The 205,354-nt window shown below is 64.5% G+C and carries 179 protein-coding genes, 5 tRNA genes and 2 pseudogenes (1 of these 186 only partly in view); 97 read left to right on the top strand and 89 right to left on the bottom strand.

Features of this window, described 5'->3' with window-relative positions:
• Positions 1-148: 148 nt before the first annotated feature.
• Positions 149-1,144, bottom strand: a complete 996-nt coding sequence (locus tag CVO77_RS01565; RefSeq protein WP_105997583.1) for an aldo/keto reductase — start codon at positions 1,142-1,144, stop codon at positions 149-151.
• Positions 1,141-2,388, bottom strand: a complete 1,248-nt coding sequence (locus CVO77_RS01560) for a dicarboxylate/amino acid:cation symporter (protein ID WP_105997582.1) — start codon at positions 2,386-2,388, stop codon at positions 1,141-1,143. Before CVO77_RS01560 ends, CVO77_RS01565 begins: the two co-directional genes overlap by 4 nt.
• Positions 2,389-2,495: 107 nt before the next feature.
• Between CVO77_RS01560 and glmM the strand changes: the two genes are divergently transcribed.
• From glmM to CVO77_RS01535, 5 genes are all read left to right on the top strand, one after another.
• Positions 2,496-3,836, top strand: a complete 1,341-nt coding sequence (glmM, locus tag CVO77_RS01555; protein ID WP_105997581.1) for a phosphoglucosamine mutase — start codon at positions 2,496-2,498, stop codon at positions 3,834-3,836.
• 36 nt (positions 3,837-3,872) lie between these two features.
• Positions 3,873-4,097, top strand: a complete 225-nt coding sequence (locus CVO77_RS01550; protein WP_106000561.1) for a DUF1272 domain-containing protein — start codon at positions 3,873-3,875, stop codon at positions 4,095-4,097.
• Positions 4,094-5,236, top strand: a complete 1,143-nt coding sequence (gene thiD, locus CVO77_RS01545; protein WP_105997580.1) for a bifunctional hydroxymethylpyrimidine kinase/phosphomethylpyrimidine kinase — start codon at positions 4,094-4,096, stop codon at positions 5,234-5,236. Before CVO77_RS01550 ends, thiD begins: the two co-directional genes overlap by 4 nt.
• A gap of 103 nt (positions 5,237-5,339) precedes the next feature.
• A complete protein-coding gene (locus tag CVO77_RS01540) occupies positions 5,340-5,894 on the top strand; it encodes a ribonuclease HII (RefSeq protein WP_105997579.1) in 555 nt (184 codons plus the stop codon).
• Positions 5,895-5,906: 12 nt separating this feature from the next.
• On the top strand, positions 5,907-6,803 hold the full coding sequence (locus CVO77_RS01535; protein WP_105997578.1) for an oxidoreductase: 897 nt from the start codon (positions 5,907-5,909) through the stop codon (positions 6,801-6,803).
• A 74-nt stretch (positions 6,804-6,877) separates the two neighbouring features.
• Here the strand turns inward: CVO77_RS01535 and CVO77_RS01530 are convergent, their stop codons facing one another.
• Positions 6,878-7,216 (bottom strand): hypothetical protein, encoded by a 339-nt coding sequence (locus CVO77_RS01530; protein WP_146130800.1) that lies wholly within the window; start codon positions 7,214-7,216, stop codon positions 6,878-6,880.
• Between the two features lie 13 nt (positions 7,217-7,229).
• Positions 7,230-7,571, bottom strand: coding sequence for a hypothetical protein (locus CVO77_RS01525; protein WP_105997576.1), 342 nt, complete (start codon positions 7,569-7,571; stop codon positions 7,230-7,232).
• A gap of 366 nt (positions 7,572-7,937) precedes the next feature.
• Here CVO77_RS01525 and CVO77_RS01520 point away from each other — a divergent pair, with 366 nt between their 5' ends.
• Together CVO77_RS01520 and folP are read left to right on the top strand one after the other, a co-directional pair.
• On the top strand, positions 7,938-9,089 hold the full coding sequence (locus CVO77_RS01520; RefSeq protein WP_105997575.1) for a site-specific DNA-methyltransferase: 1,152 nt from the start codon (positions 7,938-7,940) through the stop codon (positions 9,087-9,089).
• 150 nt (positions 9,090-9,239) lie between these two features.
• The gene (folP, locus tag CVO77_RS01515; protein ID WP_105997574.1) at positions 9,240-10,370 is read left to right on the top strand and encodes a dihydropteroate synthase; all 1,131 of its coding nucleotides are present in this window, start codon (positions 9,240-9,242) and stop codon (positions 10,368-10,370) included.
• A gap of 61 nt (positions 10,371-10,431) precedes the next feature.
• On the opposite strand, the gene CVO77_RS01510 is transcribed toward folP, so the two are convergent.
• Positions 10,432-11,865, bottom strand: a complete 1,434-nt coding sequence (locus CVO77_RS01510) for a sigma-54-dependent transcriptional regulator (protein WP_105997573.1) — start codon at positions 11,863-11,865, stop codon at positions 10,432-10,434.
• A gap of 157 nt (positions 11,866-12,022) precedes the next feature.
• Here CVO77_RS01510 and CVO77_RS21550 point away from each other — a divergent pair, with 157 nt between their 5' ends.
• The 5 genes from CVO77_RS21550 (at position 12,023) to CVO77_RS01485 (ending at position 16,148) form a co-directional block, all read left to right on the top strand.
• The gene (locus tag CVO77_RS21550) at positions 12,023-12,232 is read left to right on the top strand and encodes an aa3-type cytochrome c oxidase subunit IV (protein ID WP_242446061.1); all 210 of its coding nucleotides are present in this window, start codon (positions 12,023-12,025) and stop codon (positions 12,230-12,232) included.
• 10 nt (positions 12,233-12,242) lie between these two features.
• Entirely contained in the window at positions 12,243-13,364 is a 1,122-nt protein-coding gene (locus CVO77_RS01500; protein ID WP_105997572.1) for an NAD(P) transhydrogenase subunit alpha, read from the top strand.
• A 172-nt stretch (positions 13,365-13,536) separates the two neighbouring features.
• On the top strand, positions 13,537-13,818 hold the full coding sequence (locus CVO77_RS01495) for a proton-translocating transhydrogenase family protein (protein ID WP_105997571.1): 282 nt from the start codon (positions 13,537-13,539) through the stop codon (positions 13,816-13,818).
• A 58-nt stretch (positions 13,819-13,876) separates the two neighbouring features.
• Positions 13,877-15,328, top strand: coding sequence for an NAD(P)(+) transhydrogenase (Re/Si-specific) subunit beta (locus CVO77_RS01490; RefSeq protein ID WP_105997570.1), 1,452 nt, complete (start codon positions 13,877-13,879; stop codon positions 15,326-15,328).
• Between the two features lie 121 nt (positions 15,329-15,449).
• A complete protein-coding gene (locus CVO77_RS01485) occupies positions 15,450-16,148 on the top strand; it encodes an aspartate/glutamate racemase family protein (protein WP_105997569.1) in 699 nt (232 codons plus the stop codon).
• 30 nt (positions 16,149-16,178) lie between these two features.
• On the opposite strand, the gene CVO77_RS01480 is transcribed toward CVO77_RS01485, so the two are convergent.
• Complete coding sequence (locus CVO77_RS01480; RefSeq protein WP_105997568.1) at positions 16,179-16,592, bottom strand: DUF2147 domain-containing protein; 414 nt, start codon at positions 16,590-16,592, stop codon at positions 16,179-16,181.
• 99 nt (positions 16,593-16,691) lie between these two features.
• Here CVO77_RS01480 and CVO77_RS01475 point away from each other — a divergent pair, with 99 nt between their 5' ends.
• From CVO77_RS01475 to CVO77_RS01440, 8 genes are all read left to right on the top strand, one after another.
• The gene (locus CVO77_RS01475; RefSeq protein ID WP_105997567.1) at positions 16,692-17,909 is read left to right on the top strand and encodes a parallel beta-helix domain-containing protein; all 1,218 of its coding nucleotides are present in this window, start codon (positions 16,692-16,694) and stop codon (positions 17,907-17,909) included.
• Complete coding sequence (locus CVO77_RS01470; protein WP_105997566.1) at positions 17,906-18,931, top strand: SO2930 family diheme c-type cytochrome; 1,026 nt, start codon at positions 17,906-17,908, stop codon at positions 18,929-18,931. Before CVO77_RS01475 ends, CVO77_RS01470 begins: the two co-directional genes overlap by 4 nt.
• Positions 18,932-19,100: 169 nt before the next feature.
• Positions 19,101-19,733 (top strand): maleylacetoacetate isomerase, encoded by a 633-nt coding sequence (maiA, locus tag CVO77_RS01465; RefSeq protein WP_106000559.1) that lies wholly within the window; start codon positions 19,101-19,103, stop codon positions 19,731-19,733.
• Entirely contained in the window at positions 19,730-21,784 is a 2,055-nt protein-coding gene (locus tag CVO77_RS01460) for a TonB-dependent receptor (RefSeq protein ID WP_105997565.1), read from the top strand. The genes maiA and CVO77_RS01460 overlap by 4 nt, the downstream gene beginning before the upstream one ends.
• Before the next feature lie 142 nt (positions 21,785-21,926).
• Entirely contained in the window at positions 21,927-22,373 is a 447-nt protein-coding gene (locus tag CVO77_RS01455; RefSeq protein WP_105997564.1) for a MarR family winged helix-turn-helix transcriptional regulator, read from the top strand.
• Positions 22,366-22,650 carry an HPr-rel-A system PqqD family peptide chaperone gene (locus tag CVO77_RS01450; protein WP_105997563.1) on the top strand — a complete coding sequence of 95 codons (285 nt, stop codon included), beginning with the start codon at positions 22,366-22,368 and terminating at the stop codon, positions 22,648-22,650. The genes CVO77_RS01455 and CVO77_RS01450 overlap by 8 nt, the downstream gene beginning before the upstream one ends.
• Positions 22,647-23,525, top strand: coding sequence for an HprK-related kinase A (locus CVO77_RS01445; RefSeq protein WP_105997562.1), 879 nt, complete (start codon positions 22,647-22,649; stop codon positions 23,523-23,525). The genes CVO77_RS01450 and CVO77_RS01445 overlap by 4 nt, the downstream gene beginning before the upstream one ends.
• Positions 23,522-24,553: a nucleotidyltransferase domain-containing protein gene (locus tag CVO77_RS01440; RefSeq protein ID WP_105997561.1), complete on the top strand. Its 1,032-nt coding sequence runs from the start codon at positions 23,522-23,524 to the stop codon at positions 24,551-24,553. The genes CVO77_RS01445 and CVO77_RS01440 overlap by 4 nt, the downstream gene beginning before the upstream one ends.
• A gap of 60 nt (positions 24,554-24,613) precedes the next feature.
• Here CVO77_RS01440 and CVO77_RS01435 read toward each other — a convergent pair whose 3' ends face one another.
• Positions 24,614-25,276 carry an HAD-IA family hydrolase gene (locus tag CVO77_RS01435; protein WP_105997560.1) on the bottom strand — a complete coding sequence of 221 codons (663 nt, stop codon included), beginning with the start codon at positions 25,274-25,276 and terminating at the stop codon, positions 24,614-24,616.
• Between the two features lie 60 nt (positions 25,277-25,336).
• Here CVO77_RS01435 and glmU point away from each other — a divergent pair, with 60 nt between their 5' ends.
• Genes glmU through CVO77_RS01400 form a run of 7 tightly spaced genes read left to right on the top strand, consistent with a single transcriptional unit; the run spans position 25,337 to position 30,553 of the window.
• On the top strand, positions 25,337-26,704 hold the full coding sequence (glmU, locus tag CVO77_RS01430) for a bifunctional UDP-N-acetylglucosamine diphosphorylase/glucosamine-1-phosphate N-acetyltransferase GlmU (RefSeq protein ID WP_242446060.1): 1,368 nt from the start codon (positions 25,337-25,339) through the stop codon (positions 26,702-26,704).
• Positions 26,701-27,015, top strand: coding sequence for a hypothetical protein (locus CVO77_RS01425; RefSeq protein WP_105997558.1), 315 nt, complete (start codon positions 26,701-26,703; stop codon positions 27,013-27,015). Before glmU ends, CVO77_RS01425 begins: the two co-directional genes overlap by 4 nt.
• 1 nt (position 27,016) lies before the next feature.
• On the top strand, positions 27,017-27,481 hold the full coding sequence (locus CVO77_RS01420) for a GNAT family N-acetyltransferase (RefSeq protein ID WP_105997557.1): 465 nt from the start codon (positions 27,017-27,019) through the stop codon (positions 27,479-27,481).
• Between the two features lie 30 nt (positions 27,482-27,511).
• Positions 27,512-27,736 carry a ribbon-helix-helix protein, CopG family gene (locus CVO77_RS01415; protein ID WP_105997556.1) on the top strand — a complete coding sequence of 75 codons (225 nt, stop codon included), beginning with the start codon at positions 27,512-27,514 and terminating at the stop codon, positions 27,734-27,736.
• On the top strand, positions 27,733-28,101 hold the full coding sequence (locus tag CVO77_RS01410) for a PIN domain-containing protein (RefSeq protein WP_105997555.1): 369 nt from the start codon (positions 27,733-27,735) through the stop codon (positions 28,099-28,101). Before CVO77_RS01415 ends, CVO77_RS01410 begins: the two co-directional genes overlap by 4 nt.
• Before the next feature lie 14 nt (positions 28,102-28,115).
• Complete coding sequence (gene glmS / locus CVO77_RS01405; RefSeq protein WP_105997554.1) at positions 28,116-29,939, top strand: glutamine--fructose-6-phosphate transaminase (isomerizing); 1,824 nt, start codon at positions 28,116-28,118, stop codon at positions 29,937-29,939.
• Positions 29,940-29,950: 11 nt separating this feature from the next.
• Positions 29,951-30,553: a hypothetical protein gene (locus CVO77_RS01400; RefSeq protein WP_146130799.1), complete on the top strand. Its 603-nt coding sequence runs from the start codon at positions 29,951-29,953 to the stop codon at positions 30,551-30,553.
• A gap of 40 nt (positions 30,554-30,593) precedes the next feature.
• On the opposite strand, the gene CVO77_RS01395 is transcribed toward CVO77_RS01400, so the two are convergent.
• The gene (locus CVO77_RS01395) at positions 30,594-30,782 is read right to left on the bottom strand and encodes a hypothetical protein (protein WP_105997552.1); all 189 of its coding nucleotides are present in this window, start codon (positions 30,780-30,782) and stop codon (positions 30,594-30,596) included.
• Positions 30,783-30,839: 57 nt separating this feature from the next.
• On the opposite strand from CVO77_RS01395, the gene CVO77_RS01390 reads away from it, so the two are divergent.
• Positions 30,840-31,499, top strand: a complete 660-nt coding sequence (locus CVO77_RS01390) for an HAD family hydrolase (RefSeq protein WP_105997551.1) — start codon at positions 30,840-30,842, stop codon at positions 31,497-31,499.
• Positions 31,500-31,734: 235 nt separating this feature from the next.
• The gene (locus CVO77_RS01385) at positions 31,735-33,306 is read left to right on the top strand and encodes a winged helix-turn-helix domain-containing protein (protein ID WP_105997550.1); all 1,572 of its coding nucleotides are present in this window, start codon (positions 31,735-31,737) and stop codon (positions 33,304-33,306) included.
• Positions 33,307-33,327: 21 nt separating this feature from the next.
• Here CVO77_RS01385 and CVO77_RS01380 read toward each other — a convergent pair whose 3' ends face one another.
• Both CVO77_RS01380 and CVO77_RS01375 read right to left on the bottom strand, forming a co-directional pair.
• Positions 33,328-33,669, bottom strand: a complete 342-nt coding sequence (locus CVO77_RS01380; RefSeq protein ID WP_105997549.1) for a hypothetical protein — start codon at positions 33,667-33,669, stop codon at positions 33,328-33,330.
• Positions 33,670-33,691: 22 nt separating this feature from the next.
• Positions 33,692-36,469, bottom strand: coding sequence for a YadA family autotransporter adhesin (locus CVO77_RS01375; protein WP_105997548.1), 2,778 nt, complete (start codon positions 36,467-36,469; stop codon positions 33,692-33,694).
• A 323-nt stretch (positions 36,470-36,792) separates the two neighbouring features.
• On the opposite strand from CVO77_RS01375, the gene CVO77_RS01370 reads away from it, so the two are divergent.
• Complete coding sequence (locus CVO77_RS01370) at positions 36,793-37,662, top strand: dienelactone hydrolase family protein (RefSeq protein ID WP_105997547.1); 870 nt, start codon at positions 36,793-36,795, stop codon at positions 37,660-37,662.
• Positions 37,663-37,767: 105 nt separating this feature from the next.
• Here the strand turns inward: CVO77_RS01370 and CVO77_RS01365 are convergent, their stop codons facing one another.
• Both CVO77_RS01365 and CVO77_RS01360 read right to left on the bottom strand, forming a co-directional pair.
• Positions 37,768-38,784, bottom strand: coding sequence for an aldo/keto reductase (locus CVO77_RS01365; protein ID WP_105997546.1), 1,017 nt, complete (start codon positions 38,782-38,784; stop codon positions 37,768-37,770).
• A 74-nt stretch (positions 38,785-38,858) separates the two neighbouring features.
• Positions 38,859-39,449: a LysE family translocator gene (locus tag CVO77_RS01360; RefSeq protein ID WP_105997545.1), complete on the bottom strand. Its 591-nt coding sequence runs from the start codon at positions 39,447-39,449 to the stop codon at positions 38,859-38,861.
• 72 nt (positions 39,450-39,521) lie between these two features.
• On the opposite strand from CVO77_RS01360, the gene CVO77_RS01355 reads away from it, so the two are divergent.
• The 8 genes from CVO77_RS01355 to queE all read left to right on the top strand — a co-directional run bounded on the left by CVO77_RS01355 (position 39,522) and on the right by queE (position 46,364).
• Positions 39,522-39,974, top strand: coding sequence for an Lrp/AsnC family transcriptional regulator (locus CVO77_RS01355; protein WP_192878852.1), 453 nt, complete (start codon positions 39,522-39,524; stop codon positions 39,972-39,974).
• 77 nt (positions 39,975-40,051) lie between these two features.
• A complete protein-coding gene (locus CVO77_RS01350) occupies positions 40,052-41,038 on the top strand; it encodes an LLM class flavin-dependent oxidoreductase (RefSeq protein WP_106000558.1) in 987 nt (328 codons plus the stop codon).
• A 105-nt stretch (positions 41,039-41,143) separates the two neighbouring features.
• The gene (locus tag CVO77_RS01345; RefSeq protein WP_105997543.1) at positions 41,144-42,331 is read left to right on the top strand and encodes an aspartate aminotransferase family protein; all 1,188 of its coding nucleotides are present in this window, start codon (positions 41,144-41,146) and stop codon (positions 42,329-42,331) included.
• A 28-nt stretch (positions 42,332-42,359) separates the two neighbouring features.
• Entirely contained in the window at positions 42,360-43,286 is a 927-nt protein-coding gene (argF, locus tag CVO77_RS01340) for an ornithine carbamoyltransferase (RefSeq protein WP_106000557.1), read from the top strand.
• Positions 43,283-44,203: an Hsp33 family molecular chaperone HslO gene (gene hslO / locus CVO77_RS01335; RefSeq protein ID WP_105997542.1), complete on the top strand. Its 921-nt coding sequence runs from the start codon at positions 43,283-43,285 to the stop codon at positions 44,201-44,203. Before argF ends, hslO begins: the two co-directional genes overlap by 4 nt.
• Positions 44,204-44,341: 138 nt before the next feature.
• Positions 44,342-44,746 carry a DUF3617 domain-containing protein gene (locus tag CVO77_RS01330; RefSeq protein ID WP_242446059.1) on the top strand — a complete coding sequence of 135 codons (405 nt, stop codon included), beginning with the start codon at positions 44,342-44,344 and terminating at the stop codon, positions 44,744-44,746.
• Between the two features lie 297 nt (positions 44,747-45,043).
• Entirely contained in the window at positions 45,044-45,727 is a 684-nt protein-coding gene (gene queC, locus CVO77_RS01325; protein ID WP_105997540.1) for a 7-cyano-7-deazaguanine synthase QueC, read from the top strand.
• A gap of 4 nt (positions 45,728-45,731) precedes the next feature.
• Entirely contained in the window at positions 45,732-46,364 is a 633-nt protein-coding gene (gene queE, locus CVO77_RS01320; protein WP_105997539.1) for a 7-carboxy-7-deazaguanine synthase, read from the top strand.
• A gap of 45 nt (positions 46,365-46,409) precedes the next feature.
• Here the strand turns inward: queE and CVO77_RS01315 are convergent, their stop codons facing one another.
• Positions 46,410-46,742, bottom strand: coding sequence for a hypothetical protein (locus CVO77_RS01315; RefSeq protein WP_105997538.1), 333 nt, complete (start codon positions 46,740-46,742; stop codon positions 46,410-46,412).
• Between the two features lie 10 nt (positions 46,743-46,752).
• A complete protein-coding gene (gene lipB / locus CVO77_RS01310; protein ID WP_105997537.1) occupies positions 46,753-47,406 on the bottom strand; it encodes a lipoyl(octanoyl) transferase LipB in 654 nt (217 codons plus the stop codon).
• A gap of 106 nt (positions 47,407-47,512) precedes the next feature.
• On the opposite strand from lipB, the gene CVO77_RS01305 reads away from it, so the two are divergent.
• Positions 47,513-48,256 carry a hypothetical protein gene (locus CVO77_RS01305; protein WP_105997536.1) on the top strand — a complete coding sequence of 248 codons (744 nt, stop codon included), beginning with the start codon at positions 47,513-47,515 and terminating at the stop codon, positions 48,254-48,256.
• Positions 48,257-48,336: 80 nt separating this feature from the next.
• Positions 48,337-49,233 carry a hypothetical protein gene (locus CVO77_RS01300; protein ID WP_105997535.1) on the top strand — a complete coding sequence of 299 codons (897 nt, stop codon included), beginning with the start codon at positions 48,337-48,339 and terminating at the stop codon, positions 49,231-49,233.
• 54 nt (positions 49,234-49,287) lie between these two features.
• Here CVO77_RS01300 and hemF read toward each other — a convergent pair whose 3' ends face one another.
• Both hemF and CVO77_RS01290 read right to left on the bottom strand, forming a co-directional pair.
• Complete coding sequence (gene hemF, locus CVO77_RS01295) at positions 49,288-50,148, bottom strand: oxygen-dependent coproporphyrinogen oxidase (protein ID WP_105997534.1); 861 nt, start codon at positions 50,146-50,148, stop codon at positions 49,288-49,290.
• Positions 50,145-50,603, bottom strand: a complete 459-nt coding sequence (locus CVO77_RS01290; protein WP_105997533.1) for a tRNA (cytidine(34)-2'-O)-methyltransferase — start codon at positions 50,601-50,603, stop codon at positions 50,145-50,147. The genes hemF and CVO77_RS01290 overlap by 4 nt, the downstream gene beginning before the upstream one ends.
• A gap of 222 nt (positions 50,604-50,825) precedes the next feature.
• Between CVO77_RS01290 and petA the strand changes: the two genes are divergently transcribed.
• The 4 genes from petA to CVO77_RS01270 are packed head-to-tail and all read left to right on the top strand — an operon-like array spanning position 50,826 to position 54,100.
• Positions 50,826-51,383: a ubiquinol-cytochrome c reductase iron-sulfur subunit gene (gene petA, locus CVO77_RS01285; RefSeq protein WP_105997532.1), complete on the top strand. Its 558-nt coding sequence runs from the start codon at positions 50,826-50,828 to the stop codon at positions 51,381-51,383.
• A gap of 13 nt (positions 51,384-51,396) precedes the next feature.
• Positions 51,397-52,677, top strand: a complete 1,281-nt coding sequence (locus CVO77_RS01280; RefSeq protein ID WP_105997531.1) for a cytochrome b — start codon at positions 51,397-51,399, stop codon at positions 52,675-52,677.
• Positions 52,678-52,708: 31 nt separating this feature from the next.
• Positions 52,709-53,521 carry a cytochrome c1 gene (locus tag CVO77_RS01275; RefSeq protein ID WP_105997530.1) on the top strand — a complete coding sequence of 271 codons (813 nt, stop codon included), beginning with the start codon at positions 52,709-52,711 and terminating at the stop codon, positions 53,519-53,521.
• Positions 53,522-53,545: 24 nt separating this feature from the next.
• Entirely contained in the window at positions 53,546-54,100 is a 555-nt protein-coding gene (locus tag CVO77_RS01270) for an adenine phosphoribosyltransferase (RefSeq protein ID WP_105997529.1), read from the top strand.
• A gap of 236 nt (positions 54,101-54,336) precedes the next feature.
• On the opposite strand, the gene CVO77_RS01265 is transcribed toward CVO77_RS01270, so the two are convergent.
• Complete coding sequence (locus tag CVO77_RS01265) at positions 54,337-55,110, bottom strand: DUF1134 domain-containing protein (protein ID WP_105997528.1); 774 nt, start codon at positions 55,108-55,110, stop codon at positions 54,337-54,339.
• A 239-nt stretch (positions 55,111-55,349) separates the two neighbouring features.
• Between CVO77_RS01265 and CVO77_RS01260 the strand changes: the two genes are divergently transcribed.
• Positions 55,350-55,442, top strand: a tRNA-Ser gene (locus CVO77_RS01260).
• A gap of 252 nt (positions 55,443-55,694) precedes the next feature.
• Here CVO77_RS01260 and CVO77_RS21780 read toward each other — a convergent pair.
• A complete protein-coding gene (locus CVO77_RS21780) occupies positions 55,695-55,823 on the bottom strand; it encodes a hypothetical protein (RefSeq protein WP_275541961.1) in 129 nt (42 codons plus the stop codon).
• 596 nt (positions 55,824-56,419) lie between these two features.
• Here CVO77_RS21780 and CVO77_RS01255 point away from each other — a divergent pair.
• The 5 genes from CVO77_RS01255 (at position 56,420) to CVO77_RS01235 (ending at position 64,388) form a co-directional block, all read left to right on the top strand.
• The gene (locus CVO77_RS01255) at positions 56,420-58,678 is read left to right on the top strand and encodes a helix-turn-helix transcriptional regulator (RefSeq protein ID WP_158257968.1); all 2,259 of its coding nucleotides are present in this window, start codon (positions 56,420-56,422) and stop codon (positions 58,676-58,678) included.
• A 119-nt stretch (positions 58,679-58,797) separates the two neighbouring features.
• Positions 58,798-60,351, top strand: a complete 1,554-nt coding sequence (locus CVO77_RS01250) for a hydantoinase/oxoprolinase N-terminal domain-containing protein (protein WP_105997526.1) — start codon at positions 58,798-58,800, stop codon at positions 60,349-60,351.
• 5 nt (positions 60,352-60,356) lie between these two features.
• Positions 60,357-61,460, top strand: a complete 1,104-nt coding sequence (locus CVO77_RS01245) for a DUF917 domain-containing protein (protein WP_106000556.1) — start codon at positions 60,357-60,359, stop codon at positions 61,458-61,460.
• Positions 61,460-62,194, top strand: a complete 735-nt coding sequence (locus CVO77_RS01240) for an aspartate/glutamate racemase family protein (RefSeq protein ID WP_105997525.1) — start codon at positions 61,460-61,462, stop codon at positions 62,192-62,194. The genes CVO77_RS01245 and CVO77_RS01240 overlap by 1 nt, the downstream gene beginning before the upstream one ends.
• A 13-nt stretch (positions 62,195-62,207) precedes the next feature.
• Complete coding sequence (locus CVO77_RS01235) at positions 62,208-64,388, top strand: TonB-dependent receptor (protein ID WP_158257967.1); 2,181 nt, start codon at positions 62,208-62,210, stop codon at positions 64,386-64,388.
• A gap of 578 nt (positions 64,389-64,966) precedes the next feature.
• On the opposite strand, the gene CVO77_RS01225 is transcribed toward CVO77_RS01235, so the two are convergent.
• A tRNA-Ser gene (locus tag CVO77_RS01225) sits at positions 64,967-65,056 on the bottom strand.
• A gap of 150 nt (positions 65,057-65,206) precedes the next feature.
• Here CVO77_RS01225 and CVO77_RS01220 point away from each other — a divergent pair.
• From CVO77_RS01220 to CVO77_RS01200, 5 genes are all read left to right on the top strand, one after another.
• Positions 65,207-66,385: a CaiB/BaiF CoA transferase family protein gene (locus CVO77_RS01220; protein WP_105997523.1), complete on the top strand. Its 1,179-nt coding sequence runs from the start codon at positions 65,207-65,209 to the stop codon at positions 66,383-66,385.
• A gap of 74 nt (positions 66,386-66,459) precedes the next feature.
• Complete coding sequence (gene yghU, locus CVO77_RS01215) at positions 66,460-67,344, top strand: glutathione-dependent disulfide-bond oxidoreductase (RefSeq protein ID WP_105997522.1); 885 nt, start codon at positions 66,460-66,462, stop codon at positions 67,342-67,344.
• 234 nt (positions 67,345-67,578) lie between these two features.
• Positions 67,579-67,947, top strand: a complete 369-nt coding sequence (locus tag CVO77_RS01210; protein WP_242446058.1) for a TadE/TadG family type IV pilus assembly protein — start codon at positions 67,579-67,581, stop codon at positions 67,945-67,947.
• 2 nt (positions 67,948-67,949) lie between these two features.
• Positions 67,950-69,563: a TadG family pilus assembly protein gene (locus CVO77_RS01205; RefSeq protein WP_105997520.1), complete on the top strand. Its 1,614-nt coding sequence runs from the start codon at positions 67,950-67,952 to the stop codon at positions 69,561-69,563.
• A gap of 91 nt (positions 69,564-69,654) precedes the next feature.
• Complete coding sequence (locus CVO77_RS01200; protein ID WP_105997519.1) at positions 69,655-70,545, top strand: PAS domain-containing protein; 891 nt, start codon at positions 69,655-69,657, stop codon at positions 70,543-70,545.
• Here CVO77_RS01200 and CVO77_RS01195 read toward each other — a convergent pair.
• Positions 70,523-71,599 (bottom strand): MBL fold metallo-hydrolase, encoded by a 1,077-nt coding sequence (locus CVO77_RS01195; protein ID WP_105997518.1) that lies wholly within the window; start codon positions 71,597-71,599, stop codon positions 70,523-70,525. The genes CVO77_RS01200 and CVO77_RS01195 overlap by 23 nt on opposite strands.
• Before the next feature lie 276 nt (positions 71,600-71,875).
• Between CVO77_RS01195 and CVO77_RS01190 the strand changes: the two genes are divergently transcribed.
• Positions 71,876-73,081, top strand: coding sequence for an acyl-CoA dehydrogenase family protein (locus CVO77_RS01190; RefSeq protein WP_105997517.1), 1,206 nt, complete (start codon positions 71,876-71,878; stop codon positions 73,079-73,081).
• A gap of 104 nt (positions 73,082-73,185) precedes the next feature.
• Entirely contained in the window at positions 73,186-74,325 is a 1,140-nt protein-coding gene (locus CVO77_RS01185; protein WP_106000555.1) for an acyl-CoA dehydrogenase family protein, read from the top strand.
• Between the two features lie 117 nt (positions 74,326-74,442).
• On the opposite strand, the gene CVO77_RS01180 is transcribed toward CVO77_RS01185, so the two are convergent.
• The 4 genes from CVO77_RS01180 to CVO77_RS01165 all read right to left on the bottom strand — a co-directional run bounded on the left by CVO77_RS01180 (position 74,443) and on the right by CVO77_RS01165 (position 81,731).
• Positions 74,443-76,824: a TonB-dependent receptor gene (locus CVO77_RS01180; protein WP_242446057.1), complete on the bottom strand. Its 2,382-nt coding sequence runs from the start codon at positions 76,822-76,824 to the stop codon at positions 74,443-74,445.
• Between the two features lie 16 nt (positions 76,825-76,840).
• Complete coding sequence (locus tag CVO77_RS01175; RefSeq protein ID WP_105997515.1) at positions 76,841-77,776, bottom strand: FecR family protein; 936 nt, start codon at positions 77,774-77,776, stop codon at positions 76,841-76,843.
• Positions 77,769-78,287 (bottom strand): RNA polymerase sigma factor, encoded by a 519-nt coding sequence (locus CVO77_RS01170; RefSeq protein WP_106000554.1) that lies wholly within the window; start codon positions 78,285-78,287, stop codon positions 77,769-77,771. The genes CVO77_RS01175 and CVO77_RS01170 overlap by 8 nt, the downstream gene beginning before the upstream one ends.
• A 252-nt stretch (positions 78,288-78,539) precedes the next feature.
• The gene (locus CVO77_RS01165) at positions 78,540-81,731 is read right to left on the bottom strand and encodes an autotransporter outer membrane beta-barrel domain-containing protein (RefSeq protein ID WP_105997514.1); all 3,192 of its coding nucleotides are present in this window, start codon (positions 81,729-81,731) and stop codon (positions 78,540-78,542) included.
• 157 nt (positions 81,732-81,888) lie between these two features.
• On the opposite strand from CVO77_RS01165, the gene CVO77_RS01160 reads away from it, so the two are divergent.
• Positions 81,889-82,605 carry a 2OG-Fe(II) oxygenase gene (locus CVO77_RS01160; RefSeq protein WP_105997513.1) on the top strand — a complete coding sequence of 239 codons (717 nt, stop codon included), beginning with the start codon at positions 81,889-81,891 and terminating at the stop codon, positions 82,603-82,605.
• A 357-nt stretch (positions 82,606-82,962) separates the two neighbouring features.
• On the opposite strand, the gene CVO77_RS01155 is transcribed toward CVO77_RS01160, so the two are convergent.
• A tRNA-Ser gene (locus CVO77_RS01155) sits at positions 82,963-83,052 on the bottom strand.
• 220 nt (positions 83,053-83,272) lie between these two features.
• Between CVO77_RS01155 and CVO77_RS01150 the strand changes: the two genes are divergently transcribed.
• The 9 genes from CVO77_RS01150 (at position 83,273) to CVO77_RS01110 (ending at position 91,515) form a co-directional block, all read left to right on the top strand.
• Positions 83,273-84,259, top strand: a complete 987-nt coding sequence (locus tag CVO77_RS01150) for a lytic murein transglycosylase (protein WP_420822552.1) — start codon at positions 83,273-83,275, stop codon at positions 84,257-84,259.
• Positions 84,243-85,217 carry a septal ring lytic transglycosylase RlpA family protein gene (locus tag CVO77_RS01145; RefSeq protein ID WP_105997511.1) on the top strand — a complete coding sequence of 325 codons (975 nt, stop codon included), beginning with the start codon at positions 84,243-84,245 and terminating at the stop codon, positions 85,215-85,217. The genes CVO77_RS01150 and CVO77_RS01145 overlap by 17 nt, the downstream gene beginning before the upstream one ends.
• 140 nt (positions 85,218-85,357) lie before the next feature.
• Positions 85,358-86,449, top strand: a complete 1,092-nt coding sequence (locus CVO77_RS01140) for a D-alanyl-D-alanine carboxypeptidase family protein (protein WP_158257966.1) — start codon at positions 85,358-85,360, stop codon at positions 86,447-86,449.
• Complete coding sequence (gene tmk / locus CVO77_RS01135; RefSeq protein ID WP_106000553.1) at positions 86,443-87,069, top strand: dTMP kinase; 627 nt, start codon at positions 86,443-86,445, stop codon at positions 87,067-87,069. The genes CVO77_RS01140 and tmk overlap by 7 nt, the downstream gene beginning before the upstream one ends.
• A complete protein-coding gene (locus CVO77_RS01130; protein ID WP_242446056.1) occupies positions 87,066-88,070 on the top strand; it encodes a DNA polymerase III subunit delta' in 1,005 nt (334 codons plus the stop codon). Before tmk ends, CVO77_RS01130 begins: the two co-directional genes overlap by 4 nt.
• 38 nt (positions 88,071-88,108) lie before the next feature.
• Positions 88,109-89,677 carry a methionine--tRNA ligase gene (gene metG / locus CVO77_RS01125; RefSeq protein ID WP_105997509.1) on the top strand — a complete coding sequence of 523 codons (1,569 nt, stop codon included), beginning with the start codon at positions 88,109-88,111 and terminating at the stop codon, positions 89,675-89,677.
• Positions 89,677-90,453 (top strand): TatD family hydrolase, encoded by a 777-nt coding sequence (locus CVO77_RS01120; RefSeq protein ID WP_105997508.1) that lies wholly within the window; start codon positions 89,677-89,679, stop codon positions 90,451-90,453. Before metG ends, CVO77_RS01120 begins: the two co-directional genes overlap by 1 nt.
• Positions 90,454-90,571: 118 nt before the next feature.
• Positions 90,572-91,336: an MBL fold metallo-hydrolase gene (locus tag CVO77_RS01115; RefSeq protein WP_105997507.1), complete on the top strand. Its 765-nt coding sequence runs from the start codon at positions 90,572-90,574 to the stop codon at positions 91,334-91,336.
• Positions 91,333-91,515, top strand: a complete 183-nt coding sequence (locus CVO77_RS01110; RefSeq protein ID WP_105997506.1) for a hypothetical protein — start codon at positions 91,333-91,335, stop codon at positions 91,513-91,515. Before CVO77_RS01115 ends, CVO77_RS01110 begins: the two co-directional genes overlap by 4 nt.
• 197 nt (positions 91,516-91,712) lie before the next feature.
• On the opposite strand, the gene CVO77_RS21185 is transcribed toward CVO77_RS01110, so the two are convergent.
• The 5 genes from CVO77_RS21185 to CVO77_RS01090 all read right to left on the bottom strand — a co-directional run bounded on the left by CVO77_RS21185 (position 91,713) and on the right by CVO77_RS01090 (position 96,040).
• Positions 91,713-91,874, bottom strand: coding sequence for a hypothetical protein (locus CVO77_RS21185; protein ID WP_158257965.1), 162 nt, complete (start codon positions 91,872-91,874; stop codon positions 91,713-91,715).
• Positions 91,871-93,313 (bottom strand): hypothetical protein, encoded by a 1,443-nt coding sequence (locus CVO77_RS20950; protein ID WP_146130797.1) that lies wholly within the window; start codon positions 93,311-93,313, stop codon positions 91,871-91,873. Before CVO77_RS20950 ends, CVO77_RS21185 begins: the two co-directional genes overlap by 4 nt.
• 66 nt (positions 93,314-93,379) lie before the next feature.
• Positions 93,380-94,336, bottom strand: a complete 957-nt coding sequence (locus CVO77_RS01100; RefSeq protein WP_105997504.1) for a rolling circle replication-associated protein — start codon at positions 94,334-94,336, stop codon at positions 93,380-93,382.
• 114 nt (positions 94,337-94,450) lie between these two features.
• Entirely contained in the window at positions 94,451-94,861 is a 411-nt protein-coding gene (locus tag CVO77_RS21890) for a tlde1 domain-containing protein (RefSeq protein WP_105997503.1), read from the bottom strand.
• Entirely contained in the window at positions 94,862-96,040 is a 1,179-nt protein-coding gene (locus CVO77_RS01090; protein WP_158257964.1) for a hypothetical protein, read from the bottom strand.
• A gap of 194 nt (positions 96,041-96,234) precedes the next feature.
• Between CVO77_RS01090 and mazG the strand changes: the two genes are divergently transcribed.
• Positions 96,235-97,017 (top strand): nucleoside triphosphate pyrophosphohydrolase, encoded by a 783-nt coding sequence (gene mazG, locus CVO77_RS01085; RefSeq protein WP_105997501.1) that lies wholly within the window; start codon positions 96,235-96,237, stop codon positions 97,015-97,017.
• Positions 97,018-97,132: 115 nt separating this feature from the next.
• On the opposite strand, the gene hflX is transcribed toward mazG, so the two are convergent.
• The 7 genes from hflX to dusB all read right to left on the bottom strand — a co-directional run bounded on the left by hflX (position 97,133) and on the right by dusB (position 106,377).
• Positions 97,133-98,479, bottom strand: a complete 1,347-nt coding sequence (gene hflX, locus CVO77_RS01080; RefSeq protein ID WP_105997500.1) for a GTPase HflX — start codon at positions 98,477-98,479, stop codon at positions 97,133-97,135.
• A gap of 8 nt (positions 98,480-98,487) precedes the next feature.
• Positions 98,488-99,000 carry an RNA chaperone Hfq gene (gene hfq, locus CVO77_RS01075; RefSeq protein WP_275541975.1) on the bottom strand — a complete coding sequence of 171 codons (513 nt, stop codon included), beginning with the start codon at positions 98,998-99,000 and terminating at the stop codon, positions 98,488-98,490.
• Between the two features lie 104 nt (positions 99,001-99,104).
• Positions 99,105-100,484 (bottom strand): nitrogen assimilation response regulator NtrX, encoded by a 1,380-nt coding sequence (gene ntrX, locus CVO77_RS01070; protein WP_105997498.1) that lies wholly within the window; start codon positions 100,482-100,484, stop codon positions 99,105-99,107.
• A complete protein-coding gene (locus CVO77_RS01065) occupies positions 100,474-102,765 on the bottom strand; it encodes a sensor histidine kinase (protein ID WP_242446055.1) in 2,292 nt (763 codons plus the stop codon). The genes ntrX and CVO77_RS01065 overlap by 11 nt, the downstream gene beginning before the upstream one ends.
• Positions 102,766-102,857: 92 nt before the next feature.
• Positions 102,858-104,288, bottom strand: a complete 1,431-nt coding sequence (locus CVO77_RS01060; RefSeq protein ID WP_242446054.1) for a sigma 54-interacting transcriptional regulator — start codon at positions 104,286-104,288, stop codon at positions 102,858-102,860.
• Positions 104,285-105,382, bottom strand: a complete 1,098-nt coding sequence (locus tag CVO77_RS01055) for a two-component system sensor histidine kinase NtrB (protein WP_105997496.1) — start codon at positions 105,380-105,382, stop codon at positions 104,285-104,287. The genes CVO77_RS01060 and CVO77_RS01055 overlap by 4 nt, the downstream gene beginning before the upstream one ends.
• Positions 105,379-106,377, bottom strand: coding sequence for a tRNA dihydrouridine synthase DusB (gene dusB / locus CVO77_RS01050; RefSeq protein WP_105997495.1), 999 nt, complete (start codon positions 106,375-106,377; stop codon positions 105,379-105,381). Before dusB ends, CVO77_RS01055 begins: the two co-directional genes overlap by 4 nt.
• A 97-nt stretch (positions 106,378-106,474) precedes the next feature.
• On the opposite strand from dusB, the gene CVO77_RS01045 reads away from it, so the two are divergent.
• Positions 106,475-107,653 carry a bifunctional 2-C-methyl-D-erythritol 4-phosphate cytidylyltransferase/2-C-methyl-D-erythritol 2,4-cyclodiphosphate synthase gene (locus tag CVO77_RS01045; protein WP_105997494.1) on the top strand — a complete coding sequence of 393 codons (1,179 nt, stop codon included), beginning with the start codon at positions 106,475-106,477 and terminating at the stop codon, positions 107,651-107,653.
• A gap of 12 nt (positions 107,654-107,665) precedes the next feature.
• On the top strand, positions 107,666-108,214 hold the full coding sequence (locus CVO77_RS01040) for a CinA family protein (RefSeq protein WP_106000550.1): 549 nt from the start codon (positions 107,666-107,668) through the stop codon (positions 108,212-108,214).
• Here CVO77_RS01040 and CVO77_RS01035 read toward each other — a convergent pair.
• Both CVO77_RS01035 and lipA read right to left on the bottom strand, forming a co-directional pair.
• Positions 108,157-108,636, bottom strand: a complete 480-nt coding sequence (locus tag CVO77_RS01035) for a type II toxin-antitoxin system RatA family toxin (RefSeq protein WP_105997493.1) — start codon at positions 108,634-108,636, stop codon at positions 108,157-108,159. The genes CVO77_RS01040 and CVO77_RS01035 overlap by 58 nt on opposite strands.
• Positions 108,637-109,578, bottom strand: coding sequence for a lipoyl synthase (gene lipA / locus CVO77_RS01030; protein ID WP_105997492.1), 942 nt, complete (start codon positions 109,576-109,578; stop codon positions 108,637-108,639). It lies immediately after the preceding gene.
• A gap of 62 nt (positions 109,579-109,640) precedes the next feature.
• On the opposite strand from lipA, the gene CVO77_RS01025 reads away from it, so the two are divergent.
• Positions 109,641-110,291 carry a carbonic anhydrase gene (locus tag CVO77_RS01025; protein WP_105997491.1) on the top strand — a complete coding sequence of 217 codons (651 nt, stop codon included), beginning with the start codon at positions 109,641-109,643 and terminating at the stop codon, positions 110,289-110,291.
• 7 nt (positions 110,292-110,298) lie between these two features.
• Here CVO77_RS01025 and CVO77_RS01020 read toward each other — a convergent pair whose 3' ends face one another.
• Complete coding sequence (locus CVO77_RS01020; RefSeq protein WP_242446053.1) at positions 110,299-110,754, bottom strand: PaaI family thioesterase; 456 nt, start codon at positions 110,752-110,754, stop codon at positions 110,299-110,301.
• The gene (ettA, locus tag CVO77_RS01015; RefSeq protein WP_105997490.1) at positions 110,751-112,430 is read right to left on the bottom strand and encodes an energy-dependent translational throttle protein EttA; all 1,680 of its coding nucleotides are present in this window, start codon (positions 112,428-112,430) and stop codon (positions 110,751-110,753) included. Before ettA ends, CVO77_RS01020 begins: the two co-directional genes overlap by 4 nt.
• Positions 112,431-112,571: 141 nt before the next feature.
• On the opposite strand from ettA, the gene CVO77_RS01010 reads away from it, so the two are divergent.
• Together CVO77_RS01010 and CVO77_RS21180 are read left to right on the top strand one after the other, a co-directional pair.
• Complete coding sequence (locus CVO77_RS01010; RefSeq protein WP_105997489.1) at positions 112,572-113,924, top strand: M20/M25/M40 family metallo-hydrolase; 1,353 nt, start codon at positions 112,572-112,574, stop codon at positions 113,922-113,924.
• 205 nt (positions 113,925-114,129) lie between these two features.
• On the top strand, positions 114,130-114,531 hold the full coding sequence (locus CVO77_RS21180) for a hypothetical protein (protein ID WP_158257963.1): 402 nt from the start codon (positions 114,130-114,132) through the stop codon (positions 114,529-114,531).
• A gap of 95 nt (positions 114,532-114,626) precedes the next feature.
• Here CVO77_RS21180 and CVO77_RS01000 read toward each other — a convergent pair.
• From CVO77_RS01000 to CVO77_RS00990, 3 genes are all read right to left on the bottom strand, one after another.
• Positions 114,627-114,703 (bottom strand) — tRNA-Pro (locus tag CVO77_RS01000).
• Positions 114,704-114,740: 37 nt separating this feature from the next.
• A complete protein-coding gene (locus CVO77_RS00995; RefSeq protein WP_105997487.1) occupies positions 114,741-116,216 on the bottom strand; it encodes a M20 family peptidase in 1,476 nt (491 codons plus the stop codon).
• Positions 116,217-116,311: 95 nt separating this feature from the next.
• A complete protein-coding gene (locus CVO77_RS00990; RefSeq protein WP_242446207.1) occupies positions 116,312-117,103 on the bottom strand; it encodes a LytTR family DNA-binding domain-containing protein in 792 nt (263 codons plus the stop codon).
• 343 nt (positions 117,104-117,446) lie between these two features.
• Between CVO77_RS00990 and CVO77_RS00985 the strand changes: the two genes are divergently transcribed.
• From CVO77_RS00985 to CVO77_RS00965, 5 genes are all read left to right on the top strand, one after another.
• A complete protein-coding gene (locus tag CVO77_RS00985) occupies positions 117,447-119,072 on the top strand; it encodes a carboxylesterase/lipase family protein (RefSeq protein ID WP_158257961.1) in 1,626 nt (541 codons plus the stop codon).
• A 53-nt stretch (positions 119,073-119,125) separates the two neighbouring features.
• On the top strand, positions 119,126-120,046 hold the full coding sequence (locus CVO77_RS00980) for a DUF1838 family protein (protein ID WP_105997484.1): 921 nt from the start codon (positions 119,126-119,128) through the stop codon (positions 120,044-120,046).
• A 4-nt stretch (positions 120,047-120,050) separates the two neighbouring features.
• Positions 120,051-121,442, top strand: coding sequence for a flavin monoamine oxidase family protein (locus CVO77_RS00975; RefSeq protein ID WP_158257960.1), 1,392 nt, complete (start codon positions 120,051-120,053; stop codon positions 121,440-121,442).
• A 55-nt stretch (positions 121,443-121,497) separates the two neighbouring features.
• Positions 121,498-123,804: a TonB-dependent receptor gene (locus CVO77_RS00970; RefSeq protein ID WP_105997482.1), complete on the top strand. Its 2,307-nt coding sequence runs from the start codon at positions 121,498-121,500 to the stop codon at positions 123,802-123,804.
• A gap of 92 nt (positions 123,805-123,896) precedes the next feature.
• Positions 123,897-124,871 (top strand): quinone oxidoreductase family protein, encoded by a 975-nt coding sequence (locus CVO77_RS00965; protein ID WP_105997481.1) that lies wholly within the window; start codon positions 123,897-123,899, stop codon positions 124,869-124,871.
• A gap of 37 nt (positions 124,872-124,908) precedes the next feature.
• On the opposite strand, the gene CVO77_RS00960 is transcribed toward CVO77_RS00965, so the two are convergent.
• From CVO77_RS00960 to CVO77_RS00920, 9 genes are read right to left on the bottom strand one after another with little or no spacing between them, the layout of a single operon-like run.
• Positions 124,909-125,811: a VOC family protein gene (locus CVO77_RS00960; protein ID WP_105997480.1), complete on the bottom strand. Its 903-nt coding sequence runs from the start codon at positions 125,809-125,811 to the stop codon at positions 124,909-124,911.
• Positions 125,808-126,572 carry an enoyl-CoA hydratase/isomerase family protein gene (locus tag CVO77_RS00955; protein ID WP_105997479.1) on the bottom strand — a complete coding sequence of 255 codons (765 nt, stop codon included), beginning with the start codon at positions 126,570-126,572 and terminating at the stop codon, positions 125,808-125,810. The genes CVO77_RS00960 and CVO77_RS00955 overlap by 4 nt, the downstream gene beginning before the upstream one ends.
• A complete protein-coding gene (locus CVO77_RS00950) occupies positions 126,569-127,435 on the bottom strand; it encodes a polysaccharide deacetylase family protein (protein WP_105997478.1) in 867 nt (288 codons plus the stop codon). Before CVO77_RS00950 ends, CVO77_RS00955 begins: the two co-directional genes overlap by 4 nt.
• Positions 127,435-128,268: an SDR family NAD(P)-dependent oxidoreductase gene (locus tag CVO77_RS00945; protein WP_105997477.1), complete on the bottom strand. Its 834-nt coding sequence runs from the start codon at positions 128,266-128,268 to the stop codon at positions 127,435-127,437. Before CVO77_RS00945 ends, CVO77_RS00950 begins: the two co-directional genes overlap by 1 nt.
• A complete protein-coding gene (locus CVO77_RS00940) occupies positions 128,268-128,573 on the bottom strand; it encodes an REDY-like protein HapK (protein WP_192878851.1) in 306 nt (101 codons plus the stop codon). The genes CVO77_RS00945 and CVO77_RS00940 overlap by 1 nt, the downstream gene beginning before the upstream one ends.
• A 12-nt stretch (positions 128,574-128,585) precedes the next feature.
• Positions 128,586-129,761 (bottom strand): amidase, encoded by a 1,176-nt coding sequence (locus tag CVO77_RS00935; RefSeq protein ID WP_105997475.1) that lies wholly within the window; start codon positions 129,759-129,761, stop codon positions 128,586-128,588.
• Positions 129,758-131,131: a phenylacetate--CoA ligase family protein gene (locus tag CVO77_RS00930; RefSeq protein ID WP_105997474.1), complete on the bottom strand. Its 1,374-nt coding sequence runs from the start codon at positions 131,129-131,131 to the stop codon at positions 129,758-129,760. The genes CVO77_RS00935 and CVO77_RS00930 overlap by 4 nt, the downstream gene beginning before the upstream one ends.
• Positions 131,128-132,438: an MmgE/PrpD family protein gene (locus CVO77_RS00925; RefSeq protein WP_242446052.1), complete on the bottom strand. Its 1,311-nt coding sequence runs from the start codon at positions 132,436-132,438 to the stop codon at positions 131,128-131,130. The genes CVO77_RS00930 and CVO77_RS00925 overlap by 4 nt, the downstream gene beginning before the upstream one ends.
• Positions 132,435-133,625: an MmgE/PrpD family protein gene (locus CVO77_RS00920; RefSeq protein WP_105997472.1), complete on the bottom strand. Its 1,191-nt coding sequence runs from the start codon at positions 133,623-133,625 to the stop codon at positions 132,435-132,437. Before CVO77_RS00920 ends, CVO77_RS00925 begins: the two co-directional genes overlap by 4 nt.
• Before the next feature lie 101 nt (positions 133,626-133,726).
• Here CVO77_RS00920 and CVO77_RS00915 point away from each other — a divergent pair, with 101 nt between their 5' ends.
• Positions 133,727-134,476: a GntR family transcriptional regulator gene (locus CVO77_RS00915; RefSeq protein ID WP_242446051.1), complete on the top strand. Its 750-nt coding sequence runs from the start codon at positions 133,727-133,729 to the stop codon at positions 134,474-134,476.
• Between the two features lie 4 nt (positions 134,477-134,480).
• Here CVO77_RS00915 and CVO77_RS00910 read toward each other — a convergent pair whose 3' ends face one another.
• The 6 genes from CVO77_RS00910 to CVO77_RS00885 all read right to left on the bottom strand — a co-directional run bounded on the left by CVO77_RS00910 (position 134,481) and on the right by CVO77_RS00885 (position 140,047).
• A complete protein-coding gene (locus tag CVO77_RS00910) occupies positions 134,481-135,569 on the bottom strand; it encodes a CaiB/BaiF CoA transferase family protein (protein WP_105997470.1) in 1,089 nt (362 codons plus the stop codon).
• A 4-nt stretch (positions 135,570-135,573) separates the two neighbouring features.
• Positions 135,574-136,767, bottom strand: coding sequence for a CaiB/BaiF CoA transferase family protein (locus tag CVO77_RS00905; RefSeq protein ID WP_105997469.1), 1,194 nt, complete (start codon positions 136,765-136,767; stop codon positions 135,574-135,576).
• The gene (locus tag CVO77_RS00900) at positions 136,764-137,933 is read right to left on the bottom strand and encodes an acyl-CoA dehydrogenase family protein (RefSeq protein WP_105997468.1); all 1,170 of its coding nucleotides are present in this window, start codon (positions 137,931-137,933) and stop codon (positions 136,764-136,766) included. The genes CVO77_RS00905 and CVO77_RS00900 overlap by 4 nt, the downstream gene beginning before the upstream one ends.
• Before the next feature lie 10 nt (positions 137,934-137,943).
• Positions 137,944-138,441, bottom strand: a complete 498-nt coding sequence (locus CVO77_RS00895; RefSeq protein ID WP_242446050.1) for a MaoC family dehydratase — start codon at positions 138,439-138,441, stop codon at positions 137,944-137,946.
• 4 nt (positions 138,442-138,445) lie between these two features.
• A complete protein-coding gene (locus tag CVO77_RS00890; protein WP_242446049.1) occupies positions 138,446-139,276 on the bottom strand; it encodes an HpcH/HpaI aldolase/citrate lyase family protein in 831 nt (276 codons plus the stop codon).
• Between the two features lie 84 nt (positions 139,277-139,360).
• A complete protein-coding gene (locus CVO77_RS00885; RefSeq protein WP_242446048.1) occupies positions 139,361-140,047 on the bottom strand; it encodes a hypothetical protein in 687 nt (228 codons plus the stop codon).
• A 116-nt stretch (positions 140,048-140,163) separates the two neighbouring features.
• Here CVO77_RS00885 and CVO77_RS00880 point away from each other — a divergent pair, with 116 nt between their 5' ends.
• From CVO77_RS00880 to CVO77_RS00845, 8 genes are read left to right on the top strand one after another with little or no spacing between them, the layout of a single operon-like run.
• Positions 140,164-142,659 (top strand): TonB-dependent receptor, encoded by a 2,496-nt coding sequence (locus CVO77_RS00880; RefSeq protein WP_106000546.1) that lies wholly within the window; start codon positions 140,164-140,166, stop codon positions 142,657-142,659.
• 17 nt (positions 142,660-142,676) lie between these two features.
• Positions 142,677-143,852 carry a serine hydrolase domain-containing protein gene (locus CVO77_RS00875; protein WP_158257959.1) on the top strand — a complete coding sequence of 392 codons (1,176 nt, stop codon included), beginning with the start codon at positions 142,677-142,679 and terminating at the stop codon, positions 143,850-143,852.
• Between the two features lies 1 nt (position 143,853).
• Complete coding sequence (locus CVO77_RS00870) at positions 143,854-145,113, top strand: MFS transporter (protein ID WP_199797926.1); 1,260 nt, start codon at positions 143,854-143,856, stop codon at positions 145,111-145,113.
• The gene (locus CVO77_RS00865; protein ID WP_242446047.1) at positions 145,100-146,674 is read left to right on the top strand and encodes an FAD-binding oxidoreductase; all 1,575 of its coding nucleotides are present in this window, start codon (positions 145,100-145,102) and stop codon (positions 146,672-146,674) included. Before CVO77_RS00870 ends, CVO77_RS00865 begins: the two co-directional genes overlap by 14 nt.
• A 14-nt stretch (positions 146,675-146,688) precedes the next feature.
• The gene (locus CVO77_RS00860) at positions 146,689-147,819 is read left to right on the top strand and encodes a nitrilase-related carbon-nitrogen hydrolase (protein WP_105997464.1); all 1,131 of its coding nucleotides are present in this window, start codon (positions 146,689-146,691) and stop codon (positions 147,817-147,819) included.
• On the top strand, positions 147,816-149,015 hold the full coding sequence (locus tag CVO77_RS00855) for a class I SAM-dependent methyltransferase (RefSeq protein WP_105997463.1): 1,200 nt from the start codon (positions 147,816-147,818) through the stop codon (positions 149,013-149,015). Before CVO77_RS00860 ends, CVO77_RS00855 begins: the two co-directional genes overlap by 4 nt.
• The gene (locus tag CVO77_RS00850; RefSeq protein WP_192878850.1) at positions 149,012-149,380 is read left to right on the top strand and encodes a hypothetical protein; all 369 of its coding nucleotides are present in this window, start codon (positions 149,012-149,014) and stop codon (positions 149,378-149,380) included. The genes CVO77_RS00855 and CVO77_RS00850 overlap by 4 nt, the downstream gene beginning before the upstream one ends.
• Positions 149,377-150,111 (top strand): DUF3108 domain-containing protein, encoded by a 735-nt coding sequence (locus CVO77_RS00845; protein WP_242446046.1) that lies wholly within the window; start codon positions 149,377-149,379, stop codon positions 150,109-150,111. The genes CVO77_RS00850 and CVO77_RS00845 overlap by 4 nt, the downstream gene beginning before the upstream one ends.
• A gap of 32 nt (positions 150,112-150,143) precedes the next feature.
• Here the strand turns inward: CVO77_RS00845 and CVO77_RS00840 are convergent, their stop codons facing one another.
• Together CVO77_RS00840 and CVO77_RS00835 are read right to left on the bottom strand one after the other, a co-directional pair.
• On the bottom strand, positions 150,144-150,569 hold the full coding sequence (locus tag CVO77_RS00840) for a hypothetical protein (protein ID WP_106000543.1): 426 nt from the start codon (positions 150,567-150,569) through the stop codon (positions 150,144-150,146).
• A 13-nt stretch (positions 150,570-150,582) separates the two neighbouring features.
• On the bottom strand, positions 150,583-152,019 hold the full coding sequence (locus tag CVO77_RS00835) for an aldehyde dehydrogenase family protein (protein ID WP_105997461.1): 1,437 nt from the start codon (positions 152,017-152,019) through the stop codon (positions 150,583-150,585).
• 155 nt (positions 152,020-152,174) lie between these two features.
• On the opposite strand from CVO77_RS00835, the gene CVO77_RS00830 reads away from it, so the two are divergent.
• Together CVO77_RS00830 and CVO77_RS00825 are read left to right on the top strand one after the other, a co-directional pair.
• On the top strand, positions 152,175-153,761 hold the full coding sequence (locus tag CVO77_RS00830) for an alpha/beta fold hydrolase (RefSeq protein ID WP_105997460.1): 1,587 nt from the start codon (positions 152,175-152,177) through the stop codon (positions 153,759-153,761).
• Positions 153,745-154,245: a DUF3598 domain-containing protein gene (locus CVO77_RS00825; RefSeq protein ID WP_105997459.1), complete on the top strand. Its 501-nt coding sequence runs from the start codon at positions 153,745-153,747 to the stop codon at positions 154,243-154,245. Before CVO77_RS00830 ends, CVO77_RS00825 begins: the two co-directional genes overlap by 17 nt.
• Before the next feature lie 352 nt (positions 154,246-154,597).
• Here the strand turns inward: CVO77_RS00825 and CVO77_RS00820 are convergent, their stop codons facing one another.
• From CVO77_RS00820 to CVO77_RS00785, 8 genes are all read right to left on the bottom strand, one after another.
• Positions 154,598-155,923, bottom strand: a complete 1,326-nt coding sequence (locus CVO77_RS00820; RefSeq protein WP_242446045.1) for a tyrosine-type recombinase/integrase — start codon at positions 155,921-155,923, stop codon at positions 154,598-154,600.
• A 536-nt stretch (positions 155,924-156,459) separates the two neighbouring features.
• A complete protein-coding gene (locus tag CVO77_RS00815) occupies positions 156,460-157,584 on the bottom strand; it encodes an NAD(P)/FAD-dependent oxidoreductase (protein ID WP_105997458.1) in 1,125 nt (374 codons plus the stop codon).
• A 302-nt stretch (positions 157,585-157,886) separates the two neighbouring features.
• Complete coding sequence (locus CVO77_RS00810) at positions 157,887-159,356, bottom strand: M81 family metallopeptidase (protein WP_105997457.1); 1,470 nt, start codon at positions 159,354-159,356, stop codon at positions 157,887-157,889.
• A 114-nt stretch (positions 159,357-159,470) separates the two neighbouring features.
• Entirely contained in the window at positions 159,471-160,454 is a 984-nt protein-coding gene (locus tag CVO77_RS00805) for an alpha/beta hydrolase (RefSeq protein WP_105997456.1), read from the bottom strand.
• A 7-nt stretch (positions 160,455-160,461) separates the two neighbouring features.
• Positions 160,462-161,616, bottom strand: a complete 1,155-nt coding sequence (locus tag CVO77_RS00800; RefSeq protein WP_105997455.1) for a serine hydrolase domain-containing protein — start codon at positions 161,614-161,616, stop codon at positions 160,462-160,464.
• A gap of 26 nt (positions 161,617-161,642) precedes the next feature.
• Positions 161,643-163,991, bottom strand: a complete 2,349-nt coding sequence (locus CVO77_RS00795) for a S9 family peptidase (protein WP_158257958.1) — start codon at positions 163,989-163,991, stop codon at positions 161,643-161,645.
• Positions 163,992-164,002: 11 nt separating this feature from the next.
• Positions 164,003-165,307: an MFS transporter gene (locus CVO77_RS00790; RefSeq protein WP_146130795.1), complete on the bottom strand. Its 1,305-nt coding sequence runs from the start codon at positions 165,305-165,307 to the stop codon at positions 164,003-164,005.
• Between the two features lie 28 nt (positions 165,308-165,335).
• Complete coding sequence (locus CVO77_RS00785; protein ID WP_105997452.1) at positions 165,336-167,552, bottom strand: TonB-dependent receptor; 2,217 nt, start codon at positions 167,550-167,552, stop codon at positions 165,336-165,338.
• A gap of 160 nt (positions 167,553-167,712) precedes the next feature.
• Here CVO77_RS00785 and CVO77_RS00780 point away from each other — a divergent pair, with 160 nt between their 5' ends.
• Both CVO77_RS00780 and CVO77_RS00775 read left to right on the top strand, forming a co-directional pair.
• The gene (locus tag CVO77_RS00780) at positions 167,713-168,339 is read left to right on the top strand and encodes a TetR/AcrR family transcriptional regulator (RefSeq protein ID WP_158257957.1); all 627 of its coding nucleotides are present in this window, start codon (positions 167,713-167,715) and stop codon (positions 168,337-168,339) included.
• 40 nt (positions 168,340-168,379) lie between these two features.
• Entirely contained in the window at positions 168,380-168,586 is a 207-nt protein-coding gene (locus CVO77_RS00775; protein ID WP_105997450.1) for a hypothetical protein, read from the top strand.
• A gap of 658 nt (positions 168,587-169,244) precedes the next feature.
• Here CVO77_RS00775 and CVO77_RS21545 read toward each other — a convergent pair.
• The 13 genes and pseudogenes from CVO77_RS21545 to CVO77_RS00715 all read right to left on the bottom strand — a co-directional run bounded on the left by CVO77_RS21545 (position 169,245) and on the right by CVO77_RS00715 (position 184,716).
• Positions 169,245-170,032: pseudogene (locus CVO77_RS21545) on the bottom strand (enoyl-CoA hydratase/isomerase family protein).
• Positions 170,025-171,296, bottom strand: coding sequence for an acyl-CoA dehydrogenase family protein (locus CVO77_RS00765; protein ID WP_105997449.1), 1,272 nt, complete (start codon positions 171,294-171,296; stop codon positions 170,025-170,027). Before CVO77_RS00765 ends, CVO77_RS21545 begins: the two are co-directional and overlap by 8 nt.
• A 27-nt stretch (positions 171,297-171,323) precedes the next feature.
• Positions 171,324-172,649, bottom strand: coding sequence for a Rieske 2Fe-2S domain-containing protein (locus CVO77_RS00760; protein ID WP_158257956.1), 1,326 nt, complete (start codon positions 172,647-172,649; stop codon positions 171,324-171,326).
• Positions 172,650-172,706: 57 nt separating this feature from the next.
• On the bottom strand, positions 172,707-173,552 hold the full coding sequence (locus CVO77_RS00755; RefSeq protein WP_105997447.1) for an IclR family transcriptional regulator: 846 nt from the start codon (positions 173,550-173,552) through the stop codon (positions 172,707-172,709).
• A gap of 20 nt (positions 173,553-173,572) precedes the next feature.
• Positions 173,573-174,625 (bottom strand): phosphotransferase family protein, encoded by a 1,053-nt coding sequence (locus tag CVO77_RS00750; protein ID WP_105997446.1) that lies wholly within the window; start codon positions 174,623-174,625, stop codon positions 173,573-173,575.
• Positions 174,622-176,061, bottom strand: a complete 1,440-nt coding sequence (locus CVO77_RS00745; RefSeq protein WP_158257955.1) for an MFS transporter — start codon at positions 176,059-176,061, stop codon at positions 174,622-174,624. Before CVO77_RS00745 ends, CVO77_RS00750 begins: the two co-directional genes overlap by 4 nt.
• The gene (locus CVO77_RS00740) at positions 176,058-177,779 is read right to left on the bottom strand and encodes a class I adenylate-forming enzyme family protein (RefSeq protein WP_197709657.1); all 1,722 of its coding nucleotides are present in this window, start codon (positions 177,777-177,779) and stop codon (positions 176,058-176,060) included. The genes CVO77_RS00745 and CVO77_RS00740 overlap by 4 nt, the downstream gene beginning before the upstream one ends.
• 2 nt (positions 177,780-177,781) lie before the next feature.
• Positions 177,782-178,606, bottom strand: coding sequence for an enoyl-CoA hydratase/isomerase family protein (locus CVO77_RS00735; protein WP_158257954.1), 825 nt, complete (start codon positions 178,604-178,606; stop codon positions 177,782-177,784).
• Between the two features lie 2 nt (positions 178,607-178,608).
• Positions 178,609-180,255 carry a class I adenylate-forming enzyme family protein gene (locus CVO77_RS00730; protein WP_158257953.1) on the bottom strand — a complete coding sequence of 549 codons (1,647 nt, stop codon included), beginning with the start codon at positions 180,253-180,255 and terminating at the stop codon, positions 178,609-178,611.
• A 23-nt stretch (positions 180,256-180,278) separates the two neighbouring features.
• Complete coding sequence (locus tag CVO77_RS00725; RefSeq protein WP_105997442.1) at positions 180,279-181,451, bottom strand: acyl-CoA dehydrogenase family protein; 1,173 nt, start codon at positions 181,449-181,451, stop codon at positions 180,279-180,281.
• Entirely contained in the window at positions 181,448-182,026 is a 579-nt protein-coding gene (locus CVO77_RS21540) for an acyl-CoA dehydrogenase family protein (RefSeq protein WP_242446044.1), read from the bottom strand. Before CVO77_RS21540 ends, CVO77_RS00725 begins: the two co-directional genes overlap by 4 nt.
• A 300-nt stretch (positions 182,027-182,326) precedes the next feature.
• Positions 182,327-182,521 (bottom strand): annotated as a pseudogene (locus CVO77_RS21885) (hypothetical protein); the annotation flags it as partial.
• A 5-nt stretch (positions 182,522-182,526) separates the two neighbouring features.
• Positions 182,527-184,716 carry a TonB-dependent receptor gene (locus CVO77_RS00715; RefSeq protein ID WP_158257952.1) on the bottom strand — a complete coding sequence of 730 codons (2,190 nt, stop codon included), beginning with the start codon at positions 184,714-184,716 and terminating at the stop codon, positions 182,527-182,529.
• 176 nt (positions 184,717-184,892) lie between these two features.
• On the opposite strand from CVO77_RS00715, the gene CVO77_RS00710 reads away from it, so the two are divergent.
• Positions 184,893-185,729, top strand: coding sequence for an enoyl-CoA hydratase/isomerase family protein (locus tag CVO77_RS00710; RefSeq protein ID WP_158257951.1), 837 nt, complete (start codon positions 184,893-184,895; stop codon positions 185,727-185,729).
• Positions 185,730-185,752: 23 nt separating this feature from the next.
• Positions 185,753-186,628 carry a crotonase/enoyl-CoA hydratase family protein gene (locus CVO77_RS00705; protein WP_105997438.1) on the top strand — a complete coding sequence of 292 codons (876 nt, stop codon included), beginning with the start codon at positions 185,753-185,755 and terminating at the stop codon, positions 186,626-186,628.
• A gap of 363 nt (positions 186,629-186,991) precedes the next feature.
• Here the strand turns inward: CVO77_RS00705 and CVO77_RS00700 are convergent, their stop codons facing one another.
• Positions 186,992-194,140, bottom strand: a complete 7,149-nt coding sequence (locus CVO77_RS00700; RefSeq protein WP_158257950.1) for an autotransporter outer membrane beta-barrel domain-containing protein — start codon at positions 194,138-194,140, stop codon at positions 186,992-186,994.
• On the opposite strand from CVO77_RS00700, the gene CVO77_RS00695 reads away from it, so the two are divergent.
• Positions 194,057-195,130 carry a helix-turn-helix transcriptional regulator gene (locus CVO77_RS00695; RefSeq protein WP_158257949.1) on the top strand — a complete coding sequence of 358 codons (1,074 nt, stop codon included), beginning with the start codon at positions 194,057-194,059 and terminating at the stop codon, positions 195,128-195,130. The two genes, CVO77_RS00700 and CVO77_RS00695, sit on opposite strands and share 84 nt — an antisense overlap.
• 202 nt (positions 195,131-195,332) lie before the next feature.
• Entirely contained in the window at positions 195,333-196,706 is a 1,374-nt protein-coding gene (locus CVO77_RS20945) for a tetratricopeptide repeat protein (RefSeq protein WP_158257948.1), read from the top strand.
• A gap of 448 nt (positions 196,707-197,154) precedes the next feature.
• On the opposite strand, the gene CVO77_RS00685 is transcribed toward CVO77_RS20945, so the two are convergent.
• The 3 genes from CVO77_RS00685 to CVO77_RS00675 all read right to left on the bottom strand — a co-directional run bounded on the left by CVO77_RS00685 (position 197,155) and on the right by CVO77_RS00675 (position 199,993).
• Positions 197,155-197,230: transfer RNA gene (locus CVO77_RS00685), tRNA-Ile, on the bottom strand.
• 76 nt (positions 197,231-197,306) lie between these two features.
• On the bottom strand, positions 197,307-198,362 hold the full coding sequence (locus tag CVO77_RS00680) for a polysaccharide deacetylase family protein (protein ID WP_242446042.1): 1,056 nt from the start codon (positions 198,360-198,362) through the stop codon (positions 197,307-197,309).
• Between the two features lie 5 nt (positions 198,363-198,367).
• On the bottom strand, positions 198,368-199,993 hold the full coding sequence (locus CVO77_RS00675; RefSeq protein ID WP_242446041.1) for a histidine kinase dimerization/phospho-acceptor domain-containing protein: 1,626 nt from the start codon (positions 199,991-199,993) through the stop codon (positions 198,368-198,370).
• A gap of 167 nt (positions 199,994-200,160) precedes the next feature.
• Between CVO77_RS00675 and CVO77_RS00670 the strand changes: the two genes are divergently transcribed.
• Positions 200,161-200,634 (top strand): Lrp/AsnC family transcriptional regulator, encoded by a 474-nt coding sequence (locus tag CVO77_RS00670; RefSeq protein WP_105997434.1) that lies wholly within the window; start codon positions 200,161-200,163, stop codon positions 200,632-200,634.
• Positions 200,635-200,709: 75 nt separating this feature from the next.
• Here CVO77_RS00670 and CVO77_RS00665 read toward each other — a convergent pair whose 3' ends face one another.
• On the bottom strand, positions 200,710-201,969 hold the full coding sequence (locus CVO77_RS00665; RefSeq protein WP_242446040.1) for a tetratricopeptide repeat protein: 1,260 nt from the start codon (positions 201,967-201,969) through the stop codon (positions 200,710-200,712).
• A gap of 202 nt (positions 201,970-202,171) precedes the next feature.
• The gene (locus CVO77_RS00660; protein WP_105997432.1) at positions 202,172-202,468 is read right to left on the bottom strand and encodes an Hpt domain-containing protein; all 297 of its coding nucleotides are present in this window, start codon (positions 202,466-202,468) and stop codon (positions 202,172-202,174) included.
• 68 nt (positions 202,469-202,536) lie between these two features.
• Here CVO77_RS00660 and CVO77_RS00655 point away from each other — a divergent pair, with 68 nt between their 5' ends.
• Positions 202,537-204,915 (top strand): coiled-coil domain-containing protein, encoded by a 2,379-nt coding sequence (locus CVO77_RS00655; RefSeq protein WP_105997431.1) that lies wholly within the window; start codon positions 202,537-202,539, stop codon positions 204,913-204,915.
• A gap of 45 nt (positions 204,916-204,960) precedes the next feature.
• On the opposite strand, the gene CVO77_RS20940 is transcribed toward CVO77_RS00655, so the two are convergent.
• A protein-coding gene (locus CVO77_RS20940) for a hypothetical protein (protein ID WP_158257947.1) crosses the window boundary here: on the bottom strand, positions 204,961-205,354 show its 3' portion. The gene runs 131 nt beyond the window's last position; only the last 394 of its 525 coding nucleotides appear in the window; its start codon lies beyond the right edge, outside the window — the gene reads right to left on this strand; the stop codon is at positions 204,961-204,963.

The raw sequence follows: 205,354 nt of genomic DNA, 5'->3' as shown, positions 1-205,354 counted from the left end.
GCTCGTTCGAGCGGAGCGAGAACCGCGCGCCTCCGCTGCCTCGACTTCGCTCGGCAGAGCCCCTCGTCTTCGCTCGGGGATGCGGCTTCTATGACGGCTCGCCACGCTGATTGCGGCAACAACTGGTCGAAAGCGGATATCCGCGACGCTACAGCCGCACCATCCGCATGCCCTGCTCGCCATAGCGCGGGCCGTTCGTGCCGCCGACCGGCGCCGCTGCCTCGATCGCCGCGAGATCGGCGGGGGTCAGGGTGACGGCGGCGGCGGCGACGCTGTCCTCCATCGTCGCGCGGCGCTTGGTGCCGGGGATCGGGACGATGTCGTCGCCCTGCGCGAGCAGCCAGGCGAGCGCGATCTGTGCGTTCGACACGCCATGCCCGGCCGCGACCCGGGCGATCGCATCGACGATTGCGAGGTTGGCGGGCAGATTCTCCTCCGAATAGCGCGGATCGTTGCGGCGCCAGTCATGCTCGGGAAGTTCGTCGCGGCTGCGCACCGTGCCCGCGAGGAAACCGCGACCGAGCGGTGAATAGGGCACGAAGCCGATACCGAACTCGCGGCAGACGGGCAGGATTTCGGCCTCGACCTCGCGCTCCCAGATCGAATATTCGCTTTGCAGCGCGGCGATCGGCGCGGCCTTGGCGGCGCGGCGCAGCGTTTCGGGGCCCGCCTCCGACAGCGCGATGTGGCGAACCTTGCCTTCCTTCACCAGCTCCATCATCCCACCGACGACCTCTTCGATCGCGATCGAGGGATCGACGCGGTGCTGGTAGAAAAGGTCGATCGTGTCGATGCCGAGCCGCCGGAGCGAGCCTTCGCAGGCGGCCCGCGCGTTGGCGGGCGAGCCGTCGACGCCGACGATCTGCTTGCCCTCGAACTTGAAGCCGAATTTGGTGGCGATGACCAGCCCGTCGCGCTTGCCCCGGATCGCTTCGCCGAGCAGCTCCTCGTTGCTGAACGGGCCATAGATTTCGGCGGTGTCGAAGAAGGTGACGCCGAGGTCGATCGCGCGGTGGATCGTGCGCGTCGCCTCGTCCATGTCGGCGGCCTCGCCATAGAGGATGTTGCCGCCCTTGATCATCGGCATGCAGCCGATGCCGATCGCGGACACGTCGAGGCCCTGGCCGAGGGTGCGATATTTCATGGCGTTTCTCCTGTGCTGGCGTCGTCGACTCCGTCGGCGGCGAATTGGGTAGCGGCGACGTCGGCGATAACATTGCCGAGGGTGCGGAAGATGTCGGGAAAGGTCTCGACCGCGACGAGCAGCCCCAGCGGTGCGACGGGCACCCCCATCGCGATCGCGATCGGCGCGATCGAGGTGACGAAGCTGATCGATCCGGGCAGGCTGACCGAAGAGAGCGCCGCCGCCAGCGCGACCGCGAGGCCGACCGCCATCTCCCACGGCGTCAGTTCGATCCCGAACAGCCAGGCGACATAGACGACGACCGCGAGGTTCATCGCCGGGCTGGTAAAGCGGAACAGCGCGACCGCGAGCGGCAGGACGACATCGGCCTTTTTCGGATCGACGCCCAGGTCGGCGGTCGCGCGCAGCATGGCGGGAAGGCTGGCGAGCGAGCTTTGCGTGCTGAGCGCGACCGCGAAGGTCGGCACCATCGCGCGAAGGAAGCGCGGCAGGGGAATGCCGACGACGAGGACCGCGAGCAACAGGCCGAGGATGATCGTCGCGGTACCGATCGCCGAGAGCATCAGCACATAATGGAGCAGCCCGCCGAACGCCGAGACCCCGGCCTTGACCGCCAGCGCATAGCCCAATGCGAAGACGCCGATCGGCGCGAGCGCGAGAACCCAGCCGATGACGACGAGCATCGCTTCGCCGAGCGCGCTGAACAGCCCCGACAATATCGCGCGGTTCGGGGGCGAGATGCGGGTGATCGCGAAAGCGAAGATGGCGGTAAAGACGATCAGCGGCAGGATCGCGGTATCGGCCGCGGCGGCGATCGGGTTCGTCGGGATGAGCGACAGCAGGAAATCGGCGAAGCCCGGTGATGCGGTGGCGTCGGCGGTTCCGCCGAGGCCGTGGCGCAGCCCCTCCGCCGCCGCCGTCGAAAGCGGAAACAGCCGCAGCAGGAACGGCAGGACGAGCAGGGTCATCATCCCGGCGAGCAGATTGGCGCCGATGAAGGTCGCGACCGCGCGCCCCGCGAGCTTGCCCGCGCGCGCGGCGTCGGCGGTCGCGGTGATGCCGGTGATGAGCAGCGCGACGACGAGCGGCACGATCGTCATCTTGAGCGCGTTCAGCCACAAGGTGCCGATCGGCTCGACAAAGGGCAGCGACGCGGTGCCGGTATCGGGCGAGAGCATTTCGATGCCGATCCCGAGCAGCATGCCGGCGACCAGCGCCGAAAGGATGATCCATGCCGATTTCAAGTTCAAACCTTTCGGCCAGCTTGCCAAGCAAAAACGGGTGACCTAGGGCCTCCCTGTGTGCCGGGGCGAGCCTTGTCCTGCACCCCGGATTAGGTAGCAGAGGTGCCATGCGCAAGTTTTTCGGAACCGACGGGATTCGCGGGCTGACCAACCAGGTTCCGATGACCGCCGAAGTCGCGATGCGCGTCGGCATGGCGGCGGGGGCGCATTTCCTGCGCGGCACCCACAAGCATCGCGTCGTCATCGGCAAGGATACGCGATTGTCGGGCTATATGCTCGAAAATGCGCTGGTCGCGGGCTTTACCAGTGTCGGCATGGACGTCGTGCAGGTCGGGCCGATGCCGACCCCGGCGGTCGCGATGCTGACGCGGTCGATGCGCGCCGATCTGGGAGTCATGATCTCGGCGAGCCACAATCCCTATGCCGATAACGGCATCAAATTATTCGGCCCCGACGGCTATAAATTGTCCGACGCGGACGAGGCGCAGATCGAGCAGCGGCTGACGCAGGAGCCGCGGCTGGCCGACCCGACGCTGATCGGGCGTGCGAAGCGCATCGAAGATGCGCGCGGCCGCTATATCCATGCCGTGAAGCTGAGCCTGCCCGAATCGGTCCGGCTCGACGGGCTCAAGATCGTGCTCGATTGCGCCAATGGCGCCGCCTATAACAGCGCGCCGACGGTGTTCTGGGAACTGGGGGCCGACGTCGTCGCGGTCGGGGTCACCCCGAACGGCGTCAACATCAACGACCGCTGCGGCTCGACCGCGCCCGGCCTGCTTCAGGAAACCGTGGTCGCGAGCGGCGCCGACATCGGGATCGCGCTCGACGGCGACGCCGACCGGCTGATCATCGTCGACGAGAAGGGTGCGATCATCGACGGCGATCAGATCATGGGACTGATCGGCGCAAGCTGGGCGCGGCAGGGCCTGCTCAAGGGCGGCGGGGTCGTCGCGACGGTGATGTCGAACCTGGGCCTCGAGCGTTTTCTGGAAAGCGAGGGGCTGCGGCTCGAGCGGACCAAGGTCGGCGACCGCTATGTCCTCGAGCGGATGAAGAGCGGCGGGTTCAACGTCGGCGGCGAGCAGTCGGGGCATATGATCCTGTCGGACCATGCGACGACCGGCGACGGCACGCTCGCCGGATTGCAGGTGCTCGCCGAGTTGGTCCGCTCCGCAAAGCCCGCGAGCGAGCTGCTCCACCAGTTCGATCCGGTGCCGCAGCTTTTGAAGAATGTCCGCTTCGCGGGCGGCAAGCCGCTCGAGAACGGCGATGTCCAGGCGGCGATCGCCGAGGGCGAAGCGGCACTGAACGGCCGCGGCCGCCTCGTCATTCGCGCGTCGGGCACCGAACCCGTGATCCGCGTGATGGCCGAAGGCGACGATGCCGGGCAGGTCGAGCGCGTGGTCGACATGATCTGCGACGCGGTGCGCGTCGCGGCGGCGAATTGAACAACCTCACCACCTATTTTGAAGGAAGTTTTGAAAATGCTTGAAATGCGACCCGATTGCGAAAAGTGCGGCCGCGATTTGCCCGCGAACGTCCACGGCGCCTTCATCTGTTCATTCGAATGCACATTCTGCGCGAACTGCGCCGACAAGCTCGACGAAATTTGCCCCAATTGCGGCGGCGACCTGCTCGACCGGCCGCTGCGCGAAGGCGCGGCGTTGCAGAAATTCCCGGCCTCGACGGAGCGGAAGCATAAGGGGTGACCGCGCGCATTCTCATCATCGCCGGCTCCGACAGCGGGGGCGGCGCGGGGATTCAGGCGGATATCAAGACGGTGACGATGCTCGGCGGTCATGCGATGACCGCGATCACGGCGATCACCGCGCAAAATACGCTGGGCGTGCAGAGCGTCCACGCGATCCCGACCGAGATGGTGCTGGCGCAGATCGACAGCGTCGTCGCCGATATCGGCGTCGATGCGGTGAAGATCGGCATGATCGGCAGCGCCGAGACGGCGGCGGCGGTCGCCGCGCGACTGGTGCGGCCCGACCTTGCGCAGGCGGCGGTGGTGTTCGACCCGGTGATGATCGCGACGAGCGGGTCGGTGCTCGCCGATGCCGCCACGACCGCGGCGTTTCGCGCGCTGCTGGATCGTGCAATGGTCGCGACCCCGAACCTGCCCGAACTCGACGCGCTCGGCGGCGAGGAGGCGGTGCTGGCGCATGGCTGCGCGCTGCTCGTCAAGGGTGGCCATGCCGAGGGCGAGACGGTGATCGACCGCTTGTGCGAAGCCGGCGAAGGCGAAGCCGCGCGCTGGGAGGCACCGCGGATCGACACGGTGCACAGCCACGGCACCGGCTGCACGCTGGCGAGCGCGATCGCGTGCGGTTTGGGGCAGGGCATGCCGCTGGAGCCAGCGATCGCGCGGGCACGCGATTTCGTGCGGCTGTCGCTGCTCGACGCGCCGGGGCTGGGACGCGGTCATGGCCCGATGGGGCAGCAATATGTGCGCAACGACGGGCTGTTCACGGGACCGGCGCTCAATCAGGTCACGCTGCCCGCGAGCGACTATGCGGAATCGGTCGCTTTCTACAAGCAGATGGGTCTGAAGCAGATCGTCGATAGCCCGCAAAACGGCTATGCCCGGTTCGAGGCGGCGAATGGCGTGACCTTGTCGATCCACGTCGGCGATGGAGTAGCGGGCGGGGCGACGACCTATCTGGAGAGCGGCGCGCTCGACGCCTGGGTCGCCTATCTTGCGCGGCGCGGGGTATCGTTCGAGCAGATGCCGAAGGATGAGGAATGGGGCTGGCGCGAGGCGCGGCTGACCGACCCTGCCGGCAATCGCCTGTGCCTCTATCAGGCGGGCGAGTATCGGAGGTATCCGCCGTGGCGACTATAGCTCCCCTCCCGCTTGCGGGAGGGGATGGGGGAGGGCCGGTTTCCTGCATGCCCGACCTCGACAGACCCTCCCCTAACCCCTCCCGCAAGCGGGAGGGGAATCGATGATCGTCGGTGTCGATGAAGCCGGGCGTGGGCCGCTGGCGGGGCCGGTCGTTGCGGCGGCAGTGCTATTGTGCGAGGGCGGCATCGCCGGGCTCGACGACAGCAAGAAACTCTCCGCGAAACGCCGCGGCGAGCTGGAGATTCAGATCAAGGCGCGCTGCCGCTGGGGCGTCGGCGAGGCGAGCGTCGCCGAGATCGACCGTATCAACATATTGCAGGCGACCTTCCTCGCGATGACGCGCGCGGTCGAGGCGCTGGGGTTCGATCCCGGCGAAGTGCTGGTCGACGGCAATCGCCTGCCCAAGTGGCGCTATCGCGCGCGCGCGATCGTCGGCGGCGATGCGATCCACCCGTGTATTTCGGCAGCGAGCATCCTCGCCAAGGAACATCGCGATCGCTTCATGGTCGCCGCGGCGCGCGACTATCCGGGCTTTGGCTGGGAAACCAATATGGGCTATGGCACGGCGCAGCATCTGGCGGCGCTGCGCAGTCATGGGCCGACGCCGCACCACCGGACGAGTTTCGCGCCGGTCGCGCAGCTCATGCTGATCTGACGGGAGAAGGCGATGCGCAGCGGTTTCACGGCCGATGACGTTGCGACCCAGACCGGGCGGCGCTTCCTCGTTACCGGCGCCAATGCGGGCATCGGGTTCGAGGTGGCGAAGCTGCTGGCGGCGCGCGGCGCGCATGTCGTCCTCGCGTGCCGCGACGCGGGCCGCGCCGAAGCGGCGATCGATCGCATCGGCGCCGACGCGCCGGGCGCCGAACTGTCGTTCCAGCCGCTCGACCTTGCCGATCTCGACCAGGTGAAAGAGGCGGCGAAGGCGGTGCTGGCGGGGCCGCGCGTCGATGTGCTGATCAACAACGCCGGGGTGATGATCCCGCCGCGAACGCTGACGAAGCAGGGGTATGAACTGCAATTCGGGGTCAACCACCTCGGCACCTTCGCCTTTACGGGACTGATCCACCCGCATGTCGACGACCGCATCGTCGTCACCGCCAGCCTCGCGCACAAGGGCGGCGCGATCGATTACAGCGATCTGGGGGCAAGCCGCAGCTATCATAATTGGCAGCGCTATCAGACGAGCAAGCTTGCGAATCTGCTGTTCGTGTTGGAACTCGATCGGCGGCTGAGCGCCGCGGGACGCGCGACGCAGGCGATCGGGTGCCATCCGGGGGTCGCGCTGACCGAGTTGACGCGGCATCTGCCGTTCCCGCTGCGCGGCATGACGCCGCTCGCCACCCCCTTTTTCAACAGCGCGGCGCAGGGCGCCTGGCCGACGTTGCAGGCGGCGACGGGCGCCCATGTTCAGGGCGGCGATTATCTGGGGCCGCAGGGGCTGGGCGAGATATCGGGGCGTTCGGGGCCGGCGCGCGCAACGAGCAGGGCGCGCGATCCAAAACTCGCGCGCGAACTGTGGGCGCGCTCGATCGAGCTGACCGGGGTCGATCCGGGGATTTGACGGCGATTTTTCAGGGCAACTCGGGAAGAGTGGCCATGTCGGCGGCCGCCCTTCCTTTCGCCGGGCGATTTGGCCTATTCGGCTGCCTGACAGGCCTTGATGAACTGTTCCATTTCCTCTTCCGAGGCCATGTCGAGGATTTCGGCCATCTGATCGTAGGATTGCTGAAACGTCTCTTCGCTGTCATGTCCGACTGCTGGTGCGAGCGCTTTCGCCCGTTCGAGTTGGACTTCCGCCTTGGCTTCATTCGCTTCGCCGCCCAGCTTGCGAAGAATGATCGCGCAGCTTTGCGCGTCATTATAAGCCTGGGCCTCTTCAGCGCTCGGCGTCGGAAAATCCTCCTCTTCCTGGGCGGCAGCGAAGGCGGGTGCGGCAAGAAGTAGGGCAACGAAAGGCGCAAGAACCCGCGTCATCGATGATGGCATGTCAGTTTGCCTCACCATCGGTTGCCGACGCCTCGCCGGTGCAGGTGATCGTGCCGGGTTTCACGTCGAACTGGCGCGCGCCGACCATGCCTTCGGGGAGTGGTTTTTCGACGATGGCGGCGTCGAGCGCGCAATTGCCGCCCGTCACGCGGTACAGGTCAGGGCTGACATATTCGATCTGTTCGATCAGATGCCCCCGCCCGATGAAGGTTTCGGCGATGTCGGCGCGATCGAGGATCGCTTTCAGTTCTGCGGTCCGCTGATACTGCGGCGGGAGAGCAGAATAGGCGGGGACGGCGAAGCCGATGGATACGGCCACGGCGATCAGACTGATTGATTTCATCCTTAGCTCCTTTTCCTTCCCACCCGGATTGGGCCAGACAAGCCCCTGTATCGAGACAACCCTTTAAATCAAGGGGTTGCGGGGCTATTTTTTCCCCGACTGACGGTGAACGCAGGATCTATGTTCGGGCGCTGCCTGTCCGTCGCAAACCGTCGACGCGAAAAAATATTCGCCGGTGAGTCCTTGTCGCCACACCACCAGTGGTTGAGTCCCCGAGTCGCGGCAGACTCCATATGGTGTGTCAGACTCCTTTCGTTCTCATCGCGTTAACCATATCGACACGCGGAATCCCTAGAATCCCGGGCTTGACGGCGGACTCCGCTGGACTCATCAGGGGCTTCTTTCGAACGGGAATGGGGTGCAGACATGGGTGTGATGGATCGGGTCAAGGCGCCGGCGACGAAGCCGCGGACGCCCAAAGCGACCCCCAGGCCAGCCTCGGCCGACCTGCCGCTCGACCGCATCCTGCAGGGCGATTGCGTCGCGATGATGCGATCACTGCCCGCCGCGTCGGTCGACATGATCTTCGCCGATCCGCCCTATAATCTCCAACTCGGCGGCGACCTTCACCGCCCCGACGGCAGCCAGGTCGATGCCGTCAACGACGAATGGGACAAGTTCGACAGCCTTGCCACCTATGACCGCTTCACCCATGCGTGGCTGAAGGAAGCCAAGCGCATCCTGAAACCCGGCGGCAGCATCTGGGTGATCGGCAGCTATCACAATATCTTCCGCGTCGGCGCCGCGCTGCAGGACCAGGGCTATTGGATCCTCAACGACATCGTCTGGCGCAAGGCGAACCCGATGCCCAATTTCAAGGGCACGCGCTTCACCAACGCGCATGAGACGTTGATCTGGGCGTCGATGGGCGAGAAGGCGCGCTACACCTTCAACTATCGCGCGATGAAGACGCTCAACGACGAGTTGCAGATGCGCAGCGACTGGTTGATCCCGATCTGCGGCGGGCAGGAACGGCTCAAGAAGGGCGGCGCCAAGGTCCACCCGACGCAAAAGCCCGAGGCTTTGCTCTATCGCATCCTGCTCGCCTGCTCGAACCCCGGCGACGTGATCCTCGATCCCTTTTTCGGCACCGGCACGACCGGTGCGGTCGCCAAACGCCTCGGCCGCCATTTCATCGGCATCGAGCGCGAGGATGATTATATCGCCGCCGCGCTCGAACGCATCGAGATGGCGCTGCCGCTCGACGAGAGCGCGGTAAAGACGATGATGGCGCCCACCGCCGCGACGCGCGTCGCGTTCGGGACGCTGGTCGAAGGCGGACTGGTGCCGCCGGGATCGGTGCTGACCGACGCCAAGCGCCGCTGGAAAGCGGTGGTGCGCGTCGATGGTTCGCTCGATTGCGAAGGGCAGGACGCGGGGTCGATCCACAAGGTCGGCGCCGGGGTGCAGGGCGCGCCAAGCTGCAACGGCTGGACCTTCTGGCACGTCGACGACGGCAAGCAATTGCGGGTGATCGACGCGGTGCGGCAGGACTGGCTGCTCGCGAACGAGGCTTAGGGATATTCGGCGAATTTTAGATAAGACCGCGTGCTCCCGCGAAGGCGGGAGCCCATCACCGGGCGGTTCCATTTTGAACCCACCGGAGATGGATCCCCGCCTTCGCGGGGACACGCAGCTTTCTTAGCGCGGACGGGCAAGGGGACGAGGATGTTTGCACCGCTAACCAAGCCCGACCTCGGCACGACGTGGGAAGATGCTCGCGTTTATCTGCGCCCCGCCTGTTTCGTCGATCGCCCGCACGAGCTGGACGACGCCTGTCTGCGCGTCGCTGACACGATGGTCTGGTTCGCGGCGTGGCACATCAGCCTGCGCGACGGTTTGTCGGTCAAGTCGGCTATCGTTCCGGTTCCCGAACTCGACGCTTGGATCGCGGCGATGCCCGACCCGTTGGCGCAGGCGGCGACCGCGCAGCGGGCCGGGGTGGCGCGGCCGCGCGGCCATTTCCAGCTTGGCGAGCGCACCATCCGCCTGAACGAGCCGCAACTCCTGGGCATCCTCAACGCGACGCCCGACAGTTTTTCGGACGGCGGCAAGCCCATCGACACCGCGGCGGCGATCGACGCGGGTTTCGCCATGGCGTCGGCGGGCGCGGCGATCGTCGATGTCGGCGGCGAATCGACGCGGCCCGGCGCGCCGCTGATCTGGGAAGGCGATGAGATCGGCCGCGTCGAGGGCGTCGTCGCGGCGCTCGCGAAGGGCGGGGTCGCGGTGTCGATCGATACGCGCAAGGCCGCGGTGATGGAGGCGGCGCTCGCCGCCGGGGCGACGATCGTCAACGATATCTCGGCGCTCCGCTATGACGAGCGCGCGATGGAGGTGGTCGTCAAGGCGGGCTGTCCGGTCGTGCTGATGCACGCGCCCTCGGCGAAAAGCGACCCGCACGAGGGGGGCGCCTATGCGCACCCGCTGTTCGACGTCTACGACATGCTCGCCGAGCGCGTCGCGGCGTGCAAGGCGGCGGGGATCGACCCCGCGAAGATCATCGTCGATCCGGGCATCGGCTTTGGCAAGGGGGTTGGTGATAATCTGGCGCTGGTGAACGGTCTCGCGCTTTTCCACACCCTTGGCTGTCCGCTGCTGTTCGGCGCCAGCCGCAAGCGGATGATCGGTGCGCTCGATAATGAAGCGGCGGCCGACCAGCGGCTCGGCGGCACGATCGCGCTGCATTATCAGGCGGCGTCGCAGGGCGCGCAGTTGCTGCGGGTGCATGACGTCGCGGAAAACCGGCAGGCGCTGCGTGTGTGGCGCGGGCTGCGGGATGCGGCGCTGACGGGGTGATTTCTCATATCATCCCGGCCTTCGCCGGGATGACGGCAAGAATTAGGACAACAGCGGCCAATCAAGCCGCCGTATCGATCCCCAGATCGCTGAGCTTGCGATAGAGCGTCGAGCGGCCGATCCCCAGCCGCCGCGCGACTTCGCTCATCCGGCCACGGTAATGGCCGATCGCGAGGCGGATGACGTCGGCTTCGATCTCTTCGAGCGGGCGGAGGTTGCCGTCGGGAAGGTAGAGGGTGATCCCGATCGCTTCGCCATTGATCGCGACATCGCCTTCGCCGCCCGGCAGCCCGCCGCCGAGCGCGGCTTCGATCGCCGTGAGGTCGGCGCTGGTGAGGACGTCGGTCTTGCTCGACGTCGCGGCGCGGAACAGCACGTCCTGAAGCTGGCGGACATTGCCTGGCCAGGCATAGGAGGCGAGCAGGCGCAGCGCGTCGTCGGTGACCCCGATCGGCCCCATGCCGGGCAGCCCGCCGATCCGCGCGAGCAGGTGCCGCGCGAGCGGGCCGACGTCGCCGCGGCGTTCGGAGAGCGAGGGCAGGGTGAATTGCGCGGTCGACAGCGCGTAGAACAGATCCTCGCGGAAATGCCCCGCCTCGATCAGCTTGTCGAGCGGGCTGGTGCTGGTCGCGATGATGCGGACATCGACGCTCTGGCGGATCGAACCGCCGATCATCTGAACCTCGCCGCTGTTGAGGAATTCGACGAGCTTGGCCTGGGTTTCCGCCGGGATACACTCGACATGGTCGATGATGATGCTGCCGCCGTCGGCCTGGACGAGCCGCCCGACCTGGCGATCGAAGGCGCCCGGAAAGGCGCCGCGCTCGTGGCCGAACAGCCCCGACCCGATCAGCCCCGGCGACACCGCCGAACAATCGACCATGACGAGCTGGCCGCGGGCGCGCGGGGATGCGCTGTGGATGGCGCGCGCGAAGACTTCCTTGCCGGTGCCGGGCTTGCCGTTGATCATCACCGGGACGCGGGCGCGCGCGGCCTTGGCGGCGATCGCCAGCGCGCTGCGGAAATTGGGGCTCGACCCGATGATCTCCTCGAACGCCAGCGGCGCGCGCAGCTTTTCGGTGAGCGGGCGCAGTTCGCCCTGCGGGCCGTTCGGCGCGACGATGCGATCGAGCGCGCCGAGCAGCCGGTCGGGGGCGATCGGTTTCTGGACGAAATCGCTCGCGCCAGCGCGCATCGACGCGACCGCGATCTCGACCCCGTTGCGCATCGTGATGACGATCAGCGGCAGCGCGGGGCGCCAGCGGCGCAGTTCGGCGACGAATTCGGGAATCGGGATGCCCGGCGTGCCCTGATCGACGAGCACGGCGTCGAGCGCCATGCCCTCCTGGGTGCCGAGCTTGGCGAGTGCGGTGTCGGTATCGCCGGCCACGACGCTGCGCCAGCCGCCGCGCGAGACCAGGGCCGACAGAAAGCGCTGCTGGGCAGGCTCGCTATCGACGATCATCACCATTCGCGTGTCGCGCGCATTCGCCATCGGTTTGATTCTGCCCCCTTTTGGCAGCATTTGCCATGCCGCATACCGCAATGGGGCAAAGATGTAAGCCCAAGGGGTAAAAGGGCCATTAAGGCCGTTCGGCATTTGCCGCGCGATGGGGCTTTGGGCAAAGCGCCCCTTGAGCATCGCGGGCGGCATGGCTAAGACCGGCGCGACAATCGAATTCTGGCCGATTCTGGGCGCGCGGTCGCGCGCTTTTTCGGGCGAAAGGCAAAGGGGACAGGCGATGGCAGAGCAGGAAATGAAAGCGGCGAGCGAAACCTATTCGGGTTTTCTGAGCCTGTTCAAGGTCGGCGCGATCGCGAGTGCGGTCGTGGCGATCATCGTCGTCCTTTTGATCTCCTGACCGGCCCGGCATGCGCATCGCTGTCCTGAAGGAGCTCGCCTCCGGCGAGACCCGTGTCGCCGCGACTCCCGAAACCGTGAAGAAATTCATCGGGCTGGGCGCCGAACTTGCCGTCGAAAAGGGGGCGGGCGAGACCGCGTCGATCGCCGACGCCGACTATGCCGCCGCGGGCGCGTCGGTCGGCAGCCGCGCCGAGGTGCTGAAGGGCGCGAACATCATCCTCGCGATCCAGGGCCCCGACCCGGCGGGGCTGAAAGGCTTTGCCGACGGTGCGTGGCTGGCGGCGGGGCTCAATCCATTTGGCGAGCGCGCACGGGTCGATGCTTATGCCAAGCTGGGGCTCGAGGCGTTGGCGATGGAATTCATGCCGCGCATCACGCGCGCGCAGTCGATGGATATCTTGTCGAGCCAGGCGAATCTCGCGGGTTACAAGGCGGTGCTGATGGCGGCGAACGCCTATGGCCGCGCCTTTCCGATGATGATGACCGCCGCGGGCACCGTCAGCGCCGCCAAGGCGTTCGTGATGGGGGTCGGCGTCGCCGGGCTTCAGGCGATCGCGACCGCGCGCCGCCTGGGCGCACAGGTCAGCGCGACCGACGTCCGCGCCGCGACCAAGGAACAGATCCTATCGCTCGGCGCCAAGCCGATCTTCGTCGAGACCGTCGCGGGGATCGAGGGTGAGGGTGCCGGCGGCTATGCCACCGAAATGTCCGACGAATATAAGGCGGCGCAGGCCGAACTCGTGTCGTCGCACATCGCCAAGCAGGACATCGTCATCACCACCGCGCTGATCCCGGGGCGCCCCGCGCCGCGGCTGATTTCGGACGCGCAGCTTGCCTCGATGCGCAGCGGCAGCGTGATCGTCGACATGGCGGCCGAAAGCGGCGGCAATGTCGAAGGATCGGTGTCGGGCGAAGCGAAGAAGATTCACGGCGTCACCGTGATCGGCGCGAGCAATATCGCCGCGCTGATGCCCGCCGACACCAGCGCGCTGTTCAGCCGCAACCTGTTCAACTTCCTCTCGGCCTTCTGGGACAAGGACGCGGGCAAGCCCGTGCTTGACGAGGAGATCGGCAATGCCGTGCGCCTGACGCAGGGCGGCAAGGTCGTGAACGAGCGGTTGCTGGGCTAAGCGCGACCGCGTCGCGGTTGAACGCACGGCTTCGTAACTTTATTACGTCTCCGACGCCTGTCCTTGGCTGCGGGAAAAACCCGCGGCGGTCTTTTTGACAGCTTTGGAGTCGACACGCTCCCTTGCGCACGGCAATAGGTGCGCCAAGCGGAATCAGCAGGGGAGTTCGCCCGTGGACTTTATCTCGATCTTTTCGATTTTTCTTCTGGCGTGTTTCGTCGGCTATTTCGTCGTCTGGTCGGTAACGCCGGCGCTGCACACGCCGCTGATGAGCGTCACCAACGCGATTTCGTCGGTGATCATCGTCGGCGCGCTGATCGCCAGCGCCGCCGCGGGATCGCCGGTGTCGAAATGGCTCGGCCTCGCCGCCGTGGTGATGGCGAGCATCAACATTTTCGGCGGCTTTGCGGTCACCGGACGCATGCTCGCCATGTACAAGAAGAAAGAGCGCTAAGCGCTGCGATCCATGGTTTTGACGGGTCGCGGACGGGCGGCCCGACGGGGGAATTAGCATGCACGAAGTAGCACCGATCAATCCCTGGGTGGCGCTGGCCTATCTGGTCTCGGGCATCCTCTTCATCATGGCGCTGCGCGGCCTGTCGAGCCCGGCCTCGTCGCGGCGCGGCAACCGTTTCGGCATGATCGGCATGACGATCGCGGTCGTCACGACGCTGATCACGCATGTTCCACGCGGCGCCGATGGTGCGCTCGACACCATCGCGATCGCCGAAGTGCTCGCTGCGATCGGCATCGGCGCCGTCATCGGCCTCGTCACGGCGCGGCGCATCGCGATGACCGCGATGCCGCAGCTTGTCGCGGCGTTCCACAGCCTTGTCGGCCTCGCCGCGGTCGCGGTGGCGGCGGCGGCCTATCTCAACCCCCAAGCTTTCCACATCGCCGACGCGGCGGGACAGATTTTCACGGTCAGCCGTATCGAAATGGGGCTGGGCATCGCGATCGGCGCGATCACCTTTTCGGGTTCGGTCATCGCCTTCCTGAAACTCAACGGCAATATGTCGGGGTCGCCGATCATGCTGCCGGGGCGCCACGTCATCAATCTGGCGACGCTTGCCGCGATCATCGGGCTTGTCGCCTATTTCACGCAGGACCAGTCGCCGTGGGTGTTCTGGACCGTCACCGGCCTGAGCTTTCTGATCGGCTTCCTGCTGATCATCCCGATCGGCGGCGCCGACATGCCGGTCGTCGTGTCGATGCTCAACAGCTATTCGGGCTGGGCCGCGGCGGCGATGGGCTTCACGCTCGGCAACACCGCGATGATCATCACCGGCGCGCTCGTCGGCTCGTCGGGTGCGATCCTGTCCTATATCATGTGCCGCGCGATGAACCGCAGCTTCATCAGCGTGATCGCGGGCGGCTTCGGCGCCGATTCCAGCGCGGCGGCCGGCGGCAGCAAGGAACAGCGCCCGTGGAAGCCGGGGAGCGCCGACGACGCCGCCTTCCTGATGAGCCAGGCCGAAAATGTCATCATCGTCCCCGGATATGGCATGGCGGTGGCGCAGGCGCAGCACGCGCTGCGCGAAATGGGCGACGTTCTGAAAAAGGAAGGCGTCAACGTCAAATATGCGATCCACCCGGTCGCGGGGCGCATGCCCGGCCATATGAACGTACTGCTCGCCGAAGCGAACGTCCCCTATGACGAGGTGTTCGAGCTGGAAGATATCAACGGCGAATTCGCGCAGGCCGACGTCGCTTTCGTCATCGGCGCCAACGACGTGACCAACCCGTCGGCGAAGACCGACAAGACCTCGCCGATCTATGGCATGCCCGTGCTCGACGTCGAAAAGGCGAAGACGGTGCTGTTCGTGAAGCGGTCGATGGGCGGGGTCGGCTATGCCGGGGTCGATAACGACGTCTTTTACATGGACAATACGATGATGCTGCTCGGCGATGCCAAGAAGATGGCCGACGACATCGTCAAGGCGCTGAACGGCGGCGGCCACTGAGCCGACAACCATTGACCCGAATCGTCATCCCGACGAAGGCCGGGATCTCAACCTCGCGTCCGTAATTGACGTGGAGATCCCGGCCTTCGCCGGGATGACGATGAAGGGATGAATAGCAGTTATGCGCAAAATCGGCCTGATCGGAGGCATGAGCTGGGCATCGACCGAGCTTTATTACCGGCATCTCAACAAGGGCGTGCAAAAGCGGATCGGGACGTCCTGTTCGGCGCCGATCCTGCTCGAAAGCCTCAACTATTGCGACTTGTCGCGGCTTTCGACCCCCGAGCAATGGGCGCATGCGAAGGATGTGCTGATCGCGTCGGCAAAGCGGCTTGAGGATGCGGGCGCCACCGCGCTGATGATCGCGGCGAATTCGATGCACAAGGTCGCCGAGGATGTCGCGGCGGCGATTTCGATCCCGCTGCTCCATATCGTCGACGAGACGGGCGAGAAGATGAAGGCCGACGGAATCAAGTCGGCGGCGGTGATCGGCACGCGCCATGTGATGGCCGAACCGTGGTTCCGCCAGCGCCTCGTCCGCCATGGGCTGACCCTTGCGCCCTATGACGCCTCGCGCGCCGAGGTCATCGATTCGATCATCTATGACCAGCTCATGCAGGGCAAGGTCACCGAGGATGCGCGCCGCACGATGCGGACCTTCATCACCGACATCGCCAAGCAGGATGTCCAGGCGCTGGTGCTCGCCTGCACCGAACTGGTGATGCTCGTCGATCCCGACGCCAATGTCCTGCCGATCTACGACACGACGCGCATCCACGTCGCGGCCGGGGTCGAGTGGATTTTGGGCGACGCGCCTTAAGATTTCCCCTCCCGCAGGCGGGAGGGGGAACTAACTCACCCGCGTCCAGGTCACGGTGCGGCAGAACACCGAAACGCAGCCTTTCATCGTCAGCCTGTTTCCGGCGACGCGCAGGTGGGCCTTGTAATAGCGCCCGTCCTCGGGGCTGTAGCCCTGGCCGCGCCAGCCGTCGCTGCTTGGCACGAGGTCCCAATAGATTTGCAGGCCGGTCACCGCGCGGCCGCGTTTCGCCTTGTCGGGGTTGCGCTCGTCGAGCTGGCCGCCCGCGGGCTGCTTGATCAGCAGGCGCTCGACGCGCCCGCACATCTTCGCCCCGCACGGCGCCATCGCGACGATGGCCTTCCCGTCGTCGGTCTTCCAGCGTCCGCCGACCGACGCGGGCGCGGCGGCGATGGACGGGACGGCGATCAAGGCGCCAAGCGCCAGGGCGATTCTATGCAGCAATGCGACCTCTCCTTATTTTTTTAGCTACACGCATGTCAGCAACCCGCTTGGCATCCGTCAAGTCTTGCCGCATGATTGCCCAAAACAAGGGAGAGAGATATGCCATTCCTCGGTCTTCGCCACGCGGCGACGCTTGCCTTCGTCGCGGCCTTCGCGGCCAGCCCGGTAACGGCAAAGACGATCAGCGTTTCGGCTGGAACGCCCGACGCCAATGAAAAGCTGCAAGAGGCGCTGATCCTTGCCGAGCCGGGCGACACCGTCGAGCTGGGCGCGGGGGTGTGGAAACTGACCGACGGGCTGTCGCTCGACGTCGACAATGTCACCGTGCGCGGTGCGGGAACCAAGGATGGCGAGGGGTCGATCCTCGATTTTTCGGGCCAGCAGGGCGCGGGCGAGGGACTGCTCGTCACCTCCGACGATGTGTTCCTGACCAATTTCGCGGTGCTCAACACGCGCGGTGACGGGATCAAGTCGAAGGACGCCGATCGCATCGTCTATCACCAGCTCCGCGTCGAATGGACCGCGGGGCCAAAGGCGACCAACGGCGCTTATGGCGTCTATCCGGTCGAGAGCAGCGACGTGCTGATCGACAGCGTCTATGTCCGCGGCGCGTCCGACGCGGGCATCTATGTCGGCCAGTCGAAGAATATCATCGTCCGCGATTCGATCGCCACCGAGAATGTCGCCGGGATCGAGATCGAGAACAGCTTCGACGCCGACGTCCACGACAATATTGCGACGAAGAACACCGGCGGCATCTTGGTGTTCGACCTGCCGAACCTGCCGCAGCAGGGCGGGCATAATGTCCGGGTGTTCGAGAATATCGTGAACGACAACAGCACGCCGAATTTCGCGCCGAAGGGCAATATCGTCGCGAGCGTGCCGACCGGCACCGGCGTGCTCGTGATGGCGAACCGCAACGTCGAGGTGTTCGGCAACAGCTTCGACCAGAATGGCACCGCCAATGTGATGATCGTCGGCTATCGCTACGATCAGAAAGATCCCAAATATCAGCCGTTGCCGAGGGCGATCGTCGTGCGGGACAATCAGCATGGCAAGGCGGGCTATGCCCCTGCTTTCGCGGGCGGAGCCGAGATCGCGGCGGCGATGGGCGGGGCGATCCCGCCGATCCTGTGGGACGGCGCGGGCGACGCGGTGGTGCTCGACACGGTCCCCGTGCTGTCGCTGAACCTTCCCGACGTGACGACGCCGCAGAGCGAGGCGAAGCCCGCGCCCGCCGACCTGTCGAAAGGAACGCCGCCGGCGCCGCTTCCCGGCATCACGCTGCCGGAAAGCATGGAGGCCAAGGTCCAGTGAAACGCGCCGTCGCGGCGCTCGCGGCGGCGCTGCTGCTCGCCAGCGGGGCGAGCGGCGGAGCGCCGCCGCGCGTCGATCAGGCCTTGATCGACGGCGACGCGATGCCGCCGAAGCTGTCGGCGTTCGGGCTGTTCGCCGCGAACGATCCGGCGCGCCCGGTCGCGAGCTTTGCCTACACGCTGAACACCCCGCTGTTCAGCGACTATGCCGAAAAGCATCGCTTCATCTCGATCCCCGCCGGCACGAAAGCGCATGTTCGGGAGGATGGGACGATCGATTTTCCGGTCGGCACCGTCATCGTCAAAAGCTTTGGCTGGCCCGACCGGGACGGCGGCCGCCCGGTCGAGACGCGCCTCCTGATCCACCGCGCCACGGGCTGGACCGCGCTTCCCTATATCTGGGACGCCGACGGCCAGGATGCGTCGCTCGCCATCGCCGGGCGCCGCGTGCCGGTGACCTTCAAAAGCCCCGACGGTGAAGCGCACAGCATTCGCTATGCGGTCCCGAACAAGAACCAGTGCAAGGAATGCCACAATCTGGCGGGCGTGATCGAGCCGATCGGTCCCAACGCACGCAATCTGGTGCTACCGGCCGCGATGACGGGTGATGCGACGCGGCTTTATTTCGACAATCCCGAGGCGTTGAAGCCGGTGCTGCCGCGCTGGGACGACCCGAAAAGCGGCACGGTGCAGGAGCGCGCGCGCGCCTATCTCGACGTCAATTGCTCGCATTGCCACAACCCCCAGGGGAGCGCGTCGAACAGCGGGCTGTTCCTGCGCTGGACCGACCCGGTCGGAGTCAATTACGGCATCGGCAAGCGCCCGACCGCGGCGGGGCGCGGCAGCGGCGGGATGGATTTCGCGATCAAGCCCGGCGATCCCGATCACAGTTTCCTGATCTATCGCCTCGAAAGCCTCGACCCCGGAATCGCGATGCCCGAACTCGGGCGCGGGGTGGTGCACAAGGAGGGCGTGGCGCTGCTGAGGCAATGGATTGCAGAGATGCCGAAGGAGGGGGGATAAAGGGCGATCGGGCTTGAATGATATGGACCCAGCCCATATTCGTCATCCCGGCGAAGGGTGTCCGGAGGCACGTGACTCCGGTCACGATCTCATCGTCGAGACCTGACGCGCCGTCGAGATCCCGGCCTTCGCCGGGATGACGCAACAACCGGATGGTGCGCCGAACCTTATGACCTCTCTCGTCCTCCACGATTATTTCCGCTCCTCGGCCAGCTACCGCGTGCGCATCGCGCTGAACCTCAAAGAGCTCGCTTATGGCCGTGTCGAGGTCAGCCTGATCGCGGGCGAGCAGAAGAGCGATGAATATCTGGCGCAGAATGCGCAGGGCTTCGTGCCGATGCTGGTCGCGGATGGCGAGACGATCATCCAGAGCCTGGCGATCATCGACTGGCTCGATCGCGCCTTTCCCGAGCCGCGCTTGATCCCCGACGATCCGATGCCGCGCGCGGTCGCGCTGGCGCAGGCCCATGTCGTCGCGTGCGATATTCACCCGCTCAACAATCTGCGCGTGCTCAAATATCTGACCCGCGATCTGGGGCTGAATGAGCAGACCAAGGATCGCTGGTATCGGCACTGGATCGCCGAGGGCTTCGACGCGCTGGAAGCGATGGCGGGCGAGGGGCGTTATCTGGGCGGCGATGCGCCGGGGATCGCCGACTGCTGCCTCGTGCCGCAAATGTATAATGCGCGGCGTTTCGAGATGCCGCTCGATCCTTATCCGCGCCTGACCGCAATCGATGCGGCGTGCATGGAGTTGGAGGCGTTCCAGAAGGCACACCCCGACGCGGTGAAAACGGCGTGATCCGCCTTTTGATCGGAACCGCCGCGCTGGCGCTGCCGGTGATGGCGATGGCGCAGGAAGCGGAGGCTTTTACCCAAGCTAACGATTACGACTGCTGTGTTCTCGCAATCCTGCCCAAGGATGTGATTATTGTGAATGGTAGCGGACAGCTGCCTATGGTCGATGCCGACAAGACGCAGGGCCGGGCCTTGATAACCGACATCAGGCCCGGGCTGGGCAATCGGGTCGAAAACATCCTTCGCGACGAAGCGGGTTTGGCTCAATTCCGCCGCTCCGACGGACGTTCGGCCCATCCGACCAGCCAAGGTATCACGCTGCGCGGACTTGGCGGCAATGCGTCGAGCCGCGCGCTGGTAACGCTCGACGGTGTGCCGCAAGCTGACCCTTTCGGCGGCTGGGTCGCGTGGAGTGCCTATGACGCGATCAATCTGGGCGGCATATTCGTCACCCGTGGAGGCGGGAGCGGCGTCGACGGGCCGGGCGCGCTCGCGGGAACCATCGCTCTTCATTCGAAGATGATCGACGTCGAGCAGGCAAGTCTTGCGTACGGCAGCCGCGGCAGCTGGGATGCGTCCGCCTCCTTTGGCGAGCGGATCGGGGAGGGGCAGGTCGAGGTCGATGGGCGATATAGCCGGGGGCATGGCTTCATTCCGATCGTCAAGGGCCAGCGCGGCACGGTCGATCGCGCCGCGCCCTATGCGCAGGGCGGGCTCGGCATCCGCTTGCGCTTCGACGCGGGCGATGACAGCCGGATCGAGGCGAGCCTGCGCGGTTTTTCCGACCGTCGCGATCGCGGCACCGATTATACGGTGAGCAAGTTCGACGGGATCGACGCCAGCCTGCGTTTCGTCCACGATCCGGGCGGCGCGACGCAATGGCTGGCGCTCGCTTACCTCCAGCTTCGCGATTTCGACAGCGGCTTTGCCAGCGTTGCGGCGGGCCGGAACAGCATCGCGCCCGCGCTCTTCCAGCGCGTTCCCGCGACCGGGATCGGCGCGCGCGTCGAGGTGCGGCCCGCGATCGACGACGCCAATCCGCTTCGCGTCGGCGTCGACTGGCGCCGCACCACCGGCCGCACCGAGGAGGATTATTTCTTCACGGCCGGGGTTCCCAACCGCCACCGCATCGCCGGGGGCAGCAGCGACACGGTCGGTGCGTTCGCCGAATGGAGTTCGGGCGACGCGGACGAAGGCCTGCTCTGGACCCTTGGCGGCCGGATCGACCGTTGGCGGCTCGGCACCGGCTATCGGCTCGAACGCAATATCGGCGGATCGGTGATCACTGACCTTGGCTTTCCGTCGCGAAGCGGCTGGGAAGGGAGCGGCCGCGCGGGGGCGCGCTGGACGTCGGGCGCCTTTGCGCTGCGCGCCGCGGCCTATCGCGGCTGGCGCTTGCCGACCCTCAACGAACTCTATCGCCCGTTCCGGGTGGGCGCCGACACGACCATCGCGAACGAATTGCTCAAGCCCGAACGCTTGTGGGGCGGCGAGGTCGGCGCCGACTGGGATAGCGGCGACACGAAATTGTCGGTGACGCTGTTCGCCAACCATCTGTCGAACGCGATCGCCAATGTGACGCTCGCGCCCAATCTCAGCCAACGGCAGAATCTTGATGCGATCGACAGCAAGGGCGTCGAATTCGCCGCCGACCAGCGGCTCGGCCCGGCGACGCTGCGCGCGACCTGGGCCTTTACCGACGCGAAGGTCGATGCTTCGGGGCTTGCGGCGAGCCTCGACGGCCGCCGTCCGGCACAGATCGCCAAGAACAGCGGCAGCGTGTCGCTACGGTCGAACGCGAACGGCCCGTTCGGGGGTTTTGCGACGCTGCGCTATATCGGCAAGCAGAATGAGGATGACCTGGGGCTTCAGGCGCTGGGCGATGCGCTGACGCTCGACGCCGGGCTGTCGTGGCGCATCACACAAGCGATCAGCTTGGAAGCGCGCGGCGAGAATCTGACCAATGAGCTAGTGCCCGCGGCGATTTCGTCGGCGGGGATCGTCGAGCGCGCGACCCCGCGCACGCTGTGGATCGGCGCGCGAGCGCAATTCTGACGCCCATCGAGTTTGCGTGTCCCCGCGAAGGCGGAGATGGGCACCCGCCTTCGCGGGTGCACACAGCTTATTCACTCCGGGGCGATCCTGTTCTAGACGATAGGATGAGCATGCTGGCGATGGTGATGTTGGGGACAAGGAAATGGCCGCGAAGAAGCTGAATCTCGACAATTTTCTGCCCTATCGCCTGTCGATCGCGTCGAACACGCTGTCGAGCCGGATCGCCGACGAATATCAGCATCGCTTCGGGCTCAAGATTCCCGAATGGCGATTGATGGCGGTGCTCGGCGAGGGGCGGCCCAAGACGCAGCGCGAATTGGTCGCGGCGACGCGCATGGACAAGGTGACGGTGAACCGCGCGGCAAAGGCGCTCGCCGACCGGCACCTGATCGCGCGCCAGGCGCATGAGGCCGACGGGCGCTCGCACCATCTGGAACTGACCGAAACCGGCCGCTCGCTCTATGACGCCATCGTGCCCGCGGCGCTCGCCAGCGAGGCGCAGCTCGAATCGAATATCAGCGCCGCCGAGCGCGCGACGCTGATGGCGATTCTGGCCAAGCTGACCGCGGCAGCCGAAGATTATGGCTGACCGCGCCTATCGCGCGGCGGCGCCCGATGACCTGCGCAGCGAGGCGCTCGGCGCGCTGACCCTCCTCTTCGACCGCCGATCGATGCAGACGCATCTGGTGACCCAGCCGATGCCCGAAATATTGGCGGCGATGGCGGGCGATCGCTGCAATGCGGCGCTGGTCGCCGAACGGCTGGCGGCGGGTTTCGACCTGGGCGGCGGCGGCGATGATCCAAAGCCTCTCATCGCCGAGCGGCTGGCCGAACTCGCCGCGATGGGCCTGGTGACCGAAGCGTGAGGCACAGCACGCGCATCGCGGTCGGGCCGGTCCAGTTTCGCATCGGCAGCGACTGGCGCGCCCCGATCGCGGCGCTGGGTCGCCTCTACGCAGGCTATCCGCAGGACGAGGCGCGGCCCGCCGACGCGACGGTGCGGCTGTTCGCGGCGCGCCCGTGGCGGCGCTGGCTGCGCCCCTCGGTGCAGATCGGCGGCGATTTCGTCGTGCCCGACGCGCTGCCGCTGCCGCTCTCGATGGGATTGCTGGCGGCCGAGATGGGGATGAATTTGCAGGTCGCGCTCGGCTGGCGGCGGCATTTGCTGCTCCACGCGAGCGCGGTCGCGCGGGGCGGCCGCGCCGTCATCATGTCGGGCGAATCGGGGTCGGGAAAATCGACGCTGGCGGCGCTGCTCGGCGAGGGCGGGGATGGGGGCGAGTGGCGCCTGATGGGCGACGAATTCACGCTGATCGACCCGGTAAGCGGCGACGCGCTGGCGTTCCCGCGCGCGGTCAGCCTGAAGAATGCAGCGATCGCCGAGGTCGCCGCGCGGGTCGACGCCGCGCGGCTTGGCCCATTGCTCGCGGGAACGCCGAAGGGCGACATCCGCCACCTGATCCCGCGCGCCGACGCGATCACCGCGATGCACGAACCGGCGCGCCCGGCGCTGCTGCTCTTCCCGCGCTTCGGCGGCGCGGCGGCGATCGAGCCGATGGGCGAGGGCGAAGCCTTTGTGCGCCTGACCGAAGCGTCGACCAACTATGTCGCGCTTGGCGAGGCGGGGTTTGCGGCGCTGACCCGGCTGGTGCGCGAGATGCCGGCGTTCGGCATTTCCTATCCCGACAGCGCGAGCGGCATGGCGCTGGTCGAGCAATTGTTCGCCGAGGCCGTCCGGTGAGCGCGATCCACATCTTCGTCGACCTGCTCGCCGGGCGCCGCGAGGCCGCTTCGCTGGCGCCGCGCGAATGGGATGGCGTGATCACGGTCGCGCGGGCCGAGGCAATGCTGGCGACGCTCGCGCACTGGCTGAAGGATTCGGGGCTGCCACCGTCGGTCGCCGCGCTGTTCGCCGACCAGCGCGCGGCGGTGGCGGTCGCGCGGACGCAATCTTTGTGGGAAGCCGAAATGGCGCGTCGCGCGCTGGCGAGCGAGCGGATCGAATTCGTGCTGCTCAAGGGCACCGCCTATGCCGCCGCGGGGCTTTCCTGCGCCGAGGGGCGGCAGATCGGCGATCTCGATATCCTCGTCCTCGGCATCGATATCGGCCGCGCCGAGAATGAACTGCTCGAGGCGGGGTGGGAGTGGGTCAAGTCCGACCCCTATGACGACGCCTATTACCGCGAACATATGCACGAACTGCCGCCGCTGATCCACAAAGCGCGCGACCGCATGATCGACGTGCATCACACGATCCTGCCCCAAACCCATCGGGTCACTCCCGATCCGCTGGTCCTGATGGCCGAGGCCGTCGAAACGCCGACGGGCTTTCGCGTTTTGAGCCCGCCGGCGATGGCGTGCCACTGCGCCGCGCACCTGCTGGCCGACGGCGATTTGCAAGGGGGCCTGCGCAATCTGTGGGATTTCCACTGTCTGGTGGGCGACTTTCTGAAGGATGATCCGCAATTTCACCGGACCTTGCTGGACGAGGCTCGCCGCCATGGCTTGTCGGCCGTTGTCCGGCGCGCGCTGCGCCTGTCGAACCACCTCTACGGCACACCGCTCATCGCATATGAGGAACCGTTTCCGCTGCGCTACAAAGCCGAACGCGCCGACGATTTGTTCATCCAGCGCCTGCTCGCGCGCGACGATTGGGGGCGCCCGACGCATTTCGCGCTCCATCAGGCCTTTTATATCCGGTCGCACTGGCTGCGGATGCCGCCGCTGCTGCTGACGCGGCACCTGTGGACCAAGTGGCGCAAAGGCTGAGCGAGGGAGAGCATCATTGCTTCCCCCGGCCTTCGCCGGGGTCACAATGCGATCTTGGCGCTAAAGCCCCGCGAGCAGGGGCACCAGTTCGTCATAATGATCGATGACATGATCGCCGCCCAATTGCTCGGCGGGCCGATCGAGGAAGCCGAAGCGGACGATTATGCTGGTTACGCCGGCATTTTTCGCCGCCATGACGTCAAAGATGCTGTCGCCGACGAACGCGGTGCCGCCGCCGCCGCTCTGCGCGATCATCGCCAGGATCGGCTCGGCGGCGGGTTTGCGGACGGCAAGCGTGTCGCCGCCGATAATCGCGGCCATGCGGTCCGCGAGGCCGAGTTCGCCGAGCAGCTTGCGCGCCATGCCCTCGGCCTTGTTGGTCGCCACCGCGGTGCGGACCCCCAGCGCGTCGAGCCGGTCGAGCGCGGCGGTCAGGCCGGGAAAGGGGCGGCTGTGCACCGCGATATGCGCTTCATAATAGCGCAGCAGGTCGGGATAGAGCCGATCGACGACGCCTTCTTCCGCGCCGCCGGTCGCCAGCAGCCCCTGTTCGAGCATATGCCTTGCGCCGAGCCCGATCATCGGCCGCACCACGGCCTCGCTCAACGGTGCGCGGTCGATCAGGGCCAGCGCGTGATTGACCGCAGCGGTGAGGTCGGCGGCGGTGTCGACGAGCGTACCGTCGAGGTCGAAACCAACAATGCGGAAAGGGAAATCGCTCATGGCGCTCGGCATGGCGCGATGCTCTGGAAACCGCAATGATTTGCTGGCATGGCAGCGCGCATGAGCAAAGCCCCTCTTCCGCCGATCGCCGCCATCATCCTTGCCGCGGGCAAGGGCACCCGCATGAAGTCCGACCTCCACAAGGTGCTGCACCCGATCGGCGGGCGTCCGATGCTGCTGCATTTGATGGCGAGCGTCGATGCGCTGGCTCCGGCCGCCACCGTGGTGGTGGTCGGCGACAAGCGCGATCAGGTCGAGGCCGCGATCGCCGGGACCGGAGCGGTGACGGCGGTTCAGGAGCCGCAATTGGGGACGGCGCACGCGGCGCTTCAGGCGCGCGAGGCGCTCGCCGGGTTCGACGGCGTGCTTCTCGTTTGCTTCGGCGATTGTCCGATGCTCACCGCCGATACCGTGCGCCGGCTGTGCGCCGCGCTCGATTCGGGCGCCCGCGTCGCGGTGCTGGGGTTCCGTCCGGGTGATGCGGGCGCCTATGGGCGGATCATCGCCGACATCGACGGAACAGTCAGCAAGATGGTCGAATATAAGGACGCCAGCGCCGAAGAGCGCGCGGTCGATCTGTGCAATTCGGGGGTCATCGTCGCGGGCGCGTCCGACATGTGGCGCCTGCTGGGCGCGGTCGGTAATAACAATATGCAGGGCGAATATTATCTGCCCGACGTTGCGACCGGCGCGATTGCCGAGGGCGCGCGCGTCGCGGCGATCGAGACCGACGCCCACGAGGTCGCGGGCATCAACAGCCGCGCCGAACTCGCGGCCGCCGAGGCGCAATGGCAGGCGTTCAAGCGCGAGGAGGCGATGGCCGGGGGCGCGTCGCTGCGCGCACCCGACACGGTCTGGTTTTCCTGGGATACCGAGCTTGGCCGCGACGTGACGATCGAGCCGAATGTCTTTTTCGGTCCCGGCGTCAAGGTCGCCGATGGGGTGACGATCCGCGCCAACTGCCATATCGAGGGCGCGACGATCGGCGAAGGTTGCGAGGTCGGCCCCTTCGCGCGGCTCCGCCCCGGCACCGTGCTCGGCGAGAAAGCGAAGATCGGCAATTTCGTCGAAACCAAAAAAGCGGTGCTCGGCAAGGGCGCGAAGGCGAACCATCTGACCTATCTGGGCGACGTCAGCGTCGGCGCGGGCGCGAACATCGGCGCGGGGACGATCACCTGCAATTATGACGGCTATTTCAAATATCGGACCGAGATCGGCGAGAACGCCTTCATCGGATCGAACAGCGCGCTTGTCGCGCCGGTCAGGATCGGCCGCGACGCGATCGTCGGCGCGGGCAGCACGGTGACTGCCGATGTGACGGATGGCGAACTTCGCCTCGTCCGCGCCGAACAGTCGATGAAGCCCGGCTGGGCCGACCGCTTCCACGACGCGATGCGCAAGAAGAAGGCGGCGGAGAAAAAGGCATGAGCGACCGTTACGACGACAAGCCCTTCCTGCGCTACGTCGATGCCTGGGTGCTCGATGCGATCGGCCATCTCGACGAGCCGACGCGCGCCTATTGCGTCGCGATGGAGCCGACGCTGCGCCAGAGCCTGGGACTGACCGGAAGCTGGACCGCGATGGTCGCCACGCAGATGAAATTCCCGCCCGAGCTTGCCGCGCAGATCCGCAAGATCTGGGCGGATGGGAAAGGAAAGTTCGAGGCCGCCAATGGTCGCCCCGCCGACCCCGCGCAATTCGCCATGACCTTCATCGACCGCAATTTCGGGCGGAGCTGAGATGGCTGGCGGGATGATCGTCCGGCCCGTCCAGCGCGCCGACCATGACCGCTGGCTGCCGCTTTGGGACGGCTATAACGCCTTTTACGGCCGCGTCGGCGCGGCTGCGCTGGCGCCCGAGATCACGGCGGCGACATGGGAGCGCTTCTTCGATCCTTATGAGCCGATGGCCGCGCTGGTTGCCGAGCAGGGCGGAGCGCTCCTCGGCCTGACGCATTATCTGCTCCATCGCAGCACCACCGCCTTATTGCCCACACTCTATCTGCAGGATCTGTTCACGACGCCCGGCGCGCGCGGCAAGGGCGTCGGCCGGGCATTGATCGAGGCGGTTTATGACACGGCGCGCGCGCAGGGATTGTCGCGCGTCTATTGGCAGACCCACGAGACCAACGAGACCGCGATGAAACTCTATGACCGGATTGCCGAGAAGCCGGGCTTCCTCGTCTATCGAAAGCTGTTCGATTGACATGATATCATGATATGATATCAAAGTTCCATGCGTTTCCTCGCCGATATTCCCGATTCCGACATCGAATGGTTGGACGCACTGGCGCTCGATCAGGGTGTGTCGCGCGCCGAACTCGTGCGCCGCGCGGTTGCCTCCTTTCGCGCCGATGCGTCGGGTGATGCGATCGACAATGCGTTCGGCATCTGGAAGGGCCGCGACGATATCGGTGATGGCCTGAAATATCAGCAGCGCCTCAGGGGCAAGCGCGAATGATCGCCGCGCAGTTCGACAGCGACATATTGATCGACGCGCTCAACGGAGTCGAGGCAGCGCGAAGCGAAATCCGCCGTGCCGGTCGCAAGAGCGTCAGCCGCATAAGCTGGACCGAGGTGATGTCGGCGGCGGACCCCGAATCGGTGAAGGCGGTCGAAGCCTTTCTGGGCTGTTTCCAGGTCGAGGAGATCGGCGACGCCGTCGCGCGCCGCGCGGCGGCGCTGCGCGCCGAACGCAAGGGATTGACGCTCGCCGACGCTTTCGTACTGGCCACCGCACAGATCGGCGGCCGCATCCTCGTCACCCGCAATATCAAGGTGTTTCCGGCGTCGATGCCGGGTATTCGCATTCCTTACACGCTCTAACGAAAGCCAAATCCATGTGCGGAATTATCGGAATCATCGGCAAGGCCCAGGTGGCGGATCGGCTCGTCGAGGGCCTTCGGCGCATGGAGTATCGCGGCTATGATTCGGCGGGCGTCTGCACGATCGACGGCGGCCGACTCATCCGCCGCCGCGCCGAGGGGAAGCTCAATAATCTCGTCAAGGAACTCGCGGGCAATCCCGCGCCGGGCATTGTCGGCATCGCGCACACGCGCTGGGCGACGCATGGCGCGCCGACGACGAGTAACGCGCACCCGCACGCGACCGACGAAATCGCGCTCGTCCACAACGGGATCATCGAGAATTTCAAGCCGCTGCGCGAAGCGCTGACCGCGCGCGGCCGCCGTTTCGAGAGCGATACCGATACCGAGGTCGTCGCCCATCTGGTGAGCGAACAGGTCGAGGCAGGCCAGTCGCCCGAAGATGCGGTGAAGGCCGTGCTGCCGCAACTTCGCGGCGCCTTTGCGCTGGCGATCGCCTTTCGCCAGCACCCCGACCTGCTGATCGGCGCGCGCCTCGGCTCGCCGCTCGTCGTCGGCTATGGCGAGGGCGAAACCTATCTCGGCTCCGACGCGCTCGCGCTCGCGCCGCTGACGCAAAAGATCGCCTATCTTGATGAAGGCGACTGGGTCGTCATCACGCAGGACGGCGCGCAGATTTTCGATAGCGAAAACAATCCAGCGGAGCGTGAGGTTACGACGTCTGGCGTAACCGCCGCGGCGGTCGAGAAGGGCAATTACCGCCATTTCATGCAAAAGGAGATTTTCGAGCAGCCGACGGTGGTCGCGCAGACGCTCTCCTCCTACATCCGCCCGCTCGAACAGACGGTCGCCCTTCCCCAGATGGATTTCGACCTGTCGAAGATCGAGCGCATCACGATCGTTGCCTGCGGCACCAGCTTCTACGCCGGGATGGTCGCCAAATATTGGTTCGAAACCTTCGCGCGCGTTCCGGTCGATATCGATGTCGCGTCGGAGTTCCGCTATCGCGACCCGGTGCTCCAGCCCGGCGGGCTGGCGCTCTTCATCTCGCAGTCGGGCGAGACCGCCGACACGCTGGCGGCGCTGCGCCATTGCAAGGCGAACGGACAGACGATCGCGGTCGTCGTCAACGTGCCGACGAGCAGCATGGCGCGCGAGGCCGATTTGCTGCTCCCGACCCACGCGGGGCCGGAGATCGGCGTCGCCTCGACCAAGGCCTTCACCTGCCAACTCGCGGTGCTCGCCGCGCTCGCCGCGCATCTCGCGCTCAAAAAGGGCAAGCTCAACGCTGGTGAAGAGCGCGAAATCGTCCGGCATCTGATCGAGGCGCCCGCCGCGCTCAACGCCGCGCTCGCACATGACGAGGAAATATCGAAGATGGCGCACCTCGTCGCTCCGGCGCGCGACGTCCTCTACCTTGGCCGCGGCCCCGACTATCCGCTCGCGCTCGAAGGCGCGCTGAAACTAAAGGAAATCAGTTATATCCATGCCGAAGGTTATGCGTCGGGTGAAATGAAGCACGGCCCGATCGCGCTGATCGACGAGGCCGTCCCGGTCATCGTTCTCGCGCCCTCGGGCCCGCTGTTCGAAAAGACCGTCAGCAATATGCAGGAAGTCATGGCGCGCGGCGGCAAGGTCGTGCTGATCAGCGACGCCGAAGGCCTGGCCGAAGCCGGCGACGGCTGCATGGCGACGATCGAAATGCCCAAAGTCCACCCGCTGATCGCGCCGCTCGTCTATGCGGTGCCGGTGCAGTTGCTCGCCTATCATGTCGCGGTCGCGAAGGGCACCGACGTCGACCAGCCGCGCAATCTGGCGAAGTCGGTGACGGTGGAGTGAGCGAAAGCAAGATGCTCGACGCCGATCATTTTGTCGCGCATTTCAGGCAACCCGGCGAGCCCATGGCGAGAGGCAATTTCCTTTCTCGAATATTCGGAATATTTTCAGAAGAGATTGTCCGTATCTGGTGCCGCGATGATCGCAGTCCCTATGAAAATCTGGGAAGGCCAACTCTCCATTATGAGGGCAAGCCGTACACGCTGGACTTTTTGTTCCGATCGCGCGCGACAGATCGGGTTTTCGTCGTGGAGCAAAAATGCGAAATCGCGTTTGAAAACTACCGATATCTGACGCTCTCGGACGTTGCCCAATTGGCCCATCATAAAAAGGCCGCGTTCGCTGGTTTTCTTGCGGCTGCGTATGAGCGAACGCGGCCTCCCATATTCCATCGTCGCGAGCCGATCGAGACCGACGGGGCGATCCTGATCTGGGGCGCGCTCGATCGCCAGAATGTCCGAACCATTCAGGAAGCGACCGGACTGTCCGACATCATCTCTTTGTCGGACGTGATCCAGGATTTGCGGACCTGGCGGTCCGACGAATATCTGCAGTTGGTGGAAGATAGGCGACAATGGAGCGCCGGGCTGTTCGCCTATTTGAGCGAGGAGGCTTGAATCCGGGAACCAAGCATCCGCGCCGCGCCGTCGAAGCTCTTCACCCCGCGGCATTCGCCTGCGCCAGAATCGACGCCGCGATGTCCTCGATCTTGCCCGCGACCAGCAGCGGCGCGCCGCCGACCATGCCGACCTGGGTCTGGTCATTTTCATAGTCGCGGAGCCAGGCGACATTCTCGGCGACGACCAGATAATTGCCGCCGCGCGACCTGAGCTCGATGAATTTCATGGGTGTCTCCTGTTCGTCGAGGCTCTAGGCGGGAAGTATGAAGATTGTAGGATTCGCATGAGATTCGCCGCGATCATCTTCGATTTCGACGGCGTCATCGCCGACAGCGAGGTGCGCGCGAACCAGTCGCTTGCCGAGAGCCTGACTGCGGCGGGCATGCCGACGACCTATGACGAGTGCCTGCGCGATTATTACGGGCATAATTGGCAGGAAACCCAGCGGCGGATCGAGGCGCGCTTCGGCCGATCGCTGCCCGCCGATTTTCGCGAGCGTCACCGCGAGCGGGCGCGGGCACGCTTCATGGATGGGTTCGACGCGGTGCCCGGTGCTGCCGCTTTTCTCGATGCGCTCGGGCCGATGCCGCGCGCGATCGCTTCGTCGAGCCGTGCGGAATATATCGACTGGGCGCTCGGTCTGTTCGGGCTTGGCCATCATTTCGGCGAGCATGTCTACAGCGCCGACGGCTGGGACCGCGGCAAGCCGCATCCCGACATCTATCTCGCCGCCGCAAACGGGCTGGCGATCGATCCGGCACGCTGTCTCGCGATCGAGGATTCGCCGATCGGCGCCCAGGCGGCTCTTGCGGCGGGAATGACCGTCGTCGGCTTTTGCGGCGCGGGCCATATCGTCGATCGCGCCGCGCATGGGGCGATGCTGCGCGGCGTCGGGGTGCATCATGTGGCGCATAGTTATGACGAGGTTCTTCGCCACGCCTGATGTCGGCACCCGTTACCGGCGCGACCTATCGGATATCACGGCCGCCCACGAGCATGGAGGCGGAGGCAGCGCGTGCGGAGGAGCCTCAGAATCCGGATCGGTGAGGGGGCTTCGGCGCGGCCGCGCGCATCGACGTTGCCGCTGAGCGGCGCCCGCCATCTGGTGCCCGCAAGCGAGGCTCGACGTCCGGGCCGAGGTCCGATAGATTTGGGCCAAGCCTGAACCGGGAGGGAGCATGGGTTCCGTGGAGCGGGTCGACCTGGCACGCCAGGCCGACGTCATCATTGGCAGGTTGTCGGTGTCGCCGGCGCGGCGCGAACTGACACGCGATGACGGCGTGCGCGAGGTGCTGGAGCATCGGGTGATGCAGGTATTGATCGCACTCCACCGGGCCGATGGCGGTATCGTGACGCGCGATGAACTGACCCGGTCGTGCTGGGAAGGGCGGATCGTCGGTGACGATGCCATCAACCGCGTCATCTCCCGCCTTCGCAAGGTTGCGGATGGCATCGGCGCGGGCAGCTTTGCGATCGAGACGATCACCAAGATCGGCTATCGGCTTGCTAGCAGCGGGTTCGAGGCCGCTTCGCCGGCGTCGGAGGCGGGGGATGCGGCGCTATCGCCCGCTTTGCGTCCGACGCGGCGCGGATTCGCATTGGGCGGCGCGGCGCTGGGCGTGACCGCGCTGGCCGGGGGCGGCGCGTGGCTTTATCGGCGCGCCGCCCGCCCTGCCGTTCCGCCCGAGGTCGAACGATTGATGGGGCGGGGCTGGACAATGATGCTTCAGGGCAACCGCGATGCGCAGATCGAGGCCGCCGGGCTGTTCCGGCGCGCGGTCGAACTGGCGCCCGATTATGCCGACGGCTGGGGCTCCCTGGGTTTCGTCTATGCCTATTCGTCGCATTATTATCCCGCCGCGGAGCGCGAGGCGCGCCGCGATCGCGCCCGGGCCGCCGCGACGCGCGCGCTCGCCATCGATCGTGGCAATGGCATGGGCCGGGCAGCGCTGGCCTTCGCCCAGCCATGGCGCGGCCATTGGCTGGAGATCGAGCGCACGTTGCGGGCCGCCGGGCGCGATCATCCGGAGGACGACCTGTTCCGCACCACGCTCGGCTATATATTGGGCATGGTCGGCCGATTTGCGGAGGCTGCGCAGATCCTGGACCGCATGGGCGGAAGCAAGGGGGAGCGGACGCTGGAGCCGGGCGAATATTATTATCTGATCGAAAGTCTGTGGGCCGCAGGCCGGCTGGAAGATGCGGACCGGCGCATCGCGGAGGCGACCGCCCTCTACCCGACGGAACCCAATATGTTCTTCCTGCGCTACCAAATCTGGCTGTTCAGCGGCCGCGCCGGTGCCGCCGCCGCGCTGATCGCGAACCGTTCGGGCCGTCCGACCGGGATCGATCAAGGGGATTGGGACCGTCTCGGCCGGATCGCGCACCTGTTCGAGAGCCCCGCGCCGGACGAAGTCGCGCGTTTCGCAGCGGATGAGATGGAGCGGGCGCGGACCGGAAACGGCGTGGCGGGGAGTGTGTTGGAAAATTTCGCCGAGCTCGGGCTGATCGACGAAGCCTTTGCGCTCGCGGACGCCCTTTTCTTTGGACGCGGTTTCACGGTGCCGGATCAGGACGCTCCAGGTGCGCCTTATTATCATGCGCTCGAGGATCGCGAGACGTCGATCCTGTTCGCCCCGTCGACCCGGGCGCTGCGCGCCGATCCGCGCTTCAATCGCCTGGTCGAGCAACTGGGGCTCGAACGCTATTGGCGCGCGGCGGGCGTGCAGCCCGATTACCGGCGCACCTGACGCGATCGCCGGGCGGGTGCATCAGCGGACCTCGATGGCTTCGGCGACCTTGTCGATGCTCATCGCGCCGCGGTCGAAGGTGTGGAAGCTGCCGTCGGCGAGAGTCAGCAGCGCTCGCTTGTGAAAAAGGCTGCGCGTGACCTCGACATCGCGGATGTCGGCCTTGGCGATCTCCAGCCAGCCGCTCGCCGCCGTATTGGTGAGCATGCCGCCAAGGCTCGCGTCGTCGGAGGCGTCGTAGATCAGCCGGCGGTCGGTCACGGTGAGCTTGCCGTTGAATCTGCCGCCATAGGGAGGCAGGTAGAACAGGGTCCAGGCTCCGATCTCGGTTTCGCCGGGGTCCAGATCGATCTTTTTCGTCATCTTCGCTTTCTTTCGTTATGCGTTACCAGCCGAAGGTGATGCCGGCACGGCCGCCGGTGGAGCCATGCACGGTGGACCCGGCAAAGCCGCCGGAGACCCAGACATGATCGGTGATCCGCGCCACGACCGCGCCGGAAAAGCCCTGTTGGCCGCGATAGGTGGCGAGGTTGAAGGAGATCGCGAGGGTGGTATCGGGCGGCATCACCGTGCCGCCCATCGCCATCGCCGCCGCGATCCCGCCATTGGCGCGCCGAAAGCCCCGGTCCAGCGCCGTGTCGAGCGCCGAAACCCGCCCTTCCAGCGCATCGAGCCGGCCGCCGACATTGGTGAGTGCGCCCACGTCGAGGTCGAGCGTCGAGAGATTGCCCGCAAGATCGGTGGTGACAAGGCTGACCGCGCCCTCCTGCGCCGCTCGGCTGGCGTCGGAGGAGATTCCGGCCAGCGTGTAGGTGGAGCGCGCCGCGCCCAGCGCGATCTGGTCGGGCCGCGTCGCTTCGGCGTCGGGACCGATCGCGACCGCCCCGGCCACGCTCGCCGTCGCCCCGTTGCCGAGCGCGATCGCACCGTCGCCGATGGCGCGGTTGGCGTTGCCGAGAGCGACTGCGCCGATGCCGGCGGCGCTATTGTCCTCGCCGATCGCGACCGCGCCGGTTCCGGCGGCGCTATTGGGATCGCCGATCGCCACGGCGCCATTGCCCGAGGCGACATTGCCATAGCCGATCGACACCGCGCGGCCGTCGGACGCGCTGACATCCGTGCCGATCGCGACCGCATCGTCGCTGGCCGCGCTGGCGGCGGCGCCGATCGCGATCGCATCGACGCCGGCAGCGTCGGCGAGCGCGCCGCTGCCGTTCACGGCGACATAGTCGGTCCGCGCGAGCGCCTGATCGGCGGTCGCCTGCGCACCCGCAGCCTCGACCCGCGCGGTATCGGCCGTGCCCTGCGCGGTGGCGGCGTCGGCGAGCGCGCTGTTCGCGGTCGTTTGCGCGGTCCCGGCTTCGACGCGGGCCGTGTCGGCGGTGCCCTGCGCCGTCGCGACCTTCGCCAGCGCCGAGTCGGCGGCCGTCTGCGCGGTCGCCGCATCGACGCGCGCGGCGCCGGCGGTGGCCCCGGCTGCGTCCGCGGTGGACTGGGCCGTGGCCGCATTGGTCAGCGCCGTATCGGCGGCGGACTGCGCTGTCTGGATCGCCGCCGTATTTGCCTGGCCGACGGCGAAGGCCTGATCGGCGGTCGCCTGCGCCCCTGCGGCCTCGACCCGTGCGGTATCGGCCGTGCCTTGAGCGGTAGCGGCGTCAGCGAGCGCGTTGTCGGCCGTGCTCTGCGCGGTGGCGGCGTTGGCCAGCGCCGAGCCAGCCGTGCCCTGGGCGGCATCCGCCGCCGTCTGCGCGGTCGCCGCATTGGCGAGGGCGGTGTTCGCGGTGGTCTGGGCCGTGTCCGCTGTCGTCTGCGCGACCCCGGCCTCGGCGCGGGCGGTGTCGGCCGTGACCTGCGCAGTCATGGCTTGGGTCAGTGCCGAATCAGCGGCGCCCTGCGCCGCGTCCGCCGCCGTTTGCGCGGTCGCGGCATTGGCGAGTGCGGCGTTGGCGGTCGTCTGCGCTGTGTCTGCCGTCGTCTGCGCCGTCGCGGCATTGGCAAGCGCCGCGTTGGCGGTCGTCGCGACGGCGTCGAGTTGATCGAGATTCACCGCGTCGGTAGCTTGGGTGCCTGCGGCGACGTTGACCATCTGCCGTTCGGCGCCGACACGGCCGACCGAGACGGTTCCTGCCCGATCGGCCAGCGACTGGGCGCCGAGCGCGATACTGTCATCGGCCGATGCGATCGCGGCGGCGCCGAGCGCGGTGGCGTGCTGGCCGCCCGCCGAGGCACTGGCGAGGCTGCCGCCAGAAAGCGGAAGGGCGCCGCCAATCACCACGGAACTCGCCCCCTGCGCCTCGCTGAGGCTGCCGAGGCTGACGCTGTAATCGCCGCCGGCCCGCGCGAACGGGCCGATCGCGGCGGTATAGATTCCGCTGGCATGGCTCGCCGGTCCGATCGCGATCGCATAGCTGCCGCTGGCATTGCTGGTCGAACCGAGCGCAGTGCCGGAATCGGACGAGGCCGTGGCGGCGGAGCCGAGCGCGGTGCTCGATTCGCCACTTGCCGCTGCGAAGCTGCCGATGGCGATCGCGCCAGCATTGCCGCTCGCTTCGCTCTGCGTACCCATCGCGATCGTGTTGCCGTTGCTGGCGGTGCTCGACAGGCCGATCGCGAGGCTCTGGAAGCCGTCGGCGACGGCGTTCTCACCCAGCGCCATGGCCGAAAACCCGGTCGCCGAGGCGGGCGTGCCGCCGAAGGAAGAGGCGAAATAGGGGTTTGCGCCGGCCGAAACCATCGCGAGCGCCGCATTGAGCTGACCGAGGTTGACCGCGTCGGTCACCCCGGTGCCGGTGCCGACATTGACGATGCGGCGCTCCGCCCCCACCGCGCCGACCGAGACCGTGTCGTCCTGATCGGCGACCGATCCCGCGCCGAGCGCAACGGCGTTGACTGCCGAAGCATTGGTGCCGCGGCCGAGCGCCGTGCTGCGCTCGCCGGTGGCTTCGCTGGACGCGCCGACGGCGGTGCTTTGCGTGCCGCTGGCCGTAGCGTCGACCCCGCATTCGGTGGAGCCGGGCGTATCGTCCGCATTCCCGGGGATTCCGTCCAAGCCGGTGTTGACGTTGCAGTCCGCGGTCGGATCCGCCCGGGCGGGGGCGGCGAAGGTCAGCGCCGCGGCGAGTGCGAGCGGGGCTGCGGCGGTCATCAGGGTGGCGATACGCATCTGTCGGGTCTCCCTTTACCGGCCGACGGAGCGCCGCCGACCGGCATCGGGGATGGCCGCGCCGCCGTCGGAGCGGGAGGATGAGGAACTGATGCGGTGCCGATTTTTAGCCGATGAATCCCTGATTCCCCTCGTATGATCGCCCCGACAGGCCTTTCCTATTATCGGCGGCCGTGCTTAGCTGTGCGTGTAACCATCGGCTCCGCGCCTGCGATTTCAGTGTGAAGTTGCGCAGTTTTCCGCGCCTTTCGTCGAATCGCTTTTCGCGGCCGCAGCCTTTGGCACTCCGGCGCGTATCGGCGTCGGGGAAGAGGAGAAAGCCTATGTGCGACGATATCACCGAAGCCGACCTCGACCGCGCGGGCGTTCCCGTCCGGCGCCGCGAATTCGGGGCCTTGGTCGGCGCGGGCGCAATAGCCTCGATGCTTCCTGTCGCGGCCTGCGCCGCCGGGACGGTCAAGGGGCGCGATGTGACGATCACCACCGCCGACGGCACCGTCGATGCCTATTTCGTCGCGCCGACCGAGGGTCGGCATCCCGGCGTGCTGATGTGGCCCGACATTCGCGGCCTGCGCCCGGCGTTCCGGCAGATGGCCGACCGGCTGGCGGAGGGCGGCTATGCGGTGCTGTGCGTGAACCCCTTCTATCGCTGGCAGAAATCGCCGGTGGTCGACGCCGCGAACGATTTCAACGATCCCCCGGTGCGCGAAAAGCTGTTCGGCTATCTCAAGCAGCTCGATCGCACGCTGGTGCAGACCGACGCGAAGGCGCATCTCGCCTTTCTCGATGCGCAGGCCGAGGTCGATACCGCGAAGGGCCTTGCTACTGCCGGCTATTGCATGGGCGGGCCGATGGTCATCTATACCGCCGCGCTCGACCCGGCGCGCGTGAAGGCCGCGGCCAGCTTTCACGGCGCATCGGTCGGCACCGACAAGCCCGACAGCCCGCACCTGCTGATTCCGGGGACGCAAGCGGGATATCTGTTCGCGATCGCCGACAATGACGACCAGCAGAATCCCGAGGAAAAGACCCGGCTGAACGCCGTCCTCGACCCGCGTCCGCAATGGCACGAGGTCGAGGTTTACAAGGGCGCGATGCACGGCTGGTGCCCGCCCGACAGCCGCGCCTATAATGAAGCGGCGGCGGAAAAGGCGTGGGGACGGATGCTCGAATTGTTCAAGGCAGCTTTGTAGTCAAAAGGACTTGTGCTCCCGCGAAGGCGGGAACCCTTCTCCCGCCGGTTCCATCTTGCACGGGCCGGAGATGGGCCCCTGCCTGCGCAGGGACACGGAATGCGCTCACCCCATCGGGTAGAGGATGTCCTTGCCGACCTTGTGCAGCGCCTTCATCAGGTCGTCGCCAAGCACCAGCTCCCTTGCCGCGAGGATCGGTTCGACCTGGTCATAGGCGCTGACCCCGACGATCGTCGAGGCGACGAAATCATGCTGTTTCGACCAGGCGGTCGCCATCGTCACCGGGTGCAACCCGGCCTCGGCGGCGAGTTTCAGATAGCGCTCGGTCGCGGCGAGGCTGCGCTCGTTGACGAAGCGGCGCCCCATCGCCGCCTGGCGTCCCTCCATCTTGAGATAGCGTGAGAATCGCGCGCCTTCGGGTGTCTCTCCACCCTGATATTTTCCCGTCAGCACGCCGCCGGCGAGGGGTGAATAGGGGATCAGGCTGACGCCTTCCTGGCGGCACACCTGCGCCAGTTCATCCTCGAACCGGCGGTTGTTGAGGCTGAAATTATTTTGGATCGTGTGGTAGCGCGCGCCGCCCAGCCGGTCCGACGCGGCGAGCGATTTCATCAGCCCCCAACTCGTCTCGTTCGAGCAGCCGAGGATGCGCACCTTGCCCTCGCGGACCAGTTCGTCGAGCGCGTCCATGACCTCGTCATAGGGCGCATCCGGGTCGGGCCAGTGCGTCTGGTAGAGGTCGACATAGTCGGTCTGCAGCCGCGTCAGGCTACCCTCGATCGCGCGGCGGATATGGTGGCGGTCGAGCGCGGTCGTGCCGCCGCGGCACGGCGACTTGAACCACAAATGGCTCGGCCCCGACACCTTGGTCGCGAGGATGATCGCGTCGCGGTTCTTGGTCTTCAGCCAGCGGCCGACAATCTCTTCGGTGCGGCCGACCCACTCGATGTCGGGCGGTACCGGATAGCCCTCGGCGGTGTCGTAGAAATCAATTCCCTCGTCGAAACAGCGGTCGAGGATGCGAAGAGCCTCGGCCTCGGCAACCTGGCTGCCGAAGGTCATCGTCCCCATGCAGATGTCGGAGACGTGGATGGCGCTTTTCCCGAGGCGGCGGCTTGGCATGGCTGATCTTCTCCCGGTCGGATGAGGGTGGTCGCCGCCGTGCATAGGTTGCAGATCGCAACCTTGCAATCGGATCAGATCAGCAACGCGAGCGACCCGACGAGCAGCGCCGCCATCGTCCAGTTGAACGCGCGCAGCCGCGCCGGGCTCGACAGCCAGCCGCGCAGCGACACACCCATCACCGCCCACAGGCTGGTCGAGGGGAGGTTGATGATCCCGAAGATCACCGCGACGAGCAGGACGGCGGCCAGATTGCGATTGGGCGCATAAAGCGCGATCGCGGTCAGCGCCATCGACCAGGCCTTGGGGTTGACCCACTGGAACAGCATCGCCTGGAAAAAGCTCATCGGCTTGCTGCGCGGCCTGTCGCCATCGCTCGGCGCGCCGGCATTGGCGATCTTCCACGCCAGCCAAAGCAGATAGACGACGCTCACGACCTTGAGCAGCATATTGAGGAGGGGAAACAGGTCGAACAATCCCATCAGCCCGACGCCGACGAGGATGATCATCAAGGTGAAGCCGATCCCGACACCGAGCGCGTGCGGGACAGTGCGGCGGAGGCCGAAATTGGCGCCCGACGCCATCAGCATCATATTATTCGGTCCCGGCGTGATCGACGAGACGAGCGCGAAGGCGAAGAGCGCGGCGAAGGTGGTTTGTTCCATCGGCGCAATATAGTGGCCTTATTGCATCGTGGATTGCAAATTTGGGTCTAAATTTGGTATATTGCACAATCTATGAGCAAAATGGATGCTATCGACCGCAATATATTGCAGGAGTTGTCGCGCGACGGGCGAATCTCCAATCTCGAATTGGCCGAGCGTGTCGGCCTGTCGCCGTCGGCGTGCCTGCGCCGGGTGCAGGAGCTTGAACGCAGCAGGGTGATCAGGGGCTATCGCGCGGTGATCGATCCGGCGAAGCGCGGCCTGACCTTCCTTGCCTATGTGACTGTCGGCCTGTCGTCGCATAGCAAGGCGTCGCAAGCGGGTTTCGAGGCCGCGATGGCCGAGGCGCCCGAGGTACGCGAATGTCATAATCTGACCGGCGCGATCGAATATCTGCTGCGGGTCGAGACGCGCGATCTGGCCGCCTACAAGCATTTCCACACCGAAGTGCTGGGCGTGCTGCCGCAGGTGCATTCGATCACCACCTATGTGCTGATGGACTCGCCGAAGGACGAACGGGCTTGATAATCCATCGCCCCCGCGACGGCGGGAGCGACGATGGCTTCTTGAACCGCGGCCCCCGCCACCGCATATCGGCCCGCATGTTGAAACTCTCCTTCCTCGACCTCGTGCCCGTGACCGATACCGGCACGATCGCGCAGTCGCTTGCCAACGCCGCCGACCTTGCGCGTCATGCCGAAGCGCTCGGTTATGAACGCTATTGGGTGGCCGAGCATCACGGCATGGCCGGCATCGCCAGCGCCGCGACCTCGGTCGTGCTCGCGCATGTCGGGCAGGCGACGTCGCGCATTCGCATTGGGGCGGGCGGGATCATGCTGCCGAATCACGCGCCGATGGTGATCGCCGAACAGTTCGGCACGCTGGAGGCGCTGTTTCCCGGCCGCGTCGACCTTGGCCTCGGCCGGGCGCCCGGATCGGACGGCGTCGTCGCGCGGGCGCTGCGCCGCAACCTGGCGAGCGACGAACGGCAGTTTCCGCAGGATGTCGTCGAGTTGCAGGCGTTTCTCGCGGGCGACGACCGCCTCGGCATCCGCGCGGTGCCGGGCGAGGGCAGCAAGGTTCCGCTGTGGATTTTGGGGTCGAGCCTGTTCGGCGCGCAACTCGCCGCGATGCTCGGGCTGCCTTACGCCTTTGCCAGCCACTTTGCGCCCGATGCGCTCGACGAAGCGCTCGCTCTCTATCGCCGCCAGTTCAAGCCATCGGAGCAGCTTGCCGAACCCTATGCCGCCGCCGCGTTCAACGTCTTCGCCGCCGATACGCGCGACGAGGCCGAGTTTCTCGCTTCGTCGCAGCAGCAGGCGTTCGTCGCGCTGCGCACCGGCAATCCGGGCAAGATGAAGCCGCCGCTCACGGGCTACAAGGACAGCCTGCCGCCCAATGCGCGCGCGATTCTCGACCATGTGCTGCAATGCTCGGCGGTCGGCACGGTCGATGACATCGCGGCGGGCCTCAAGGCATTTCAGGCGCGCACCGGCGCCGATGAAATCATCGTCGCCTCGTCGATGTACGATCATGGCGCGCGCAAACATTCGGTCGCACTCGCGATCGAAGCGGCGAAGTCCCTCTAAGCCCCGTGTTGACGCGGCTCCGGCCGCGGCGGTATAGGGGCGGCCCGAGCGGGGCGGCCCATTGGAGGTCGCCTTTTTCATTGCTTTTCCTGAAAGGTGCCTGACATGTCGATCACGCCGCTGATGCCCGTTTACCCCCGGTGCGGTGTGCGTCCGGTGCGAGGCGAGGGCGCCTGGCTGATCGGCGAGCGCGGTGAGCGCTATCTCGACTTCGCGAGCGGCATCGCGGTCAATCTGCTCGGCCACGGCCATCCGCATCTGACCAAGGCGATTGCCGAGCAGGCCGCGACCTTGATCCATGTGTCGAACCTCTATGGCAGTCCGCAGGGTGAGGCTTTCGCGCAGCGGCTCGTCGACAATACGTTCGCCGACACGGTGTTCTTCACCAACTCGGGCGCTGAAGCGGTCGAATGCGCGATCAAGACCGCGCGCGCCTATCATTCGAGCGCGGGCAACGCCCACAAGCATACGCTGATCACGTTCAACAACGCCTTCCACGGCCGCACCCTCGGCACGATTTCGGCGACGAACCAGGAAAAGCTGCGCAAGGGTTTCGACCCGCTGCTTCCCGGCTTCGCCTATGCGCCGTTCGACGACCTCAACGCGGCGCTCGATCTTGTCGATGACAGCACGGCGGGCTTTCTCGTCGAGCCGGTGCAGGGCGAGGGCGGGATTCGTCCCGCGTCGCAGCCGTTCCTTCAGGGCCTGCGCGACATCTGCAACGAGCGGGACCTGATGCTGGTGTTCGACGAGGTTCAGTGCGGCGTCGCGCGCACCGGCTCGCTCTATGCTTATGAGCAATACGGCCTCGCACCCGACATTCTCGCAAGCGCCAAGGGGATCGGCGGCGGCTTTCCGATGGGCGCCTGCCTTGCGACCGAAAAAGCGGCGCGCGGCATGACCATCGGCACCCATGGTTCGACCTATGGCGGCAATCCGCTGGCGATGGCGGCGGGGCAGGCGGTGTTCGACGTCATTCTCGAGGACGGCTTTCTCGAACAGGTCCAGGCGACCGGCGAGCGGCTGCGCGGGGCGCTAGAGCAACTCATTCCCAATCACGATCATCTGTTCGAGAGCGTCCGCGGCCTGGGTCTGATGCTCGGCATCAAGATGAAGTCCGACAGCCGTGCCTTTGTCGCGCATCTGCGCGACAATCACGGGCTGCTGACGGTGGCGGCGGGCGACAATGTCATCCGCATCCTGCCGCCGCTCAACATCGAGCAGGGCCATATCGACGAATGTATCGAAAAATTGTCGGCGGGCGCGGCGAACTATACGCCGCCCCAGGCCTGAGGGTTCGGTCCGTGGTGGACGGAGGGGCCTGATGCCGAATTTCCTGAACCTGTCCGACGCGGGCGGCGATGCGGTCGCGGCGATGATCGCCGATGCGATCGACCGCAAGGCGGCGCGCGTTGGCTGGCCAAAGGCCCGGCCCGACGCCGACAAGCCGCTCGCCGACCATGTGCTGGCGATGGTGTTCGAGAAGAATTCGACGCGCACGCGCTGCTCGTTCGACATCGCAATCCGCCAATTGGGCGGCGTGCCGATGATCCTCGACGCCGGCACCAGCCAGCTCGGCCGCGGCGAGTCGATCGCCGACACCGCGCGCGTCCTCTCGCGCTACGCCGATGCGATCATGATCCGCACCGACGATCATGGGAAGATCGAGGAACTGGCCGAATATGCGAGCATCCCGGTCATCAACGGGCTGACCGACCTGTCGCATCCGTGCCAGATCGTCGCCGACCTGCTGACGATCGTCGAAAGCGGCAAGGCGCTGCCGGGGCTTGAGCTTGCCTGGCTCGGCGACGGCAATAATGTCCTTGCCTCGCTGATCGAGGCCGCGGGGCTGTTCGGTTTCAACGTCCGCGCGGGCGTGCCGCAGGGGTATGAACCCGACGCGCGCTTCGTCGAGGCCGCGCGCGCGAAAGGCGCCCGCATCGACATCGTCCGCGACGCGCGCGAGGCGGTGGCCGGCGCCGACCTGGTGGTCACCGACACCTGGGTGTCGATGGGACAGGATCATGCGCACAACAAGGTCGCGGCGATGGCGCCCTATCAGGTCGACGAGCGGCTGATGGACGGGGCGAAGAGCGATGCGCTGTTCCTCCATTGCCTGCCCGCGCATCGCGGCGAGGAAGTCGTCGACGCGGTGATCGACGGTCCGCGGTCGCGCGTCTGGGACGAGGCCGAGAACCGCGTTCACGCGCAGAAATCGGTGTTGCTCTGGGCGCTCGGCAAATTGTGAGCGCGACGCAGGAAACCTGGTTCGACCAGCCGTTGGTCTTCACGATCGCCGACCGCCATGTGCGCGGGCGGCTGATCCGCCTGGGGCCGGTGCTGGGCACGGTCATGGCGGCGCACAGCTATCCGCCGGTCGCCGAAAAACTGCTCGCCGAGGCGCTGGTGCTGACCGCCTTGCTCGGCTCGACGCTGAAGGGCGAGGACGGCCAGTTGACGTTGCAGGCGCAGACCGGCGGCGGACCGATCGAACTGCTCGTCTGCGATTACAAGGACGGCGAGCTGCGCGGCTATCTGAAGTTCGATGCCGAGCGGCTGGCCGAGGTGGGGGCCGACCCCACGCTGTTCGCGCTGTTCGGCGAGGGTTTTCTCGCCATCACCTTCGACCAGGCGAGCGCCGAGCGCTATCAGGGTATTGTTCCGCTCGAAGGCGCGTCGATCGGCGAGGCCGCCGAACATTATTTCGAGCAGTCGGAACAGATTCCGAGCCTGATCAAGATCGCCGCGCGGCACGATGCCGAGGCGGGATGCGTCGCGGGCGGCCTGCTGCTCCAGCATCTGCCCGAGGGCGAGGTCGGGCGCGACCGCCTGCATGTCCGCCACGACCATCCCGAATGGGCGCATGCGCGCACGATCGCCGAGACGTTACGGGACGCCGAACTGACCGACCCCGCGACGTCGCTCGAGACGCTGGCGTGGCGGCTGTTCCACGAGGATGAGGTGCGGGTTGAACGCGGCCGCTTCGTCTCGCGCGGTTGCCGGTGCAGCATCGATTATTTTGCCGGCGTGCTGTCGAAATTCCCCGAAGGTGAGCGCCGCGAGATGGCCGACGAGGCCGGACTGGTCAATGTCGACTGCGCCTTTTGCTCGCGCATCTTCCCCATCTCGCTCGACGAGATCGCCGCCCATGGCGGATCGGCATAGCGCGACCATCCGCGCCATTCGGACGGTGAAACGAGGCAAATCAGCGCCAAGCGGTTGAAATCCATCGCCCGCCTTGCTACCTCTCCCTCCATGGGGTCGCATTCCCGTCCAAATATGGACGCCCAGATGGAAGGAAAAATGGCGATCTTCTCCCCTCTCTTCAGGACGTCACTCGCGGCGCTCGGCCTTGCCGCGGCGACCGCGGTCCCGGCGCAGGCGCCGTCGCTCGCGATGCTCGACCGGCTCGAAAAGGGTAGCTGGCAATTGCGCGAGCGCGGCAAGGATGTGGTGCTGCAGACCATGTGTCTGGGCGATGCCCGGCGCATGATCCAGATCGAACATCCGCGCTCGAACTGCTCGCGCTATATCATCGAGGACAAGCCGAACTCGGTGACGGTCCACTATACCTGTCCGGGCGCGGGACATGGCCGCACGACGATTCGCAGCGAAACCAACCGGCTCGTTCAGATCGACACGCAGGGGATCGCCGAAGGCCGCCCCTTCTCGCAGGCGATCGAGGCGCGCCGCACCGGCGGCTGCTGAACGGCCGCGCGCCGGTAACGGCCTGTTAACCACGCGCTGCTAATCGGGAGGGGCGACACACCGATGTGTGTCCTTCTCCCTAACGGCTTCATGCCGAACTGGGCCGTGCTGCAACCGCCGCGCGGCCCATTTCTTTTTTGCTCCCCTCCCGCAAGCGGGAGGGGTCGGGGGTGGGCCAGCAGCCTTGGCGCGTGCCCACCCCGCTGCGACATAGCGAGCAAGCTCGCAAGTCTCGCTGCCCCTCCCGCAAGCGGGAGGGGAGTTGCGCGCCCGTCCCGACGCCCCTATCTGGCGCCGATGCAGCAATTATCCGGAAAAACGGTGATCGTCCTCCTGTCGGGCGGACTCGACTCGATGGTCTGTGCGGGGCTGGCCCGCGAGGCCGGCGCGCGCATCGTCGCGCTCACGGTCGATTATAACCAGCGCCACCGCGTCGAACTGGAATCGGCGGCGCGGATCGCCGACCATATAGGCGCGGCCGAACATATCGTCCTGCCGCTCGACCTCCGCCGCTTCGGCGGATCGGCGCTGACCGCCGATATCGACGTGCCCAAGGACGGGGTGGGCAGCGATGTGCCGATCACCTATGTCCCCGCGCGCAACCTGATCTTCCTGTCGCTGACGCTCGGGCTGGCCGAGGCGCGGCAGGCGCAGGACATCATGATCGGCGTCAACGCGCTCGACTATTCGGGCTATCCCGACTGCCGCCCCGATTTTATCGCGGGCTTCGAAGCGCTGGCGACGCTGGCGACGCGCGACGGCGATCGGGGCGTCGCCTTTCGCATCCACGCCCCGCTCCAGCACATGACCAAAGCCGATATCGCGGCCGAAGCGGCGCGACTCGGCATGGACGCGGGGATGAGCTGGTCGTGCTATGACCCGACCCCCGAGGGTCTGCATTGCGGCGCCTGCGACAGTTGTCGGCTGCGCAGCAAGGGTTTCGCCGAAGCGGGACTTGCCGACCCGACGCGCTACGCCTGATGCCATGACCTACGCCGTCAAAGAGATTTTCCTGACCCTGCAAGGCGAAGGGGCGCAGGCGGGCCGCCGCGCGGTTTTCTGCCGCTTTGCGGGCTGCAATTTGTGGACGGGGCGCGAGCAGGATCGCGGCAAGGCGATCTGTCAATTTTGCGATACCGATTTCGTCGGCACCGATGGTACGCTCGGCGGTAAATATGCCGATGCCGCGGCGCTCGCGCGGGTGATCGGCGCATGCTGGGGCGAAGGGCGCGCCGACCGCTATGTCGTGCTGACCGGCGGCGAGCCGATGTTGCAGGTCGATGCCCCGTTGATCGACGCCTTGCATGCGGAAGGCTTCACGATCGCAATCGAAACCAACGGCACCCATAACGTGCCGCGCAGCATCGACTGGATCTGCGTCAGCCCCAAGGCCGGTAGCCAGCTCGTTCAGCAGAGCGGCGACGAATTGAAGCTCGTCTGGCCGCAGCCGGGCAGCGACGTCGCGGCGCTCGCCGACCTTGATTTCGCGCACCGGCTGATCCAGCCGCTCGACGATCCCAACGCGGCGGCGAATGTCCAGGCGTGCATCGACCTGGTGATGGCCGACCCGCGCTGGCGCCTGTCCTTGCAGACGCATAAATCGCTGGGGTTGCGCTAACGTCGTCATTGCTTCGCTTCGCTCGCAAGGACGAGTTGTGAGCGGTTATTCGGTCTTTTTCGCCGCGCTGTCGGCGGTCACGGCCTTTTTCGCCACCGGCGCCTCGACGGCATCGGGATTGCCCGGCGCGACCTCGTCGCCTTGCGCCGCCGTATCGGTCGCGGGCTTGGCGCTGTCCTTCTTGGTGCCGTCGTCGGGGACGCTGTTGTCGATCGCCGTCCCGTCGCCCGCTGCATTGTCGAGGATGATCATCGAATCGCTGATCGAGCCGGGCTGAACCTCGACCGCATCGAGCTTGGCGGTCGATTTGCCCGATGGCTCGTTGCCGCAGGCGGCGAGGGTGAGCAGGAGGAGCGAGCTGAGGATGATCCGCGTCATGGCGCCGTTCCTAATCGCTCGTCCGCAGCTTGTCGAGAAAGGCGGGGAGGGTATCGGCAAGCGCTTGATCGACCGCGGCGAACGAAGCCGGTTTGCCGAGCGCGGCGAGGCTGGTGACCGGAAATTCGGCGATGCCGCACGGAATGATGCCGGAGAAATGCGTCAGGTCGGGGTCGACGTTGAGCGAAAATCCGTGGAGCGTCACCCAGCGTTTGACGCGGACGCCGATCGCCCCGATCTTGGCTTCGCGGCCGTCGGCATCGTCGGTCCAGATGCCGATGCGTCCTTCGGCACGGCGCGCCGTGACGCCGAGGATGGCGAGCGCGTCGATCACCCAGCCTTCGAGCGCCGAGACATAGGCGCGCACGTCGCGCCCGCGCCTGGTCAGGTCGAGCTGGACATAGCCAACGCGCTGACCGGGGCCATGATAGGTATAGCGCCCGCCGCGTCCGGCATCGAAGACCGGAAAGCGCGGGTCGAGCAGTTCGGCGGGGTCGGCGCTGGTCCCGGCGGTATAGAGCGGCGGATGCTCGATCAGCCAGACGCGCTCGCGGCCCGTGCCCGCCTGGATCGCGGCGGCGCGAGCGTCCATGTCGGCGAGCGCGGCGGCATAATCGGTCCGGCCGGGCGAAACGATCCATTCGGGGGCGGGAAGATGGGGCATCGCGGGGGTAAGTGCCGCTTCGCGCGCGCGGATGCAAGAGGCTGGACATTGAGACCGAAGACCGTCAGTTTCGCCCGCAACCGGGAACAGAAATCATGGGGTATCAATGATAAAATTCGACATGGGTGCGGCATGGGATGACGCGACGATGCTGGTTCGCGCCCACCTGCCGCTGACCGGCGTGCTCGCCGGACTGTTCTTTTTTCTGCCCGGCATGGTGATGGCGCTGTTCGGCCCCGCGCCGCTCGCGCCGCCCGCCAACGTCTCGGCCGAGCAACTCAACGCGATGGTCATGGCCGATTTGCGGCAACAATTCCCGTGGCTTCTGGCGGTCACCATGGCGTCGACGCTGGGATCGCTCGCGATCCTGCGGCTGTGGCTGGCCCGATCGGGCACCAGCGTCGGCGAGGCGCTGGTCTTTACCCTGGCGATGATCCCGACGATGATCGTGATGTTCCTGCTACAGTCATTCCTGTTCGGGATTGCGGTGCTGTTGCTGATCGTCCCGGCGATCTATCTCTTCGGTCGGCTCGCCGTCGCTTATCCGTTGCTGGCGGACCGCAATATCAAGAATCCCTTTGCGGCGCTGGCGGAGAGCTGGAAATTGACGAGCGGCAACGGCTGGCGCGTCGCCTTCTTCGTGTTCCTGTTCCTGATCGTGCTGATCGTCATTTCGCTGATCGTGACGCAAGTGACCGGCATTTTCGGCCTTCGCGGCTCGTTCGGCTATCTGATCGGCAGCGTGATCAATTCGGCCGTATCGGCGGGTTTCGGCTTGCTCAACACGGCGGTGCTGGCCTCTGTCTATCGACAGCTTGCGGCAAGGGGCGCGGGGGATGTTTTTCAATAGGCCCGTCCAATCGGGGAGACGCGCGAGGCGGGGCGCCGGACGCGTGAGGAACAGTCGGGGTTAACAACAGGGGAAAAGACATGGCCAAAATGAGCATAGGCGCGGCTTTTTCGGAGACGTTCGCGTTTCTTGGCGCCAATTGGGCGCGAATGCTGCTGTATCTGGGCGGAGCGCTGGTGGCGATCGCGTTGCTGGGCTGGTTGTTGATCGGCAGCACCTTCACGTCGATGATGGCGTCGCCCAACGACCCGTCCGCCGTCCTCGGCGCTTTCGGCAAGATCTTCTTCTTCGCGATCATCGCCGGGGCGGTGATGTTCGCGGCGAGCCTGCTCGTCTGGCGCAGCGGTCTGGTCGGAGGCGATCCGGCCGCGGACATCGGCTGGTCGCTCGGTGCCGGGGCGGCCTATGTCGGGGCGATGTTCGTCCTCTACATCGGGGCGGTCATCGCCATGTATATCGTCATCCTGATCGTCGGGCTGTTCGCGGTCGCGCTGTTCGGGGTGAGCGGACTGTCGCCCGAAATCTTCATGAGCGGCGGCGTGTCGGGCGGGCTGATCGCTTTCGGGATCATCGTCTACATCGCGATCATCGTCTTTTTCCTGTGGCTGTTCGGCCGGCTGGGAGTCGCAGGGCCGTGGATGGCGGCGCAGCGCCGATCGAACCCGTTCGCCGCGCTGGGCGCGTCCTGGAAATTGACCAGCGCGTCGCAGTGGACGATCGTCGGCTTCAACCTGATCATTATGATCCTGTCGTTCGTGTTCCTGATGGTCGCCAATATGATCTTCGGCGGTATCGCGGGGGCGGCCGGAGGGGTCGTCGGCGCAATGGGCAGCCCCGGCGCGGGCGCGGGGACGATCCTGTTCGCCGTCGTCTTCGGCCTGCTGATCTATGTCCCGCTGGTCCTGCTGTCGGTCTCGACACCCGCGGCGATCTATCGCTGCATCAACACCGACAGCAACGCCGAGGTTTTCACCTGATCGGGCGCTGATCCGATACAAGGGCGCTCCGCAAGCGGGGCGCCCTTTTTCGTGTCAGCTCCATTTGGCGAGCGGCGGCAGGCTCATCAGGATCGCGTCGATATTGCCGCCGGTCTTGAGCCCGAACAGGGTGCCACGGTCATAGACGAGGTTGAATTCGGCATAGCGCCCGCGCCAGACAAGCTGTTCCTCGCGCTCGGCATCGGTGAAGGGCTGCGCCATGCGTCGCCGCACGATCTGGGGGAAGATGTCGAGGAAGGCTTCGCCGACGTCCTTGGTCAGCGCCAGGTTACGGTCGAACCCGGCATCGTCGCCGCATTCGAGATGGTCGTAGAAAATGCCGCCGACTCCGCGGTGGACGCCGCGATGCGGGATATAGAAATAATCCTCGGCCCATTTGGCGTAGCGTTCGTAGACATCGGGACCATAGGGTGCGCAGGCGGCGCGAAAGCGCGCGTGAAAGGCGTCGGTGTCTTGCCTGTAGGGAATCGGCGGATTGAGATCGGCGCCGCCGCCGAACCAGCGTTTCGTCGTCGCGAGGAAGCGCGTGTTCATGTGCACCGCGGGAACATGCGGGTTCGCCATATGCGCGACAAGGCTGATTCCGGTGGCGAAGAAGCTGGGGTCTTCGCCCGCGCCGTGGATCGACGCCGCGAAATCGGGCGCGAATTCGCCGCCGACGGTCGAAACGTTGACGCCGACCTTTTCAAAGACCTGGCCCGTCATCACGCCGCGCACCCCGCCGCCGCCGTCACCGGCGGCGAGGCCTTCGGCTTCGCGGTCCCACGGGGTGTAGGCAAAGCGCGCGTCGCTGCCGGCCTCGCGCTCGATCGCCTCGAATTCGGCGCAGATGCGGTCGCGCAGCGACTCGAACCAGCCGCGCGCCGCCTGTTGCTGGGGGTCGAGCGAGATCATGCGGGAAAGCCTTTCGTTTGGCGGAGCGCCTCGGCGAGCGCGATGCCAGCCGCGACCGCGACATTCAAGGATCGAAAGCCGGGCTGCATCGGAATCACGACCCGCGCGGCGACGGCCTCGTGGACATGGTGCGGAACGCCCGCGCTCTCTGACCCGAGGAGCAGGACATCGCCTTGATCGAAATCAAAGTCGGGGAGGGGAGTCGCCCCGGCGGTCGAAAGCAGGACGAGGCGCTGGCCGCCGATCTGCGACCATGTCCGGAACGCATCCCAGCCTGGGTGGCGCCGGACATTGGCGCGCACCGCATAATCCATTCCGGCGCGCTTCAGCGCGGCGTTGCCGAACGGAAAGCCGCACGGCTCGATGATATGCACGGGCGCCGCGAAACAGGCGGCGGTGCGCAGGATCGTGCCGACATTGCCCGCGATATCGGGCTGAAACAGGGCGATTTCCATGTCGCCGCCATAGCCGCGACGGGCGAAGGAATCGAGTGCTTTGGCCCAGCGGGGCCGCTCCGGGCGCCGAAGCGGAAATTGCCTGTTGGCAAGCCCGGACTGTGCGGCTATCAGGCCCGCAATTCCCGGAGGGGCCGCCGGGCTGCGCCGTTTAGCGCGCGCAACGGGGCGGGCCATCCTTCTTCGGGGACTTTGTCAGTTCACCCATGCAAGGGCAGTCGAATGGCCAGTGAAACCGAAATTACCGCCGGCATCGAAGATGGCGTGCGGCGCCGGGACTTCATCAACATCGCAGCGGTCAGCTTCGCCGGTGTTGGTGCGGCCGCGGTCGTTCTTCCGCTGGTCAACCAGATGAATCCCTCCGCCGACGTGCTCGCGCTGTCGTCGACCGAAATCGATATTTCGTCGATTCAGCCGGGGCAGGCGATCAAGACGAGCTGGCGCAAGCAGCCTATTTTCGTGCGCAACCTCGTCGCGAAGGAAATCGCCGAAGCCAAGGCGGTGCCGCTCAGCGACCTGCGCGATCCGCAGACGCTCGACGAGCGCACCAAGCCCGGCAAGGAAAATTGGCTGATCACCCTGGGCGTGTGCACCCATCTCGGCTGCGTGCCGCTGGGCGCCGGCGAAGGCGAAAATCGCGGCCCCTTCGGCGGCTATTTCTGCCCGTGCCACGGGTCGGCCTATGACACGGCGGCGCGAATCCGCCAGGGGCCGGCGCCCAGGAATCTGGAAGTGCCACCCTATGAATTTACCAGCGACACCGTCGTGACGATCGGCTGAGGAGCGAGATAAGATGAGCTTTCCCTGGGCCAAGAACTACGAACCGCAGGTGCCGCTGATGAAGTGGCTGGACGAGAAGCTGCCGCTGCCGCGCCTCGTCTATAACGCCATTGGCGCCGGTTATCCGGTGCCGCGCAACCTCAATTATTTCTGGAACTTCGGCGTCCTCGCGGGCGTCGCGCTGGTCATCCAGATCATCACCGGCATCGTGCTGGCGATGCATTATGCCGCCAATGCGGACATCGCGTTCAACTCGGTCGAGCATATCATGCGCGACGTGAACGCCGGCTGGTTCATTCGCTACGCGCATATGAACGGCGCGAGCATGTTCTTCATCGTCGTCTATCTCCATATTTTCCGCGGGCTTTATTACGGGTCGTACAAGGCGCCGCGCGAAATGGTGTGGCTGCTCGGGGTCGTGATTTTCCTGCTGATGATGGCGACCGGCTTCATGGGTTATGTGCTGCCGTGGGGCCAGATGAGCTTCTGGGGCGCGCAGGTGATCACCGGCTTCTTCTCGGCGATCCCGGTCGTGGGCGATCCGATCCGCATCTGGCTGCTCGGCGGTTTTGCGCCCGATGACGCCACGCTCAACCGCTTCTTCTCGCTGCACTATCTGCTGCCGTTCGTGATTGCGGGGGTCATCATCCTGCATATCTGGGCGCTGCATATTCCGGGTTCGTCGAACCCGACGGGCATCGAGGTGAAGGATGAACAGGATACCGTCCCGTTCCACCCCTATTACACCGCGAAGGATGGCTTCGGGGTCGGCGTCTTCCTGCTGGTCTTCGTCGCGCTGACCTTCTTCAGCCCGAACATGCTGGGCCATGCCGACAATTATATCCCGGCGAATTCGCTCTCGACGCCGGCGCATATCGTTCCCGAATGGTATTTCCTGCCCTTCTACGCGATCTTGAAGGCCTTCACCTTCAACTTCCTGTGGATCGATGCGAAGCTGTGGGGCGTCATCGCGATGTTCTCGTCGATCGCCGTGCTGTTCTTCCTGCCCTGGCTCGACAGTTCGCCGGTGAAGTCGTCGAGCTATCGTCCGCTCAACCGCATCTTCTTCTGGATTCTCGTCCTCGACGTGCTCCTGCTTGGTTGGTGTGGCATGAGCCCGGCGGAACAGCCGTGGGTGATCCTCAGCCAGCTTGGTGCGATCTATTATTTCGCCCATTTCCTGATCATTCTGCCGATCATTTCGCGGATCGAACGGCCGTTGCCGATGCCGAACTCGATCACCGAAGCGGTCCTCGCAAAGCATGCCGACGCACCGTCGGCGGCCACGGCCTGAGCGCCGGACTTTAATAGGAGCTGATACAGCCATGGTTCGTCCGCTCGGATTTCTCGTCGGCCTGGGTTTCATCACGGCGCTGCTGTGTGCGATCATCACGGGGTCGTACCGCAATGAGCCGGTCGCTTCGCACGCGTTCCACAAGGAGCCGCAGCGCCTCGCGCTGTCGAGCGACGGCCTGCTGCCGCATTGGGACAAGGCCAAGCTGCAGCGCGGGATGCAGGTGTATAAGGAGGTCTGTTCGGCCTGCCACAGCCTGAACCTCGTCGCCTTCCGCGACATCGCCGATCTTGGTTACAGCGAAGGGCAGGTCAAGAGCTTTGCCAAAAGCTATGACACGATCCCGTCGCTCAATCCCGACACCGGCGAGCCGTCGACGCGGACCGGGCTGCCGTCGGATCATTTCCCGGCGCCCTATGCGAACGACGTCGCGGCGCGCGCGGCGAACAATAATGCGCTGCCGCCCGACTTGTCGCTGATCACCAAGGCGCGCGAAGGCGGCAAGGATTATGTCTATTCGCTGCTGACCGGCTTCCAGAACCCGCCGGCGAACCTGCCGAAGGAACTGCAACCGCCGACGGGGCTGCACTACAACCCCTATTTCGCGAACCTCAACCTCGCGATGGCGCCGCCGCTGCACGACGGCCAGGTGACCTTCGCCGACGGTTCGCCGAACACTGTCAAGGCGATGGCCAGCGACGTCGCCGCCTTCCTGGTGTGGACCGCCGAACCCAAGCTGGTGTCGCGCGTCCGGGTGGGCTGGGCAGCCTTCATCTTCCTGCTCATCTTCACCGGCCTGACCTATATGTCGTACCGGAACATCTGGGCCGACAAGAAGCATTGAGGATTTAGGGGAGGGCCGTCCCGCGTGATCGCCCTCCCGCCGCGGCCCGAGCTTGACCTCGCGTCGCTGGTCCGCACCATTCCGGACTTTCCGAAGCCGGGCATCCAGTTTCGCGACATCACGACCCTGATCGGCGACGCCGCCGGCTTTTCCGAAAGCGTGCGCCGCCTCAGCGCCCGCGCGGCCATCTATCGCCCCGACTATATCGTCGCGGTCGAGGCGCGCGGCTTTCTGTTCGGTGCGGCGATGGCGACCGCGATGGGGATCGGCCTTGTCCCGGTCCGCAAGGCGGGCAAGCTGCCGGGCGTCACCGTCGGCGTCGATTACGAACTCGAATATGGCGCCGACCGGCTCGAACTGCACGAAGGTGCGGTGACCGCGGGGCACCGCATCGTGCTCGTCGATGACCTGCTCGCGACCGGCGGGACGATCCTCGCGGCCGCGAAGCTGATGCAGAGCGTCGGCGCCGAGGTTGCCGCGGCGCTGTTCGTGATCGACCTGCCCGATCTTGGCGGCTCGCAGCGGCTTGAGGCTGCTGGGCTGGTTTGCGAGACGCTGATCGCCTTCGACGGGGATTAGGAAGCGTCGGTTTTTGGCAAAGGGGAGTCGCCATTCCCTTCGTCATCCCGGGCTTGAGCCGGGACCCCGCTTTTTCGACGTGTCGGCAGCTTTCTTTTCGGTCGCCGGACCCCGGATCAAGTCCGGGGAGACGAGAATTGATGGCCGCCTGTCGCTCGGTAGCGGGCCGCAGGCAAAGAAAAAGCCCGCGCCGGAGCGCGGGCTATGCTCGCCCCCGTGGCAAGCTCTCTGGTCTCTTAGAAGGGCACCCAATTCTGCTTCTTGCGGATCTTCATATAGCCGACATTGACACCCAGCCGCGCGCCGACGCCGACCCGGATCGGGATGAGCACGACGTCGCCGCGGCGCAGATAGCTCGCGTTGAAGCCGCCGACCAGATAGGCGGCGCCTTCGCCAGCCGGAAAGCGCTTGTAGATATCCTCGGTGTCGAAGAGGTTGTAGACGAGAACGAAGGTGCTGCCCGCGTTGGCGCCCGCGTCGAAGCCGATCGACGGGCCGGTCCAGTAAACCGGCCGCTCGCCCTCGATCTTGTGGTGCAGCGTGCCCGAACCATAGCGCACCCCAATGCCGAGCGCGCCGCCGGCTTCGCGGCCGACGATATAGGCGTTGGGCTCGCCCTGCTTCTTGAGGATATCCTCGATCAGCCCGGCAAGACCCTGCGCGCCCTTGCCGAACACGCCCTCGGCGGCGCCGATCAGATCATCTTCCTTGTAGGTCGAACCGTCGGCGGCGGCGGTCGTCACGGTATCGGGAGGCGTCGTGGCCTCGGTGTCGGCCGTGTTCGAATATTGCTGGTCGCTGGTGGCGAGATCGCTGTTGAGGGTCGGATCGGCGGGCACCGGATCGCTCACCGGTGGCGCCGGGGTCACCGGCTGGGGGTTATCGAGATCGGCGTCGATCGCGCTGTTGGGATCGACCGAGGTCATCTGAGCCTGGGCCGCGACCGGTGCGAACAGCAGCCCGATCGATGCCAGAGCGGTGACGGCAAAAGCGGCAAGCGTTTTACGCATATTTCCCCCAAATCGGTCGGCGCCTGATGCGCCGGACGGGTTTACCATGACTCCGACTGTGAATCGCGGGCAATGAATGGGCGATGACTTGAGTCGATTTTGCGTCAGACCGAATCCTTTTCGCCATGAGCCGCGCAAAATAAGGTCGAAAGAGAGCAATGTTAGGCGTTGCGGGGTGCGAAGCGCATGGCTATAGCGACCCGCCTAAGCCAGACTGTCGTTAGCGCGGCAGGCCATGCGGAGACGTGGGTGAGTGGCTGAAACCAACGGTTTGCTAAACCGTCGTGCTGGTAAATCCGGCACCGAGGGTTCGAATCCCTCCGTCTCCGCCACCTTCCCCTCCGCAGGGGTTCGCGTCCATCCGCTAGGATTGCGTTTTCTCCCGTAAAACTGTCATTTCTTACCCTCATCGGGTTCAGCCGCGTTCACATGCCTCCACCTAATGGCACGGCGTCTGATCGTAGCTCCGGTGCGCGAACACATGGCTTCGGAGAAAGCCAATGCTGAACGACGCAAAACTACGCAGCGCAAAACCGCGCGACAAGGCCCACAAGCCGACGGACGTCCTCGCCTCTATCTTCTCGTCAAGCCAAACGGCGGAGCACGATGACGCCATACGGCGCGAGGCGCGCGGCTTCGGCGAGGGTTTGCGCCGCGTCGATCTCTTCGGCGTCGGCGAACTGATACAGGCCGCGCGCGAGACAGCACATCAACTTCGGCGGAGGGATTGCCCCCGCTGTCGGGGATTTCGCGGCGGTGGACGTAGCTGTCCCCACCGGGCGCGCGCCGTCTAGCGCAGCAAAGCCCCGATGCCGCGACCGACAGCCGCGGTAGGCGCCGCGCCCCCGCGCGAGCGGGACGAGCCAGGCCAATTGGTCGGGACTGACATATGGCTCCGCACCTCCATTCTTCGCACCCGGGATGGGCGTTCAAATGCCATGCTCGATCCATCCTCGACCGGAAAACTAGGGGATCTGCGACATGACCGTGATCGTCAAGATTTGGGTACCCGCTTGTATCCGGCCTACTTGGTAGTAACAGTGTGATCGACACTATTGAGACTGACAATGATCGGGTTCAAATGGCGGAGGGGCATCACGACCGGTTGGTCGATCGAATTGTGGCGGGGCGGGGCATTGTCGTGCTTTGCGCGCCGCCCGGATTCCACAAATCGCGACTGGCGCAGGCCGCCGCACAGAAAATAGCGGCAAACGGCGGGCATAGCATCCGACTATATGGGCTGCTGGAACATAGCGCCGATCCGCGAGCCGCCGCGAATGCGGTGCTGGCCGACACACGCCAGGTTATCGTGATCGACGACGCCGACGCCGCGGATGGTCGATGGCTTGCCCTCGCACTCGAACGGGCGAACCCGTCTAAATCCGGTCAGCGGGTGATCGTCTCGCTGAACCAGGCAAGCGATTTTCCGCTGTCCCGAATGGACGCACGGCACGTCATCGACATTCTCGACGCCAACGCCTTGCGCCTGCGACCGCAGGAAATCGCCGAAGCCACGCGGGCGATGGTCCCGACAAAAAATCGCGGCCGTATCCGTGACCTCGCCGGCGGCTGGCCGGTTGCGCTGGACTTGCTGTGCGCGTGGTCGGCGACGACCCAGGGGCATTGCGAGGGGCTTAGCGACCTGGATATCGTCAGGGAGAGCCGCCTGGGCGACTTCATCGCCCAGGACGTCCTGCCGATGCTCGCGCCCGAGGAGCGGACGGCGCTCGTCCATGCGAGTATGCTCGACACCGCCGACACCGATATCCTCTCCGGCATTGCCGGTCAGCGGGACGACGGTCGGATCATCGCCGAACTCGCTTTCCGGTTGAGAGGACTCGTCGATCGGCACGATGGGCAATTTCTGTTGCAACGGGCGCTGCGAATCTGGTTGCGCGACGCGGTGGAAGCGTTCGACGGCCGCAGCCGGGCCGATATTCTCGTTGCCATGGCGGATCGCTGTTCCGAGAAGGGCCGGCTCGGCGAGGCTGCGGTTCTGGCAAGAATGGCCGGCGATTCCGGCCGGATCCGCACCTATGCCCGCGCGCATGGCGCGCTGCGGATATGGATCGTCCACGGGTTTTCGGTGCTGAAGCGCCTGCTCGACAATTCGAGCGCCGACGACATTGCGGACTCGGCAGTGCTGAAGATGATCGAGTGCATCGTTCACCTGAAATCCGGCCACATCCATGTCGCCCAAGAGCTTTTCGAAACACTGGCCCGGGACGTCGGCACGACGCATCCATTGAGCACAGACCTTGAAATCGTACGCGTGACCTTGCTGGTTTATGGTTGTTCGCTGGAACGGACGGATGACCTCGAACTGTTGAAACGGATCACCGATGAACAGGCCGACGACGCAGCGATGCGCACCTTTCTTGCTACGCTTTCGGCCATATTGAACTGCCAGCGTGCGCGGTTCGACACCGCGATAGCAAATTTGATCGATGCGCGAGCGCAGGCGGAAAAGGCCGCGTCGCGCTATAATCTGATGTTTCTGCAGATGCACGAAGCGTCGATCAACCTCGCGCAGGGAAAGCTGAAGCAGGCGCGGACCTGCGTGACCGATGCGCGGCGACGGTGGCAGCAGGAATTCGCGCACGATGTCGGCGTCGAAACGGTGATCGCGGCGCTGAATGCGTCGATCGAATTCGAATCGGGACAATTATCCAGCGCCCGAAATTCGTTACGCAAATCGGCGAACCGCATGCCGGAGGCCGAAGCCTGGTTTGATATTTATTTCGCCGCCTATGAAGTGATGATCCGCATCAATATCGTCGACCACGGCATCGGTCCGGCGATGGCGGCGGTGGAGGATGAGACGCGAAAACTGCGAGCGCAGGGCTTACCCCGCGTCAGCGATCTGATCGTCGCGCTCGGACTGTGCGCCGCCGGTGAAGCGCGTCTGCACGGAACCGATGTACCGACGCCCGCCCATTGGACCATCCCCCAGGCCGGGCCGACGGCGAGTTGGCAGGAGCATGAAGTCTTCACGATCGCGCGTGCCTATGCCTGTTATTTCGATCGGAACATCGCGGAAGCCTGGTCCTTGCTCGATGCCGCGATCCTAGGGGCTGAGGCCCAGGGGCTGCAAAGGTCGCGGCTCCGCTATCTTCTGGTCATGTTTGCATTGGCCAGCGCCGAAGGCGAAGCCGGACGCGCCAAAGTCGCGTTGCGCGCCGCGGTCGTCATCGGCGCCGCGAGCGGGATGCGGCAGATTTTCAGGGAGATCGCAGGCCGCAGATTCGCGCCGATGATCCGCGCCTTGAAAGACGATGATAGCCTGACCGAGGCCGAAAGCGGTTTTGTCGCGATGTTGGTCAATCGCCTGCAAGAGCGGGAAAGCATTGCCAGCGGAAAGCTGTCACGGCGGGAAATAGAGGTTCTGCGAACGCTGGAGGCCGGCGGGTCGGACAAGCAACTGGCGCGCCACCTCGGCTTGTCGGAACATGGCATTCGCTTTCATCTCAAGAATATCTTCAAGAAGATGGGCGTCCACGACCGTGCCTCGGCTGTTGCCGCCGCGCGAAAGCTCGATCTGGACGCCGACACCTCCTCATTGCGGTAGGTCCGCTCAGCTCGCCAACATCGCTAGCTACTAGGTAGGACACGAAACCTACTCAACGACGCTATTGAGCCATTCTTCCCTGGCGCAGAAAGCTGTCCGAAATCGAGCGGAGGTTTTGGATGCGCATAGGGGTGGATGTCGGCGGGACGAATACGGATGCCGTCCTGCTGACCGGGAAGACGGTTTTGGGCGCCGTGAAGCGGCCCACATGCGCCGACGTCAGTTCGGGCATTTCCGACGCTATTGGCGCGTTGATCGAGGTCTGCGGTGTCGGACCGGAAGCGATCGACGCGGTGATGATCGGCACCACGCATTTTACAAACGCCTTCATTCAGCGCCGCGACCTTGTCCCCGTTTTCGCCATCCGCGCGGGGTTTCCCGCCGGTCGCGGGATACCGCCGTTCAGTTCCTGGCCCGACGATCTGAAGCCGATCCTTTGCGGCGGCTCGAAAATGGTGGCCGGCGGTTATGAGTTCGACGGAAGGGAAATTTCTCCGCTGGACGAAGCGGCGATCGTCGATGCCATCGACGAAGCCCGCGCCGCAGGCATCCGCCAGATCGCGGTTTCGTGCATTTTCAGCCAGCTCAATCCCGCTCATGAAGAGCGTATCGCCGCCCTGATCGCACAGCACGCGCCGGAAATCGAGGTTTCGCTGTCCTCGAAATTGGGCCGCGTCGGATTGCTCGAGCGCGAAAATGCCGCGATCATGAACGCGAGCCTGCGGCCGCTGGCGTGGACGATCACGACGGCCTTTGAACGCGCGTTGCAGGATCTGGGCATTTCCGCGCCCTTCTATGTCAGCCAGAACGACGGCACGCTGATGAGCGCGGCCCATATGCAGCGTTATCCGGTGCTGACCTTTGCCGCCGGCCCCACCAACAGCCTTCGCGGCGCGGCGTGGCTTACCGGGGCAAGCGAAGCAATCGTGATCGACATCGGGGGCACCACGTCCGACCTAGGAGTCTTGATCGATGGCTTTCCCCGGCAGTCGACAGTTCATGTCGATGTCGGCGGGGTCCGCACCAATTTCCGGATGCCCGATATCCTGTCGATCGGCCTGGGTGGCGGCAGCCGTATCCACGAAGACGCGCAGAGCGTTTCGGTCGGTCCCGATTCGGTCGGCTTCCGCTTGCACAGCGAAGGTCTGATCTTTGGTGGCGACACGCTGACCGCCAGCGACATCGCGGTCGCCCGCGGACAGGCATCGTTCGGCGACCCCGCGCGCGTGATCGGATTACCCGAAGATGTCGTCGCCAAGGCAGGGCAGGCCATCGCCACGCTGGTCGACGATGCCATCGACCGCATGAAAACCTCGCCGCAGGACATTCCGATGATCCTCGTCGGCGGTGGCGCGGTGCTCGTGTCCGATATGCCCCGCGGTGTGTCCAAGATGCTACGACCAGACCATGCGGGCGTTGCCAATGCCATCGGCGCCGCCATCGGCCAGGTCAGCGGCGAGGTCGACCGGATCTATAACATCCCCGATGGCGACGCGCGGACCGCCGCGATTGCCGATGCGGAGGCGCAGGCTCGCGCGCAGGCCGTCAGCGCCGGCGCTGAACCCGACAGCGTCGGGGTCGTCAATATCGAGGCGGTTCCGCTGCAATATCTTCCCGGGGGAGCGACGCGCATTGTCTGCCGCGCCATCGGCGACCTGGCTTTGGCGGAGTGACGAAGATGGTTACCGCAATCACGCTCGACAATATCGAACATCTCGCGATTGGATCTTCTTTTCTCGGCACCGGCGGCGGCGGCGATCCTTATCTCGGTTCACTGCTGTGCCGCGAGGCGATCGCCAAACTCGGTCCGGTTCGGGTGATATCGGTCGATGAACTGTCCGACGACGACAATGTCTTCATCGCCGCGGCCATGGGCGCGCCGACCGTGATGATCGAGAAGCTCTTTTCGATCGAGGATCAGCATCGCGCCGTCGAAACGCTCGAACGCTTCCTCGGGCGCCAGGCGACCGCGATCATTTCGGCGGAAATAGGCGGGTGCAATTCGATGATGCCGGTGGCCTATGCCGCGATGCGCGGACTGCCGATCGTCGATGGCGACGGCATGGGGCGAGCCTTCCCCGCCTTGCAGATGACGAGTTTCAATATCGAAGGCGTGGCCTGCGCGCCGCTGACGATCGCCGATGAACATGGCAATAGCGTCCTCTATCAGACGACGACCGGCCTGAAGGCCGAGGAACTGGCCCGCCCCGTCGCGGCCGCAATGGGCGCCAGCGTCTGCATGTCCTGCTATCCCATGACCGGGGCGGAGGCGCGCCGCGCCGCCATTCCCAAGACGCTGTCGGGTGCGATCGGGATCGGCGAGGCGATTTCACGCAGCAACGACCCGCGCGCGCCGATCGATCGTCTGATCGCGGTCCTGCGCGCCCATGACTATTACAAGGATGCCGAGGTGATCTTTCGCGGGAAGATCACCGGACTCGAACGCGACACCTCCAAGGGTTGGGTTTTCGGCAGTTGCACGGTTTCGGCCATGAACGGTCCGGAACAGGCGGAGCTGAAATTCCAGAATGAAAATCTGATTGTCACGGTCGACGGCCGGCTGCGCTGCATCGTGCCGGACCTGGTGACGATCGTCGATGCCGAAACGGCCCATGCCATTCCCACCGAACGACTCGCCTATGGACAGCGCGTTGCGGTCGTTGGCTGTAGCGCGCCGCCGATGCTCACCACGCCGCGCGCGCTCGATGTGGTTGGGCCGGCCTGTTTCGGCCTCACCGAATCCTATCGACCCATCGCCAGCCTCAGCAAGGACATGATCTGATGCGTATTCATCTCGTCACGCCGATCGTCACCGAAGGAATCCGCACGCTCGACGATGTCGCCGAACTGAACCGAAATGGGCTGTCGATCACCCAGTCCTTGATCACCGCAGGCCCCGCTTCGATCGAGTGCGAATTCGACGAGGCGATGGCGGTGCCGGGGATCGTCGCCGAAGCGATCGCCGCGGAGCGATCGGGTGCCGATGCCGTTATCATCGACTGCATGGGCGACCCCGGACTCAAGGCCGCGCGCGAGGTCGTGTCGATCCCGGTCCTTGGTCCTTCGGAAACCGCAATGCACCTCGCGGCCATGCTGGGCCATCGCTTCAGCATTGTCACCGTGCTCGATTCGGTGGTGCCGATGATCGACAATCTCGCGAAACTTTACGGCATGGCCGAAAAGCTCGCGTCGATCCGGGTCATCGATATCCCCGTGCTCGACCTGGAATCGGACCCGGCACGGCTGACCGAGGAACTGGCCCGGGCGTCGCTGGCTGCGGTCGAAAGCGACGGCGCCCATTCCATCGTGCTGGGTTGCACGGGATTCCTGGGCTGCGCCGATGCCATCGGTTCCGCGCTGGCGGCAAAGGGATACGACCTGCCGGTCGTCGATCCGATCCCGGCCACGGTCTGCATCGCGCAGGCGATCGTGCGGGCGGGCCTGCGGCACAGCAAGCGCACCTATGCCAGGCCGCAGCCCAAGACACTCAAAGGCTATCCATATATCGACTTCTAGGGGGAGAAAATTCATGTTCAGGGACCAATTTCGCGGAGCCGGGTGGCTCACCTTGGCGATCACCAGTTCGGTCTTCGCCACCACGGCTTCCGCGCAGCAAACCGAGCCAGACGTGCCGCAAGCGAAGGCGTCGGGCACCACCCTCGGCGACATCGTCGTCACCGCTCAGCGCCGCGAACAGCGCGCCGATGATGTCGGCGTTACGATCAACGTGCTGAGCGGCGATGATCTCAAAGCCGCCGGAACCCAATCGATCGTCGACCTGGCCGCCGTCACGCCGAATGTGCAGATCAAGAATGTCATGGCCAACAGCATCACGAATGTCAGCATTCGCGGCATCGGCCTCAACGATTATGCGGTAAACAACAATCCGGCGGCCGGCATCTATGTCGACAATGTCTACCTCGTCTCTCCCGCGATGCTGACGTTCGGCTTCTACGACGTCGATCGCATCGAGATTTTGAAGGGACCGCAAGGCGATCTTTATGGTCGGAACACGACCGCCGGCGCGGTCAACATCATCAGCCGCAAACCGTCATCGGTCATCGACATCCGACTGGAAGCCGGATTGGGCAGCTACGAAAGCTGGCACCTCGACGGCGCGATCGGAGGCGCGCTCACATCGACCCTGAACGCACGGTTCGCGCTCCAGACCATACAACAGGGTTCGGGGCCGCAGACCAATTATGTCACCGGCAACCGGATCGGCAAAGTCGATCGCACCAACGGCCGGCTGCAATTGCAGTGGGAAGCCAGCGACGCGATCACCATGCTCCTCAATCTTCACAAGGGTTATGACCGATCGGACACCGCCTTGTACAAGGCGGACAATGTTCTGACCACCGAAGAGGATGCCTATGCCGACCAGCCGCGCGTGGCCGGGGCCGGCACCGATCCCCGAATGGAACTGGAATCGGCGGGGGCCTCGTTGACCGTCAACTGGACTCTGGCCCCGCGGTTGTCGCTGACCTCAATCAGCGCCTATGAACATTTCACCCGGCTGCACGCCGAGGACACCGATGGCACATCGCTGGTCTTCCTCGATGGCACCTACGACGACCGGATCGACCAATATTCGCAGGAACTGCGGCTGGCCTATGATGCCGACGACCTCAAGCTGATCGGCGGCGCCTTTTATTCCAGGGACAAGGTGCAGGCCCATGATGAATTTTACGCGCTCGACCTGCTGCCGCTTCTTGGCTTGGCCGGACTCGACACCATCGGAAACAATTATCGTCAACGCACCGACGCTTATGCGGCCTTCATGCACGGCGAATGGACGGTCGCGCCAAGGCTGACGCTGGTCGGCGGGCTGCGCTATACCGAAGAGCGCAAGACCTTCGATCAGGCCACAACCTTTCTGTGCGCGGCGGGCACCTGCAACGACCTGTTCGCGCCGGTATCCAACAGATATTCGACGTCCAACATATCCGGAAAAATCGGCCTCAACTACAAGGCGGGCGACCGCACTTTGATCTACGCCAGCGTCAGCAGGGGCTTCAAATCGGGTGGGTTCCAGGGGCAGTTGAGCTTTGACCCCAGCGTTCTGCAACCCTTCGACGATGAAAAACTCACCGCCTATGAAGTGGGGATCAAGACCCGCGTAGCGCCCAATCTTCAGGTGAATGCGGCGGTCTTCGATTATGAATATAGCGACGCGCAAATCTATGGCCCGCTCTTCGATTCGCCGATCGGGGTCTTGTTCGGTATCGCCAATGTCGGCAACGCGCGCGTCAAGGGCGCGGAGGCTGACGCCTGGTGGCGCCCGGCGGCCGGGCTCGACATACGCGCCGGCATCGGCTTCATCGATACGGAAGTGACCAAATCGGTGGTGGCCGGCGTGATGAAGGGCAGCGTGCTACCGAATTCACCGCGGCTGACCCTCAACGGCCTGGCAAAATATCAATGGGCGGTTTCGGATCGGGTCGATGCCGACATTGTCCTGTCGGGCAAATATCAAAGTCGGGTCCGCTTCGACATCGTTCGCAGCCCGTCTGAGGCAGTCGAGGGAGGCTATTTCGTCGGCAATGCCGAAGTCGGCGTTTCCGTGGACGACCACTGGCGAGCATCGCTGTGGTGCAAAAATATCTTCGATCGACTCTATCGCACCCAGGCCTTGAATACGAGTGTCGGCTGGACCCGCCAATATGGGGATCCCCGTACCGTCGGTGTCAATATTTCCTATCGATATTAGTCCATCAGCAGGGATGGCGACGACGGGAAGGGACGACGGCAGCATATGTGCTGCCGTCGTCCGGCAGCTTCCTTGAGATAGTGCGCGCCAGTGGCGAAGAAGAAGATATTGCTGCGCGGCATTGCCCTTCGGGTTCGGCATTATAGGCGCCGAAAACCCCCGGACAACCGAAGCGCTCATACATGAACCACAGATAATAGGTCCCGGTTAGGATATTGTCGCGCCGGGCATGGGGATCAGGCCCCGGCCCGAGCCGCGCTCGTATACGCTCTCGGCGCGGATGACCCTTTCGATCCATTCGACCGGGATGCCATAGCGCGCTGATACAGCTTGCGCGTGCCGATGCCGAGAAAATGGGCCGCCTGCACGGTATTGAGATGGCGACGGCCCGACGATCCGAGACGGTTTGGCTCAGCCGACGATCCAGCGGGGGCCCTCTTCGGTTGCAGCTCACTTCCCCCGTGGAGAATCAGACTGCGAGCCGCGCATAAAGAAAAGCTTTTGTGGGTGAAAATGTGGGAAAGTTTTGGGGCCTCGGTCGAAAAGGCCCGTTATTTCAATCCGCTAAGGGAAGAAAATGGAGGAGAGTGAGGGATTCGAACCCTCGGTACCGTTGCCGGCACTTCGCATTTCGAGTGCGACGCTTTCGACCACTCAGCCAACTCTCCTCGCTGAGAGGAGTGCCCCCTAGCGGCGGCCCGCGCGTCTTGCAACCCTCTCGTTACGATTTTGTCGCTGCCGGTCGTCGCCCCAAAGACGCTGGCAGGCGGGGCGGGCGGCTGCTAGCCGATGATGGGATCATCGGGGAGAGATACCGCGTGCCATTGACCGGAATAAGGGTGCTCGATTTCGGCCGCTATATCGCCGGCCCCTATTGCGCGGCGCTGCTCGCCGATTATGGCGCCGATGTCATCCGGATCGAGGCGCCGGGCGGCAACGACGACCGCTTCACCGTGCCGGTGGCGGGGGACGGGTCGGGCGCGATGTTCCTGCAGATGAACCGCGCCAAGCGCTGCCTGACGCTGAAACCCGGCAGCCCGGAGGGACGCGAGATCGTCCGCCGCCTCGTCAAGACCGCCGATGTCGTCGTCGCCAACCTGCCGCACGATGCGCTCGTCAGGCTGGGGCTCGATCACGACAGCCTGTCGGCGATCAATCCGCGCATCATCCTGGCGACTGCCTCGGCCTTTGGCAGCGAAGGGCCGCTCGCGAAGAATGTCGGCTTCGATGCGGTGGGGCAGGCGATGTCGGGGGCGGTGCATCTGACCGGCACGGCCGACCAACCCTATCGCGCGCAGGTCAATTATGTCGATTTCGGGACCGCGCTGCACACCGCGTTCGGCGTCCTCGTCGCGCTGCGCGAGCGCGAGGCAACGGGAAAGGGGCAATGCGTGTCGGGCTCCTTGCTCGGCACCGCGCTCGCGATGACCAATGCGCTCTCGATCGACCATGCGCTCAACGGCATCGAACGCCAGCCGATTGGCAATCGCAGCTATAGCTCGGCGCCGACCGACCTCTTTCGCACGCGCGACGGCTGGATCGTGACGCAGATCGTCGGCGGCGGCATCTTCGCGCGCTGGGCGGCGCTGGTCGGCCGACCCGAACTTGTCGATGATCCGCGCTATGGCAGCGATATATTGCGCGGCGACAATGGCGAGGAACTGAGCGTCATCATGCAGCAATGGTGCATCGGCCGCACGCGCGACGAAGCGATCGCGGCGCTGGGCGAGGCGCGTGTCCCCGCCGCGCCGGTCTTGCGGCCCGACCAGGCGCTGGCCCAGCCGCAGGTCGCGGCGATGGGACTGGTCGAGCCGGTGCCCTATCCGGGCGCATCGGCAAAGGTGCCGTTGATCCGTGCCCCGATCCATCTGTCGGCAAACGCCAAGCCCGCACCCACGCGCGCACCGCGGCTCGGCGAGCATAGCGACGCGATCCTCGCCGAGCTCGGTTACGACATCGACGCGATTTCGGCTTTGCGGGCGCAAAATATTATTTGACCCGCCGGTGCTGGACGGCGCCATTCCGGTGCATTAGATACCGGTCAGTATAAAATTTAGCGCAGGAGTTCCTGATGACCGATCAAGCCGACTATGTTCCGCCCAGCATCTGGACATGGGACAAGGAAAGCGGCGGGCGTTTCGCCAACATCAACCGCCCCGTCGCCGGCCCGACGCACGACAAGGACCTGCCGATCGGCAAGCATCCGCTCCAGCTCTATTCGCTCGGCACGCCCAATGGGGTGAAGGTCACCGTGATGCTCGAGGAATTGCTCGCGGCAGGCCATGGCGGGGCCGAATATGACGCATGGCTCATCAATATCGGCGAAGGCGACCAGTTTTCTAGCGGCTTCGTCGGCGCCAATCCGAACAGCAAGATTCCCGCGCTCGTCGATCGCAGCGGCGCCGCGCCGATCCGCGTCTTCGAATCGGGGGCGATCCTGATCCATCTGGCCGAGAAATTCGGCGCCTTCCTGCCCACCGATCCGGCGCAGCGCGCCGAGACGCTGTCGTGGCTGATGTGGCAGATGGGCAGCGCACCCTTCCTCGGCGGCGGTTTCGGTCATTTCTATGCCTATGCGCCGTTTAAGCAGGAATATCCGATCAACCGCTATGCGATGGAAGTGAAGCGCCAGCTCGACGTGCTCGACCGGCAACTCGCGACCAGCGAATATATCGCGGGGTCGGACTATACGATCGCCGACATGGCGATCTGGCCCTGGTATGGCGCGCTCGCGAAAGGCCTCGTCTATGACGCGGGCGAATTCCTGCAAGTGCAGGATTATAGCCATGTCCAGCGCTGGACCGACCAGGTCGCGGCGCGCCCGGCGGTAAAGCGCGGGCGGATGGTCAACCGCGTGGTCGGCGACCCCGCCAGCCAGCTTCGCGAACGCCACGACGCCTCGGATTTCGACCTGCGCACCCAGGACAAGCTCGAGGTCGAACAGCCCGCCGAATGACGGATTCTCTGCGCGCTTCTTGCCGCCGCGGTTAACGTCCCGGCAGGAAGCGCGGATTTGCGGGCGGCGCGCGCCCGGCGCTTTTGCGTAAAATTCGTAAGATCGGGGCAGCGCCGCCTCGACCCCGCCTTCATCGACCGGCGCCATGCTGGGGGGATGATGGCTTCCGATCCTTCGCTGCGGTCCGCTCGCTCGTTTCCCGCCCGTCTGGCGCGAAGCGAGCGGGCGGCCGCGATGGTTGAGATGGCGCTCGTGCTGCCGCTCTTCCTCGCGCTCCTGATGGGCATATTGGTCTACGGCCAATATTTCCTGCTCGCGCACAGCGTCCAGCAGGCGGCGAACGACGGCGCCCGCGCCGCGATCGTCGGCCTCGACGCCGCCGACCGTAGCGCCATCGCGGTCCGCGCCGTCGATCGCAGCATGCACGCGATCGCGGGCTTCGTCCCCTCAACACGCAGCGTCGCGGTCAGCGAGACCGGCGACGCGGTGACGGTCGCCGTCGCCTATAGCGTCCCGCCCACCAGCCTCATCCGATCCTCCTTCGTCCCGTCGCCGGGCAATGTCATCCGCGCCCGTGCGACCTTTGAGCTTCCGGTGGATTGACGATGGCGGCTCTGCGCAATTTTTCGGCGGATCGGCGCGGCGGCATCAGCATCGCCACCGCTTTCGCGCTCGCGATGCTGATCGGATCGGCGGCGCTCGCGGTCGATATCGGTTCCTTCTCGCTCGACCGCCGCAAGCTCCAGGGGATCGCCGACGCCGCCGCGCTCGCCGCGGCCGGACGACCGGGGGCGGAGCGCGCGGCCGCCGAGCGGATCATCGCCGCCAATTGCAATTGCAACATCGTCATCGCGTCGCTGACGCCGGGCACCTATCGACCCGACCCGGCCGTGCAGGCCGAACGGCGTTTCACCGCCGGCGGAAGCGCGCCGAACGCGGTGCGCATCGTGCTGACGCGCGACCGGCCGATGGTCTTCGGCCGCTTTTTGACCGGCCGCGACGAGACGGTCATCGGCGCATCGGCGACCGCGGCGCGGCGGGGCTATGCCGCCTTTTCGCTCGGCTCGCGCGTCGCGGCGCTTCACGGCGGGGTGCCGAACGCGCTGCTCTCCGCGCTGACCGGAAGCCAGGTCAAGCTGTCGGTGATGGACTATAACGCGCTGGCGAATGCCGACATCGACCTGCTCGCTTTTTCGGACGCGCTGCGCACCGAACTCGGCGCCAATGTGCTGACGTTCGGCCAGACCCTCGACACGCAGGCGACGCTGCCGCAAATACTGTCGGCGCTGGCGGCGGCAAGCGACGGCCAGGCCGCGACGGCGCTCAGCACGCTGGCCACGAACGCGGTGCCGACAAGCCTTTTCCCCTCGCGCGCGATCGACCTTGGCCCGCGGTCGTCGAGCATCCGCGTCGATGAAGCGAATCCGGTGAAGGTCAACGCCATGAGCCTGCTGCGCTCGATGCTGCTGCTCGCCAACGCGAACCGCCAGGTCGACCTGTCGGTCGCCAGCAACCTGCCCGGCGGGTCGGGGGTCGATATCGCGCTCCTGATCGGCGAACCGCCCGCGGACTCGCCGCTGATCGCGATCACCGACACGCAGCAGGTCGTCGTGCGAACCGCGCAGGTGCGGCTGAAACTGGTGACCAAGGTCGCGCTGCCGCTCGCGAGCGTCGAGATCCCGGTCTATGCCGAATTGGGATCGGCGTCGGCGCGGATCACCGATATCGATTGCTTCGCGGGGAACAGCGACGCGGTGACGCTCGGTATCACGACTTCACCCGCGAAGCTGGCGATCGGCAAGGTCGCCGACAGCGATTTTCAGGACATGCAGCGCCCGCTCGATCCCGAGCCGGTCAAGCTCGTCAAGCTGCCGCTCGCCAGCGTCGAGGGGAAGGCCGAACTCGTCCTGTCCGATCTCAACGAAAAGCCTGCGCGCTTCACCCGCGACGAGATCGACGACGGCATGGTCAAGACGGTCGAAAGCAGCGGCCTGGTCGCCGGGGCGGCGAAGTCGCTCGCCGACCGGATCGACCTCAAGGTCAATGTCCTGGGCCTCGGCCTCAACGCCCTGTCGGGGGTGGTCGGCGAGGCGCTGGGCCTCGCCGCGCCGGTGCTCGACGGGGTGCTGGAGGGGCTGACCGGAGTGCTCGGCGTCCATATCGGCGAGGCCGACGCCCGGGTGAACGCGCTGCGCTGCGGCCGGGCCAAGCTCGTTTGACCCCACATCGGCGCCGATCCGGACCGGCTTGCCGGCCATCGGCGGCGCGCGCCACCCATAAGGAGGCAAGGGGCATCAAGGGGAGGCACAAGTGGCGAGGGTCGGGGAAACGCAGCGCGTATCGGCGGCGGACTTTATCCGGGGTTTCGGGAATTGGCGATTGCAGGCGGCGCAGAGGCCGGTCGTGGTGACGCATCATGGCAAGGATGCGCATGTGCTGATCTCGCTCGACGATTATCGTCGGCTCGGCGACGCGGGCGTACCCGCATCGGCGTTACGGGACTCGCTCGCCGACCTGGTCGAATCGATCCGCGACGCGGTGATCGTCATCGATCGCGAACGCCGGATCGCCGCGGTCAATCCGTCGGCGTCGGACATGCTCGAAATCGCGGCGGCGGACCTGATCGGCCACCCGCTCGCCGACGCCGTGCCCGCGCTCGGTCATCACCTTCTCCTCGCCCATGTCAACCGGCTGCTCGATCATCGCGAGCGTTTCGCGGGCGAGGTGCCGGGGCTGCTGCGGCCGCGCCAATGGCTGCGCGTCGACCTGGTGCCGCTCGCCGTCGGCGGCGCGATCATCCTTCGCGACATCAGCGCCGCGATGGACGAACAGGGGGCGGGCGATGCGCGCCGCGCACTCGCCGATGCCATCGAGGCGCATGGCGCGATCGGCCGCGCGGTCCTGTCGGTCCGCGAGGCGATCGAGGATGCGAACGAAGCCCTGACCGCGATGGTCGGCGTCGATCCCGCCGCGATCCGCCGGGTGCGCTTTTCGGCGCTGATCGCGATGGGCGAGCGCGCGGCTTTTCTCGACGCGCTGGAAACCCTGTTCCGCACCGGCACGCCGTCGCGCCTGCCTTCCGCGCTGGTGACGCGCGAAGGCACCGTGCTACCGGTCGCGCTGGCGATGGCCGAGCGGCGCGGCGCCTATGCCAGCGAAGGCGCGGTGGTGGTCGTGACTAAAACCAATTGCCGCGCGTGATCGCGTCGCTGCCGGCGGGAAGCGAATAGCTGTCGCCATCCTCGCCGACGATCAGCGGCCCAGCGAACTTGCTCTTCGCATCACCCAGGAACGCCGCGTCGAGATAGCGCATCGGGTAGGGCGGGACGATGTGGGTGAGCACCAGCATCTTCACATGCGCGGTCTCGGCGCTTTCGGCCGCCTGCGCGGGGCTGGCGTGATAATCGAGAATGTCGTGCATGATCTGCGCCGTCTGCGGGCGTCCCGTCACCTTCAACCGGGCGGCGAGCATCAACAGCATCTCGGGCTGCAAGGCTTCGTGGATCAACAGGTCGGTGCCCTTGGCCATGGCTTCGACCATCGGCGACTTGGCGGTGTCGCCGCTGATCACGACGCTGCGGCCCTTGTAATCGAAGCGATAGCCGACCGCGGGCTGGACCGGGTGATGATCGACCGGAAAGGCGGTGACCTTGAGCCCGCCGGCCGCGTACACCACGACCGGCCCCGTGGGCACCGCAAAGGGCATCGCGGTCGCGCCCGCGGCGGCGGGCGGCGTGATCACCGGGCCATGGTGCGCGGTGCGATAGCCATTGTCGGCGGCATAAGCGGCGTTGAAGCCGCCGACCACCGCCTCGATCCCGGTCGGGCCATAGACGGGGAGGGGGCTCTTGTTGCCGCTTCCCGTCCAGCGCAGCAGCATCATCGGGCCGAGGCCGTCGATATGGTCCGAATGATAATGAGTCAGGAACAGCGCGCGAATCTCGCCATTGGGCAGGCCCATCAACGCGATGTTGCGCGCGCCACCTTCGCCGGCATCGACGACGAACATCGCCTTGCCCGCGATCACCACCGTGCAGGCGCCCGCGCGGTCGCGGTTGGGCAGCGGCGATCCGGTGCCGCACAGGCCGACATGCAATCCGTCGGGCAGCTTGGCGAGACTGTCGCGCCCGGCCTGGCTGTCGAGACCGCGCTGATAGAGCCACAGGCCGATCGGCCGCTGGAACAGCATCGCCGCGCCCCCCGCGACGACCAGCAACAACAGGAGCGCCGTTAGCGCCCGCAAGCTTTTTTTCATGGTCCCCTCCCACCCCATTTTCCCGCTCCGGTGGTGGCGTGGTTTGACTTTGAAAGGTTCGATTACCCCCTTCGTCGCCCCGGACTTGATCCGAGGCGACGAGGAAACAAAATCATGCGTTGCTTTTCAAACTACCTCGCCACCATCGTTCTGCACCGCTGGACAAGCCGCGACGCAGGGCGCAGTCTTTCACAAAGCGTTGCGACCTGCAACTTACCTTTACGTAAACGTGAGCGCTTATTATAAGGGCGCCATGACCCAATGGGAGAATCGATAATGGACATGGAGTTCAGCCCCGAAGACCTCGCCTTCCAGAAGGAAGTGCGCGAGTTCATCGCCGAAAATTACCCCGCCGAATTGCGCGGCAAGCAGGATGAAGGCGACGAGCTGGGCAAGGAGGATTTCCTCGCCTGGCACCGCATCCTTTACAAAAAGGGCTGGGTCGCCCCCGCGTGGCCGGTCGAATATGGCGGCACCGGCTGGACCCCGACGCAGCGCTTCATCTTCTCCGAGGAAACCGCGCGCGCCGACTGCATCCGTCTGATGCCCTTCGGCCTCGCGATGGTCGGCCCGGTGATCTACACCTTCGGCACCCCCGAGCAGAAAGCCCATTTCCTGCCGCGCATCCTGTCGGGTGAGGATTGGTGGTGCCAGGGCTATTCGGAACCCGGCGCGGGCTCCGACCTGGCAAGCCTGCGCACCGCGGCGGTGCGTGACGGCGACGATTATATCGTCAACGGGCAAAAGACCTGGACGACGATGGCGCAGCACGCCGACTGGGGCTTTTTCCTGGTCCGCACCGACAAGGACGCCAAGCAGCAGGAAGGTATCAGCTTCCTTCTCGTCGACATGAAATCGCCCGGCATCACCGTGCGCCCGATCATCACGCTGGGCGGCGAGCATGAGGTCAACGAGGTGTGGCTCGAGGACGTCCGCGTGCCGCAGTCGCAGCGCGTCTATGAAGAGAATAAGGGCTGGACCTGCGCCAAATTCCTTCTCGCGCACGAACGCACCGGCATCGCCGGGGTCGCATCGTCGAAACGCGGGATCGAGAAGGTGAAGGAGATCGCGCGCACCGAACTCGATGGCGACAAGCCGCTGTTCGCGAACCCCTTCTTCAAGCGCAAGCTCGCCGAGCTTGAAATCGACCTGACCGCGCTCGAATTCACCGAACTGCGCAGCCTTGCGGGCGCCAATGCCGGCAAGGGACCGGGGCCCGAATCGAGCCTGCTCAAGATCAAAGGCAGCGAAATCCAGCAGCGCCTGACCGAATTGACGCTGGAGGCGGTCGGCCATTATGGCGCGCCTTATTTCCGCGGCTTCGGCGCCAACGACCTTGGGGGCGACAACGAGCATCCGATCGGCCCCGACTATGCCCATCGCGCCGCGCCGACCTATTTCAACATGCGCAAGACGACGATCTATGGCGGGTCGAACGAGATTCAGCGCAACATCATCGCGAAGATGGTGCTCGGATTGTGACAGCGTCGTCCCCGCGAAAGCGGGGGCCGCAATCGGCCTGACTCAGCGCCGCAATGACAACCTACAGCGGCCCCCGCTTTCGCGGGGGCGACGGGGACGATAAAATGGATTTCACCTATACCGAAACGCAGGACATGATCCGCGACACGCTGTCGCGCTTCCTTGCCGACACTTATGATTTCGAGACGCGCCAGAAGTTCATCAATGGCGATACCGGCCGCGATCCCGCGATCTGGACCGCGCTCGCGCAGGACCTGGGGATGCTCGGTGCGGCGTTCAGCGAAGAGCAGGGCGGCCTCGGCGGCGGCGCGCTCGAAAATGCGATCATCATGGAAGAACTGGGCAAGGTCATCGCGATCGAGCCCTATCTGCCGACCGTCGTCATCGCGGGCGGCGCGCTCAAGGCCGTCGGCGGCGCGCAGGCCGACGCGATGATCCCCGAAATCATCGCGGGCAACGCGATCGTCGCGTTCGCCTATGCCGAACCGCAGGGCCGCTACGACCTCGCGAACCTGCGCACCACCGCGAAGAAGGATGGCGCGGGCTATGTGCTGAACGGCCACAAGAGCACCGTCTATGCCGCACCCTGGGCGAGCCACCTGCTCGTCACCGCGCGCACCGGCCGCAATCAGCGCGACAAGGATGGCGTGTCGCTGTTCCTGATCGACGCCAATCTGGCGGGCATCGTCCGCCGCGACTATCCGACTGTCGACGGCAGCCGCGCGTCCGAAATCTATTTCGAGAATGTCGCGATCCCCGGCGACGCCTTGCTCGGCGGCGAAGGGACGGGCTTGCCGCTGATCGAACAGATCGTCGACGAAGCGACCGTTGCGGTCTGCGCCGAGGCGACCGGCGTGATGCAAAAACTCCACGAAGGCACGCTCGAATATACCCAGCAACGCAAGCAGTTCGGGCTGCCGATCGCCAAGTTCCAGGTCCTCCAGCACCGCATGGTCGACATGTTCATGGAGGTCGAGCAGGCGCGTTCGATGACGGTCATGGGCACGCTGAAGCTGGATCTGCCCGCGAACGAGCGCATGGCCGCTGTCTCGGCCTGCAAGAGCAAGGTCGCGCGCGGCGCGAAGTTTGTCGGCCAGAATGCGATCCAGACCCACGGCGGCATCGGCATCACCCAGGAGCTGGCGATCGGCCATTATTTCAAACGCGCGACGATGATCGAGGGCCAGTTCGGCAGCGCCGACTATCACCTGGATCGCTACGAGCGCATCGCGCTGGCGGATTGATTACCATTCGTCATTGCGAGGACCCCGGACTTGATCCGGGGGACGAAGCAATCTCCAGCTATCGTCCTGAAAGGGTGTGGGCTGGAGATTGCTTCGCTCCGCTCGCAATGACGAATTCTAATACGCCACATCCACCGCAATCCGGATCGTGCGGGGGCGGAGCGGGGTGACATAGCCCGCACCGCCCTCGACGAACGGCGTGCCGAGCGCGAAGCGGTTGCCGCGCGCGTCGAATATATTGGTCAGCGTCAGCGACAGGCCGCGATGTTCGCTGCCGAGGCGTAGCGCGAGGCCGGTATCGATATAATCGCCCTGGCCTTCGCCAAGCACCGGGCCGATGCCCAGCCGCGACGGCCCGATATAGTTCGCCCAGCCGTTGACGCGCAGTTCCGTATCGGCGTCGACAGGCGCGACATAGGTCACCGCGCCGCGAACCGCGTGGCTCGCGACATTGGGGATGCGGCCCAGCTTGGCGGGCGCATCGGCAAAGGCCGCGAGCGCCAGCGCCGACAATTCGTCGACGCGGCTGTGGTTATAGACCGCGCCGAGATCAAAGGATAGCGCGGCGACCGGCCGGAACGCGACCGCTCCCGAAAGGCTCGTGATCCGGCCGTCGCCGATATTGGCGGTCGTCGGAAAGCCGTTGCCGTCGATGAAGTCCGCCTGGATGTCGCGCCAGCGCGTATACGACACCGACACGTTGGCGTCGAACGGCGTGCGCCCTTTCTCGCCAAAACGGACCCCGCCTTCCCAGGTTCGCACCTGGTCGTTGCGGAAACGGCGCACGAAATCGCCGTCGATGGCAAGGCCGCCCGGACGAAATCCCTCCTGATAGCGGGCATAGAGGCGGAAATTGTCGAACGGCGTGGCAAGCAACGAGAAAGAGGGGAGAAGGTCGGTTTCGGTGCGATGCGCCGTCGTCGCGCGCCCGGCAAAGGCGATGGCGAAGGGCACGCCATCGGCCTCGCCGCCAAGCCGCGCGTGCGAGATGCGCCCGCCCGCCGAAACGATCACATGCGGCAGCAATTCCACCGTGCCCTCGGCATAGCCGGTGAATTCGGTGATCTCATTCGTCACCCCCGGCACGGTGGCGCGCAGCAGCGTGCTTCCATATTCGCGCCGCTGCCGCGTGCGATTATCGATGAAGCTGGTGCCGATGACCCAGCCGAACCCGTCGAGGAACGGCCGCGACAACCGGGTTTCGCTGACGAACATGCGTGTGCGGTTGTTCTGATCGAGGATCCGGGGGTCTTCGCCGGGCTTGCCCGCGTCGAACCGCTCGAACAGGCGGTGACTGACAAACGCGTTCGACGTCTGGAAATGCAGATCGTCCCAGTCTTTCTGGATCACGATGGTGCCAAGCCCGTATCGCGCCTTCGCGCCCTGTTCGACCAGCGAACTGCGCGTCAGCGGCGGGGCATTTTTGTCGGCATATTGCGCGTCGTCGGAGGTGATCGCCTGATAGACGCCCCCGATATCTACGGTCCAATTGTCACCAAGCTCGACCCGCGCGGCGGCGCGTCCGCCCCAGATCCGGGTGCGATTGACGTCATTCTTCCCCAGCAACGGATTGTCGATATAGCCGCCGTCGGTCAGCATATAGCCGACCAGGCGCACCGCGCTGCCGCCGTCGCCGACCGGCACGTTGACGATGCCCGCGATATCGCCGCCGGGTTCACCATGCTGCGTGGCGGAGACGCCCGCGATCGCCTGCAGCCGCGTCTCGCGCGGATCGGGCGCTTTCGGCACCGAGCGGATGATCCCGCCAAGCGATCCCGCGCCATAAAGCGTGCCCTGCGGCCCCTCGAGCACCTCGACGCTGTCGATGTCGTAAAGGCGCAGATCGGGGTCGGGCGCGTTGTAGCTGAGCCGGACGTCGCCCAGATATTGCCCGACCGTTGCCTGCGTCGGGCCGGTGAAGCTCGAATCGGCGATGCCGCGAATGAACAGCTTGTTGCGCCCGGCCCCGAGATAGGTCGAGGAAATCGTCGCCACGCGCGACAGGATCGAATCGGTTCCGCGCTCACCGCCAAACGCCAGATCGTCGCCATCCAGCCGGGTCGCGACGCCTGCGAAATGCGAATAGGGAAGGTCGGTCTTGCTCGCGGTGACGATGATCGCCTCGTCCGCCGACGCGACCACGGGCGCCGGTTCGCGCGCACGCGGCTGCGGCGCCGCGCGCGGTGGCGCGCGTCTCGCGATGTTCGGCGACGGCGCGCGGCGCTCGATCCGCCAACTCGTCGCATTGACCCGCACCGCCCGCGCATCGGTGCCGGCAAGCATCTGTTTCAGTGCGCGCTGCACGTCCATGCGCCCGCGCACCGGCCGGACGTCGGCTTGCCACAGCCGCGCGTCGGCGACGCTGATGCTGACGCCCGCCTGGCGACTGAGTTGCGGCAGCGCCGTCGACAGCGCCCCGCCGGGCACGTTGAACGCCCGCTCCTCGGCCGCCGCGACCTGCGCCGGCAGGCCGACAAGCGCGAGGGCCAGCAGGGGCATTTGCCAGCGCGCCATGTTAACGTGTCAGCACCCAGCCGTCGCCGCGACGCTCGGCGATGGTGCCCGACAGCGCCGCGAGATCGGCGACCGTCCGCGCACGGTCCTTGTCGATGATCAGCGCGCCGCGGAACGATTGCCCCGCGGCATCGGGGGCGACCGCGACCTCGATCCCCGCCGTGCGCCTCAGATCCTCGGCAACGATGGAGAGCGGCGCGTCATTATAGACGAGAAGCCCGGTGCGCCAGCCGCCGACGTTGGCGATATCGATCGGATGCACCCGCGGCGGCTTGGCGTCGGCGTCGCCGGCCTCGATCGCCTGCCCGGCGGTGACGCGAACCTTGTCGCGCTGCGGGTTATAGAGAACCACGCCCTCCGACACCGCGACCGAGGTCCGGCGGTCGCGGCGAACGACGTTGAACGCGGTGCCGAGGTCGACGATGCGCGAAGCTCCAGCCTCGACGACGAACGGATCATCCTCGCGGTGAATGACATGGAACATCGCCTCGCCCGATTCCAGCCGGGCGAAGCGCGGGCGGTCCTTGTCGAGCTCAAGGACCGATGCGCCATTGATCTCGATCTTCGACCCGTCAGCGAGCGTGATCGAGCGATGCTCGCCCGCCGCCGTCTCGATCCGGTTCGGGTCGCCGAACAAGCCGAGCTGCGGCAGGGCGACCACCGCGACAAGCGCCGCCGCGACGGCGCCGCCGAACCAAGCCCGCCGCGACGGACGGCGCGGGGTTTCGGGCCTGATCACGACCGATGGCGCATGCTCGGGCGGCAGCGCGTCAAGATCGCGGTCGAGGCTCGCGAGCGCGTCGTACAGGTCCGCATGGTCGGGGTCTTCGGCCAGCCAGTCGGTGAAGCCGTCCCAATCGGCGAAGGCGGGGTCGCGCTGCCGGATGATCCAGTCGGTCGCCCGCGCCTCGGCGGCGGTTCTTGCATCGTCAGCCATCGAACGACCTCCTCGTCCTGGCGATCACGGCATAGACTTTGCGCAGATCGGCTTCGACGGTGCTCAGGCTGACGCCGATTTCGGCCGCGATATCGCGCTGCTGGATGCCGTCGACGCGAAAGCGGCGAAAGATGCGCGCCGGACGCTCGCCGGTCGCCGCGATCGCCTGTTCGACCAGCGCCAATTGCTCGCGAGAGATCAGCGTCGCCTCGGCGGAGGGGCCTTCGGCGATCGTCACATCGCTCCACGCCGCGTCGCGCAGGGCGCTTTGCCGCGCCGAACGATAGCGGTCGAGCATCAGATTGTTCGCCGCGCGCATCACATAGGCGAGCGGTTCGGCGATCGGCCCCACGCCGCGTTCGGTCAGCCGCATCCACAAATCCTGAAACAGATCCTCGGCCATATCGTCCGCGCCGCGCACCTTCAGAAAACGCACGATGCGGTCGCGGTTGGCGAGCAACACGCCTTCGATGCCCTGGACGGCGTCGGTTCGATCACTCGCATCGGTCATGGATTGCTTACCGCGGAATGCCATTGTCTGTCGGCACGCGCCAAACCGGCGCGCCCCGTTCGGCCCCCTGATGATGCCGCCATATAGCGCCAGACGCCCGCCATGCAACCGCGTCGGCATGGCGGGGCCGGGATCGCGGGCAAGAGCGGGCTGGAATATCATCATCTCCTTTTCATCCTTCGAGCCTTGGCAAGGGGGAAGCCGGGGGTAGGGAGGGGCTTCCCCCTTGCTGCGGGCCAGCCGCGGAGGGGGCTACAGGCCGACCCGCAGGCTCGCACGGAACGCCCAGCCGATGTGGCTTTGCTGTTCTTCCGCTGACACTTCGCCGGCGACCTGAAAGGCCGAATTGCCGGCGACGCCGCGGAACCGGCCGACCCAGCCGCTCGTGCGATCCTCTGGGACGAGGGTGAAGGGGGTGCCGTCCTTGAACGACGCCACGGTGGCGCCCAGCGAACCGCCGACGATCTCGCGGCGCCCGCCTTCGAGCTCGAAGCGCGTCCAGCCGTCATATTCGTCGGTGCCGCCGAACTGGAGGCCGAGCGCCACGGTGCCCGACACCGCCAACTCGTCGCTGCTGCGGCCACCCACCGTCAGGTCGAGCGCATCGCCGCCGCCCGATTCGGCATAGCCGTCTTCCTTCAGCCGGTAATAATCGACCGCGACGGTCGGGCGGATCGTCAGCCCGCCGAGGCGCCCGTCCTTGGCGATCGAGCCCGACGCCGAATAGAGCGTCGCGTCCCATTTGCCGCGCATCGTCTTGTCGATATCCTCGGCGCGAAAGACGCGCGTGCCTTTCAGGCTGATCGGCGCGCCCGACACGCGGGCGTTCGCCATCCAGCCGTCGGACTGGAGCCGCCAGTGCAGCGCGCCCTCGAACTGGCTCGACGACACTTCGCTGTCGTTGCTGCTGTTGCCGTCCTTGCCGCTCAGGAAGGCGATCGAGCCGCCGAAATTGCCGACGTCGCTCTTGATCTCGGCGCCGAGCGACAGGCCCCAACCGCTGATATTATAACCCGCGGTCTGCCCAACCCCCTTTGCGGTGCCCCACATCGCCTGGTTGACCCAATAACGCCACTTGCCCTCGTCCTGGAACGGCGCGTTCGGATCCTGCAGATAGCGCGCCAGCGCGCGCGAACCCGAGGTGACGGTCTCGAAGACCCCGCCTTCATGCTCGGGCAGCATCTGCCGCAACTGGTTGTGGAACTGGTCGCCGTCGGTGATGCCAAGGAACACGTCCTCGACCTTCTGGTCGGCGGTCACCGCGTCGATCACCGCGTCGAACGCGCTCGTTTCGGAGCGGTTGAGGCCCAGGTCCGTGGCGCTCTTGCGCGACACATTGACGATGAGCTGGGTGGCGTTCGAGCTGAGCGTGCCCTTGTAGAGGAAGGGAAGCAGCGTCGATTCGGTCGTCAGATTGTCGGCGCCCGCCAGCGTCCCGGCGGTCAGCACGACATGATTGCCCTCGGCATTCTCCAGGCTCGACAGTTTGAGCGCCAGCTTCGAATCCGCCGCAAAGCTGGCATTGCCGCCAACGGTCAGCGCCGTCCCGGTGCTGCCGTCGTCGAGCGTCACCGCCAGCACGCCCTTGCCCGTGACCGCCAGCGAAGCGATCGACGCCGCGCCGCTCACGTCGAAGGTGCCGCCATCGACCGACACCGCCAGCCCCTGCGAATTGGCGAGGCTGCCCGAGAAGCGCGACGTGCCGCCGATGGTCAGCGCATCGCTGCCGCCGCCAAAATCGACGCTGCCGCTGAATACCGAGGTGCCGCCGAGCGCCATCGTGTCATTGCCGCCGCCAAAGCGCGCATTGCCCGCGTAAGTGGCGTCGCCCGACATCGCCAGGCGATTGTCGCCCGCGCCGAAATAGCTGTTTCCCTTCACCGAACCGTCGGCGATGTCGAACAGGTCATCGCCGCCGCCAAAGCGGACGTCGCCGACGATGCTCGGCGCCGCGATGCCGCTGGCGACCGCAGTCTGCTTGACCGCCGCGCCATTACCGTTCGCCGACAGGTCGATCGCGATGTTGCGATCCGACGTGGCGGCGGCGCCGGTGGCGCTGATGATGCCGCTGTTTTCGATCGTGTCGACGCTGCCCGACAGATCGACGATCGCGCGCGCGGTGCCCGCATCTCCCGCCGCCTTGGCGCTGATCGATCCACTGTTGCGGATCAGACCGACGTCGCCGCCCGCCTCGACCAGGATGCCGGTGGAGATCGCGGAGGCGTCCTTGCCGCCCGACGCCTCGACCTTGCCCGCGACGCGGATTTCGGGAGTCGTCGCACCGCTGCCGACGCGGATCGCCGTCGCCGACGCGCCGTTCGAGAGGGCGGACACGCTGCCGCCAATCCCGATGCCGCCGGCGATCGTCACGTTGCGGCCCATGCCGCCGAGTTGGATCGCGGTCGCGTCCTTGCCCGCATACAGGCCGTTGCCGACGACCCCGCCGTCGATGATCAGCCCCAGGCCGGTGCCGGTGCCCGCGACCGCGCCGATCGCGATATCCTGGCCCGCCGAACCGATGCGCAGCGCCGGGGCCGAACCATAGGATTGGATCGAGCCCGACCCTTCCTTGGCGTCCTCGATGCCGTCCTTGTCCTCATCCTTGTCGTCGGGCTTGGTGTCTTTCGGGGGCACGGCGACGACGATGCCGCCGGTGACATTGCCTTCGATCGACAGCGCCGGGCCGCCGATCAGCAGGTCGTCGGCGTCGAGCTTCGACGGGTCGGCGGGGGCCGTGGTATAGCGATAGCCGGTCGACGTCAGCGTGCCCTGCACGACGAGCGCGCCGTTGATATCGCCCGCGAGCCGCGCGGCGACGGCATTTTCGCCGACCGCGGTGATCGTCCCGGCCAGGCGGACATTGCCGGTCACGTCCTGCAAACCGACGCCGAGCGCATTGTCGCCGAGCACCGAAATCTTGCCGTCGGTGGTGAAATTGCCGGTCAGCGGCCCGCCGAGGCGGATGCCCGCCGAATCATTGCCCTCGACCGTGATTTCGCCGCTGTTGAGGATTTGCCCGGTAAAGGCGCCGCCGGTCGCGATGCCGGTGCGGCCGCTGCCCACCGCATAGGGGCCGTCGATGTCGCCATCCTTGTCGATGTCGGTCGGCGCATAGCTTTCGTCGATGATGATCTTGCCGGTCGCCGAATTGGTGATCGTGCCGCTGACCCCGGCGTTCGCGAAAATGCCGGTCGCGCCGTCCGCATTGGTGATCTGGATCGTGCCGTCGTTGACCAGCTTGTTGTTGCTGTCGATGGTGACCGCGGTGCCGCTCGTCGGCTTGACCGACCCCGCCGAGGTGATCTTCACATCGTCGGCGGCGCCCGATTTGACCGTCGAGGTGCGCACCGGCGTGGTCGTCGCGGTGCTGATGCTGGTTTCGGCATGAGCGGTGGTGGAAAGAACGGCGGCGAGGCAGGTGGAGGCCAGCAAGATCTTGCGCATGAAATCCCTCTTTTGATGTCGACCGGGTGTTCCCGGAACCGACCTCAAGACGGAGGCGTCAGACGGCAGCCTTGGAGAAATTTGATCGCAAGAAACGGGGCGGAGCGCCGCGGTGCCGCGGATAGGGACGGACCCCTCGCCACGACGAAGGACGATCATGCCGATCCACGACATTTCCCGCAGCGCCGCCGACCTCGACAGGAACGCGCTCGCCGCCGATCTCGGCGCCAGAGGCTGGCACCTCGTTCCCGGCCTGCTGTCACCGGCTCGATGCGCCGAACTCAAGGCGGATTATGCGGCCGACGCTCTCTACCGCAGCACGATCTCGATGCAGCGGCATGGGTTCGGACGTGGTGAATATCGTTACTATCGCTATCCGCTGCCCGACCTCGTCGCGGCCCTTCGCACGGCCTTCTATCCGCCGCTGGCGCGGCTCGCGAACGATTGGGCCGCGATGCTCGGGCGCGCGTCGCTATACCCCGCCGACCATGCCGCCTTCCTCGCACAATGCGCGCTCGCCGGCCAACCGCGCCCGACGCCGCTGATCCTCAGATACGGCGCCGGTGACTATAATTGCCTGCATCAGGATCTTTACGGCGAACTTCATTTTCCGTTCCAGATCGCAATCCTGCTGTCGCAGCCGGGCGCGGATTTCGACGGCGGCGAATTCATCCTCACCGAACAGCGCCCGCGCATGCAATCGCGCCCGCACGTCGTGCCGCTGAAACAGGGCGATGCGGTGATCTTCGCGGTCAACGAAGCCCCGCGCCAGGGCAGCCGCGGCCCCTATCGCGTCAAGCTGCGCCATGGCGTCAGCGAAATCCGCCGCGGCGAGCGCTTCACGCTGGGCGTGATCTTTCACGATGCCGGGTAAGGGCGCGAAGCTCCGATTATATTGCAAGTTTCGGCGTCGATGAGGAATTGAATGGCCTGAAACGGTCGGAAGCTTCCCTGTCCATTATCATCACCCTGAACTTGTTTCAGCATGACGAGGTTTAAAGACGGCAATCGACCGGAGGCCGTCATAGCCGCGAGGCGGCCTCAAAATAGATTCGCGCAGAGGCGCAGAGAACGCAGAGGAAAAGCGTTTTCCTCTTTGCGATCTCTACGGCCTCTGCGCGAATTTTCTTATTCGTTTGAAAGAGATTCGGTGCCGACCAAAGAGCTACGTTCGGCAGTTTCCCGCCCCAAAACCGCCGCTCACAATGAGGTCGCGCATTACACAGAAAAGTGGCGGACAGGGTGGGATTCGAACCCACGGTGAGCTTGCACCCACGGCGGTTTTCAAGACCGCTGCCTTAAACCACTCGGCCACCTGTCCGTCGGCGCCGACATAGCGCGCACCGGCTTCGCGGCAAGCAAAAGATTGCGGGCTCGGTTCGCCGCGCGAATGACTCGACCCGTCTCGCGGCGGATGGCGAAGCCGCGTGCATCTGGTTCAATCCGACTCTATGGGGTGGGACATGATGCACGCTAGAGGTTTCAGAATCGGACGTCTTTCCAGCCTGCTGGGCTTTACGCTCTCGGCTTGGTCGATGGTGATGGCAGGCCCGCTCTACGCGCAGAGCGGCGATGCCGGCTTTGACACTTATGTCCAGTCGCTGTGGCCGAAGGCAGAGGCGCGCGGCGTTTCGCGCGCGACGTTCGACCGGGTGACGACCGGGCTGCGCTATAATCCGCGCGTCATCGCGCTCGACCGCGACAATCTGGGCGCACCGCCGAACCCGAACACGCCGATCCCCAATTTCGCCCCCTATCGCGTCAAGCATGTCGATGCGGCGCGGATCAACGGCGGACGGCGCGTCCACGACCGGCTGCTGCCCTTGCTGTCGCGCATCGAACAGCGCACCGGCGTGCCGACGAGCATCATGATCGCGATCTTCGGCCACGAAACCGCCTATGGCGCGGTCACCGGCAATTTCGACCTGCCCGAAGCGCTGGCGACGCTCGCCTATGAAGGGCGCCGCCGCACATTGTTCGAGCCCGAATTTATCGCGACCCTCGAAATGGTGCAAAAGGGCGTTCCGCGCGATGTCCTCAAGGGAAGCTGGGCTGGTGCCTTCGGCTATCCGCAATTCCTGCCTTCGGTCTATCTGCAAGTTGCCGAGGACGGCGACGGCGACGGCGCCGCGCGCATCTGGTCGAGCGAAGCCGACGCGATCGAATCGATCGGCGCCTATCTGCGCCGCGCGGGCTGGCGCGCCGGGCAGCCGTGGGGCGTCGCGGTGCAGGTTCCCGCGGGCTATAATCGCGCCGCGATGGCGACCCGCCTCCAGCCGACACGCTGCCCGCGCGTGTTCGCGCGCTACAGCCGCTGGCGCTCGATGGCCGAATGGCGCGCCGATGGTTTTCAAACGCTCAGCGGCCGCTGGCCCGACGCGCAGGTGCAGGCGACCTTGCTCGAACCCGACGGCCCGGGAAAAACCGCTTATTTGCTGACTGGCAACTATCGTGCGATATTGGACTATAATTGTTCCAACTTTTACGCATTGTCTGTGGGGTTGCTGGCGGATGAAATCGATCGTTAGGGAGGGGGCCCTGATCGCGGGGGCGGCATTGCTGCTTTCGGGATGCGGGGTGATGAAGGACAAGCGCGACGGCGGCCCCGCCGCGGGCCCGGCGCCCGCGCCGGTCGTCGAGCGGGTCAGCGACAGGCCGGTCAAGCTCGGCGATCCCTACAGCGTCGCGGGGGTCACCTATACGCCCGTCGATGTCGCCGATTATGACGATGTCGGCTATGCGAGCTGGTATGGTGACGAGCTGGCCGGCAAGCCGACCGCCAATGGCGAAACCTTCGACCCCGACGCAATCAGCGCCGCGCACAAGACGCTGCCGATGCCGAGCTATGTCGAAGTGACCGCGCTCGATACCGGGCGCACGATCCTTGTCCGCATCAACGATCGCGGGCCGATGGCGAACGACCGGCTGATCGACCTGTCGCGCGGCGCCGCCCAGCAACTCGGCATCACCGGCGGCGGTCCTGCCGCGGTGCGGGTGCGCCGGACCAATCCGCCGCAGGCCGAACGCGCGCAGCTCCGCGCAGGGCGCGCCGTGCCCGCACGGATCGCGACGCCCGACTCGCTGCTCGCGATCCTGCGCAAGAAATTGAAGGCCGAATCCGCTTCCAAACCCGCCCCCAAGCCTGCCACGCCCGTTGCGGCGCAGCCCGCGCCGCCGGTGGCATCGGGCAAGGCAAAGCCCGGCGACGATCGGCTCGCGGTCCAGCCGTCGAAGCCGGCCTCCAAACCGCTTCCCGCAAAAGATGCTACGGCCGCCACGGGCGCCTATCAGGTCCAGGTCGGCGCCTTCAGCACCGAAGCGCGCGCCGATACGGCCGCCAAATCGGTCGGCGGAACGGTGGCGAAGGCAGGCCGATATTGGCGCGTCCGCATGGGGCCGTTCGCCAGCGATGCCGAGGCGCGCGCCGCGCAGGGCAAGGCCAGGGATAAGGGCTTCCGCGACGCGGTGGTCGTCCGCGACCGTTGACGGCCGCCATGCGACGACCGCTTTTTATTGCCAGAGCGGGGGCCGCGAGCGTCGCTGCGATGGCGCTTGTCGTTGCATTTCCAGCCGCCTCGGCAGGCGATGCGCACTCAAGATCGGCGCCCGCCAGCCGCCCACTCTATATGACCCAGGCGCCGATCGTGATGCTCAAGGATCTCGATTCGGGGGCGATCCTCTTTTCGCGCGGCGCCGAAAAACGTTTCGCTCCCGCCTCGATGGCGAAGGTGATGACCGCCTATATCGTGCTCGACCTGATCGAAAAGGGCGAGCTGCCGCGCGACAAGATCATCACGGTCAGCCAGGCGACGTGGAAGAAATGGAACGGCAGCAACGGCGGCTCGACGATGTTCCTGCGGTCGGGCGAGAAAATCTCGGTCGATGAACTGCTCAAGGGGCTGATCACCGTATCGGCCAATGACGCCGCCGCCGCGCTCGCGGTGGGGATCGACGGCAGTGAAGAGGCTTTTGTCAAGCGGATGAATGCGATGGCGTCGAAACTTGGCATGACATCGAGTCATTTTGGCACACCGAATGGCTGGCCCGACGGCGGCGTCACCAAGGTCAGCGCCGCCGACCTGATCCTGCTCGCCGACCGGCTGATCCGCGAGCATCCGCACGACTATGCGCGTTATTTCTCGCTGCCGAAGCTCCAGCATGGCACGAGCCCCGACGGCAAGCCGATCGTCCAGCCGAACACCAATCCCATCCTCGGCCGCGTAGCGGGGGTCGACGGCCTCAAGACCGGCCATACCGCCGAGGCCGGCTATTGCTTCCTCGGCTCGGCGAAGCGCGGCGGGCGGCGGCTGATCATGGTCGTCGCCGGCATGGCGAGCGACAAGGCGCGCCGCGACGAGGCCGAGCGGTTGATGACCTGGGGTTTCGAGCAATGGGAAGGGCGCGAACTGGTGCTCGCGGGCGCGAAGATCGGCCGCATCGACGTCGGGCAGGGCGCCGCGCCGATGGTGCTTGCCGAGGCGGCGATCCCGGTGCGGATGACGGTTCCGCGCGGCTATGCCGGTGGTTACAGCGCCGTCATGCGCAGTCGCTCCCCTCTGTCGGCGCCGATTGAGCGCGGCACCCCGATCGCCGATCTGGTCGTCACCCCCGATGGACTGCCGCCGCAGAGAACCCCGCTGCTCGCCGCCAATGACGTCGGCGCGGGCGGTTTGTGGGGGCGGCTGCGCACCGGCTTCTATCGGTTGACCGGCTGGTGAGAGGGCGCTTCATCACGCTTGAGGGCGGCGAAGGGGTCGGCAAATCGACCCAGATTCGCGCACTCTCCGCCGCCCTGACCGCGCGCGGCGTCGCGGTCGTCGCGACCCGCGAACCCGGCGGCAGCGCCGGGGCCGAAGCGATCCGCGCCCTGCTGATGGAAGGCAGCGACGATCGCTGGGACGCGCGGAGCGAGGCGCTGCTATTCGCCGCGGCGCGCGCCGACCATGTCGCGCGGACGATCCGCCCCGCGCTCGAACGCGGCGCCTGGGTGCTGTGCGACCGCTTCGTCGACAGCTCGCGCGCCTATCAGGGCGGCGGCGGCGGCATCACCGACGCCGACCTGCTGGCGCTGCACGGCTTCGGCTCGCTCGGCCTGCTTCCCGACCATACTTTCCTGCTCGCCGTCAGCGCGCGCGAGGCCGAGCGGCGGCTGGCGGTGCGCGATGCCGCGGGCGCCGATCGCATGGGCAGCAAGCCCGCCGACTATCAGGCGCGCCTTGCCGCACGCTTCGCCGAAATGGCGGCCGCCGAGCCCGAGCGCTGGCGCGTGATCGACGCCGACGCGCCCGCGGAGGCGGTGACCGCCGCGATCATGGCCGAACTCGAGGCGTGGCTGTGACGCTGATCGGCCATGGCGAAGCCGAAAAGGCCTTTCTGGAGGCCTGGCAGGGCGGGCGGCTGCACCATGCCTGGCTGCTCGCCGGGCCGCAGGGGATGGGGAAGGGCGCCTTCGCCGCCCGCGTCGCGCGCTTCCTCGCCACCCACGGCCGCGCCGGCGCGGGGCAGGCGATCACCCTCGACGATCCGGGCGACGCCGCCGCGGGCAAGCTCGTCGAAGCCGGAAACCACCCCGAAATCATCCCGCTCGCGCGCCAGCCCAAGGATAAGGACAAAGCGAAGGGCAAGGACAAAGACCTCGCGCGCAATATCGCGATCGACCAGGTGCGCGGCGTCATCCGCCGCCTGCACCTGTCGCTGTCGCTCGGCGACTGGCGCGTGATCATCGTCGATGCGGTCGATGATCTTGAGACCGACGGCGCCAACGCGCTGCTCAAGACGCTCGAGGAGCCGCCCGCGCAGACGCTGTTCCTGCTCGTCAGCCATTCGCCGGGGCGCCTGCTTCCGACGATCCGATCGCGCTGCCGAATCCTGCGTTTTCAACCGGTTGAGCATGACGCCATGACATCATGGCTGCACGATCTGCGCCCGATGATCGACGTGGCCGAACGCCGCGCGATCGTCGCCGCGTCGGGCGGCGTGCCGGGCAAGGCGCTGGCGCTGATCGACAGCGATGTCGGCGCGATGGAAGCGAAATTGCTCGCGATCGCGACCAGCGGCGACCCCGGCAACCGCCTGCGCGAAGCACTCGCGCGTGAGGTCGGCGGCACGAGCAATCGCGCGCGGCTCGAACTGGTGATCGACATCGTCCCGGGCCTGCTCGCGCGGCTGGCGCGCGAGCGCCCGATCGCCGAGATCGCCCCGGTGCTCGCGCAGTGGGACCGGGTGCAGCGCACCGTGCGCGATGCGATCCGCGGTTCCTACGACGGGTCGATGGTCGGCTTCGAGATCGGCAACTGCCTGGCCGAACTCGCACCACGCGAACGGCAGGCGGCGCGCTGACGCTTCCCCTCGCGCCCCGCAGCCGCTAAGGCGCGCGCATGTCCGAACCCTTCTATATCACCACCGCCATCAGCTACCCCAACGGTCGTCCGCATATCGGCCATGCCTATGAAGCCATTGCCACCGACGTGATGGCGCGTTTCCAGCGCGCGCGCGGCCGCGACGTGCGGCTGGTCACCGGCACCGACGAACATGGGCTGAAGATGTTTCAGACCGCGCGCGATCAGGGCCGCGAAACGATCGATCTTGCAAATGAAATGTCCGGCTATTTCCGTGAGATGTATGCCAAACTGAATATCGGCTATGACAATTTCATGCGCACCTCGGATGCCGCGCACCACCGGGCGTCGCAGGCGATCTGGCGGGCGATGGAAGCGAATGGCGACCTTTATCTCGACCGCTACGAAGGCTGGTATTCGGTCCGCGACGAGGCTTTCTACGACGAAAGCGAACTGACCGACGGGGAAGGGGGCGTACGCCTGTCGCCGCAGGGCACTCCGGTCGACTGGACGGTGGAGGAAAGCTGGTTCTTCCGTCTCTCGGCGTATCAGGACCGGCTGCTCGCGCTCTACGCCGATCAGCCCGATTTCATCCGCCCCGAAAGCCGCCGCAACGAAGTGCTGCGTTTCGTCGAGGGCGGGCTCAAGGATCTCAGCGTCTCGCGCACCAGCTTCGACTGGGGCGTGCCGGTGCCGGGTTCGCCGGGGCATGTCATGTATGTCTGGGTCGACGCGCTGACCACCTATCTGTCGGGGCTCGGCTATCCCGATCCCGACGGCGATTTCGCCCGCTTCTGGCCCGCGAATATCCATATGATCGGCAAGGATATCGTGCGTTTTCATGCGGTTTACTGGCCGGCCTTCCTGATGAGTGCCAATCTGCCGCTACCCAAACAGGTCTTCGGCCACGGCTTTCTGCTGAGCCGCGGCGAAAAAATGTCGAAGTCGCTCGGCAATGTCGTCGACCCGATCGAACTCGCCGAGCGTTTCGGGGTCGATGCGCTGCGCTATTATCTGCTGCGCGAAGTCAGCTTCGGACAGGACGGCAGCTATTCGGCCGAAGCGATCGTGCGCACCGCCAACGCCGATCTTGCGAACAGTTTCGGCAATCTTGCCCAGCGCAGCTTGTCGATGATTTTCAAGAATTTGGATGGCAATCTTTCAGCCGACTATACGCCTGCGCAGGCGGATACCGACCTGCTCGCCGACATCTCCGCAATGGCCGAGGACCGCCTGCCGCACGAGTTCGAGCAGCTCGCTTTCTCGATCGGCATCGAGGATTGGATCCGCGCGGTCTTTGCCTGCAACCAATATGTCGATGCGCAGGCGCCCTGGGCGCTACGCAAGACCGACCCCGAACGGATGCGCGCGGTACTGATGACCCTGTTCCGGGCGGTGCGCACGCTCGCGATCGCGATCCGGCCGGTCGTACCCGCGGCGGCCGACGCTTTGCTGGACCAGATGGGCATCGCCGCCGACGCGCGCGATTTCGCGGCGCTCGCCGACAAGGGCTGGTTCGCAAAGCTCGCCGCCAGCGATTTCACCGTCGGTCAGCCGGTGCCGATCTTCCCCCGCCTCGAACTGCCCGAGGGAGAAGGGGAGGCCTGATGCTCGTCGATTCGCACTGCCATCTCAACTACAAAGGGCTTGCCGAACAGCAGGACGAGGTGCTGGCGCGGGCACGGGCGCGCGGCGTCACCGCGATGCTCAACATCGCGACGCGCGAAAGCGAATGGGACGATGTGCTCGCCGCCGCCGAGGCCAATGACGATGTCTGGGCCAGCGTCGGCATCCATCCGCACGATGCCGACCATCACCCCGACGTCGACACCGCAAAGCTCGTCGAACGCGCCGCGCATCCGCGCGTGATCGGCATCGGTGAAACGGGCCTCGACTATTATTACGACAAGAGCGATCGCGCGCGGCAGCAGGACAGTTTTCGCCGCCACATCCAGGCGTCGCAGGAAACGGGGCTGCCGATCATCGTCCACACCCGCGAGGCCGAGGCCGACACGCTGGCGCTGCTCGGCGAGGAGATGGCGAGGACGGTCTTTCCCGGCGTGATCCACTGCTTCACCGCGAGCGACGATTTCGCGCGGCGGGCGCTCGACCTTGGTCTCTATATCTCGATCTCGGGGATCGTGACCTTCAAGAACGCCGCTGATTTGCAGGCGACCGCCAAATGGCTGCCGCAAGAGCGGCTGCTGATCGAGACCGATTCCCCCTTCCTCGCCCCCGTCCCACATCGCGGCAAGACCGGCGAGCCCGCTTTTGTTGCCGACACGCTGGCGTATCTCGCCGACCTGCGCGGCGAGGGGGCCGAAGCGCTTGGGGCGGCGACCAGCGCCAATTTTTACCGGCTTTTCAACAAGGCGGCGCCATGACGTCACAAGGCTTCTGCGTCCCAAATCCAACGCCTTGTTCCCCCGCGAAGGCGGGGGAACACAAGGGGTTGGATAGTGCGGGGCTCAGATCGAGAAGATTGCGTTTGGTATTAAAGCCATGAAGGTTCGCATCCTTGGCTGCGGGACGTCTTCGGGGGTGCCGCGGATCGGTAACGACTGGGGCGCGTGCGACCCCGACAACCCGCGCAACCTGCGCAGCCGCGCCTCGATTCTCATCTCGCTCGGCGGTTTTCGCATTCTCGTCGACACCAGCCCCGACATGCGGTTGCAACTGCTCGACGCCGGGGTGGGCGAGGTCGATGCGGTCATCTGGACCCACGAGCATGCCGACCACACCCACGGTCTCGACGATCTTCGCCAGATCATGCACCTTCGCCGCTCGGCCGTGCCCGCTTATGCCCGTGCGCATGTTCTCGACATTTTGAAATGGCGCTTCACTTACGCTTTTGCGGGCAACGCCGGTTATCCCGCATCGGTCGATCCGATCGATCTTCACGATCATCAATCGATCGGGCCGATCGAGGTGGCGGCGCTCGAAATGCCGCACGGGCCGATCAAGGCGACCGGGCTAATCTTCAGCGATGGTGCACACAAGATCGCCTATGCCACTGATTTTTCAAAGTTCACGGACGAGATGGTCGATTTCTTCCAGGGCGTCGACCTGTTCGTCATCGACTCGCTTCGCCGCTATCCGCATCCGACGCATCCGCATCTGGCGATGACGCTCGAAGGCCTCGCCAAGGTCGGCCAGCCGCGCGCGATCATCACGCATATGGACAATACCATGGATTATGAGGATCTGGCGGCCGAGCTGCCGCCGGGAGTCGAACCGGGGTATGACGGTCTGGAGGTGTCTTTATGAGCGGCAACAGCGCGGTCGACCTGATCTGGTTCGCCGGGGCCTTTGCGCTGGTGCTGAGCGCGCTCGTCGCGCGCCGCATCAAACTCGCCGACGGCGTCAAGATGGCGCTCGCGTGGATCGCGATCTTCGGCCTGATTTTCCTGGCGATCCAGACCTTCCAGATGGTGCGAGGGGGATGAAGCGTCAGGAACACTCCCTCCCTGTCCCCGTTTATTTAACATAATATATATTATCGGACAAAAGTCAGGCTTGCTTTACAGCTTAGCCTTACCCGGTGGCGGGTTCATTTTCGTCAATACGCGCTCGTTAGCGCGGCTGATACCCGAGGCCGGAGCCTGTTCGATCACAAGACGAAGCACCTGTTGCCGACCCGAAGCTACGCGCTTCCGGGCTGGAGCGCGGCGGACAGCCCGCCGAGCAGGTTTGCGATAACCGGAGGAATAACCCCGGCGGTAGCCAGCACTTGAACGCTGGCGATAGCTACTGCTGCGGCGAGTGTAAGCCACGTTTTCTTACCTTTCTTCTTTTCAACGGTCATAGACCTAGCTCCTCTGTAAAAAACTCATCCAGATAATGAGAAAGAGCACGCTCACTGTCTGAATGAGCGTTGCCCGAATTGCGGGGCAACTTCGACTCGATCCCACCAATTATCTTGTCTGTCAACTCGTTTTTTATGATGTTCTTAACCGCTTGAACTACATCGACTTTATGCCAGTTATAATAAAGCGCGCGGAGCTTCCAATCGGCACCGCCGATACCGTATTGCCCGAAATTGTCGCCGGGACGGTCGACACCAACGCGGACCCACTTGCCAGACCGCTTATCCTTGATCCATCGGGCATCGGGGAACATAGCTTTTTCCCAACGCTTCCTAACGTCCGCAGGCAAAGCTTGATAAATCGCATCAACGACTTCCGCACTCTCGGAAACGGCGTCCAACGCCTTGTAAAGGGCGATACCTATCTTGGCCGTTTTCGTGATGACCTTACGCTGTTTCTCTCCCTTCTCGGGAGGTTGGCGCTTCACCGGCTCGACCGGTGGAAGCGCATGACCGGAACCGCCCGGAGGCGAACCCGGTTCAAGCCCCTGCCCTAGATCGGTCAGGATACCGCCAGCCGCATCATACACCCACTGATAGTCCGGCTGATACGCAAGGTCGGGATTGCCGAAGCCTGTAGGGTCAGGAAGCCCCTTCCCTACCCCAATCTGAAAATCCGGAAGCGGGGCGCGCTCCGGAAAAGGGTCGGGCATTGTGGGCAACCACCGCTGCTCGTTAGGATTGCGGCTGCTCGTGCCCGAATAGGGCCACGAGGGCCAGGACCTCACATAATACGGAGTGCCTGGGCCGCCCAGGCGCTCGGCAGTGCCGAGGCCGGACATGCCGTGAAAACCACCAATACCACAGCGCCAAAGCATCTGGCGCGACCAACGCAATCCAATACCGAATGAGCCGGGATAGGGAGGATGACCGGGAGCCTGATTATCGATAGGCCCAGTCATGCCGCAAAAACCGTCGTTTGCGTCAAGGAACGCGGGGGCCGGCCATTGCCAGCCACCCGGTGCGACGTGGCCCAGCCAAGGGCCGGCGCACCAGTGGTAATTCCAAGGGAGCCGGACAGGCTCACGGAAATTCGGAAACCACCAATCTATCCCGGTGTTGATCACATCGGCGCCAGCGAACACCTCGCTAAGGCCGACACGAAGCCCCTTGCGGGCGGCGCGCCGTCCGAAATCACGCAACGGACGGGCTGGACCTTCCTTCGGAACCGAGGGCTTGAACCTCGGATCAGCGCCCGGACGCTGATGCCACGGCGTCGGATCGTCTCCGAACCCCGGTGGATAATCACGAGGAACGGGATACGAAGGATTGGGAACCTTCGGAAGGCGCTTGACGTTGCGAGGCACGCGCGGCTCGTGAAACATCGGCTTACCGACCGATGGCTGGTATCTATACCACTTAGCTTTCGTATTACTCATAGCTTTGACTTTCTGCTGACGACAATTGGCACTAACCTATTCTCTCCGTAGTCCCAACACCCCGGATCAAACACTCCTCTCTCCGGGGACCCCGGGGACAGGCCCCGTTATTACCGTATCTGCGATCCGCGTCGCCATTTCCTTAATGGCTTCCGTAGCAGCGACCACCAACTGGTCGCGTCCATACCGCTTCGACGCCCTAACGCGCGTCAGCGCAGATTTTGCCAAATATTTGCACACGTAGAATGCGCTACGTGGATCGCTGTTATTCACCAAGCGAAATTGGCTATGCCCGAGACGCCAATTGCTTTCCAGCAGTCGCTTTGTCAGCGGCAACGCCGCTTCGTGAATAAGCAGGTGGAAATGCGGGAACCCATCCTTGTGGGCCTCACTTACTAGCAAATACCTAAAAGGCGCGCCGTTTTTACGGACGCGCTTTAGAAACCTGTCAATTTCTTTGTTGAGATGCTTGACGAGGTATCGGAATTGGTTCTCCGCTGACATGGTCGGCCATGAGCCGTGACCGGCCCGGGCGGCGGTGTCCGAAGCATGCATCGTAGCGACGAACCTGTCATCCGGGCGGATGGTCAGGGTCGCGAACCAAGTGCGATGAGCGGCCTTTAGCTCATCGGATGCCCGCGCCGTCCAGAGGCGGCGACGGTGCGAGAGACAAGCTTCGCACTTACGGCAACGACTATCAAAGGAAACCGGAACCTTTGAATTGCTCTTGCCATCGAAATATCGAGGCACCGCGTCATGCGCGGACGGCAGACCGATGCCATGGATCACATAGGGATCGGTGCAGGCGAAGGGATCGGTGGAGGTATCACCCTCCCCTTTCGTGAATTCGCGAAACGCGAGGTCGGCAGCATCTTGCCGAGCCATGACCCGGTTGCGACCGGGATATTTGCGCTGTTTGCGCATATGCAAGCGGTTCCGCTTGGTGGTGGCGGCTTCCGCCGCTTCGTCGGCTCTAAAAGCCGCGAACGTTGCGCTAGATGGCAACGGCCTAAGGGCAACCATGATGAATGGTCCTTTCCTGCGGTGTCACTTGTGCAGGATATATCAAGTCCCCAACTAAAGTTGGATTATCCTGCAATCGTAGGGGGGCCGTGGCCCCCCTACACCCCCACAAACCTAGTCGACGACGACTAAGGTTCTAATCCCCTGCCCTACTCCGAGGGCGAGGAGGTCGCGGGTTTTTCGGTCGAGGACGATGCAACCAAAACTGGCCGATGCGTCTCCGCGACTATTGTCCCCGTGGATAAAGAACCCGCTACGGCCGAGCGCCGTTTTCTCTTCGACGGGTTCGAGCGGGATCGCGACAGGTCCGAGCCTGCCATGGTTAAATGCAGGCTCCATTCGCCACACTCCACGAGGTATAGGCCCTCTGGAAACCAGAGCCTCGCTTTCGGTGTTATTCTGATAGCGAGGCGCACCCGAATAACCCGAAGCAACATGCGCGCGCACATCTTGGCTGTCAGCCAAATAGAGATGCCCGCGAGATTGGGAATAGACCCAATCGAAGGGTTCACGTCCAACATCCATTTATACCTCCGCGAAATTACCGACCGTGTAGTCCACTTCGTGACCCATGATCGAAAGTGAAAAATAACCGTCGTGAGTAACGTAAGCGTTATTCACCGCATCGAAAAAGAAGCCATTGATCATGGCTTCCGACAAGTATTTATACTTGATCGACGCGCCAGCCGGGAGCGGCAGGATATGATGCGCGTAACTAGTCGTCGGATCGGCACCGAACGCGGAGACGTTTTGCCACTGGTCGCCGAACAGCAGCTCATCCCTCATATCGAGGAAATAGCCATCGGCGAGCGTGGTGCGGTCGCCGAGCGGGCCAGTATCGACGGCAAACGACTTGAGCGAAGTCTCGGGCATCTGGCGCAAGTAGTTGGGCATCCAATCCCATGCGCGCTTAGCGAAGCCCGACGCAGACCCGGCGAGACCGCCCCAATAAATCTTGGGGCGAGTGACCGAATACATGCAGATGAAGCCGGGTTCCTTAAAGAACTTCGGCTTACGGTCGCCGGTGTTAAAGACCCAGCTAACGGCAGAGGTCGGGACACCCTGATTGGTCGAATCCGTCCCGATATGATTGGTCGGATACTGGAAGTCAGAAACACGCCATAGCAACTCGGGCTTAGCCTCATCCTTGCCGGGGATGGCAATACCCTGCGAGCGCAACCAGTCCTCATAGGTCATATCGGCCATGCCGAGCGCGCGAAGCTGCTCAAAAGCTTCCATGAGCTTTTCAAGGTCACCGGCATCCGTGGCACCGCTGATCGCGGCCCCTTCGGGCATATCGTCCTCATCGGTGAGACTATCGAGGAACGACTGCTGACGCACCTGAACAATCGGGATGCCGTTCGCGAGTGCGTAGGTGGCGGTAGCCTCCCCGTCATCGCGAAACCACGTATCGCAGATGCGAGTAGTGGCCAGCTTCATCCAGTTAACGCCGCCCTTGGCGCAATACCAAGCGGCGCTGTTTGCAGCCTCAACGCCAGCCGTAATCTCCGAATTCGTCGGGTCGACGAACATATCGCGGATGGCGTCATTAAGGAGATCGGTTATACGGACATAGAAGCAATAGAATTCTTGCTTCCAACCGATGATGGGATTCAGGATCGGCTTGGTGACAACGCGATTTTCGAACTTGATGTTTTTCAAGGTCTCACCGGGCAGAACCCGCGCAATCCCCATGGGCTGCAACGTGAAAGGCTTTGAATATACCTCAAACGTATGTTTCGGATACCTACCAACCCGCGAGGTCGGAGGCGCTGACAATAACGTTCTAACCATTACTATTCTCCACAAGTAAAAGGGGAGCGGTCCGACGACGCTCCCCGAGTATTGTTAACCAGATATATTAAGTCATTACTTAATATATATTATCGGATAATTATATGCCCGAAGCCAACACCCCCGCGGCTCCGTCCCCCATCGACCGCCTGCTTGGCGTCATGGCACGGCTTCGCGACCCCGATGGTGGCTGCGAATGGGATCTGGCGCAGGATTTCGCAACGATCGCGCCCTATACGATCGAGGAAGCCTATGAGGTCGCCGACGCGATCACCGGCGGCGATCCGGCGGCGATCTGCGACGAACTTGGCGACTTGCTGCTCCAGGTCGTCTTTCACAGCCAGATTGCGACCGACGCCGGCCTGTTCGGTTTCGATGACGTCGCGACCGCGATCAGCGACAAGATGGAGCGCCGCCATCCGCATATCTTCGGTGACGCGGCGACCGGCGATGTCCGCGTCCAGTGGGAAGCGATCAAGGCGGCCGAGCGCGCGGCCGACGGCCCCAAAAGCGCGCTCGACGGCGTCGCGCTGTCGCTGCCGGCGCTGCTCCGCGCGCAAAAGCTGCAAGGCCGTGCCGCGCGCGTCGGTTTCGACTGGCCCGATGCCGAAGGACCGCGCGCCAAGATCGCCGAGGAACTTGATGAAGTCGTGGCGGCACCCGATGCGACCGCGCGCGCCGAAGAGATCGGCGACCTGCTCTTCGCGGTGGTCAATTATGCGCGCCACCTTGGCGTCGATGCCGAAAGTGCCTTGCGCGCCGCCAACGAGAAATTCGCTCGCCGCTTCCACGCCGTCGAGGAACGCGCAGGCCCCGATATCGCCGCGCAGTCGCTCGACACGCTCGAGGCGCATTGGCAGGCGGTCAAGGCGTCGGAACGGGCCTGATCCAGAGCATCGCGTATGGAACCTGCCCTCAATTCCGTTCGTGTCGAGCGAAGTCGAGACACGAGCGGGAAAGTAGGCGGGTGTTAAAACACCAACTCTCGATGCGTAGCGCCCGCTACCCATTCCCCTGCGGCCACAGCCGCTCGAACCGCGCCCGATCGGCGGGATCGAGCCGCACGGTCAGCACATGCCCCTCGTCCCCGGCGACATCCCCCAGCACCTCGCCGCGCGCGTGGAGCCATGCCATCGCCTCGCCCTGGTCAAAGGTCAGGAAGATACGCTCGACCCGGTGCCGCGCGGTCAATTGTGACGCCATGAGCGTCCGTGCCGCCTCGACCCCCTCGCCCGTCACTGCCGAGAGGACCGCGACGTCGCCGCGCCGGGCCGCCATCTCCTCGATCCGCGCCCGGGCGTCGGCATCGGCGGTGTCGATCTTGTTCCAGATTTCGATCTGGGGAACGGTGCGGGGGTCATCCTCCCCTTCCCTGTGCTTTCCGTCCGTTTCCTGGGGGCCATTGACGCCCAGCGAGTCGAGGATCGCGCGGACATCGTCATATTGCGCGTCGCTGTCGGGGTGCGCGATGTCGCGGACATGGACGATCAGGTCGGCGGTCGTGACCTCTTCCAGCGTTGCGCGGAACGCCGCGACCAGTTCGGTCGGCAGGTCGGAGACGAAACCGACGGTGTCCGACAGGATCGCCTTGTCGATCCCCGGCAGCCGGATTTCGCGCATCGTTGGGTCGAGCGTCGCGAACAGCATGTCTTCCGCCATGACGTCACTTCCGGTCAGGCGGTTGAAAAAGGTGGATTTTCCGGCGTTGGTATAGCCGACGAGCGCGATCACCGGCCAGGGTGCGCGCTGGCGCTTCGATCGCTGGAGCTGGCGGGTGCGGCGGGCATCGTCGAGCTGACGGCGGATGCGCGCCATCCGATTGCGGATCATCCGCCGATCGGCCTCGATCTGCGTTTCGCCCGGCCCGCCGAGGAAGCCGAAACCACCGCGCTGGCGCTCGAGATGCGTCCAACTCCGCACCAACCGCCCCGCCTGATAGTCGAGATGCGCCAGTTCGACCTGCAGCCGCCCCTCGGCCGTCGCCGCGCGCTCGCCAAAGATTTCGAGAATCAATCCCGTTCTATCAATGACTTTCGTCCCGAACTCGGTCTCAAGGTTGCGCTGCTGGATCGCGGTCAGTGCCGCATCGACGATGACGAGCTGCGCGGCACTTTCGACAACATCGGGCTTGATCGCCTCAATCTGCCCGACACCGATCAGCGTCGCGGCGCGCGTCTGCCGCAGCCGCAGCGTATGAACCGCCACCACGTCGAGCCCGATCGCCAGCGCCAGCCCCTTCGCTTCCTCGGCGCGCGCGTCGAGGTCGCGCGACAGCCGCTGCCCGTGCCATTCGGGCACGACCAACAGCGCGGCGGCGCCGCGGGTGACGTCATCCTCGCTGTCGTTCACAGCGTCGATCAGGCGGCGCCTTCTTCGTCGTCGCCATTGTCGGTGAGGTTGATCGGTCCGTTCGGCTGAACGGTCGAGATCGCATGCTTGTAGACGAGCTGGACCTGCCGCTCGCGTTCGAGCAGCATGCAGAACAGGTCAAAAGCGACGATGTCGCCCTGAAGCATCACCCCATTCACCAGGAACATCGTCACCGATTCATCCGACCGGCGCACCGCGTTGAGGAACACGTCCTGCAGCGCCTTGCCCTTGCTCGCCGGCGCCTCGCGAATGTCGTTACCCAGCGCCGCGAGGTCGAAGTCGTGCGACGGCATCACCGTCGAGATCGCATGCTTGTAGACGAGCTGCGACTGGCCGTCGCGGCGGAGCAGCAGCGAGAAATTGTCGAACCAGGTGATGATGCCCTGCAATTTGACGCCCTTGACGAGGAACATCGTCACCGGCGTCTTGGTCCGGCGCAGGGCGTTTAGGAAAAGATCCTGGAGATTCTGATTCTTGTCGGACATATTTGCCTCCTTGATTTTGGCGGTGATACCGCGAGTGCGATGCCCGTTTTCGGCGTTAGCGACCTACTTCGCACGCGTAATATGCGACAAAGCCCGGTGCAGGTCTAGCGCGAAAGCCGTCAGCCGTCGCCGTCGGGACTTTCGGTCAGTCCGAGCAGCTTGAGCTTGCGATGCAGCGCCGAACGCTCCATCCCGATGAAGGTCGCGGTGCGCGAAATATTGCCCGAAAAGCGGTTGATCTGGATGCGCAGATATTCGCGCTCGAAATTCTCGCGCGCTTCCTTGAGCGGGATCGCGGTAATCGATTCGCTGTTCGGCAAGATGTCGGCGCCGCCGCGGACCAGTTCCGCCGGCAGCATGTCGGCGTCGATGCGCCCCAGCCGATCGCTCGGCGCGAGGATCATCACCCTTTCGATGACGTTGCGCAGTTCGCGGACATTCCCCGGCCAGTCGTGCGCCTGGAGCGCCGCCATCGCCTCACCGCTGATCTCGGGCGGCGGTACGCGGCGGTCGGCGGCATAACGGCGGACGAAATGGTCACACAGGCTGGCGATATCGTCGCGGCGCTCACGCAGCGAGGGGATAGGCACCGGCACGACATTAAGCCGGTAATAGAGGTCTTCGCGGAACCGGTTTTCGGCGATCTCGACTATCAGGTCGCGCGCCGAGCCCGAAATGATGCGGACATCGACGCGGATCATCGTTCGCCCACCGACGCGCGTGAAACTCTGATCGGTCAGGACGCGAAGGATCTTGCCCTGCGTCGTCAGCGGCATGTCGGCGACCTCGTCGAGAAACAAGGTTCCGCCATGCGCCTGTTCGAGCAGGCCGACGCGGATCGATCCGTCCTCGGCCTCCGAGCCGAACAGTTCTAGCTCGACCGTCTCGGGATCCATGCGCGCCGACGAAATCACGCGGAAAGGCGCGTTATGCCGTCCGCTCCAGCCGTGGAGGACGCGTGCGGCGACTTCCTTGCCGACGCCCGGCGCCCCGGTGATGAGGACGCGGCTGCCCGTTCCGGCGACGCGCTTCAACGTGGCGCGGACATTGTTGATCGCCGCGCTGGTGCCGGTGAGTTCGTCCGACGGTCCCGCTTTCTCGCGCAGTTGCTCATATTCGAACTTCAGTCGCTCATTCTCGGTCGCGCGCGCGACAAGGTGGAGCAGCCGTTCGGCCTCGAACGGCTTTTCGATGAAGTCGAACGCGCCGCGGCGGATCGCCGCGACCGCGGTATCGAGGCCTCCGTGACCCGAAATGACGATGATCGGCAAGGTGGGGTCGAACGCCTTGATCGCCTCGACCAGTCCCAGCCCGTCGAGCCGCGAACCCTGGAGCCACACGTCGATCAGCGCGAGCGAGGGTCGACGTTGGCGGATCGCATCGAGCGCGGCGTCGCTGTCCGACGCGGTGCGCGCCTCATAGCCTTCGTCTTCCATGACACCGGCGACCAGGTCGCAAATGTCGCGTTCGTCGTCGACGATCAAGATATCAAGCGCCATATTCTTCTCTATCCTGCCGGTTCCGGACACGTCCCGGGACCGATTCCCCTTGCCCTGTTACCAATTCCCCCCCCTTGCCTGCCAACGACCGCAGTCGCTTGGGATGCAGGGTCAACGTCACACACGTGCCCCTTCCCGCCGGATTGTCGCGGAATTCGAGTTCGCCATAATGTTGCTCGACGATCTTCTTGACGATCGCGAGCCCCAGTCCCGTGCCGCCCTGCCGCGTCGTCATATAAGGCTCGGCAATCGTCTCGCGAGCCTGTGGGAGCCCGATTCCGTCGTCGCTGACCCGGATGACGATCGCGTCCCCCTCGCCTATCGCGAGTTCGGCATGGATATGGCCGATCGGCGGCGATGAATCATCATTTTCTTTTTCTTCGATCGCTTCGACCGCATTCTTGACGATATTCGTCAGTGCCTGCGACAACAGGCGGCGGTCGCAGACGAGCGGCTCGATCTCGTCGGGGGTTTTGACGCTGAACGCGATATCGGGCTTTGCCACCTCGAACAGAAACACGGCCTGGCGCAGAATGTCGCGAATATCCTCGACCCCGAAGGTCGGCTTGGGCATGCGCGCGAAGCTTGAAAATTCATCGACCATGCGGCGCATGTCGTGCACCTGGCGGACGATCGTGTCGGTGAGGCGGCGGAAGGTCGGTGCGTCGCCTTCGACCTTTTCACCGAAACGGCGCTGGAGTCGCTCGGCGGCGAGTTGAATCGGGGTCAGTGGGTTCTTGATCTCGTGCGCGATGCGCCGCGCGACATCGGACCAGGCGGCGCGGCGCTGATCGAGCAGTTGCTGCGTGATGTCCTCGAAGCTCAGCACGAAACCATCGTCCTGCGCGACCGCCTTGGCGGCCAGCGTCGCGGGCTCGGTGTCCCGCCGCACGAGTTGGACGACGCCTTCGCGTTCACCGCTGGTCAGCAGGCGTGCGAGTTCGGGCGCGACATCGGCGAGCGGCTGGCCGGTAAGGTCCGCGGCGCTTTGCCCGATCAGCCTCTCCGCCGCGGCGTTGGCGAGCAGGATGCGGTGATCCGCATCGACCGAGACGACCGCCGACGACACCCCGCTCAGCACCGCTTCGATGAAACTTCGCCGCGCTTCGAGCTGGGCGTTGACGCTGACGAGTGCGCCCGTCTGGCCTTCGAGCTGCTCGGTCATGCGGTTGAACGCGCGGGTCAGCACCGCGATCTCGTCGTCGCGCGCCGGGGGCGTCACGCGCACCGACAAATCGCCCCCCGCCGCCGTTCGCGTCGCTCCGATCAATGTGCCGAGCGGCCGCACGATGCGGTCGGCAACGACGATAGCCGCCACCACCGCGAGCGCCAGCAGCAGCAAGGAGCCGAGGTAGAGCGCGCCGTTGAACTGCAATTGAAGCTGCTGTGATCGCTCGAACAGGTCGTTATAATCGGCCAGGACGTTGCCGGCGCGGATCGACTGCGAAAAGCCGGGGACGTTGAAATCCCGCGACGCATAGACATAGGCGTTGTGCGATCCGGGAAGCCGTGTCGCGGCCTCGATCCGATCCGCCCGGCGAATGACGACGACATCCTCGCCTGCTTCGAGCCGGTGAAGCATGGCGGGCGTCAGGCGCTTGTCGGCCGCGCGGCTGTCGGGCGCGACCGCCGTGGCCGTGCGCGCGATCCCGTCGGGTCCGATCTCGATGATCGCCGATTCGTTGAGGCTGCGAACGACGACCTGCTGGAAATAATAATTGGCAAAGTCACGCCCGTTGATCGGCGCCTTGGCAAGATAGTCGCTGAGATCCTGCGCCATCACGGTCGTGTTGGCGCCGACTTCGCGCTGGTTTTCTTGATAATAGCCTTCGGCCAGGCTCGCCGCATTCTCAAACATCCCGCGCGAACGGTCGGAGAACCAGAAATCGACGCCGAACTGGAACAGCAGCGAGGCGAAGATGACGACCAGCAGGGTCGGCGTCGCCGCGAGCAGCGAGAAGAGCGCCACCAGCCGGACGTGCAGGCGGCCATTGCCCCCCGCCATCGAACGCATCGCGCGCGCGCGCGCGATGCGGCTGCCGACGAGCACGATCAGCGCCATCGCCGGCACGAGATTGACGACCATGATCGCGGCAACGAGTGCAGGCGTCAGCAGCCTTTCGCTCTGCGCGTCGCCGGTGACGAAGATATAGGTCGCGATCGCAACGCTGATGATGATCGCCAGCGTGTAATATTCGGGCGCCGCAAAGTGCCAGCCGCGCGAGTCTGCGGCCAGCTCGGCAGAATCGCTTTCGCTACTGAGGGACGCGGCGGGCTTCATTGTTGCTCTGCTACGACAATCCTGTTGCATAGAAAACACACAAAGCGCAGACGCGCGCCGATATGTGCGCATTTTGCCGTTGGTGCGAAGCGTCAGGGCCGCGCGGGATCGATGGCGAGCTGCCCCAGGCGCTTGCGCAGCGTATTGCGATTGATCCCCAGCCGGCGCGCGGCCTCGAGCTGGTTGCCGCCCACTTCGCGCAATGTCCGGCGCAGCAGCGCGGTTTCGACGATCGCTTCGAGCATGCTGTGTATCTCCCCATCCCGATCGGATGCGGAAAGCGTCTCGCGCGCCCAATCATCGACCGCGCGCGCGATCAGGTCGGCGGGCGCGGTGATCGCCGCGCTCTCACCATGGTCGCGCAGCACTGCCTCGACATCGCGCGCGCCGACCGAGGTGTCGCGCGAGAGCACGGCGAGGCGCTGGACGACGTTCCCCAACTCGCGAACATTGCCCGGCCAGTCGTGGCGTTCGAGAAGCTGCATCGCCGCCGGAGCAAACTGGCGGTCGGGGAGCCCCGCCCGGCGCCCCGCATCGACGAAATGGCGGACAAGCGCCGCGATGTCGCTGCGCCGATCACGAAGCGGCGGTAGTGTCACCGGAATGACATTGAGCCGATAGAACAGATCCTCGCGAAAGCGCCCGTCGGCAACGAGCGTGCGCATGTCGCGATGGGTCGCGGCGACGACGCGCACGTCGGCGCGCAGCGCCTGGCTACCGCCGACGGTCGAATATTCGTTGCTCTGCAACACGCGCAGCAGCCGCGTCTGCGCTTCAAGCGGCATGTCGCCGATCTCGTCGAGAAACAGGGTCCCCCCCGCCGCCTGTTCGAACCGGCCCGCATTACGGCTGGTCGCGCCGGTGAAGGCGCCTTTTTCGTGGCCGAACAGTTCGGCCTCGATCAGTTCGCGCGGAATCGCTGCCATGTTGATCGCGACGAACGGACCGCTGCGCCGCAATCCCGTCGCATGGATCGCGCGCGCGACGACCTCCTTGCCGGTGCCCGATTCGCCGAGGATAAGGACGGCGAGGTCATTGGTCGCGAGCCGCGCGATGGTGCGGTACACCGCCTGCATTGCGGGCGCGCGGCCGACGAGCCCATGGCTGTCGGCCTGCGCCGGGTCGGTCTTGACCGCCGGTTGGTTGCTCCGTTCGAGTGCGGCGCGAACGCTGGCGGTCAGTTCCTCGAGGTCGAAGGGCTTGGGCAGATAATCGTAACTGCCGATCCCCGTCGCGCGGACCGCGGTGTCGAGGGTATTCTGCGCCGACAGGACGATCACCGGCGTATCGGGATCGATGCCCGCGCCGGGCAGCGAGTCGATGCCGTCGCCGTCCGGCAGCACGACGTCGGTAATGATCAGGTCGGCGCGGTTGTCGGCAAGCCAGGCGTTGCGCTCGCTTATGCCCGAAACCGAGGCGAATGTGCCGCATTCGCCAGCCAGCGCCTCGCGGATGATCAGCGCGATCGCCGGATCATCCTCGACGAGCAGGATCGTCTTGCCGCCCGCGTCTCCCGGCATCATTGTGCGCGCTCCTTTCGCGCTGTCGCGGCAGGCAGGTGAACGCGAAAGCGCGTCCAGTCGCCGTCGCGGACGTGCTGCGCCGTCCCACCCATGTCGCGCGCGAGCTTGGCGACGAGCGCGAGGCCCAGTCCCCTGCCCTCGCGCTTGGTGGTCACGAACGGATCGAACAGGTCGCCGCGAATATCGGCGGGAACGCCGGGGCCATTGTCGCTGACGCTGACCTCGATCGGCAACGCGATGCGGCCGCGACCGTCATCCTGGTCGATCGACAGGCCATGGCGATAGGCGGTGGCGATCCGCAGGATGCCGTCATCGCGTCCGCCAAGCGCTTCACACCCATTTGTAATCAGGTTCAAAAATATCTGGACCAGCGCATCATGATTGCCATGCACCATGGGCAGCGAGGGGTCGAAATCCTCCACGAAGCCGATGCCGGGAAATTGGCGCGCGCGTGCGGTTTCCATCGCCTGGTGGATCGGCTGATACAGGTTGATCGGGCCGCAGGCGATCGGCTGTCCGCGCGAAAAATGCTCCATCTGGTCGATCAGCGTCGTGATCCGGTCGACTTCGGCGCAGATCAAAGTCGTGAAGCGCTCGCCGCTCGCATCGGCCTTGCGCGCAAGAAGCTGCGCCGCGCCCTTGATGCCCGCGAGCGGATTCTTGATCTCGTGCGCGAGCATCGAGGCAGCCGCGCCGGCCGCGCGGCCAGAGCGGCCGATCGCGCCGCCCATCAGATCGGCATCGCTCTGTGACGGCACCAGCGTCAGGATGCGGTGGCCGCTGCGACCATATGGAACGAGCTGCATATCGACGAAGGCCGACCGCCGCCCGCCGAGGGTGATCTCGGCGCGATGCGCAAAAAGCGCTGGAGTCGCGGGGTCGTTCATCCGCTGGCGATAGCCGCGGTCCATGCCGATCAGCTCGTCGACGACACGCCCGACCATCGCTCCTCGGCCGGTGTTGCAAAGCTGCTCAGCGGCGGCATTGACGAACAGCACCACCCCGCCCTTGTCGATCAGCAGCGTGGCGACGGGATGCGACTGGATGATCTCGTCATGGTCGAACGTCGGAATGCTCGACGTCGGCGCGCTCACGCAGCGGCCTTGCTCAGATACGGCGCGTAAAATTGTTCGAGCGCGTCGAGCACGCCGCGGCTGTCGGGGATCTGGTTGACCTTGTTGCGAAACTCGGCCGAACCCGGCAGCCCCTTGACGTACCAGCCCAAATGCTTGCGCGCCATATTGACCCCGGTCATTTCACCATAATGATCAAGCATTGCCCGATAATGAGTTGTAATGATTTCATATTGTTCGTCGATGCCGGGGTCGGGGCGCTCGCTCTCCCCGCGCAGCGCCGCCATCACCTGACCGAGCAGCCATGGTCGGCCATAAGCCCCGCGACCGATCATCACGCCGTCGGCGCCGCTCTGCACGATCGCGGTTCGCGCATCGTCGGCCGAGCAGATGTCGCCGTTGACGATGACGGGGACCGATACCGCATCCTTGACCGTGCGGACGAAGGCCCAGTCGGCGGTGCCGCGATACATCTGGTTGCGCGTGCGGCCGTGCACGGTGACCAGCTTCGCGCCCAGATCCTCGGCGATATGCGCGAGTTCGGGCGCGTTCAGGCTGTCAACGTCCCAGCCCATCCGCATCTTGACGGTCACCGGCACCGACACCGCCTTGACGCAGGCATCGATCAGCGTGGCGGCGAGCTTCAGGTCGCGCATCAGGGCCGATCCCGCGTCGCCGCTCGTGACCTTGCGCACCGGGCAACCCATGTTGATGTCGATGATCGCCGCGCCCCGATCTTCGTTAAGCTTCGCCGCTTCGCCCATTTCATGGGGGGTGCAGCCGACGAGTTGCATCGACACCGGTTCCTCGACCGGATGCCACGCCGCTTTCTGGATCGACTGGCGCGTTTCGCGGATCGCAGCCTGGCTCGCGATCATCTCGGTGACGTTGAGCCCCGAGCCATAGCGGCGGACGAGCGTGCGGAAGGGCATGTCGGAGACGCCCGTCATCGGCGCAAGGATCACCGGATCCGCGATGGTGATGGGACCGATCTGAATGGGCCGCAGCGGCGCCATGGCGGGGAGCTTTCGTTTAAATTGCCTAAAATTTAAGCAGCCCCTACACGCTAAGCTGCTTTCCCGCAAGGCGCGGCTGCGCTAACCGGCGCGCATCATGAGCGAGTCCGCCCCTTTCTCCGCCCCGCGCGTCGCGGCCATATTGCTCGCCGGCGGTCAGGGGACACGCGCCGGGTTCGACCGGCCCAAGCAGCTCGAACGGCTTGGCGGCAAGCCGGTGCTGCGCTGGAGTCTCGACGCCTTCGCCGCGCATCCGGCGATCTTCGCGGGCGTGCTGGTGGCGAATGATGACGTCATGGCGGCCATCGGAGCCTTGCCCGAAGGCTGGATTTCCGCCGTTCCCGGCGCCGAACGCCAGCAATCGGTTGCCCATGCGCTTGCCGCACTCGCCGATTGGGAAGAAGAAGCGCTCATTCTCGTCCACGATGCCGCGCGGCCCGGAGTGAGCGCCGACGTCATCGATCGGTTACTCGCCGCCTTGCAGGACAGCGATGCCGCGACCCCCACGCTACCGGTTCCCGATACGCTGGTCGAACAGGCGGCGGGAAACGTCGGCGATGCGGTCGATCGCGCCGCTCTCGCGCGGGTTCAGACCCCGCAGGGCTTCCGGCTCGGCACCTTGCGCCGCGCCCACGCCGCCGCGGCGGGTGAAGCCGCGACCGACGATGCGCAGCTCGTCCGCCGCCTGGGCATTGCCGTTGCGGCGGTCGCCGGTGACGCGCGGCTTCATAAGCTGACATATGCCGACGATATGGCGATCCTTTCCGGACTCTTGGGGACAGCGATGATGATGCGAACCGCGGTGGGCATGGGCTATGATGTCCACCGCCTTGTGGCGGGCAATCCGCTGTGGATCGGCGGGATAGAAATTGCCCATAGTCATGGGCTTGAGGGCCATAGCGATGCCGACGTCGCGCTCCATGCGATCACCGATGCGATTCTCGGCGCGCTCGCCGATGGCGATATCGGCGACCATTTCCCGCCGAGTGACCCGCAATGGCGCGGCGCCGCTTCGCACCGCTTCCTTGCGTTCGCTGCCGACCGCGTCGCCGCGCGCGGCGGGCGGATCGATCATGTCGACCTGACGATCATCGCCGAAGCCCCCAGGATCGGCCCGCACCGTCCGGCAATCCGCGCCCGCATCGCCGAAATCCTTGCGATTCCGCTGGACCGCGTTAGTGTGAAGGCGACAACGACCGAGCGGCTGGGCTTTACCGGCCGTCGCGAAGGGATCGCCGCGCAGGCGATCGCCACCCTATCACTTCCGGAGAATTGAACCTTGTCGTCGATCGTCGAAACGCGCCAGACCGCGCGTGAAGAGGCCGCCCTGTCCGTTCTCGCCGCCAACCGCGCCGCAGAGCGTAAGGTCGCGGTGGCCGAAAGCTGCACCGGCGGCATGGTGTCGGCGGCGCTGACCGATATAGCGGGCAGTTCGGACGTGTTCAGCGCCGGCTTCATCACCTATTCGGGCGAAGCCAAGAAGCATCAACTCGACGTAAGTGGCGAAATATTGGAGACTTTCGGCGAGGTCTCGCTCGCGACCGCCTGGGCGATGGCGGCGGGCGTGCTGGCCAACAGCGACGCCGATGTCGCGGTCGCGATCACCGGCATCGCCGGGCCGGGCGGCGGGTCGGAAAAGAAGCCGGTTGGCCAGGTCGTCTTTGCCCGCGCGCTGCGCGGGCAGGACCCCGACGATTATTTCACCCAGCGAGTCCAGTTCGACTCGAAGGACCGCGCCGCCATCCGCCACGCTGCGACCCTGTTCGCGCTCGACCTGCTTCAGCCCGACAAGGATTCGCTGCGGCCGTCGGAGGATATCGAGCTTCCGGCGCCGTAAAGGTCGCCCGCCCGCGCCTCGAACGCGGCGATCATCTTGCGAAGCGCCTTGTCGAACATCTGGCCCGCGAGCGTTTCGAAGACGCGGTTGCGGAACGAGAAATCGACCATGAAATCGACGCGACAGCCGCCCGCTGCGAGCGGCGCGAAATGCCATTCGTTGCTGAGATGTTTCATCGGGCCGTCGATGTAGCTGACCGTCACCGCACGCGGCCGCTCCTTGTGGACGCGGCACGAAAAGCTTTCGCGCAGCCCCTTGAAGCCGACGATCATGTCGGCGAGCGCTTCCCTCTCGCTGTCGCTGCGGACGCGGAGTGCGACGATCCACGGCAGGAATTCGGGATAGCGCGCGATATCGGTGACGAGCGCGAACATCTGTTCGTCGCTGTAGGGAAGCTCGCGTGTTTCGTGGTGCCTTGGCAATCAGTCGGCCCTTGCACGCGCCAGTTGCTCGTCGCGCGCGGCGCGCATCATCGCGAAATCGTCACCGGCGTGATAGCTCGACCGGGTGAGCGGCGACGAGGCGACCTGCAGGAACCCCTTGGCGCGCGCGATCTGGGCATAGGCGTCGAATGCCTGCGGCGTCACGAAGTCGATCACCTTCGTATGGCGCGGTGTCGGTTGCAGATATTGGCCCATCGTCATGAAATCGATGTCGGCGCTGCGCATGTCGTCCATTACCTGATGAACCTCCATCCGCTCCTCGCCGAGGCCGAGCATGATCCCCGATTTGGTGAAGATCGACGGATCGCGGCGCTTGACGCTTTCGAGCAGGCGCAGCGACGCATAATAGCGCGCGCCGGGCCGGATCGTCGGATAGAGCCGCGGGACGGTCTCCAGATTATGGTTATAGACGTCGGGGCGCGCATCGACGATCGCCGCGACCGCGCTTTCGGGCTTGTTGCGAAAATCGGGCGTCAGGATTTCGATCGTCGTCTGCGGCGTTTCGCGGCGCAGCGCCTGAATGACCTTGACGAACTGGCTGGCGCCGCCGTCAGGCAGGTCGTCGCGGTCGACCGAGGTGATGACGATATGGCTCAGCCCCATCTTCGCCGCCGCGATCGCCGTATGTTCGGGCTCGAGCGGGTCTACGGGACGCGGCATCCCGGTCTTGACGTTGCAGAAGGCGCAGGCACGGGTGCAGGTGTCGCCGAGGATCATCACCGTCGCATGCTTTTTCGTCCAGCATTCGCCGATGTTCGGACAGGCGGCTTCCTCGCACACCGTATGAAGATTGAGTTCGCGCATCAGCTTGCGCGTTTCGGCATAGCCGGGACTGGTCGGTGCCTTGACGCGAATCCAGTCGGGCTTGCGGGGGCGCTGAAGCGGCTGGGGCGGCTGGGGCGGCTGTGCGGGAGCGTTCATGCCGCCCACATAGACATGCGTCCCGCTCTTCTCAACAGCGCATCTTCTGCTAAAGCGCGCGCATGACTCACTTTGCCGATTTGCTCGAAGGCTATGCCCGGTTCCGCGCTACGGGGTGGGAAGGGCAGCGAGAGCGATGGGAGCAACTGGCAGAGGGGCAGTCGCCAAAGGTGATGATTATCGCCTGTTCGGACAGCCGGGTCGAACCGGCGCAGATTTTCGACACCCACCCCGGCGAAGTGTTCGTCGTCCGCAACGTCGGTGCTCTGGTCCCCCCGTTCGAAACCACGCCCGGCCGCCACGGTGTGTCATCGGCGCTGGAATTTGCGGTGCAGATCTTGCGGGTCGAGGAAATCGTCGTGCTGGGCCATGGCATGTGCGGAGGCTGTCATGCCGCGCTGCATCGGACGATGGCAGGTGCGGAACCCGGGCATGGCGGATTCATCGCCGACTGGATTTCGATGCTGGATGACGCGAGCGCCGCGGTGCGCGCGCGGCACGCCGACCTGCACAGCCCGGCAGCACGGCGCGACATGGAATTTGCCGCGGTTCGGGTCAGCCTGGCCAATTTGCGGACCTTCCCCTGCATCGAGCAAAAGGAAGCCAAGGGACGGCTGCGGCTGCGCGGCGCGCTGTTCGCGGTCAGCGACGGCATATTGCATCTGCTGGACGAACAGACCGATCGATTTTCGCGGTTCGACTGGAAAGCGTGAAACCCGATCAGGGAATCGCGTAGGTCACGTTCGCCTGGCCGACGGGCTTGTCGGCATCGTCGGTAAAGATGCGGATATCCATCACCGCCAGCCTTTTGCCGAGTCGCAGCAGATGCGCGTCGGCGAACAGCGGGCCGGGCCGGCACGGGCGCAGGAACTGGTAATTGAGCGCGCTGGTCACCGCCATCGCGACCGGGCCGATATGCGCGAGAACAAGCGCATAGGCCGCCATGTCGGCGAACCCCATCTGGGTCGGGCCCGAGATCAGCCCGCCGGGGCGCAGCGCCTGTTCATTGGGGTCGATCCGGGCGCGGACATGGCCCGGCGCCGCCGAAACGACATGGCCGCGCGACCCCGGCTTCGAATGCGGGAAAGCGTCCGTCAGGAAGGCGTTGAGCGCATCGGCGCCCATGCGGATCGCGCTCGACGAAATCGGCGCCTCCCCCGCCCCGCCGCCGGTCACCGCGTCAGCTTCTTGTAGCTGGTGGCGTGCGGGCGGGTTGCGCCGTCGCCGAGACGGCGGATCTTGTCCTCTTCATAGGCCTCGAAATTGCCCTCGAACCATTCGACATGGCTGTCGCCCTCGAACGCGAGGATATGCGTCGCAAGGCGATCGAGAAAGAAGCGGTCATGGCTGATGACCACCGCGCAGCCCGCGAAATTCTCGAGCGCTTCTTCAAGCGCGGCGAGGGTTTCGGTGTCGAGGTCGTTGGTCGGTTCGTCGAGCAGGAGGACGTTGCCCCCCTCCTTGAGCATCTTGGCGAGATGGACGCGGTTGCGCTCGCCGCCCGAGAGTTGCCCGACCTTCTTCTGCTGGTCGACGCCCTTGAAGTTGAACGCGCCGACATAGGCGCGTGTCTGCATCTCGTGCTTGCCGATGTTCATCAGTTCGTGGCCGCCCGAGATTTCCTGCCAGACATTATTGTCGGGTTTCAGATCGTCGCGGCTCTGATCGACGAAGCCGAGGCGCACCGTGTCACCGATGATCACGTCGCCGCTGTCGGGGGTTTCCTGGCCGGTGATCAGCTTGAACAGCGTCGACTTGCCCGCACCGTTCGGCCCGATGACGCCGACGATGCCGCCCGGCGGCAGCGTGAAGGACAGGTCTTCAAAGAGCAATTTGTCGCCATAGGCCTTTGATATTCCCGCGACCTCGATCACCTTGCCGCCAAGGCGTTCGGGAATCTGGATGACGATCTGCGCCTTGCCGGGGGTGCGCTTTTCCTGTGCCTCGACGAGTTGATCGAACGATTTGATACGCGCCTTCGATTTGGCCTGACGCGCCTTGGGGCTTTGCCGGATCCATTCGAGTTCGTCCTTGATCGCCTTCTGGCGACCCTGGTCCTCGCGCGCTTCCTGCTCGAGTCGCTTGCCCTTCTTTTCGAGGTAGGTCGAATAATTGCCTTCATAGACAAAATAGCGGCCGCGATCGAGTTCGAGGATCCAGTTCACGACATTGTCGAGGAAATAGCGGTCGTGGGTAACGAGGATGACGTTGCCCGGATAGTCGACCAGATGCTTTTCGAGCCACGCGACGCTTTCGGCGTCGAGGTGGTTGGTCGGTTCGTCGAGCAGCAGGATCGACGGCTTTTCGAGCAGCAGGCGGGTGAGCGCGATGCGGCGCTTTTCCCCGCCAGAGAGATTCTCGACGCCCCAGTCGCCGGGCGGGCAGCGCAGCGCCTCCATCGCGATTTCGAGCTGATTGTCGAGTGTCCAGCCGTCGACCGCATCGATCTTTTCCTGGAGCGTGCCCATTTCCTCCATGAGCGCGTCGAAATCGGCGTCGGCGGGCGGATCGGCCATCAGCGCGCTGATCTCGTTGAAGCGGTCCATCATGTCGGCGACCGGGCGAACCCCGTCCATGACATTTTCCTTGACCGTCTTGCTTGGGTCGAGCTGGGGTTCCTGCGCCAGATAACCGACGCTGATCCCCTCACCCGGCCAGGCTTCGCCGGTGAACTCCTTGTCGATGCCCGCCATGATCTTCATCAGCGTCGACTTGCCGGTGCCGTTCGGACCGACGATGCCGATCTTGGCGTCGGGATAGAATTGCAGGCTCAAATCCTTGAGCGTCGGCTTTTGCGCGCCGGGATAGGTCTTCGACAAACCCTTCATCACGAAACTATATTGGGCGGCCATCGATGTGCTCCGAATATGAGGCTGAGCCGCGCGCACGCGGCCGGATGCGTTGCGCGCCGGTTAGCGAAAGGGTGCGGGATTGGCAATCGATTGGGCAATCGAGGCTTGCGAGGGGCAAAGATCAGCCGCTAGAACCGCGTCATGACACGCGCCGCCATCGCAGCCCGCCTGACGGGCTTCGCCGCCCTGCTCCTCGCCGCCTCCGCCGGCGCCACCGACCGCGCCCAGGCGAGCGACGATCCGGCCTGGGCGATCACCGAGGATCTGACGACCGAAATCGGCCCGCGTCCGGCGGGGAGCGATCGCGAGGCCGCAGCGCGGCGCTGGGCGGTCGAACGGCTGAAGGCCATGGGCTTCGCCAATGTCCGCGAGGAAGCCTATCGGATGCCGGTGTGGCAGCGCGGCGAGGAAGCGGCGTGGCTCACCGCGCCGTTTCTGCCGCAACAACTGACCGTCGTGGGCCTCGGCAACAGCGGCGCGACCGGGGCGCAGGGGATCGAGGCCGAGATCGTCTATTTCGAAAGCTATGACGCACTGGCCGCCGCGCCCGACAGCGCGGTGAAGGGCAAGATCGTCTTCGTCGATAATCAAATGAAAGCCGCACAGGACGGCAGCGGCTATGGCTATTTCGGGCGCGGGCGCTTCATCGGGCCGAATGTCGCGGCCAAAAAGGGCGCGCTCGCCATCGTCATCCGCTCGATCGGCACGGACAGCCATCGCATTGCTCACGCCGGGGTCACCAATTTCGCGGACGGCGTGACTCCGATCCCGGCCGCCGCGCTTTCCAACCCCGACGCCGACCAACTCGTCCGCCAATGGCGCCGCCACCCCGGCGCGCTGCGCCTGAAACTGCTGCTGACGCCGCGCCGGCTGGAGCAACAGGCATCGGGCAATGTGATCGCCGAAGTGCCGGGCAGCGACCCCGCCGCGAGTCCCGTGATCCTTGCCTGCCATCTCGATAGCTGGGACCAGGGCACCGGCGCGATCGATGACGCTGCGGGGTGCGGTATCATCACCGCGGCGGCGAAGCATGTCATGGCGGCAGGCCAGCCCCGCCGCACGATCCGCATCCTCTGGGCAGGCGCCGAAGAAGTTGGCGGGTTCGGCGGCAAGGCCTATTTCGATGCCCATGGCAAGGAACGCCATGCCGCGGCGCTCGAGTCCGATTTCGGTGCCGACCGGGTGTGGCGCGTCGATTTCAAGCTGCCCGACAGCGCCAAGCCGCTCACCGACCGGATCGCCGCGGCGCTCGCGCCCCTCGGCATCACGCGCGGCAAGGATCCGGCGAGCGGCGGCACCGACATCGGCGCGCTGGTCGCGGCGGGAACCCCGGTCATCGACCTGCAACAGGACGGCACCCGCTATTTCGACATTCACCACACGCCCGACGACACGCTCGACAAGGTCGATCCGGCGCAATTGCGGCAAAATGTCGCCGCCTGGACCGCGACTTTGGCGATTCTCGCGAACAGCAGCGATTCCGAGCTTCCCTGATTGTTTCGGGGAAATGACAGTTTTCGGCCTTCGCGGGACATCTCAATTATTTTTGTTGACGATTCACGCGGAAAGGCTAAATCCCGCCGCTCGCGGGACGGGAAAGTTTCCCCAGCGCGGAATGGCATTTTAGGGAGCCCACACATCATGAAGAAGTTTGCTGCTATCGCCGTTGCTGCCAGCATGTTCGCCCTCGCCGCTTGCGGTGAAAAGGCTGCTGACGAAGCTGCTACCACCGACGCCCCGGCCGCTGAAGCGGTTGCGGAAGAAGGCGCTGACGCCGCTGCTGCTGGCGCTGACGCCGCCGCTGCCGGCGCCGACGCTGCCGCCACGGGTGCCGACGCTGCTGCCGCTCCGGCCGCTGCCGACGCTGCTGCTGCTCCGGCCGCTGCTGCTGCTCCGGCCGCTGACGCTGCTGCTGCTCCGGCTGAAGCCAAGAAGTAAGTCGCGGCCCTTCGGGGCAATGACCGAAACGAACAAGGGCGGTCTTCCTTCGGGAAGGCCGCCTTTTTCGTTGCCCGAGCGAAGCGATCCGGTGCGGTTACCGCACGCTCTTGGATGGCACCGCCGCTTCGCTCCTCGCAAGGGCGATTCCAGCACATTCTAAAGATGAAACGCAGATCAGCGCGCGGGGCGCAGGAGCGTCTTCGCTCGGCCGCCTGGGCGGCGGATGCCACGCGGACATCCGCCATTTCCTGAAATTGGTCGGGGAGACAGGATTCGAACCTGCGACATCTTGCTCCCAAAGCAAGCGCGCTACCGGGCTGCGCCACTCCCCGACCGTGCGGGCGCCTTAGACAGGCTGGAGCGCCGAGTCTATCCCGCTGATGTCGCGATCAGCCGCGCATAGAAATCGATCATCCGTTTGAAGCTGTCGACCTCCATATGCTCGTTGGTGCCGTGGATCATCGCGGCCCCCTTCAGCGTGAAATGCATCGGCATGAAGCGATAGACGTCCTCGGACACCGGCTCCATGCTGCGGCTGTCGGTGGCCGCGACGACCAGGGTCGGGGTCAGCACCGCGTCGGGCGCATCGGCGCGCGCCGCAGCGGCGATCCATTTCCAGCCCTGCGATTTCGTTGACGAGACGCGCGAGGGCTCGCGCGGCGGCTTGACCCAGGCCAGATCGACCTTCGCGTCGCCGACGGCCTCCTTCGCGCGCGCCATGACGTCGGCCGAACTGTTCCACGGCGCGATGCGATAGTTGATCAGCGCATTGGCCGATTGCGGCAGGACATTTTCCTTGGGACTGCCTTCGAGCATCGTCGGCGCGATCGTCGTGTGGAAGGCCGCCGCCGTGGACGGCGTCGCCGAAAGCTGGCGCTTGAGCAGCGGGCCGAACAGCCACGAGTTGGCGACCGCCATCTTGGTCGTCCCGCCCTTCTTGGCCGCGAGCGCTTCGATCATCAACGCGCCGGGGCCGCGGATTTCCATCGGGAAAGGCTTGTCGGCGATGGCGAGAACCGCCCTGGCGAGCGTCGTGACGCCGGTTTCGGCAGGCGGCATCGAGCTGTGGCCGCCAGGTGCGTTCGCCGTTACCTTCAACGTGCCATAGCCTTTTTCGGCGATGCCGATCATGATCGCGGGGCCGTCGATGACCGGGGTGTCGGTCAGCACGATGCTGCCCTCGTCGAGGGTGTAGATCGCCTTCACGCCCTCCGCCTTCAGCTTGGCCGCCGCCGCGACCGCGCCCGATCCGCCGGCTTCCTCATCGTGACCCGAGACGAGATAGAGGCCGCGTTTCGGCTTGAAGCCGGATTTCGCGAGCGCGTCGATCGCCTCGAACAGCCCGACGAGCGAGCCCTTGTCGTCGACGGTGCCGCGGCCCCACACCGCATTTTCGGCGATCGTCCCCGCGAAGGGCGGATATTTCCAGTCGCCCTCGGTCCCCGGCGTCACCGGTACGACATCCTGATGCGCCATCAGGATGACCGGGGCGAGCGAGGTATCGCTGCCCGGCCAATGATAGATGAGCGTCTTGTTCGGCAGGACCGTGCGCGTCATCGCGCCGTGCGCGGCGGGGTAGGTCGAGGCGAGCCAGGCCTGCAACCGGTCCCATTCGGCGAGCTGGTTCTCGGCCGGATCCTGGTTCGACACGGTGCGGATCTGCGCCGCTTCGCTGAGGTGGCGGACGGCGGCGTCGAGATCATAGGGCACGGTGGCGGCAAGCCGGATATCGCTTCCATCGGCGACGTTCGCGGGCGCAAAGCCGGCGGTGCGCACCGCGACCGTTGCCGCTGCGATGGCGACGACCGCCACACCGCCCAAAATGATGATCCCGCGCTTACGCATATGACTCTCCCCTTCTCGGATTTTCAGAAGACCGCGAATGGTTTAGATTTGCAACCCAATTCAACGGCCATGATGGCCGCACCGGCTCGGATGCTTCACGCCAATCCCAACATGCGGATATGGCGTTCGAACGATGAGCAAAAGGAGCGGCTGACGGGCAATTCCAATCCGTTCGACAGCCGAACGAGGCCCGCATGCCCGGCACGACGAAACGCCCTGATTGCGTCGTCCGCGACCCAGATCGAGCGATGAATCTGCATTCCCGCCACAGGATGCGCCATCATGATCGCGTCCGACAGACGGAGCAGCGTCATGCCCTCCCCTGCGTCGGTATAAATGCGAACATAATGATCCTCTGCCCGGATCGCGAGAAGTCGACCGCGTTCCGCGGGCGCCACCCGGTCGAAGAGTTGCGGCATGGCCTTGACCGGCCGTTCGTCGCGTCCCCCCGCGCGCGCCTCTGCCCCCGGCACGTCGTAACGATACCGCGGAATTCCCAATAGGCGGTCGAATATATAGTTGAGCGCCACCCAACTGATGGTTCCTGGTGCCAGGTTGCGGAAGAAGCGATCGAGCGATTGCCATTCGAGGCGCAGCGGCGCGGGCTGACCGAAATCCGGGCCCGGCACCTGAAAACTGTGCGCGAGCGAGAGGATTTCGGCAATCGGCCGATGCAGCAGCAAGGCGGCGATAATCGGTCCCGCAAGCGTGATCGCCCATAGGGGCGGCCGCCATCTTGCGCACAGCCGATATATGAGCGTGCTTCCAAAGGCAGCGGAAAGCCAGCCGACGATCACCGTCGCGCTCCAGAAGAACAGCGACAGGATCAGGCTGGAATCGAGGCCCGTCGTCACCCGGAACAGCGCCAGCGGCAACGCGAGCAACACAAGCGGCAAGATGACATATAGCAGCAAGCTTGGCTGAACCGGCACCCGGCCTATCGGGAGCGTCGTCGGCGCGGGAATGCCCATTGCTTCGAACCTCTATCGATTGTGGCGCCAACTGGCGCCAGATTTCGTCAGCGACCCCGCTTCGCCAACGGCCATCGAATGGCGTTCCACGCACCTTCCCTGGCCGTTCACGTATAAATTCCCGCTGCCGTGGCCGACCGCGAAAACGGGTCTGCTCATCGTTGCGATTGTCCGTAAATTTGTCCAGTCAAATTTAGATCGACCGCGAGCGCGGATCGCCGTGGCGGAATGGCCGATAAACAAAGGGGTGGAATGTCTGATGGATGATCGATCGGGGCCTGCGCGCGAATGCAATCGGCGCCCAGGGGTCTTCGGCTATCTTTCCCGTTCGCTGCTGTTCGCTTCGGCATTGATCCTCGCGACGGCTTCGCAGGCAGGTCAGGCCGGTTCGGCAAAGACGGTGGTCGCGACGGCCGGCGGCAAGGTGTCCGGCGTGACCCGCGACAAGGCCGTCGTCTATTGGAACATTCCCTATGCGACCGCCGAGCGCTGGGAAGCGCCACGGCCGGCCGCGCGCTGGCGCGACATTCGCAAGGAACAGCGGCCGGGAGCGATCTGCCCGCAAAAGGCCGAGGGCGGCCCGTTGCAGGGTTGGGCGCAAAGCGAAGACTGCCTCAGCCTCAACGTCTGGGTGCCGCGCGGCCATCATGCCGGGCCGCTTCCCGTCATGGTCTGGATTCACGGCGGCGCCTTTCGCTTCGGAAGCGGCGGCACCCCGATCTACGATGGCGATGCGATCGCCGCGCAAGACGTCATTCTGGTGACGATCAACTATCGGCTCGGCCTGCTCGGCCGCTTCGCCCATCCCGACCTGTCGCGCGAACAGGCTGGCGGGCCGCGCGCCGACTATGGCCTGATGGACCAGATCGCCGCGCTGCAATGGGTCAGGGACAATATCGGCGCGTTCGGCGGCGACGCCGCGAATGTGACGATCTTCGGCTATTCGGCCGGCGGCGTCGCGGTCAATTATCTGATGACGGCGCCGAGCGCGCGCGGACTGTTCGCCAAGGCGATCGCGCAAAGCGGCGGGCTGGAGATCGACACGACCCGGCATATTTCGGAGCCGCGCCCCGGCCCGCTCGGCAAGCCGCTCGAAAGCGAAGGGCTCGCGGTTGCCGCGCATTTCGGCAGCGCCGATACGCCGATGCCGCTTGCGAAACTGCACCGGATCCCGGCCGCCGACCTGGTCGATTATCAGGAAAAGACGCTGATCGGGTCGCTGAACCCGGTCGTCGATGGCGTTCTGATTCCCGACGATATCGGACGCAGCTTTCGCGACGGCAAGCAGGCGCCGGTGCCCTATATGGCCGGATCGACGAGCTGGGAGGCGAGCCTGCTGCACTATGCGACGCCGCCGGTTCCGCCGCGCGCGATCCTTTACGGCATCGGCGATGTCGAAGCGGCGCGCGCCGCGTTCGGCGGTCTCGACGATGCCGCGCTCGCGCAGGCCTGGTTCGCCAATTCGGTGTTTCTCGGCACCGCGCGCTATCTGACCAACGCCAGCGCAAAGGTCGGGCAGCCGGCCTGGCTTTATTATTTCGACTATCTTCCAAAGGCGGTCCGCGGCACCGTGCCCGGCGTCGCGCATGGCGACGAAGTTCCCTATATTTTCGGCACGCTGCCCGGAAAGAGCCGGGTCACCCCCGCCGATGCGGTGACCGATGACGACCGCGCCGTCGCGGCGCTGATGACCGCTTACTGGACGAATTTCGCCAAGCGCGGGAACCCGAACGCCGAGGGGCTGCCCGCATTGGCGCGCCGGGTGGTTGGCGACAATGGCATGAACATCCTCGACGCCAACCCCCGCGTCGATCCGCATTTCATGGAACAGTCGATGCTGTTCCTCGACGGCTATTACGAGCGCCGCATGGCTGGCTCGAAATAGCGTCTCGTCATGCAATCTTCATCTTACCCCTATCCCACCTCGAGGAGTTTTCTATGGTCCGTTCGCTGTTGCTCGCCGGTTGCGCTTTCGGGATGGCGGCGATGACGACCGCTGCCGATGCCCGTATTCTCGACCCCGCCAAAGCCGAGGACGCGCTGGAAATCGGCAAGCGCACCCAGTGCGGCATCGGCGATCAACCTGCGGTGATGCACTGGTCGGGCAAGATTTACGCGCGCGTTCAGGGCGAACCCGATCGCCACCTGTTCGACGGCGAGGGCATGAATATTCGCCGGTGCGTCCCGGTGAGCGACCCGAAGCGTGGCGAGGGTTATCGCATGGTCAGCCGTGAAATCATGCTGTTCACCGACCCCCGGACCGGCGCGATCCTTCGCGAATGGAAAAATCCCTGGACCGGCGAGACGGTCGAGGTGATGCACATCGCCAACGACCCCGTGAACATGCGCCCGAACTTTCCGCTCGACGCCGACGGCAAGCCGGTGCCGCCGATGACGCTGAAGCGGATGGGCGAATGGGTGCTGATGCCGCTCGAAGTGCCGCTCTTCTATCCCAATCCACTCGCCGGTGCCTATCAGGATTATGTCGGCAACCAATATCACGCGATGGAAATTTTCGATTTCGTCGCGCGGGCCGACGAGTTGCTCGATACGCGGCATCCGACCGCCTATCCTGCGGTATCGTGGGTCCGCCTTTCGGACTGGATGCCGTGGATGAAGATGGGCGGGCGCCAGGGGCAGATCGTGTTCAACGCGATGGGCGCGAAACTGAAAAGCTATGACGAACTGCCCAAACTGCTGAAGGACGAAATCGCCGCCAGCTATCCCGACTATACCGCCGCGCCGCCCGCCGACGATCAGCGTCCGAACGCGACGACCTGGACGGAATTCAAGAAAAAGATCGACACCGAACGCGCCGCGCGGGGTCCGGCAGCGGCGCAGCCTGCAGGCCATCCCTGAAATGATGTCGCGCCGTGATGTGCTGGTCGCCGGCGGCGTCGCAGCCTTGGCCTGTACGTCGGCGCGCGCGCGAAGCGCGATCGAAGCCGATGTCGTCGTCATCGGCGCCGGATTGAGCGGCCTTCATGCCGCCGCGATGCTCGAGGCGGCGGGTGCGAAAACCATCGTCATCGAAGGCGCCGATCGCGTCGGCGGCCGCGCGCATACGCTCGACGATCTGCCAGGCCATCCCGATGCCGGCGGCATCCAGGTCGGCAGCTTCTATACGCGCCTGATCACGGTCGCCCAAAGGCTGGGGGTGGCGCTGCAACCCGGCGGGGAATTCGATCGGTCGGCGCTATATGTCGTTCGCGGCCAGACGGTCGCTCAGGGGGATTGGCCGACCTCCGCCGCGAACCGGCTGGTCGGTCCCGAACGCGCGATACCGCCGATGGCCCTCGCCCCCGCGCTGGGCCGCCGGATGGGGCATCTTCCCGATACGGCGGCGTGGATGACCGCCGCTGGGCAAAAGCTCGACATCCCCTATGGCACCGCCTTGAAAGCGGCGGGGGCGAGCGACGAGGCGATCCGCCTGATCGCCGCCAACCTCGGCAGCGGCGACATCAACGCGGTGTCGGCGCTGAATGCCGCGCGATCGGCGGCGATTTTCCAGTCGGCCGGTCCCGATGCGTCGCTCCGCGTCATTACCGGCGGCTCGCAGCGACTGCCCGAGGCGATGGCCGCCGCGTTGAGGTCGGACCTTCGGCTCGGCCAGTTGGTGACTGGAATTTCCGAAGGCGCCGATCAGGTCCGCATCGACCTTGCGAGCGGCCGCGCAATCGCCGCGCGCCACGTCATCTGCACGATTCCCTTTGCCGCGCTGCGGCCGTTGGGGCTTTCTGGGGCTTCGGCCGAGGCGATGAAGCCGGTGATCGCGGGCCTGCCCTACACCCACGCAAGCTTTGCCTATCTGTCGGCCAGCGCGCCTTTCTGGAACCAGGACGGCCTTCCGCGCACGATCTGGAGCGACGACCCGCTGATTGGCCGCGTCTTCGTGCTGGGCGACGATCCGGCGATGCTCAAGGTCTGGCTCAGTGGCCCCGATGCCGATGCGATCGACCGGCTGACGCCCGCCGACGCGGGCGCCGCGATCATCGCCCGCCTCGAAACCGCACGCCCGTCGGCGCAAGGCAAGCTGCGGCTCGAACGCATGTTCAGCTGGCAGCGCGATCCGCTAGCGCGCGGCGTTTTCCATCATCTCGGCGCCGGACAATGGCCGCTGCTGACCCGCGCCGTGACGGCGACCGGCCAGCGCCTGCACTTCGCGGGCGATCATCTCGCGCAATTGGCGTCGGGATTGGAGGGAGCGCTCGAATCGGGCGAGCGCGCGGCAAAGACCGTCATCGAAAAGCTTTAGAGAAAATTATTTCGTTAAATAACAATCTATTATTGAATAGCCGAGGAGGGCCAAAATGAAATTCTCGACCTGTCTGAAACTATCGACGATGCTCATCGGTGGGCTGCCGATCGCGGCACTGGCGCAAACCCCCGCCCCCGCCGACCCGCGCGACGATTTCGCGTCGGCCGAGATCGTCGTCACCGCGCGCAAGCAGGCCGAAAGCCTCAGCGATGTGCCGCTGGCCATCACCGCCTTCGATTCGACCCGGATCGAGGAACAGGGCATCAATGACCTGAACGATGTCGCCCGCCTGACCCCCGGCCTCGGCTTCACCTCGGTCATCGGCGAATTCCTGCCGACGCCGGTCATCCGCGGCGTCACCCAGACCGACCTGTTCGGATCGGACCCCAATGTCGCGATTTTCATCGACGGCGTCTATACCGGGGCACGCGAAGCGCTCAACTTCGCGCAGGCCGACATCGAGCGCATCGAAGTCGTCAAGGGACCGCAGAGCGCGCTTTACGGCCGCAACGCCTTTTCCGGTGCGATCAATATCATCTCCAAGCGGCCGACCAACGATCTTTCGGGCCGCGCCGAAGTCGTTTACGGAACCGGACAGCGGTTCAGCGTCCTGGGCTCGGTGTCGGTTCCGCTGATCCGGGACAAGTTAGCGGTAAAGATCACCGCGTCGCACAGCGAATATGGCGGCAGCCACAAGAACCTCACCGGTGGCCCCGATCTGGGCGGCTATAATTACGACACGATCCAGTCGGTGGTGCGCCTGACGCCGACCCCCGATTTCGAAGTCGTCGGCGGCGTCTATTATTCGAGGGACGCCATCAGCCCGCCGGCGGTATCGGCACTCGCCCCGAACTGCGAATTATCGCGCGGCGTGAACCAGACCTTTTGCGGCGTGATACCGTCGCTGCCAAAGGCCGAACTCAGCTCGCACCCCGACGCTTATGGCCAAAAGCGCAAAGTGCTGCGCACCTTCCTCGACATGAAACTCAACATCGGCGACTGGCAGGTCGGATGGCTGACCGGCTATAACAAGACCGACCTGCGCGCGCTGACCGATGCTTCGCGCGGCCTTCCCTATACCTTCCGCTATCGCACGGCCACTGGCGCGATCCGCACCTTCGACACGACGCTGTTGCGCGAGGAAGGCGAACCCAAATTCACCGAATATAGTCAGGAAATCCGCCTGACATCGCCGCAGGAAGCGCCGATCCGCGGCGGCGTCGGCGGATTCTATTTTTCGGGCACGCAGGTCCGGCCGAATTTCGACGCCGTCAGCACGACGCCGCTTCCGGCCGATTTCGTCGCCACCTTCCCGGTGCCCGGCCCCTGGAACACCTTCTTCGACGGTGTGATCTTCGACAAGACCGTCACCAAGAAGGTCGAGAATTTCGCGCTGTTCGGCTTTGCCGAGGCCGATGTGACCTCGCGCCTCACGCTGCGCGCCGAATTGCGCTATGGCCGCGAGAACCAGCGCACGCTTCAGCCTGCGTCGAATATCGGGCGGCCGACGGCGGCGATCGACAAGCGCCTGCACTTCACCACCTGGACGCCGCGTTTCGGCATCCAGTACAAGGCCAGTGACGACCTGATGCTCTATGCCTCGGCCGCGCGCGGCGCCAAGTCGGGCGGTTTCGACATCAATGCCCCGACCGAGCAATATGATCCCGAATATAATTGGACCTATGAAGTCGGCGTCAAGGGAAGCTGGCTGGACGGCCGCGTTTCGGCGGACATCAACGCCTTTTACATCGACTGGACGAGCATCCAGATCCCGGTGCTCGATTTCACCCAGGCGCCGCCGGTTGCGGTGACGCGGAACCTGGGCGACGCGACCTCGAAGGGTTTCGAGGCCCAGCTTACCGTGCGTCCGGCGCGGCCGTTGACCGCGGTGTTCGGCGTTTCCTATACCGATGCGACCTACAAGAATGCGGTCATCGCCGGGTTCGCCAATTTCCCGTCCTTCGCGCCGGACGGCGATGTTTCGGGCAATCGCCTGCAGGCAGCGTCCAAATGGCAGCTCACGAGTTCGCTCGATTATGAGCAGCCGCTCTTCGGCAGCGTCGATGGCTTTTTGCGCGCCGACGCCTCCTATCGAAGCAAGCAATATATGGACTCGACCAATTTGGCGATCCTGCCGAGCCGCGTCCTCGTCAACCTTCGCGCCGGGATCGAAAACGGAAAATGGCGGCTGGAGGCCTTTGCCGAAAATCTGTTCGACAATGATCGCCCGACCTTTGCATTCCGTGACGTGTATCTGAGCAACGTCCTCAATGGCGCGCCGGTGGTTTTCCCACCGCGCATCACCGTGTCGCATCCGCGCGGCCGCGAAATGGGGGTGCGTGCCTCGGTTCGCTTCTGATACGACGACGATGGCCGGAAAACCGCGTGTCGCCCTTTGCGGGACGGCGCGCGGTTTCCGCGCAGTGACACCTATTTGAAGGATCCTCCGACATGGCCCAAATCGCGCGCATCGACCAATTGGGAGGCCCCGAGGTCATCCATTTCCATGATGTCGAATTGGCTCCGCCCGTCGCGGGTGAGGTTCGCGTCCGCCACACCGCGCTGGGGCTGAACTTCATCGACACCTATCACCGCCGCGGTATTTACCCCGTCGACCTTCCCGCCGAACTGGGAGTTGAAGGCGTCGGTGTGGTCGAGAGCGCGAGCGACGGCGTCGCCGACTTTGTCCCGGGCCAGCGCGTCGGCTATTTCGGTCCCGAGCGCGGCGCCTATGCGACGCACCGCAACATCGCCGCGACGTCGCTCTTTCCCATTCCCGACGACATCGACGATGAAACCGCCGCCGCAGTGCTGCTCAAGGGCTGCACCGCCGAATTTCTGGTCGAGCGCTGCGCCCGGGTGGAAGCCGGCTGGCCGGTGCTCGTCCATGCCGCCGCGGGCGGGGTCGGCCTGATCCTGGTCCAATGGCTGAAGGCGATCGGCGCGGTGGTGATCGGCACCGTCGGCAGCGAAGCGAAGGCGGCCGAGGCGCGCGCCGCGGGCGCCGACCATGTCATCCTCTATCGCAGCGAGGATACGGCCCGCCGCGTTCGGGAGCTCACCAACGGCAAGGGCGTTCGCGTGGTGTTCGATGGGGTCGGCCTGGCAACATGGGACGCCTCGCTCGACAGTTGCGGAATGCGCGGCTTGATCGTTTCCTACGGCAATGCCGACGCGCCCGTCACCGGGATCAGCCTGGGCGTGCTCGCCATGAAGGGCTCGCTCTATAACAGCCGCCCGATGCTCTATCATTATTACGCCGACCCGGCGGAGCGTGCGGCCGGGATCGCGCGATTGTGGGCCATGCTGCGCGGCGGCAAGGTCAAGGTCAAGATCGGCCAGCGCTATGCGCTCGAAGACGCCGCGGCGGCGCACCGCGACCTCGAAGCGCGCGCAACTACCGGCTCCGGCCTGCTGCTGCCCTGAAAGGCGGCCCCGGCCGCAACGCCGGGCCGCCGCTTGATCAACCGATCTCGATCAACTCGATCCGTTCGCCTGCCAGCCCGCGCACCGTCGCGGTGCGGCGGCCGCCATAAAGCGGGCCGTCGCGGCGAACCGGCGGCGCGATGAAGGGAACATCGAGGGCATCGAGATCGTCGACCGCCAGCGCGATCATCGCATTGCCGGCGGGCAGCATCGCAGGATCGCCCGGCCGCGCGGTCGCCTCAGCCGGGTAATCGTCGACCTCGACGATCGGCAACCGGCCTTTCTGGACCATCGTGATCGTGGTGCGATAGTCGTCGCCCAACCCGAACGCATTGTTGATCATCGAATAGGATAGCGTGTAGCTCGACGAAATCTCGAGCTTCAGCGCCTGTTCGAACCAGCGAAGGCTCGCCTCGCGATCGGGCGCCGCGAGGACGACGATGAAGATATGATCGGTGAGCGAGGCGGCTTTCGGCAGGTCGGATGTCGGCGTGTTTTCCGCCACCTCGTTGAGATAAATCATCTCACGCCCGCGCCCCGTCACCTGCATCGGGATGAAATAGGGCAATCCCTCCAGTTCCTTGGGCGGGCCGACGATGTCGAAGCCGCTCTCGCGCAGCCTCCCGGGCCAGCCGAACACATCCTGCACCGTCAGTTCGAACGCCGCCCAGCCATAGCTGCGCGTCGGCTTGAAATCGTCGGGCAGCGGCGCCTCGACCAGCCGGATGAAGCACGGCGCCCCGCTTTGCGGCTGGAGCGTCGCGAAGCGCGCGCCGCCGCTTTTCGGGCAGCCCCAGCTTGCCGCGAGGTCGGCGTCGATCGTCCCCTGTTCGACGATGTCGAGGCCAAGGCAATCGTGATAATCGGTCAGCGCCGCATCCAGATCGGGGGTCGAAACCACGCCGCCCATGATGCGGCCATGGGACAGAAAATTACTCATTGGAACACCGCCTTGCGTTTTTCGAGGAACGCCGAAACCCCTTCGGCAAAATCGGCGCCAGTAAATGCCGCGGCGAACAGCGCGTGCGTTTGGTCGTCGTCGTCGGCCTGCCCGTCGAGGATGCGGCGGACGATTTTCTTGGTGTTGCGGACGCTGTGCGACGAAGCCGCCGCGATCGTGTCGGCCAGCGCGGTCGCGGCCGCGACCGGATCCTCGTCGATGATCTCGATCAGCCCGATCCGCTGCGCCTCTTCGGCGGGCAGCAACTGCGCGGTGAACAGGATGCGCTTGGCCTGAGCGGGGCCGACCAGATCGACGAGCAATTTGGTGTCGTGGAGTGAATAGACAAGGCCGAGCTTGGCCGGGGTGATGCCGAAACGCGCACGCGGTGAAGCGACGCGCAGGTCGCAGGCGATGGCAAGGCCGCACCCGCCGCCGACGCAATCGCCATCGATCGCGGCGATCACGGGCTTTTCGGCGCGGGCCAGCTCATGCTGCGCGCGGCGGATCGCCGCCTGATTGCGGACCCGCCAGTCGGGATCGAGCGCGCCCGCCCCGAACTCGACAATATCGGCTCCGGCGCAAAACGGCCCCGCCGCCGCCGACCGCAGGATGACGACCTTGATCGCGGTATCGTCCATCGCATCGGCGAGTAGTTCGGGAAATGCCTCCCACATCGCCTGGGTGAAGGCGTTGCGCTTTTCGGCGCGGTCGATCAGCAGATGCGCGACCGTCCCCTGCTTTTCCAGCCGCACACTCATGCCGGATCGACCTGGGCCAGATGCTGCGCGATCGCGTGGCGCGTGGTGATCCACACATCCTTTCTTGCGGTGACGTGGCGGAAGAATTCTTCTAGCGCCCAGATCCGTCCCGGCCGCCCGATGATGCGCAGGTGCAGGCCGAGCGACATCATCTTGGGATTGCCCGCCTCGCCCTCGCGGTAGAGCTGGTCGAAGCAGTTCTTGGCATAATCGAGCCACTGGACCGGGGTCATCGCGGGATCGGTCCACATCTTCATGTCGTTCGAATCGAGCTGATAGGGGACGATCGCGATCGGCTTTCCGGGCACGGTGTCGCGGTCCCAGAAGGGAACGTCGCCCGAATAATCGTCCATATGATAGGTGAAACCCTCCTCGATCAGCAGGCGGCGGGTGTTGTCGGTGTGGAAATAGCGGCTGAGCCAACCATAGGGTCGCACCCCGACCGTCTTTTCGATCGAGGCCGCCGCCTTGCGGATGAACTCGCGCTCCTGCGCCTCGTCCATCTTGAATTGATGGACCCAGCGCCAGCCGTGGCTGACCGGCTCGTGCCCAAGGTCGGCGATCGCCTGCGCGATTTCGGGATGATTCTCGAGGCTCAGCGCCGCGACGGTCCAGCTTGCCATGATGCCATAATCGCGCAACAGCCTGACGACGCGCGGCGCCCCAGCCTTGATCCCGTAGAGATAGTTGGATTCATTGCTGTAATTGCGGATCGGCGATTTGATGTGGATGCCGAGTTCGTCGACCGGCTCCATCCCGCGGTCGCCGCGCGCCACGGTCATTTCGGACCCTTCCTCGACATTGACCACCACCGACAGCGCCATTTTGGCGCCGTTCGGCCAGTCGATCCGTTCTTCCTTCATCAATGCATCTCCTCACCGCCCGAGACGTTGAGCGCCTCGCCGGTTACGTAAAAGGCGTCGTCGGACGCGAGCCAGGCGCAGGCGGCCGCGGTATCGCTGCCCAGCCCCGGACGCCCCATCGGATTCTTGCGCTTCATATTGTCGAGATAGGCCTCGACGCTGTCGAAGCCCAAGAGCTTGGAGAAATAGTCATTCTGCTTCGCACCGAGCCCGGTGGTGACATGGTTGGGGCACACCGCGTTGACGGTGATGCCGTGCGCGCCGAGTTCGATCGCATTCGACCGGGTCAACCCCACCATGCCATGTTTCGAAGCGGTATAGGGCGCCATGTGCGGAAAGCCCGACTTCGCCGCCTGGCTGGCGATGTTGATGATGCGCCCGCCGCGCCCGGCCGCGATCATCGTGCGGGCGGCCGCCTTGGTGCCGTGGAACGCGCCGGTCAGATTGACGCCGATCACCGCCTCCCATTCGCTGGCGCTCGTTTCGAGAAGCGGCTTCATGATATAGCCGATCCCCGCATTGTTCACCCAGATGTCGAGCGAACCGAACGCATCGACCGCCGCCTGGGCCAGCGCGTCGCAGCTCTCGCCCGAACGCACGTCGCACGGGACGACCGCGACCTTTGCTCCGCGCGCGCGGAGTTCGTCGGCCACGGCGCTCATCGCGGCGGTGGTCCCGATGTCGCCCGCGTCCATATGCTCGGCGGGTTGACCAAGGTCCGATACGACGCAGTGGGCGCCTTCGTCGGCAAAGCGTTGCAGAATCGCCTGCCCCAGCCCCTTGTCGCGCCCCGATCCGGTGACGACGACCGTCTTGCCTGCGAAGCGCCGCATCACAGCGCCTCTGTCAGGATGAACTGGGGATTGTCGGCGAATTGCTGAAATTCGGCGGCCACTTTTTGCACCGCTTCGCCGGCGACATCGGCGCCAAAACCATCCATGTCGGCGACGTCGATCACCTCGATATAGGCATAGGGCGGAGCCGCGTCGCTGCCAAGCAGACCCGTCGCGCGATAGACCTGGAAATCGGCGACCGAACCCAGCGCGTTGACCCCCGGAATGTCGGTGGTGCGCGCCCATCGTTCATAGGCGCCTGCATCGACGCCCGCTTTGAGATTGAACAAGACGATGATCTGCATGATGCTCTCCTTTCAATATCCATAGATCGCGGGACGGCGATAGGCAGCCAGCGCCGCATCAAGGCTGCGTGCGAGCGCGAAGAGACCCGCTTCCCTCCCGGCCTCGCCGACGACCTGAAGCCCGAGCGGCAACCCGTCCGCCGTCCAGCCCATCGGCAGCGATAGCGCGGGCAGGCCAGCGAAATTGGCGAGGCAGGTGAAATCGGCCTGCGCCGCCGGGTCGTCCTGACTGTGCGGAAAGGGGGGATTGGGCGTCGTCGGCAACATCAGATAGCCATGCTCTGCGACCGCCGCGCGAAGCTGCGCGGAAACCCGCGCCAGAATTTGCTGGTCGTCGGCCCAGTCGCGGTCCTTGCGGCGCGGGCCATAGGCGACCGCGCGGCGCAGGCGGTCGGACAGTTTTTCCGGGTCGGCGCCCGCCAGATGGGCATCCATCGCCTTGGCGACATGGATGAAGCCGGCAAAGCGGATGCGGCTTTGCGGCCAATCGAGCTTGATCTGGGGCAGACCCGCCGGGCACGCCGCGGCAAAGGCGGCCGCGATGGCCGGATCGACAGCGACGCCGTGATCGATCAGCACCGCCCCGGCCTCACCCATCATGCCCTCGCCGAAATCGGACATCGTCCGCGCCATGCGTTCCAACAGGTCGAGATCGCGTGCCAGCGGACCGATGGCGTCGAAGGCCAAGTCGGTGGCTTCGAGGCCGTGCTGGCTGACGCGATCGGTCGCGGGCTTGAAGCCATAGATGCCGCAATGCGCCGCGGGGATGCGGATCGATCCCATCGTATCGGTGCCGAGCGATGCGTCGCACAGCCCTGCCGCCACTGCCGCGGCCGAGCCGCCGGACGAGCCGCCGGGCGAATAGCCGATATGATGGGGGTTCTGCACCGGCCCGTACCAGGGATTGTCGGACTTCGAGCCGAGCGCCGCTTCCTCCATATTGAGGCTGCCGACGATGATGGCACCTGCCGCACGCAATCGCGCGACCGTGTCGGCGTCGCGGTCGGCGATCCGGTCGCGAAAAAGCTCCATCCCGCCGGTCCAGGGCAATCCCCGGACGGCGACATTCGCCTTGACGCCGACCGTCACCCCGGCAAGCACTCCCTCGCCGCCGGTCGCCTCGTCATCCCAGTCGACAAAGGCGTTGAGCCGCGCATTTGCCGCGTCGAGGCGTGCGCGGTCGATCACACGCCGCGCTCGTCGATCAGGCGGATCGGCTTTTGCCGCACGTCGATCTGCGTCGCGGCGGCGGTTTCGCCCGCCCCGACCAGCGCCACCGTCACTTCGACGCCCAGCCCCTGGCGCAGCATCGCGGACAACTGCCCGGGGTCGGTGCCGCCGCGGCTTTCCAGCGTCACGCGCATGTCGTCGCGCCCCGCCGCATCGCGCGACAGGTGACAGACATATTCGCCGGTCAGGTCGGCGCGATTCTCGATCAAGGCACCGATCGCGTGCGGAAAGACGTTGATCCCGCGCAGCTTGACCATATTGTCGCTGCGTCCCTTGAAGCCGGCGATCCGCTTGAACACCATCCCGGTCTGGTTCGCGCCGCTCAGTTCGTGCGTGATGTCATGGGTGTTGAAGCGGATGCACGGCGCGATATCGTCCTTGTACAGGCAGGTGACGACCATGTCGCCGGTCTCGCCCGCCCCCACCGGCGCGCCGCTGTCGACGTCGAGCAGTTCCAGATATTGGGCGTCTTCCCAGACATAGAGGCCATCGCGCTCGGGGCCTTCGCCGGCGATGGTGCCGGTATCGCCGACGCCATACCAGTCATAGGCCTTTGCTCCGCCCCATGCCTGTTCGACGCTGGCACGATCCTCGGTGCCCAGATGGCCGCAGATCATCTTGATATGGATCTGATCCATCAGCCCCTCGGCGGCCGCGACATCGGCAAGCTTGCGGATATAATCGACGAAACCGACGAGCACCGACACGCCGAAATCGCGCATCAACCCGATTTGGTTGATCGAGCGCGTTTCGATCCCTGTCCCCGCTGACAGGAAGATCGAATTGGTGAAATGGGTCACCGCCTCGCGGATATAATGGCCGCCGTTGATCATGCCGTGCCCATAGACCGACTGGACCACGTCATCGGCGGTCAGTCCCTGCCAGCGATACATGCGCCCGACGAGCAGATTGCCGACCTCGCGCCCCTTGGCGCCGAACAGCAGCGCCTGTGGCCGCCCGGTGGTGCCCGAGGTGGTGTGAAAGAAAACCGGCGGGCGATCGTCCCCTGCCCCCAGTCCCGCGAAATCGCCGTAGGGCGGATAGGCGCCGATCGATGCCATCAGGTCGCTCTTGTCGTAAACCGGCAGCTTGACGATGTCCTCGATCCCCCGAATGTCGCCCGCCTCGATGCCCTTCGCGCCCCACAGACGCTGATAAAAGGGGATTTCCCAGCCGCGCCGCATAAGCTTCAGAAACTGCGCGTCCTGGACCGCGTGAAGCTCGTCGCGGCTCATCGCGGTGTAGCGCGCGACGAATTCATCGCCGACGGGATAGTCGCGAAGCATCTGTTTGGCATCGAAGGCTTCAAAAAGGCTGGGGAAAGTCATACAGGCTCCGGACGTGTGACATAGGAAAGCGGGTCGGTGAACAGGCGCAGATCGGGTGCGCCGACGGCAAGTTCGCGGGCAAGGCCGCGTTTGGCCTCGGTCTGGTCGGCGCTCATCGCGGCATCGGGATGGCCCAGCGTCGCGGGAATGATGCGTTCGACAGTCGATCCATCATCGCGCGTCACCACCAGCCGCTGCGGCGACAGCGCATTGGGATCGGCGTTGCCGTCGCAGGTAATGACGAGCTTCGACGCCAGCGCCACGATCGCCGGATCGGCGAAGGTCGCAGCCGTAAACCGCCGTGGATCGATGCGGCGGTCGGTCAGCATCAGCGCAGCGAGCAGCGGCAGGCAAAGCCGTGCATAGGCCGGCGTCATGTCGGCCTTCAGCGGGCGGCCCACCAACCGCTCGATCAGCGGCGGAACGAACGCCTCGATCGTCGCGACCGATCCGGCATCGACCGCACCTTCGCGCAATAAGGCGTCGAGAGTCGCCAGCACCGCATGGCTGGCGCGGCCCGAGGGGAAAGGCTTGATGCTGACCTCCACGATGCGCCAGATGCTGCCGAGCGCATCGGCGTAAGGGGCAAGATCACCGCGATCGAACAGCCGGAAATAACCGAATGGCCCCTCGAGCGCGTCGTGCGGGCCGGTCAGCCCGGCCTTGACCAGATCGACCGCCGCCACCGCCGCACGCGCTGCGCCGGCAATCTGGAGCGGCAGCGCGATCGAGCCTTCGACATGCGCCTGCATCGTCCCCGCGCATTGCGAATAGGCGAGGCCCAGCACGTCGGCCAGCGCCTCCACCCCGTCGATCCGCGCGACCGCCAGCGCCGCGCCGATACAGCCGGCGGTGGCGGGACGGAAAAAGGTCAGCGGGGTATCGGCGGCCAGCCCCATCCCGCACGCAATATCGACCCCGATCGCCAGCGCGGTCAGCGCTTCGTCGGGATCGCAGCCGCCGCGCCGGTCGATCGCCGCCATCACGGCAGCCGTAACGGTCGACAGCGCATGGACCACCGCTGGCTCGTGGACGGCATCCCATTCGAGGCAGTGAATCTGGAATGCGTTGACGAACGCCGCGCCCGCGGCGGGCAAACGGGTTTCGCGTGCGATGATGCGGGCGTCGTTTCCCTGGCCCCACATGCTGGCCGCCGTCAGCACGCCATCGGCGCCGGGCGCCGTCACCCCGGCAGCCCCGGTGGCGAGCGTATCGCCGAGCAGGTGCAGCGCCGCGTCGCGCACCGATGTTGGCGGTCGATGCTCCGCCTGGGCGAAATCGAGCAGGCGCTGCGTTGCGTTGGTCACAGCCAATCCTCCAAAAGGTCGGTAACGGCGGACACGCGATCGGTTTCGAGGACGGTCGAAATCGCATTCTCGGCCGCCGTCGCGGCGATGCCGCCCCATATCATCAGCGCCCGGGCCTTCTCGATCACGCCATCGACGGGCAGCGGCCGTTCGGGATCGCCGCGCGCGTCGGCCAGCGTCACCGATCCGGCCCCGCTCGATACCGTCGCGCCGAAATGCGCGGGGTAGGCGGCGGTCAGCGCCTCGTCCTCTGCAACGGTGACGAGCGCGCGCACCTCCGCCAGGGCGGCGATGGCGTCGGGCTCGAAATCGGTCAGCCGGGGCTCGCCGCGCGCCATCACCACGGCAACGGCATGTTGCAGCGAGAATTTCGCCTCCGCGACGCCGTCGGGCGTCGCCCGGTCGCAAAAGGTCAGCGCGTCGCGATAGGTCGACACCGTCACCGGCCCGGCCAATTTCCCGGCCGCCTTCAACGCCAGCGCGGCGTCGATCGCGGGGTGGGCGTGGCGGCACGCGCCCCACGGCTTGAAGCTGACTTCGTCGATCCGCCAACCCGCGCCAAGGGCGAGCGGCTTCGCTTCGGTGCAGGTCGCGGCGAACAGGCCCTGCGGTCCTTCGAGGATGAAGCGCGGCCCGGTCACCCCCGCCATCGCCTGCCGCGCCGCCGCGCGCCCAGTCGCGACTGCATGGGCGATATGCCATTGCTTCGCCATTACCGGCTCGTGCCGCATCTGCCACAGGCCGCCGGTCACCGAACCGGCAAGCCCGAGGGCCGAAACGAGCTGATCCTGGCTCGCGCCCAAGCGGCATGCCGCCGCCGCCGCCGCTCCGAAACAGCCGGCGGTGGCGCTATTGTGCCAGTGGCCGTAATGGCGCGCGTCGAAAGTGGCGCCGATTGCGATGACCGCTTCATATCCGCGCACCGCGGCGGCGAGCGCTTCGTCCAGCGCGTCGCTCCCCGCCCCCAGCACCGCGGGCCAGATGACCGGGCCGGGATGCAGGATGGCCGCACGGTGAACATCGTCCATTTCCAGCACATTGCCGAGCCAGGCCGCCCGATCGACCACGGCCTCGCCGAGCCGATCGCGGCGCTGTATCCGGCCGATTTCCGAGTTTCGTGCACCCGCGACGCAGCCGATCCAGTCGAGCAGATGGAGCCGCGCCTTTGTCTGGACAATATTTTCCATCGGGCGCTGCAAATGCTGTGCAGTTCGCTCTATCAGGCTATGATCGTCGGCGTTCACCGGGCAGTCTCCGGCCGATGATCAGCCCAAAGGGGAGAATGGATTTGTCGATCGCAATTCGAAATGGCAACGGAAAGCCGCGCTATCAGGCGCTGGCCGACGAATTGCGCGCCGAAATCCTGCGCGGCGATTATCCCGACCCGGCGCAGTTTCCGACCGAAAGCATACTCTGCGCGCGCTACGGCGTCAGCCGCTTCACCGTTCGCGAAGCGCTGCGCTCGCTGCAAAGCGAAGGATTGATCCAGCGTCGCCGCGGATCGGGGACGGTGGTCCAGCCGGCGGCGGCGCGCGGCGGCGCGCTGCACCAGCCGTTGTCGAACGTTGGCGAAATCCTGCAATATGCCCGCGACAGCAGCTATGTGTTCGAACCGATGGGCACGACGCCGCTCCCCAGAAAGCTCTCCGTCCATATCGGCGACGCGTCGGGCGGGCGCTGGCACCATTTCCGGGGTCTTCGGACGCGGCAGGGCGAACAGGGACCGATCGCGCTGACCGACACCTATATTCATCCCGATCTTGCCGCCGCGGCGCGGCAGATCCGGCCCAACGAGGATCCGGTCTTTCGCCAGCTCGAACGGCTGGCCGGGCTTCGCATCGCGCGCATCACCCAGGATATTCAGGCGGTATCGGCGAGCGCGCCGGTAGCCGCCGCACTCGACGTGCCGCGACGCAGCCCCTGCCTTCGCATCCTGCGCTGCTTCGTCGATCCGTCCGACCGGATATTCGAGATTTCGGCCAGCCACCATCCGGGCGACCGTTTCGCCTATGCGATGCATATCGAGGCGGACAAATAGGAGGTCAGCCATCGCGGCCGAGTTCCGGCGCCGTCGTTGGCGTCCACGGCGCTTCGTCGGCGAAGCGGATCGCGGGCGCAATCTGGTGCGCCCCATCCGTCGCCGCGACCAATCCGCGTTCGGCGATATGCGGCGCGGCGAACGCTTCGCGAAAATCGAGGATCGGCGAAAAAGCGACATCCTTGTCGGCGAACCATTGCACCCATTGATCGCGCGTGCGGGTTACAAAAATGCCGCGCAGAAATGCGATCAGCGGCGCCTGCGCATCGCCCGGCGCCTCGCTGCCGAGCGGGATGAGGTCGGGACGGCCCAGCGCGGTCAATAGATTGGCAACGAATTTGGGTTCGCGTCCGCCCAGCGCGACATGCCGTCCATCGGCGGTGTCATAGATATTATAGAAAGCCGCGCCGCCCAGCGAGCGCTGGCTGTCCGATCGCGGCGGATCGCCGCCGCCGATCGCGGTTCCGGCGATATGCGCGCACCAGGGCAGCATCGCGTCGAACATCGCAATATCGACATAATCGCCCTTGCCGCTCGCCGCGCGGCCGATCAGCGCCATCAGCACCGCCGACAGCGCGGTCAGACCCGCCGCCATATCGGCCGACGCGGCGCCGGGAACGACCGGCGTTCCGTCCGGCCCGTCGTTGACCGACAGGAACCCCGCCATCGCCTGCACCGCCATGTCGTGCGCGGGATGGTGCGCGAGGGCGCCCGTCTGCCCAAAGGCCGAAATCGAGCAATAGACGAGTCGCGGGTTGCGCGCCGCCACCGCCGCATAGCCAAAACCCAGCCGGGCTACGACGCCGGGGCGAAACCCCTCGATGAACACATCGGCCTCGTCGATCAGGCGCCAAAGCGCCGCGCACCCGGCTTCGCTTTTAAGGTCGAGCATGACGCTCTGCTTGCCGCGGTTGAGGTTGCGGAACCAGATCGACTGCCCGGCCTCGAACGGCGCCTGGTCGCGCGCCGGGTCGCCCGAGGGTGGCTCGACCTTCACCACCTCGGCGCCCTGGTCGGCCATCATCATCGACAGCATCGGCCCCGGCAGGAACTGCGACAGATCGACGACCTTGATGCCCGACAGCTTCCCCATCGGATCAGACGATGCCGTCAGCGCGCAGCGCCGCCACTTCGCTCGCCGCATAGCCGGCTTCGGCCAGCACCGCGTCGGTGTCGGCGCCAAGCAACGGCGCGGCGCGATTGGGCAGCCGTTCGCCATCGAAACGGATCGGGTTGGCAAGCACCTGCATTTCGTCGCGGTCGGGATGCGACACGCTGTCGATCATCCCGGTTTCGCGCAGCCAGGCGCTGTCGAGCGCCTGGTCGAGACCATAGACGGGCGATACCGGCATATGACTGGCGAGCAGGTCCATCCAATAGCCGACCGGCTGCGTGCCGAAGATGCCGTCGAGAACATCGGTAAGCGCATCGCGGTGGGCCAGCCGGTCGGCGGGTGTCGCGAAACGCGGATCGGCCGCCAACTCGGGATGGCCGATGCGCTCGATCAGCACGGTCCAGAATTTCGGAAGCTGCGCCATGACGAACAGCCAGCCATCGGCGGCGCGGAACATCTGGCTGGGCGTCACCGACGGATGCGCCGACCGCGGCACCCGCCCCGTGACATCGCCTTCGTTCAGATACCAGAGCGCCGGATAGCTCATCTGGTGAACCGCCGCCGACAACAGATCGACATCGACATCGCGGCCCTTGCCCGTCCGCTGGGCATCGACCAGCGCGCCGAGCAACCCGATCGTCATGATCGTGCCGGTGATGAAATCGACGAGCGACAGCCCGGCGCGCGTCGGGGGGGCGTCGGGCTCGCCGGTCATCGCCATCCACCCCGCCTCGGCCTGCATCAGATAGTCGTAGCCCGGCCAGCGGCGACGTTCATTGTCGCGGCCATAGGCCGACAGATGCGCGCAGACGATCGCCGGATTGGCCTGCCCCATTTTTGCATAGGTCAGTCCCATGCGGTCGGGCAGGTCGCCGCGCAGATTATTGACCATCGCGTGGCTCGACGCGGCGAGCCGCGCCAATATCGCCTGCCCTTCGGGCTTGTTGAGGTCGAGCGTCAGCGAGCGCTTGTTGAGGTTGAAGCTCTGGAAATAGAGGCTTTCGCCCTCGCGCAGATAATGCGGGCCGACCGCGCGCGCGGTATCGCCCACCCCCGGCGGTTCGATCTTGATGACCTCGGCGCCCATCTGCGCTAGGAACATGGTGCCATAGGGGCCCGCGCCATATTGTTCGGCCGACAGGATGCGAAAACCGGCCAGCGGCAGTGGTGCCGTCACGCCGGATTCCTTTTCAGCCACTGCTTGGCGATAATCATCCGCTGCATCTCGTTGGTGCCCTCGCCGATGCACATCAGGGGGGCGTCGCGATAGAAACGCTCGATCTCATATTCCTTGGAATAGCTGTATCCGCCGAAAATGCGCATGCCTTCCTCCGCGTTGCTCAGCGCAGCCTCCGAAGCGAAGAATTTCGCCATGCCGGCTTCCATGTCGCAACGCTCGCCGCGGTCATAGGCCTGCGCCGCCTGCGCGACGAGCAACCGCGCCGCCTCGGTGCGGGTGACCATTTCGCCGAGCTTGAGCTGGATCGCCTGATGCTGGGCGATAGGCTTACCCATCGTCTTGCGGATCTGGGCATATTCGGTCGAGAGCCGCAGCGCGCCTTCGGCGAGCCCCACCCCACGCGCCGCGACGTTGATCCGCCCGAGCTCGAGCCCGCCGGTCGCCTGGAAAAAGCCCTGCCCCTCGACCTCGCCGATCAGATTTTCGGCCGGGATGCGATAATTGTCGAACACCAGTTCGGCGCTATCGATAGCCTTGTAACCCAGCTTGTCGAACTTCTTGCCGACCGAAAATCCGTCGCCCTTTGGGGCGAGGAAGAAACTCATGCCCTTGTATCGCGGCTCGGCCTTGGGATCGGTCTTGACCAGCAGCGCAAAGCAGCTTCCCTGAATGCCGTTGGAAATCCAGGTCTTGGTGCCGTTGATGACATAATCGTCACCGTCGCGCACCGCGGTGGTGCGAATGCCCTGAAGATCGGTGCCCGCGTCGGGTTCGGTCAGCGCCAGGCCGCCGCGGATCGCGCCGCTCGCGAATTGCGACAGCCATTTCGTCTTCTGCGCCTCTGTCCCGAAGCGTTCGACCGCCGCCGCCATGATGAGGTGCGAATTGACGATTCCGGTCAGCGCCATCCAATAGGAGGAGATGCGCGTGATGATCTTGGCATAGGTGGTCGCCGGCAGGCCAAGGCCGCCATATTCCTGTCCGATGGTGGCGCCGAACAGCCCCATTTCCGCCATCTGTGCCACCAGTTCGGCGGGCCAGATGTCGTTATGATCGTGATACATGACGACGGGGCGCACATCGCGTTCGATCCAGCGGTCGATGCTGTCGAGCAGCGCCGCCTCGTCGTCGGGGTCGATCTGGCGTTGAATGGGGTCGGTCATCCGGGCTTCCTCAATCATCGACCGGGCCGAAGCCGCGCTTCCAGATCAGCATGACGCGGACGAAATCGCACACGACTTCGCCATGCTGATTCTTGCCGATGGTCTTGATGGTCACGATGCCCTGTTCGGGGCGCTTACCCGATTCGCGCTTTTCCAGCACCTCGGTCTCCGAATAAATCGTGTCGCCGGCAAAGACCGGCTTCAACAGACGGATTTCCTTCCAGCCGAGATTGGCGACCGATTTCTGGCTGACATCGGAAACGCTCTGCCCGGTCATGATCGCTACCGTCAGCGGCGAACAGACCAGCGGCTTTTTGAACTCGGTCTTCTTCGCAAATTCGAAATCGAAGTGAGCCGGATGCGTGTTCATCGTCAGCAGGGTGAACCAGGTGTTGTCGGTCTCGGTAATCGTCCGGCCGGGGCGGTGCTCGTACACGTCCCCGACAACAAATTCCTCGTAGTAGCGGCCAAAACTTTCGCGATACCGCTGCGGCCCGACCTCGATCACACCGTCACGCATCTTGCATACTCCGCATTGCCAATATCCTTTGATAGCGTCGCATGATCGGTGTTTCGAGCATGCGACCATTGAAACGAACCGCGGCCCCGCCGGCCGCGTCGAAAACCCGTTGCGCCTCTTCGGCTTCGGCGATCTCGTCCGCCGTCGGGCGGAACGCGGCATTGATCGCGGCGACCTGTGCCGGATGGATCGCCGCCTTGCCGGTAAAGCCCATCGCTTTCGCGGCCTCGGCCTCGGCGCGCAGTCCGTCGGCATCGTCGAGGGCAAGGAAAGGCACATCGATCGCCGGAATGCCGCCGCCCGCACAGGCCATGACGAACAGTCCGCGCGCGGTGCGCAGCGGCTCCCACGCCAGCATCACCCCAAGGTCCGCCGACAGGTCGCCGCCGCCGAACATCATCGCGGCCACGCCCGGCGCCGCCGCGATGTCCGGCGCCGCGCGCAACCCCTTCACCGTCTCGATCAACGGGACGATGCCGGGGGCGCGGTCGCCCAGCACCGCGCGAACGAGCGCCGGTTGCGCGTCGCTTTCGACCATCGGAACGAACAGCAGGGCGGGCAGCGTCGCCGCATCGTCGAGCGCGAGCAGGTCTTCCAGCCCGGCGCGGGTCGCCAGGCCGTTGATGCGCATGGCCAGGCGCCGGTCGCCGCCGGCCAGCGCTGCGATCGCCGCCGTACGCGCGCCGACCTTGCCCGCCTCGGGAACCGAATCCTCCAGATCGATGCACACGGCATCGGCGCCGCTCGCCAGCGCCTTTTCGAATCGCTCGGGCTTCGAACCCGGCACGAACAGCATCGACGAAAGGCCATTGGCCGTGGTCACGAATGAATCTCCCTGATTGCGGCTTTAAGAATTTGTCCGGACAACTTATAAGTCAAGCGCAAATGTCGGAAAGGGCGAATTTCATCAGAAGGGCTTGACCGCTCCGATAAAGGAAACGGCGATCAACAGCGCATAAACGACGAAAACCCATATCCGCGTGCGGTCCATCGTGCGGAGCAACGGCCCCTCGGTCGCGTCGCTCGATCCCTGCTCGATCAGACGCGCCAATTGCGGTCCGACGGGTTTGAAACAGACGTCGATCAGGATGGCGGCGACAAAGATCAGGCCGAACAGCAAGGCTTTTGCCGCCAGCCAGGGCGGCGCCAGCGGCGCGCCGCTGGTGAGCGAGACCGTGCCCAGCGCCAGATAGCCGACGGCAATCGCATATTTGAGCCAGCTTTCGATCCGCCGGTTGCGCACCGCGCGGGGCGTCATATCGTGATGATGCGCGTCCCAGATGAGCCAGAGCCAGACGAAACCCGTCGCCCAGGCGGCCGCCAGCGCGGCGAGCGGCAGCGCCCAGAATCCACCCAGGACCAGCAGCGTCAACGAGGACGGCACCATCAGCGCCCAGGCCGAACGCGGGAACATATCGATGCCGACCAAGAGCCGCAGGAGCGCGAGTCGCTGATCGAGCGAATAGCGAGTCCGCTTGCGAAACTGCTGACCGGCCAAGAATACGCCGATATCGCCGCCGAGCCAAATAACGAACAATATCAAATGGAAATAGACCATCATCGGATAGGCCAGATCGTTCAGCGACATCATCATCTCTCCCATTCCCTGCCATTGCGGCTTGACAGCCTTTCTTCAACATGAAAGTTGTCCGGACAAATCACAAGAGGCGACACGCAATGATCGCCGTGATCGGAACGAGGGAGAACGACATGAAACAGTTGCTTTTGGCTACCACCGCCCTGCTGTCCGCCGGCCTGTCCGCCGCGCCGCTTCACGCACAAACCGCCCCCGACGAACAACAGGCCTCCGCCGACGATGAGAAGGCGAGCGGTATCCAGGACATCATCGTTACCGCCCAGCGCCGGGCGGAAAGCGTGCAGGATGTCCCGATCGCAATTTCCGCTTTCTCGTCCGACCAGCTGCGCGAACAGGGCATTTCCAACACATTGGAGCTTGGCCAGTTCGTTCCGAACCTCGTCTCGATGAACAATACGGGGATTGGCTCGGCGAACGCCTATTATCTGCGCGGGCTCGGCAATACCGAAACCATCGCCACGTTCGACCCGCCGGTTGGAACCTATGTCGACGATATTTATCTTTCGCGGCAGAATGCCAATAATCTCAGCCTGTTCGATGTCGAGCGCGTCGAGGTTCTGCGCGGGCCGCAGGGAACATTATTCGGTCGCAACACAACCGGCGGCGCCATCAACGTCATCATGCGCGATCCTGGTCATGACGGCAGCGGCTATGCCGAAATCGGCTATGGCCGGTTCAACAAGCGGCTGGCCCGCGGGTCGAAGGATATTTCGCTGGCCGATACCTTCGCGATCAAGCTCAGCGGCTATTATCAGAATGACGATGGCTATGCGAGAAATGTCACGACCGGCGACCGTTTGAACGACGATGACGGCTGGGGCATCCGCCTTGGCGTCAAGGGCGAGATGGCCCCGTGGGCGCGCTGGACCGGTTCCTATGCCCATATCGCCGCCAATGGCGAAAACATCATGAACTATGACTGCAACCCGGGAGACCTCAGCGACTGCAAGGGGCGCTTCATCACGACGGGGCTGCCCGCGGGCGGGTCGGCGGCGACGTCGCCCTATGCGCCGGTTCAGGTCGCTGGCCGCAAGGCCAATTATCTTCAGGGCAATCGCACGGGAACCGATCTGATCACCTCGAATCTGGAGATTGATCTGTCGTCGGATATCTCGCTCAACCTCATCACCGGATATGTGAATCAGGTGCAGCAATATGCGCTCGACTTCTTCGATGGACGCGGCGCACCCAGCCTTGCCGTCCCCCGGCCGCCCGTCCGGGGCTATCCAAGAGGCGGGTTCGTCTATCTGAACGACGGATTGAACCAGCAGTTCACGCAGGAAATCAAGATCAACGGCGAATTGCTGAACGGACGCATCAATTTCGTCACCGGCCTCTATTATATGGATGAACGGAACAAGACCGATTATGCGGGTGTCTTCACGCTGTCCCCGGCGCTGACGATCCTGCTGAATGACGATATTATCCGCAATAATACCACGGCTTATGCCGGATATGCGCAGGCCGATTTCAACATCACCGATGCCATTACGCTGACGGCCGGCATTCGCTATACCGACGAAACCAAGTCCTTCCACGTCAGCGACAATCGGGCGAGTTGCAACGACGGCACGATCGAGGCGACCTGCCTCAACGACGCCAATTTGTTCGGGCCGTCGGGGGAAGCCATCCCGACCAGCCAGACCACCAAGATCTGGACGCCGCGCTTTGCCGTCAACATCAAGCCAACCGAAGATATCCTGCTCTTCGCATCGGCGACGCGCGGTTTCAAATCGGGCGGCTGGAACGCCCGCGCGACCACGCCCAGCCAGCTTTTGCCGTTCGGCCCCGAAAAGGTCTGGAGCTATGAAGGCGGTATCAAGTCCGAATGGTTCGACCGGAAAGTGCGCGTGAACCTGACCGGCTATTGGTCCGACGTCACCAGTCTCCAGACGCCGTCGGCCTTTATCGCCCCCAATGGCTCGATCACCTTCATCACCCGCAATTTTGCCGATTATCGCAACTATGGCGTCGAAGGCGAACTGACGTTCGCGCCGACGCCGGAATTGAACCTGTTTGCGAATTTCGGGTATCAGAACGACAAATATATCATCGATCGCAATGCGCCCGACGTCGATATTTACGGCATCCAGTCGGTCGCCGCGCAGCAGCGCGATTGCCTGGCCCAGCTCGCGGCGGGCAATATTCCCGGCGGCCCCAATGCCGGGTCGTGCGCGGCCGGTATTATCGGGCCTGACGGCAATCTGGCCACCCCGGTGCGCACGCCGGACTGGTCGCTTGCATTGGGCGGAAGCTATGCCTTTGCCCTGCCGTCGGATATGACGCTGGTTCCGTCGGTGAACGCAAGTTACCGTTCGGATTTCGAAGTCAGCACGTCGAACTACTCGCTTTATACCGGGTCGATCACGGGAACGAACGGCACCTTCCCCGCCAATCCCTACAGCGGCGATTTCATTACCGGTTCGGCGAGCCAGGCGAGCTGGTTGATCAACGCCGGACTGGCGCTCAACGGGCCGGACAACAAGTGGCAGATTTCGGCCAATTGCACCAATTGCTTCAATAGGGCCTTTGTCCAGACATCCTTGGCGAACTTCAACTATCTGAACCCGCCCATGTCCTGGACCATTCGCGGTCGGATCAATTTCTGATGCGATATGCGAGGTCGTTGTTGCTCCTGCTGGTGGGTGCGCCGCTTTTGATAGCGGCCACCTCGCCGGACCCCGTTTTCGATAAGAGATTCAACAGCTTTATCGACGCCGGCTATGATGCTCTGACGGCCCCGCCCGAATGGTTTGATCCGACCGAACGCGTGGCGGGCGGCGGGGACACTTCGATCCCGGTCGCCGCCCCCTCGACAAAAGCCATCGCCTCCACCGCCCTTGCCGCAGCGGCGAGCTATGCCGAGGCACAGGGATCGACGGCGTTGATCGTGATGCGCGATGGAGCCGTCGAATATGAACATTATTGGCGGGACAATGGCCCCGACAGTGTGTTCAATCCGCAATCGATGTCAAAGACCGTGCTGGCGCTTCTGGTCGGCGCCGCGATCGCCGACGGCAAGATCCGGTCGGTCGACGACCCGGTCGAACGCTATGTGCCCGAATGGCGCGGCGATCCGCGCGGCAAGATAACGATCGAAAATCTTCTCAACATGGCGAGCGGGCTGGCCCAATTGGAAGAGGGCTTCGGCTATGAACTGACCCCTGAAAATCCGGCAGCGCGGCAACATTTCGGTTCGGACTTCCATGCGCCGATCCTGACCCTGCGGGCCAAGGTGCCGCCGGGCCAAACCTTCGACTATAATAATAACGGCAGCAACCTGCTCGGCCTCATCGTCGAGCGGGCCACGGGCGAACGCTATGCCGATTATCTGTCGCGCAAGCTCTGGGCCCCGCTCGGCCTGCGCGACGCCCACCTCTATCTCGACAAGCCCGAGGGTCATCCGATCACGGCCTGCTGCATCCTGTCGCACCCGCGCGATTGGGCCAAGATCGGCCAGTTGATCCTCCAGAACGGCAAATGGGAGGGACGGGAGATCGTCCCGGCATCGTGGATTGCCGCGATGATCAAACCATCGGCCCCCTATAAGGGCTATGGCTATCAGATCTGGCTGGGCGACCAGAAGGTGGAAGCCGAGCGACCGTCCCATCTGGCGCCCGACGACAGTTGGCAAAGCGAGCCCTTCGCGGCGCCGGACATCATCGCCCTTCGCGGTCATGGGTTCCAGCGCGTATGGATCATCCCCTCGAAAAAGCTGGTGATCATGCGCGCGGGAAAAAGCTGGCCGCCGTCGTGGAACGAAGCCCTGATCCCCAATATATTGATCCGCGGGATGAAATAAGATGGTTTTGACGGCCCACGCCGCAGGCGGCACAAGCGTGCCGCGCTCCGAATTCAAACTGGGCGCCAAGCCGCTGGCGGCGGCGCTGATCGGCGTCGCCTGCGGCGCCTCGCCGCTGCCGTTCAATGTGCTGCCGCTCGTCCTCGGGCCGATCAGTAGCGAATTCGGCTGGGATTTCGCATCGACGAGCGCCGGCGTGACCGTTTTCGGCATCATCGCCGCACTGTTCGCGCCCTTTTACGGCGGCCTCGCCGACCGTCACGGGGTCCGCCCGGTCGTGCTGTGGTCGCTGTTGCTGTTCGCCATCATCTTCGCATCCTTCTATTTCCTCCCGGCGTCCAAGACCGGCTACCTGTTGTTCTGGGCGGTTCTCGGCGCCATCGGCATCGGATCGACGCCGGTGACATGGAGCCGGGCGATCAGCATGTGGTTCAACCGCCATCGCGGCCTTGCGCTCGGCATCATGCTGCTCGGCACGAGCCTTGCGGCGATGGTCGTGCCGCAAATCGCGCAGGCCGCGATTTCGGCCGGCGGCTGGCGCCTCGCCTTTCCGGTGGTGGCGCTGCTGCCGCTCCTCGTCGCCCTGCCGCTGGCGTTCGCCTGGTTCCGCGAACCACGACCCGACGAGCGTCCCGCCGGGGTCTCCGATGCGAGCGGCACCGTTTTCGGCCTGACGCTGGGCGAGGCGGCGCGCGGCTATCGCTTCTGGGTCTTGCTGGCGTCGATCCTGCTCATCGCCCTCGCCTATGGCGGCGCGCATATCCACATCGCACAGATCGTCGGCCTGCATGGCTTTTCGGTGGAAGTGGCGGCCAGCGTGCTCGGCGTGGTGGCGATCGGCATCCTGACCGGACGCCTGCTCATCGGCTATCTCTTCGATCGTTTCTGGGCGCCCGGCGTCGCCTTTCCGGCCTTGCTGCTCCCCGCCATTGCCTGCTGGGTGCTGATGGGCACCGACGCCGCCTTGTGGCACGTCATCGTCGGCGGCTTCCTGCTCGGCTTCGCCGCCGGGGCCGAATCCGACGTCATCGCCTATCTCGCCGCCAAATATTTCGGCATGGTGCATTATGGCCGCATCTATGGCGTGCTCTACATGCCCTTCGCCATCGGCTCGGCGATCTCGCCCATCCTTTACGGCATCGTCCGCGACCGGAGCGGCAATTATGACCCGATGCTGGCCGCCGCGATGGTGATGTTCGTGATCGGTGGCTCGCTGCTCCTCACGCTGGGCCGCTATCCCGCCGCGAATGAGGCAAGCTGACATGGCGACGACGATCGAGGCCAGGAGCGATGTTTTCGCGGCATTGACCGCGGCGGTCGGTCCCGATGCCCTGGTCCGCGATGCCGACGAACTGCGCTATTATTCGCAGGACGTGTTCAGCGATGGCGCGCTGGCGCTTGCGGTGTTCCGGCCGACCGACAAGGCCATGCTCGCCCGCGGCATCGCCGCGGCCACCGCGCAGGGCATCGCCGTCGTCCCGCGCGGCGGCGGGATGAGCTATACCGGCGGCTATCTGGCGGACCAGCCCGGCGCGCTGTTGATCGACACCGGCGCGATGAACCGCATTCTCGACATCAACGAAGAGGATATGACGGTCACGGTCGAGGCGGGCTGCACCTGGGCGCAATTGCATCAGGCGCTGAAGCCCCGGCGGCTGCGCACGCTCGCCTGGGGCACCCTGTCGGGCATCCGGGCCACGGTCGGCGGCGGAATGAGCCAGAATGGCGTCTTTTGGGGCGCGGCGGGCGGCACCGTCGTCGACGCCGCGCTATGCTTCGAGGTCGTGCTCGCCGATGGCCGCATCCTGTCGACCGGCGGCGATTTCTTCCGTCCCTTCGGCCCCGACATCACCGGGCTGTTCGCCGCCGATTGCGGCGCGCTGGGGGTGAAGGCGACGATCACGCTCAAGCTGGTCCGCGACGGCGCCGCCTTTGCTTATGGCTCGTTCGCCTTTCCCGACGCCGCCGCCTATTTCGGAGCGATGAGCGAAATCGCGCGCGAAGGCCTCGCGTCCGAAAATTTCGGTTTCGATCCCTATCTTCAGGCGCAGCGGGTGAAGCGCGACAGCCTGACCAAGGACGCCAAATCGCTCGTCAACATGATGAAGGCGCAAGGATCGGTGCTGAAGGCGCTGAAGGAAGGCGCCAAGGTTGTCGCGGCGGGGCGCGCTTTCCTCGACGATGTCCCCTTCTCGCTCCACCTGATCGCAGAAGGGCGCCACCAGAGCGCGGTCGACGCCGATATGATGGCGATCGAGGCGATCGCGGTCCGGCACGGCGGGAAGCCGATCGAAAATACGATCCCCAAGATCCTGCGTGCCAACCCCTTTCCGCCGGTCAATTCGATGGTCGGGCCGGGCGGCGAGCGCTGGGTTCCGGTCCACGGGCTGCTGCCGCACAGTCGGCTGGTCGAGGGCTGGAACCGCATTCAGGCGCTGTTCGCGGACGAGCGCGCCGCGATGGAGGCGCAGGGGATCGCGGCGGGGGCGATGCTCGCCGCGGTCAGCCGCCAGACCTGCCTGATCGAGCCGGTCTTTTTCTGGCCCGACGCGCTGGAGCCGATCCATTGCCGCTCGATCGAGCCCGATCATCTGGCAAAGCTGGGCCGTTTCCCGCCAAATCCGGAGGCGCACGCGCTCGTCGCCCGGCTGCGCAGCGACATCATCGGCATTTTCCGCGACCTCGATGCCGCGCATTTGCAAGTCGCGCGCGCCTACCCACTCGCCGCGGCGAGCGACGACGCGGCGTGGGGCCTGCTGCGCGCGATCAAGCGCGCGGTCGATCCCGACAATCTTATGAATCCGGGCAGCCTCGGGCTATAAAGGGGTGATGATGGATGATTCTCGATCGCAGACATGCGCTGGCGGGGATGATCGCCGCCAGCCTGCCATGGCCGGCCAGGGTTGAAGCGATGACCGCGACAAAGCCTTTTGCCGCCGTGGCCCTGCAACTCGCCGCACGCTCGGTCGAACGTCAGCCCGACCGCAAGGGCGCGAGTGCCCAGATGATCGCGATGATCGAGGAAATCGGAGTCAAACTCCGCTCGTCCGCGATCTTCATCCAGCAATATGGCGGCACCCCGGTGCGGCTTGCCGTGCTGCCCGAATATGTGCTGACCAGCTATCCTGGCCGCATCTCGATCCCCGATTTTGCCGAAAAGGCGGCGCTCGACATCGACGGCCCCGAATATGACGCCCTGGGCAAGGTGGCGCAGGCGCAGAAACTGTTCATCGCCGGCAACGCCTATGAACGCGATCCGAATTTCCCCGGCCTCTATTTCCAGACCAGTTTCGTCGTGGCGCCGAACGGCGAGGTCGTGCTGCGCTACCGGCGGCTCAATTCGATGTTCGCGCCGACGCCGCACGACGTCTGGTCCAAATATCTCGACATCTATGGGATCGACGGCGTGTTTCCCGTTGCCCGGACCGAGATCGGCAACCTCGCGGCCATCGCGTCGGAGGAAATCCTCTATCCCGAAATCGCGCGCGCCCACGCGCTGCGCGGCGCGGAGATTTTCGTTCACAGCTCGTCCGAGATCGGATCGCCGCTCGCAACGCCCAAGCAGATCGCGCGGCGCGCCCGCGCGTTCGAGAATATCGCCTATGTCGTCTCGGCGAACACCGGCGGGATCGAGGCGACGGCGATGCCGCTGGCGTCGGCCGACGGCAATTCGTCGATCATCGATTACAAGGGCAATATGCTCGCCGAATCGAATAGCGGCGAAACCTTCACCGCTTTTGCCGACATCGATCTTAACGCCCTGCGCGCGCAGCGCCGCAAGCCGGGAATGACCAATTTCCTCGCGCGCCAGCGGCTCGAACTGTTCGCACCCATCTATGGCGGCACAGCGCCGCACCCCGCCGACAGCCTGATCGAAGGCGGCAAGATCAAGGTGCCCGACCGCGACCATTTCCTGCGGGTTCAGGAACAGGCGATCGAACGCCTCGCAAAGGAAGGTCTGATATGAAACAGGATGTCCCCCCGCCCTATTCGGCGGTTGCCCGGCACGCGGTATTCCCTTCCCCGACACATGATGAAGCGGCGCGCTATAACTATCTCGCCGCGCTCAACAAATATCTGTCGGGCGCGCTCGGCGCGGGCAACAAGATCGCTTATGACACGCGCGTCCTCCCCGCCTTCCGGGCCGAACATGGCCGCGATCCCGCCGATCGTTTCGAGATTCGCGATGCGATGAACGCCGACGACTGGCACCGCTATTGGTCGGCGCTCAAGCGCAATTCGATGGAAATGCGCCAGCAGAACGGCCGCGCGATCACACTGCGCCAGATCGACGAGCTGTCGGCGAAGGTCCGCCAGTTCAACGAGGGCCGCGACACGCTCGAGCTGGATCCCGACCTTGCGCAACCGCCCTATATGACCGCCGCCGACATTCATTGCATGCCCGGCAGCTATTATGGCGAGGAACGCGCCGGTGATATGTCGACGGGCGCCAATTACGACAGCGGCTTCTTTGCCACGACCGCAGGCGCGCTCGGCGCCTTGACCGACGGCGGCGGGCAGGCGCTGGTCGAATGGATCGCCAAGGAACGCCCGGGTTGGACGCCGCGCCGCATCCTCGATCTGGGCTGCACAATCGGCCATAATATCGTGCCGCTCGCGCTCGCCTTTCCCGACACCGAGGTGATCGCCATCGACACTGGCGCGGCGGTGCTGCGCTATGGCCATGCCCGCGCGCAGGCGCTGGGCGCGACCAATCTGCGCTTCATCCAGATGGATGCCGAGGATATGAGCCGTTTTCCCGACGGTCATTTCGACTGGGTCCAAACGACGATGTTCCTGCACGAACTGTCGGGCAAGGCGCTGCCCCGCATCATCACCGAAGCGGCGCGCGTGCTGGCGCCCGGCGGCCTGATGTTCCACCTCGAACAGCCGCAATATGATCCGGACATGCCGCTTTACGAACAGTTTATCCGCGACTGGGATGCGTTCAACAACAACGAACCCTGCTGGTCGGCCATGCACGCGCTCGACCTGAAACAGGTCATGGCGGACGCAGGCTTTCCGCGCGACAGCCAGTTTACCGCGCGCGTGCTCGCCGTGGTCGATCGCGACATTTTCCCCCAGGCGCCCGCCGGGGACACCGAAGATCACGGCCGCGCTGCGGCGTGGAACGCCTATGGAGCCTGGAAGGCAGACGCATGAGCAACGACGACCCCATCGATTGGATTGCCCGCGCCGGAGCCCGCGCCAAGGGCAAGCGCCCCGATACGCTGAACGACTATCATGCCGAACGCACGCTTTCGATCGTGATGGCGCTGGCGGGCGAGCTCGCGGTGGTCAAGGAGCGGCTCGACACGGTCGAGCGGCTGCTGGAGACCAAGGCGGTGATCTGCCGCGCCGACATCGACGCTTATGCGCCCGATCGCGACGCCGCCTATGACCGCGCGCTGATGACCAAGGAATATGTCGCGCGGATCATGCGCGGCATGCAGCAGGAGATGGAAGCCATGCAGGCAGCACCCGAGCCGTCATTGGCCGAACTGAATATGCGGATGCGCGACACATGATGCAGCATCGCACGGTCAGCGGCCTGATCCGCTATACGTCGAAAAAGCCCGAGATGTTCGACCGCGAACGCGGGCGCGAGTGGTTCAGCTTCACCCATCATGGCGACGGCAGCAGCATCTTTCGCGCGCGCTGCGAGATCGAGGAGCCTGCTCCGACGGTGCTGCGCGACATCGTCTATGCGATGGACAGCGAAGGCCGCCCGCAGGATCTCCATGTTCACCTGACGATCGGCGACCGCTTCATGGGATCGGGCTGGATCCACCACCAGCCCGGCACCGACGGCGGCGTCGTCACATGCGAAAGCCATGGTCCGACGATCGGCCGACTGTCGCAGAGTCTCGCCTATCAGGGCGCGATCGAGGGGTTCGGCACGCATCCCATCGCGGGCGACGGCTACACCACGCGCTGCATGGACGTGACCAAAGGTCCGCATCGCCGCAAACTCCGCCTGTTTCTTCCGTCCCCCGACCATCGCGGCGCCACCCCGCCGATGATCGCCGAGGTCGTGATGGCGCTCGAATATGTGGGTGAAGAAACCGTCACCGTCGCGGCGGGCACCTTCGACTGCCGCCACTTCCGCTTCGTCGACGACGAAGGCCCCGGCATGGGCGGAACCCCGCATCCGCATTATGACATGTGGGTCACCGCCGACCGCGACTCGATCTTCGTCCAGGGCGGGGTCGGGGGCTATATGCAGACCTGGTACGAGCTGGTCGAACTCGACCGCTGATCCAGCGCGCGCGAATGGCGGGCGTTAAACGCTCAATCGACCCGCCATTCGTCGCACAAGGTCCGCCGAAACGGGACTCCGTCGCGAAACCATTGCCAGGTGCGCGCGCGTGTCCGGCCGTCGTCGCTGAGTTCGATCATCTCGGTAAAGCGCACGCCCGGCTCGTCCTTGCGATCGAGCCGCAGCATGACGATGCCGTCCATCGTCTCCCAGCCATGGCCGTGGAAACGATCGGTGTCCCACCAGAGCAGCCCGTCGCGAAACGCGCCGCCGAAACTGCGTTCCACCGAACGCCCATCATCCCAGCGCAGCACATTATGCTGGATATAGGCGACGTCGCCGTGTGCCGGAAATTCGCAGCGCGTGGTCATATGGTGGAAGTCGACCAGGCTGCCGTCGCGGTCGACATGGCGATATTCGCCTTCCCACACGCCCTCGTGCCGAAGCATGTTCGGCATTGCCGTCCTGAAATCATCCATTGAATATGTCCTTCTCTGCATAGGCCGCGAGCGGTAGCGCGCTGCCGGATTGCCGGATGATCGCCTGGCGGCGAAAAAAGCGCAGCACGCCGCTGTCGCCCATCCGTGACGGGCCGAGGCCGCTTTGGCCGAAGCTCGATTTTTCCGCCTCCCAGACCATCGCGGTCAGCGATCCGTCGTTGATCGACACCGCCCCGGCATCGAGTCGCACCGCCACCGCTTCGGCCTCCTCGATGCTTCCCGCCAGCACCGCGGCCGACAGGCCGAAAATGCCGCTATTGGCATGGCGAACCGCCTCGTCGATGCTATCGAACAGCGTCACGGGAATTACCGGGCCGAACGTCTCTTCGGTCATGATCGCCATGTCTGGGGTGACGTCGACGATCACGGTCGGGCGCAGATAGCGGCCACCGCCCAGCGTCTCGACCTGCCCGCCCGCGAGCAGCTTTGCGCCCTTGGCCACCGCATCGTCGATCTGTGCCTGAACGATCGCGGCCTGCCGCGCAAAAATGAAGGGGCCGATGTCGCCGCGGTTCACATCGGGATGATTGAGCCGCACCGCTTTCGCCCTGGCGACCAGCGCGGCCAGGAAGCGATCGGCAATGGCGCGCGCGACATAGACGCGCTCGATCGACTGGCACGCCTGCCCCGTATTGACCACCGACGCCCGCAGCGCGGTTTCCGCCGCTTGCTCGGGATCGGCGCTGGCAAGGATGATCATCGGATCCTTGCCACCGAGTTCAAGGCTGGCGGGGATGAAAGCGCGCGCCGCCGCCTCGCCGACCTTGCGCCCCGTCGCGACCGATCCGGTGAAGGCGACATAGTCGACATGCTCGACCAGCGCCGCGCCGGTCGCGCCGTCCCCCTCGATCAGCGCCAGCACGGCGGCGATGGCCGGAACCTCGGCGATCGCGGCCATCAGCGGGCGGATGAAGCGGGGGGTGATTTCGGACGGCTTGACGACGACCGCGCAGCCCGCGGCGAGCGCCGGGATCGCGTCGATCAGCGCCAGTGTCAGCGGGAAATTCCACGGGCTGATGACGCCGACCAGCGGATAGGGAATCAGTCGCGTCGATGTGGTGATCGTCGGGATGCCCGTCTGCCGGCCCGTCATTTCGGCGCCCGCGATGATGGCGGGCGCGCTGTCCGCCCAGCGAATGAGCGTGCGCACCATCGAATCGGCCTCGATCACCGAAATCGCCGCGCGCCCGGTATCGGCGGTCAGCGCCGCGATCAGCGCCGCGCGGTGGCGGCCCATCGCTTCGGCCAGCGCACGCAAGGCATAACCGCGCGCTTCGGGCGTCAACGCCGCCCATTGCCGCTGACCGGAGCGCAGCCGTGCCGCCAGCGACGCGATCGCCATGCCGTCGAGCGGTTCAATGCTGTAATCGGCCGCGCCAGTGCGCGGATTGACGACGGGAAGCGTCATGGCTGTGTTTCCCACCTGCGGCAGGCTCTTCGCCGGTCGCGAACCATTTTGGTGCCGATCAGCGTCATCGTCCGTCTCCATCAAATTTATGATTTGCACCCTAGTCCGAAAAAAAAAGACTTGTCGAGCGCAATTTGTCCGGACAAATTACAATCATGTCGATCACCCGCCATTTCATCGAGGTCAAGGGTCGCCGCGTCCATTACCGCAAAGCGGGAAATGGGCCGGCGCTGCTGATGGTGCACCAGAGCCCGCGCAGCTCGGCCGAATATGACGCGCTGATGCGGCGCTGGGCCGACCATTTCACCTGCATCGCCCCCGACACCCCGGGGTTCGGACAATCGGACCCGCTGCCCGGCGAGCCCGATGTCACCAGCTTCGCCGATGCGCTGGTCGCGTTGCTCGATGCGCTGGGGCTCGACCGGACCGCCGCCTATGGCTTTCACAGCGGCGGCATCATCCTGATGGAGGCGCTGCAGCATCATCCGGCGCGGTTCACGGCGCTGGCGACCGGCGGCTACGCGGTGTGGACGCCGCAGGAAATGGCGGTTTTCAGCGAATCCTATCTGCCCGCCTTCCGCCCGAGCGCCTATGGCGAGCATCTGACCTGGCTGTGGAACCGCATCGCCGAACAAAGCTGGTTCTTTCCCTGGTTCGATGTCCGCGATGAAACGCGACTCGGCGGCGCGCACGACGATCCGGCGCGGATCGACGCCGTGGTTCGCGAGATGCTCGACAGCGGCGATGCCTATCGCTCCGGCTATGGCGCGGCGCTGAGCGCGCCCTCGGCCATTCCCCCGGCCGACACCGCGATGCCGCCGGTGCTGATCGCCGCCTATGACGGCGACCCGTTGCAGGGCCATATCGCCCGGCTCGGCGAACTGCCCGCGGGGTGGCGCGCCGAAGCCGTGGCGACACCGTCCGCGTTGGAGACCGCCTGCCTCGGCCATCTGCGCGCAGCCCCCTCGCATCCCTGCCCGCCGATCGCCGAAGGCAGCAACGGCGGCTTCGCTCCCGTCCGCGCCGCCGGATTCGACGGACTGATCCACTGGCGCGGCGACCCTGCTGCCGATACCGTGCGGCTCCCCGCGCCGGGCCGCGCCGCCGACTTGCTGCCGCACGACGGCACGCTTGCGATCGACCTGCCCGGCCATGGCCTGTCGGACGATTGGGCAGGCGGCGACGCGCCGACGCTTGACGATTGGAGCGATGTCGTCGCCTCGGCGCTGGGGGCGATCACGGGTGGGCGCACACCCGTCATTGTCGGGGAAGGCTTTTCGGCGCTGCTCGCCGCCGCGGTCGCGCGCAAAATGGGGGCGCCAGGCTGGGGCGGCATCGCCGCGCATCTTCCGGTCGAGGGCGCCGCCGCGGCCGACTGGGCGGATCATGCCATTCCAGACGGCTCACCCGACCGCCACGGCGCCTATCTGCACGCCGCATGGAGCGCGGTGCGCGCGGCCCATTTTTTCTGGCCGTGGTTCGAGGCGAAGGCGGCCAACGCCATCCCCTTTGTCACCGCCGACATCGCCCCCGATGCGCTCGCGGCCGAACATCGCAGCCTGATCCGCGCCCGCGCCGGCCGGTCGCTGCTGGCGACGCTTGCCGCCGCCGATCGCGCGACGCTGATAGTGAACGCGCCGCCGCTGCTACGGTGGGAGACAGAGGATTGGGCCGCCGGACGCGCCGATATCTGGTCACCAAAATCAAACGACAAAGGAGAGAAAAATGAGCATAAGGAATGATATGCCGCTGCTGGCCCGCCATGAGGGCGTGTGGGACGGCGTCTACACCTATTATAATGCGGCCGGCGAACAGGTCGACGAGCACACATCGCGCCTGTTCTGCCGCCTGCCCGACGGCGGCGAATTCCCCTATCACCAGACCAATTATTACACGTGGAGCGACGGGCGCACCGAGATGCGCGACTTTCCCGCCGCCTATCACGACGGGCGCATCTGGTGGGACAATGAGCTGATTAAGGGCTGGGCGGCCGAAGTCAGCCTCGACCAGAACAACCGCACCATGATGCTCTATTGGCAGCGCCAGGGCGACCCCAGCCTCTATCTTTATGAAATGATCCAACTGTCCGACGATGGCCAGTCGCGCTGCCGCACCTGGCATTGGATTCGCGACGGCAATCTCGAAACGCGCACCGCGATTCAGGAACGGTTCGTCAGCCGCGACTGGGCGGGCCTCGAAAAGGACATGGACACGCAGGCTGGCTGATCCGCGGACCCTGTTCGGAAAATCCGGGACCGCCAGTCGTGGCGGCGCTCGCGGGCGGCGCCGAGCTGCTCGCGATCGACCGGTTCGACGGGCGGTTGAGAGAAGCGATGGTGGGCCCGGCAGCTCCAAAAATAAACATCTAAAATATTGGAATGGCGTTACAAATATCGCCAATCCGCCTGAAATACCCCCAGAAATTCCCCCAAGAGACTTTCAGCAGGGGAAATCGACGAGCCACTAAAGGACAGCCGCCGACTTCGGCCAAGGGTATATCGTCCGGTCAAACAAGATACCAGACTGAACCGCACGAAAGCATGGCACCGTCGCAATCCGAATAACCAAAAGCAAGCGACTATCTGAACCACCTCCCCTCCTCCCGATAGATATCGAGTAATGCGGCAGGAGGACACAAGCCGTGTGTAACCATCTCTGCCCAAGCCTGGCACAGGGTTGCCTTGGGGCCAAAATAGCGGGCACGATTATACGCCCACTCCGATCCCGATACACCTTTGGGTACATGGGCGAGTATCATGTCGATCATCAGCCTGTCGCCATCGCGTTCCAGCAATGCCGCTCGCTCATTCATGATCGTCGAGAAGGCGGAGCGCCAGCCGTGCGGGACCATTTTGCCTTTGTACCGGCCCTCAGCCATACACTTATACAATGTGCTCAAGGTGCAATCCGACATCGGCTCATACCAGACGGTGGGTCTGGGAAAGACCAGGTTGTGCCGTCCCGTAATTTCGTGAACGGCTCGCAGTACGTCCACGGCCTGCCTGGACAGCGGCACGCTGTGGCCAAAGTTGGCACTCCGCTTGTTCGCAGCAGCCAATTTCATATGGGCAGCCGGTATATACCAAATGGCTTTATCGACCGGCTTCTCCGGATCTTCCCAATTTATTCCCTGGAATTCTGACCATGTCGCGAGGCGAAGCGCGCTGATGCGTACCAAAGCCAGCGCCAGGAAGCGTGATGCCAGCTTGACGAGAACTGGAGCCATCGACCGATCCACCGTCTTCTGGAAAGCAAGCAAATCAGATGCGTTTGTCAGTGCCGGCAGCTTGTTGGAGGGCGGATTAGGTTTGAGCGCATCAGCGAGAAACTCGACGTCCTCGATGATATCTGACGATATCAGTTTTTCGCCTCTCGCACGCTTCAGAATGGCGAGGATGTAACCTCTTACCCGCTTCGCCGTCTCGATCGACCCGCGTTGCTCGATCTTGCGCAACTGTTTCAGGATCAGGGTGCTGCTGATATTCCGCACCGGAACATCACCGAGAACCTCCAGCAGATCCCTTTCGATGCGATTGCGGACACGAGTAGCATCGGCGCGGGACCAATGCACTTCATGATCTGCCAGCCATTGCCGCGCGACCGTTTCGAATGTGACGTCAGCTACCATGACTGGTTGCCGTCTTCGCGTCTCGATCACGATTGCGGGATCGCTCCCCTCCTTCAGGGCTCGTCTTGCCACCTCTCGCCAATCCCGAGCTTCGACAATCGTTACCTCAGGAAATTGACCGAATGTCAGCAACCTCTCTTTTCCTTCCCGACGATATTTGAACCGCCAAGATTTGGTGCCGGTGGTCGATACGAACAGATAGAGACCGCGCGCGTCGGCGAGCTTATAGCTCTTGGTCCGCGGATTAGCGGCTTTGGCTTGGAGGGCCGTCAGCATTCCCCCTGCCCCTTCCGGCTGATCGAGATGGAACTGGCAGATTGATTCGCGAGAATTATTGAGAAGCAGTCAACGGTCATGAGAAGAAGAACCTGAGTAAAGACTATATTTATCAATGCTCTACATAGGACACATCCCACTCAGATGAAACTTCTCGCTGCCCGCAATTGAACGAGGCAGCAGTCAAGAGTGTGCAGATTGTCCTGATCGGGAGGGCCCACGCCTCAGAAACGAGCGGCAAGAAAAGATCTCCCGCACTCGTTAGTGAATTCAGCATCCCGTGCTGGCCGTTTGCGTCCAGGCAACTTTGCGGCAGAAAATTGAGAAAGCTGACGTAAGTGTGATTAGCTTAACGGCCCGACGCCTCTCGGGGGCCGCACCGGGCTACTCAGCTTGACGTCCACGCAAAGTTTAGCCGAAATGGACCCGCTGCCCGGCGTCTCAATGAGCAGCCATTCTTAGGATATAGTCCGGTCCCAATTTCCTGCGATGCGATCCCAAGCGACTTGCAGATTATTATATCCGCGGCTCCCACCCTATTCCCGACACGCGAAACGCTCGGACGCAAGATCTGCTGCCTGCAAGCCAAATTCGGCGAGATCGGACGGCATGCCTTGCTCGCAAACCATCGCTGCGGCGAACCGTGACAGTGCGGGGGCAGTCTGGATCCCATATCCGCCCTGACCGACCAGCCAGAAAAAACCAGGCGCCTGCCGATCGAAGCCGGCGACCGGCGTGCGATCGGGCGCGAAGGTTCTAAGGCCCGCCCAGCTATGGGCGACGCGGTGGACTGGCAAGTCAATGACCTGCTGAACCCGGTCCACGGCAATTGCGACATCGACATCCTCCGTCCATGCATCGCAAGGATCCATCGGCGTTTCGTCGGCCGGTGACAGGATGATCTTGCCCGCGTCGGGCTTGAAGTAGAATTGCTCGTCAATATCGATCGCCAGCGGCCAACGGCTCGGGTCCACCCCCGTTGGCGCATCCACAAGCGCAACCGTGCGGCGCATCGGCTGGAGACCGATCGGTTGCACGCCAGCCATCCCCGCCACGACGTCGCCCCACGCTCCTGCGGCATTGACGACCACCGGCGCGCGAAAGTTTCGACTCCCTGCTTCAGCCATCCATTGCCCGCCGGAATATTCGAGCTTCGCGACCCCCGCCGAACATTCCAGCACGCCGCCCGCTCTGCGGTAGCGCTTCAAATAAGCAGCATGGATCGCATCGACATCTAGGCTGTAGGCGTGACGTTCGTATAGCGCCGCGACCACCACACCCGGTCGAAAGAGCGGGTTGAGGCTGCGTATCTCAGCTTCGCCGATCCGCTCGATCGAAGGTGCGACCGTCGGCTGCCCGCCGAAAGCATCCAGCCGTTCGATCTGCGCTTCTGTCGCGAGGTATAAGCAGCCGCGATCACTGGCGAAAGAGCGACCGTCGACACCCTCCAGGAAATGGTCACGACTGCCGCGGCTGAGCAATCGGACACAGGGGCTGCCGTAAGTTTCGGAATGGACCGATACCGATCGGCCCGTCGTGTGCATGCCGGGACGTTCCTCGGCCTCAAGGAGAACGACGCGGCGCTCGCCGGCTAGTTCGGCCGCCACGCCCGCACCGGCAATGCCGCCGCCAATCACGATCACATCGGTTTCTGTCAGCATGATGTTTCCAATCGATATCTTAAATTGCGCGCCTCGCGCTTTTCTGGCGAAACAAGCTGTCATCCTGCGGGCAGAGTTCGGTCCAGAGCGGCGAACGGCTCCCGCAAAACCCGTGCAACCGATATTTTCGTCGACTTCATCTACGCCGGCGCGCCGGGCGATCATCCCCGTTGCGAAACGCCTGTCAGAGATTGACGGCGGGCGATCAATGATTGGCCCACGGGATTTGGTCCATTCCTATCGATCTCTCGGTCAATCGGTTGAAACAACGGATCGAAACTCCGCATCGTGCAGGCGGGCACTCATGTGAACTCGGGTCCGATCTGGCCGACCTTCGGCCAGAAAAGGTTGGTCCGTTTCAGATAGGAGAAGTTCTCAAAGTCGCCAGCGATCGCGCCCGGTCCGAGAAGAAAAGTGGTGCGCACGGCAATCCGGTCGAAACCGGCACGGAAATGGTTGGTCGATTTTACGACTGCGAACCTCATCGCCTCGAGCGGAAGCCCGATATTTGTGAACAGATCCGGAGCATAGGTCTGCATGCGCACCGAGCAGATGACGATATGCACGCCATCGACCTCGATCCACGCCGAAGGTCCCATGGAGATCGTCTGTCCCGCTCCGTGCGGCACAGTCTGCCGAAGGTTGTCAGCCAACCCGCGAACGGTGACACGGAGGTCCAACGGATCGCCTGATGTCGGGCCGGTCTTGCCACCGACGCGCAGGTCGATAATGGCACCGAGGCCTGCATCGTGACAAATTTGCGCCGCAGTCGGATCCCAGAGCGGACCCAGCGCTAGGTCGCGAACGCCTCGCTCGATCGCACGGGCAAGGACGAAGGTCGAATCGCCCGGCGCACCACCCCCGGTGTTGTCGGCGGTGTCCGCGATTACGATCAGCCCCTCGCCACAACCGACGGCGTCGAGAGCTTCCTCGATCGTCGTTCCTTGGAATGCGGTCTCCCGCCGCATGCCCCAAAGCTCATGGGTAAGGTCGCGCGCCATGCGGGACGCCAATTCGGGGTCGTCGTCGGTCACCACAAGAGTTCTTGCGGCCCCCGGGGATACATCGCCCCAGGGAAATCCATGCGCGAAACTCACCGACAACACACCGTCCCGGCTCTCCAGCGCGGTCATCCGATCGACAAACCCACGCATCGGCTGGGCTCCGGTGGCCCAGAAGTTAACAATGGGCAGATCGGCAGCCGCCATCGTCGGCGTGATCTTGCCCTCGGCCGCAGCCAGCAGGAGGTCATAGAGTTCCTGAGCCCGGTCCAGAGGATCGGTGTGGGGATATTCCTTGTAGGTGATCAGGAGGTCGGCTTGCGAAATCATCTCGTCGGTAAGGTGGCAGTGCAGATCGAGCACAGCGCCGATCTTGACGGGATTCTTTGACAGGTCTCTCAGCCGCCTGATGAGGTCTCCCTCGCAATCGTCATATCCCTCGGCCGCCATCGCGCCGTGGAGGTTCAGGAGGACCAGGTCGAACGGCTCCCCTCCGGCGAAGTCGTCGAGGATCTCGTCGCGGAAGGCCTCATAAACGGATCGAACGGTCCGGCCTGCCGGTGGGGCGAAGGTCGCGAGGCTATGAACGATTTCATGGCTGTCTCGCTGGGCCAGCGCCCCCCAAAGAAGCATGGCATCGGTAAGAGGACCTTCGGGAAGCTCGCCATCGCGCCCGTGCAAGACACCGATGGATTCGAACGCTTTCAGTCCGGTCGGCATGGTCGAGAATGTGTTGGTCTCGGTCATGAGAGTCGCTGTGAAGATACGCATCGGATATTTCTCAATCGTGGAAAGGAACGGGTGACACAGCGCGCGTTAAATCGTCGCACGCGAAGCCCGGTGGGACTGCGTCTTGGATCTGGCTGAGCGCACGTTCGGCAATGCTCATTCGAGTTCTCGTGCGCTGGGCGAAGGCTTTAACGCGAACCCAATGGCGCGGCTGATCGATGCGGGTATGACGCTTTGGTGCGTCTCGTCCGCGAATTCGTGGAAGCGGATGAGGGCGCCCTCTGGGCTCTCGATGGCCGACAGACGACCGGCAAGCTCACGCGCATTGTCGACCATACGGGCATCCGTGATAAGCTTGACGATTGCCTCACGCGCTGCGCCGCTGACCGCGGGCAAGTCTGCCGTGGATTGCTCCAGACCTCCCACGGTGATGAGCACGCGGGGCGCAACGCGCCCGGCCTCCACCAAATTGCGGAACGCCGTTTCGCCTTTGAGAACAGCGCAGTCGTTCCACCAGATTGAGGGGCTGGCTGCGACATAGGTCCGAAATGCGTTGGGATGATTGAACAGGACGTGGAGCGTGAACAAACCGCCCAGACTGTCGCCGAAGAGGGTCTGATCGCCGAAATCGGTCGGATAGGCGGCGGCAATCGTCGGCCGCAATTCTTCCACCAAGAAGCGGTAGAACAGTTCAGCCCCGCCGAACGTGGCATCCTGGTAGTCTGGGCCCGTGGTGAGATAGGGCGGGATCTTGTCGGTGGGTGTCGGTGGGGTCAGGTCCAGGGTCCGCAACGCAAATGTCTGCAGAAGATCGGTGACGGGATAGCCGACGCCTACAATAATCGCCGGATGCAACCCGTCGAACCGGCCCAGAGTCATCTGCATCGCGGCCGTGCCGAACAGTCCGTTCCCATCGTTCACGATGACGACAGGGTAGCCAGCAGGGGGCGCGGGCGCATCCGGCACCGCGACGTAGATCCGGTAGACCCGTTCCGTAATCGCGGAAGGCAGATCGAATTGTATCGCGCCTGTCAGGACAGCCGGGCTCTGGGCGGGAAGCGGCTCCCGGCTTGATCGACTCTCCGGGGCCGTGGTCGCCGGATCGAGTGTCTCTGTGGGCTTGCCAAAATCAGTTGCCATGGGATCCTCAGGATGGTGTGCGAATGGTCAGGGCGGTATCGCTCGGACAGGATTGATCACGCTCGTGCGCAAGAGCGTAACCCGTGGACAGGGCCATCGCGAACAGTTGCGCGCGTGGATAACGCAAGTCGCCGTCGATGGCGCCGGGCTTCATATGATGGGTCACGGCCGTCGTTACGGCAACGCGCCGTTCCGAATCGATCCAGGTCGAGGTGCCGCACGGCCCGGTCGACCCTGGATGTCCCCAGACTTCGCTGCCCGCCCAAGCGCGCCGTTCCAGGCCCAGGCCATATTCGGTCCCCCAGCTCATAGGGAAATAGGGTGCGGCGTCCGGCTTCATCGTCTCTCGCGCAAGATCGTCCAGCGAGATTTTCAGCGCGCTGTCAGGGCGGAGCAGGCTTTGATAGATCGCCAATATGTCGTCGGCGCTGCACACGCCGTCGCCAGCGCCGAACGCCCAGCTCAGACATTCGCTGGTGTCGATCGTGTCCCGCGCGAACGGCAAATCCATATAGCCGCGCATCGGCTCCCCGGCAGGAATGGTGCCGCCAAACCCGCTGTTCATCAGGCCCAGCGGCTTCACGATTCGCGCATCCGCCATGTCGCCATAACTCCTGCCGCTGATCGCCTCGATCATCATGGCCGCGATCACCCAGCCTGTATTGCAATAGTCGAAACGTGCGCCCGGTTCGAAGATTTGCCCTTGCGGGAACGCCAGCGCCACGAGGTCTCGGGGGGCAAAATTGATCCGCGGATCGAGACGCTGCGTGGACATTCCCATCGTAAATTCACCAAGCCCGGAGGCGTTCATCAACAGATGGCGCACCGTGATCCGGCGATCGATCGGCAGGTCGAGATAGTCACGCACCGGATCGTCGAGGTCGAGCAGGCCATCACGCGCCATCAGGAATAGGATCATCGCTGTAATGGTCTTGCTCTGACTACCGATCTGATAGACATCGCCGACCTGGACGGACCGGGTTTTCTCCAGGTTAGAATGGCCAGCGGTGAAGGTTGCCCGACCGATGCCATCGACGTCGATCGAGACGAGCGCGCCAAGATTGCCGAGCGTTTCGACGAGGTCTTCGGTGACGCGTGCGCAACGTCGCAGCGCGTCGTTCGCAAATTCGGAATTCAACTGAAAATCGAGATATTGGTTCATTGCGTGTATCCGTGATTGGGGCGGGACTAGATCGCGTCGTTCATCAGCCGCAAGGTCGCGTGATAGTCGGCGGGCGACCAGTTCAGAGGATATTCCCCCGGCGGTTCGGCGCCGATCAGGTGGCGGGCGAGGAAATCCAGCAATCGCCGGAAGGCATAGGGGCTTTCGAGCAGGACGCCGTGGCCTGCGCCGGGCACGATGAGATGTTCGAAATCCTTGTTCGCGGCGATCAGCGCGGCCGAAACCGCCAGGGTGTGTGCGGGATGGACATTGTCGTCCATGTCGCCATGGATCAGCAGCAGCTTGCCCCGCAGCTTGTGCGCCACCGTGACGTTCGATTGCTCTTCGCGCTCAAACGTGCCGGGTCTGCCGCCATATTTATCGATCCAGTAGGAGATATAATTGCGGTTGTCATGATTGCCGCAAATCGACACGCCGGCCTTGAAGATATCGGCATAGTCAAACATCGCGCGCGCCGTCGCGTGGCCACCGCCCGACTGGCCAAACATGCCGACGCGGTTGCGGTCGAGGAAGCCGTGCCGCTCACCAAGCTGCTTGATCGCCGCGACATGATCGCTGAGTTGCGGTTCGAGCATCCGGCCTTGTCCGGCCTGATGGAACGCGCGCGACCGATTGGGCATGCCGCGTGTTTCCAGGATGATCCCGATCATGCCCAGTTCGACGACCGATTGGAGGTTGAGCGCCATGACGCTGGGAAATCGGCGAACGAACCAGTTAAGCTGCGGGCCCGGGTAGACATAATCGACGAGCGGGTAGCATCCGGCGGGATCGAAACCGGTCGGGAAATACATCGCGCCATAGAGCGGCGTAACGCCGTCGGCCGCCAGCACTTCGAACCGCTGCGGTTTGGGCGCAGTCCACAGTTTTTCGACGTTGGACTGGAAGAGTTCGGTCTGCCGGCCCGTCGCGATCTCCACCAAAATCGTGCGCGTCGGCTGATCCGCGCTGCCGATGCTGACGACGACATGTCGGCCGCCGGGCGAGACCCCGCCCGATGCATAAGAGGGCCTGAACGACTTGAGCTGATCGACGCCTGAAACCGGATCGGCCGGCGCCGCAACATCGCCATCGACAGCCAGCAGTGTCCTGAAATCGCCGCCATCGAAATTGACCGCACACAGCCGGCGATGGCCGCGATCGGTATCGTCTTCGAATCCGCTGGCCAGGAGCAGGACGCGTCGTTTCGCCGTATCGACATGCACGATTTCGCGAACCATCCACGCACCGCTGGTGATCGCGTTCTTGAGCGTGCCGCTCGCAAGATCATGCAGGTAGAGATGGGCATAGCCGTCGGCATCGGAATACCAGATCAACTCACCGCTTTCGGGAAGGGGACGGATGATCGGCTGTCCGGTGATCATGGGATGCGTATCGAGCCAGCCACTTTCGGCTTTGCGTTCCAGTACGGTGCTAAGCTCGCCGGTCGCAAGATCGAGCCCCATCAACGCAAGTTCGGACGAGAAGCGATCCCACCGCAGGAAATACAGGCTGTCGCCCGAGAACCAACAGCTCCGGAATGCAAAAGGGGAAAAGGGCTGGCAGATCAACGGCCATTCCGCGCTGCTGACCGCGCGGCCGCTGGATATATGGAACGCAACGAACTCGACCTGTCCGGGTTCGACATCGGGGCCTGCCACCTTGTAGATATGGGGCGTAGCCCGCTTTCCGTCGATCGGCACATGCTCGACCAGACCTGCATCCGGCAGCGCGCGCTCGTCGATCCGGTGCGTGACGAACCATTGCGAGTCCGCCGACCACAGGCCGTTCGGCATCGGAAACTTGCGTCCGGTCACGGGCATGATGCCCGATTCCGGCCCGGCGCCATAGGCATGATGGACCGCGCCGTCGGGCGAGAGCTGTGTGGTAGCGCCGGTCATGCGATCCCGCAGCCAGACAGCATGGTCTTTCAAGAAGGTGGCATATCGGCCGTCGGGCGAGTGCAGCGCGGGTGTCGGATCGAGCGTCTGGACGTCGAGGAGTGTCGGCCCGCCGAGCTCCACATGGTAACTGTCCGGCCCAACGCACACGACCAGCGTGTCCATATCGGGCATATCATATTGCGCGGCGGCGAGAGCCGCCACATCGATGTCCTTTTCGCCATGTCCCGCGATCAGCGCGGCCAGCGTGCCGGGTTCCATCACTGTCACCACCGTGTCGCTGTCAACATTGGCGATCTTGGGGACGGTGGCCATGTCGCCTTCGGCGTTAACCTCGGTCACGCAGAAAAAATGGTGATCGGCATCGACCCAATATCCCTGGCTGACACCGCTCAAATGCGGGACGAATGCTGGTGGCGCAAAAGCGGCGGCCCGCGCATAGGTTTCGGCAGACAAGGGATTGGCTGTAATGGACATCATGTTTCCTCTCAGGTGCCGATCATCATGGGGATCGAGGTCTTCGCCGGCGCCCGACTTGCGAACCACAGGCTGAAGGCAGCGAGCAGCGATGCAGGGGCGCCGACCGCGGCGATCGCCCAGCCCAGCATCATGTCGCCGCCCATCGCGGTGCTGAGCGCCCCGACCAGCGGCGCCCCGACCATGCCGGCAAGCGCGACGAGCACGACATAAAGTCCCACGCAGAGGCCGCGCAGTTCGTTGGGTATGCGAAAACTGATCGATATCACCGGAACGGCTATCGCGACGCTCGCAACAAGTAAGAACAGCGCCGCAAACACGGCGAACCACAATGCATCGGGCATTGTCGCCATAAACGCGGTCGGCGCGCAAAGAGCGGACGCGACCACCGCGGGAAAAATCATCTTGCGGTCGTCACCGCTCGCGCGAGCGAGATTGATCAGCCGACTGCCGAGCAGGAGTCCCGTGATCCCCGCGACAAGAACGATCCCACTGGACACGACGGCAAAATCGCCCGGCTGCAGGGCGTAGAGCCGGATCAGCGCGGCCAGAGCCCAGGTCCTGACCGCGCTGGCGACCAGGGCGAGGAACATGATTCCGGCAAAAAGCGCAAGCAGGAAAGCCCGGTACTCCCACAGGGCGCCGAACGAGCCCTTGTCCCTGTTCTGAACCTCCATTCGGGCGGGCTCCCGCATGCCAATCAGCAAAGGGATCAGCAACAGACCGAGACCCACGAATATCAGCGAGACGGCGCGCCAGGGCGAAAGGCCGCCGAGCGCGGTGGGATCGGCGGCGACCATGTCGACCAGCGCGCTGTAGCCGAGACCTCCAACCAGCAGGGCGCCGACCTGCCCCAAATCCTGACCGATCGGATAGCTCGCGGTGGCGAAGGCGCGATGATCGGGTGCAAAATAATCGGCAAGCAAAGACATCGCCGCCGGATAAATGATCGCGCTTGCCACCCCCATCAGCGCCTTGGCAGCCGCAAGCGTCCACACCTCGTGCGAAAGGGCGGTGATCAGCAAGCCGCCCGGCATGAGGACCATCGCGACAATAAGCAGCCGGACGCGGACACAGCGGTCGGCGAGAATGCCCATCGGGACCGCCAGCAAGCCATAGGCCGCGTAATAGGCCGTCGCCTGTGTCAGCCCGACCTGGAAATCGGTGAGTGCCAGTTCTTGCTTGATCGGCTCGATCAGCAGGCCGGTGACAAGCATGTCCATCGTCGAGAACAACGCTAGCCCCGCAAGCACGAACTGTGCATAGCGCGCGCGCGCCATGCTCGGATAGGATGCGCGCGCGCTGTTTTCGGTCACGTTCAAACGCCTTCAATATCCCGATGCATCAATGGCGATAGGTGACCCGCAGACCGAATGTCCGCGGTCGAAGCGTCGTGTAACTGTTCGGGAGAAAGAGGTTCTTCAAAATGATGCTGTCATTGTTGGTCAGGTTCTCACCATAGACCGCGACATTCCCCCACTCGGTGTCGATGCCGATTGCGGCTTGGAGGGTCGAGTAGGCGGCATTGCTCGCAAACAGCGGGTTGAGGCCGCTATTGGCAAAGGTGTTCGGCGAATTGTCGGTGAACTGGCCATCTATCCGGGCGTAGGCTTCGGTGTCGGTGCCCACCGTCCAGCGATATTCGGCACCGCCCGAAAGTTTCCACCGGGCCAGGCCGGGCAGCCTGTCGCCGACCGCTGCGGGCACGACAATGTTGGTCGGTATGCGTTCGATCTTACCGTCCTGTACTGTTACCGTGGCATAGACATTGAAACCCCGTGCCGGCCGCGCCGTCATCTCGAACTCGAAACCCTTCACCGTTGCCTTGCCGGCATTGGCGATGAATGAGAGGCCATCGGAGATGCGCAATCCATCGATCTGGATGTTGTCCCAGTCGATATAGAATCCGGTTGCATTCAGCGTCACTCTACCGTTCAGAAAACTGGTCTTGGCGCCGATCTCGTAGTTGATCGTGCTGTCGGGGTCATAGCCCTCGGGGATCACATAGTCGTCGGGGTCGATCGGGCTTGGCCCGAAATTGGCGTTGACCTGGCCGACACGGAAACCCTTGCTGACGTTGCCGTAGAACAGCAGGTCGCTGTTTGGCTCGTAGGAGAACCCGGTTCGCCAGGTGGTGTGGGTACCCTTCGAGGAATTGGAGAAACTGAGCGGCGGATCATAGCTGAACGTCGCGAAATTGAATGCGACGCGATCCTTCTCGATATAGTCGGCGGTAGTGTGGAAGACGCGGACACCGCCGCGCAGCTTCAGACCAGCGGCGATCTCATAGGAGCCGTCGGCATAACCGGCGAGTTCGGTCGACTTTATCGTGAGATCCGAGTCGAAATAGGAATCGCTGCCGAGAATGCCGCCGAAGAACGCATCCAGCCCCGGCGCCACGATCGCGTAGTCCGGAATGCTGCTTTTACGATTGATATAGAAGGCGCCGAACACCCACTGAAGCCGGGACTCGGTGTTCGAAACCAACCGCAACTCCTGCACCTGGAACCGCGACGTCCAAGGGCCCGGGTCCATGATGAAGGTCGGTGTGTTGGGGCCGAGAAACTGACCATATTCGTACCGGAAATTCGTTTTGCTCTTCTGATAGGTCGATGACGAAGTCAGCGTTGCGAAACCTTCGATATCATAGTCGATCGCCAGGTTGTAATTGGACAGGTTCAGCGGACGCCCCTCGGCGATGGGGGATGCCTTCTTGAACTTGCCCACCGCAGGATTCCAGCCGTCGCCTTCCTGGGGGTCACTTTCCTGATGGAAGGCCTCGGCCTTTATCGTGAGGGCGTGGGTAGGCGTCCAGCGCAACGCGGCGCGCCCACCCCAATCGACGCTGTCGTTCCGGGTGCCGAGCGCGACATTCTCGACCCAGCCTTCCTCGTCGCGATAATAGCCGACAACACGCAGGGCCAAGCGGTCCTCGACCAGTGGCACATTGACCATGGCATCGTAGCGCTGGCGGAATGCACCGCCATCGGACGTGCCCAGATCAACACGGCCCGCCGCCTCGAACTTGCCAGCGTCAGGCTTGTTGGTGATGATACGGATCGTACCGCCCAACGAGCCCGAACCGAACAACGTGCCCTGAGGGCCTCGCAGCACTTCGATCCGCTCCACATCGAACAATCTGAGATCCGGCTGGACGGGAGCGCCAAAGGTGTCGGTGACTGGCGTGTCGTTGACATAGACCGAAACCGGATCCTGCGTGTTGGCGGTACCGTTCGTGTTGGTGGCGATGCCGCGAATGTTGAAGGAGGCCCGATTCTTGGTCGCCTGGTTCATCGTCAGGCCGGGAACCGAACGGGCAAAGCCCTCGAAACTGTCCATACCGCGCGCCTCGATTTGCGCTTGCGAGATTGCGGTGATTGCGCTCGGCACATCCTGTACCGATTCCTCGCGGCGGTTGGCGGTGACGACGATTTCATCACTCGGCTCTGCGGAATTGCCCGCGCGGTTCGCTTCCTGAGCGTGCGCGCTCTCTGCTATCCCAGCAAGCGCGGCGGTCCCCAACAAAAGCAAGTATGTGGTCTTGTGGATATTCCTCATCATGGCCCTTCATCCCCTGCGGCGGTCGCCTCGCGACTCAATTTATAATTAGAGTGATTGCTCAAACTATAAACAGCGACTAGGGTCCTCTTGTCAAGAACGATAATCGTTCATCAAAGACACGTCGGTGCGATCGCGGTCGGCAACAGATAGGGGAGTGAGCGTGCGCAGAGTCGATGCGGGGAACACGGAGGTACAGCGTGCGAGAATCCTCGATGCCGCGGTGCATTGCTTGGAACTCAAAGGTATCGCGAAAACGAGTATCAACGACATCTGCCGCGAGGCCGGAATGCGGCCGGGCCATCTTTATTATTATTTTCCTAGCAAAGACGCTGTTTTTGCAGCCGTTTTGCTACGCGACCGCGAGTATATTTTGGACCTTATCGGTCACATGTTCGACGGTCCGGACATCCCGGGGCAGATCATCGACGTTCATATAAAAGCCAATGATCTACGGCAGTCATTTGGCCTGAGTCCCATTACCCGTATCGAATTGACGACCTATCTCAGTCGCGTCGATCATCTCGACGACCTGCTCCAGGGCGGCACGATCGAACGTGTCCCGACGCGGGCGATGACACTCGCAACGCAGGCCGCGATTGCCGACGGACGACTGCCGGGGAAGACTGACGTTGTTGCCTTCGTCGACGCCATCATACTGGTGTGGCAAGGTCTGTCTTACAGCCGGATAACACCGGACCTGGATCCGGTCAGATTGGGACAGTCGGCCCGACAACTCCTCGAAGCGCAACTCGTCGCCTGGGCCGAGCCCGGAATAGGCAATGGCTAGGACACTTCCCGGAAGCGGTGCCTAGCGAGACGGGTTCGCCATGCAGTTTCGCGATGTCGAGTTTGACCTTGTTGATCAATGCGCGGTCCGCACGGCCATCAACCCGCGTGCGCTTGTCGTTACGTCCGCGCTTGACCACTGCATATTCGGCGAGGGGCACAAAGCCGGCCATCGCCGCCGCCGACGCAAGGAAACCGACCGACGCCACCTCGTGGTAGAAAAACGGCGAGTCACCAACGTCGCCTAAGAACCGGTTGTACAATTTGTCAGCCTGCTTGAGCCATACTTCCCAATCTTGAAGCAAGCCGCGCTGACGTCCGTCGTACCGTTTTAGCTCGCGAAATGCCATTTCCATCACCCCCTGCGATTTCTATCTCACCGAAGTGAGAGAAAGAGCAGGCACTGAAAACTACAATTCGCACTTATCTAAATTTTTTCCCTGGAAGAGACGTTTTTCCGCTAAATCTTAGCCTGTCCGCCAAACGGCATGCTCTACAACGGGCGAACCGAGAGGCTCACCATCGAGAACAATCCACGGTTCGGCGCAATTGTCCGACACTGACCCGAGCCGACTGAGTCCAGCGTCCGCTTACAGGCGCTTCTTCCTACGGTCTGTGCGACCGACATCAGGCGCAAAGTGGTCACCTGCTTACGTGGCGCGATTATCGCCAGCCCCACCACTACAAGGTGCGTTGGTCGCCTCGTGCCGCCCGTGATATTGCCGACGCGGCCCGGCGCCTAGCATAAGGCGGCGTGGGCAGTTAGAGAAGCCATCCAATCCACGACACCATGAATTTGACGAGCCAATTCCGGCTTGCGTGATTCTTCTGGCGGGCGCTCAAACTAACGCTGACAAATCCGAACGGATTGCCTTTGGTAGTGGCGCCTAGCAATCCATCGGCAAGTCAGCGTCCGGCGAAATTCGTGGCTCGCTTTGTCCGCTGTGCATCGAGTCTTTCCCCGAAGTCATCCGTCCCGATGAGGATGCTCTGAGCACTGCTATTGGCGGCCCATTCACGTTCTATGGTCGAACTCATACCGTGGCGCAGCGCTTCCTTTGCCGCCCGAAAGGCCAGCGGTGGCAAAGCGGCCATCTGCTCGGCGAGTTGCTGGGCGCGGATCCACAAAGCGTCTTCCGTTTCGACGCACTCGCTTGCGAGACCAATGCGCACAGCCTCGTCCGCGAGAACTGGTCGGCCGCTCAGCAGGATATCCGAGGCACGTCCGAGACCGACGATACGCGGCAGGAGAAACAGGCCGCCCAGAGGCGGGAGCAACCCCAGCTTGATCCACGCCTCCTGAACATCGCGGAAGGCGCGATGATGCGGTAATCGCACCCGAGCGCGAGCTCGCAGGCAACGGTAATGGCTGCCCCCTGGACCGCCGCGACGACCGGTTTGGGGCAGTGATAGATGCGCCGCGCTGCGCCCTGGAAAACGGCATATATCTGGTCCTTGACCGCCGCAGCAGGCGTCGTCCTGAGTTCGGTCAAAAACTCGAAATCGGCGCCGGCGGAAAAATGCCGCCCGCGCGCCGCGAAGACGATACTTCCGACGCCGGCATCGGCGGTCGCCGTATCGAACGCGTCGCACAGTTCGCGCAGCGTCGATGGCTGAAGGCTGTTCCGGCCGTCCCCGCGATCGATAATGATCCAGGCGACGTTGCCCGGTCGCTCTACATGAATGTCAGGCATCGATCCGCTCTCCCCCAACGGGCGCGGCCGCCGCCGCTACGCGCCTGATTTCGCTTCGGGCGATGGTGCGATGATGAACTTCGTCGGGTCCGTCGGCGATCCTCAACGCGCGAATATTGGCAAAGCTTTTTGCCAGCGCGAAATCGGCCGAAAGGCCGGCGGCGCCATGCGCCTGTATGGCATCGTCGATAACCGCGGTCGCCATCTTCGGGGCCGCCGCCTTGATCAGCGCGATCGCCGTCCGCGCCGCCTTGTTGCCCTCGCGGTCCATCAGGTCTGCGGCGTGCAGGCAGAGCAGACGGCAGGCGTCGATATGGATCCGCGCGTTGGCGATCCGCTCGTGCCAGACCGTCTGTTCGATGAGCTGCTTGCCGAACACCATTCGCGTGCCGAGCCGCCCGATCATCGCATCGAGCGCGGCCTCGGCCGCACCGATCATGCGCATGCAGTGATGAATGCGGCCGGGGCCGAGACGCCCCTGCGCGATCTCGAATCCCCGGCCCTCGCCCAGCAGCATATGATCCAGCGGCACGCGCACCCCGGTCAACGTCACTTCGGCATGGCCGTATGGCGCATCATCATATCCGAAAACGCCGAGCATCCGTTCGACTTTCACGCCCGGCGCATCGAGCGGAACGATGATCTGGCTGTGCTGGAGGTGCGCAGGCGCATCGTCGTCCGCCGACCGGCCCATCACGATCGCGAAACGGCACTCGGGATCGCCGACCCCCGTCGACCACCATTTCCGGCCATGGACGACATAATGATCGCCGTCGCGTTCGATGCGGGTCCCGATATTGGTGGCGTCCGCCGAGGCGACATCGGGCTCGGTCATCAGGAACGCCGAACGCGCTTCTGCGGTCATGAGCGGCCGGAGCCAGGCCTCCTTTTGCGCCGGCGTACCGAACAGGCTCAATATCTCCATATTGCCCGTGTCGGGCGGCGAGCAGTTGAAGACGCGCGAGGCCCAGCTGATCCGGCCCATCATTTCGGCGAGCGGCGCATATTCGAGATTCGTGAGACCGCCGCCCTCGAACGCAAAGCCATCATCCTTGCCCAGATGGGGCGGCATGAACAGATTCCAGAGACCCTCGGCGCGCGCCCTGCTCCGCAGTTCGATCAGGACCGGCGGGATAGCCCAGCGGGTTTCCCCGCCTTTGAGCTCGACGTCATGGTGCCCGATATTCGGCACGATCTCGCCGTCGATAAACGCGCGCACGCGATCGATCCACGCCTGCTGGCGCGGTGAAAAACCAAAATCCATATCTATCTCCGATGGAATGCGGTGCGGTCAGCCCGGTTCGCCGGCAAGCGACGGTTCGGGCGTGGGCGCGTCCTCGAGCGTCGAAAGCTCCGCCTGCCAATCCGTGCCGCCCTTGATCAGCCCGGTCGGCGCGCGGACCGACCGGTAATCGATGCCCTCGGGCGCGCCGACGGGGTGCTTTCCCTCCTGAAAGGCGCACGCGGCCTCGATCAGAAGGCGCCGGCCATGGACGATCCCGATATCGCTTTCGGAAAGATGCTCTTCCGACCGATCGGTGATCGGCCCCATGCTGACCTGAACGACCATGTCTTCGCTAAAGATATTGCGCGGAAATCCGGTAAAATGCCCGTTCTTCATCGCCTCGCGATCCTGCCCCCAGACGGCGTCCTTTCCGCCGGGGAAAGGCGTATAATTGTCGGGGTCCGAGGCCTCGACGGTCTCGGCGAAATGATTGTCGATCGGCGAGCCGAAGAGATTGTACCGCACGAAGAACTGCCGCGTGTGCGTGTCATCGACCGGAACCGCGATCAACACGGTGCGGTCGGCGAGCTTCGGATCGTTGGGCGGAGTAAAGCCATAATAAGGCATCACATAGCTGGTGACGCGGACATAAGTAGTGCCGTCACCGAGCGGGCGTAGCGCCGCCACCTGAAGTCCGAAGTCCTTGGGAAGCACCTGGAAATAGGGAGTAGCGGCCGATGTAAGGCCGAGATAGCCACGCCCCGATCCAATGAAGCTGCTGTGCAGTATCCCGACATGGACGGGATCGAGCGCCGCCTCGAGGCCCTGTATCCAGTTGCAGTCGATCTGGGCCGAGGCGACGACGATATTTTCTGGCGGAAGCTGTGTGAATTCGAACTCGGGAAAAGGCGGCGCCTCACCGTCGTCGCCGAGCCAGACCCAGACCAGCCCGCCCGCTTCGCGCACGGGATAACGACGCACCTTCACCGAGGCGGCAAAGGCTTCCTTGCGATGGAACTGGGTCGGCGTGTCGAGGAGGGTGCCATCGACGCCAATCTTCCAGCCGTGGAAAATGCAGGTCAGCGCGCAATCCTCATTGCGCGCGAGCAGAAGCGACGCGCGGCGATGCGGGCACGCCTCGTCGAGAAGGCCGACACGTCCGTCAGTCGCGCGAAACGCGACATAATCGCGCCCGAAGAGCCGGACATGCGCGGGTGCGCCATCGGCGACGAGCTTGGCGGCACGGACCGCCGGAACCCAGTGATGCTGGCGAAGCATCCGGCCCATCGGGGCGTCACCTTCGACCCGCGTCAGCAATTCGTTCGTCTCTTTCGACGGCATGGCTTGCCTCTCTCCCAAGGCGGCGGTGTTCGGCGCCGCGATTTTGGTCATGATGCACGGGCAAGCGGCCAGGAGCCAGCGAACCCGTCCCATTCTTCATATGTGAAATCAGCCGCGCCGGATGAGATCGAAATTGAGATGGTGACGCGATCCGTTCGAGATGGCGTCGACGATTTCGGCGACGCGCGACTCGATCGACTGGGTTGGGCCGCCGATGATCAGGCTCATCTCGCTCGCGATATGGTCGGGAAAGGCGGTCGCGAGCTGCGCGCCCTGCGTTACGACGGGATCGACACCGAAGAAATAGCCGCGGGCGCGCCCTTCGTCGATGCGTTCCTGGACCTGGCGCTGCGTAGGGACGGCCTCGGGCCGGTCAGACTGGGTGCGGATACGCGTGACGATGCGTTGCATCTCGCGCTCGCGCATGCGGCTAAGGATCGCGTAGCCTCCCTGGCTTTCGGTAAGCGGCCGGACCGATCCCAGCACGATGTGCGGCGCGTTGCGGCCGCGCGCCTGGAGGATGTTGATATATTTGAGCCCGACGCCGCTGCGCGCCGCCAGGATGACGATCGCGCCCGTGCGATCGCTGAGATCGGTCATCAGGCGCAGGATCGGGCCATTGGTGACAAAGGCCTCGCTCGTCCGGTGGCCGAGGAGCGCGACGCGCGCGGTCGGATAATAGCTCCGGTCGCGGGGATCGAGATCGAGATAGCCGCAAGCCGCAAGCGTCTGCAGCAGGACCGATGTACTCGATATCGGATATCCCAGAATTTCCGCGATTTCGGTGACAACCGCGCGGCGCCCGAGATCATCGAAAAGCTCGAGGACCTCGAGCGCGCGAACCGCCGATTTGACGAGCCCACCGCGGCCGTCGGACTCGTAGCGGAATTCGAGCCGCGGATGCGACGCCTCGTCCTTTTCCCGGTCCTCGTCCTGTCGCCGCGAACCCGACATCGCTCGATAAGCTCCTTGGATCACCCTCCTAGCAGGTCCAGCGCCCGCCGTGCCAGCTTCGGAATGCTCGCGGCGGCGCTCGCCATGCGTTCGTTGGACGCCGTCCCCGCCCGTACCCGCGCCGCCATTCCGGCGCGGATCGCCGCAAGGCGAAACATATTATAGGCGATATACCAGGCGATGTCCGGAATCGCGCGGCCGCTCGTCCCGGTATAGCGCTGCAGCGCCTCATCGCACGACGGTATGCCCAGCGCGGCCAAATTGTGCCCGCCGAGGCTGCTGCGCTCGCCCGCAGGCAAATCCCAATGCATGAGATAATAAGCGAAGTCGGCGTCGGGATTGCCGATCGTCGACAATTCCCAGTCCAGAAGCGCGGCCACCGCCGGTGTGCGTTCGGCGATGACCATATTGTCGAGTCTGAGATCGCCATGGACGATCACCGCAGCATTAGAAGCGGGGATCGCCGCCGACAAGGCGTCGATAAGGGCCTCCATGGAATCGATCGTCTGGCCCGCCGACGCGCGATATTGGCGTACCCAGCGGCTGATCTGGCGTTCGTTGTAATTCCCGGACCGGCCATAGTCGGCAAGGCCGATGGCGTTCGGATCGACCGCGTGAAGCCGCGCGATCGTGTCGATCTGATCGGTATAAAGAGCCGCTCGTTCGCCGGGCTCGAAGCCGGGAAGCGACAGATCCCAGATCACGCGCCCCGGCACCCGGTCCATGACATAGAAGGCCGCGCCGAGCACCGCGTCGTCCTCGCAGAGCGCGTGAACACGCGGCACCGGAACATCGGTTTGGCGGAGCGCCGCCATGACGCGAAATTCCCGATCGACCGCATGCGCCGAGGGGAGCAGATTGCCGATCGGCTTGCGCCGCAGGACGAGTTCGCCAGCCGCAGTGACAAGCAGGAAAGTCGGGTTCGAATTGCCGCCATTGAAAGCGTAAAGGCCGTGGACCGGCCCGGCCCCGGGAACCGCGGCGTCGAGCCAGCGCTGCAGGCTGTCGCGATCGAGTTGATCGCGCGCTTCGACGGGGCGGACGCCTTCGGGCCCTGTTCCGGCGCCGCTCATGCGGCCACCTCCCGCACCGTGTTTTCTTCGGCTGCGGGTGTCGGTTTCCCGCGTCCGATCGTGAGCCCCGTGAGAAGAATGAGCACCGCGGTCCCTGTCGTCAGGCCAAGGCAGAGCATGAAGCCCTCGCGCGAAGGATAGGCGGTCCCGTCGGCACCTAGGATCGAACGGCTTCCCAGGATTGCCGTTACCGCCTGTGCCCCGACGCCGGCGAAAATGCCCTTAACCACCATCGACAGGCCGGTGGCTTCGCTGCTGCGCGATAGCGGAACGTGGGCGAGAACGATATTGGGCACCGCGGCCAGCAGCATCGCGATCGCCGCGACGCCGATCGTCATCCACATCACCGCCAGCGCGATCGAATCATGAAACAGGGTGAGCCCGCCCCAACCGACGATACCAAGCGCCGAACCAGTGACGATCGACGCCCGACCGCCGAAACGCCCGCTGATATAGCCGCTGAGCGGCGAAGCCACGGCAGAGCCGAACGCGGTGGGGGTTTTCACGATCCCAGCGATCGTAGCGGTCACGCCAAGGCCGATGCCCGTCCAGACCGGCTGCTGCAGGAGCATCATCGAGATGATCGGCATCTGGACCATCCCGAGGCCGAGCAATGCATAGCAGAGATTAGCAAGCGCGATGTCGCGGTTCGCGAGCAGGCGCACGTCGATAAGCGGTTCGGGATGACGACTTTCGTGCCAGGCCCAAAGCGCGATCAATCCAAGGCCGATCAATGAACAGCCTGCGACGGTGACCGACAAAAACGGGCTGCTCGAGATATTGCCGAAACCGTAGAGGGTGAGCGCGACCGCGGGCACGAACAAAAGGCCCCCAAGATAGTCGGTTTGGCCCTTAAGCGTAAGGCGCGTCGTTTCGGGAACCATCGTCGCCAGCGGGATGAGCGCCAGCACGCTGTAGCCGGCGGTGAAGAGGAAGATGGTGTGCCAGCCGCCAAGGTCTACCAGAAATCCGGCCAGGACGTTGCCGAGCCCCGCCCCCACCGCATAGGCACCCGACAGGCAGCCGACCCAGAAGGCGACCTTCTCCTGCGGCACATATTCGCGGACGATGCCGAAACAAAGCGGCAGCAGCGCGCCTGAGACGCCCTGGATAGCGCGGCCAATGATAATACCCTCAAGCGTCGTCGCGAGCGCGCTGACGACCGATCCCGCGGCGCAGAGAATCGCAATGATGGCGAGCATCCGACGGCGCCCGTAGATGTCGCCAAGCCGCCCGCCGACTGCCGCTGTCCCTGCCTGAACAAGGACGAAACCGGTGATGAGCCACCCGACATGGGCAATATCGTTGAACTGGCGCGCTATTGTCGGCAGCGCGGTAATCGTCATGCTGTTTTCGAACGAACTGATCATCTCGACCATCATCAGCGCGACGACGAGCCGACCGATCGACCGCTTCGGCGCCGATGCCCCGTTCACCGCGACATCCTTTCGCGCAGGAGCGGCTTCAGGACCTTGCCCGCCGCATTGCGCGGAAGCGGTTCCCATTGATAGTCGATTGCGACCGGGCATTTGTGCGCCGACAGCCGGTCAGAAAGAAAGAAGGCGACGTCCGAATCCGAGGGTCGCGGCGCGGCTTCCGCGAGTTGGACGACCGCTACGACATCCTCGCCGAGGATCGGATGAAATCGACCGAGCACGGCGGCGTCGATGATCGCTTCATGCGCGCGAAGTGCTTCCTCGATCTCGAGGCAATGGATATTCTCGCCGCCGCGGATGATCAGATCCTTCTTCCGGTCGAGGATATAGAGGAAACCCTCGCTATCCTGCCGCACGAGATCGCCCGTTGCGTACCAATCACCGTCGCCCCTCGCCGCGGGTTCGGCTTCGCCCAGCGGCCAATAGCCCTGGGTGACGTTCGCGCCGCGTACGAGAAGCTCGCCGCGGACCCCAGGCGGAACGTCGAACCCGTCGTCGTCGACGATCCGCACGTCGCAGCACGGTACCGGGAGCCCGACGCTGCCGGGGCGGTGATCGAGATCCTCGCAGCAGATAGCGGCAATCAGCGAAGCGGTTTCGGTCGCGCCATAGCCCTGTCCGATCGACGCGCAAGGAATGCGGTGGCGAAGCCGGTCGAAAAGCGACGCGCCAGCCGCCGCACCGCCTGACCCTGCGGTGACGAGTGATGAGAGATCATGGATGCCGGCTTCGACACTTTCGAGTAGCTGAAGCCACATGGTTGGAACGAGCGTCGTCGCGGTCACGCGCTCTTCTTCGATGAGCAGCGCTGCTTCCCCCGCGTCCCATTTATACATCAGGACGACGCGGCTACCCGCGGCCAGCGCGGGCACAAGCACGGCGTTGAACCCGGTGACGTGAAACAGCGGGACGCCGAGGAGAAGGCTGTTGGGCCCGGTCGGCGGCGGCAGTTCATCGCCGCGGCGCAGCGCAGCGCGTGCCGCGCGCACACCGGTGTTGACAAGGTTGGTCGTGATGTTGCGGTGCGTTCCGAACACCGCACGGCTGCGGCCCGTCGTCCCCGAGCTGTAGAAGAGCGTCGCAAGGTCGTCGGGTTTGAGGCCGGGATCGCGCAGCGCGGGCGGGTCGAGATCAGCCCAGGTGCCAGGACATCCGATGAGTTCATCGAGCGGCCTGCCCCGGCCCGCACCCCGGACTGAAATCTGCGGCACGCCACCCAGATCATGACCTTCGAGCCGTGTCATCCGCTCGCTGTCTGCGAACAACAGCTTCGCTCCGGTCTCGCCCACCTGCCGCGCGATGTCCTCACCCGTTCCCCAAGCGTTGAGCGGCACAAGCACCGCGCCAACCGCCAGCGCCGCCCACGCCGCAACCGACCATTCGGGATAATTGCGCATGCAGACCGCGACGCGGTCTCCTTTCCCGACGCCAACGCTGTCCGCCAGATGATGGGCAAGAGTGGTCGCGGCGCGCCAATGCGCCTCGAAGCTGATCTTCTCGTCCAGATATTGAAGAAAGATCGCATCCCCGAAACGCCGCGACTCCTCGAATATGGCGCGAAGATCAGCCTTGGCATGGACATAGACACGGGTCGGCGCGCCCTCCACTTCGATCGTTGCCATTTCGAAGGGCGCGCCGGGTGCGGTGAGTATCGTCTCGACCTCGGCGGTGCTGCGGCGCGGCGTCGAGTCGGCTTCGAGATCGAATGCTTCGGCCACGTTCAATTGCCCTTGAATACGCCTTTGCGCTTCTCGACAAAGGCAGTGGTCGCCTCTTTGAAGTCGTTCATTCCCATCGAATAGATTTCATAGGCGAGCGAGGCCTCGAACGCCGTCTGCGTCATCTGCTTCAGCGCGAGATTGAGCGACATCTTTGTATAATTGACCGCATGCGGTGGCAGATCGCGTAGCTTTTCGGCCATCGCCTGGACGTGCGCGTCAAGCTGGTCGTCGGGAAGGCAAGCGTTGATCAGGCCCAGTTCTTCGGCGAGTTTGGCGGGGATTGGATCGCCGGTCATTAGATATTGCTTGGCGCGGTGAAAGCCAATCGCAAGCGGCCAGAGCAATACCCCGCCGTCACCAGCTACCATGCCCGCCTTGACGTGGCTGTCGCACAACCGCGCATTTTCCGACGCGAACACCATGTCACTCGCGAGCGCCATATTGACACCAAGACCATAAGCAACGCCGCGCACCTTGGCTAGGACCGGCTTCTCGCACTCCATGATGCCGAAGACATGCTTCCTTGCGACGCGCGTGGTTGGATGCGTCAGTCGCTCGGGCGGAGCCGAGCCATGCCGTGCGGCGATCCCGGACAAGTCGGCGCCCGAACAGAAATTGTCGCCATCGCCCGTCAGGATCACAACGCGGGTTTCGGGGTCGACCCAGATCGTTTCCCAAATGGTCGCCAGTTCCTCGCTCATTTGCGGGGTCACCGCATTTTTCTTGGCCGGGTTGGAGATGGTTATCGTCAATATGCCATCGGCGCGCTCGAGGCGAAGGGCGGTATATTGTTCATAGCCGCTGGGCGGGGACAAATGGGACACAGTCACTCCTTGTTGCTGCTTTGATCGGCGAGGCGATCGCGAAGCACGCCTTTGATCGGTTTTTCGGAACCCGTTCGGGGGATTTCCTCCTTCGCCATGGCGACGAAGCGGTGCGGAATCTTGAAGCTTGAAATGCGCGTCGCGAGATGCCCACGCGCCGCCGCCTCGTCGAAACGGCCTTCCCCTACGGGCACGATCACCGCAACGATGGTTTCGCCACGCACCGAATCGGGGACACCGAACACAATCGCTTCCTCGATCCCGGCATGCGACTGCAGGGCGAGTTCGACCTCGCGCGGTGATACATTGGCGCCCGACGTCTTGATCATCTCGCCTGCACGACCGTGAAAATAAAGAAAATCATCCGCATCGATGGTGCAAAGATCGTCGGTTGCGAACCAGCCATCGGCGGCGAATACTTCCTCGCGATCGCGTTTGTAATAGCCCTGCATCAGCGTGTAGCCGCGCACTTCAAGCTCGCCCTTGCTGCCCGGCGGCAGAACGGCGCGCGTAATGGGGTCGACGATGCGCCGCTCGACCCCCGGAAGATGTCGCCCCCATGTGCCGCCCTTGCCGCGCGGCAGCGGCGTGGTTCGCCGGTCGATGCTGTGCATGCCGAAACTCTCGGTCATCCCGAGAACGCCGCCCATACGGCGATCGGCGGGGATGACCAGGCCGGCTTCGTCACGCGGGGCACCGAGGCCGCTGCGCACACTCGCCAGTGATACGCCCTCGCGCTCGGCGGCTTCCACGATCGCCTTGATCTGGGCGGGCCAGAGCGACAGCCGGGTGATCGACTCGTCGGCAATAAGCCGCGCCAGCTCCGCTGGCTCGGGTCGATCGGCGAAGATCAGGCACATCCCGGCCTGAAGCGCCGGGAGCAGGTTCACATTGAGCCCTCCGATCCAGAAGAAGGGCTGACCGGTATAATTGCGATCACCCCGGCGCAAGTCAAGGTAGTCGAGAAAGCTGTTGGTGATCCGGACCGCGACGCCGTGTGTGTGGACGACCGCCTTCGGTTCGCCGCTCGATCCCGATGTGCAGATGATGAGCAGACGGTCGGCCGGGCTGATCGCCGCTTCGACGCGCGCGAGAAAGGCGTCGTCGATTTCAGCGCGCGATGCCGCCGCATCGAGCGCGTCATCGAGCGACAATGCCCACGCGCGATCGCACGCTCCCGCGACAATGATGCGCCGCAAAAAAGGAAAGTCGGGGAAGAAGAGTGTCGGCCCTTTCTGGTCCGCAAGCCCCGGGATTGCCGCCTCAAGGAGCGCAAGATAGTCCTGCCGTAAATAGGAAGGCTCGATGATCAGCGTCTCGACGTCGGTGTGCGCGAGACACCATGCGATCTCGGGTGCTTGGTAAAAGGTGCTGAACGGCACGGTTATACCGCCGGCACGCGCGATGCCGAAGAAGATCACCGCCCAGAACGGGCGGTTCGACATCAGGAGGCCGACGCGGCTCTCCTTCGTCGACCCGAGAGCAAGGAGCGCGCGCGCAATCTTGGCGGAAGCCCGCTCGGCCTCGCGAAAGCTGACCCGCTGGTCGCTCGACACGAGATATTCGGCGTCTTCATAGGCTGCCGCGGCAGCCTGCAAACAATCAGGAAGCGTCGGACGAAAAGCCGCGCCGCCCGGAAGATCAAGCATCAAAGAAAGCCCGCTTTCAGCGCTCATCGCGGCAACCCCAGGTCGCGCTCGGCGATGAGGTTGCGCATGATCTCGTTCGAACCGGCGGCGATCGTCTCGCCGAAGCTCTGAAGATATTCGCGCATTCCCTCGCTGGCCGTTCCCTCGCCGGTCGGATCGACCTGCGCCGAAATCCCGTGGGCGCGGACCAGAAAGTCACCGATCCGCTGCATCAGTGAGGTTGAGGTCAATTTCATATAGGCTGCGGTCATCTTGCTGAGCGGAACGCCGCCTCCCTTTTCGGCAAGCAGCGCGCGAGCGAGCCTGCGGCTCGCCTGCGCCTCGGCGAAGATCTGCATGAATTCGGCGCGGAGCGCCGGCTCGCGCCACCAGCTTTGGGGGTCGGCCGCCGCCTCAGCGACGAGCGCCGCGATTGCATAGCCGCGGCGCTCCGCGCGTTCAAAACTCAAGATGCCACGCTCGGCAGCGAGTGTCGACTGCGCGACAGTCCAGCCGTCATTTTCAGCGCCGACAAGATTTGCAGCCGGAATGACGACGTCAGTAAGGAAGATTTCGCCGAAGCGCGCATGGCCGTTCGCCTGCCGGATCGGACGAACCTCGACGCCCGGGGCGCGCATGTCGAGAATGAAATAGGAAATGCCGCGATGCTTGGATGCTTGGAAATCGGTGCGGGTGAGCAGGATGCAATAGTCGGCATACATCGAATAAGAGGACCATATTTTCTGGCCGTTGACGATGTAATTGTCACCGTCACGCACCGCACGGGTCCGCAGCGCAGCAAGATCCGATCCCGCACTCGGTTCCGAAAACCCCTGGCACCATATTTCGCCGCGCGCGACCCCTGGAAGGTAGCGATCCTTCTGTTTCTGCGTCCCCCATTGCAGCAGCGTTGCGGGAATATGGTTGAGCGAAACGATATAAAGGGTAACCGGCGGAGCATTGGCGCGCGCGAATTCGTCGGCGATGATGATCTCATGCGCCAGGCGGAGGTCGGCACCGCCAAATTCGGCAGGCCAGTGTGGGGTTGCCATCCCGACCTTACGCCGCTCTTCCATCCACCAGCGTTGGAACACGACGAACTCGTCGGAACTCGCGCGAAGCATCTTGCGGCTCCAGTCGGCGGGAACAACGCGTGCGAGCCACTCACGAAGCGCCGCGCGAAAGACGACCGGATCGCCCTTATGCTCGACGATCATGCCGCAATCTCCATAACGTCGACCCCAGTGGCAAGGAGCCCGATGAGATCGGACGCGGCGGCATCCCGGAGGGCCGAGTTGCTGCGACACAGCGCTTCGTTGAGGCGCGCGCGCTTGAGATAAAGATGGCAGCCATGCTCCCAGGTATAGCCGATGCCGCCATGAAGCTGGACCGCCTCACCCGCGGTACGAACAAAGGTTTCGCTCACTGCGGCTTTCGCTAGACGCGACCAAAAACCGGCCACGGCATCATGACTGTCGATTGCCTGCTCGGCGATCCGCGCACTGGTCACGATATCGGCCGACAGATTGGCGGCGCGATGTTTGAGCGCCTGGAAGGAGCCGATCGGCTGGCCGAACTGTTCGCGTATTTTCATATAATTAATCGTTTGCGCCAAAATGGCTTCGGAGCCTCCGAGGCTGTCGGCGGCGAGGAGCAAGAGGAATATCCACTCGAGATGAGCGGCCTGCCGATCATCGCCGGCGACAAGCGGCGCGAGCGAAGCGCCGGCGATTTCAAACAACGCACGCGAACGATCCCAGCTGTCGAGCGCGCGTGTTTCCTTCGCATCCATTTCGCAAAGAAGCAGCGCTCCGCTCCGGACCGGAAGGAGACAGAACCGAGCGTCGGGTGCCCCAAACATTAGCAGTTTGCCGGGAGTCGTCAGCTGCTTTCCGTCCCACGATATATGGTTCGAGACGCCGAAGTCGGCCGGGATCGCCGCCGAAGCTTCACCGGCGACGAGGTCCGCGACGACATCGCCGCCTGCGGGCCATGTATCGAGCAGCTGCGCCGCCGCCAGGGTCGGCAGGAAGGGACCAGGGGCCAGCGCCGCACCCAGCGCTCGCTGCACCGCGGCGATGCCCGCGGCCCCCAGCCCCAGCCCCCCCTTTTCTTCGGAAACGCCGATCGACAGCCAACCGAGCGACCGCGCTGTCGACCAGATACGCCGTTCGACCTCGGCATCACCATCGGCGATGCGCTGATGCGCCCGGACATCAAGCAGATCGGCGAGCACCTCCTCGACGCTTGCTATCAGCGCCCCCGTGTCGAACGCATCCTCCGCCATCACCGTCAGAACCGCGCCGACGCCTGAACACCGATGCTGCGAGGACGGCCGTAAGCGATATTGTCGCCGGTCGTCGATTGCGCGGCATAGATATTATATCCTTCGTCGAGCAGATTGCGCGCCCACACGCCAAGCTTGTAGCCACCGTCCCCGAAGACGAGCGACGCGCTCATGTTGATCAGTGTGAAGGCGTTTTGCTTCACCCGGTTGCCGGGATCCATGTAGAAACCCGAATTATAGGATGCGACCGAGTTGACCTCGACGCTCAGATCGTCATTCACTGGATGGTTGAAGTTAAAGCCGATATTGGTGGTAAAGGGCGCTGTGCGGATCATCTTGTTGCCGCTCGCATCGCCGACGAACTGGCGATTACCGCCGTTCGGTAACGGTTCGGTCAGCACCGCGTCCTCGAAATTGTCGTAACGCCCGTGGGTGTAGGCGAGCCCTGCCTGGAGCGAGAAGACGTCGCTGACCCGATAGCTCAGCTCGGCGTCGCCGCCATAGACTGTCGCATCGGCTGCATTCTGGATCACCGTCGTATTGACCCCGCCAATGCTGGTCAGAATCTGCACCTGGATATCGCTATAATCATAGTAGAAGGCGGAAAGCCCGAAACGCAGTTTCGGATCGCTATGCTTCAAGCCGATTTCGTAAGCGGTCACCTTTTCAGGATCGACCGAGTCGGTCTGCACCGGCACGCCCGCGATGAACGACGGATTGTATGCGCCGGCCTTGAACCCCTGGCTGAAAGTCGCATAGACGTTCGTCGATGGGGTGATTTCATAGAGGATCGACGCGCGGGGCGTGAAGCTGTTCCACTTGTCGTCAGTGACGAGCGTATCCGGCCCGTCGAGAATTCCCGTCGCATCGATGGACTTCTTCTCGTTCGTATAACGAATGCCGCCGATGACGCGCAGGCGGTCGGTCAGGTCGACGTAGAGTTCGCCGAACGCCGCCAGCGATGTCGTCTTGGTGCGCGCGTCGAGAAAGGCGGTGAGCGGCCCATCAAGCTGTCGCCGCGACCAGCGGATAAGCTGCGCCTTATTATCGAAATAGAAGCCCCCGACGACGAAGTTTATCGGTCCCGACAGATCGGAGGCGTAAGTGAATTCCTGCGTGAAGGTTTCGGACGGCGTCGTGAATTCCTGCACCGAATTGGACAGCGACGTATAGTCGGTGTCGAAAATCTGGTACGGAACATCCTTCGAATAGGCGGTGGTCGACGTCAACGTGCCGCCGCCCGTGTTCCATTCGACGTCGAGGCTTCCGCCCTTCGATTCCACCTTGGCGACCGGCGCTTCGTTGATCACGATGATCTTGGGATCGGTCGGCAGATAGAGGTCCGGGTGGGTCCCCCTGACGTTTACATTGCCATCCAAAGGCTTGATACTTTGGGCCAAATTGGATGCGCGGTCGGAATATTGGCCTGTCAGGATGACCTTGAGTTCGCTCGTCGGTTCCCAGAGGATGCGCCAGCGGATCGTGTCCTCGTCGGTTTCGGAATTCCATTCGTTCCGCGTCGCGTTCCAGGTGTAGCCACGATCATGGGTCGAGACGAAGCTGAGCGAGGCGGCGAGCTTGTCTGTGATCGGACCCGACACGTAGCCGCGCGCCATGAACTCATTGAAACTGCCATAGCTGAGACTGAGTGAACCCGTCGGCGTGAAGCTTGGCTCGCGGGTATGAATGACGATCGCGCCGCCGGTCGCGTTGCGCCCGAACAGCGTGCCCTGCGGCCCTTTCAGAACCTCGATGCGGTCGAGATCAGGCAATGCGAAGCTATTCGATGTCTGCGCCGACTGATAGACGCCATCGATATAGAGCGCGACGTTGGCGTCGGCGCCGACAGCGGAAATCGTCGTACCGATGCCGCGGATTGTCGGCTGTACGTTCTGCCCGGTCTGCGGAATATAGAGACCCGGCGTGATGAGCCCGATATCATTGCTGTTGGAGATCCCCGCCGCAGCGATCTGGTCGCCGGTGATCGCAGTGATCGAGATCGGGACGTCGGTCAACCGTTCCTGGCGCCGCTGCGCAGTGACGATGATATCGCCGCTATCATCCGCGGTGACATCCGCCGCCTTTGCGGTTTGTGTCGCCGTTTCCTGAGCGTGCGCAGCAGATGTCACCGTGAAAAGACTGACGCCCAGCAGTGCGCGGGCGGCAATACGCCCATGGATCGAATCTCGTGCCATATCTTCTCTCCCGATGGTTCCGATCCCCTTTCGGCCGGAACTCTTCCTCGTGCTCGATGATGCGAACCGCGGTGGGTCGAGACAACGCCCCCACGCTTTATTCCACATATGTGGAATGGCGCCCCGCACCTTGCGCCCGAAATATGAGGGCGGCACTAGGGTGCGGGAGTTATAACATGAGCAAGGCAGGCTACAGCGGCTTTCGACTGGACATCGACGATGACGGGATCGCGCTGATCCGGTTCGACCGTCCCGACCGCCTCAACGTCCTCGACATTTCGGCGAAGCGCGATCTCATCGAAGCGCTCACCCAACTCCAATATGATGATGCCTGCCGCGTGTTGATCTTCACCGGCGAGGGCCGCACCTATTGCGCGGGCGACGATGTCAAGGGAGCCTTCGCCGAGGAGCAATGGGAAGCGGCGCGATCGCAGCCCGTGCGCAAGGGCAGGAAGGGCCCGATCGCGACCTACAGTTCGCTGCGGACGATATCGCAGCAACTCAACCGCACGCTCATGACGTTCGACAAGATCACCATTGCTGCGATCAACGGGGCCGCGGTCCAGTCGGGTTTCTCGCTAGCTCTCTGCTGCGATTTCCGTCTGGTGGCCGAGAGCGCGAAAATGGGAAGCGGCACCATGCGGATGGGCTTCCTGCCCGATGAAGGCGGCCATCATCTGCTCGTCAGGTTGATCGGGATCGCCCGCACCAAGGATCTGTTACTTCGCGGCCGTCTGGTCGGTGCCGATGAAGCAGCCGCGCTCGGCCTTGTCCATGAAATCGTGTCGCCGGGCGCTCTGCTCGACCGCGCCAGGGCGCTGGCGCTAGAATTCGCCCACGGCCCGCAGGTGGCGCTGCGCCTGCTCAAAAACGCCATCGACAGTGCAGTCGACCTTGGTTTCGAGCAGGCCGCGATGGACATTGCGGCGCGCGCAGCGATTTCGGATCACCACCCTGATGCCGAAGAGGGCTGGCGCGCCTTTCGCGAGAAACGGCGCCCCGCCTTCGAATAGCTTTGAAAAATGGAAATAGCCCCATGAACTTTGAGACCATCACCTATTCGCTCGAAGGGAATGTCGCGACGATCACGCTCGCGCGGCCCGAGAAGCTCAATGCCTTTAACACCCGCATGATGGCCGAACTGCTCGATGTCCTCGATCAAACCGACCGCGACGACGCAGTTCGCGCGATCATCTTGACCGGCGAAGGCCGCGCTTTCTGTTCGGGCGCCGATCTGTCCGGCGGCCCCAAGACGTTCGAATTTTCGAAAGGCGGCGAACCCGAACGCGAGACTACGAAAGTGAACGGCATCTACCGCGACGGCGGCGGCCGAGTGACGATGCGCATGTTCGAGAGCCTGAAGCCAGTAATCGCTGCGATCAATGGGCCCGCGATCGGCGCGGGCGCGACGATTCCGTTGGCGGCCGACATCCGGATCGCCTCAACGACAGCGCGCTTCGGCTTCGTTTTCGCGCGCCGCGGCATCGTCCCCGAGGCCGCGGCGAGCTGGTTCCTGACCCGGCATGTCGGCGTGCAGACCGCGCTCGCCTGGTGCCTCGGCGGTCGGACCGTCGAGGCCGAGGAAGCGCTCCACCGCAACCTCGTCTTTTCACTCCACGAACCCGACCAACTCATGATGGCGGCGCGCGAGCTTGCGTTGGAAATTGCGGAGCAAGCAGCCCCCCTTTCCGCCTCGCTTACGCGCCAGATGTTCTGGCGTCTTGCGGCTGCCGAACATCCGATGGCCGCCCATCGAGCCGACAGCAGGGCGATCCAGATGCTGGGCGGCACGCAAGATGCACGCGAAGCACTCGCGGCCTTTCTCGAGAAACGGGCCCCTGTTTTTACCGGACGCGTATCCTCTGAGATGCCAAATATTTGGCCCGAATGGTCCGAACCCGTCTTTCGGTAACTATGGCACGCGCCGGAAGGGCGGTTCTAGAAACAGCGTTATTAGTGTGATCGGCAGGAGACGCGGCGCGAAGCTGGCACTGTCCGTTAGCGACGTAATGACCGCTTTCAGGCGCCGGACCATTGTAGTCCAAACGGCTCTACTCAGGTACAAAGCCATCGCGTTGTTCTGAAGTCAGCGAGCGGCTGCTTTCGGGCTTTTCATTTGGCCGCCGGTACGGCCTAAATCGGGCGCGTTGCCGCCCGGCCGCTAATTGACAAGAGCTGGCTGCTTGCGGACCGGCGGCTTTTTGATCGAAAACCCCAGAAAGTCGGCGTGTAAAGGCAATGTTCTGCAGCATGTTTGGCGTCGGCCATCCCATCGTCAGAACCGATAACTGAGGCGAGCGTGGCCGTAGATATCGCGTTCATTAGAGCCCTGATCGAAGCCAAGATTTCCACCCAACGACAGATTTTCTGTGATGTTGTACTGGCTGCTCGCGCTTATCCGAACGGACGATTTCGAACCGCGCGGGGCCAACACCGTGAAAGCTTGTGGCGATCCGGCCATGCTGAGTGTGGCGCGTGCATCGTCGCGGTCGCCGGGCACGTAGTAAGCTGTCAGATCGATATAGCCTGCCGGCCCGCTGTTGCGGACGAAGCCTCCCACACCGTAGCGGCTCAATTTGTCGCGGTTCCCGCTGCCCGACAAGTTCAGCGTGTCAGCACCGCTTTCCGAAAAGGCGGAGAAACGGCTATTCGCCAATCCTGCACTCGCAGCCGGGCCAAGGGACCAATTCCCGATGCCCCAACCGTAGCGCACATCGACGCCGAGCGCGGTGGTCGAGATATCAGTGTTGGCGCTTGCCGTGCGCGCGATTGTGCCAAAGTTGATCGAGCGGGCAACATCGGTGTCCGCTCTGGCATGAACCGCCGTCGCAACAGCCGTAAAGCCCGGACCGCCGGTTCCGGCGCGTAGATAGCCCCCGACGTGCCATGTCTTGTTCTTCGCGTGAGAGGCACGGATAGGCAGATCGACGTTACCGTCTTGCCATCCGCCGCCTAAGCCCGCCGCCCAGGCATTATTGTCGCCGCGGTAATCGATGCCGATTTCGCCGCCGATACCGTCGCTGGAAACGCGTCCGGCGTTCAGATCATCGTCGGCATCGATCCGGCCATCATGGCCCGTAATACCGCCCCAAATTCCCAAACCCTCGCGCAAATCGGCCTGCGCCCGCGAGGTAAACCGGCTGGTCAAGGCAAAGCCCTGACGCTGACGTGCAGCTAAGAGGCTAGCGTAGATTTCACCGGAGCTGGCATCAAATGCCGCGCGCGCCGCATCTTCATCAAGCCCGAGCACGGCGTTATAGACCGCCAAACCGTCCGAACCCGCCGGGCGCAATAGGGTGCCAAGCGCGCTTGCGGCGGCCTTTTGGTTGATGGTCCGGGCGACATCGGGGAACATGCGAACCTGGGAAAGCCGGAGGAAAGCCCCGGTCGGATCATAGCCGAGCGCGAAATCGAGGAACGCCGAACTTTCGGTCAGTCCGGCGAACGTTCCGGTCAACCCGCCCTCTGCATTCAAGATGCGGAATATCACGCCGTCAGTATAGGCAAGATCGGCGTCGAGCGTCGTAATCGCGACGGTGCCGCCCTCCAATGTCGCTGTGCCGGTGGCGTTGATCCTGTCACCCGCACCGGATGCCGCCAGATCGACCGCGTAGATCGACCCGGCGCGGAAGACGATGTCCGGCGTGGTCGCGACTGCTGCGGCGATGCTTCCGCGTGCGAAACTGCTGTTGGCAGGCAAACGTGTTTCTTGATTATTGTTGAAATTGTCGACCGTTAACGTCGCGATACCGGCCCCGCCAGGAGACACGCGGCCCGAAACGTCCAGCTGCGCCAATGTGCCGTCACCCGTCAGGGCGCCAGCGGATCCGATCCTCGTCAAACCGCCAAGCGCACCGGTCAGCCGCAACGCGCCTGCCTCGACAATGGTCATGCCTTCAAACGCATCCGACGAACCCGTGATGTCGAGAACACCGGTGCCCCGTGTGCGAACCACCCCGCTTCCCGAAAAAAGTCCGGCAAAGACGCCATCGCTTGCCTGATCGAAAACCAGCGTGCCACCATCTTCAAGGCGGACATTGCCTTGAATGCTCGTCGCATTGCCGCGGATGGCGCCATTCACGATATGCGTCCCGCCGCTGTAGCTATTGGCCCCGGTCAGCACGAGCGTGCCGAGGTCGGTCTTTTGAAGCTCGGCTCCGCCAGTCAGAGCAGACCCGATCGTTGCAGTGAATCCCGCACCGGCCGCGGTACCGTCGCCAACGCGAAAGATCACCTGGTCGACATTGTCATCGTCCAGAACGATATTTCCGTCCGCCACCGTGTAGCCGTCGGCGGCGAACTGGACGCCGTTTTCCAGTGTTACGGGTGAGCCTGTATTATCGACCGTCACGACGCCGCCCGTGCCGCTGAAGATCAGCAGACGCGAGCGGTCATAGACACCGTTGATGGAACCGTCTGCAATCGACCAGTTGGTGCCCGCGCTCGACCATGTTCCGCTGCCGCCATCGACGGCGCTATTGCCCGTCATGTTCGGGCCGTCCCAGAAGGTGAAACTGCTGGTCGTGGGAGCCGGGGCGGCGACGATCAGGTTGACTTGGCTCGCCACCGATGTTTGCACCGCCAGGTCGGTCGCACTGAAACCGCCGGGCACCGTCCCGATGTCCAGACCATTGTCGGTCAGCGTGCCGCCATAGTTGATCAGTCGGTACACACCTTCACCGAACCCGCCGACGTCCGTCACCTCGAGCGTGCCGTCGAGCGTCAGATTGCCCGCGACATTGATCAGGTCGCTGTCCACGCCCGAAGCGCCCGTCGGTGCACCGAGCTGAAACCCAAGCCGCGACGCGGCGCCAAGCGCCAGTTGCCCGCTGAATGTCAGCGTGCCGACCGCATCTCCGCCAAGCAGGGCTTGGCCCGCATTGCGCCCACGGGTCTCGGCTGGCGCGTCCAGCGCGTCGCCGCCGGGACGGATGATGCCGTCGGCAACGGTCACCAATCCACCGATCGTCCCGCGGCCCGACAGAGTCGCGCCGCCGCTGACCGTCATGCTGGTCGCGGGGCCTTGGCTGTCACCAAGCAGGCCATCGACGGCAAGGGCCCCTCCGGTGAGAAGCGTGTTGCCGCGCCACTGCGTCGTGGCACTGGTGAAGCGCGTATCGCCCGCGAAGTGGCGGATCGTCCCCAGCCCCCGAAACTCCGATCCGATCGTAAACCCGGTCCCTGTATGATTCAGGACAAGAGTCGTGGCCGCATTGCCGAGCGAGAACGAACCGGCCACGTCGAAAAGACCGACCCCACCCGCCGCCTCGCCGACGTCCGCCCCGATGACTATCCGATCGGTTCCTGCCCGCAACTCGACCGAGCCGGCAGTGAAATTCGCATTCCGCAGGACGATGGTCGAGTTACCGAAACGCTGCCCGGCCAGCAGCCCTCCGCCAAGTGTTACACTGGCGTCGGTCACCAGCAGCATCGAATTTTCCATCTGCAAGCCGGCGTTGGTTCCGCCGGTCAGATTGAATTGGGCGCCATTGCTAATGATCAGACGCCGCCCGGTGTCGAAGCCCAAGCCGCTGTCGGTATTGGCGGTCGAGGTGACGATGGCATTGTCGTCGATGACGAGGTCCTGTCCGCCAACTCCATTGCCTCCGAAGGAGAATGCGCCCGCTGAATTGAGCTGTGTTCCGGCACCGGTGACAAGCATGCTCGCCCCCGTGCCAAAGGACAGGCTGCCGGTGCCGGTCGTCTCGAAACGTCCACCGCTCTGCACGGTCAACGAGGACAGGTTACCGAACTCTGCATTTTCTACCCGCGCGACGCCGCCGTTTTCGAGCAGCATTGCACCGCCCCTGCCGGTGTTGAACAGCACGATGGCGTCAGCCTCGAAGCGCGAACTGGCTCCCGACACCCGGATGCCGCTGTCATTGCTCACGAGAACCGGATCGTTTCTAAATGCCGCCGTGTAGCTCATCACGCCGCCATCGACGATGTCGATGAGGCCGCGGGCATTGGGCGCAGTGACGCTGCCGACGCGGACTCCGCCGGCGCCGACGATGTTCCAGCGCGACCCCTCACCCGAAATGGTCACTGTGCCCGTCGAATCGGTTTCGGGCGCGACCGACGCTCCCATGGTGGTCAGCACTGCGCCGCCAGTTACCAGGACAGTTGCCGTCGATCCGGGATCCGGTGCGACGCGCAGCGCGCTTGTTTCCAGAGTGCCGCCGTCGAGCGTCAGGTTGCCCGCCAGCACCCCGACTTCGCCATTGATGCTGCTTGCACCCGTCAAACGCAGAGTACCGAGATCGGTCTTGTCGAAGCCCGAAGGCCCCGTGAGCGCAGTTTTGATGGTCGCGGCAATATCAGCGCCTGCCGCGGTGCCGTCGCCGACACGAATCGTCGCCCCCCTGACGAACGCAGATACCGGGGTGGTCAATTCGAGCGCACCTCCGGTCAGCGTGTAGCCATTTGTCGCGAATTGCATTCCGCTGGCGATGGTGATCGGTGCAGCGCTGTTGTCGACTGTGACCGTTCCGCCAGTGCCAGCAAAGATCAGCAGCGTCGTCGGATCATAGGCGCCGTTCGCGGCCCCGTCGGCACCCGTCCAATTGGGACCAGTGGCCGTCCATGTGCCGGTGCCGCCATCGACGATATTATTGCCCGTGATGTTCGGACCATCCCAAAAGCTGAAATTGCCCGCCGAAGCTGCGACCAACAGATTGACCTGACGCGCAACCGCAGTCTGTACGGTCAAATCGGTGGCTGCAAAGCCCGCCGGCGTCGCCCCGATGTTCAGACCCTCATTCGTCAATCCGCCGTTGTAATCGATCAACCGGTAAAGCCCGGCGCCAAAGCCGCCGACATTGGTGACGTTCAACGTCCCGTCGAGGGTCAGATTGCCGCTATTGTCGATATTGCCCACTTTGATGAGGTCGCTGCCGACGCTAGGCGTGCCGGGCGCGCCCAACTCAAAGTTGAGAACTGACGCGGCGGTCAGCGAAAGATTCCCGAGGGTCAGCGTGCCCACACCGCGATTGCCCGGCGCAACAATTCCATCCGTCACAGCGACGGACCCATTCAGGGTGCCAGCGCCGCCCAGCGTCGCGCCGCCCTCCAGCGTCAGGTTTCTTGCGGAGACGCGCCCGTCAACGAACAACCGGCCGCCCGTCACATCGATATTGGCTATGCTTCCTGTATGGGCACCGGTCGTTAATATCGTCGTGCCCGCACGATGCAAGACGCGGCCGTTGCCGATAATCGGTGCGCTCACGATCAGGTCGGCCCTGCTGTGGTTGAACACCAGCCGCGAATCGGGGTCGCCGACCGTGATGCTTTGGGCGGTCAGCGTTCCCCCGTCACCCGCCGCCGCGCCATCGGCCCCGCCAATGTTCAGGACGCCGTTCTGCGAGATTTCGATCTGGGCTGCGGACATTTCGATGCCGTGAAGCGTCGCCGATCCCGCTACATTGAAGCTTGAGCCAACCGAAACCGTACTGTTCTCGGCGATCAACGACCCTCCCGGATTGACATCGAAGTCGTTAAAGCCGTTGCCAAGCGGGACCGATAATCTGGCGTTACGCAGCGATGCTGTGCCGTTGAGGCCGATGCTGGTGTAAGAAATGGCGCCGCCGTTTTCGACGAGCAATGTGCCGTCGATAAAAATGCTCCCTATGACGGAGAGCAGTGAGTTCGCACCGCTGATGTTGATTGCGCTGCCGATCCCAACGGAGTTGCCCCCTCTGGAGCCAGTCACTTGGCCACCGTCGAGGATGTTCAACGTCCCCACGCCCGGATTGGCTCCGCTATTCCCCAGCAACAACGCTAGGCCACCGTGATCGATCAGCGAATCGGCACCGGTGACCGTCACGATTCCGGTCGCCCCTTCTCCGATCCCGATCTGTAAAGAATTACCACGGAGCACAGCCCCTGCCGCGACCGTCAGATTGCCTTGTGAATTGGCCTGCGGTGCGACGTAAATCTGGCTGGGCGTCGTCACCAGCGTTCCCGCGCCGGTGATGAGCATTGTGCCCCGACCGTTCACTCCTGTCGACTGCCCCCCGCCAACACCGAAACTTCCTGCTGTCACGGTCGCGCCGCCCTGAACCGTGATCGCGCCAATCCCGTCGGGGCCGACAAGCAGGCTGGGCGTGGTCAAGGTCGCGCGATCGTCGATCACGAAATCGAATATCGGGTTAGCCGCCACGGCCCGGGCATTGATGATGATCCCGCCTTCGGTCGTCCACTGCGTTCCGGCACCGCTGACCAACACCTTGGTGCGCTCGTTGAATATCATCGGCTGAGAACCGATGGTTTCCAGTCGCCCACCGCTGCGCAACATCAGCGAGCCGTCGAAGAAATTGCCGAACTGCGACAGGCTGGAAAGCTGGGCAAGCCCGCCGTTCTCGACAATCAAACTGCCGTCAATGTCGGTTCTAGAGGACAGTATAAGGGCGGAGTTTGCGCCACCGATCGTGATGGTGCCGGTTCGGCCTACTACGTGCCTGTCTCCCGACGTCGAGGTGACGCGCCCGCCGTCGAGAATGCTGAGCGAAGCCGAACCGAGCGGACCATTGTCGCTACCGAGGCTGAGGGCGTTCAGCGATCCGAGGTCGAGCAAAGAACCCGCACCGGTTACCGTGATGTTCGCAGTCGACGTCTCGGATCCAATGTTCGCCCCGACCACGCGCATGACGCCGCCCGCGTCAATCGTCACCCTGCCTTGTGAATTGGGCCGCGTGGCCAGGAAAAGGCGTCCGTTGGTCGCGGTCACGCGCGAGCCGGCTCCCGTTATCAAAAGCGTTCCGTTGCCCGCTGTTCCGTCGAGCGGCCTGCCGCCGACCCCGATGTCGCCGTCCTGCGTCAACGTGCCGCCATCGCGAACGGTCAGGCTGCCGGTGCCGTCGAATCCGACGACCAGGCGGCTCGTCTTGGCATCAACCCCGGCGCCGATGATCGGCGCGTTGGCCGTGGTATCGACGAAGGTGTTGCCCGAGGGGGGTACGACCCCGTCACTCCAGTTGCCGGGATTGTTCCAATCATTATCCACCGCGCCGGTCCAGTCGTTCGCCAACGCTGGCATAGCCATGAAGGCAAAGCTTGCCCCGACGACCAGAGCGATGACTGAGCTGGATTTGAGCAGATTGGTGGTGATCATCGTGATTTCCCCATTTATTTTGACGCACGGATCAAGGGTTTTTTCCCGGCTTTCCGAATAGATTTTCGGCGGCATTCCGGGGCGGCCAAGTGGCGCGTAAACAGTTGTTGCGGGAACCGGGTAACTTGTCGCAACCTGTTGCAAATCGTCGCATCGGGCCTGAGCGCGCTCGACATTCGCCTGTATGTGCGGTTGTGATGGCGTCGCGACGGGACCTTGTGGGACAGTGAAATGAAATCGGTCGGGATAGAGGAAATTTACGACGCGGCATTCGACCGCGATCTGTTTTCCGTGCTCATCGAACGCCTGGTCCACGCATTCGGCGCGCAGGCCGGTTTTATCGGCTGGAGCGATATGGAGCGCGACGCGGGCTTCCATACGCAATTCGGCAACGACCCCGTCTGGTTGCAGCGCTATGTCGAAACCTATGCGCAGCATGATCTGCTGCAACCGATATTGAGAGCGACGCCGGAAGGTGTCTGCGCGCCGGCTTATCCCCACCTGCAAACGGACGAGGTGCGCGACAGCATATTCTACCGCGAATATCTGGCGCCACAGAATATCATCGATAATCTGGCGGTGAACCTGATCAAGCAGTCCAGTTTCGTGGCCCATCTGGCCTTGATCAGAATGGCGCCGGCGGGCCCCTTCACGCCGGACGAATGTGCCGAACTATCGGGGCTGGTCCCGCATCTGCGCCGGGCGATCTATATCCAGAGCCACCTGGTCCATGCCGCCGATCAGCAGGCGACGCGCCTGGCCTTTAGCGGGGTCAGCCGCCACGTCCTGCTGCTGACCGACAAGCATGTCATAGCGGAGATCGATCCGCCGCTCGCTTCGTTGCTGACATTGCGCGTCGGCGACGGTATTGGCGACGGCGCGCTGGGACGGACGATATCGGCGGCCATTGCAAGCGGCGAACCGGTCGCTCTCGAATGGCCCGGCAACGACAGCGCCGCCCCCGCAAATCTTCTGTGCCAGGCAAGGACGCTGGAGCCGAACCGGTTCGGACGCTTTGCAACCGGGCCTGTACCAACGCACGCCGTCCATATCACCGAGCTTGAACAGACGCCGCCGATCGCCTTTGAAGCCATTGCGGACCTCTATCGCCTGACCCCCACGGAATTGCGCGTCTTGCGCGATGCCATCGAACATGGCGATCTTGTCGGCATTGGTGAGCGGGTGGGCATGGCCAGGGCGACGACCCGGACGCATCTCCACCGCATCTATGACAAGACCCGGACCGGCAGCTTTGTCGGCCTGTCGAACCTGGCCCATCGCTTTGCCCGTTTGACTCCGGAATAAACGCCCGGACGGATCGGGCCAGCGTAAACAACAATATGATAAACATCTGTTGGGTAAACAGATGATGGACGCATGGTGTGGCCGCAGCAAATAAACCCCTGAGCAGTTCGATAGAGGCGCGGCTGCACAGGGGTATCATTCGCAAATGGGGCATGAATCCGCTTGGTCGCCATCGTCCCGAACCGTCCCCCCGTCGCACAGCGTGGCGCGTCCGCTGGACCGGCTGGACGGTTGGAAATCCGTCGCCGCCTATCTTGGAAGGGACCGGACAACCGTTATTCGCTGGGCCCGCGAACGGGCGTTGCCCGTGTATCGCCTGCCGGGGGGCAAGACCGCGACGGTTTATGCGCTGAGGTCCGAACTCGACCGCTGGGCGGGTGCGCCGGAGGTTGAAAAGGGATCGGACACCGCAGATCCCGGCCCATTGCCGCCTGTTCCATCCCCGAGATGGCCGAGCCCACAGTGGCGCCGATGGACAATCGGTACAGCGGCTATCATTCTCACTGTCGGGGCATCGGTCACGATCGCCTTCCAGCCATCGGCTCCGGCCACCTCTGCCAAGGGAGTGGCGGCTTCCTTGATATTGCCCACAAACCCCGAAATCGCGGCCAATTTTCTAACGGCACGGGATCTTGTGGTGGACCGGGAGGCAGCGGGTCTCGAGCGCGCAATCGCCTTGCTCGAACAGATCATACGCGACGACCCGCTTTATGCACCAGGGCACGCCAGCCTGGCCGAAGCCCTGCTTCTCTCGCGCGAATTTGGTATGCGCAGCAACCGTGACGCCTTTCCGCGCGCACGGCTCGCTGCGCGCACGGCCAATCGGCTCGCGCCAGATGATGCAACCGGACATCGTCTGCTGGGCTTTATCGCCTATTGGGCCGATCACGATTTCCCGGAGGCCGATGCAAAGTTCCGCCACGCCATATCGCTTGATAGCAACGATCCGCTGATCCATTTTTGGTACGGCAATATATTGTCCGACCATGGTGATCATAAGGCTGCTCTGGAACAGCTCAACCGCGCCCGTCTGATGGAACCCGGATCGGTTGCCATTCGAACAGATCTTGCTTGGGCGCATTGGGCCGCGGGCCATGATGCCTTAGCCATCTCACAACTGACCGACATCGCCAATCGGCACCCCAATTTTGCGGTCGCACAGGATTGCCTTGCGATCATTGCATTCGTTCAAGGCGATTATGCAGGCTATGCCAAGCATTCCGCCCGTTTTGCCGAGCTCAAGCAAGACCCATTTTTGATCGAACGCGCGCAAGCCGTGACCATGGCAATCCGCGCCGGCAAGCCTGCTCTAAAAAAGGAAATGATGCGCCAAGCGCTAGATGATGCGTCGCAGGACGACAGTCGGACATATGTATGGCCAACGATGATTGCATCGACAGAGCGCAGCCGTTCGCAAGTTCTTTCAATATTGAATCTAGCAGAAAATAGGCGAGAACAATGGGGTGAAGCCGGATTATTAGCGCGCATTCAAATTGTTTGGCAATCGGATCCGGAGATAATTTCACTTATCGAACGACGTCGTCCAAGAAAATTTAATAATTTTGCCAAAAATTAACCAAAATAGTTTTTTAATTTAACGATTACTTTACCTTATCTTAACAACTGATCTAGCCCCTCTTCAAACCTCATTCCGGCCCATCCGGCGGAAAGGGGAGGAGGCTGTCGATCTAAGCTTGCTAATGGAACGACCGCTTTGAGGCTCTAACCCGTAGTGGCCGAACGGCATGAATCAGGCGCAAAGCCGTCATGGCTCGAGCGTACCGCCGATGCATCGTCTTATGGAACTTATGGAATGAACCGGCACTCTTGAATCTGCATCGTGCTATTACGGACAACCGAAACGTAGGGCTTCTCGACATCGCCGCGAACACCCCCAAACTGCGCCAAAAAACTAGAAAAGCTCACTTATGATATTGAAAACAAATATTATAATTTCGCGACTTCCGCGGTTCCAGCCCAATCAAATCAATTTAACTACTTGATTTAATTGACTTTTTTAAAAATGGTGGGCCCGGCAGGACTCGAACCCGCAACCTAGCCGTTATGAGCGGCCAGCTCTAACCGTTGAGCTACAGGCCCCCCGTTTCGACACCCGGTGGGGTGTGTGGGCGATAGCGGAGCCCGGCGGCGATTGGCAAGCGGGTTTGGGGCCGGGTCAGCCGGCGGGCGCTTTCCGTTCGGCCATCGCCAGGATGCCCACGGCGTCGGTCGCCTCGATCCCACGCAGCGCGAGGTGATCGAGCACCGCGCCCCACCAGCGATAAAAAAGGTCGAGATCGGCGTCGCTGCGGACATAAGGCGTGTTTCCGGGTTGCAGCGACGGCGAATGAAAGGAGAAATTGAGCACCGGCAGCCGCTGTTCCAGTGCGATGTCGATCGCGCGGCACGCGCGATCGGCGGGAATGCCCTCGGGCGTCAGCGCGATTCGTTCGACGAGCCCGAGCCGCGCGAGCGCTGCCCGCGCATGCCTGCCGTTTCGCGCGATGCGGTGATAGAGGCCCTGCCCCCTCGCCCCCAGAAAACCGCCGAACATGGTCGTCACCGGCACCTCGAGCACCGCGCCGTGCGCGGTCGGCACCCACCATGGCTTGAGCGGCGCGGCGCGATAGTCGGGGCCGTGCCCGCCGCGATAATCGAAACCCGCGCGCACCGACGTGTCGCAGCGAAAACCGAGTTCGGCGAGCATCGTGGCCGTCTCGGACCCCAGGCCATAGCGCCCGGCTCGATAGACGGTGGGCGCAATCCCGAACCGGTCACGGATGGCGTCGCGCAGCGCCGCCATCTTGGCGCGTTGCAGCGCGGGGGGCAGGTTGCCGGTATAGCTGTTGCGCTCGTTCACCGGCTCGTCGTGCGGCGGTGTCACCCAGGGGTGGAGCTGCGCACCGATCTCGCAATGTCCCTGCGCCAGCGCGTCGCCCAATATGGCGACCGCGCGATCGTCCGCCACGATCGGCCAGTCGACCAGATAGATGGGCTTCACCCCCGCCTGCTCGAAATAACGCTGGCAATCGGCGAGCGCCGGGACCGAATCGAGCCGATATCCGGTACGCGCGAACGGCGCCGACCAGTCGAAATCCTCCTCGGTGTCGCAGGTCACCCAGAAACGCGGCCGCTCGCCGTCGCCGAGGCCGACGAGGTCCGCAGCCGCCGGATATGCCTGGAAACTGCCCGCGGGCTGCACCTTTTCCCCTTCCGCCCCCAGCCCGTTCACGCGGGCTATTCGCCCTGCTGAACGCCGAGCTCGGTGCTTGGGTTGGCCGAGGGCAGATGCAAGGTCAAGGCGTTATGCCCAATATCGAGGCGTCCCCCCGCCCCGCGCGCGAGGCTGTCGACCAGACGCAGCGAAAAGCCAAGGCTCAGGATCGCCGCGCCCGGCGCCTCGCCTTCGGGGCTGAAACCGGGGTCGAGCAGATCGGCGGCGGTCGCGAAACGAATCGCGAGCGGCCGGACCACGCGCAGTTGCAGCATGTCGTCCTGCGCCGATTCGGTCACAAGCTGCCCGACGAGCACCGATCCGGGCTCCGAAATATCGACAAGCGCAGTCAGCAGTCGCCCGATCATGCGCCGCGAATTGGCGTCGCCGACCTGCGCGAGGAAAGGTCCGCCGACCCGTGAGATGCTGAGGTCGACCCGCTGGTCGGCGAGGATTGCGCCCAAATCCATCTCGACCTGCGCTATCACGGTCCCCAGGTCCGCGGTCTCGCCCGCCAGCGACGGGGTTGACGGCCCGGGGGCGCGGGTCGCGGTGTCGAGGTCTTCGATGATCGCCTGGATCGCGGCCGCGTCGGCGACGATCGCTTCCGCCATCGCGCGATAGGAAGCGCTGACCGGCCCGAACATCTGGCCCGAGATGATCTGGGCGAAACCCGAAATCGCGTTGAGCGGGCTGCGCAGCTCGTGAATCAACTGGCGGATCGAATCACCCGATTCCTCCACCGCCGGGCGCCCATAAGGCATTTCACTCGGCTGCGGTCGGCGCGCACTGCCGCGATAGCCGCGAAACTGCCCGGTTGCCGAATCGAACCATGGCACCGCCGAAAAACGCCATTCGCCGGCGTCGGCCGCCGCGCCTTCGAGTATCATGCGCGCGTTGACGATCTCCGCGCGCTGGCGAAACGCGCCCGCGGCCGCCCCGTCGGCGCCCGGCTCGCCGCCAAAAGCGGATTCGGCGATCGACAGGCCGATCGCCGCGCCGCGCGTGATGCCGTCGACCCAGCGAATCAGCCCGTCCGGCCCCGCCTCGAACATGAAGCCGGTGCGGGCCTTGCGCACCGCGGGTTGTGCCCGCGCCGACTGGAAACGGTCGATACGCCGGACGAGTTCGCTGATCTGGCTCGGCGCGCTATCCGCTGCCACCGGCGACTCGTCGGCCGGCGCTTCGCTCGCTGCCGACGCCGCGGCGGGTTGCGGCAGCGCGACCGATCCCGCGCCCAGGCTTTCGAGCGCGCGCCGGACATTGTCGGGCAGGTCGTCGCGCCCGGCGAGAATCGAGCGCGCGGTCGCGGCGGTGGCGGGAAGGAGCGCGAGCCAGTCGGCCTCCGCCAACCGCGCGCGCCGGAGCATCGCCGCCGACACCGCGGGCACGTCATTGGCATAAAAAGCGACGAGCGGCGCGAATCGACCGTGGCGCGCGATCGCCGCGGCGCAGTCGCGGCGTATCTTTTCGGGAACCTGGGGCCGCAAAACGGCGAGCGCGTGAAGCGCGCGCCGGATATCGCCATCGGATAGTTGATTGCCGCGCTGCGCGAGAATATCGGAGATCTGGCGCCACGCCGCGATGCGCGCGCGCGGATCGCCAGGTGCCTGGCGCAAGATGGTCGCGATCATCGAGTCATCGGTCACGCGAAGCCGGCCCCACAGCTGTTCGTTGGTTAGCGTAAGCTTAGCGGCTAGCGTGAATCATCCGGTCATGAAAGTGCCTTAACCATCCACGTCACATTGTGGGACAATTGCAATCGGCTGAAATAATATTATGGTCATGGCAGTTTTAGAAAGCGGATGTTTCAACGATGGCAAGCCAGAAATTCGATCAGATCGACTTGCAGATACTCGCCGAGCTGCAGCAAAACGGGCGGATGACCAATGTCGAGCTGGCGCAGATGGTCGGGCTGACCGCGCCGCCCTGCCTGCGCCGGGTGCGGGCGCTCGAGGAGTCGGGCGTCATCCGATCCTATCACGCCGACCTCGACGCCGCGAAGCTCGGATATGGCATCACCGTCTTCGCGATGGTGAGCCTGCGTAGCCAGGCCGAATCCGACCTCAAATCCTTTGAGGATTATGTCGGCCAACTGCCCGAAGTGCGCGAATGCTATATGCTGAATGGCGAGATCGACTTCCTGCTCAAGGTCGTCGCGCGCGACCTGCAAAGCTTTCAATCCTTCCTGACCGCGCACCTCACCTCGGCGCCTAATGTCACCAGCGTGAAAACCTCGCTGACGATCCGCACCGCCAAGCAGCTTTCGGGTATTCCCGTCGAATCCTGACCGCGACTCGCGTCGGCATCAAAAAAGGGGGCGCCTTCCCATGGGAAGGCGCCCCCTTTTTTTAGATTCGCGCGGTCAGTTGGCGGGAGCCGGAGCCGGCGCAGCAGCGGCCGGAGCCGCGGGGGCCGCCTTGGTCTGGACATGGACGGCCCACAGCTTGGCAAGGCGCGCACGATTGCCCTGCACCTTCGCAAAGCTCGCGGCGGCGGCGTCCGACTGGCCGATCATCGCCTGCGCGACACCGAGGCGATATTGCGCGACCGGATCGGTCGCCGCGAGCGCCTCATAGATCGGGATCGCCTTCGCGATCTCACCGATACCGACCAGCGCGTCGGCGGTGCCGCGCGCGGCCTTGGCATTGGCGGTCAATCCCGGCTTGCCCGCGTCGGCGATCAGACCCGCATGATCGGCCTTCGCGCGCTCGGTCTGCGAGGCGAGAAGCGGGCCGAAACGCTCATCGGTCTTCGGGAAGACGTTCTTGGCGACGCCTTCGTTGATCAACGCGACGACCTCGCCCGGATAACCGGCTTCGGTCGCCAGCGCCGCATATTCCAGATATTCGCCGCGATTGGTCATCGCGCCGGTGGCGCGCATCAGGCGCAGGATGTCGAGATTCAGATCCTTGTCGCCGCCAACCTGCTGCAACAGGATATAGAGCGTGTTGCGCCAAATCTCCGGCTGCGGATAGTCGCGCACGCGCAGCGTCAGGATATCGAGCAAATCGTCGGTCCGATTCGCGGCCTGAAGCGCCTTGGCGGGGCGGACGAATAAATCTTCGGGCGCGGGCCGTCCCGCGGCATGCGCCGCTGCGATCCCCGCCTTCGCGATGGCGATTCCCTGATCGACCTGACCGGCGTTCAAATAGCTGTCCATGAGCAGGGTTGCCAGCGACTCTTCGGTCGACCCGGCGGCCTTGGCCGCCTCGAAACGCTGGATCGCCTTCGGATAATCCTTTTTGATATAGGCGAAGCGGCCCGAATAGAAATTATAGAGTCCGGCATCGGACGCCGGGACGAACCCCGAATCGAGCGCCATGTCGAGGCCCTGCGCCTGCAACGCCTCATTCTTGGTCATCACGCCGAGTTGCAGCGTGTAGAAGCCCAGGAAATATTTGTCGTCATTGCTGCTCGCGACGCCCTGCGCTTCGGTCACGGCGGCCTGGAGCGCGGCCGCATCCTTCTTCTTGGTGGCCTCTTCCATCTTTTTGGCGGCAGGAATGAAGGCCTTGCTCGGGCTGATCGACGGCCCCTTCGCCGCCTCTTCCTTCTTCGGCTTTTCCTTCGCCGCGACGGGGGCGGAGATCGCCATCATCGAGCAGCCAAGAATAGCCGCCATGGCCGTTGCGGACATTGGGCGGAAACGGGTGAACATCAAAATCTCTCCTCAGAAACGGCCGCCTTGCCTTTAGGCAAGCGGGGGCCAGCCGCGATTCCAAACGCGGCTAGACCCGTAGCGTTGCCAAGGCAAGACGGCCGGGATCGATATTTCCATTGGCGGCGGGCGGCTGAACGCCGATTGAACCTGGGCCGCAGAGCGGTCAGGCGATGCGTTCGATCGCCACGTTGATATCGCGCAGGACAGCGGGGTCGCCGGGCACACCGTCCATCGCCGCTTCGGCAAGCTGGATCAACGGGATGATGCCAAAGGTCGCAGCCAGGCTTTTCAGCCGTTCGGCCGCGACGCGCCAGTTCGCGTCACAGCGGGCGCGGCGCATCAGGTCGGCAAGCTCGCGCGCGCCTGCGGCAAAGCTCATGCGCAATTCGCGCGCCGCGGCCGGATCGTCACCGACCGCCGCGCTGATATAACGATCGAGGGGCCCGCTATCGAACGACATTCCACAGCCTTGGCATATCGTGGTTAAGTTTCCGTTCCATGGACGGCATTTGATGCTAAGATGGCGGGATGGCAGGGGAAAAAAAGATCGTCGGATTGTGGCGGGATTCCGCGGCAAAGCCGGAATCGAACGGTGCGGATGACGCTGCTCCGGCAGAGGTCGCGGCGCCCGAATCCGCGCCTCGGGCCGAAACCGCGGCGCCGGTGGAGCGGGATTGGCTCGATATGTCGGCGCTCGCCGAATCTGAAGATCATGACATTTCCAATGCGGCGGAAATCTCCGCATCGCCCTTCCGCGACCGGATCGCCCCCACGCTGCTGATCCTCCTCGGCCTCGGCTGGACGCTGTTCGCGCTCGCCGCCGCGACCGATGGTTTCGCGCGCGCGCCCGCGCTCGCCGACTGGCCCGCCCTCGTCGCGACGGTCGCGATGCCGCTGACTCTGCTCGCGGTGCTGTGGATGGCGCTGCTGCGTTCGGGCCGATCCGAACAGGCGCGGTTCGCGCGCGCCGCGAACGCGCTCCGTATCGAGAATGACTCGCTCAACGACTCGATGCGCGCGCTCGCCGCGCACCTTGCCGACGCGCAGCGGCAACTTGCCGAACAGGCGCGCAGCGTGCAGCAGCTCGGGCTCGATACGGTGACCCGGCTCAACGAAAGCAGCGACCGGCTCGCGACCAATGCGTCGGTGATCGCCAATGCGCACGACCAGCTCGCGCGGTCGGGCGATGTCGCGACGCAGCGCATGGACGGCCTGCTTGCCGGGCTGCCCCGGATCGACGATGTCGCGCAGCGCCTCGCGGTCAATTTCCGCGAGGCGGGACTCGTCGCGCACCAGCAAGGCGCCAATCTCGAAGCCAGGCTCGCCGCGCTGTCCGAGGAAGCGGTCAAGGCCAGGGAGGCCGGCGAAGCATCGGCCGCGAGCTTGCACGAAGCGATCGGCGCCCTCCAGCAACAGGCGCATGAGGCCGAAGCGGGGCTGGTCGCGGCATCGACCCACGTCACCGAAGCGCATGACGTCGCCTTCGCCCGCATGACCCAGGCAGCCGCGACCGCACGCGACGATCTGCAATCGACGATCGCCACGGTGACCGCGCGGATGGACGGGAGCTGGCGCCAGTTTCGCGACGGCGTCGATACCGCCGCGACCCAGCTCGACGCGCGGCTCGCCGCCGCGACCGATGCCGGCAACGCGATCGGGACTCAGCTCGCCGCGCATGGCGACGCGAGCGAAGCGCTGGCGACGCGAATCAAGGCGCATGTCACCGACGTCGGCGACCAGCTCGAACTGCTCGACGTCAGCGTTTCGGCGAGCACCGGCGTGATCGGCCGCGCGATCGACGATACCAAGGGCCAACTCTCCGCCTTCATGGCGGAAGTGCAGACCGGCAACGGCTCGGCACACCAGCTTATCACCCAGGCCGAATCGTTGCTCCTCGCGCTCGACGCGGTGACGCGCGAACTCGACGAGACGCTGCCGCGCGCGCTCGATCGCATGGCCTCGCACGGCAAGACGACGCAAACGACGCTCGCCCAGCTCAAACCCATGCTCGAAGCGTCGGAACTGGTCGCGCAGTCGGCGCTGTCGCACGTCAGCGCAACCAAATCGACGCTCCAGGCGAGCGAGGACAAGATGGCTGCGCATGCCGAGAGCCAGCAGGCGCTCGCCGATCGCGTCAACGCATCGCTCGCCGAGGCCGACGCCGCGCTGGCGCGGCTACGCAGCGGCGCCGACGACTTCGCCGAACAGGGCGGCGCACGGATGATCGCGACGCTGGGCGAAGTGCGCAAGACCGCCGACGCCGCGGCCGAGGAAGCGCGCCAGACGCTCGACAAGCTGGTTTCCGGCGCCCGCGAAGCGATGCAGGCGACCGCGACCGAGGCAATCGATGCCGCCTTCAAGACGGAGATCATGGCGCAGCTCACCGCGATCGAGGAAGCGTCGCAGCGCGCGGTCGAGGCCGCGAACGGCGCTGCCGACCGATTGATGCGCCAGCTCATCACGATCATGGACACCAGCGCCAGCGTCGAGCAGCGCGCGCTGGAGGCCGAGCAGGCGATCGCCGCATCGGACCGCGATTCGCTCGCGAAGCAGGTCGGCGTCCTCACCGAAGCGCTGAAATCGACCGCGATCGACATGACCAAAATCTTGTCGAGCGAAGTCAGCGACACCGCCTGGGACGCCTATCTGAAGGGCGACCGCGGTGTCTTTTCGCGCCGCGCGGTCAAGCTGCTCGAAAATAGCGAGGCCAAGGAAATCCTGCGCCTCTACCAGAATGACGACGGATTCCACGCGTCGGTGAACCAGTTCATCCACGATTTCGAGGCAATGCTGCGCCTGCTGATCGGCGCGCGCGACGGGTCGGCGATCAGCGTCACCCTGCTGTCGTCGGATATCGGCAAGCTCTATGTCGCGCTGGCGCAGGCGATCGACCGGCTGCGGAACTGACCGGGTTTCGGCAAGGAAGGCTGTCGGCCGGTTGCTGACGACTCTCTATCGAGCCCCGTCTTCGTATTTTTTCGCGGCAGCAGGATCGGCTGTGTAACCGTTCGACGTGCGAACCAAATCCTCGGTCAGCGGGATGCCGCCGTTTGGCGTGATCGGAAGCGAAGTCGTTTCCGGCCAAGCATCTTTGATAACGGGCATCAGAGACTCTTGGAATTGGCGTGATCGAACCGGGTCTTCTCCGAGTGAGAATGAAATCCAAACTCGCCCAAGGCGATCTTGGAAATCCATCGCAGAAGCGATCGGCTCCTCGTCATTCTTTCCGCGCCACACAGTCGCGTTGAAGGTTTGGGGAGAGACTTCCGACATTATCTTTAGTTCGGAATCTGTCGCGGCATCGACGTGGAAACCGTAAGCCACGGCTTTCTTGGTCAGGAGTGCA

Source organism: Sphingopyxis lindanitolerans (genome assembly GCF_002993885.1).
GTDB lineage: Bacteria > Pseudomonadota > Alphaproteobacteria > Sphingomonadales > Sphingomonadaceae > Sphingopyxis > Sphingopyxis lindanitolerans.
This window is presented reverse-complemented; position numbering and strand designations above follow the sequence as displayed.

Bases quoted from the DNA above. Each gene is read 5' to 3' on its own strand.
- glmM (WP_105997581.1), top strand. From the start codon at position 2,496: ATGCGCAAGTTTTTCGGAACCGACGGGATTCGCGGGCTGACCAACCAG.
- CVO77_RS01300 (WP_105997535.1), top strand. From the start codon at position 48,337: ATGGCCAAAATGAGCATAGGCGCGGCTTTTTCGGAGACGTTCGCGTTT.
- CVO77_RS21890 (WP_105997503.1), bottom strand. From the start codon at position 94,861: ATGGATGTTGGACGTGAACCCTTCGATTGGGTCTATTCCCAATCTCGC.
- CVO77_RS00760 (WP_158257956.1), bottom strand. From the start codon at position 172,649: ATGACCAAAATCGCGGCGCCGAACACCGCCGCCTTGGGAGAGAGGCAA.
- CVO77_RS01400 (WP_146130799.1), top strand. From the start codon at position 29,951: ATGCTCGACGCCGATCATTTTGTCGCGCATTTCAGGCAACCCGGCGAG.
- CVO77_RS01045 (WP_105997494.1), top strand. From the start codon at position 106,475: ATGAGCGAGTCCGCCCCTTTCTCCGCCCCGCGCGTCGCGGCCATATTG.
- CVO77_RS00715 (WP_158257952.1), bottom strand. From the start codon at position 184,716: ATGGCACGAGATTCGATCCATGGGCGTATTGCCGCCCGCGCACTGCTG.
- CVO77_RS21550 (WP_242446061.1), top strand. From the start codon at position 12,023: ATGGCTAAGACCGGCGCGACAATCGAATTCTGGCCGATTCTGGGCGCG.
- CVO77_RS01065 (WP_242446055.1), bottom strand. From the start codon at position 102,765: ATGAAGCCCGCCGCGTCCCTCAGTAGCGAAAGCGATTCTGCCGAGCTG.
- CVO77_RS01365 (WP_105997546.1), bottom strand. From the start codon at position 38,784: ATGCCAAGCCGCCGCCTCGGGAAAAGCGCCATCCACGTCTCCGACATC.
- CVO77_RS00660 (WP_105997432.1), bottom strand. From the start codon at position 202,468: ATGTCGTTCGATAGCGGGCCCCTCGATCGTTATATCAGCGCGGCGGTC.
- maiA (WP_106000559.1), top strand. From the start codon at position 19,101: ATGACCTCTCTCGTCCTCCACGATTATTTCCGCTCCTCGGCCAGCTAC.
- CVO77_RS01455 (WP_105997564.1), top strand. From the start codon at position 21,927: ATGGCCGCGAAGAAGCTGAATCTCGACAATTTTCTGCCCTATCGCCTG.
- CVO77_RS00665 (WP_242446040.1), bottom strand. From the start codon at position 201,969: ATGGCGGCTATTCTTGGCTGCTCGATGATGGCGATCTCCGCCCCCGTC.
- CVO77_RS01025 (WP_105997491.1), top strand. From the start codon at position 109,641: ATGACTCACTTTGCCGATTTGCTCGAAGGCTATGCCCGGTTCCGCGCT.
- CVO77_RS00725 (WP_105997442.1), bottom strand. From the start codon at position 181,451: ATGATCGTCGAGCATAAGGGCGATCCGGTCGTCTTTCGCGCGGCGCTT.
- CVO77_RS00655 (WP_105997431.1), top strand. From the start codon at position 202,537: ATGGCAGGGGAAAAAAAGATCGTCGGATTGTGGCGGGATTCCGCGGCA.
- CVO77_RS01500 (WP_105997572.1), top strand. From the start codon at position 12,243: ATGCGCATCGCTGTCCTGAAGGAGCTCGCCTCCGGCGAGACCCGTGTC.
- CVO77_RS01160 (WP_105997513.1), top strand. From the start codon at position 81,889: ATGCCGATCCACGACATTTCCCGCAGCGCCGCCGACCTCGACAGGAAC.
- CVO77_RS01265 (WP_105997528.1), bottom strand. From the start codon at position 55,110: ATGCGTAAAACGCTTGCCGCTTTTGCCGTCACCGCTCTGGCATCGATC.
- CVO77_RS01060 (WP_242446054.1), bottom strand. From the start codon at position 104,288: ATGATGCCGGGAGACGCGGGCGGCAAGACGATCCTGCTCGTCGAGGAT.
- CVO77_RS01530 (WP_146130800.1), bottom strand. From the start codon at position 7,216: ATGACGCGGGTTCTTGCGCCTTTCGTTGCCCTACTTCTTGCCGCACCC.
- queE (WP_105997539.1), top strand. From the start codon at position 45,732: ATGACCTACGCCGTCAAAGAGATTTTCCTGACCCTGCAAGGCGAAGGG.
- folP (WP_105997574.1), top strand. From the start codon at position 9,240: ATGTTTGCACCGCTAACCAAGCCCGACCTCGGCACGACGTGGGAAGAT.
- CVO77_RS00995 (WP_105997487.1), bottom strand. From the start codon at position 116,216: ATGCGTAAGCGCGGGATCATCATTTTGGGCGGTGTGGCGGTCGTCGCC.
- ettA (WP_105997490.1), bottom strand. From the start codon at position 112,430: ATGGCCGCCCAATATAGTTTCGTGATGAAGGGTTTGTCGAAGACCTAT.
- mazG (WP_105997501.1), top strand. From the start codon at position 96,235: ATGCCCGAAGCCAACACCCCCGCGGCTCCGTCCCCCATCGACCGCCTG.
- CVO77_RS01385 (WP_105997550.1), top strand. From the start codon at position 31,735: ATGGGTTCCGTGGAGCGGGTCGACCTGGCACGCCAGGCCGACGTCATC.
- CVO77_RS00775 (WP_105997450.1), top strand. From the start codon at position 168,380: ATGCAGTTTCGCGATGTCGAGTTTGACCTTGTTGATCAATGCGCGGTC.
- CVO77_RS01360 (WP_105997545.1), bottom strand. From the start codon at position 39,449: ATGGAACAAACCACCTTCGCCGCGCTCTTCGCCTTCGCGCTCGTCTCG.
- CVO77_RS01525 (WP_105997576.1), bottom strand. From the start codon at position 7,571: ATGAAATCAATCAGTCTGATCGCCGTGGCCGTATCCATCGGCTTCGCC.
- CVO77_RS00970 (WP_105997482.1), top strand. From the start codon at position 121,498: ATGAAATTCTCGACCTGTCTGAAACTATCGACGATGCTCATCGGTGGG.
- CVO77_RS01375 (WP_105997548.1), bottom strand. From the start codon at position 36,469: ATGCGTATCGCCACCCTGATGACCGCCGCAGCCCCGCTCGCACTCGCC.
- CVO77_RS01290 (WP_105997533.1), bottom strand. From the start codon at position 50,603: ATGGAAATCGCCCTGTTTCAGCCCGATATCGCGGGCAATGTCGGCACG.
- CVO77_RS01520 (WP_105997575.1), top strand. From the start codon at position 7,938: ATGGGTGTGATGGATCGGGTCAAGGCGCCGGCGACGAAGCCGCGGACG.
- CVO77_RS01450 (WP_105997563.1), top strand. From the start codon at position 22,366: ATGGCTGACCGCGCCTATCGCGCGGCGGCGCCCGATGACCTGCGCAGC.
- CVO77_RS00670 (WP_105997434.1), top strand. From the start codon at position 200,161: ATGGCAAGCCAGAAATTCGATCAGATCGACTTGCAGATACTCGCCGAG.
- CVO77_RS00985 (WP_158257961.1), top strand. From the start codon at position 117,447: ATGGATGATCGATCGGGGCCTGCGCGCGAATGCAATCGGCGCCCAGGG.
- queC (WP_105997540.1), top strand. From the start codon at position 45,044: ATGCAGCAATTATCCGGAAAAACGGTGATCGTCCTCCTGTCGGGCGGA.
- CVO77_RS01280 (WP_105997531.1), top strand. From the start codon at position 51,397: ATGAGCTTTCCCTGGGCCAAGAACTACGAACCGCAGGTGCCGCTGATG.
- CVO77_RS00975 (WP_158257960.1), top strand. From the start codon at position 120,051: ATGTCGCGCCGTGATGTGCTGGTCGCCGGCGGCGTCGCAGCCTTGGCC.
- CVO77_RS00965 (WP_105997481.1), top strand. From the start codon at position 123,897: ATGGCCCAAATCGCGCGCATCGACCAATTGGGAGGCCCCGAGGTCATC.
- CVO77_RS01415 (WP_105997556.1), top strand. From the start codon at position 27,512: ATGCGTTTCCTCGCCGATATTCCCGATTCCGACATCGAATGGTTGGAC.
- CVO77_RS00840 (WP_106000543.1), bottom strand. From the start codon at position 150,569: ATGCCGAACATGCTTCGGCACGAGGGCGTGTGGGAAGGCGAATATCGC.
- CVO77_RS00710 (WP_158257951.1), top strand. From the start codon at position 184,893: ATGAGCAAGGCAGGCTACAGCGGCTTTCGACTGGACATCGACGATGAC.
- CVO77_RS01540 (WP_105997579.1), top strand. From the start codon at position 5,340: ATGATCGTCGGTGTCGATGAAGCCGGGCGTGGGCCGCTGGCGGGGCCG.
- CVO77_RS00805 (WP_105997456.1), bottom strand. From the start codon at position 160,454: ATGGCAACTGATTTTGGCAAGCCCACAGAGACACTCGATCCGGCGACC.
- CVO77_RS00800 (WP_105997455.1), bottom strand. From the start codon at position 161,616: ATGAACCAATATCTCGATTTTCAGTTGAATTCCGAATTTGCGAACGAC.
- CVO77_RS00845 (WP_242446046.1), top strand. From the start codon at position 149,377: ATGATGCAGCATCGCACGGTCAGCGGCCTGATCCGCTATACGTCGAAA.
- CVO77_RS01420 (WP_105997557.1), top strand. From the start codon at position 27,017: ATGGCTGGCGGGATGATCGTCCGGCCCGTCCAGCGCGCCGACCATGAC.
- CVO77_RS00695 (WP_158257949.1), top strand. From the start codon at position 194,057: ATGAAATCGGTCGGGATAGAGGAAATTTACGACGCGGCATTCGACCGC.
- CVO77_RS00920 (WP_105997472.1), bottom strand. From the start codon at position 133,625: ATGGAAAATATTGTCCAGACAAAGGCGCGGCTCCATCTGCTCGACTGG.
- CVO77_RS01185 (WP_106000555.1), top strand. From the start codon at position 73,186: ATGGATTTCACCTATACCGAAACGCAGGACATGATCCGCGACACGCTG.
- CVO77_RS00950 (WP_105997478.1), bottom strand. From the start codon at position 127,435: ATGAAGGAAGAACGGATCGACTGGCCGAACGGCGCCAAAATGGCGCTG.
- CVO77_RS01190 (WP_105997517.1), top strand. From the start codon at position 71,876: ATGGACATGGAGTTCAGCCCCGAAGACCTCGCCTTCCAGAAGGAAGTG.
- metG (WP_105997509.1), top strand. From the start codon at position 88,109: ATGTCCGAACCCTTCTATATCACCACCGCCATCAGCTACCCCAACGGT.
- CVO77_RS01180 (WP_242446057.1), bottom strand. From the start codon at position 76,824: ATGCCCCTGCTGGCCCTCGCGCTTGTCGGCCTGCCGGCGCAGGTCGCG.
- CVO77_RS01010 (WP_105997489.1), top strand. From the start codon at position 112,572: ATGACACGCGCCGCCATCGCAGCCCGCCTGACGGGCTTCGCCGCCCTG.
- petA (WP_105997532.1), top strand. From the start codon at position 50,826: ATGGCCAGTGAAACCGAAATTACCGCCGGCATCGAAGATGGCGTGCGG.
- yghU (WP_105997522.1), top strand. From the start codon at position 66,460: ATGACCGATCAAGCCGACTATGTTCCGCCCAGCATCTGGACATGGGAC.
- CVO77_RS01170 (WP_106000554.1), bottom strand. From the start codon at position 78,287: ATGACCGATGCGAGTGATCGAACCGACGCCGTCCAGGGCATCGAAGGC.
- CVO77_RS01120 (WP_105997508.1), top strand. From the start codon at position 89,677: ATGCTCGTCGATTCGCACTGCCATCTCAACTACAAAGGGCTTGCCGAA.
- CVO77_RS00730 (WP_158257953.1), bottom strand. From the start codon at position 180,255: ATGCTTGATCTTCCGGGCGGCGCGGCTTTTCGTCCGACGCTTCCTGAT.
- ntrX (WP_105997498.1), bottom strand. From the start codon at position 100,484: ATGGCGCTTGATATCTTGATCGTCGACGACGAACGCGACATTTGCGAC.
- CVO77_RS01355 (WP_192878852.1), top strand. From the start codon at position 39,522: ATGAGCAAAATGGATGCTATCGACCGCAATATATTGCAGGAGTTGTCG.
- CVO77_RS01435 (WP_105997560.1), bottom strand. From the start codon at position 25,276: ATGAGCGATTTCCCTTTCCGCATTGTTGGTTTCGACCTCGACGGTACG.
- CVO77_RS00900 (WP_105997468.1), bottom strand. From the start codon at position 137,933: ATGACCGACCCCATTCAACGCCAGATCGACCCCGACGACGAGGCGGCG.
- CVO77_RS01535 (WP_105997578.1), top strand. From the start codon at position 5,907: ATGCGCAGCGGTTTCACGGCCGATGACGTTGCGACCCAGACCGGGCGG.
- CVO77_RS00795 (WP_158257958.1), bottom strand. From the start codon at position 163,991: ATGTCCATTACAGCCAATCCCTTGTCTGCCGAAACCTATGCGCGGGCC.
- CVO77_RS00955 (WP_105997479.1), bottom strand. From the start codon at position 126,572: ATGAGTGTGCGGCTGGAAAAGCAGGGGACGGTCGCGCATCTGCTGATC.
- CVO77_RS21540 (WP_242446044.1), bottom strand. From the start codon at position 182,026: ATGGATGCGAAGGAAACACGCGCGCTCGACAGCTGGGATCGTTCGCGT.
- CVO77_RS00815 (WP_105997458.1), bottom strand. From the start codon at position 157,584: ATGCTGACAGAAACCGATGTGATCGTGATTGGCGGCGGCATTGCCGGT.
- CVO77_RS01140 (WP_158257966.1), top strand. From the start codon at position 85,358: ATGACCCAGGCGCCGATCGTGATGCTCAAGGATCTCGATTCGGGGGCG.
- CVO77_RS00910 (WP_105997470.1), bottom strand. From the start codon at position 135,569: ATGGGGAAGCTGTCGGGCATCAAGGTCGTCGATCTGTCGCAGTTCCTG.
- lipA (WP_105997492.1), bottom strand. From the start codon at position 109,578: ATGAACGCTCCCGCACAGCCGCCCCAGCCGCCCCAGCCGCTTCAGCGC.
- CVO77_RS01315 (WP_105997538.1), bottom strand. From the start codon at position 46,742: ATGACGCGGATCATCCTCAGCTCGCTCCTCCTGCTCACCCTCGCCGCC.
- CVO77_RS00980 (WP_105997484.1), top strand. From the start codon at position 119,126: ATGGTCCGTTCGCTGTTGCTCGCCGGTTGCGCTTTCGGGATGGCGGCG.
- CVO77_RS00945 (WP_105997477.1), bottom strand. From the start codon at position 128,268: ATGCGGCGCTTCGCAGGCAAGACGGTCGTCGTCACCGGATCGGGGCGC.
- CVO77_RS01100 (WP_105997504.1), bottom strand. From the start codon at position 94,336: ATGGTTGCCCTTAGGCCGTTGCCATCTAGCGCAACGTTCGCGGCTTTT.
- CVO77_RS00785 (WP_105997452.1), bottom strand. From the start codon at position 167,552: ATGATGAGGAATATCCACAAGACCACATACTTGCTTTTGTTGGGGACC.
- CVO77_RS01115 (WP_105997507.1), top strand. From the start codon at position 90,572: ATGAAGGTTCGCATCCTTGGCTGCGGGACGTCTTCGGGGGTGCCGCGG.
- CVO77_RS01350 (WP_106000558.1), top strand. From the start codon at position 40,052: ATGTTGAAACTCTCCTTCCTCGACCTCGTGCCCGTGACCGATACCGGC.
- CVO77_RS00870 (WP_199797926.1), top strand. From the start codon at position 143,854: ATGGTTTTGACGGCCCACGCCGCAGGCGGCACAAGCGTGCCGCGCTCC.
- CVO77_RS01240 (WP_105997525.1), top strand. From the start codon at position 61,460: ATGCGTATTCATCTCGTCACGCCGATCGTCACCGAAGGAATCCGCACG.
- CVO77_RS01175 (WP_105997515.1), bottom strand. From the start codon at position 77,776: ATGGCTGACGATGCAAGAACCGCCGCCGAGGCGCGGGCGACCGACTGG.
- CVO77_RS01490 (WP_105997570.1), top strand. From the start codon at position 13,877: ATGCACGAAGTAGCACCGATCAATCCCTGGGTGGCGCTGGCCTATCTG.
- CVO77_RS00810 (WP_105997457.1), bottom strand. From the start codon at position 159,356: ATGCGTATCTTCACAGCGACTCTCATGACCGAGACCAACACATTCTCG.
- CVO77_RS01195 (WP_105997518.1), bottom strand. From the start codon at position 71,599: ATGAAAAAAAGCTTGCGGGCGCTAACGGCGCTCCTGTTGTTGCTGGTC.
- CVO77_RS01565 (WP_105997583.1), bottom strand. From the start codon at position 1,144: ATGAAATATCGCACCCTCGGCCAGGGCCTCGACGTGTCCGCGATCGGC.
- CVO77_RS01205 (WP_105997520.1), top strand. From the start codon at position 67,950: ATGGCGGCTCTGCGCAATTTTTCGGCGGATCGGCGCGGCGGCATCAGC.
- CVO77_RS01425 (WP_105997558.1), top strand. From the start codon at position 26,701: ATGAGCGACCGTTACGACGACAAGCCCTTCCTGCGCTACGTCGATGCC.
- CVO77_RS00865 (WP_242446047.1), top strand. From the start codon at position 145,100: ATGAGGCAAGCTGACATGGCGACGACGATCGAGGCCAGGAGCGATGTT.
- CVO77_RS01380 (WP_105997549.1), bottom strand. From the start codon at position 33,669: ATGACGAAAAAGATCGATCTGGACCCCGGCGAAACCGAGATCGGAGCC.
- CVO77_RS00825 (WP_105997459.1), top strand. From the start codon at position 153,745: ATGAGCATAAGGAATGATATGCCGCTGCTGGCCCGCCATGAGGGCGTG.
- CVO77_RS01165 (WP_105997514.1), bottom strand. From the start codon at position 81,731: ATGCGCAAGATCTTGCTGGCCTCCACCTGCCTCGCCGCCGTTCTTTCC.
- CVO77_RS01210 (WP_242446058.1), top strand. From the start codon at position 67,579: ATGGTTGAGATGGCGCTCGTGCTGCCGCTCTTCCTCGCGCTCCTGATG.
- CVO77_RS00835 (WP_105997461.1), bottom strand. From the start codon at position 152,019: ATGACGCTTCCCGTCGTCAATCCGCGCACTGGCGCGGCCGATTACAGC.
- CVO77_RS01485 (WP_105997569.1), top strand. From the start codon at position 15,450: ATGCGCAAAATCGGCCTGATCGGAGGCATGAGCTGGGCATCGACCGAG.
- dusB (WP_105997495.1), bottom strand. From the start codon at position 106,377: ATGGCGCCGCTGCGGCCCATTCAGATCGGTCCCATCACCATCGCGGAT.
- CVO77_RS01510 (WP_105997573.1), bottom strand. From the start codon at position 11,865: ATGGCGAATGCGCGCGACACGCGAATGGTGATGATCGTCGATAGCGAG.
- lipB (WP_105997537.1), bottom strand. From the start codon at position 47,406: ATGCCCCATCTTCCCGCCCCCGAATGGATCGTTTCGCCCGGCCGGACC.
- CVO77_RS01150 (WP_420822552.1), top strand. From the start codon at position 83,273: ATGGCAGGCCCGCTCTACGCGCAGAGCGGCGATGCCGGCTTTGACACT.
- CVO77_RS00765 (WP_105997449.1), bottom strand. From the start codon at position 171,296: ATGGATTTTGGTTTTTCACCGCGCCAGCAGGCGTGGATCGATCGCGTG.
- CVO77_RS00960 (WP_105997480.1), bottom strand. From the start codon at position 125,811: ATGAGTAATTTTCTGTCCCATGGCCGCATCATGGGCGGCGTGGTTTCG.
- CVO77_RS00855 (WP_105997463.1), top strand. From the start codon at position 147,816: ATGAAACAGGATGTCCCCCCGCCCTATTCGGCGGTTGCCCGGCACGCG.
- CVO77_RS01235 (WP_158257967.1), top strand. From the start codon at position 62,208: ATGTTCAGGGACCAATTTCGCGGAGCCGGGTGGCTCACCTTGGCGATC.
- CVO77_RS01475 (WP_105997567.1), top strand. From the start codon at position 16,692: ATGCCATTCCTCGGTCTTCGCCACGCGGCGACGCTTGCCTTCGTCGCG.
- CVO77_RS01330 (WP_242446059.1), top strand. From the start codon at position 44,342: ATGGCGATCTTCTCCCCTCTCTTCAGGACGTCACTCGCGGCGCTCGGC.
- CVO77_RS00880 (WP_106000546.1), top strand. From the start codon at position 140,164: ATGAAACAGTTGCTTTTGGCTACCACCGCCCTGCTGTCCGCCGGCCTG.
- CVO77_RS00755 (WP_105997447.1), bottom strand. From the start codon at position 173,552: ATGTCGGGTTCGCGGCGACAGGACGAGGACCGGGAAAAGGACGAGGCG.
- CVO77_RS01390 (WP_105997551.1), top strand. From the start codon at position 30,840: ATGAGATTCGCCGCGATCATCTTCGATTTCGACGGCGTCATCGCCGAC.
- CVO77_RS01395 (WP_105997552.1), bottom strand. From the start codon at position 30,782: ATGAAATTCATCGAGCTCAGGTCGCGCGGCGGCAATTATCTGGTCGTC.
- CVO77_RS01145 (WP_105997511.1), top strand. From the start codon at position 84,243: ATGAAATCGATCGTTAGGGAGGGGGCCCTGATCGCGGGGGCGGCATTG.
- hemF (WP_105997534.1), bottom strand. From the start codon at position 50,148: ATGATCTCGCTCGACCCCCAGCAACAGGCGGCGCGCGGCTGGTTCGAG.
- CVO77_RS00885 (WP_242446048.1), bottom strand. From the start codon at position 140,047: ATGATGATGTCGCTGAACGATCTGGCCTATCCGATGATGGTCTATTTC.
- CVO77_RS00940 (WP_192878851.1), bottom strand. From the start codon at position 128,573: ATGCAGATCATCGTCTTGTTCAATCTCAAAGCGGGCGTCGATGCAGGC.
- CVO77_RS00750 (WP_105997446.1), bottom strand. From the start codon at position 174,625: ATGAGCGGCGCCGGAACAGGGCCCGAAGGCGTCCGCCCCGTCGAAGCG.
- CVO77_RS01305 (WP_105997536.1), top strand. From the start codon at position 47,513: ATGATAAAATTCGACATGGGTGCGGCATGGGATGACGCGACGATGCTG.
- CVO77_RS20950 (WP_146130797.1), bottom strand. From the start codon at position 93,313: ATGAGTAATACGAAAGCTAAGTGGTATAGATACCAGCCATCGGTCGGT.
- CVO77_RS00930 (WP_105997474.1), bottom strand. From the start codon at position 131,131: ATGACTTTCCCCAGCCTTTTTGAAGCCTTCGATGCCAAACAGATGCTT.
- CVO77_RS00860 (WP_105997464.1), top strand. From the start codon at position 146,689: ATGATTCTCGATCGCAGACATGCGCTGGCGGGGATGATCGCCGCCAGC.
- CVO77_RS01345 (WP_105997543.1), top strand. From the start codon at position 41,144: ATGTCGATCACGCCGCTGATGCCCGTTTACCCCCGGTGCGGTGTGCGT.
- CVO77_RS00850 (WP_192878850.1), top strand. From the start codon at position 149,012: ATGAGCAACGACGACCCCATCGATTGGATTGCCCGCGCCGGAGCCCGC.
- CVO77_RS00705 (WP_105997438.1), top strand. From the start codon at position 185,753: ATGAACTTTGAGACCATCACCTATTCGCTCGAAGGGAATGTCGCGACG.
- CVO77_RS21185 (WP_158257965.1), bottom strand. From the start codon at position 91,874: ATGACCGTTGAAAAGAAGAAAGGTAAGAAAACGTGGCTTACACTCGCC.
- CVO77_RS01250 (WP_105997526.1), top strand. From the start codon at position 58,798: ATGCGCATAGGGGTGGATGTCGGCGGGACGAATACGGATGCCGTCCTG.
- CVO77_RS01275 (WP_105997530.1), top strand. From the start codon at position 52,709: ATGGTTCGTCCGCTCGGATTTCTCGTCGGCCTGGGTTTCATCACGGCG.
- CVO77_RS01110 (WP_105997506.1), top strand. From the start codon at position 91,333: ATGAGCGGCAACAGCGCGGTCGACCTGATCTGGTTCGCCGGGGCCTTT.
- CVO77_RS01370 (WP_105997547.1), top strand. From the start codon at position 36,793: ATGTGCGACGATATCACCGAAGCCGACCTCGACCGCGCGGGCGTTCCC.
- CVO77_RS01245 (WP_106000556.1), top strand. From the start codon at position 60,357: ATGGTTACCGCAATCACGCTCGACAATATCGAACATCTCGCGATTGGA.
- CVO77_RS01550 (WP_106000561.1), top strand. From the start codon at position 3,873: ATGCTTGAAATGCGACCCGATTGCGAAAAGTGCGGCCGCGATTTGCCC.
- glmS (WP_105997554.1), top strand. From the start codon at position 28,116: ATGTGCGGAATTATCGGAATCATCGGCAAGGCCCAGGTGGCGGATCGG.
- CVO77_RS00830 (WP_105997460.1), top strand. From the start codon at position 152,175: ATGTCGATCACCCGCCATTTCATCGAGGTCAAGGGTCGCCGCGTCCAT.
- CVO77_RS01410 (WP_105997555.1), top strand. From the start codon at position 27,733: ATGATCGCCGCGCAGTTCGACAGCGACATATTGATCGACGCGCTCAAC.
- glmU (WP_242446060.1), top strand. From the start codon at position 25,337: ATGAGCAAAGCCCCTCTTCCGCCGATCGCCGCCATCATCCTTGCCGCG.
- CVO77_RS00820 (WP_242446045.1), bottom strand. From the start codon at position 155,923: ATGCTGACGGCCCTCCAAGCCAAAGCCGCTAATCCGCGGACCAAGAGC.